The 230,686-nt window shown below is 54.2% G+C and carries 210 protein-coding genes, 2 tRNA genes and 1 other RNA gene (1 of these 213 only partly in view); 113 read left to right on the top strand and 100 right to left on the bottom strand.

All coding sequences use genetic code 11. The features are described 5' to 3' along the window. Positions 1-341 carry the 3' portion of a LemA family protein gene (locus AL479_RS10485; RefSeq protein WP_061076042.1) on the top strand. Its footprint begins 202 nt before the window's first position, so 341 of the gene's 543 nt are visible here — the last part of the coding sequence; its start codon lies beyond the left edge, outside the window; the stop codon is at positions 339-341. 4 nt (positions 342-345) lie between these two features. Continuing rightward, positions 346-2,388 carry a DUF2207 domain-containing protein gene (locus AL479_RS10480; protein WP_105291744.1) on the top strand — a complete coding sequence of 681 codons (2,043 nt, stop codon included), beginning with the start codon at positions 346-348 and terminating at the stop codon, positions 2,386-2,388. Between the two features lie 60 nt (positions 2,389-2,448). Here AL479_RS10480 and livJ read toward each other — a convergent pair whose 3' ends face one another. The 6 genes from livJ to ftsY form a co-directional block, all read right to left on the bottom strand. Continuing rightward, on the bottom strand, positions 2,449-3,549 hold the full coding sequence (livJ, locus tag AL479_RS10475; RefSeq protein ID WP_146109670.1) for a branched chain amino acid ABC transporter substrate-binding protein LivJ: 1,101 nt from the start codon (positions 3,547-3,549) through the stop codon (positions 2,449-2,451). Positions 3,550-3,757: 208 nt separating this feature from the next. After that, positions 3,758-5,023: a 4-aminobutyrate--2-oxoglutarate transaminase gene (locus AL479_RS10470; RefSeq protein WP_061076040.1), complete on the bottom strand. Its 1,266-nt coding sequence runs from the start codon at positions 5,021-5,023 to the stop codon at positions 3,758-3,760. Positions 5,024-5,153: 130 nt separating this feature from the next. Beyond that, positions 5,154-6,008 carry an RNA polymerase sigma factor RpoH gene (rpoH, locus tag AL479_RS10465; protein WP_044327806.1) on the bottom strand — a complete coding sequence of 285 codons (855 nt, stop codon included), beginning with the start codon at positions 6,006-6,008 and terminating at the stop codon, positions 5,154-5,156. Positions 6,009-6,300: 292 nt separating this feature from the next. Then, complete coding sequence (gene ftsX, locus AL479_RS10460; RefSeq protein WP_042998480.1) at positions 6,301-7,359, bottom strand: permease-like cell division protein FtsX; 1,059 nt, start codon at positions 7,357-7,359, stop codon at positions 6,301-6,303. Then, positions 7,352-8,020 carry a cell division ATP-binding protein FtsE gene (gene ftsE, locus AL479_RS10455; protein ID WP_042998481.1) on the bottom strand — a complete coding sequence of 223 codons (669 nt, stop codon included), beginning with the start codon at positions 8,018-8,020 and terminating at the stop codon, positions 7,352-7,354. The genes ftsX and ftsE overlap by 8 nt, the downstream gene beginning before the upstream one ends. 2 nt (positions 8,021-8,022) lie before the next feature. Then, positions 8,023-9,504 (bottom strand): signal recognition particle-docking protein FtsY, encoded by a 1,482-nt coding sequence (gene ftsY, locus AL479_RS10450; protein WP_061076039.1) that lies wholly within the window; start codon positions 9,502-9,504, stop codon positions 8,023-8,025. Between the two features lie 159 nt (positions 9,505-9,663). Here ftsY and rsmD point away from each other — a divergent pair, with 159 nt between their 5' ends. Continuing rightward, complete coding sequence (gene rsmD, locus AL479_RS10445; protein WP_061076038.1) at positions 9,664-10,260, top strand: 16S rRNA (guanine(966)-N(2))-methyltransferase; 597 nt, start codon at positions 9,664-9,666, stop codon at positions 10,258-10,260. Further along, entirely contained in the window at positions 10,250-10,519 is a 270-nt protein-coding gene (locus AL479_RS10440) for a DUF1145 family protein (protein ID WP_042998484.1), read from the top strand. The genes rsmD and AL479_RS10440 overlap by 11 nt, the downstream gene beginning before the upstream one ends. Before the next feature lie 65 nt (positions 10,520-10,584). Here the strand turns inward: AL479_RS10440 and AL479_RS10435 are convergent, their stop codons facing one another. Beyond that, positions 10,585-10,944 (bottom strand): DUF2500 domain-containing protein, encoded by a 360-nt coding sequence (locus tag AL479_RS10435; RefSeq protein WP_061076037.1) that lies wholly within the window; start codon positions 10,942-10,944, stop codon positions 10,585-10,587. Positions 10,945-11,085: 141 nt separating this feature from the next. On the opposite strand from AL479_RS10435, the gene AL479_RS10430 reads away from it, so the two are divergent. Then, positions 11,086-11,712 (top strand): lysoplasmalogenase, encoded by a 627-nt coding sequence (locus tag AL479_RS10430; protein ID WP_061076036.1) that lies wholly within the window; start codon positions 11,086-11,088, stop codon positions 11,710-11,712. 76 nt (positions 11,713-11,788) lie between these two features. Further along, positions 11,789-13,987, top strand: a complete 2,199-nt coding sequence (gene zntA / locus AL479_RS10425) for a Zn(II)/Cd(II)/Pb(II) translocating P-type ATPase ZntA (RefSeq protein WP_061076035.1) — start codon at positions 11,789-11,791, stop codon at positions 13,985-13,987. 99 nt (positions 13,988-14,086) lie between these two features. Here the strand turns inward: zntA and tusA are convergent, their stop codons facing one another. Beyond that, positions 14,087-14,332, bottom strand: a complete 246-nt coding sequence (gene tusA / locus AL479_RS10420; protein WP_042323034.1) for a sulfurtransferase TusA — start codon at positions 14,330-14,332, stop codon at positions 14,087-14,089. A 304-nt stretch (positions 14,333-14,636) separates the two neighbouring features. Here tusA and AL479_RS10410 point away from each other — a divergent pair, with 304 nt between their 5' ends. Both AL479_RS10410 and AL479_RS10405 read left to right on the top strand, forming a co-directional pair. Next, positions 14,637-15,302: a 7-cyano-7-deazaguanine/7-aminomethyl-7-deazaguanine transporter gene (locus AL479_RS10410; RefSeq protein WP_061076034.1), complete on the top strand. Its 666-nt coding sequence runs from the start codon at positions 14,637-14,639 to the stop codon at positions 15,300-15,302. 77 nt (positions 15,303-15,379) lie between these two features. Next, a complete protein-coding gene (locus tag AL479_RS10405; RefSeq protein ID WP_044327800.1) occupies positions 15,380-15,937 on the top strand; it encodes a DcrB family lipoprotein in 558 nt (185 codons plus the stop codon). 3 nt (positions 15,938-15,940) lie between these two features. Here AL479_RS10405 and AL479_RS10400 read toward each other — a convergent pair whose 3' ends face one another. Beyond that, positions 15,941-17,158: an MFS transporter gene (locus AL479_RS10400; protein ID WP_061076033.1), complete on the bottom strand. Its 1,218-nt coding sequence runs from the start codon at positions 17,156-17,158 to the stop codon at positions 15,941-15,943. A gap of 131 nt (positions 17,159-17,289) precedes the next feature. On the opposite strand from AL479_RS10400, the gene AL479_RS10395 reads away from it, so the two are divergent. The 26 genes from AL479_RS10395 (at position 17,290) to nikR (ending at position 39,870) form a co-directional block, all read left to right on the top strand. Then, complete coding sequence (locus AL479_RS10395) at positions 17,290-18,339, top strand: AI-2E family transporter (RefSeq protein WP_061076032.1); 1,050 nt, start codon at positions 17,290-17,292, stop codon at positions 18,337-18,339. Between the two features lie 372 nt (positions 18,340-18,711). Continuing rightward, entirely contained in the window at positions 18,712-19,089 is a 378-nt protein-coding gene (locus AL479_RS10390) for a hypothetical protein (protein WP_146109691.1), read from the top strand. Between the two features lie 69 nt (positions 19,090-19,158). Continuing rightward, positions 19,159-20,220: a methyltransferase gene (locus AL479_RS10385; protein ID WP_061076030.1), complete on the top strand. Its 1,062-nt coding sequence runs from the start codon at positions 19,159-19,161 to the stop codon at positions 20,218-20,220. Positions 20,221-20,274: 54 nt separating this feature from the next. Further along, positions 20,275-20,997, top strand: coding sequence for a beta-ketoacyl synthase chain length factor (locus AL479_RS10380; protein ID WP_061076029.1), 723 nt, complete (start codon positions 20,275-20,277; stop codon positions 20,995-20,997). Next, entirely contained in the window at positions 20,976-21,809 is an 834-nt protein-coding gene (locus tag AL479_RS10375; RefSeq protein ID WP_404979126.1) for a lysophospholipid acyltransferase family protein, read from the top strand. Before AL479_RS10380 ends, AL479_RS10375 begins: the two co-directional genes overlap by 22 nt. Then, positions 21,790-22,047: a phosphopantetheine-binding protein gene (locus AL479_RS10370; RefSeq protein WP_061076027.1), complete on the top strand. Its 258-nt coding sequence runs from the start codon at positions 21,790-21,792 to the stop codon at positions 22,045-22,047. Before AL479_RS10375 ends, AL479_RS10370 begins: the two co-directional genes overlap by 20 nt. A 12-nt stretch (positions 22,048-22,059) precedes the next feature. Further along, the gene (locus tag AL479_RS10365; RefSeq protein WP_042323056.1) at positions 22,060-22,311 is read left to right on the top strand and encodes an acyl carrier protein; all 252 of its coding nucleotides are present in this window, start codon (positions 22,060-22,062) and stop codon (positions 22,309-22,311) included. A 6-nt stretch (positions 22,312-22,317) separates the two neighbouring features. After that, positions 22,318-22,890, top strand: a complete 573-nt coding sequence (locus tag AL479_RS10360) for a hypothetical protein (protein ID WP_061076026.1) — start codon at positions 22,318-22,320, stop codon at positions 22,888-22,890. Then, complete coding sequence (locus AL479_RS10355; protein WP_061076025.1) at positions 22,887-24,248, top strand: AMP-binding protein; 1,362 nt, start codon at positions 22,887-22,889, stop codon at positions 24,246-24,248. The genes AL479_RS10360 and AL479_RS10355 overlap by 4 nt, the downstream gene beginning before the upstream one ends. After that, entirely contained in the window at positions 24,235-24,588 is a 354-nt protein-coding gene (locus AL479_RS10350) for a beta-hydroxyacyl-ACP dehydratase (protein WP_042998501.1), read from the top strand. Before AL479_RS10355 ends, AL479_RS10350 begins: the two co-directional genes overlap by 14 nt. Further along, positions 24,579-26,270: a glycosyltransferase family 2 protein gene (locus AL479_RS10345; RefSeq protein WP_061076024.1), complete on the top strand. Its 1,692-nt coding sequence runs from the start codon at positions 24,579-24,581 to the stop codon at positions 26,268-26,270. Before AL479_RS10350 ends, AL479_RS10345 begins: the two co-directional genes overlap by 10 nt. Before the next feature lie 3 nt (positions 26,271-26,273). Next, positions 26,274-26,696 (top strand): acyl-CoA thioesterase, encoded by a 423-nt coding sequence (locus tag AL479_RS10340; RefSeq protein WP_061076023.1) that lies wholly within the window; start codon positions 26,274-26,276, stop codon positions 26,694-26,696. Further along, complete coding sequence (locus AL479_RS10335) at positions 26,693-27,298, top strand: LolA family protein (protein ID WP_061076022.1); 606 nt, start codon at positions 26,693-26,695, stop codon at positions 27,296-27,298. Before AL479_RS10340 ends, AL479_RS10335 begins: the two co-directional genes overlap by 4 nt. Beyond that, positions 27,267-29,585 carry an MMPL family transporter gene (locus tag AL479_RS10330; RefSeq protein ID WP_061076021.1) on the top strand — a complete coding sequence of 773 codons (2,319 nt, stop codon included), beginning with the start codon at positions 27,267-27,269 and terminating at the stop codon, positions 29,583-29,585. The genes AL479_RS10335 and AL479_RS10330 overlap by 32 nt, the downstream gene beginning before the upstream one ends. Then, entirely contained in the window at positions 29,582-30,226 is a 645-nt protein-coding gene (locus AL479_RS10325) for a DUF3261 domain-containing protein (RefSeq protein ID WP_061076020.1), read from the top strand. The genes AL479_RS10330 and AL479_RS10325 overlap by 4 nt, the downstream gene beginning before the upstream one ends. Before the next feature lies 1 nt (position 30,227). Further along, entirely contained in the window at positions 30,228-31,397 is a 1,170-nt protein-coding gene (locus AL479_RS10320; RefSeq protein WP_061076019.1) for a beta-ketoacyl-[acyl-carrier-protein] synthase family protein, read from the top strand. Continuing rightward, entirely contained in the window at positions 31,394-31,870 is a 477-nt protein-coding gene (locus AL479_RS10315) for a 3-hydroxy-fatty acyl-ACP dehydratase (protein WP_061076018.1), read from the top strand. The genes AL479_RS10320 and AL479_RS10315 overlap by 4 nt, the downstream gene beginning before the upstream one ends. Then, positions 31,867-32,598 carry a 3-ketoacyl-ACP reductase FabG2 gene (locus AL479_RS10310; RefSeq protein WP_061076017.1) on the top strand — a complete coding sequence of 244 codons (732 nt, stop codon included), beginning with the start codon at positions 31,867-31,869 and terminating at the stop codon, positions 32,596-32,598. Before AL479_RS10315 ends, AL479_RS10310 begins: the two co-directional genes overlap by 4 nt. After that, positions 32,595-33,824, top strand: coding sequence for a beta-ketoacyl-ACP synthase (locus tag AL479_RS10305; protein ID WP_061076016.1), 1,230 nt, complete (start codon positions 32,595-32,597; stop codon positions 33,822-33,824). The genes AL479_RS10310 and AL479_RS10305 overlap by 4 nt, the downstream gene beginning before the upstream one ends. Before the next feature lies 1 nt (position 33,825). After that, positions 33,826-34,410, top strand: a complete 585-nt coding sequence (gene acpT / locus AL479_RS10300; RefSeq protein ID WP_061076015.1) for a 4'-phosphopantetheinyl transferase AcpT — start codon at positions 33,826-33,828, stop codon at positions 34,408-34,410. Positions 34,411-34,546: 136 nt separating this feature from the next. Further along, a complete protein-coding gene (nikA, locus tag AL479_RS10290; RefSeq protein WP_061076014.1) occupies positions 34,547-36,121 on the top strand; it encodes a nickel ABC transporter substrate-binding protein in 1,575 nt (524 codons plus the stop codon). Beyond that, positions 36,121-37,065: a nickel ABC transporter permease subunit NikB gene (nikB, locus tag AL479_RS10285; RefSeq protein WP_061076013.1), complete on the top strand. Its 945-nt coding sequence runs from the start codon at positions 36,121-36,123 to the stop codon at positions 37,063-37,065. Before nikA ends, nikB begins: the two co-directional genes overlap by 1 nt. Beyond that, entirely contained in the window at positions 37,062-37,895 is an 834-nt protein-coding gene (gene nikC, locus AL479_RS10280) for a nickel ABC transporter permease subunit NikC (RefSeq protein ID WP_061076012.1), read from the top strand. Before nikB ends, nikC begins: the two co-directional genes overlap by 4 nt. Further along, the gene (nikD, locus tag AL479_RS10275) at positions 37,895-38,659 is read left to right on the top strand and encodes a nickel import ATP-binding protein NikD (protein ID WP_105291743.1); all 765 of its coding nucleotides are present in this window, start codon (positions 37,895-37,897) and stop codon (positions 38,657-38,659) included. Before nikC ends, nikD begins: the two co-directional genes overlap by 1 nt. Continuing rightward, positions 38,656-39,456 (top strand): nickel import ATP-binding protein NikE, encoded by an 801-nt coding sequence (gene nikE, locus AL479_RS10270; protein WP_061076011.1) that lies wholly within the window; start codon positions 38,656-38,658, stop codon positions 39,454-39,456. The genes nikD and nikE overlap by 4 nt, the downstream gene beginning before the upstream one ends. Positions 39,457-39,468: 12 nt before the next feature. Continuing rightward, entirely contained in the window at positions 39,469-39,870 is a 402-nt protein-coding gene (gene nikR, locus AL479_RS23810) for a nickel-responsive transcriptional regulator NikR (protein WP_042323093.1), read from the top strand. A gap of 181 nt (positions 39,871-40,051) precedes the next feature. Here nikR and AL479_RS10265 read toward each other — a convergent pair whose 3' ends face one another. The 4 genes from AL479_RS10265 to AL479_RS10250 form a co-directional block, all read right to left on the bottom strand. Continuing rightward, the gene (locus AL479_RS10265; protein WP_046491680.1) at positions 40,052-41,176 is read right to left on the bottom strand and encodes an ABC transporter permease; all 1,125 of its coding nucleotides are present in this window, start codon (positions 41,174-41,176) and stop codon (positions 40,052-40,054) included. Then, positions 41,176-43,914 (bottom strand): ribosome-associated ATPase/putative transporter RbbA, encoded by a 2,739-nt coding sequence (rbbA, locus tag AL479_RS10260; RefSeq protein WP_061076010.1) that lies wholly within the window; start codon positions 43,912-43,914, stop codon positions 41,176-41,178. The genes AL479_RS10265 and rbbA overlap by 1 nt, the downstream gene beginning before the upstream one ends. Beyond that, positions 43,911-44,978, bottom strand: a complete 1,068-nt coding sequence (locus AL479_RS10255; protein WP_061076009.1) for an HlyD family secretion protein — start codon at positions 44,976-44,978, stop codon at positions 43,911-43,913. Before AL479_RS10255 ends, rbbA begins: the two co-directional genes overlap by 4 nt. A gap of 321 nt (positions 44,979-45,299) precedes the next feature. Next, entirely contained in the window at positions 45,300-46,493 is a 1,194-nt protein-coding gene (locus AL479_RS10250) for an NAD(P)/FAD-dependent oxidoreductase (RefSeq protein ID WP_061076008.1), read from the bottom strand. 230 nt (positions 46,494-46,723) lie between these two features. On the opposite strand from AL479_RS10250, the gene pitA reads away from it, so the two are divergent. After that, the gene (gene pitA, locus AL479_RS10245; protein WP_061076007.1) at positions 46,724-48,223 is read left to right on the top strand and encodes an inorganic phosphate transporter PitA; all 1,500 of its coding nucleotides are present in this window, start codon (positions 46,724-46,726) and stop codon (positions 48,221-48,223) included. Between the two features lie 61 nt (positions 48,224-48,284). On the opposite strand, the gene uspB is transcribed toward pitA, so the two are convergent. Beyond that, positions 48,285-48,620, bottom strand: a complete 336-nt coding sequence (uspB, locus tag AL479_RS10240) for a universal stress protein UspB (RefSeq protein WP_042323109.1) — start codon at positions 48,618-48,620, stop codon at positions 48,285-48,287. Between the two features lie 402 nt (positions 48,621-49,022). On the opposite strand from uspB, the gene uspA reads away from it, so the two are divergent. Beyond that, positions 49,023-49,457: a universal stress protein UspA gene (uspA, locus tag AL479_RS10235; protein ID WP_000323571.1), complete on the top strand. Its 435-nt coding sequence runs from the start codon at positions 49,023-49,025 to the stop codon at positions 49,455-49,457. A 264-nt stretch (positions 49,458-49,721) separates the two neighbouring features. Next, the gene (dtpB, locus tag AL479_RS10230) at positions 49,722-51,194 is read left to right on the top strand and encodes a dipeptide/tripeptide permease DtpB (RefSeq protein WP_061076006.1); all 1,473 of its coding nucleotides are present in this window, start codon (positions 49,722-49,724) and stop codon (positions 51,192-51,194) included. Positions 51,195-51,253: 59 nt separating this feature from the next. Here dtpB and AL479_RS10225 read toward each other — a convergent pair whose 3' ends face one another. Then, the gene (locus AL479_RS10225) at positions 51,254-51,757 is read right to left on the bottom strand and encodes an RrF2 family transcriptional regulator (RefSeq protein WP_061076005.1); all 504 of its coding nucleotides are present in this window, start codon (positions 51,755-51,757) and stop codon (positions 51,254-51,256) included. Between the two features lie 232 nt (positions 51,758-51,989). On the opposite strand from AL479_RS10225, the gene AL479_RS10220 reads away from it, so the two are divergent. Further along, the gene (locus AL479_RS10220; RefSeq protein ID WP_061076004.1) at positions 51,990-53,192 is read left to right on the top strand and encodes an NAD(P)/FAD-dependent oxidoreductase; all 1,203 of its coding nucleotides are present in this window, start codon (positions 51,990-51,992) and stop codon (positions 53,190-53,192) included. 89 nt (positions 53,193-53,281) lie between these two features. On the opposite strand, the gene rsmJ is transcribed toward AL479_RS10220, so the two are convergent. Continuing rightward, positions 53,282-54,040 (bottom strand): 16S rRNA (guanine(1516)-N(2))-methyltransferase RsmJ, encoded by a 759-nt coding sequence (gene rsmJ / locus AL479_RS10215; RefSeq protein ID WP_061076003.1) that lies wholly within the window; start codon positions 54,038-54,040, stop codon positions 53,282-53,284. 135 nt (positions 54,041-54,175) lie between these two features. Further along, positions 54,176-56,218 carry an oligopeptidase A gene (prlC, locus tag AL479_RS10210; protein WP_061076002.1) on the bottom strand — a complete coding sequence of 681 codons (2,043 nt, stop codon included), beginning with the start codon at positions 56,216-56,218 and terminating at the stop codon, positions 54,176-54,178. A 215-nt stretch (positions 56,219-56,433) separates the two neighbouring features. On the opposite strand from prlC, the gene AL479_RS10205 reads away from it, so the two are divergent. The 4 genes from AL479_RS10205 (at position 56,434) to AL479_RS10190 (ending at position 61,158) form a co-directional block, all read left to right on the top strand. Continuing rightward, on the top strand, positions 56,434-57,276 hold the full coding sequence (locus AL479_RS10205) for a 23S rRNA (adenine(2030)-N(6))-methyltransferase RlmJ (RefSeq protein WP_061076001.1): 843 nt from the start codon (positions 56,434-56,436) through the stop codon (positions 57,274-57,276). Positions 57,277-57,347: 71 nt separating this feature from the next. Next, entirely contained in the window at positions 57,348-58,700 is a 1,353-nt protein-coding gene (gorA, locus tag AL479_RS10200) for a glutathione-disulfide reductase (protein ID WP_061076000.1), read from the top strand. A 194-nt stretch (positions 58,701-58,894) separates the two neighbouring features. Next, entirely contained in the window at positions 58,895-59,146 is a 252-nt protein-coding gene (locus AL479_RS10195) for a hypothetical protein (protein ID WP_071887614.1), read from the top strand. Between the two features lie 362 nt (positions 59,147-59,508). Next, positions 59,509-61,158 (top strand): alpha,alpha-trehalase, encoded by a 1,650-nt coding sequence (locus AL479_RS10190; protein ID WP_061075998.1) that lies wholly within the window; start codon positions 59,509-59,511, stop codon positions 61,156-61,158. A gap of 3 nt (positions 61,159-61,161) precedes the next feature. Here the strand turns inward: AL479_RS10190 and AL479_RS10185 are convergent, their stop codons facing one another. Next, positions 61,162-62,742 (bottom strand): STY4199 family HEPN domain-containing protein, encoded by a 1,581-nt coding sequence (locus AL479_RS10185; protein WP_061075997.1) that lies wholly within the window; start codon positions 62,740-62,742, stop codon positions 61,162-61,164. Between the two features lie 153 nt (positions 62,743-62,895). Here AL479_RS10185 and AL479_RS10180 point away from each other — a divergent pair, with 153 nt between their 5' ends. Continuing rightward, entirely contained in the window at positions 62,896-63,444 is a 549-nt protein-coding gene (locus AL479_RS10180) for a GNAT family N-acetyltransferase (RefSeq protein ID WP_061075996.1), read from the top strand. Between the two features lie 15 nt (positions 63,445-63,459). On the opposite strand, the gene AL479_RS10175 is transcribed toward AL479_RS10180, so the two are convergent. Beyond that, positions 63,460-64,059, bottom strand: a complete 600-nt coding sequence (locus AL479_RS10175) for a helix-turn-helix transcriptional regulator (protein WP_061075995.1) — start codon at positions 64,057-64,059, stop codon at positions 63,460-63,462. Positions 64,060-64,417: 358 nt separating this feature from the next. Next, a complete protein-coding gene (locus AL479_RS10170; protein ID WP_061075994.1) occupies positions 64,418-65,176 on the bottom strand; it encodes an SDR family NAD(P)-dependent oxidoreductase in 759 nt (252 codons plus the stop codon). 119 nt (positions 65,177-65,295) lie between these two features. Between AL479_RS10170 and AL479_RS10165 the strand changes: the two genes are divergently transcribed. From AL479_RS10165 to AL479_RS10150, 3 genes are all read left to right on the top strand, one after another. After that, positions 65,296-66,195 (top strand): LysR family transcriptional regulator, encoded by a 900-nt coding sequence (locus AL479_RS10165; RefSeq protein ID WP_061075993.1) that lies wholly within the window; start codon positions 65,296-65,298, stop codon positions 66,193-66,195. Positions 66,196-66,242: 47 nt separating this feature from the next. After that, entirely contained in the window at positions 66,243-67,271 is a 1,029-nt protein-coding gene (yhjD, locus tag AL479_RS10160; RefSeq protein ID WP_061075992.1) for an inner membrane protein YhjD, read from the top strand. A 352-nt stretch (positions 67,272-67,623) separates the two neighbouring features. After that, positions 67,624-68,946 (top strand): MFS transporter, encoded by a 1,323-nt coding sequence (locus tag AL479_RS10150; protein WP_061075991.1) that lies wholly within the window; start codon positions 67,624-67,626, stop codon positions 68,944-68,946. Between the two features lie 95 nt (positions 68,947-69,041). Here AL479_RS10150 and AL479_RS10145 read toward each other — a convergent pair whose 3' ends face one another. After that, entirely contained in the window at positions 69,042-71,102 is a 2,061-nt protein-coding gene (locus AL479_RS10145) for an AsmA family protein (RefSeq protein ID WP_061075990.1), read from the bottom strand. A gap of 77 nt (positions 71,103-71,179) precedes the next feature. After that, a complete protein-coding gene (pdeH, locus tag AL479_RS10140) occupies positions 71,180-71,947 on the bottom strand; it encodes a cyclic-guanylate-specific phosphodiesterase (protein WP_061075989.1) in 768 nt (255 codons plus the stop codon). 232 nt (positions 71,948-72,179) lie between these two features. Here pdeH and AL479_RS10135 point away from each other — a divergent pair, with 232 nt between their 5' ends. Then, positions 72,180-73,109 carry a sugar kinase gene (locus tag AL479_RS10135; protein ID WP_061075988.1) on the top strand — a complete coding sequence of 310 codons (930 nt, stop codon included), beginning with the start codon at positions 72,180-72,182 and terminating at the stop codon, positions 73,107-73,109. Positions 73,110-73,201: 92 nt separating this feature from the next. On the opposite strand, the gene AL479_RS10130 is transcribed toward AL479_RS10135, so the two are convergent. The 9 genes from AL479_RS10130 to bcsR form a co-directional block, all read right to left on the bottom strand. Continuing rightward, positions 73,202-74,695, bottom strand: a complete 1,494-nt coding sequence (locus tag AL479_RS10130; RefSeq protein ID WP_061075987.1) for a M16 family metallopeptidase — start codon at positions 74,693-74,695, stop codon at positions 73,202-73,204. 222 nt (positions 74,696-74,917) lie between these two features. After that, positions 74,918-76,204 carry a C4-dicarboxylate transporter DctC gene (gene dctA / locus AL479_RS10125; protein WP_061075986.1) on the bottom strand — a complete coding sequence of 429 codons (1,287 nt, stop codon included), beginning with the start codon at positions 76,202-76,204 and terminating at the stop codon, positions 74,918-74,920. A gap of 175 nt (positions 76,205-76,379) precedes the next feature. Beyond that, complete coding sequence (hmsP, locus tag AL479_RS10115) at positions 76,380-78,368, bottom strand: biofilm formation regulator HmsP (protein WP_061075985.1); 1,989 nt, start codon at positions 78,366-78,368, stop codon at positions 76,380-76,382. A 92-nt stretch (positions 78,369-78,460) separates the two neighbouring features. Continuing rightward, a complete protein-coding gene (gene bcsC, locus AL479_RS10110) occupies positions 78,461-81,958 on the bottom strand; it encodes a cellulose synthase complex outer membrane protein BcsC (RefSeq protein ID WP_061075984.1) in 3,498 nt (1,165 codons plus the stop codon). After that, complete coding sequence (gene bcsZ, locus AL479_RS10105; protein WP_061075983.1) at positions 81,940-83,046, bottom strand: cellulose synthase complex periplasmic endoglucanase BcsZ; 1,107 nt, start codon at positions 83,044-83,046, stop codon at positions 81,940-81,942. Before bcsZ ends, bcsC begins: the two co-directional genes overlap by 19 nt. Positions 83,047-83,052: 6 nt before the next feature. Beyond that, the gene (bcsB, locus tag AL479_RS10100; protein WP_061075982.1) at positions 83,053-85,407 is read right to left on the bottom strand and encodes a cellulose biosynthesis cyclic di-GMP-binding regulatory protein BcsB; all 2,355 of its coding nucleotides are present in this window, start codon (positions 85,405-85,407) and stop codon (positions 83,053-83,055) included. Between the two features lie 10 nt (positions 85,408-85,417). Continuing rightward, a complete protein-coding gene (bcsA, locus tag AL479_RS10095) occupies positions 85,418-88,039 on the bottom strand; it encodes a UDP-forming cellulose synthase catalytic subunit (protein WP_061075981.1) in 2,622 nt (873 codons plus the stop codon). Beyond that, positions 88,036-88,788 carry a cellulose biosynthesis protein BcsQ gene (gene bcsQ / locus AL479_RS10090; RefSeq protein WP_061075980.1) on the bottom strand — a complete coding sequence of 251 codons (753 nt, stop codon included), beginning with the start codon at positions 88,786-88,788 and terminating at the stop codon, positions 88,036-88,038. Before bcsQ ends, bcsA begins: the two co-directional genes overlap by 4 nt. 11 nt (positions 88,789-88,799) lie before the next feature. Then, complete coding sequence (gene bcsR / locus AL479_RS10085; RefSeq protein ID WP_042323607.1) at positions 88,800-88,988, bottom strand: cellulose biosynthesis protein BcsR; 189 nt, start codon at positions 88,986-88,988, stop codon at positions 88,800-88,802. A gap of 288 nt (positions 88,989-89,276) precedes the next feature. Between bcsR and bcsE the strand changes: the two genes are divergently transcribed. Genes bcsE through bcsG form a run of 3 tightly spaced genes read left to right on the top strand, consistent with a single transcriptional unit; the run spans position 89,277 to position 92,700 of the window. Further along, complete coding sequence (bcsE, locus tag AL479_RS10080) at positions 89,277-90,836, top strand: cellulose biosynthesis c-di-GMP-binding protein BcsE (RefSeq protein ID WP_061075979.1); 1,560 nt, start codon at positions 89,277-89,279, stop codon at positions 90,834-90,836. Beyond that, the gene (gene bcsF / locus AL479_RS10075) at positions 90,833-91,024 is read left to right on the top strand and encodes a cellulose biosynthesis protein BcsF (protein WP_042323160.1); all 192 of its coding nucleotides are present in this window, start codon (positions 90,833-90,835) and stop codon (positions 91,022-91,024) included. Before bcsE ends, bcsF begins: the two co-directional genes overlap by 4 nt. Then, positions 91,021-92,700 (top strand): cellulose biosynthesis protein BcsG, encoded by a 1,680-nt coding sequence (bcsG, locus tag AL479_RS10070; protein ID WP_061075978.1) that lies wholly within the window; start codon positions 91,021-91,023, stop codon positions 92,698-92,700. Before bcsF ends, bcsG begins: the two co-directional genes overlap by 4 nt. A gap of 82 nt (positions 92,701-92,782) precedes the next feature. Here bcsG and AL479_RS10065 read toward each other — a convergent pair whose 3' ends face one another. Beyond that, entirely contained in the window at positions 92,783-92,890 is a 108-nt protein-coding gene (locus tag AL479_RS10065; protein WP_061075977.1) for a type I toxin-antitoxin system toxin Ldr family protein, read from the bottom strand. 346 nt (positions 92,891-93,236) lie between these two features. Between AL479_RS10065 and AL479_RS10055 the strand changes: the two genes are divergently transcribed. Beyond that, complete coding sequence (locus AL479_RS10055; RefSeq protein ID WP_061075976.1) at positions 93,237-94,535, top strand: amino acid permease; 1,299 nt, start codon at positions 93,237-93,239, stop codon at positions 94,533-94,535. 78 nt (positions 94,536-94,613) lie between these two features. Here AL479_RS10055 and dppF read toward each other — a convergent pair whose 3' ends face one another. From dppF to AL479_RS10000, 10 genes are all read right to left on the bottom strand, one after another. Then, positions 94,614-95,627 carry a dipeptide ABC transporter ATP-binding subunit DppF gene (dppF, locus tag AL479_RS10050; RefSeq protein WP_061075975.1) on the bottom strand — a complete coding sequence of 338 codons (1,014 nt, stop codon included), beginning with the start codon at positions 95,625-95,627 and terminating at the stop codon, positions 94,614-94,616. Next, positions 95,624-96,607 (bottom strand): dipeptide ABC transporter ATP-binding protein, encoded by a 984-nt coding sequence (dppD, locus tag AL479_RS10045; RefSeq protein ID WP_061075974.1) that lies wholly within the window; start codon positions 96,605-96,607, stop codon positions 95,624-95,626. Before dppD ends, dppF begins: the two co-directional genes overlap by 4 nt. A 10-nt stretch (positions 96,608-96,617) precedes the next feature. Beyond that, positions 96,618-97,520 (bottom strand): dipeptide ABC transporter permease DppC, encoded by a 903-nt coding sequence (dppC, locus tag AL479_RS10040; protein ID WP_042998555.1) that lies wholly within the window; start codon positions 97,518-97,520, stop codon positions 96,618-96,620. A 9-nt stretch (positions 97,521-97,529) separates the two neighbouring features. Further along, the gene (dppB, locus tag AL479_RS10035) at positions 97,530-98,549 is read right to left on the bottom strand and encodes a dipeptide ABC transporter permease DppB (RefSeq protein ID WP_042323173.1); all 1,020 of its coding nucleotides are present in this window, start codon (positions 98,547-98,549) and stop codon (positions 97,530-97,532) included. Positions 98,550-98,709: 160 nt separating this feature from the next. Beyond that, complete coding sequence (dppA, locus tag AL479_RS10025; RefSeq protein WP_061075973.1) at positions 98,710-100,317, bottom strand: dipeptide ABC transporter periplasmic-binding protein DppA; 1,608 nt, start codon at positions 100,315-100,317, stop codon at positions 98,710-98,712. Positions 100,318-101,014: 697 nt separating this feature from the next. Continuing rightward, a non-coding RNA gene (locus tag AL479_RS10020) (RtT sRNA) lies at positions 101,015-101,146 on the bottom strand. 33 nt (positions 101,147-101,179) lie between these two features. Then, positions 101,180-101,256 (bottom strand) — tRNA-Pro (locus AL479_RS10015). Positions 101,257-101,347: 91 nt separating this feature from the next. After that, positions 101,348-103,039 carry a kdo(2)-lipid A phosphoethanolamine 7''-transferase gene (gene eptB, locus AL479_RS10010; protein WP_061075972.1) on the bottom strand — a complete coding sequence of 564 codons (1,692 nt, stop codon included), beginning with the start codon at positions 103,037-103,039 and terminating at the stop codon, positions 101,348-101,350. A 261-nt stretch (positions 103,040-103,300) separates the two neighbouring features. Beyond that, the gene (locus AL479_RS10005; RefSeq protein ID WP_105291742.1) at positions 103,301-104,503 is read right to left on the bottom strand and encodes an MFS transporter; all 1,203 of its coding nucleotides are present in this window, start codon (positions 104,501-104,503) and stop codon (positions 103,301-103,303) included. A gap of 230 nt (positions 104,504-104,733) precedes the next feature. Continuing rightward, positions 104,734-105,435, bottom strand: coding sequence for an autotransporter outer membrane beta-barrel domain-containing protein (locus tag AL479_RS10000; protein WP_061075971.1), 702 nt, complete (start codon positions 105,433-105,435; stop codon positions 104,734-104,736). 157 nt (positions 105,436-105,592) lie between these two features. On the opposite strand from AL479_RS10000, the gene tag reads away from it, so the two are divergent. Both tag and AL479_RS09990 read left to right on the top strand, forming a co-directional pair. Further along, positions 105,593-106,171: a DNA-3-methyladenine glycosylase I gene (tag, locus tag AL479_RS09995; protein ID WP_042998561.1), complete on the top strand. Its 579-nt coding sequence runs from the start codon at positions 105,593-105,595 to the stop codon at positions 106,169-106,171. Beyond that, a complete protein-coding gene (locus AL479_RS09990) occupies positions 106,152-106,583 on the top strand; it encodes an N-acetyltransferase (RefSeq protein WP_061075970.1) in 432 nt (143 codons plus the stop codon). The genes tag and AL479_RS09990 overlap by 20 nt, the downstream gene beginning before the upstream one ends. On the opposite strand, the gene AL479_RS09985 is transcribed toward AL479_RS09990, so the two are convergent. Further along, positions 106,561-108,885, bottom strand: coding sequence for a molybdopterin guanine dinucleotide-containing S/N-oxide reductase (locus AL479_RS09985; RefSeq protein ID WP_061075969.1), 2,325 nt, complete (start codon positions 108,883-108,885; stop codon positions 106,561-106,563). The genes AL479_RS09990 and AL479_RS09985 overlap by 23 nt on opposite strands. Positions 108,886-109,039: 154 nt before the next feature. On the opposite strand from AL479_RS09985, the gene AL479_RS09980 reads away from it, so the two are divergent. The 6 genes from AL479_RS09980 to ghrB all read left to right on the top strand — a co-directional run bounded on the left by AL479_RS09980 (position 109,040) and on the right by ghrB (position 114,978). Beyond that, entirely contained in the window at positions 109,040-109,702 is a 663-nt protein-coding gene (locus AL479_RS09980) for an OmpA family lipoprotein (RefSeq protein ID WP_061075968.1), read from the top strand. Between the two features lie 122 nt (positions 109,703-109,824). After that, entirely contained in the window at positions 109,825-110,841 is a 1,017-nt protein-coding gene (locus AL479_RS09975) for a LacI family DNA-binding transcriptional regulator (protein WP_061075967.1), read from the top strand. A gap of 100 nt (positions 110,842-110,941) precedes the next feature. Beyond that, positions 110,942-111,691 (top strand): sugar phosphate isomerase/epimerase family protein, encoded by a 750-nt coding sequence (locus tag AL479_RS09970; protein ID WP_061075966.1) that lies wholly within the window; start codon positions 110,942-110,944, stop codon positions 111,689-111,691. Between the two features lie 3 nt (positions 111,692-111,694). Further along, complete coding sequence (locus AL479_RS09965; RefSeq protein WP_061075965.1) at positions 111,695-112,633, top strand: sugar kinase; 939 nt, start codon at positions 111,695-111,697, stop codon at positions 112,631-112,633. A 67-nt stretch (positions 112,634-112,700) separates the two neighbouring features. Further along, complete coding sequence (locus tag AL479_RS09960) at positions 112,701-113,981, top strand: MFS transporter (protein ID WP_061075964.1); 1,281 nt, start codon at positions 112,701-112,703, stop codon at positions 113,979-113,981. 22 nt (positions 113,982-114,003) lie between these two features. Then, the gene (ghrB, locus tag AL479_RS09955) at positions 114,004-114,978 is read left to right on the top strand and encodes a glyoxylate/hydroxypyruvate reductase GhrB (RefSeq protein ID WP_061075963.1); all 975 of its coding nucleotides are present in this window, start codon (positions 114,004-114,006) and stop codon (positions 114,976-114,978) included. Between the two features lie 42 nt (positions 114,979-115,020). Here ghrB and AL479_RS09950 read toward each other — a convergent pair whose 3' ends face one another. Further along, positions 115,021-115,731, bottom strand: coding sequence for a DUF3053 domain-containing protein (locus AL479_RS09950; RefSeq protein WP_061075962.1), 711 nt, complete (start codon positions 115,729-115,731; stop codon positions 115,021-115,023). Positions 115,732-116,174: 443 nt separating this feature from the next. On the opposite strand from AL479_RS09950, the gene AL479_RS09945 reads away from it, so the two are divergent. The 4 genes from AL479_RS09945 (at position 116,175) to cueP (ending at position 119,295) form a co-directional block, all read left to right on the top strand. After that, positions 116,175-117,545 carry an MFS transporter gene (locus tag AL479_RS09945; protein WP_061075961.1) on the top strand — a complete coding sequence of 457 codons (1,371 nt, stop codon included), beginning with the start codon at positions 116,175-116,177 and terminating at the stop codon, positions 117,543-117,545. A gap of 256 nt (positions 117,546-117,801) precedes the next feature. Next, positions 117,802-118,092, top strand: a complete 291-nt coding sequence (locus AL479_RS09940; protein WP_061075960.1) for an HTH-type transcriptional regulator — start codon at positions 117,802-117,804, stop codon at positions 118,090-118,092. Positions 118,093-118,364: 272 nt separating this feature from the next. Further along, a complete protein-coding gene (gene cspE / locus AL479_RS09935; protein WP_061075959.1) occupies positions 118,365-118,577 on the top strand; it encodes an RNA chaperone/antiterminator CspA in 213 nt (70 codons plus the stop codon). Positions 118,578-118,755: 178 nt separating this feature from the next. Continuing rightward, positions 118,756-119,295, top strand: a complete 540-nt coding sequence (gene cueP / locus AL479_RS09930) for a copper-binding periplasmic metallochaperone CueP (protein WP_061075958.1) — start codon at positions 118,756-118,758, stop codon at positions 119,293-119,295. A gap of 170 nt (positions 119,296-119,465) precedes the next feature. On the opposite strand, the gene glyS is transcribed toward cueP, so the two are convergent. The 3 genes from glyS to AL479_RS09915 form a co-directional block, all read right to left on the bottom strand. Next, positions 119,466-121,535, bottom strand: coding sequence for a glycine--tRNA ligase subunit beta (gene glyS / locus AL479_RS09925; RefSeq protein ID WP_061075957.1), 2,070 nt, complete (start codon positions 121,533-121,535; stop codon positions 119,466-119,468). Between the two features lie 9 nt (positions 121,536-121,544). Then, on the bottom strand, positions 121,545-122,456 hold the full coding sequence (glyQ, locus tag AL479_RS09920) for a glycine--tRNA ligase subunit alpha (protein WP_061075956.1): 912 nt from the start codon (positions 122,454-122,456) through the stop codon (positions 121,545-121,547). Between the two features lie 96 nt (positions 122,457-122,552). Continuing rightward, the gene (locus AL479_RS09915; RefSeq protein ID WP_042998574.1) at positions 122,553-122,858 is read right to left on the bottom strand and encodes a YsaB family lipoprotein; all 306 of its coding nucleotides are present in this window, start codon (positions 122,856-122,858) and stop codon (positions 122,553-122,555) included. A 177-nt stretch (positions 122,859-123,035) separates the two neighbouring features. Between AL479_RS09915 and AL479_RS09910 the strand changes: the two genes are divergently transcribed. Next, positions 123,036-124,031 (top strand): acyltransferase, encoded by a 996-nt coding sequence (locus AL479_RS09910; protein ID WP_061077960.1) that lies wholly within the window; start codon positions 123,036-123,038, stop codon positions 124,029-124,031. A gap of 129 nt (positions 124,032-124,160) precedes the next feature. Here the strand turns inward: AL479_RS09910 and yiaB are convergent, their stop codons facing one another. From yiaB to xylA, 3 genes are all read right to left on the bottom strand, one after another. Then, positions 124,161-124,508 (bottom strand): inner membrane protein YiaB, encoded by a 348-nt coding sequence (gene yiaB, locus AL479_RS09905; RefSeq protein WP_061075955.1) that lies wholly within the window; start codon positions 124,506-124,508, stop codon positions 124,161-124,163. A gap of 167 nt (positions 124,509-124,675) precedes the next feature. Then, positions 124,676-126,130, bottom strand: a complete 1,455-nt coding sequence (gene xylB, locus AL479_RS09900; protein WP_061075954.1) for a xylulokinase — start codon at positions 126,128-126,130, stop codon at positions 124,676-124,678. 97 nt (positions 126,131-126,227) lie between these two features. Then, complete coding sequence (gene xylA / locus AL479_RS09895) at positions 126,228-127,550, bottom strand: xylose isomerase (RefSeq protein WP_061075953.1); 1,323 nt, start codon at positions 127,548-127,550, stop codon at positions 126,228-126,230. A 363-nt stretch (positions 127,551-127,913) separates the two neighbouring features. Here xylA and xylF point away from each other — a divergent pair, with 363 nt between their 5' ends. The 4 genes from xylF (at position 127,914) to xylR (ending at position 132,947) form a co-directional block, all read left to right on the top strand. After that, entirely contained in the window at positions 127,914-128,906 is a 993-nt protein-coding gene (xylF, locus tag AL479_RS09890; RefSeq protein WP_042998578.1) for a D-xylose ABC transporter substrate-binding protein, read from the top strand. Positions 128,907-128,984: 78 nt separating this feature from the next. After that, positions 128,985-130,526 (top strand): xylose ABC transporter ATP-binding protein, encoded by a 1,542-nt coding sequence (locus tag AL479_RS09885; protein WP_061075952.1) that lies wholly within the window; start codon positions 128,985-128,987, stop codon positions 130,524-130,526. Then, positions 130,504-131,685, top strand: a complete 1,182-nt coding sequence (gene xylH / locus AL479_RS09880) for a xylose ABC transporter permease XylH (RefSeq protein ID WP_061075951.1) — start codon at positions 130,504-130,506, stop codon at positions 131,683-131,685. The genes AL479_RS09885 and xylH overlap by 23 nt, the downstream gene beginning before the upstream one ends. Positions 131,686-131,768: 83 nt before the next feature. Continuing rightward, positions 131,769-132,947 carry a D-xylose utilization transcriptional activator XylR gene (gene xylR, locus AL479_RS09875; protein ID WP_042998581.1) on the top strand — a complete coding sequence of 393 codons (1,179 nt, stop codon included), beginning with the start codon at positions 131,769-131,771 and terminating at the stop codon, positions 132,945-132,947. 50 nt (positions 132,948-132,997) lie between these two features. On the opposite strand, the gene AL479_RS09870 is transcribed toward xylR, so the two are convergent. Then, positions 132,998-133,822, bottom strand: a complete 825-nt coding sequence (locus tag AL479_RS09870) for a protein bax (protein WP_061075950.1) — start codon at positions 133,820-133,822, stop codon at positions 132,998-133,000. A gap of 316 nt (positions 133,823-134,138) precedes the next feature. Here AL479_RS09870 and malS point away from each other — a divergent pair, with 316 nt between their 5' ends. Together malS and avtA are read left to right on the top strand one after the other, a co-directional pair. Next, positions 134,139-136,169: an alpha-amylase gene (malS, locus tag AL479_RS09860; protein WP_061075949.1), complete on the top strand. Its 2,031-nt coding sequence runs from the start codon at positions 134,139-134,141 to the stop codon at positions 136,167-136,169. 171 nt (positions 136,170-136,340) lie between these two features. Continuing rightward, complete coding sequence (gene avtA, locus AL479_RS09855; protein WP_061075948.1) at positions 136,341-137,594, top strand: valine--pyruvate transaminase; 1,254 nt, start codon at positions 136,341-136,343, stop codon at positions 137,592-137,594. Positions 137,595-137,628: 34 nt separating this feature from the next. On the opposite strand, the gene AL479_RS09850 is transcribed toward avtA, so the two are convergent. Together AL479_RS09850 and yiaJ are read right to left on the bottom strand one after the other, a co-directional pair. Continuing rightward, positions 137,629-138,102, bottom strand: coding sequence for a 4Fe-4S dicluster domain-containing protein (locus tag AL479_RS09850; RefSeq protein ID WP_061077959.1), 474 nt, complete (start codon positions 138,100-138,102; stop codon positions 137,629-137,631). A gap of 116 nt (positions 138,103-138,218) precedes the next feature. Beyond that, a complete protein-coding gene (gene yiaJ, locus AL479_RS09845; RefSeq protein WP_061075947.1) occupies positions 138,219-139,034 on the bottom strand; it encodes an IclR family transcriptional regulator YiaJ in 816 nt (271 codons plus the stop codon). Between the two features lie 218 nt (positions 139,035-139,252). Between yiaJ and yiaK the strand changes: the two genes are divergently transcribed. The 8 genes from yiaK (at position 139,253) to araD (ending at position 146,827) form a co-directional block, all read left to right on the top strand. Beyond that, complete coding sequence (gene yiaK / locus AL479_RS09835) at positions 139,253-140,251, top strand: 3-dehydro-L-gulonate 2-dehydrogenase (protein ID WP_061075946.1); 999 nt, start codon at positions 139,253-139,255, stop codon at positions 140,249-140,251. An 11-nt stretch (positions 140,252-140,262) separates the two neighbouring features. After that, a complete protein-coding gene (locus AL479_RS09830) occupies positions 140,263-140,727 on the top strand; it encodes a YhcH/YjgK/YiaL family protein (protein ID WP_061075945.1) in 465 nt (154 codons plus the stop codon). Positions 140,728-140,752: 25 nt separating this feature from the next. Continuing rightward, complete coding sequence (locus AL479_RS09825) at positions 140,753-141,691, top strand: DUF4862 family protein (RefSeq protein ID WP_061075944.1); 939 nt, start codon at positions 140,753-140,755, stop codon at positions 141,689-141,691. A 27-nt stretch (positions 141,692-141,718) separates the two neighbouring features. Further along, positions 141,719-143,041 (top strand): MFS transporter, encoded by a 1,323-nt coding sequence (locus AL479_RS09820; protein WP_061075943.1) that lies wholly within the window; start codon positions 141,719-141,721, stop codon positions 143,039-143,041. A 79-nt stretch (positions 143,042-143,120) separates the two neighbouring features. Then, entirely contained in the window at positions 143,121-144,626 is a 1,506-nt protein-coding gene (locus tag AL479_RS09815) for an FGGY-family carbohydrate kinase (protein WP_061075942.1), read from the top strand. Further along, positions 144,623-145,285 carry a 3-keto-L-gulonate-6-phosphate decarboxylase UlaD gene (ulaD, locus tag AL479_RS09810; protein ID WP_061075941.1) on the top strand — a complete coding sequence of 221 codons (663 nt, stop codon included), beginning with the start codon at positions 144,623-144,625 and terminating at the stop codon, positions 145,283-145,285. The genes AL479_RS09815 and ulaD overlap by 4 nt, the downstream gene beginning before the upstream one ends. Beyond that, positions 145,278-146,138, top strand: a complete 861-nt coding sequence (locus AL479_RS09805) for an L-ribulose-5-phosphate 3-epimerase (RefSeq protein ID WP_061075940.1) — start codon at positions 145,278-145,280, stop codon at positions 146,136-146,138. The genes ulaD and AL479_RS09805 overlap by 8 nt, the downstream gene beginning before the upstream one ends. Further along, on the top strand, positions 146,132-146,827 hold the full coding sequence (araD, locus tag AL479_RS09800) for an L-ribulose-5-phosphate 4-epimerase (protein ID WP_061075939.1): 696 nt from the start codon (positions 146,132-146,134) through the stop codon (positions 146,825-146,827). The genes AL479_RS09805 and araD overlap by 7 nt, the downstream gene beginning before the upstream one ends. Positions 146,828-146,923: 96 nt before the next feature. Here araD and AL479_RS09795 read toward each other — a convergent pair whose 3' ends face one another. Both AL479_RS09795 and AL479_RS09790 read right to left on the bottom strand, forming a co-directional pair. Next, positions 146,924-147,331, bottom strand: a complete 408-nt coding sequence (locus AL479_RS09795) for a winged helix-turn-helix domain-containing protein (protein ID WP_225622865.1) — start codon at positions 147,329-147,331, stop codon at positions 146,924-146,926. Between the two features lie 478 nt (positions 147,332-147,809). Beyond that, positions 147,810-148,550, bottom strand: coding sequence for a MipA/OmpV family protein (locus AL479_RS09790; RefSeq protein WP_061075938.1), 741 nt, complete (start codon positions 148,548-148,550; stop codon positions 147,810-147,812). A 122-nt stretch (positions 148,551-148,672) separates the two neighbouring features. On the opposite strand from AL479_RS09790, the gene AL479_RS09785 reads away from it, so the two are divergent. After that, on the top strand, positions 148,673-149,647 hold the full coding sequence (locus tag AL479_RS09785; protein ID WP_061075937.1) for a LysR family transcriptional regulator: 975 nt from the start codon (positions 148,673-148,675) through the stop codon (positions 149,645-149,647). Here AL479_RS09785 and AL479_RS09780 read toward each other — a convergent pair. Beyond that, the gene (locus AL479_RS09780; RefSeq protein ID WP_061075936.1) at positions 149,644-150,780 is read right to left on the bottom strand and encodes an HlyD family secretion protein; all 1,137 of its coding nucleotides are present in this window, start codon (positions 150,778-150,780) and stop codon (positions 149,644-149,646) included. The genes AL479_RS09785 and AL479_RS09780 overlap by 4 nt on opposite strands. Before the next feature lie 2 nt (positions 150,781-150,782). Beyond that, positions 150,783-151,109, bottom strand: coding sequence for a DUF3302 domain-containing protein (locus tag AL479_RS09775; protein ID WP_061075935.1), 327 nt, complete (start codon positions 151,107-151,109; stop codon positions 150,783-150,785). A 189-nt stretch (positions 151,110-151,298) separates the two neighbouring features. Here AL479_RS09775 and AL479_RS09770 point away from each other — a divergent pair, with 189 nt between their 5' ends. Then, positions 151,299-151,613 carry a hypothetical protein gene (locus AL479_RS09770; protein ID WP_061075934.1) on the top strand — a complete coding sequence of 105 codons (315 nt, stop codon included), beginning with the start codon at positions 151,299-151,301 and terminating at the stop codon, positions 151,611-151,613. A gap of 46 nt (positions 151,614-151,659) precedes the next feature. Here the strand turns inward: AL479_RS09770 and aldB are convergent, their stop codons facing one another. From aldB to AL479_RS09735, 7 genes are all read right to left on the bottom strand, one after another. Beyond that, positions 151,660-153,192, bottom strand: coding sequence for an aldehyde dehydrogenase AldB (gene aldB, locus AL479_RS09765; protein ID WP_042323250.1), 1,533 nt, complete (start codon positions 153,190-153,192; stop codon positions 151,660-151,662). A 252-nt stretch (positions 153,193-153,444) separates the two neighbouring features. Next, entirely contained in the window at positions 153,445-154,596 is a 1,152-nt protein-coding gene (gene yiaY / locus AL479_RS09760; protein WP_061075933.1) for an L-threonine dehydrogenase, read from the bottom strand. Between the two features lie 185 nt (positions 154,597-154,781). After that, on the bottom strand, positions 154,782-156,629 hold the full coding sequence (selB, locus tag AL479_RS09755) for a selenocysteine-specific translation elongation factor (RefSeq protein WP_061075932.1): 1,848 nt from the start codon (positions 156,627-156,629) through the stop codon (positions 154,782-154,784). Next, on the bottom strand, positions 156,626-158,017 hold the full coding sequence (selA, locus tag AL479_RS09750; protein ID WP_061075931.1) for an L-seryl-tRNA(Sec) selenium transferase: 1,392 nt from the start codon (positions 158,015-158,017) through the stop codon (positions 156,626-156,628). The genes selB and selA overlap by 4 nt, the downstream gene beginning before the upstream one ends. 98 nt (positions 158,018-158,115) lie before the next feature. Further along, the gene (locus tag AL479_RS09745; RefSeq protein ID WP_061075930.1) at positions 158,116-158,724 is read right to left on the bottom strand and encodes a glutathione S-transferase; all 609 of its coding nucleotides are present in this window, start codon (positions 158,722-158,724) and stop codon (positions 158,116-158,118) included. Positions 158,725-158,796: 72 nt separating this feature from the next. Next, positions 158,797-159,933: an HlyD family secretion protein gene (locus AL479_RS09740; protein ID WP_061075929.1), complete on the bottom strand. Its 1,137-nt coding sequence runs from the start codon at positions 159,931-159,933 to the stop codon at positions 158,797-158,799. A 2-nt stretch (positions 159,934-159,935) separates the two neighbouring features. Next, positions 159,936-160,298, bottom strand: a complete 363-nt coding sequence (locus AL479_RS09735) for a DUF3302 domain-containing protein (protein WP_061077957.1) — start codon at positions 160,296-160,298, stop codon at positions 159,936-159,938. 532 nt (positions 160,299-160,830) lie between these two features. Between AL479_RS09735 and mtlA the strand changes: the two genes are divergently transcribed. From mtlA to mtlR, 3 genes are all read left to right on the top strand, one after another. Continuing rightward, entirely contained in the window at positions 160,831-162,744 is a 1,914-nt protein-coding gene (gene mtlA / locus AL479_RS09730) for a PTS mannitol transporter subunit IICBA (RefSeq protein WP_061075928.1), read from the top strand. 136 nt (positions 162,745-162,880) lie between these two features. After that, positions 162,881-164,026 (top strand): mannitol-1-phosphate 5-dehydrogenase, encoded by a 1,146-nt coding sequence (mtlD, locus tag AL479_RS09720; RefSeq protein ID WP_061075927.1) that lies wholly within the window; start codon positions 162,881-162,883, stop codon positions 164,024-164,026. Then, positions 164,026-164,616 carry a mannitol operon repressor MtlR gene (gene mtlR / locus AL479_RS09715; RefSeq protein WP_061075926.1) on the top strand — a complete coding sequence of 197 codons (591 nt, stop codon included), beginning with the start codon at positions 164,026-164,028 and terminating at the stop codon, positions 164,614-164,616. Before mtlD ends, mtlR begins: the two co-directional genes overlap by 1 nt. Before the next feature lie 15 nt (positions 164,617-164,631). Here mtlR and AL479_RS09710 read toward each other — a convergent pair whose 3' ends face one another. Next, positions 164,632-164,838, bottom strand: coding sequence for a hypothetical protein (locus tag AL479_RS09710; protein WP_061075925.1), 207 nt, complete (start codon positions 164,836-164,838; stop codon positions 164,632-164,634). Between the two features lie 287 nt (positions 164,839-165,125). On the opposite strand from AL479_RS09710, the gene AL479_RS09705 reads away from it, so the two are divergent. From AL479_RS09705 to trmL, 5 genes are all read left to right on the top strand, one after another. Next, positions 165,126-165,488 carry a YibL family ribosome-associated protein gene (locus AL479_RS09705; protein ID WP_061075924.1) on the top strand — a complete coding sequence of 121 codons (363 nt, stop codon included), beginning with the start codon at positions 165,126-165,128 and terminating at the stop codon, positions 165,486-165,488. Between the two features lie 254 nt (positions 165,489-165,742). Continuing rightward, the gene (gene lldP / locus AL479_RS09700; protein WP_061075923.1) at positions 165,743-167,398 is read left to right on the top strand and encodes an L-lactate permease; all 1,656 of its coding nucleotides are present in this window, start codon (positions 165,743-165,745) and stop codon (positions 167,396-167,398) included. Beyond that, the gene (lldR, locus tag AL479_RS09695; protein WP_061075922.1) at positions 167,395-168,171 is read left to right on the top strand and encodes a transcriptional regulator LldR; all 777 of its coding nucleotides are present in this window, start codon (positions 167,395-167,397) and stop codon (positions 168,169-168,171) included. The genes lldP and lldR overlap by 4 nt, the downstream gene beginning before the upstream one ends. Continuing rightward, complete coding sequence (gene lldD, locus AL479_RS09690) at positions 168,168-169,355, top strand: FMN-dependent L-lactate dehydrogenase LldD (RefSeq protein WP_061075921.1); 1,188 nt, start codon at positions 168,168-168,170, stop codon at positions 169,353-169,355. The genes lldR and lldD overlap by 4 nt, the downstream gene beginning before the upstream one ends. A gap of 39 nt (positions 169,356-169,394) precedes the next feature. After that, positions 169,395-169,871, top strand: coding sequence for a tRNA (uridine(34)/cytosine(34)/5-carboxymethylaminomethyluridine(34)-2'-O)-methyltransferase TrmL (gene trmL / locus AL479_RS09685; protein WP_061075920.1), 477 nt, complete (start codon positions 169,395-169,397; stop codon positions 169,869-169,871). Positions 169,872-169,949: 78 nt separating this feature from the next. On the opposite strand, the gene cysE is transcribed toward trmL, so the two are convergent. The 5 genes from cysE to AL479_RS09660 all read right to left on the bottom strand — a co-directional run bounded on the left by cysE (position 169,950) and on the right by AL479_RS09660 (position 173,115). Then, entirely contained in the window at positions 169,950-170,771 is an 822-nt protein-coding gene (gene cysE / locus AL479_RS09680; RefSeq protein ID WP_022646641.1) for a serine O-acetyltransferase, read from the bottom strand. Positions 170,772-170,850: 79 nt separating this feature from the next. After that, on the bottom strand, positions 170,851-171,870 hold the full coding sequence (gpsA, locus tag AL479_RS09675; protein ID WP_061075919.1) for an NAD(P)H-dependent glycerol-3-phosphate dehydrogenase: 1,020 nt from the start codon (positions 171,868-171,870) through the stop codon (positions 170,851-170,853). Next, positions 171,870-172,337 carry a protein-export chaperone SecB gene (gene secB, locus AL479_RS09670; protein WP_003024155.1) on the bottom strand — a complete coding sequence of 156 codons (468 nt, stop codon included), beginning with the start codon at positions 172,335-172,337 and terminating at the stop codon, positions 171,870-171,872. Before secB ends, gpsA begins: the two co-directional genes overlap by 1 nt. 62 nt (positions 172,338-172,399) lie before the next feature. Then, entirely contained in the window at positions 172,400-172,651 is a 252-nt protein-coding gene (grxC, locus tag AL479_RS09665; RefSeq protein WP_012908148.1) for a glutaredoxin 3, read from the bottom strand. A 32-nt stretch (positions 172,652-172,683) separates the two neighbouring features. Continuing rightward, positions 172,684-173,115: a rhodanese-like domain-containing protein gene (locus AL479_RS09660; protein WP_061075918.1), complete on the bottom strand. Its 432-nt coding sequence runs from the start codon at positions 173,113-173,115 to the stop codon at positions 172,684-172,686. A 247-nt stretch (positions 173,116-173,362) separates the two neighbouring features. On the opposite strand from AL479_RS09660, the gene gpmM reads away from it, so the two are divergent. The 3 genes from gpmM to AL479_RS09645 are packed head-to-tail and all read left to right on the top strand — an operon-like array spanning position 173,363 to position 177,163. Next, on the top strand, positions 173,363-174,907 hold the full coding sequence (gene gpmM / locus AL479_RS09655) for a 2,3-bisphosphoglycerate-independent phosphoglycerate mutase (protein WP_061075917.1): 1,545 nt from the start codon (positions 173,363-173,365) through the stop codon (positions 174,905-174,907). Positions 174,908-174,916: 9 nt separating this feature from the next. Continuing rightward, a complete protein-coding gene (gene envC / locus AL479_RS09650; RefSeq protein ID WP_042998610.1) occupies positions 174,917-176,200 on the top strand; it encodes a murein hydrolase activator EnvC in 1,284 nt (427 codons plus the stop codon). Positions 176,201-176,203: 3 nt separating this feature from the next. Further along, complete coding sequence (locus AL479_RS09645) at positions 176,204-177,163, top strand: divergent polysaccharide deacetylase family protein (RefSeq protein WP_061075916.1); 960 nt, start codon at positions 176,204-176,206, stop codon at positions 177,161-177,163. Here the strand turns inward: AL479_RS09645 and AL479_RS09640 are convergent. From AL479_RS09640 to kbl, 3 genes are all read right to left on the bottom strand, one after another. After that, the gene (locus AL479_RS09640) at positions 177,150-178,184 is read right to left on the bottom strand and encodes a glycosyltransferase (RefSeq protein ID WP_061075915.1); all 1,035 of its coding nucleotides are present in this window, start codon (positions 178,182-178,184) and stop codon (positions 177,150-177,152) included. The two genes, AL479_RS09645 and AL479_RS09640, sit on opposite strands and share 14 nt — an antisense overlap. A gap of 236 nt (positions 178,185-178,420) precedes the next feature. Then, complete coding sequence (tdh, locus tag AL479_RS09635; RefSeq protein ID WP_042998613.1) at positions 178,421-179,446, bottom strand: L-threonine 3-dehydrogenase; 1,026 nt, start codon at positions 179,444-179,446, stop codon at positions 178,421-178,423. 9 nt (positions 179,447-179,455) lie between these two features. Then, the gene (gene kbl, locus AL479_RS09630) at positions 179,456-180,652 is read right to left on the bottom strand and encodes a glycine C-acetyltransferase (RefSeq protein WP_042998614.1); all 1,197 of its coding nucleotides are present in this window, start codon (positions 180,650-180,652) and stop codon (positions 179,456-179,458) included. A gap of 215 nt (positions 180,653-180,867) precedes the next feature. Between kbl and rfaD the strand changes: the two genes are divergently transcribed. The 3 genes from rfaD to rfaC are packed head-to-tail and all read left to right on the top strand — an operon-like array spanning position 180,868 to position 183,825. Next, on the top strand, positions 180,868-181,800 hold the full coding sequence (rfaD, locus tag AL479_RS09625; RefSeq protein ID WP_042998615.1) for an ADP-glyceromanno-heptose 6-epimerase: 933 nt from the start codon (positions 180,868-180,870) through the stop codon (positions 181,798-181,800). Positions 181,801-181,812: 12 nt separating this feature from the next. Beyond that, a complete protein-coding gene (rfaF, locus tag AL479_RS09620) occupies positions 181,813-182,859 on the top strand; it encodes an ADP-heptose--LPS heptosyltransferase RfaF (RefSeq protein ID WP_061075914.1) in 1,047 nt (348 codons plus the stop codon). A gap of 3 nt (positions 182,860-182,862) precedes the next feature. Then, positions 182,863-183,825, top strand: coding sequence for a lipopolysaccharide heptosyltransferase RfaC (gene rfaC / locus AL479_RS09615; RefSeq protein WP_061075913.1), 963 nt, complete (start codon positions 182,863-182,865; stop codon positions 183,823-183,825). 834 nt (positions 183,826-184,659) lie between these two features. Here rfaC and AL479_RS24215 read toward each other — a convergent pair. The 12 genes from AL479_RS24215 to rfaQ all read right to left on the bottom strand — a co-directional run bounded on the left by AL479_RS24215 (position 184,660) and on the right by rfaQ (position 195,137). Continuing rightward, positions 184,660-184,860 carry a hypothetical protein gene (locus tag AL479_RS24215; protein WP_420535890.1) on the bottom strand — a complete coding sequence of 67 codons (201 nt, stop codon included), beginning with the start codon at positions 184,858-184,860 and terminating at the stop codon, positions 184,660-184,662. An 81-nt stretch (positions 184,861-184,941) separates the two neighbouring features. Beyond that, positions 184,942-185,007 (bottom strand): hypothetical protein, encoded by a 66-nt coding sequence (locus AL479_RS24210; protein ID WP_420535889.1) that lies wholly within the window; start codon positions 185,005-185,007, stop codon positions 184,942-184,944. Between the two features lie 126 nt (positions 185,008-185,133). Continuing rightward, on the bottom strand, positions 185,134-186,210 hold the full coding sequence (locus AL479_RS09605) for a glycosyltransferase family 9 protein (RefSeq protein WP_061075911.1): 1,077 nt from the start codon (positions 186,208-186,210) through the stop codon (positions 185,134-185,136). A 37-nt stretch (positions 186,211-186,247) separates the two neighbouring features. After that, the gene (gene waaZ, locus AL479_RS09600; RefSeq protein ID WP_061075910.1) at positions 186,248-187,102 is read right to left on the bottom strand and encodes a 3-deoxy-D-manno-oct-2-ulosonate III transferase WaaZ; all 855 of its coding nucleotides are present in this window, start codon (positions 187,100-187,102) and stop codon (positions 186,248-186,250) included. Positions 187,103-187,282: 180 nt separating this feature from the next. Beyond that, on the bottom strand, positions 187,283-187,981 hold the full coding sequence (gene rfaY / locus AL479_RS09595) for a lipopolysaccharide core heptose(II) kinase RfaY (RefSeq protein WP_061075909.1): 699 nt from the start codon (positions 187,979-187,981) through the stop codon (positions 187,283-187,285). 13 nt (positions 187,982-187,994) lie between these two features. Beyond that, the gene (locus AL479_RS09590; RefSeq protein WP_061075908.1) at positions 187,995-189,011 is read right to left on the bottom strand and encodes a glycosyltransferase family 8 protein; all 1,017 of its coding nucleotides are present in this window, start codon (positions 189,009-189,011) and stop codon (positions 187,995-187,997) included. A gap of 20 nt (positions 189,012-189,031) precedes the next feature. After that, complete coding sequence (waaO, locus tag AL479_RS09585) at positions 189,032-190,045, bottom strand: lipopolysaccharide 3-alpha-galactosyltransferase (protein ID WP_061075907.1); 1,014 nt, start codon at positions 190,043-190,045, stop codon at positions 189,032-189,034. Positions 190,046-190,050: 5 nt separating this feature from the next. Further along, complete coding sequence (gene waaB / locus AL479_RS09580; protein WP_061077956.1) at positions 190,051-191,148, bottom strand: lipopolysaccharide 1,6-galactosyltransferase; 1,098 nt, start codon at positions 191,146-191,148, stop codon at positions 190,051-190,053. Positions 191,149-191,190: 42 nt separating this feature from the next. Continuing rightward, complete coding sequence (locus tag AL479_RS09575) at positions 191,191-192,132, bottom strand: glycosyltransferase family 52 (RefSeq protein ID WP_061075906.1); 942 nt, start codon at positions 192,130-192,132, stop codon at positions 191,191-191,193. 23 nt (positions 192,133-192,155) lie between these two features. Further along, entirely contained in the window at positions 192,156-192,953 is a 798-nt protein-coding gene (gene rfaP / locus AL479_RS09570; RefSeq protein ID WP_061075905.1) for a lipopolysaccharide core heptose(I) kinase RfaP, read from the bottom strand. Then, the gene (locus tag AL479_RS09565) at positions 192,946-194,070 is read right to left on the bottom strand and encodes a glycosyltransferase family 4 protein (RefSeq protein WP_061075904.1); all 1,125 of its coding nucleotides are present in this window, start codon (positions 194,068-194,070) and stop codon (positions 192,946-192,948) included. The genes rfaP and AL479_RS09565 overlap by 8 nt, the downstream gene beginning before the upstream one ends. Continuing rightward, a complete protein-coding gene (rfaQ, locus tag AL479_RS09560) occupies positions 194,067-195,137 on the bottom strand; it encodes a lipopolysaccharide core heptosyltransferase RfaQ (protein ID WP_071887609.1) in 1,071 nt (356 codons plus the stop codon). The genes AL479_RS09565 and rfaQ overlap by 4 nt, the downstream gene beginning before the upstream one ends. Before the next feature lie 411 nt (positions 195,138-195,548). Here rfaQ and waaA point away from each other — a divergent pair, with 411 nt between their 5' ends. Both waaA and coaD read left to right on the top strand, forming a co-directional pair. Further along, positions 195,549-196,826, top strand: a complete 1,278-nt coding sequence (gene waaA / locus AL479_RS09555; RefSeq protein ID WP_044263542.1) for a lipid IV(A) 3-deoxy-D-manno-octulosonic acid transferase — start codon at positions 195,549-195,551, stop codon at positions 196,824-196,826. Between the two features lie 8 nt (positions 196,827-196,834). Further along, positions 196,835-197,314 carry a pantetheine-phosphate adenylyltransferase gene (gene coaD, locus AL479_RS09550; RefSeq protein WP_061075903.1) on the top strand — a complete coding sequence of 160 codons (480 nt, stop codon included), beginning with the start codon at positions 196,835-196,837 and terminating at the stop codon, positions 197,312-197,314. 25 nt (positions 197,315-197,339) lie between these two features. On the opposite strand, the gene mutM is transcribed toward coaD, so the two are convergent. From mutM to radC, 4 genes are all read right to left on the bottom strand, one after another. After that, entirely contained in the window at positions 197,340-198,149 is an 810-nt protein-coding gene (gene mutM / locus AL479_RS09545) for a bifunctional DNA-formamidopyrimidine glycosylase/DNA-(apurinic or apyrimidinic site) lyase (RefSeq protein WP_061075902.1), read from the bottom strand. A 98-nt stretch (positions 198,150-198,247) separates the two neighbouring features. Further along, entirely contained in the window at positions 198,248-198,415 is a 168-nt protein-coding gene (gene rpmG, locus AL479_RS09540; protein ID WP_003024094.1) for a 50S ribosomal protein L33, read from the bottom strand. A 20-nt stretch (positions 198,416-198,435) separates the two neighbouring features. After that, a complete protein-coding gene (gene rpmB, locus AL479_RS09535) occupies positions 198,436-198,672 on the bottom strand; it encodes a 50S ribosomal protein L28 (RefSeq protein WP_002436699.1) in 237 nt (78 codons plus the stop codon). A 266-nt stretch (positions 198,673-198,938) separates the two neighbouring features. After that, on the bottom strand, positions 198,939-199,604 hold the full coding sequence (gene radC, locus AL479_RS09530) for a RadC family protein (RefSeq protein WP_061075901.1): 666 nt from the start codon (positions 199,602-199,604) through the stop codon (positions 198,939-198,941). 172 nt (positions 199,605-199,776) lie between these two features. Here radC and coaBC point away from each other — a divergent pair, with 172 nt between their 5' ends. From coaBC to slmA, 3 genes are all read left to right on the top strand, one after another. Continuing rightward, positions 199,777-200,997 carry a bifunctional phosphopantothenoylcysteine decarboxylase/phosphopantothenate--cysteine ligase CoaBC gene (coaBC, locus tag AL479_RS09525; protein WP_105291814.1) on the top strand — a complete coding sequence of 407 codons (1,221 nt, stop codon included), beginning with the start codon at positions 199,777-199,779 and terminating at the stop codon, positions 200,995-200,997. Further along, the gene (gene dut / locus AL479_RS09520; RefSeq protein WP_061075899.1) at positions 200,975-201,433 is read left to right on the top strand and encodes a dUTP diphosphatase; all 459 of its coding nucleotides are present in this window, start codon (positions 200,975-200,977) and stop codon (positions 201,431-201,433) included. The genes coaBC and dut overlap by 23 nt, the downstream gene beginning before the upstream one ends. Before the next feature lie 108 nt (positions 201,434-201,541). Beyond that, the gene (gene slmA, locus AL479_RS09515) at positions 201,542-202,138 is read left to right on the top strand and encodes a nucleoid occlusion factor SlmA (protein WP_042998634.1); all 597 of its coding nucleotides are present in this window, start codon (positions 201,542-201,544) and stop codon (positions 202,136-202,138) included. A gap of 39 nt (positions 202,139-202,177) precedes the next feature. On the opposite strand, the gene pyrE is transcribed toward slmA, so the two are convergent. Then, complete coding sequence (gene pyrE / locus AL479_RS09510) at positions 202,178-202,819, bottom strand: orotate phosphoribosyltransferase (protein WP_042998635.1); 642 nt, start codon at positions 202,817-202,819, stop codon at positions 202,178-202,180. 78 nt (positions 202,820-202,897) lie between these two features. Beyond that, positions 202,898-203,614, bottom strand: a complete 717-nt coding sequence (gene rph / locus AL479_RS09505; protein ID WP_042998636.1) for a ribonuclease PH — start codon at positions 203,612-203,614, stop codon at positions 202,898-202,900. Between the two features lie 125 nt (positions 203,615-203,739). Between rph and AL479_RS09495 the strand changes: the two genes are divergently transcribed. Together AL479_RS09495 and AL479_RS09490 are read left to right on the top strand one after the other, a co-directional pair. Beyond that, the gene (locus AL479_RS09495; protein ID WP_058587387.1) at positions 203,740-204,603 is read left to right on the top strand and encodes a YicC/YloC family endoribonuclease; all 864 of its coding nucleotides are present in this window, start codon (positions 203,740-203,742) and stop codon (positions 204,601-204,603) included. 254 nt (positions 204,604-204,857) lie between these two features. Continuing rightward, a complete protein-coding gene (locus AL479_RS09490; RefSeq protein ID WP_061075898.1) occupies positions 204,858-205,475 on the top strand; it encodes a trimeric intracellular cation channel family protein in 618 nt (205 codons plus the stop codon). On the opposite strand, the gene ligB is transcribed toward AL479_RS09490, so the two are convergent. Next, positions 205,472-207,157, bottom strand: coding sequence for an NAD-dependent DNA ligase LigB (gene ligB, locus AL479_RS09485; protein WP_061075897.1), 1,686 nt, complete (start codon positions 207,155-207,157; stop codon positions 205,472-205,474). The two genes, AL479_RS09490 and ligB, sit on opposite strands and share 4 nt — an antisense overlap. Before the next feature lie 256 nt (positions 207,158-207,413). On the opposite strand from ligB, the gene gmk reads away from it, so the two are divergent. From gmk to recG, 5 genes are read left to right on the top strand one after another with little or no spacing between them, the layout of a single operon-like run. Beyond that, positions 207,414-208,037 carry a guanylate kinase gene (gene gmk / locus AL479_RS09480; RefSeq protein WP_061075896.1) on the top strand — a complete coding sequence of 208 codons (624 nt, stop codon included), beginning with the start codon at positions 207,414-207,416 and terminating at the stop codon, positions 208,035-208,037. A gap of 54 nt (positions 208,038-208,091) precedes the next feature. After that, positions 208,092-208,367, top strand: a complete 276-nt coding sequence (rpoZ, locus tag AL479_RS09475; RefSeq protein ID WP_000135058.1) for a DNA-directed RNA polymerase subunit omega — start codon at positions 208,092-208,094, stop codon at positions 208,365-208,367. 18 nt (positions 208,368-208,385) lie between these two features. Next, positions 208,386-210,497, top strand: a complete 2,112-nt coding sequence (gene spoT, locus AL479_RS09470; RefSeq protein WP_061075895.1) for a bifunctional GTP diphosphokinase/guanosine-3',5'-bis pyrophosphate 3'-pyrophosphohydrolase — start codon at positions 208,386-208,388, stop codon at positions 210,495-210,497. A gap of 4 nt (positions 210,498-210,501) precedes the next feature. Next, a complete protein-coding gene (gene trmH / locus AL479_RS09465; RefSeq protein WP_061075894.1) occupies positions 210,502-211,191 on the top strand; it encodes a tRNA (guanosine(18)-2'-O)-methyltransferase TrmH in 690 nt (229 codons plus the stop codon). Positions 211,192-211,194: 3 nt separating this feature from the next. Continuing rightward, a complete protein-coding gene (gene recG, locus AL479_RS09460) occupies positions 211,195-213,276 on the top strand; it encodes an ATP-dependent DNA helicase RecG (RefSeq protein WP_105291741.1) in 2,082 nt (693 codons plus the stop codon). 45 nt (positions 213,277-213,321) lie between these two features. Here the strand turns inward: recG and gltS are convergent, their stop codons facing one another. Continuing rightward, a complete protein-coding gene (gene gltS, locus AL479_RS09455; RefSeq protein WP_061075893.1) occupies positions 213,322-214,527 on the bottom strand; it encodes a sodium/glutamate symporter in 1,206 nt (401 codons plus the stop codon). Positions 214,528-214,756: 229 nt separating this feature from the next. On the opposite strand from gltS, the gene xanP reads away from it, so the two are divergent. The 4 genes from xanP to AL479_RS09435 all read left to right on the top strand — a co-directional run bounded on the left by xanP (position 214,757) and on the right by AL479_RS09435 (position 221,153). Continuing rightward, a complete protein-coding gene (gene xanP, locus AL479_RS09450) occupies positions 214,757-216,148 on the top strand; it encodes a xanthine/proton symporter XanP (protein WP_061075892.1) in 1,392 nt (463 codons plus the stop codon). Positions 216,149-216,269: 121 nt separating this feature from the next. Continuing rightward, a complete protein-coding gene (locus AL479_RS09445) occupies positions 216,270-218,003 on the top strand; it encodes an AsmA family protein (RefSeq protein ID WP_061075891.1) in 1,734 nt (577 codons plus the stop codon). 195 nt (positions 218,004-218,198) lie between these two features. After that, a complete protein-coding gene (locus AL479_RS09440) occupies positions 218,199-219,761 on the top strand; it encodes a PTS transporter subunit EIIC (protein ID WP_061075890.1) in 1,563 nt (520 codons plus the stop codon). A gap of 12 nt (positions 219,762-219,773) precedes the next feature. After that, complete coding sequence (locus AL479_RS09435) at positions 219,774-221,153, top strand: glycoside hydrolase (protein WP_061075889.1); 1,380 nt, start codon at positions 219,774-219,776, stop codon at positions 221,151-221,153. On the opposite strand, the gene AL479_RS09430 is transcribed toward AL479_RS09435, so the two are convergent. Beyond that, entirely contained in the window at positions 221,137-221,895 is a 759-nt protein-coding gene (locus tag AL479_RS09430; RefSeq protein ID WP_061075888.1) for a MurR/RpiR family transcriptional regulator, read from the bottom strand. The genes AL479_RS09435 and AL479_RS09430 overlap by 17 nt on opposite strands. A 98-nt stretch (positions 221,896-221,993) precedes the next feature. On the opposite strand from AL479_RS09430, the gene AL479_RS09425 reads away from it, so the two are divergent. After that, on the top strand, positions 221,994-223,169 hold the full coding sequence (locus tag AL479_RS09425) for an MFS transporter (protein ID WP_061075887.1): 1,176 nt from the start codon (positions 221,994-221,996) through the stop codon (positions 223,167-223,169). On the opposite strand, the gene yicI is transcribed toward AL479_RS09425, so the two are convergent. Then, positions 223,166-225,484 (bottom strand): alpha-xylosidase, encoded by a 2,319-nt coding sequence (gene yicI / locus AL479_RS09420; protein ID WP_061075886.1) that lies wholly within the window; start codon positions 225,482-225,484, stop codon positions 223,166-223,168. The genes AL479_RS09425 and yicI overlap by 4 nt on opposite strands. 12 nt (positions 225,485-225,496) lie before the next feature. Continuing rightward, entirely contained in the window at positions 225,497-226,879 is a 1,383-nt protein-coding gene (locus tag AL479_RS09415; RefSeq protein ID WP_061075885.1) for a glycoside-pentoside-hexuronide family transporter, read from the bottom strand. Between the two features lie 289 nt (positions 226,880-227,168). Here AL479_RS09415 and AL479_RS09410 point away from each other — a divergent pair. Further along, positions 227,169-227,263 (top strand) — tRNA-Sec (locus tag AL479_RS09410). A 79-nt stretch (positions 227,264-227,342) separates the two neighbouring features. On the opposite strand, the gene AL479_RS09405 is transcribed toward AL479_RS09410, so the two are convergent. Further along, a complete protein-coding gene (locus AL479_RS09405; protein ID WP_061075884.1) occupies positions 227,343-227,834 on the bottom strand; it encodes a GNAT family N-acetyltransferase in 492 nt (163 codons plus the stop codon). On the opposite strand from AL479_RS09405, the gene AL479_RS23930 reads away from it, so the two are divergent. Then, a complete protein-coding gene (locus tag AL479_RS23930; protein WP_192575253.1) occupies positions 227,833-228,009 on the top strand; it encodes a hypothetical protein in 177 nt (58 codons plus the stop codon). The genes AL479_RS09405 and AL479_RS23930 overlap by 2 nt on opposite strands. Here the strand turns inward: AL479_RS23930 and AL479_RS09400 are convergent. From AL479_RS09400 to AL479_RS09390, 3 genes are all read right to left on the bottom strand, one after another. After that, positions 228,002-229,099 carry an alkene reductase gene (locus AL479_RS09400; RefSeq protein WP_061075883.1) on the bottom strand — a complete coding sequence of 366 codons (1,098 nt, stop codon included), beginning with the start codon at positions 229,097-229,099 and terminating at the stop codon, positions 228,002-228,004. The two genes, AL479_RS23930 and AL479_RS09400, sit on opposite strands and share 8 nt — an antisense overlap. Positions 229,100-229,117: 18 nt before the next feature. Further along, positions 229,118-229,330, bottom strand: coding sequence for a DUF1471 domain-containing protein (locus tag AL479_RS09395; RefSeq protein WP_061075882.1), 213 nt, complete (start codon positions 229,328-229,330; stop codon positions 229,118-229,120). Between the two features lie 369 nt (positions 229,331-229,699). Then, a complete protein-coding gene (locus tag AL479_RS09390; protein ID WP_061075881.1) occupies positions 229,700-230,530 on the bottom strand; it encodes an AraC family transcriptional regulator in 831 nt (276 codons plus the stop codon). Positions 230,531-230,686 lie beyond the last annotated feature (156 nt).

Below are 230,686 nucleotides of genomic sequence, written 5' to 3'. Positions count from 1 at the left end.
AAGAGATCACCCGGCAACGGAGCGTCCTGGTCGGTAATCCTCAACAGGTCGCTGACAGCGAGCAGCAGTATTCGGCAACGCTGAGCCGTATCTTCGCGCTGGCGGAAGCGTATCCTGAACTCAAAGCCAGTGAAAACTTCCTCTCTCTACAGCAATCCCTGAGTGAAATAGAGGAACAGCTACAGATGGCACGCCGCTATTTCAACGGCACAGTGCGAGATTTTAATATTCTGGTTGAATCTTTCCCCAGCCTGCTGCTGGCCCGCCTGTTTAATTTCAGAGCGGAAGTCTTCTTTGAACTGGACTCTCCTGAAGAAGCTCAATTACCCCGGATGGAATGACCACATGCCAACGTTTTCCGCCCGGATACTGCGCGCTTTCAGCCTGTTGCTCCTGTTACTGACAGGCTTTGGTTCTGCCGCACACAACGACATCAATATTATCGATGCCTCGCAGATTCCGGCCAATGCGCGACGAATTCCCGCATACGAACATATTCTCTCCTTCGATTCTCGGGCGAGTTTTAATCCGGATGGCAGCATGGAGATGCAGGAAAACATCAAAGTACTCTCTCTGGGCAACGAAATCAGACGGGGGATTTTTCGAACGTTGCCACTGACCTGGAACCGACAGGACGGCAAAATTTTCAGTGTGGACTATGCCATCAAATCAGTCTCACGCGATGGCGTCGCGGAATCTTACAGCCTCGATCGGGCAACCAAAACGCTGACCGTTCGTATTGGCAGCGCCGAGCGGATCCTGAAACCGGGAATTTATCAGTATGAGATTCGCTATCAGGTCAGGAACCATTTCAGCCGCTTTCCTGACTGGGATGAGCTTTACTGGAATGTGACGGGCAACGACTGGAACTGGCCGATTAGAAGAGCCAGTTTTCATCTGCAACTGCCTGAAGCTGCAGATAATTTGAACGCAGAGGGCAAAGATACCCGACTGCGTAGTATCGACGTTTACACCGGTCGCCTGGGGGCAAAAGAAAACAACGCGGTCATCCTGCCCGATGGCAGCATACAAACGTCGCGTCCTCTCGCCACGGGTGAAGGGTTAACCGTTGTCTATACCTGGCCCCGCACAATTCTGGCGAATGCCGCCGCACCAGAGGCGGTATTGCCGTTCGTTCATTTACTGGTGCCAACGCTGAAAACCAGTGTCATCTGGCTCCCTCTTCTGTTGCTTATTGGCTACTACGGGCTTTGGTGGCGTAAAAACGTTATCGCCAAAGGGTTAAAAATGCCGCCGGTCGTGCCGCAATTCTCGCTGCCCGCAACGATGTCGCCTGGCTATCTGCGCTTCATCACCCGGCGTAAGTATGACGATGTGGCATTCAGCAGCGACCTTCTGGATCTGGTTGCCAAACGTGCCGTGACGATAACGAGCAAGAAGACAACAGCCAAAAGCATATGGTCTTCATCCTCCATTGATGAACAGTGGCTATCCCGTTCGCCGGACGATAGAAACAGACCGTTAAATGCCACCGATAAACAGCTATTGAGTACACTTTTCAGCGGTAAACGTAAGAATATCAACCTCAGTACGCCACATCAGCAGATGATGATTAATGCCCGTAAGTGGCTGGAAAAACGTTGCGAGGAGCAGAAGCCACAGTTATGCCAGAGCTGGGGGAAACCGTTTCGTCGCTGCATTTACATTGCTCTGCTTGTTCCGATCGTTTGCGGCGTCTGGTTTAGCCCGGCAGCAGCGCTCCTTACTATTCCGGGCCTGCTGTTTATGACGGTGGGGGTTTCGTTGGTACTCTTTTCCCTGAACTTTTTACGCCACCCGATAATAGCAGTGCGCAGTTGGGGACCGATTCCTATCCTGATGGCGCTCGTATTTGGTCCTTTTGCCCTCACAGCAGGAAGTTTGTTCCTGTTTGGCATGATCCCCATCACCCAACTTCCAGCGGGATACGTTGGCGCACTGCTGACCGCCATGGTGTTGTGCGCGGTCGTTGGCTGGAAAACGCCGCGCTATACGCAGCGTGGGCTGAACGATTTAGCCGTCGCTAAAGGGCTAATGCGCTATATCAAAACGGCCGAAGAGCCACGTTATCAGGCGCTTTATCCACCCGATCAGCGGGTTGCACACTTTGAAAGCCTGTTGCCCGTTGCGCTGGCACTCGGTGTAGGGAAAACGTGGGCAAATACTTTTGCCCGGTACTTAGAGAGTACGGGCACGATGTCAGAGGTTTTTGAAAAGGCTGACTGGGAGAATGTGAATCACTTTTGTCGGGGCTGTCATTCTGCGGCCAGCGCAAAACCCGATCGTAGCTCCACAGGCTCTTCAGGTTCAGGCTACAGCGGTTCCGGTTCCTCAGGCAGAGGATCGTCAGGCGGGGGATCCGGCGGTGGTGGCGGGGGCGGCTGGTAAGAAAAGGCCGGATAACGATTATCCGGCCAACAAAGCAGCGCCGCAAAGGCGCCGTGGAAATTACTTCGCGTCGGTCGCCGTACCGTTGGCATGCCAGTCGAAGACGCCGAATTCAAAGCCCTTCAGATCGCCCTTCTCATCCCACGACAGCGGCCCCATTACGGTATCCACGGAGTTCGCTTTCAGCCAGGTGGCGATTTCAGCCGGATCGGCTGACTGGTTCAGGCCCGCCTGCAAAGATTGCAGCGCGGCGTAGGTGGTCCACACGAACGCACCGCTCGGATCCTGTTTCTTCGCCTTGATCGCATCAACGATAGGTTTGTTCGCAGGCACCTGGTCGTAGTTCTTCGGTTTGGTCACCAGCAGACCTTCGGCCGATTCACCGGCGATGTTAGACAGGGAAACGTTGGCCACCCCTTCCGGGCCCATGAACTGCGTTTTCAGACCCGCGGCACGTGCCTGACGCAGGATCTGACCCATTTCCGGGTGATAACCGCCGTAGTAAACGAAGTCGATGTTCTCTTTCTTCAGACGCGCCACCAGCGTGGAGAAGTCTTTCTCACCGGCGGTGATACCGTCAAAGAACACCACATTGGCGTTGCCCTTCTTCAGGTTTTCCTGCACGGCACGCGCCAGACCTTCACCGTACTGTTGTTTGTCGTGAACGATCGCGATGCGCTGCGGCTTCACTTTTTCCAGAATGTATTTCGCGGCGGTCGGGCCCTGATCTGAATCCAGGCCCGTGGTGCGCAACACCAGCTTATAGCCACGCGCGGTCAGTTCCGGCGCCGTTGCCGCCGGGGTGATCATCAGAATGCCTTCGTCTTCGTAGATATCAGACGCGGGCTGAGTGGAAGAGGAGCACAGGTGGCCGATAACATATTTGATGCCGTCATTAATCACTTTGTTTGCGACTGCGACCGCTTGTTTCGGGTCACAGGCATCATCATATTTTACGATCTGCAGTTTTTCGCCTTTGATTCCGCCTTTGGCATTAATGTCTGCAACCGCTTGTTCCGCGCCAGTAAACTCCTGGTCGCCATACTGGGCTACCGGACCGGACATCGCACCGACAACAGCGACTTTAATATCGGCCTGAGCCATTGTGCTGAATGCCAACGCGATACATCCTGCCAGTAACGCTTTACCCTTCATATTCATCCTGACCTTCCCCATTCTTATGGTTATTACGACTATTGTGATGTTGTTGTGTAGCGCTTTATTTCAATTATAGGTGTGCGGCTCGCGCATTTTCAGCACACTCTGCTAAAACATACCCCATTTTTATAGTTTTGGAATAGCTAATTTCATATTCAAATAATAAGTGAACGACAGAACGTCGTGCCGCCCGGTGATGGACGGCACAGGTTTATCGTGTCAGCGAGTGGGTGATAATGCCGAGCGCCTGACGAAATTGCGCGTCAGGGATGGTGAGCGGATAAAGAAAACGGATGACGTTACCATACACCCCGCAACTCAGCAGCAGAAGTCCTTCCTGCAAGGCGCGATCCTGCACCTGGCGCGTGAATTCCGGGGAAGGTTTTCCGCTGTGCGGATCGTTAAATTCTACCGCCACCATCGACCCCTGCGCGCGAATATCAGCAATAAACGGGCAGTCCGCTTTTGCCTGGTTCAACGCCCCGACCAGCGTCGTGCCCAACGTGGCAGCGCGGGCGCAGAGCTGTTCTTCATCAATCACATCCAGCACCGCGTGTGCCGCAGCAACCGCCAGCGGGTTCCCGGCATACGTTCCCCCCAGACCACCAGGCGCAGGCGCATCCATCACTTCGGCACGGCCAGCGACCGCAGAGAGCGGCATACCGCCCGCCAGACTTTTCGCCATCGTCATCAGATCAGGTTGTACGCCATGGTGCTCCATCGCAAACAGCTTGCCGGTACGAGCAAAACCGGTCTGCACCTCATCGGCGATCAACAAGATACCGTGGGTATCGCACAACGCCCGCAGTGCCTGCATGAACTCCGTTGGCGCAATATTAAAACCCCCTTCGCCCTGAACCGGTTCAAGAATGATGGCGGCGACCTGATCCGGCGCGATATCGGCTTTGAAAATGCGCTCCAGACTTTGCAGCGCATCAACGGTGCTCACGCCATGTAACGCATTAGGGTACTGAGCGTGATAAACCGAACCAGGAAACGGGCCAAAACCGATTTTGTAGGGCGCCACCTTACCGGTCAGCGCCATCGTCATGAAAGTCCGGCCATGAAATGCGCCGCCAAAGGTGATTAACCCAGGCCGTCTGGTATACGCGCGGGCAATCTTCACCGCATTTTCCACCGCTTCGGCACCGGTGGAGAAAAACGCTGTTTTTACCGGCCCTTGAATAGGGACGCGCTGATTGATCCGTTCTGCCAGTCGGACATAGCTTTCGTAGGGAACAATCTGGTAGGCAGTATGGGTAAAGGAATGGAGCTGTTTTTCGATGGCGGCGATCACTCTGGGATGCCGGTGCCCGGTATTCAGCACCGCAATACCCGCGGCAAAATCGATCACCTCGCGGCCTTCCACATCCCACAACGTTGCGTTTTCCGCTCTCTCGGCGTAAAAGCCACACATCACGCCGACCCCACGCGGCGTCGCCTGCAAACGCCGTTCATTCAGTTCGTTATTTTTCATTTTCTTCCCCTAAGATGCGCACAACCCATCGGTAAGTGTTTGCCAGGGGGGAGGAATTCGCCAGAGCAGGCGTTAAAAAAACAAAAACCCCGGACAGTTATCCAGGGTTTTAGCGGGGACTTCGCGGGAGTTACGCTTCGATAGCGGCGCGAAGTTTTTTCATGGCGTTCTTTTCAAGCTGACGCACACGTTCTGCGGAAACACCGTAGCGATCGGCCAGTTCCTGCAGCGTGGATTTGTTATCTTCGTCCAGCCAGCGGGCGCGGATAATGTCCTGACTACGCTCGTCGAGACCTTCCATCGCGTGGGTCAGTTTGTTGGCAGCCTGATCTTCCCAGTTATCCTCTTCAATGCCGTCGGCAAAGTTAGAGGTTTTATCCTGCAGATACAGGACTGGCGCCATCGGCTGGCTGTCGGACTCATCGTCCGAGGACATATCAAACGTCATGTCCTGCGCCGCCATACGAGATTCCATCTCGCGGACGTCTTTACTGGAAACACCCAGCTCACGCGCAACCATTTCGACTTCATCCTGGTTAAACCAGCCCAGACGCTGCTTGGTTTTACGCAGGTTGAAGAATAGCTTACGCTGTGCTTTGGTGGTCGCCACTTTCACGATACGCCAGTTACGCAGGACGTATTCGTGGATCTCAGCTTTGATCCAGTGCACGGCGAAGGAAACCAGGCGCACACCCACTTCCGGGTTGAAACGGCGCACGGCTTTCATCAGGCCGATATTACCTTCCTGAATCAGATCCGCCTGCGGCAGGCCATAGCCCGCATAGTTACGAGCAACATGAACAACAAAGCGCAGGTGAGACAGGATCAGCGTCTTAGCTGCTTCCAGATCGCCCTGGTAATGCAGCTTTTCAGCCAGTGCCCGTTCCTCGTCAGCCGACAACATCGGCCACGCGTTCGCAGCCCGGATGTAAGACTCCAGGTTACCAACAGGGGCTAAAGCTAAATTTTGCATTTCTTTGGTCATTCAAATCCTCTCAATTTTTATCGTCTGGCACCACAGCGATAGACATCAGCAACAACCGTGAGCAACAACCGTGAGCAACAACCGTGAGCAACAACCGTGCCAGCGTTAATGAGCAACGAGATTAGCATTCACTCTTTTATCAGACCGTGATTTTATCCACAAGTTCAATGCAACGTTGTGTATAAATTACGCACAAATTGTGACATGAAGATGAAAAGCGGGGAAGAGACAACAGGAACTCTTTCCCTGCGAACGGAAACCCATTGCAGGGAAAGATTATATCACGGTTTTATTAATCGGGAGTAAAGTGACGTAAATGTTGAACCGTCGCCAGCCACGCCGCCACCCAGCCGATCATCGAACACACCAGCAGCAGTAACAGGCACTCATCGAACGATAAGCCATTGAGATCAAACTTCGTTCCGAAAACTTGCGCCACTTCCGTGACCGCCGACGACAGTCGTAACACCAAAATTTCTGACAAAATCAGTGAAAGAAATGCGCCGGAAAAACCGAGCAATGCGCCGCCGTACAAGAACGGTCGCAGGATAAATCCATCCGTCGCACCAATCAGTTTTTGCACGTTAATGGTATCGCGACGGGCAAAAATACTCAGCCGCACGCTGTTACCAATGACGAGGAAGACGGCGGCAACCATCAGCACACCAATCATCGCCGACACACGCCCGACCAGACCGGTCAGCGCCGCCAGACGGGCAAACCAGCTGTCGTCCATCCGCACTTCATCAATCCCGTTGATGCGGGAGACGCGGTCGCGCAACGTATTCAGCGAATCGGTACTCTGGAAGTCGAGTTTCGGAATCACCACCGCTACCGCAGGCAAGGGGTTCTCTTCCAGCATATCCAGCGCGCCGCCAAATCCGGACCAGTTGCGGAATTCGCCAAGGGCATCTTCACGGGAAAGGTAGTTCACCTTTTCCACGCCCTGCTCAGCCTGCAACTGAGCGACGACGCCTGCCGCCGCATCATCATCCAGCGTTTTTTGCAGATAAACGGTGATCTGCGGAGACGGGTAATACTGCGTCGCCGCCTGGTTAACGTTTTTGTAGACCATGTAGCAGACGCTCGGCAGAGTCAGGGAGATGGCAATCACCATCACCGTCAGAAACGTCGCCAGCGGTTTGCTTTTCAGATCCTGCAACGCGCCCTGGAACGCATAGCGCACCTGCTCGTTAAAGACGTTGGTTTTACGCGAGTTCGGCTTTGGCGACGGTTTCGCCCGCTTCGGCGCGTTACGTCCACCGTCGCCAGAGGAGCCGCCGGAACGACGAAAACGGTCCAGTCGTCCACCGAACTGTTTGATTTGGTTGATAGCGTCGCGCTTATTCACGGGCTTCGCCTCCATGCAAATGGCCATCGCTCAGGGTAAGCATACGGTACGACCGACGGGAAATGAGTCCGATGTCGTGCGTCGCCATCAGCACCGTCACCCCGACGCGGTTAAACTCTTCGAACAGACGCAGGATCCCTTCCGACAGCGCGTCATCCAGGTTACCGGTCGGTTCATCCGCCAGCAGTACCGCAGGCTTGTTCACGACCGCACGAGCGATACCGACACGCTGCTGCTCACCGCCGGAGAGTTGAATCGGGAAGTTCTTCGCTTTGTCCAGCAGTCCGACCTTGTCCAGCGCCGCCGACACGCGACGACGAATGTCATCCCCGCTGGCACCGGCGATAATCAGCGGGATCGCCACGTTGTCGAATACCGTTCTGTCCATCAACAGGTGGTGATCCTGGAAAATCATGCCGATCTGACGACGCAAAAACGGCACTTCACGGTTTTTCAGACGTGTGATGTCATGCCCACTGAAGAGGATTTTCCCGGCGCTGGGCCGCTCAATCCCACAGATAAGCTTCAGCAGGGTGCTTTTCCCCGCGCCGGAGTGGCCGGTCAGAAACGCCATCTCGCCTGGCTGCATATGGAATGTGACCCCTTGCAGCGCTTGTCTCCCACCGAGATAGGCCTTGCTGACATGTTCAAAGCGAATCATTGTTAATCCTCTCGGGCAAAAAGTGCCTCTATAAAATCGTCCGCCTTAAACGGACGTAAATCCTCGATACGTTCGCCCACACCAATATAGCGGATAGGGATGCCAAACTGATCGGCCACCGAGAAGATCACCCCACCTTTCGCCGTACCGTCCAGCTTGGTCAGGGTAATACCGGTCAGACCCACCGCTTCATGGAACAGTTTGGCCTGGCTTATCGCATTCTGCCCGGTGCTGGCGTCAAGCGTCAGCATAACTTCATGCGGCGCGTCTTCGTCCAGTTTCTTCATTACGCGAACGATTTTTTTCAGTTCTTCCATCAGGTGCGATTTGTTTTGCAGACGACCTGCGGTATCGGCAATCAGCACATCAATGTGGCGCGCCTTCGCCGCCTGAATGGCGTCAAAGATAACGGAAGCGGAATCCGCGCCGGTATGCTGGGCGATCACCGGAATATTGTTACGTTGGCCCCAGACCTGCAACTGTTCGACCGCTGCGGCGCGGAACGTATCGCCCGCCGCCAGCATCACGGATTTCCCTTGCTGTTCAAACTGACGCGCCAGCTTACCAATAGTGGTGGTTTTCCCCACCCCATTCACGCCGACCATCAGAATCACAAATGGCGTTTTGCCTTCAACGTTCAGCGGTTCGTCGACTTTCGCCAGAATCTCGCCCATCTCTTCTTTCAGCAGGCCATACAGCGCCTCGGCATCTTTAAGCTGTTTGCGGCTGGCGCCTTCGGTCAGATTAGTGATGATTTTGCGCGTGGTTTCCACGCCCACATCAGCAATCAGCAGTTGTTCTTCCAGTTCTTCAAACAGATCATCGTCGATTTTCTTACCACGGAACAGACTGATAAATCCGGAACCGAGGTTTTCTTTCGTTTTCAGTAAGCTGCGCTTCAGACGCGCAAAAAAGCCTTCTTTGGTTGGTTTTTCCTGCTCCTGAATCATCTCTTCAACCGGCGCGTCTTCTTCCGCTACCGGCACGACCATCTGCGCGTCTTCCGCCGCTTCCGCCGCCAGCGCCTGTGCTTCCAGCTCTTCGTCAGTCAGTTCCGGTTCGTTTTGCGCCTCTTCTTCCACCGCTTCAACAATCTCAACGGTTTCCGCTTCGGCCTGCCACTCTTCGGCAGAGGTTTCCTCTTCGGCGTTCACCTCTTCCGGCAGCGGCAATTCTTCATGCTCAACGGCAATCTGTGGCTCAACGCGCTCTTCAGCGACCACGGGTTCGGGTTCAGCAGACGGGAAGGTTTCGATTTCCTGAACCTGTTCCGTCACCTCAACCACTTCTTCAGCAAAGGCTTCCGTCTCTTCTTTGCTGTGAAGCGGCGCTTGCGCTTCTACGTCAGCCGACGTTTCAACGGGCTCGTCGGACGGTAATTGCGCTTCAACACCCTGCTGCTCTTCGGTTTTTTGTTCTTGTTCCTGCTCTTTTTCACCAAAGCCCAGCCAGGAAAAGAAGCCACGTTTTTTCTGTTTTGCCATCTGCGATTACGCTCCTGGGGACTCATTCTCTTGCCGCCTTGAGGCATCCTGAATGATTTTGTGTATACACGCTAAAAAAAATGATGAAATAGTCTATCACTTTACTTAATCCACATCACCGCCTGGAATCATCTGCACACGGCGGTTTGAGCAACAGAAATGAAAAAAACGAATCACTCAGGTAGCGGCCAAATCCGCATTATTGGCGGACAATGGCGCGGCCGCAAACTCCCGGTCCCCGACAGCCCCGGTCTACGCCCGACAACGGACCGCGTGCGTGAAACGCTGTTTAACTGGCTGGCGCCGGTGATGCCAGAGGCCCAATGTCTGGACTGTTTCGCCGGAAGCGGCGCGCTGGGGCTGGAAGCGCTATCACGCTATGCCGCTGGCGCCACGCTGCTGGAGATGGATCGCGCGGTCTCTCAGCAGTTACAAAAGAACCTGGCTACGCTGAAAGCAGGGAATGCAAAAGTCGTTAACACGAATACCCTGACATTCCTGGCGCAGTCGGGCACGCCGCACAACGTGGTGTTTGTCGATCCGCCGTTTCGTAAAGGGTTACTGGAAGAGACCTTAAGCCTGCTGGAAACTCACGGCTGGCTGGCGGATGTTGCCTGGGTTTACGTGGAAAGCGAAGTGGAAAACGGTCTGCCGCCCGTGCCGACGAACTGGTCGTTGTACCGGGAAAAAATCGCCGGGCAGGTCGCGTACCGTTTGTATCAACGCGAAGCACAAGGAGAAAGCGATGCTGATTAATCTTGGTCGACTACTGATGCTCGGCGTGTGGGCATTCTTATTGTTAAACCTGGTGCAACCCTTCCCGCGACCGCTCAACATCTTCGTTAACGTCGCCCTCGTGTTCATGGTACTGATGCACGGCATGCAGCTGGCGCTGCTGAAGTCCACTCTGCCCAAAGACGGACCGCAAATGACCACCGGCGAGAAAGTCCGTATTTTCCTGTTTGGCGTGTTTGAGCTGCTGGTCTGGCAGAAGAAGTTTAACGTCAAAAAGTAATGCTGCATGAAAGTGCCGGATAGCGCTTCGCTTATCCGGCCTGCAAAGGCGAGCGGTTTCCCGTCTTATTGCTGAGCAACAAAATCGACGAAGCGCGACCCTTTGTAGCTCAGCGTCCCTTTCTCTCCTACCGTCAGCGCATGATACTGCGTCGCGTTAAGGCGGAACGTTTTTTCCAGCCCACCGTTCTGCGGCCTAAAGCTGACCTCATAGCGCATGCTGGTTCCCGCTGGCGTGACCTGTTGCTGTCGGGAACGTCGGTCATTGATGGGTTTTTCACGCTTATTACTGACCACCATCTGCGTTTGCCGGAGCGGCGCCGCCTCGTTATCGGCTTTTTCCCGCCGCTGTTGCATAAAGCGAAACGAGGCTGCAACAATGATTAACACAATGATAATAATGAAGAAAAGTGGCGGCTTACTCATATTGATAACCCATCAGAAAATGCGGAAATAAGCATACCCTGCCCGTTATGGTGTTGTCATCAGGTGGTCGCGACCTCTACACTGAACAGCAGGGTTGTGAGCATACCGCTTACGAAAAAATAACGAATTCAAGGAACTAAGATGCTTTGGTCGTTTATCGCTGTCTGCCTTTCCGCGTGGTTATTTGTGGATGCCTCCTACCGTGGCCCCGTCTGGCAACGCTGGGTCTTTAAACCCGTCACCTTATTACTCCTGCTGTTACTGGCCTGGCAGGCGCCGATGTTTAATGCGGTGAGCTATCTGGTACTGGCCGGTCTTTGCGCCTCACTGGTTGGCGATGCGCTGACATTACTGCCGCGTCAGCGACTGCTCTATGCGATTGGCGCCTTTTTCCTCTCGCACCTGTTGTACACCATCTATTTTGCCAGCCAGATGACGCTCTCTTTCTTCTGGCCGCTGCCGCTGGTGCTGATGGTGCTGGGCGCTCTGCTGATTGCGGTGATCTGGACACGCCTCGAAGAGCTGCGCTGGCCGGTCTGCACCTTTATCGCCATGACGCTGGTTATGGTCTGGTTGGCTGGTGAGCTGTGGTTTTTCCGCCCCACCTCGCCTGCGCTGTCGGCGTTTCTGGGCGCGTCGCTGCTGTTCATTGGCAACATCGTCTGGCTGGGCAGTCATTACCGCTGTCGTTTCCGCGCGGACAACGCCATCGCTGCTGCCTGCTACTTTGCCGGACACTTCCTGATCGTCCGTTCGCTTTATCTCTAATAACGCTTGACTCTGGAGTCGACTCCAGAGTGTATCCTCCGGTTAATGAGAAAATTATCATCAACCGGAGGATGCCATGTCGATACCTGCTCACGATGGCAAAAAAGCCCCACAATTTTCATCTTTTAAGCCTGCTCCCTCGCCGCAGAAGTCCGATGACTGCTGCTGCGAAGGTACATGCTCTCCCCCTGAATCCGTTGTCGATACGGTAAAAGGCACCCGCTACAGCTGGAAAGTGTCCGGAATGGACTGCGCCGCCTGTGCCCGCAAAGTGGAAAATGCAGTGCGCCAGGTCAGCGGCGTCAACCAGGCCCAGGTGCTGTTTGCCACCGAGAAGCTGGTCGTCGACAGCAACGGCGATCTCCGCCAGCAAATCGAGCACGCGGTGCAAAAAGCGGGTTACACCCTACGCGATGAACAGGCGAAGGAAGAGGCTCCTGAATCCCGCTTTAAAGAGAACCTGCCGCTGCTGACGTTGATCGTCATGATGGCGCTCAGTTGGGGACTGGAGCAGTTCAACCACCCGTTTGGCCAGTTAGCATTTATCGCCACGACGCTGGTCGGCCTGTTCCCGATTGCCCGCCAGGCACTGCGTCTGATTAAAAGCGGCAGTTGGTTTGCCATTGAAACGCTGATGAGCGTCGCGGCTATCGGGGCGCTGTTCATCGGCGCCACGGCAGAAGCGGCAATGGTGTTGCTGCTGTTCCTGATTGGCGAACGCCTCGAAGGCTGGGCCGCCAGTCGTGCCCGTAAAGGGGTCAGCGCGCTGATGGCGTTGAAACCAGAAACCGCGACGCGTCTGCGCGATGGCGTACGCGAAGAGGTGGCAATCAACACCCTGCAACCGGGCGACATCATTGAAGTCGCTGCCGGGGGACGTCTGCCTGCCGACGGTAAACTGGTCTCTGGTTTTGCCAGTTTTGATGAGAGTGCGCTGACGGGAGAATCGATCCCGGTGGAACGCGCCACCGGTGATAAAGTCCCGGCGGGGGCGACCAGCGTGGACCGTCTCGTCACGCTGGAAGTGCTCTCTGAACCAGGCGCCAGCGCGATTGACCGCATTCTGAAGTTAATCGAAGAGGCCGAGGAGCGTCGTGCGCCAATCGAGCGTTTTATCGACCGCTTCAGCCGGATTTATACGCCTGCGATTATGGCCGTCGCCCTGCTGGTGACGCTCGTCCCGCCGCTGCTGTTCGCCGGCTCCTGGCAGGAGTGGATTTATAAAGGGTTAACGCTGCTGCTGATCGGCTGTCCGTGTGCGCTGGTCATCTCCACGCCTGCGGCCATCACTTCTGGACTGGCGGCAGCGGCCCGTCGCGGGGCATTGATTAAAGGCGGCGCGGCGCTGGAACAGTTGGGCCGTATTACCCAGGTCGCCTTTGATAAAACCGGGACGCTAACCGTCGGGAAGCCGCGCGTCACGGCGATTCATCCAGCCACCGGCGTCAGTGAGTCTGAACTGCTGGCGCTGGCGGCAGCCGTCGAGCAAGGCGCAACGCACCCGCTGGCTCAGGCCATTGTGCGCGAAGCTCAAACCGCAAGGCTAACAATCCCGCCCGCCGAGGGGCAACGGGCGCTGGTAGGGTCAGGTATTGAAGCACAGGTGAATGGCGAAAGCGTTCTGATTTGCGCTGCCGGTAAACGTCCTGCCGACGCCTTTTCCGGAGAAATTAACCAGCTTGAAAGTGCCGGGCAGACGGTCGTTCTGGTCCTGCGCAACGAGACCGTGATCGGCGTCATCGCCCTGCAGGATACGCTGCGCGACGATGCTCGCACTGCCATCCGCGAACTGAACACGCTGGGTGTGAACGGCGTGATCCTGACTGGCGATAACCCGCGCGCAGCGGCCGCCATTGCTGGCGAACTGGGTCTGACGTTTAACGCCGGGCTGCTGCCGGAAGATAAAGTGAAGGCGGTCACCGTGCTGAATCAACAGTCGCCGCTGGCGATGGTAGGTGACGGCATTAACGATGCGCCAGCGATGAAGGCCGCCGCGATTGGTATCGCGATGGGGAGTGGGACGGATGTCGCGCTGGAAACGGCGGATGCCGCACTGACGCATAACCGCCTCACGGGGCTGGTGCAGATGATCCAACTGGCGCGCGCGACCCACGCCAATATCCGTCAGAACATCACCATTGCGCTGGGACTGAAGGGGATATTTCTCGTCACCACGCTGCTCGGAATAACGGGTCTGTGGCTGGCGGTGCTGGCGGATACCGGGGCGACGGTGCTGGTCACCGCTAACGCACTGCGGTTGTTACGTAAAGGGTAGAGCCTGTTTCTCGCCTGATGGCGCTAACGCTTATCAGGCCTACAGGCTGTTCGTCATTCGCAGGCCGGATAAGCGTTAGCGCCATCCGGCATAACAAGATTACTGGCCTTTACGCACCAGATAGCGGTACGGCAGAGAGTCGGTCTCTTTTGCCACCAGCTCATGTTCCATAAAGGTACAAAACCCGGGAATATCACGGGTGGTCGCCGGATCGTCCGCCACAATCAGCAGCGTTTCGCCAGTCTGCATGTTGCGTACGGTTTTACGCACCATCATCACCGGTTCCGGGCAGCGGAGTCCCTGGGCATCAAGGGTATGGTCGGGAGAGGAAAACAGATCGCTCATCGTGGTCTCATTCGCTAAAAAAACGGCTGTAGTTTACGCTCAGTTCGGGAGTAAGCCAATCAGGTTAACGATTGCGTGAAAAATAGCCATTGCAATGCCACCGCAAAGCAGTATTATGCGGCGGCCTGAAAAAGGAAGACGCGTTATTGGTGCAGTCAGTTTGTTTGAGGCCAGCGCACAGCGCCCGGAACGTACACGTAGTACGTGAGGAGCGCGAGCACTGCCCGAGAGCAAAATGGCCATGCAATAGCGTGTAGCACGAATTGGGTTCCCTCACCCCAATCATCAATTAAAAAGGTACAACATGAATGCATTTACACACTCGCAGCGCGTAAAAGCGTTGTTCTGGCTATCGCTATTTCACCTGCTGGTGATCACCTCCAGTAACTACCTGGTCCAGCTCCCGGTCTCCATTTTTGGTTTCCACACCACCTGGGGCGCGTTTAGCTTTCCGTTTATTTTCCTCGCTACCGACCTGACCGTGCGAATTTTTGGCGCGCCATTGGCCCGTCGAATTATCTTTGCGGTGATGATGCCCGCATTGCTGATCTCCTATGTGATTTCGTCGCTGTTCTATATGGGCTCCTGGCAGGGATTCGGCGCGCTGATGCACTTCAATCTGTTTGTCGCCCGTATCGCGGTCGCCAGCTTTATGGCCTATGCACTGGGACAAATTCTTGATGTGCACGTCTTTAACCGCCTGCGTCAGAACCGCCGCTGGTGGATGGCGCCGACGGCCTCGACGCTGTTTGGCAACGTTAGCGACACCCTCGCTTTCTTCTTTATTGCGTTCTGGCGCAGTCCGGATGCCTTCATGGCCGAGCACTGGATGGAAATCGCCATCGTCGATTACTGTTTCAAAGTGCTGATCAGCATCCTGTTCTTCCTGCCGATGTATGGCGTATTGCTGAATATGTTGCTGAAAAAACTGGCAGATAAATCTGAAATCCCGGTCATGCAGACAAGTTGAGCTAAAGGTTCCTTTTCCGGGTTGTGATAAGATGAACAGATGCGCCGTTATGGCCGTTTATCGAAAGGAAGAAGTCAATGCGTAATCTGGTTAAATATGTCGGTATTGGCCTGCTGGTTATGGGGCTGGCGGCCTGTGATAATAGTGATACAAAAGCGCCGGCAGAAGGCACGGCGGCAGAAAGCAACGCAACCGGTCAGCCGGTTTCTCTGCTGGATGGCAAACTGAGTTTCTCACTGCCGGCAGATATGACCGATCAGAGCGGCAAGCTGGGTACGCAGGCCAACAATATGCACGTCTACTCTGACGCGACCGGCCAGAAAGCGGTGATTGTTATCGTCGGCGATAACACCAACGAAGAGCTGTCTGTGCTGGCAAAACGCCTTGAAGATCAGCAGCGCAGCCGTGACCCGCAGTTGCAGGTGGTGACCAACAAATCCATCGAGCTGAAAGGTCACACGCTGCAACAGTTAGACAGCATCATCTCGGCGAAAGGCCAGACGGCTTACTCTTCTGTGGTGCTGGGTAAAGTCGATAACCAACTGCTGACTCTGCAAATTACACTGCCAGCGGACGACCAGCAGAAAGCGCAAACGGCCGCTGAAAACATCATTAATACGCTGGTTATTCAGTAACCATCAGGATGATGAGACGGCCTCTGGCGATTCCTGCAGAGGCCGTTTTTTTAACCGCCAGGTTAACAGCAGCGCAACCGCCACCAGCCCTGCCGCCGCCAGGTAAATGACCGGAACCCCCGCCCAACTCATCACCAGCCCAGCCAACGGTCCCGTCACCCCCAGTGACAGATCCATAAACACCGTATAGGTCGCCAGCGCCGAGCCCTGATTCTGCTGCGGCACCGCTTTTACCGCTACCACGCCAAGCGCCGGGAAGACCAGCGAAAACCCCATTCCTGTCAGCAGTACGCCGATTTTTGCCATCCACGGCACCATCGCCACGCCCACCATCAACAGTCCGACAATCTCAACGCTAAAGCAGATCATCGCCACATTCAGACCGCCCAGGCGGTTGATGCCGTTCGGAAACAACAGACGCGTACCGATAAACGCACAGCTAAACAGGGTGAGCGCAAATGCCGCGCCGTCCCAGCCTTTGGCGTCATAGAACAGGGTGATAAAGGTGGCGATCACCCCGAAACCTGCCGAGGCCAGCGCCAGCGCCATTCCGTATAGCCAGACGCGTCCAAGCACCGCACGAAACGGCAAAGGCTTCCCTTTGCTCGCTTTCACCGCAGGGCGCGGAATCGCCAACAAAATGGCCAGCAACGCGATCCCCATGATAATCAGCGCTAATCCCTGTAGCCCGCCCCAGCTGTAAAACAGCACGCCGAGCGGCGCGCCGACCGCCATCGCCCCGTAGGTCACAATGCCGTTCCAGGAGATCACCCGCCCGATATGCAACGAGCCCACCACGCCCACACCCCATAGCGTCGAGCCGGTCCCGGCGAAGCTCTGTCCAATCCCCAGGATCACACGCCCCAGACAGAGCAGCAATAAACTGACGACCGGCCAGCTACTGGCGCTTCCTGCCAGAAAATAGCCCGCCCCACTGAGAAAACAGCCGCACAGGCCAAAAACCACAATCTTTTTTGGCCCGAGCAGATCCGCATAGCGTCCGGCATGAGGGCGGCTGAGTAAGGTCGCGAAGTATTGCAGGCTGATGACCAGACCCGCCCAGAAGGCGCTAAAGCCCATGACATCATGCACATAGCCGGGCAAAACCGCGAGCGGCAGGCCGATGGTCAGGTAGCTGGCACAGTTGAACATCACAACAGAAACAATGCGCAGATTGAGGCGCAATCCATTAAGCGCCGGTTCAGCGACGGGTTCGGGCATGGGGGATCACCACGTTTTTACAACAATGTTTCATTTCTACCACGCCACGCCGGGAAAATCAGCAGCCAGATTAGGAATATCGGCAGCCAGCGAGCCGCTACACTTAATGAAAATCAAAAAAGGATGTAAACATGACAACCCCTCAGCCCGACAAAGCCGGTCTACATATTCTGCTCAAACTGGCCTCGCTGGTCGTCATTCTCGCCGGGATCCACGCCGCTGCAGATATCATTGTGCAACTGTTGCTGGCGCTCTTTTTCGCCATTGTCCTCAATCCACTGGTCACCTGGTTTATCCGTCGGGGAGTGAAACGCCCGGTGGCGATCACCATTGTGGTAGTCGTAATGCTGTTCGTGCTCACCGCGCTGATTGGCGTGCTGGCGGCCTCGGTTAATGAATTTATTGCCATGCTGCCGAAATACAACAAAGAACTGACGCGCAAAGTGCTGTATGTGCAGGAGATGATGCCGTTTTTAAATCTGCACATGTCTCCGGAACGGATGTTACAACGCATCGACTCCGACAAAATTGTCACCTTCACCACCACGCTGATGACCGGGCTGTCAGGCGCGATGGCCAGCATCATTCTGTTGGTGATGACCGTCGTTTTCATGCTGTTTGAGGTCCGCCATGTGCCTTACAAAATGCGTTTTGCGCTGCATAACCCGCAAATCCACATTGCCGGACTGCACCGGGCGCTGAAGGGCGTTTCGCACTATCTGGCGTTAAAAACGCTGCTCAGCCTGTGGACCGGACTCATCGTCTGGCTGGGACTGGAGCTGATGAACATTCAGTTTGCCCTGATGTGGGGGGTGCTGGCGTTCCTGCTGAACTATGTACCCAATATTGGCTCGGTGATTTCCGCTGTTCCGCCAATGGTTCAGGCGCTGCTTTTCAATGGCGTTTATGAGTGCGTGTTGGTGGGGGCGCTGTTCCTGGTGGTCCATATGGTATTGGGCAACATGGTTGAACCGCGCATGATGGGCCATCGCCTGGGCATGTCGACGCTGGTGGTGTTTCTTTCTTTACTGGTTTGGGGCTGGTTGCTCGGCCCGGTGGGGATGTTGCTCTCCGTTCCCCTGACCAGCGTCTGTAAAATCTGGATGGAGACCACAACAGGCGGCAGTAAACTGGCAATATTACTGGGCCCAGGGCGGCCGAAAAATCGATTACCGGGATAAATCCGCCCTACCAACCAGGGTAGTTTTATTCACTTACAGGTGAAAGTATTATAAGGCGCGCTTTTGTTACCTGGACGTTTCAATAAGCGCGCGGTTTCCTTCGCGAAATGCGTTCCAGGTTTTTCTGCAGTGCATTTAATCCAAATTAAATGATATCGACAGTTTAATTTAAGTGAAAACTAACTAATACCATGATAATCCGGAAGATAAACGTTCTGCCGCGTGCATGAATTAATTTCAGAATTTTCACGGTGTTCCGTCAAAGTTAACATTAAAAATAGTCGGTATTATTGTTACTAAAACTAAATTCAGAAATGCATTCAACGTTAATATAAATAGTGATTTTGATAGGGAGTTTTCATGAAACAATACATTAAGTGGTTTGCGGCGATTGCCGTTGTCGGTGCGCTGGCAGGTTGTGCGCGTACTGCCCCCATCGATCAGGTTCACTCTTCAGTGACTGCAGGCCATACTCTGGATCAGGTGAAAAACGCGATCCTGAAAGCAGGCGTTCAGCGTAAATGGATCATGACGGAAGCGGGTCCAGGCGTGATCAAAGCGCGTCAGCAGTCTCGCGACCATGTTGCAGAAGTGCGTATTACCTACACCGCCTCCAGCTACGATATCAAATACGACAGCAGCCTCAACCTGCAGGCTTCTGGCGGTAAAATTCATAAAAACTACAACCGCTGGGTACGTAACCTGGATAAAGACATTCAGTTGAACCTGTCTGCGGGTGCGGCTCTGTAATAACGCCTAAAGTCGGGCCGCGTTCGGCCCGATAATCTCTTTTTGTTTTCTTAACAGGTTGTACTCGCCATGTACGAACAGGATCCCCTCAGCGCACTGGATGCGATCACTGAAGCGCAGCGTATCGCCTTCGCCCCCATGCTGTTTCAAACCGCACTTTGCCTGCGAAATGCTGATGTACTGGCCTACCTTGACCGCCAGGGTAAACAGGGTGCAACGCTGGAAGACATTACCGAAAACAGCCACGTCAACGAATATGCGGTCAGCGTATTACTGGATATGGGATTAAGCGGGCGCATCATCACCCATAAAGCGGGACGCTATTATCTGGCGAAAATCGGACATTTCCTTTTGCATGACACCATGACTCGCGTGAATATGGATTTCACCCATGATGTCTGTTATCAGGGATTGTTCTTTTTAGAGAATGCCCTGAAAGAAGGAAAACCGTCCGGGTTAAAAGTGTTTGGCGACTGGCCAACCATTTATCCGGCATTGTCGCAATTACCGCCGTCCGCACGTGAAAGTTGGTTCGCCTTCGATCATTACTATTCTGACGGGGCGTTTGACGCGGCATTACCGCATGTATTCGCCAGTTGTCCTGCAACCCTGTACGATGTAGGCGGAAATACGGGAAAATGGGCAATACGCTGTAGTCAATTCGACGAAAATATCGCGATAACGTTATTAGATTTGCCACAACAAATTGCACTTGCCCGCGAAAATATCGAAAATGCAGGATTATCCGATCGCATCGATTTTCATGCAGTGGATATGCTTGGCGACGCGCCTTTACCCACCGAGGCCGATATCTGGTGGATGAGTCAATTTCTTGACTGTTTTTCACCGGAGCAAATTGTCGCCATGCTCAGCAAGGTTGCCCGTGTGATGAAACCCGGCGCAAGGCTGTGCATTATGGAGCTGTTCTGGGATGCACAGCGTTTTGAAGCCGCCTCATTCAGTTTGAATGCGTCTTCGCTTTATTTTACCTGCATGGCGAACGGCAACAGCCGTTTCTACAGCGCAGAGAAATTTTATGGCTATCTGGACAAGGCAGGGTTCCAGGTGGATGAACGCCACGACAACTTAGGCGTTGGACATACCTTATTGATATGTCAGAAGAAAAAATAACAAAGTAGCATCTGAACGCTACTGGAATCACCGGTTTACCGCGGACGCGCGTTGATGAAATTCTCACTAAACATTACCGACTGGCGGGCGATGGCGCCAGGTCTGAGCGAATTGATACAGTGGCTGCAATGGTCACGGCATCCGCACGCCATCGATCCGTCGGCGGCACAAGGCAAACTGCGTGAACTGCCGATGATGACCGCCCGTCGTCTTAGCTCCGGCAGTAAACTGGCCGTCGAGTGCGGGCTGGCGATGCTGCGTCGCCACGATATTGATGCGGTGCTATACACCAGTCGCCACGGAGAACTCGAACGTAACTACCGGATTCTGCATGCGCTGGCGACGGAGCAGGCGCTCTCACCGACCGATTTTGCCCTGTCGGTACACAATTCAGCGGTGGGCAACCTGACCATCGCGGCTAAACACCCTATCGTCTCGTCATCACTTTCTGCCGGACGCGATAGCTTCCAGCAGGGGCTATGTGAAATCATCTGCCTGCTACAGGCGGGTTATCAGCGTGTGCTGATGGTCGATTTCGACGGTTTTCTTCCCGAGTTTTACCACCCGCGCCTCCCGGAAAATATGCCAACCTGGCCTTACGCCACCGCGCTGGTCTGCGAAGCAGGCAACGACTGGGTGTGTCAGAGCGAACCGACTCAGGCTGGCGCTGAAACGGCACTCCCGCAAAGCCTGTTGTTTTTACAGCACTATTTGCAGAATGCCAGCTCGTTTACTCTTCCGGGTGAGCGAGTGAACTGGCACTGGAGTCGGTCATGAAAGGGGTTATCTCCATGCTGAACCGACTCTGGCGGATCGCCATGACCGGCTTCTGCTTCGCCCTCTTCGGACTCGGTGGGCTGCTGCTTTCGGTCGTCTGGTTTAACATTTTATTAGTGTTCGTATGGGACAATGCCCGGCGTCGCCGCATTGCCCGACGCAGCATTGCCGCCAGTTTCCGTCTCTTTTTAACGGTAACCCGGGTGCTGGGCGTGCTGGATTATCAGATGAACGGGGTGGATATTTTGCGTCAGGAACGCGGATGTCTGGTGGTCGCAAATCACCCCACCCTGATCGATTATGTCCTGCTGGCGTCGGTGATGCCCGAAACAGACTGTCTGGTGAAGAGCGCGCTGCTGAAGAACCCGTTCCTTAGCGGCGTAGTGCGTGCCGCGGATTATCTGGTGAACAGCCAGGCCGACGCCCTGTTACCAGCCAGCCAACAACGCCTGGCGCAGGGCGATACGATTTTAATTTTCCCCGAAGGCACCCGCACTCGCCCCGGTGAGACCATGACGCTGCAACGCGGCGCGGCGAATATCGCCGTGCGCTGCGGCAGCGATATTCGCGTAGTGACCATCCATTGCAGCCAGCGCATGCTGGATAAAGAAAGCAAATGGTATCAGGTGCCCCCCACAAAACCGCTGTTTACCGTCGAGGTACGCGAGCGGGTGAAGATTGACCACTTTTACGACGCAAATTTACAAGAACCGGCGCTGGCGGCAAGACAGCTAAACCGGCATCTTTTGCTTCAATTACAACCAGGTACGTTACCTCTCTCAGGAATTAATGATGCAAGCGCTTTATCTTGAAATTAAAAATCTCATCATAACAACATTGAATCTGGACGAACTGTCGACAGACGACATTGACACCGAGGCGGCGCTGTTTGGCGACGGCCTGGGGCTGGACTCGATTGATGCCCTGGAACTGGGACTGGCGGTAAAAAATCAGTACGGTGTGGTGCTTTCCGCGGAAAGTGAAGAGATGCGTCGGCACTTCTTCTCCGTCGCCACGCTGGCATCGTTCATTAATGCGCAACGTGCCTGAGGAGAGTCCGTTATGACCGATCAACACGCCATTTATGACGAAGTCTCTGCGCTGCTGGTTAAGCTGTTTGAGATAGACCCGCAGGACATCAAACCTGAGGCGCGTCTGTACGAAGATCTTGAGCTGGACAGCATCGATGCGGTCGACATGATCGTCCATCTGCAAAAGAAAACCGGTAAGAAGATCAAGCCGGAAGAGTTCAAAGCCGTACGCACCGTGCAGGATGTCGTTGACGCGGTAGAACGCCTGCTTAAAGAAGCCTGATTCGCCGTGTCCGGCATTCGCACATTGCCTGTGCTGACAGGCGTGCTGTTGCTTGCCTGGCCTTTCCTGATTTGGTTTGGTCTGGCGCACCACAGCCTGCAGTGGTTACTGCCGCTGATGGCACTCCTGCTGTTCTTACGCTTTCGCCAGACCCGGCGACAGGCGGGTCCGCTGCGCATAGTCACTCAGGTGGTGGCAGCAGTGGGTATCACCCTGTGCGTCGCCAGTTACCTGCTTAAAACCCATCAGCTTCTGCTGTTTTATCCGGTTGTCGTGAATGCCGTCATGCTTGCCGTTTTTGGCGGTTCGCTCTGGTCATCGATGCCCATCGTTGAACGACTGGCGCGACTGCGCGATCCCCAGCTTCCGGATGTGGCGGTGCGATACACCCGCCGGGTGACGCAGATCTGGTGCGCCTTTTTTATCGTCAATGGCGGCGTGGCGTTGTTTACCGCCCTCCATGGCGATATGGCGATGTGGACCGCATGGAATGGCATGATTGCCTACCTGCTGATGGGGTTACTGATGGGCAGCGAATGGCTGGTACGCCATTGGATGATGAATCGAGATTCACAATGAAACAGACCCTGACGCTTGCCGAATGGCTCACCTCCCCCCGTCCAGCGAACACGCCTGTCGCCTGGCTGGACGAACGCCACTGGACGCTCGGTCACTTGCGCCACGATGTCGCGCAACTGATGGCACACCTGCAACAGCAGGAAGGCGATCGCTGGGCGCTCTGTTTTGAAAACAGCTATCTGTTTATTGTCGCGTTGCTGGCGACCCTGCATGCGGGGAAAACGCCCGTGATTCCGGGGCATAATCGCGTCTCTTTGCTCGACGAGCAGCGGGCGTTGTTTGACGGTGTGCTGAGCGATAAAACGCTCGGCTGGCAAGGGCCGCTGTGGGTGGTCAGCTCAGCAATGACGCTCAGCGATGAGGCGTGCTTCTTCCCGCCCCTGCGCCACGATGCGTATGTTGAGCTGTTTACCTCCGGTTCGACGGGACAGCCGAAGCGCATCGTCAAACCTGTTGCCCGTCTGGACCACGAAGCCGAACTGCTGGCGGCGCGCTTTGCCGACCGCCTGACGGGGTGCCGGGTGGTAGCCTCCGTCGTGCCGCAGCATCTATACGGTCTGACGTTCCGTATTTTCCTGCCAATGGCCCTTGGCCTGCCGCTGCATGCAGCCATGCTCTACTACGCGGAGCAACTGGCTGCGCTGGGTCACGAACATCGCTATGTGTTCATCAGCAGCCCGGCGTTTTTAAAACGTCTCGACCACCAGCTTCCCGCACCGCCAGTGGCAATGATTTTGTCGGCGGGCGGCATGTTACCGTGGCAGGACGTCACGCAAACCGCCGCCTGGCTGAACGTCTGGCCGGATGAAATCTACGGTAGCACCGAAACCGGTATTCTCGCCTGGCGCTATCGTCAGCAGGAGAACGTCGCCTGGCTACCCTTCCCTGGCGTGTCATTTACCGCAGAAGATGCCGCATTTCGCGTCTTTTCTCCGCTGATTGCCGATGCTAACGGTCTGTTGCTCGACGATATCCTGCAATTTGAGCCAAACGGCCAGTTCCGTCTGATGGGACGTCGTGGACGGGTAGTCAAAATTGAAGAGAAGCGCATTTCGCTCAGCGAAGTCGAACACCGCCTGCTGGAGCTGAAGGGCATCCGCGAAGTCGCCGCCCTGCCGATCACCCGCGGCGGTCGCCAGGGCGTGGGCGTACTGCTGGTACTGGATGACGAGGCGCGCCAGCGCTGGCAGAACAGCGGGGGAAAAACGCAGGAGCTGACGTGGCGGCGAGCGCTTCTGCCGTGGCTCGAGCCGGTCGCCGTACCGCGTTACTGGCGGGTCATCGACGAAATCCCGGTCAACAGTATGAATAAGCGTGTCTATGCGCAATTACAGGAGTTGTTTCATGATACCCCATGAAATTGAGCGCCATCAGGCACAGCCCCAACAGGTAGAGATCGTCCTGCACCTCGATCCTTCCCTGTTCTGGTTTAGCGGTCATTTTGCCGTGCAGCCGCTGCTGCCGGGCGTCGCGCAGATGGACTGGGTGATGCACTATGCCACCACCCTGCTCGCTCCCGGCTGGCGTTTTCACAGCATTCAGAACGTGAAGTTCCAGGCGCCGCTGCTGCCGGAAAACACCGTCACGCTAACGCTGAGCTGGCAGGAGGCGCGTCAGATCCTGACGTTCAGCTATCAACGCCACGATGGCGACGCGCGCCATACCGCCAGCAGCGGGAAGATCCGACTATGTCGTTAACCTTTTCCCCCTGCGTGCTGATCCCCTGCTATAACCACGGCGCCATGATGTCGCGTGTCCTGACACGCCTGCAGCCGTTTAATCTGCCGTGTATTGTGGTGGACGACGGCAGCGATGCAACCACGCAGCAGGAACTGGACAGACTCACCGTGGACACCGCCGGTCTGACCTTAATCCGTCTGGCGGAAAACGCCGGAAAAGGCGCGGCGGTGATCCGTGGATTAGAGGCGGCGGCAGAAGCCGGATTTACCCATGCCGTCCAGGTCGATGCCGATGGTCAACATGCCATTGAAGACATCCCAAAACTGCTGGAACTGGCGCAGACCCATCCCGCCGCGCTGATCTCCGGACAGCCGATTTACGATGATTCCATTCCCCGTTCGCGCCTGTACGGGCGCTGGATAACCCATGTCTGGGTCTGGATTGAAACCCTGTCCCTGCAACTGAAAGACAGCATGTGCGGCTTTCGCGTCTACCCTGTCGGTCCTACGCGCCAGCTGGCGCAGCGGGTGACGCTTGGCAAGAGGATGGATTTCGACACCGAAGTGATGGTGCGTCTCTGGTGGCAGGGCACCCCCAGCTATTTTGTCCCGACTCGCGTGACCTATCCGCCGGACGGACTGTCGCACTTCGATGCTTTCAAAGATAACTGTCGCATTTCGCTGATGCACACGCGCCTGTTCTTCGGCATGTTGCCACGCATCCCGTCACTGCTGCTGCGTCGAACGTCGCCGCACTGGGCGCGCCAGCAGGAGGTGAAAGGGCTGTGGGGAATGCGCCTGATGCTATGGGTATGGCGTTTGCTGGGACGCAAGGCGTTCACGTTGCTGCTCTGGCCGGTGGTCGGCGTCTACTGGCTGACCGCGTCCTCTGCACGCCGCGCTTCACAGAACTGGATCGCCCGCGTGCATGCGCAGTTGGCCGCACGCCAGAGGCCAGTTCCAGCTAACCTCACCAGTTATCAACACTTTCTGCGCTTCGGCAACGCGATGCTCGATAAAATCGCCAGCTGGCGCGGTGAACTGCATTTTGGCCGCGACGTGGTGTTTGCGCCAGGGGCTGAAGAGGCGCTGAACGTCAGCGATCCTCGCGGTAAGCTACTGCTGGCCTCCCACCTGGGCGATGTTGAAGCCTGTCGCGCGCTGGCGCAGTTGCAGGGCAGCAAAACCATCAACGCGCTGGTGTTCAGCGATAACGCCCGGCGTTTTAAGCAGATTATGGAAGAGATGGCGCCGCAGGCCGGACTCAACCTGATGCCAGTGACCGACATCGGCCCGGACACCGCCATTGCGCTCAAAGAGAAGCTGGAGCGCGGGGAATGGATTGCTATTGTCGGCGATCGCATTGCGGTAAATCCCCAGCGTGGTGGCGAATGGCGCGTCTGCTGGAGCCGTTTCATGGGGCAAGCCGCCCCGTTCCCGCAGGGGCCATTTATCCTTGCCTCAATCTTGCGCTGCCCGGTGGATCTCCTCTTTGCCCTGCGTCAGCAGGAGAAGCTGTGCATTCACTGCGAGCCGTTCGCCGATCCGCTGGTACTACCGCGTGCCGAACGCCAGCAGGCGCTACAGCAGACCATCGACCGCTATGCCGAACGTCTTGAGCATTACGCGTTACAGTCGCCACTCGACTGGTTTAACTTTTTCGATTTCTGGCAGTTGCCGGAACCCAAAAACAAGGAGTAAAGGGTGCTGAACGATCCCCGCTTTACGGCTGAAGTTGAGCTGACCATTCCGTTTCACGACGTCGATATGATGGGCGTGGCATGGCATGGCAACTATTTCCGTTACTTCGAGATCGCCCGCGAAGCGCTGCTGAACCAGTTCGACTACGGCTATCGCCAGATGAAAGCCTCCGGCTACCTGTGGCCGGTGGTGGATACCCGCGTCAAATACCGCAATCCGCTGACCTTTGAACAGCGCATTCGCGTACGCGCGCGTCTGGAAGAGTTCGAAAACCGCCTGCGCATTGGCTATGAAATTTTCGATGCCGAAAGCGGGAAACGCGCGACGACGGGTTACACCATTCAGGTCGCGGTGGAAGAGAAAAGCCGCGAAATGTGCTTCGTCTGCCCGGACATTCTGTTTGAACGAATGGGAGTAACGCCATGAGATTTCTACCGCTGCTGGCGCTGCTTATCAGCCCGTTTGTTAGCGCGTTGACGCTCGACGAATTGCAACAGCGCTTTACCGAACAGCCGGTGATCCGCGCGCATTTCGATCAAACCCGGACGATTAAGGATCTGCCGCAGCCGCTGCGATCCGCGGGAACGATGTTGATCGCCCGTGACCAGGGGCTTTTGTGGGATCAAACCCGTCCGTTCCCGATGCAATTGTTGCTGGACGATACGCGAATGGTGCAGTCCATCAACGGTCAGCCGCCGCAGACCATCACCGCCGATAACAACCCGCAGATGTTCCAGTTTAACCACCTGCTGCGCGGGCTGTTTCAGGCCGACCGCAAGGTGCTGGAACAAAACTTCCGCGTGGAGTTTGCGGATAGCGGAGAGGGTCGCTGGACGCTGCGCCTGACGCCGATCACCACGCCACTGGATAAGATCTTCGCCACCATCGACCTGGCCGGAAAAACCTATCTGGAACGTATTGAGCTAAACGACAAACAGGGCGACCGCACGGATATCGCGCTTTCCCAACACCAACTGACGCCTGCGCAACTGACTGATGACGAACGCCAACGCTTTGCCGCCCAGTAAACGCCCCGCGCTGTTATGGGGAATCGCCTGCATCATGATGCTGGGCGTGTTGCTGATGTTGCTGCCTCAGGCGCGGCTCAACAGCAGCGTGCTGGCGATGCTGCCAAAACAGGCGCTGGGGGCGATTCCGCCGAGCCTGAATGACGGCTTTATGCAGCGTCTTGACCGCCAACTGGTCTGGCTGATCAGTCCCGGTAAAAAGGCTGACCCGACAATCGCCCGTAACTGGCTGGCGATGCTGCAACAATCACAGGCGCTGGCAGAGGTGAAAGGCCCGATGGACGCCGACAGCCAACAGGCATGGGGCGCGTTCTTCTGGCAGCACCGCAACGGTTTGATTGACCCGCAAACTCGCGCCCGTCTGCAAAACGGCGGCGACGCGCAGGCGCAATGGATTCTGTCTCAACTCTATTCCGCGTTTTCTGGCGTCAGCGGGAAAGAGCTGCAAAACGACCCGCTGATGCTGATGCGCGGATCGCAGCTGGCGATGGCCGAAAACGGCCAGCGTCTGCGGCTGATGGACGGCTGGCTGGTGGCGCAAGACCCCGAGGGAAACTACTGGTATCTGCTGCATGGTGAACTGGCCGGTTCGTCGTTCGATATGCAACAAACGCATCATCTGGTGACCACGCTCAGCACGCTTGCAGAGGAGCTGAAAGCGCGCTATCCGCAGGCGCAGCTACTGTCGCGTGGCACGGTCTTCTACAGCGATTACGCCAGCCAGCAGGCAAAACAGGATGTCTCCACGCTCGGCGTGGCGACGGTGCTGGGCGTGCTGCTGCTGATTGTCGCGGTGTTCCGCTCGCTGCGCCCGTTGCTGCTGTGTCTGCTGTCGATTGGCATTGGCGCGCTGGCGGGAACCGTCGTCACGCTGCTGTTGTTCGGTGAACTGCATCTGATGACGCTGGTGATGAGCATGAGCATCATCGGCATCTCCGCCGACTACACGTTGTATTACCTGACCGAACGGATGGTGCATGGCGCGGAAACCTCGCCCTGGCAAAGTCTGGCGAAAGTGCGAAATGCCCTGCTGCTGGCGCTGCTGACCACCGTTGCGGCCTACCTGATCATGATGCTCGCCCCCTTCCCCGGCATTCGCCAGATGGCGGTATTTGCGGCTGCAGGACTGAGCGCTTCCTGCCTGACGGTGATTTTCTGGCATCCGTGGCTGTGTCGCGGGCTACCGGTGCGTCCGGTTCCGGCGATGGTGTTGATGCTGCGCTGGCTTGCCGCCTGGCGACGCAATAAGAAGCTCTCCGTCGGTCTGCCGGTCGCACTCGCGCTTTTCTCACTGGCGGGTCTGGCGACCCTGCGCGTGGATGACGATATCTCGCAGTTGCAGGCGCTGCCGCAGCACATTCTGGCGCAGGAAAAAACCATAACCGCGCTGACCGGACAGAGTGTCGATCAGAAGTGGTTTGTGGTGTACGGCGACGCCCCCCAGCAGACGCTGGAACGACTGGAAGCCTTTGTTCCGTCGTTGGCGCAGGCGAAAAAAGAGGGACTGCTCAGCGGCTATCGCACGATCCCATTGAATTCACTGACCCGTCAGCAGCAGGATCTCGCCTTGCTGAAAAACGCCGCGCCGGCGGTCATCCTCGCCCTGAACAGCGCCGGGCTGACGACGGTCAATCCCGATCTAACCCCTATGCCGGTTACCGTTGGCGCCTGGCTTGCCAGCCCGGCCAGCGAAGGCTGGCGGCTGCTGTGGTTGAGCCTGGCCGACGGTGAAAGCGGCGTACTGGTGCCGGTGGAAGGCGTCAAGCAGAGCGCTGCGCTCAACGCGCTCAGCGAGAAATATCCCGGCGTCGCGTGGGTGGATCGCAAAAGCACCTTTGACAGTCTGTTTGCGCTGTATCGCAACGTACTGACCGGTTTGCTGTTTGTCGCGCTGGCGGTGATTGCCTGCGGCGCGATCGCCCGGTTGGGCTGGCGCAGAGGAGGTATCAGCCTCGTGCCGTCGGTATTGTCTTTGGGCTGCGGCCTGGCGGTGCTGGCATTGAGCGGGCATGCGGTCAATCTGTTCTCGCTGTTGGCGCTGGTGCTGGTACTGGGGATCGGTATTAACTACACGCTGTTTTTCAGTAATCCGCGTGGGACGCCGCTGACCTCCCTGTTAGCCATCACGCTGGCTATGATGACTACCCTACTGACGCTCGGCATGCTGGTCTTTAGCGCCACCCAGGCGATCAGCAGTTTTGGCATTGTGCTGGTAAGCGGTATTTTCACCGCGTTCCTGCTTTCCCCTCTGGCGATGCCGACGAAAAAAGAGAAGAAACGAAAATGATGAAACGTCTTTTTGCCGGATGGCGGCTACGCCTTATCCGGCCTGGTGGGTCAACAGGTTGGCGTAGCGCCATCGGACAGTTAGCCCTGTGCCTCTTCGCGCTGATCCTCACCGGCTGCAGCCACTCACCGAAACCGCAGGAAGGCCGTCCACAGGCGTGGCTGGAGCCAGGTACGCGGGTGACGCTGCCTGCGCCGGGCATATCTCCGGCAGTGAACGCTCAGCAGTTGCTCACCGGCAGCTTTAACGGCAAAACTCAGTCGCTGCTGGTGATGCTGAATGCCGATGATAAAAAAATCACGCTGGCGGGGCTGTCGTCGGTGGGTATTCGTCTGTTCCTCGTCACTTACGATGACAAAGGGTTGCACACCGAGCAGTCCATCGTGGTTCCGCAACTGCCGCCCGCGAGTCAGGTGCTGGCTGACGTAATGCTCAGCCATTGGCCGATTAGCGTCTGGCAGCCGCAGTTGCCGAAAGGCTGGACGCTGACGGACAGCGGCGACAGGCGTGAACTGCGTAATGCCCGCGGCAAACTGGTGACGGAAATCACCTACCTGAACCGCAAAGGCAAGCGCGAGCCGATCAGCATCGAACAGCATGTCTTTAAATACCACATCACCATTCAATATCTGGGTGACTGATATGATTTACATTTCTGCGGTGGGCATGATTAACGCGCTGGGCAACGATACCGATGAAATCGCCGCCAACCTGACGCATGGCGTTGCGCCCGGCATGCGCCCGCGTACCGGCTGGCTACAGGGATATCCTCACGCGGTACTCGCCGGCGTGGACGGCGAACTGCCCGCCATCCCGGACGACTTTAGCGCCCACCGTTCGCGCAACAATCAGTTGCTGCTGGCGGCGCTTAGGCAGATCCAGCCGCAGGTTGATGAGGCCATTGCGCGCTACGGTCACGATCGGGTGGCGGTGGTGCTCGGCACCAGTACGTCCGGTCTGGACGAAGGCGACACGCACGTTAACCTGACGCTGAACGGCGAAGAGAGCCAGCACTGGCAGTACCCGCAACAGGAACTGGGCGACCCGTCGCGCTTTCTCAGCCACTGGCTGAAGCTGGACGGTCCGGCATTCACTCTCTCCACCGCCTGTTCTTCCAGCGCTCGCGCTATTATCAGCGGTCGTCGCCTGATAGCGTCCGGTCTGGCGGACGTTGCGATCGTCGGCGGCGCAGATACCCTGAGTCGGATGCCGATCAACGGCTTCCACAGTCTGGAATCGCTCTCGCCGACGCGCTGTCTGCCATTTGGCCGTGACCGTAGCGGGATTACCATTGGTGAAGGCGCGGCGCTGATGCTGTTGACCCGCGAACCGCAGCCCATCGCGCTGCTTGGCGTAGGGGAGTCCAGCGACGCGCACCATATTTCGGCGCCGCACCCGGAGGGCGTCGGGGCCATTCGCGCCATCCAACAGGCGCTGGACGATGCCGCTATCACACCGGAACAGGTGGGCTACATCAATCTGCATGGCACCGCCACGCCGCTGAACGACCAGATCGAGTCCAGAGTGGTCAACGCGCTGTTTGGCGAACGCGTCCCGTGCAGCTCGACCAAACACCTCACCGGCCACACGCTGGGCGCGGCAGGGATTACCGAAGCGGCGCTCAGCATGCTGATTTTGCAGCATGACCTCCCGCTGCCAGCGCAGGACTTTAGCCTGTCGCCGCGCGATCCGGCGCTGCCGCTCTGCGGCATCATCGAGCAACCTCAGCCGCTTGAACGCCCGTTTGTCTTGTCGAATTCGTTCGCCTTTGGCGGCAATAACGCCAGTATTCTGCTCGGGAGAATGTCATGAGCCACTATTTATCACCCGGCGAATACCTGCCGCACGACGCGCCCATGCTGCTACTCGAAGAGGTGGTCAGCGTGGATGAAGACACCGCCGTTTGTTGCGTCACGGTGGCGAGCGGCGGCGTTCTCTCACCGTTCCTTGATCCGCAGGGCAATTTACCCGGCTGGTTCGCGCTGGAACTGATGGCGCAGACCGTTGGCGTCTGGTCCGGCTGGCACCGCCATCAGCAAGGTCAGGGGGCGATTTCACTCGGGATGGTGCTCGGCGCACGCGAACTGATTTGCACAGCCGGTGTTCTGCCTGCAGGAAAAACAGTATCCATTACCGTCAAGTTGCTGATGCAGGACGACCGTTTCGGCAGCTTCGAATGCACAATTACCGCTGACGAAGAGACACTGGCGACAGGCCGCGTCAATACCTTCCAGCCGTCGGCAGAAGAACTTCACTCTCTATTTCAACAAGGAGCGTCCGCATGAGTCGTTCAGTTTTGGTTACCGGCGCCAGCAAAGGTATCGGTCGCGCAATCGCCCGCCAGTTGGCAGCGGACGGCTTTGTGGTCGGCGTCCACTATCACCGTGATGCGCAGGGGGCGCAGGAGACGCTGGACGCCATTCTCGCCGTCGGCGGCGCAGGCCGTCTGCTCAGTTTCGACGTGGCAAACCGCGAGCAGTGCCGCGAAGTGCTGGAACAGGATATCGAAGAGCATGGCGCGTGGTACGGCGTGGTCAGTAATGCAGGCGTTGCGCGCGATGCCGCCTTCCCGGCGCTCAGCGACAGCGACTGGGACACGGTGATCCACACCAATCTCGACAGTTTTTATAACGTCATTCAGCCGTGCATCATGCCGATGATTGGCGCGCGCCAGGGCGGTCGGATCATCACCCTGTCGTCGGTCTCCGGCGTAATGGGAAATCGTGGGCAGGTGAACTACAGCGCCGCCAAAGCCGGGATTATCGGGGCCACCAAAGCGCTGGCGATTGAACTCGCGAAACGCAAAATTACCGTCAACTGCATCGCGCCGGGGCTGATCGACACCGGAATGATCGACATGGAAGAGGCCGCGCTAAAAGAAGCAATGGCGATGATCCCAATGAAACGCATGGGTCAGGCGGACGAAGTCGCCGGACTTGCCAGCTATTTGATGTCGGATGTGGCGAGCTACGTCACCCGTCAGGTGATTTCCATCAATGGAGGGATGTTATGACACGTCGCGTGGTGATAACGGGCATGGGCGGCGTCACCGCCTTTGGGGAAAACTGGCAGGACGTTTCCGCCAGACTGCGGACCTATGAAAACGCCGTGCGCAAAATGCCGGAGTGGCAGGTTTATGACGGACTACATACCCTACTGGGCGCGCCGATCGATGACTTCACGCTGCCGGAGCATTACACCCGTAAGCGCATCCGCGCGATGGGTCGCGTGTCGTTGATGTCCACGCGCGCCACCGAACTGGCGCTCGAACAGGCTGGACTGATTGGCGACGACGTGCTCACCAACGGGGAAACGGGGATTGCGTATGGCTCATCCACCGGCAGTACTGGCCCGGTGAGTGAATTTGCCACCATGCTGACCGAGAAGCACACCAATAACATCACCGGCACCACCTATGTGCAGATGATGCCGCACACCACCGCCGTCAATACCGGTCTGTTTTTCGGCCTGCGCGGACGCGTGATCCCTACGTCCAGCGCCTGCACGTCCGGCAGCCAGGCGATTGGCTATGCGTGGGAAGCCATTCGCCACGGTTATCAAACCGTGATGGTGGCAGGCGGCGCGGAAGAGCTGTGCCCGTCGGAAGCCGCCGTCTTTGATACGTTGTTCGCCACCAGTCAGCGCAACGAGCAACCGAAAACCACGCCGTCGCCGTTCGATGAACAGCGCGATGGGCTGGTGATTGGCGAAGGCGCCGGGACGCTGATCCTTGAAGAACTCGAACACGCCAAAGCGCGCGGCGCGACGATTTACGGTGAAATCATTGGTTTTGCCACCAACTGCGACGCCGCACATATCACTCAGCCACAACGGGAAACCATGCAAATTTGCATGGAACAATCGCTGAAAATGGCCGGGTTAAACGCGCTGGATATCGGCTATATTTCCGCGCACGGTACGGCGACGGATCGTGGCGATATTGCGGAAAGTCAGGCGACCGCCGCAATTTATGGCGATAATGTGCCAATCTCCTCGCTGAAAAGTTATTTTGGGCATACCCTTGGTGCCTGTGGCGCGCTGGAAGCCTGGATGAGTCTGCAAATGATGCGCGAAGGCTGGTTTGCGCCTACGCTAAACTTAAAACAGCCCGACGCCAACTGCGGCGCGCTGGATTACATCATGGGTGAAGCCCGCAAGATTGATTGTGAATTCTTACAGAGCAACAATTTTGCGTTTGGCGGCATCAATACGTCCATCATCATCAAACGTTGGTCCTGACATGTATCGGATCGTACTGGGAAAAGTTTCGACACTCAGCGCAGGCGCCTTGCCGTCTGCGTTAACCGATCTGGCGCCGCAGGGTCCGCGACGCGCACGCTGGCTGGCGGGTCGCGTTCTGCTTTCCCATACCCTCTCGCCGCTGCCGGAGATTGTTTACGGCGAACAGGGGAAACCCGCGTTTTCACCCGAGACATCGTTGTGGTTCAACCTGAGCCACAGCGGTGACGACATCGCCCTGCTGCTGAGCGACGAAGGCGAAGTGGGTTGCGATCTCGAAATCATCCGCCCGCGCGCCAACTGGCGCTCGCTGGCAAATGCGGTCTTCAGCCTCGGAGAACATGCCGAAGTGGAAGCGGAACATCCGGATCGGCAGCTCGCCGCATTCTGGCGTATCTGGACGCAAAAAGAGGCGATAGTGAAACAGCGCGGCGGCAGCGCGTGGCAAATCGTCAGCGTCGACAGCACCTTTGACTCCGGACTTTCGCTGAGCCATTGCCAGGTCGATAACCTGAGCCTGGCCGTCTGCACCCCCACACCCTTTACCCTGACCGCAGACGCGGTACAGTGGCTGGAAACGGTCTGACATCGCAACTATACGATTTTCGTATAATTCACGCCTTTGACCGCCCTTCTCTTGATCCAGAACACGTCAAAAGTATGATGATTCTTTAGAATCGTCATACTCATTAAGTCGTACCTCTACATCATTCGGGATCACCATTTTGTCCAGACTACGCCGCACACTTTTTGCGCTGCTGGCCTGTGCGTCATTCCTTACGCACGCCGCTGCCACTGATGAAATCACTACCGCCTGGCCGGTCAACGTTGGGCCACTTAATCCCCATCTGTATACCCCTAACCAGATGTTCGCCCAGAGCATGGTCTATGAACCGCTGGTGAAGTATCAGGCCGATGGTTCGGTCATTCCGTGGCTGGCGAAAAGCTGGACCCACACGGAAGATGGCAAAACCTGGACCTTCACCCTGCGTGATAATGTGACCTTCTCAAACGGTGAAGCGTTCGACGCTCATGCCGCGGCGGAAAACTTCCGCGTGGTGCTCGATAACCGTCAGCGTCACGCCTGGCTGGAACTGGTCAATCAGATCGTCGACGTGAAAGCGCTCGACAAGAACCAGTTACAAATCACCCTGAAAAGCGCCTATTACCCGTTCCTGCAAGAGCTGGCGCTACCGCGCCCGTTCCGTTTTATCGCGCCGTCGCAGTTTAAAGACAACGAAACGATGCGCGGCATTAAAGCGCCGATTGGCACCGGCCCATGGGTACTGAAAGAGTCGAAGCTCAATCAGTACGATGTACTGGTACGCAACGATCGCTACTGGGGTGAAAAGCCGCAGATTCAAAAGATTACCGTCAAAGTGATCCCGGACCCGACGACCCGCGCCGTGGCGTTTGAAACTGGCGACATCGACCTGCTGTACGGTAACGAAGGGTTGTTGCCGCTCGATACCTTCGCCCGTTTCAGTCAGAACCCGAACTACCGTACCCAGCTTTCTCAGCCGATTGAAACGGTAATGCTGGCGCTCAATTCGGCCAAAGCACCGACCAATGAGCTGGCGGTACGTGAAGCGCTGAACTATGCGGTGAACAAGAAATCGTTGATCGACAATGCGCTGTACGGCACGCAGCAGGTCGCCGACACGCTGTTCGCCCCGACGGTCCCTTATGCCAACGTTGGCCTGAAACCGCGTCAGTACGACCCGCAGCAGGCGAAAGATCTGCTGGAAAAAGCCGGTTGGACGCTACCCGCCAGCAAAGACATTCGTGAGAAAAACGGTCAACCGCTGCGCATTGAGCTGTCGTTCATTGGCACCGATGCGCTGAGTAAGTCGATGGCGGAAATTATCCAGGCCGATATGCGCCAGATTGGTGTTGATGTCGCACTGATCGGCGAAGAAGAGAGCAGTATTTACGCCCGCCAGCGCGACGGTCGCTTCGGTATGATCTTCAACCGCACCTGGGGCGCGCCGTATGACCCGCACGCCTTTATGAGTTCGATGCGCGTGCCGTCGCATGCGGATTACCAGGCACAGCAGGGTTTGGCTGACAAAGCCTTGATTGACAAAGAGATTGGCGAGGTGCTGGAAACCACCGACGACGCGCAGCGTCAGGCGCTGTACAAAGACATCCTGACCCGCCTGCACAACGATGCGGTCTATCTGCCCATCAGCTATGTCTCGATGATGGTGGTCGCCAGACCTGAACTGGGCACAATTCCGTATGCGCCTATCGCCTCTGAAATCCCGTTTGAACAGATTAAACCGGTGAAACCCTGATGTTGCGTTATGTACTGCGGCGCATTCTGCTGCTGATTCCGATGATTTTCGCCGCCTCGGTGATCATCTTCCTGATGCTGCGCCTGGGCACCGGCGACCCGGCGCTCGACTATCTGCGCTTATCGAACCTGCCGCCGACGCCGGAAATGGTGGCCTCAACCCGCGTGATGCTGGGACTGGATCAGCCGCTTGTCGTGCAGTACGGCACCTGGCTATGGAAGGCGCTGCATCTGGATTTTGGCATCTCGTTCGCCACCCAGCGCCCGGTGCTGGATGACATGCTGAATTTCCTGCCCGCGACGCTGGAACTGGCGGGCGCAGCGCTGGTGCTGATCCTGCTGACTTCCGTACCGCTTGGCATCTGGGCGGCGCGCCACCGCGACCGTCTGCCGGATTTCGTCGTGCGACTGATCGCCTTTCTCGGCGTGTCGATGCCGAACTTCTGGCTCGCCTTCCTGCTGGTGATGTTTTTTTCGGTATACCTGCAGTGGCTGCCCGCGATGGGCTACGGCGGCTGGCAGCATCTCATTTTACCGGCGGTGTCGATCGCCTTTATGTCCCTGGCGATTAATGCCCGACTCCTGCGCGCCAGCATGTTAGAAGTCGCCGGGCAGCGTCACGTCACCTGGGCGCGCCTGCGCGGGCTGAACGACAAACAAACCGAGCGCCGCCATATTTTGCGTAACGCCTCGCTGCCGGTCGTCACCGCGGTCGGGATGCACATCGGCGAACTGATTGGCGGGACGATGATTATCGAGAACATCTTTGCCTGGCCTGGCGTCGGCCGCTATGCCGTCTCGGCCATCTTTAACCGCGACTACCCGGTGATTCAGTGCTTTACGCTGATGATGGTGGTGGTCTTCGTGGTCTGTAACCTGATTGTTGATCTGCTGAACGCCGCGCTGGACCCGCGCATTCGTCGTCATGAAGGAGCGCACTCGTGAACTTTTTCCTCTCTTCACGCTGGTCGGTTCGTCTGGCCATGATTGTCATCGCCCTACTGGCGGTGATTGCGCTGACCAGTCAGTGGTGGCTGCCGTATGATCCGCAAGCGATCGATTTGCCCTCGCGCCTGATGGCGCCGGACAGCCAGCACTGGCTGGGGACAGACCATCTGGGACGCGATATTTTCTCTCGCCTGCTGGCTGCGACCCGCGTGTCGCTGGGTTCGGTGATGGCCTGTCTGCTGCTGGTGCTGGCGCTGGGACTGATCGTCGGTGGTAGCGCTGGACTGCTGGGTGGTCGCGTCGATCAGGCCACCATGCGTGTCGCCGATATGTTTATGACCTTCCCGACCTCCATTCTGTCGTTCTTCATGGTCGGCGTATTGGGCACGGGACTCACCAACGTGATTATCGCCATCGCGCTGTCACACTGGGCGTGGTATGCGCGGATGGTGCGCAGTCTGGTCATCTCCCTGCGCCAGCGCGAGTTTGTTCTCGCCTCACGGCTTTCCGGCGCGGGTCATGTCCGGGTATTCATCGACCATCTGGCCGGGGCGGTGATCCCATCGTTACTGGTGCTGGCCACGCTGGATATTGGCCACATGATGCTGCACGTTGCCGGGATGTCTTTCCTCGGCCTTGGCGTAACAGCACCGACGGCGGAATGGGGGGTGATGATTAACGACGCCCGCCAGTATATCTGGACCCAGCCGCTGCAAATGTTCTGGCCGGGGCTGGCACTGTTTATCACCGTGATGGCCTTCAATATGGTGGGTGACGCCCTGCGCGATCATCTGGATCCTCATCTGGTCACGGAGCATGCCCACTGATGCCACAGCACATTGAACTGCAAAACATCGCTTTACAGGCCGATCGCCCGCTGGTGCACGGCGTATCATTGACGCTAAAACGCGGACGCGTGCTGGCGCTGGTGGGTGGCAGCGGTAGCGGTAAATCGCTGACCTGCGCGGCGGCGCTGGGGATTTTGCCCGCAGGCGTTCGCCAGACAAACGGAACGCTTCTTGCTGACGGTAAGCCGGTGGTGCCTTGCTCCCTGCGTGGGTTCAAAATCGCCACCATTATGCAAAATCCGCGCAGCGCGTTTAATCCCCTGCATACGATGGCGACCCACGCGCGGGAAACCTGTCAGGCGTTGGGTAAACCGGCAGATGACGGCACGCTTATCCACGCCCTGCAAGCCGTGGGCCTGGAGCATGCCGATCGCGTGCTGAAGCTCTATCCGTTCGAGATGAGCGGCGGCATGCTGCAACGCATGATGATCGCGATGGCGGTACTGTCCGATGCGCCGTTTATCGTCGCCGATGAGCCGACCACCGACCTGGATGTGGTGGCGCAGGCGCGCATCCTCGATCTGCTGGAGAGTATTATGCAGAGCCGGGCGCCGGGCATGCTGTTGGTGACTCACGATATGGGTGTGGTCGCACGACTGGCCGACGATGTGGCGGTGATGGATAACGGAAACATCGTCGAACAGGGCGACGTGGAAACCCTGTTCAGGGCCCCCAGACACGCCATCACCCGCGGTCTGGTATCGGCACATCTCGCCCTGTACGGTATGGAGTTAGCCTCATGACTTTACTCAGCGTCTCTGACCTCTCTCATCAGTATGCCCATGCCAGCCTGGGGGGAAAACATCAGCATCAGCAGGTACTGAAAGACGTCTCCCTGAACCTAAAAAGCGGCGAAACCGTTGCCCTGCTGGGGCGCAGCGGCTGCGGGAAAAGTACGTTAGCGCGTCTGCTGGTCGGGCTGGAATCGCCCAGTCAGGGAAGCGTGAGCTGGCGCGGTGAACCGCTGGCAAAACTGAACCGGGCTAAACAAAAGGCGTTTCGCCGTGATATCCAGATGGTCTTTCAGGATTCCATTAGCGCTGTGAATCCGCGTAAAACCGTCTGTGAGATCCTGCGTGAGCCGATGCGTCATTTACTCTCATTGTCCAAAGCCGAACAGCTGGCGCGAGTACGCGAGATGCTTAACGCCGTCGATCTGGATGAAAACCTGCTGGATAAACGTCCGCCACAGCTCAGCGGCGGTCAGCTCCAGCGCGTCTGTCTGGCCCGCGCACTGGTGGTGGAGCCGAAACTGTTGATTCTCGATGAAGCGGTGTCGAATCTCGATCTGGTGTTGCAGGCAGGCGTCATTCGTCTGCTCAAAAAACTACAGCAGCAGTTTGGTACCGCCTGCCTGTTTATCACCCACGATCTGCGGCTGGTGGAGCGTTTTTGCCATCGCGTAATGGTGATGGAAGACGGGCAAATAGTTGAGACACAGACGGTGGGTGAGGCATTAACTTTTTCCTCCGAGGCCGGTCGTGTGCTACAAAAGGCGGTACTCCCCGCCTACCCCGTGCGCCATCGCGCCATTTCGTAAGGTTGATATCTGATGCAACGAGTCACCATCACGCTTGATGACGATTTACTGGAGACGCTGGATAGCCTGAGCCAGCGTCGTGGTTACAACAACCGCTCCGAAGCCATTCGCGACATTCTGCGTGGCGCGCTGGCGCAGGAAACCACTCAGGAGCACGGCACCCAGGGCTTTGCGGTGCTCTCTTACGTGTATGAACATGAGAAGCGTGATTTAGCCAGCCGCATTGTGTCGACCCAGCACCATCACCATGATTTGTCCGTCGCCACACTGCATGTGCATATCAATCATGACGACTGTCTGGAGATTGCCGTCCTGAAAGGCGATATGGGCGATGTTCAGCATTTTGCCGATGATGTTATCGCCCAGCGCGGCGTGCGCCACGGCCATTTACAGTGTTTGCCGAAGGAAGAGTAAGCGTCAACGATGCCGCCGGGGGCGCTGCGCTTGCCCGGCCTGGATTTTCGCTCCCGTAGGCCGGATAAGGTGTAACCACCATCCGGCTTACCACTGCCGGGGGCGCTTCGCTTGCCCGGCCTACCTTTGCACTCCTGTAGGCCGGATAAGGTGTAACCGCCATCCGGCATCCGGCATCTGCTTACGCCATCGTGCCAATCGTCTTTCTGAACCGCAGTAGCGCGATCAGGAAGAATGCGCCGCCGATGGCGAGTAGCGTCAGAAACTGCGGCCAGACAATGCTGAACCCTGCGCCGCGATAGAGTATTGCCTGCGCAAGACTGACAAAATGGGTCGTCGGCATCGTCAGCATGATGTCCTGCACCGCCTGCGGCATGCTTTCGCGCGGCGTGGAACCGCCGGAAAGCATTTGCAGCGGTAAAAGCACCAGAATCATCAACAGCCCCAGTTGTGGCATAGAACGCGCCAGCGTGCCCATGAAAATGCCGATCGAGGTGGTGGCGAACAGGCTCAGCGCCACACCCAACATGAACAGCGGAATGGACCCTTCTATCGGCACGCCGAGCGCCCCTTTCACCATCAGCATCAGCGACAGCCCCGAGACCACCAGCACCACCAGTCCCATCGACCAGACTTTCGCCATCATGATCTCAAACGGGGTGATCGGCATCACCAGCAGGTGTTCCACCGTGCCGTGTTCACGTTCGCGAATCAGCGCCGAACCGGTCAGCACAATCGCCAGCATGGTGATGTTATTGATGATCGCCATCACCCCGCCAAACCACGCCGGATCAAGGTTTGGGTTAAAGCGCATTCGGGTCTCCAGCGAAACCAGCGGCTCGCTGTTATCCCGGTAGCGCGCGACAAAACTGTTCACTTCGCCGCTGATGATATTCTGGATGTAACTGTTGCCAGTGAACGCCTGACTCATGCGCGTAGCATCAACGTTAACCTGAATATCTGGTTGCCTTCCGGCCAGCACGTCCCGTTGAAAGTTAGGCGGAATATTGACCGCAAAGGTATAGCGACCCGCATCCAGCCCGGCATCCATCTCATCGGCGGTGATCATCTCCGGCGGTAAAAACCACGGACGGTAGAAGCTGTTGACGATACGATTCGAGAGCTGCGACTGGTCCATATCGGCAATGGCAATCGGCGCGAGATGCAGCGACCCCGGCAGCACGGTCGCGGAGGAGTATACCGAGACGGTAAAGGCAAACACGATCAGCGTCAGCATCGCCTTATCGCCCAACAGGCTGCGCAACTCCTTGATGCCTAAATTATAAATATTGCGTAGTCGGCGCATCACCCCTCCTGTTTTTTCAGCAACAGCACGCTCAGCCCCATCACCACCGGAATGGCGATCAGCAACGGTACAAACAGCGGCCAGAGATCGGTGAGATCCAATGCTTTCGAGAATGTGCCGCGGGCGATCGTCAGGAAATGGCTGGTTGGGTAGATCTCGCCGATCCACCGCCCCGGTCCTTCCAGCGACGCCACCGGATCGATCATCCCGGAGAACTGCGTCGCCGGGATCAGGGTAATGATGGACGTGCCAAAAATCGCCGCAATCTGACTCTTCATGAACGTGGAGATCAGCAGCCCCATTCCGGTGGCGATGGTGACATACAGTAGCGCGGCCAGGCTGAGCGTGAGGAAACTGCCTTTGTGCGGTACGCCAAAAACAAACACCGACAGAGCACACAGCAACAGGAAATTCAGCATCCCCAGCGCGATATATGGCAGCTGTTTACCCAGCAAAAACTCACTGCGGGTGGTGGGCGTTACGTACAGGTTGATGATCGACCCCAGCTCTTTTTCCCGCACCACGCTCAGCGCACTCAGCATCGACGGAATCATCATCAGCAATAACGGGATGACCGCCGGCACAATGGCCGGCAGGCTCTTCACGTCCGGGTTGTAGCGATAACGCGTTTCAATGGTCATGAGTCCACTCTGCCCCACCGGCGTCGGCTGGCGGCTCGCCACGTCCTGTAACCAGCTCTGGTGCATCGCCTGCACGTAACCTTTTACCGTCTCGGCACGGCTGGGCATGGCGCCATCCACCCAGACGCCAATCGCCACCGGCGTCCCCCGCGCAATGTCACGGCCAAAGTTGGGCGGGATTTCGATGGCCACCGCCACCTCGCCGGAACGCATCCGCCGGTCGAGATCGTCATAGCTGGTCAGCGGCGGCTGTTCAATGAAGTAGCGCGAACCCGCCAGATTCAATGACCAGGCCTGGCTGCTGACGGTTTGATCGCGATCGAGTACGGCAAAACGCAGATTTTCGACGTCCATGCTGATGCCGTAACCCATGATCAGCATCAGGATCACCGTTCCCAGCAGCGCCAGCGTCGAACGCACCGGATCGCGCCTGAGTTCCAGCGCTTCGCGACGGCTGTAGCTGAACAGTCGCCGCAGGCTGAATCCCTGACGCGGCGGCTTCGCCTCTTCATGTTTTGTTTCAACCGGCACAGAGGCTTCAGGCGCCGGGCCCGCCGCCTCCTGGAGCCAGGAGATAAACGCCTCTTCAAGGCTTGCAGCCCCGCGCCGTTCAACCAGCTCCTGCGGCGTACCGCTGGCGAGCACTTTTCCGGCATGCATCAACGACATGCGGTCACAGCGCTCGGCTTCATTCATAAAGTGGGTGGAGATAAAAATGGTCACTTTGTCCTGACGCGACAGATCGACCATCAGTTGCCAGAACATATCCCTGGCCACCGGGTCAACGCCGGAGGTTGGTTCGTCGAGGATCAACATTTCCGGGCGATGGATCACCGCCACCGCCAGCGACAGCCGCTGGCGAATGCCGAGCGGGAGCGACTCGGGCAACGTATCCTCAACCTCCGCCAGCATAAAACGTTCGCTCATCTCCTGAACGCGCTGGGGGATTTCCGCTTCCGGGATGTGAAACAACCGGGCGTGGAGTTCAAGGTTCTGTCGAACCGTCAGCTCGCTGTACAGCGAAAACGCCTGCGACATGTAGCCCACCCGGCGGCGGGTGTCGATATCCTTCGGGTCAACCGGTTGACCAAACAGCCAGGCCTCACCTTCACTGGCAGGCAGCAGCCCGGTCAGCATCTTCATGGTGGTCGATTTACCGCAGCCGTTGGAACCGAGGAAGCCAAAAATCTCCCCTCGCGGGATGCGAAAGTTGACGTGATCGACGGCGACAAAATTGCCGAAGCGCATGGTCAGGTCTTTTGCCTCAATGGCAATGTCTTCCTGCTCTGCGTGATACGGCGGGATCACCACTGGCTGATACGCCTGGCGCTGCGCCTGCGGTAACAGGGCGATAAACGCCTGTTCCAGCGTCGCGCTGGCGGTTTGATCGCGGAGTTCCTGCGCACTGCCGGTCGCCAACACCTCACCGGCGTTCATCGCCACCAGCCAGTCAAAACGCTCGGCTTCTTCCATATACGCCGTCGCCACCAGCACGCTCATGTTGGTCTGCCGCTGACGGATGTTGTCGATCAGATCCCAGAACTGGGCGCGAGACAGGGGATCGACGCCGGTGGTCGGTTCATCCAGTATCAATAATTCCGGGTCATGGATCAGCGCACAGCACAGACCCAACTTTTGTTTCATCCCGCCCGAGAGTTTCCCCGCCGGACGATCGCGAAACGGGGCAAGACCGGTGCTGTTCAGTAACTCCGTAATCCGCGCTTCGCGCTCGGCTTTGTCATGACCAAACAAACGGGCGAAGAAGTCGACGTTCTCATACACCGACAACGTGTGATACAGGTTTTTTCCCAGCCCCTGCGGCATCCACGCAATACGCGGACAGACGTCACGACGGTGTTTCGGATCGCGCATGTCGCCGCCCAACACCATGACGTTGCCTTGCTCAATCACCCGAGCGCCGGAAATGAGCGACAGCAGGCTTGATTTCCCCACGCCGTCGGGGCCAATCAACCCCACCATGCAGCGCGCGGGGATATCCAGCGTGATGTTATTCAGCGCCACCGTGGTCCCGTAATGCTGACTCACGCCGTCAAGGTGCGCCACGGGAGGAACGGGAACCAGCGCCAGAGAGGTCATTGCGGCAACCTCACCGCCAGCGAGTCAGGCCAGGGAAGCTGTTCGTTCAGTCGCACCCACGCCATGCCTGGCAGTCCGGTTTTGACATATTCCAGATGCTGCTGGAGTAATTCCGGGGGGATACGCGCCTTGACGCGAAACATTAGCTTCAGGCGCTCATCGCTGGTTTCAACGGTTTTCGGCGTGAACTGCGCGACGCTGGCGACAAAACTGATAGTGGCAGGAATACGCAGATCCGGTGCGGCATCAAGCACCAGACGGGCTTCACCGCCAATTTTCAGCAAACCTGCCTGTTCGGTAGGCAGGAAGAACGTCATGTAAACATCGCTGAGATCGACCATATTCAGAACCCGACCGCCCGCCGCCAGCACTTCGCCCGGCTCCGCCACGCGGTACTGAACCCGGCCATCACGCGGGGCTTTAAGCTCGCTGTCTTCGATATCCGCAACAATCCGCCGTTCGGTCGCCTGCGCGGCATCGACGCGGGTTTGCGCCTGAATAATGCTGGTGCGTGCGGCTTCAATCGCTGCTTTCGTCGCGGAGACCTGCGCCTTTGCCGACTCCAGCGCCGCACGTGCGCTTTCCGCCGCGGCGCGATCGTCATCCAGCTGTTGCGCCGAGACCGCGCCACGCTGGGAGAGCGAGCGGGAACGGACGTGACGTTTGGAGACGGAATCCAGCTCGGCTTCACGCTGTTTCACCACCGACTGGGCGGCGCGGGTTTCGCTTTGCCGCTGTTCGAGCAGCGCCCGTGCGGCAGCCACGGCGCTTTCGGCCTCTTTGATTTGTGCGATGGCTTCCAGCCGTTGCTCCTGCAACACGCGGGTATCCATCTTCGCCAGCACTTCGCCCTGGCGTACAAACTGCCCCTCAGTCACCAGAATGGTATCAATACGTCCGGCGATTTTGGTGGCGATGTCCACTTCCGTCGCCTCGATTCTGCCGTTGCTGGCAGCAAAACCGTCCGGTACGCCTGCGGGCCGTAGTACCCACCACACGCCAGCAGCGATCACCACCAGTACGCCCACAACCCACCACGTCAGATGACGCTTAATGTTGTCCATAATCGACCCGCCATAATCCCTGTTAGTAAACAATGCGTGTCACAAAACCCCACTGAACGGACGTTCAGCGGTATCTTCCCTCCGGGATAAGAAGGAAAAAGTGAGAGTGGCCGGGCGACATGCAGACGTCATGACTGCGCTCACCGTGAAGGAAAGTGAATGACAGAGAAGTGCGAAAAACGGGTAGTAATGTTGTCATCATCAGCGTTCCTGGCCGTAAATGAAACACGCATACTCATAGCTAGTATCAATGGAATACTAGCATCATTATGGATGATGTCTATTCGCTTATCGTTTGTAATGATATGCCGAGTGAATCACTTATTCCCCGGCAAGATCCTGCGCGCATGCCCAGGCGCTGGACCACGCCCACTGGAAGTTGTAACCGCCCAACCAGCCAGTGACGTCCATCACTTCGCCGATAAAGTAGAGACCCGGCACCTTGCGCGCTTCCATGGTGCGTGACGACAGTTCGTGGGTGTCTACCCCGCCAAGGGTCACTTCTGCCGTGCGATAGCCTTCAGTGCCGTTCGGCTGTACGCGCCAGTCGGTCAACGTGTCGATCAGCGTCTGCTGGTCGCGAACGTTGAGCTGTTTGAGCGAGACGTCAGGGATCTGCCCGAGCTGTTGCAGGCACTCCACCAGTCGCTTCGGCAGCAGCATCGCCAGCGTATTCTTCAGGCTTTGATTCGGATGGGCGCTGCGTTGTTCGTTAAGGACGTCATCCAGACTGACATCCGGCAGTAAATTGATGCTGACGAATTCGCCTGGCTGCCAGAAGCTGGAAATCTGTAAAACCGCAGGGCCAGAAAGGCCGCGATGGGTAAAGAGCAGATTTTCACGAAAGACGGTACCGTCCTGCGCGGTGATGACCGACGGAACGGAAACGCCAGACAGTACCTGAAGCTGCTCCAGCAGCGGTTTGTGCAGGGTAAACGGCACCAGCCCGGCGCGGGTTGGCAAAACGTTCAGGCCAAACTGTTCGGCAATTTTATAGCCAAACGGCGACGCGCCCAGACCTGGCATCGACAGCCCGCCTGAAGCAATCACCAGTTTTTTCGCGCCGACGATCGCCCCGTTCAGCTCCAGCGTAAAACCATCATCATCCCGCGCAACGCTCAGAACTTCACTGCGTAAGCGCAGGGTTACATTGCCTTTTTCGCATTCCGCCACCAGCATATCGACGATTTGCTGTGCGGAATCATCGCAAAAAAGCTGCCCGAGCGTTTTTTCATGCCAGGCAATACCGTGTTTACCCACGAGATCGATGAAATCCCACTGGGTATAGCGCGCCAGCGCAGACTTGCAAAAATGCGGGTTCTGACTCAAATAAGCCGCCGGCTCAACATAAAGGTTCGTAAAGTTGCAGCGACCCCCACCGGACATGAGGATCTTGCGGCCAGGCTTCTTTCCATTATCAATGAGCTGCACCCGACTGCCGGCCTGTCCTGCCTGTGCTGCACAGAACATACCTGCCGCGCCAGCGCCTATAATAATGGCATCAAACCTTTCCACTTTACGTTCCTCTCTAAATTCAGGGCGTGAATTGTAAAGTTATCTCAGTGGTCGCACCAGCGACAAAATCCTTAGGAAGAAGTATTTATATGAAATATATAAGATAATTCTTTATAGGCACTATTGTATTCAGACGTTAAATCAAAAAAAGTCTATATTTCACTTTGCCCGCGCCGCTAAAGTCACTGATAATGCGCCGCGTTCATGTCCTCAAGATGGCGTAACGTCCTATGCTACATTTGTTTGCTGGCCTGGATTTACATACCGGGCTTTTATTATTGCTTGCTCTGGCTTTTGTGCTGTTTTACGAAGCAATCAACGGCTTCCATGATACAGCCAACGCAGTCGCAACCGTGATCTACACCCGTGCGATGCGTTCGCAGCTTGCGGTGGTCATGGCTGCGGTGTTCAACTTCTTTGGTGTGCTGCTGGGCGGTCTCAGCGTGGCCTATGCCATCGTGCATATGTTACCGACCGATCTCCTGCTCAACATGGGATCTTCGCACGGACTCGCGATGGTGTTCTCCATGCTGCTCGCCGCCATCATCTGGAACCTGGGAACCTGGTACTTTGGTTTACCCGCCTCCAGTTCCCACACGCTGATTGGCGCGATTATCGGCATCGGTTTAACCAATGCGCTGATGACCGGCACGTCAGTGGTGGACGCACTTAACATCCCGAAAGTCATGGGTATTTTTGCCTCGCTGATCGTCTCGCCCATCGTTGGCCTGGTGGTCGCAGGCGGCCTGATTTTCCTTCTGCGTCGCTACTGGAGCGGTACCAAAAAACGCGCCCGTATTCACCTCACGCCTGCGGAACGTGAAAAGAAAGACGGCAAGAAAAAGCCGCCGTTCTGGACCCGTATCGCCCTGATTCTTTCTGCTATCGGCGTGGCCTTCTCGCATGGCGCGAACGACGGCCAGAAAGGCATTGGTCTGGTGATGCTGGTACTGATTGGTGTGGCGCCGGCGGGCTTCGTGGTGAACATGAATGCCTCGGGTTATGAAATCACCCGTACCCGTGATGCCATCAACAACGTCGAAATCTACTTCCAGCAGCATCCTGATCTGCTGAAGAAAGTGACGGGCGTCGATCAACTCATTCCATCTCCGGAACCGGCCGCGACGCAGCCGACGGAATTCCACTGCCATCCGGCAAACACCCTTAACGCGCTGGATCGCGCGAAGGCGATGCTGTCGAACAATGTGGAAAGCTATGACAAGCTGAGCGTTGAGCAGCGCGGCCAACTACGTCGCATCATGCTGTGCATCTCCGACACGACCGATAAAGTGACGAAGCTGCCGGGCGTAAGCGCTGACGATCAGCGTCTGCTGAAGAAACTGAAAACCGATATGCTGAGCACCATTGAGTATGCGCCGATCTGGATCATCATGGCGGTCGCGCTGGCGCTGGGTATTGGTACCATGATCGGCTGGCGCCGCGTGGCGACCACCATCGGTGAGAAGATTGGTAAGAAAGGCATGACCTATGCTCAAGGGATGTCTGCGCAGATGACGGCAGCCGTCTCTATCGGTCTGGCCAGCTACACCGGGATGCCGGTGTCCACCACCCACGTACTCTCTTCCTCCGTCGCGGGGACGATGGTTGTCGACGGTGGGGGTCTGCAGCGTAAAACGGTGACCAGCATTCTGATGGCGTGGGTGTTCACATTACCCGCCGCGATTCTGTTGTCCGGTACGCTGTACTGGATCTCGCTGAAGCTTATCTAAGCGAAAGAGAAAAGAAGTTACCGTAGCAAGCGGGTCAGGAAACTGGCCCGCTTTTTTGTGCTCAGTGCCAAATCATCAATGCAATAAGACTGACCACCACGAGCCCACATAGCGCGCTGGTCAGAATGAACTGACGACGTACCCGCTCACAGCGGCGGATAAACTCATCATCATGGTGATCGCGGTAGCGCTGGGCGTAGATATACCACACCAGGCGTACCTGCTTATTGGGTTGGCCGTGCGAGGTGAAAAAGCCGCCCCCGTCAACATACTGATAGAGCAAAGGATCGCAACCACGAAGTACCACGAGCAGCGCGCGTAGCGACGAGAAATAGCGCGCCATATTCACAATGCAAACAACACATAATGCCCAGAATAATGCAACGGTGCTTATCATACGACCTCCCCGGCGACCCGCCCACGGAGCTCCGCTCCGGGACTACCGCTCCCCGAAACTTGCCAGACAGTCAATGAAAAAGTACGACTAAAAACCGCTCATTTTGAGCTTATCATCAGAGCGGCTCTCTAAATAGTGTAGGAGATCAGTTAATTTTTTTGCCAGAAGGTTAATCACTATCAATGCAATTATCTAAATATTTTGTTTAACTATTTGGTAAGCAAGGCGGATTGACGGATTATCCAGGTCGCTATAATGTAAGGATAGTCTCTACAATTCACCTCATCGCGGCTGAGCTAGCCCCGCGTAGACATATCGCACAGTTCGCAGGACGCGAGTGACGCAAGGTAGAAAAATCGCTAGCTGGCTGGTCATCGACAACTTTATGGAAGGAGTAATACTATGGCTTACAAACACATTCTCATCGCGGTTGATCTTTCTCCGGAAAGCAAAGTTCTGGTAGAAAAAGCCGTCTCTATGGCACGGCCGTACAACGCAAAAGTTTCCCTTATCCACGTTGATGTAAACTACTCTGACCTTTATACCGGCCTGATCGACGTCAATCTGGGCGACATGCAAAAACGCATTTCTGAAGAAACTCACCACGCACTGACCGAACTGTCCACCAACGCAGGCTATCCGATTACCGAAACCCTGAGCGGCAGCGGCGATCTGGGTCAGGTGCTGGTTGACGCCATTAAGAAATACGACATGGACCTGGTTGTTTGCGGTCATCACCAGGACTTCTGGAGCAAACTAATGTCCTCCGCGCGTCAGCTGATCAACACCGTTCACGTCGACATGCTGATTGTTCCGCTGCGTGACGAAGAAGAATAAAACATCGCTAACCGGGTCATCCGGTCATGTCAGAGCGCCCGCCTATGCGGGCGTTTTTGTTTCTGCCATCCCCATACTTGAACAGTACAACCTTCCAGGCCATCAATCACAATTAGTGTGATCAACTGATTAGAATGAAATCAATCTGTATAATACTCTACGCTACCGGCCAATGGCCGCAGTCTATAACAGAGTCAGACTTTTTCGGCGCGTTTTGTATTACGCGTTCATACTTTTCGGGATGGCATTGAAAGGCGAAGCAATATGAATACATCTGCACCAACGGGTTTGCTGCAGCAACCCCGCCCGTTCTTCATGATCTTTTTTGTCGAGTTATGGGAACGATTTGGTTATTACGGCGTTCAGGGTATCCTGGCGGTTTTCTTTGTTAAGCAACTGGGATTCTCACAAGAGCAGGCGTTTATCACCTTCGGTGCCTTTGCCGCACTGGTCTACGGTCTGATCTCGATTGGGGGGTACGTTGGCGACCACCTGCTCGGCACCAAACGTACGCTGGTGCTGGGCGCGATTGTGTTGGCGCTTGGCTACTTCATGACGGGAATGTCGTTGCTCAAACCGGACCTTATTTTTATCGCGCTTGGGACGATTGCCGTCGGCAACGGCCTGTTTAAGGCGAACCCGGCAAGCCTGCTCTCCAAATGCTATCCGCCCAAAGATCCACGTCTGGATGGCGCATTCACGCTGTTCTACATGTCGATAAACATCGGTTCGCTGCTGTCGCTGTCACTGGCGCCGGTGATCGCGGATAAGTTTGGCTATGCCGTCACCTACAACCTGTGCGGGGCGGGGCTGATTGTCGCGCTGCTGGTCTATTTCGCCTGCCGCGGTATGGTGAAAGATATCGGTTCCGAGCCAGACCATCTGCCGATGAGCTTCCGCAATCTGCTGTATGTCCTGATTGGCACCGTGGTGATGGTCTTCCTCTGCGCCTGGCTGATGCACAACGTGAAAATCGCCAACCTGGTGCTGATTGTTCTGTCGATTGTGGTGACCATTATCTTCTTCCGCCAGGCTTTCAGACTGGATAAAACCGGACGCAACAAGATGTTTGTGGCGTTTATTCTGATGCTTGAAGCGGTGCTGTTTTATATTCTGTATGCGCAGATGCCGACCTCACTGAACTTCTTTGCCATCAACAACGTTCACCATGAGATCCTCGGTTTTACTATTAACCCGGTGAGCTTCCAGGCGCTGAACCCGTTCTGGGTGGTGGTTGCCAGCCCGGTACTGGCGGCGATCTATACGCGACTGGGTAGCAAAGGCAAAGACCTGACGATGCCGATGAAGTTTACTCTCGGGATGTTCCTGTGTTCGCTGGGCTTTCTGACCGCCGCTGCGGCGGGGATGTGGTTTGCCGATGCGCAGGGACTGACGTCACCGTGGTTTATCGTACTGGTTTATCTGTTCCAGAGTCTCGGCGAGTTGCTGATTAGCGCGCTGGGGCTGGCGATGGTCGCGGCGCTGGTTCCGCAGCATCTGATGGGCTTTATTCTTGGGATGTGGTTCCTGACGCAGGCCGCTGCGTTCCTGCTGGGGGGTTACGTCGCGACCTTTACTGCCGTACCGGAGAACATCACCGACCCGCTGCAGACATTGCCGATCTATACAGGCGTGTTCAGTAAAATCGGGCTGGTGACGCTGGCTGTCACTGTCGTGATGGCGCTGATGGTGCCGTGGCTGAACCGGATGATTAATACGCCGGATACCACGCAATAATCGTGATTGCCGGATGTTGGCTTTGCCTCATCCGGCCTGGATTTTAGTGCCAGAGACATTCATCCTTTGCGTACGTTAATCCATTCCTGTACCTCGACCACAAAGGTCTCGGGCGCTTTGCGATACATTTTGCGCGCCAGGTCGAGAATCGTATGCTGCCCTAATGCCTCTTCCATGCGCTGCTGCGCCATATCCATTACCGAGCGGACGCCGCAAATCCCTTCACAGGCCCATGCGGGCGGCTGTTCCTCAAAAACCGCCAGCCGCTGGCGGATCTCCCGACATTCAAAGATACGCTTGTCACCGTCGATCGCGTTGACCACATCCAACACCGTAATGTGCTCGGCAGGTCTGGCGAGCTGAAAACCGCCGCCTTTCCCCTCAATACTACGCACCAGTCCCGCCTTCGACAGACGGGTAAAAATTTTGGCCAGATAGTCGTAGGGCACGCTTTGCAGATCGGCAATTTCGCGCACGCTCATATCGCGGGCATCCCCTTTGCTATCCACCATACACATCAGGCTATGAATGCCGTACTCAACCCCGGAACTGTAGAATGCCATGCTCTTATCTCAGCCAAAATAATTCTGAGTTATTGTAGCTTTTTCATCATCACCATTCCAGATAAGAAGCGAATTGCAGGTAGGGTAAAATATTTAATTTATTATTTTTCAATATGATAAAAACATATTACTCCGTTTATCCCCAGAGGGGCCTGAAATCAGATTGCATCTTTTAACTACGACAAATAAAATCCGAGTAAATCAACCATCATGACTACCGGATGAAACCAACATGCGTAAACAAATTCTGATCGTCGGGACAGGCTTTTCGGGGATGTGGGCTGCACTCAGCGCGGCTCGTCTGCTTGATAAAGAAGCCAACCCGAACATTGATATCACAGTTATTGCTCCGCAGCCTGAGCTGCGTGTTCGTCCGCGTTTTTATGAGAATGCGGTTGAAACACTCGTCGCGCCGCTCCAGCCGCTGTTCGATATCACCGGCGTTAACTTTCTGCGTGGGACAGTTGACCAGCTTCTTCCCGCATCAAAAGAAGTGAGCTGGACGGATGCCAGCGGTGAAACGCGCTTACAGCGCTACGACCGCTTAGTCCTCGCCAGTGGCAGTCACGTAAACCGCTCGCAGGTGGCGGGTGCACAAGCCCACGCCTTCGATCTGGATCAACTGGAAAGCGCAGCAGTACTTGAAAAACATTTGCAGGATCTGGCAAACCAACCCGAGAGTGATGCGCGTAATACGGTGGTCGTTTGCGGCGGTGGTTTTACCGGCATCGAAATGGCGCTGGAATTGCCTGGCCGTCTGCGTGATATCCTTGGCGCAGAAGCTAAGACCAGAGTGGTCGTAGTTGAACGCGGTGCGCAGCCGGGCTCACGCTACAGCGAAGCATTGCGTAACGTCATTGTCGACGCCTCGGCTGAACTGGGTGTGGAATGGCGGGTGAATGCCGAAGTGGAAAGCGTGGATGCCTCTGGCGTTACGCTGAAGGACGGACAAACCATTGCCTCACAGACTGTCATCTGGACCGTGGGTGTCCAGGCTAACGATCTGACAACACAAATTGATGCCCCGCGTGACCGTCAGGGGCGGCTGCACGTCAACGCCAACCTGCAAGTGGTGGGCTATGACGATATTTTTGCCACGGGCGATGTGGCTTACGCCGCCACTGACGATAAGGGCAATCACGCGTTAATGACCTGCCAACACGCAATCCTGCTGGGCAAATTTGCTGGCAACAACGCCGCAGCCAGCCTACTGGACGTCGCCCCGCTGCCGTATCGTCAGGAAAACTACGTCACCTGTCTGGATTTGGGGGCCTGGGGCGCGGTCTATACCGAAGGATGGGATCAGCAGGTAAAACTGACGCGTGCCGAGGCAAAGAAACTGAAACTGTCGATCACTCGCGAACTGATCTACCCGCCGAAAGCCGATAAAGCCGCCGCATTTGAAATTGCCGATCCGCTGGCACCGTTTGTGTAATCCGGATTGCCGAATGGCGGCTCACGCCTTATCCAGCCTACGCGCTTCACGTCGTAGGCCGGATACGCGCAGTGCCATCAGGCGGTCTGTTAATCCGCCAAAGGCGTGCCGGCATAAATATCAAACCGATGCCCTTTGGTTACCACCGCATTCGGCGTAGCAACATCCGCCAGCGGCGGCGCGTAGTCCGGGCGTTTCACCACCACGCGTTTGGTTGCGAGCTGACGCGCCGGTTCAAGCAGGCCGTCGGCGTCCAGATCCGGCCCGACCAGCGACTGAAAGACCCGCATCTCTTTCTTCACCAGCGCACTTTTCTGCTTGTGAGGAAACATGGGATCGAGATAGACCACCTGCGGACGCGGCGTGATATCGGTCAGCGCCGTCAGGCTGGAAGCATGGATCAGCTGCAGTCGCGCCTGCAACCACGGGCCGATTTCCGCATCGGCATAGCCGCGCGCCAGTCCGTCGTCGAGCAACGCCGCCACTACCGGATTACGCTCCAGCATCCGCACATGACAGCCAACGCAGGCGAGGACAAAGGCATCACGCCCCAGACCCGCGGTCGCATCGACGACATCTGGCAGATAGTCGCCTTTAACGCCCACGGCTTTTGCCACCGCTTCGCCGCGACCGCCGCCGAACTTGCGGCGATGGGCCATAGCCCCGCCGACAAAATCCACGAAAATGCCGCCGAGCTTCGGTTCATCGCGCTTACGCAGCTCCAGATGCGCCGGTGTCAGCACCAGCGCCATCAGGTTATCTTCGTCATGCTCCAGTCCCCAGCGGGCGGCCAGAACAGATAAGGCGCCGTCTCCGGCGCCCGTTTCATCAACTAAGCAGATTTTCAATTCCGCTTTACCCTAAATAATTCGAGTTGCATCAAGACAACAAGGGAACGAATCCCTGGAAGCGTACAACGCGTACGCGACCAGGGTGTAGTGAGCGCAGTTGCCGAAGAGGCAACGTGAAGTATGGCGGGTAAATCAGCCTTTGATCCCGTAATGCTCCAGCATCGCATCGAGCTGCGGCTCGCGGCCACGGAAGCGTTTGAACAGTTCCATCGGTTCTTCAGACCCGCCACGCGTCAGAATGTTGTCGAGGAACGACTGTCCGGTATCCCGGTTAAAAATGCCCTCTTGTTCAAAACGTGAGAACGCATCCGCTGCCAGCACATCAGCCCACAGGTAACTGTAATACCCCGCCGCATAACCACCAGCGAAGATGTGGCTGAATGCATGCGGGAAGCGGCCCCATGACGGCCCCGGCACCACGGCGACCTGTTTTTTGATCTCCGCCAGGGTGTCGAGGATTTTCGCCCCTTGCTGCGGATCAAATTCCGCATGCAGACGGAAGTCAAACAGGCCAAATTCCAGCTGACGCAGGATGAACAGCGCCGCCTGGTAGTTCTTCGCCGCCAGCATTTTATCCAGTAATTCCTTCGGCAGCGGTTCACCGGTTTCGTAATGACCGGAGATAAACGCCAGCGCGTCCGGCTCCCAGCACCAGTTTTCCATAAACTGGCTCGGCAGTTCGACCGCATCCCACGGCACGCCGTTGATCCCGGAAACGCCAGCGGTTTCGATACGGGTCAGCATATGATGCAGGCCGTGACCAAACTCGTGGAACAGAGTGATCACTTCATCGTGGGTAAACAGCGCCGGTTTACCATTGACCGGACGGTTAAAGTTACAGGTCAGATAGGCGACCGGTTTTTGCAGTGAGCCGTCCGCTTTACGCATCTGACCAACGCAGTCGTCCATCCACGCTCCACCGCGCTTGTGCTCACGGGCATAGAGATCGAGGTAGAAACTGCCGCGCAGCTCGTTGTTTTCGTCATACAGTTCGAAGAAACGCACGTCCGGATGCCAGACATCCACATCGTGACGCTCTTTCGCGGTGATGCCGTAAATGCGTTTTACCACTTCAAACAGGCCATTTACCGCTTTGTTTTCCGGGAAATACGGACGCAGCTGTTCGTCACTGATGCTGTACAGATGCTGCTTCTGTTTTTCGCTGTAGTAAGCGATATCCCATGGGTTCAGTTCATCGACGCCAAACTCGGCTTTCGCGAAAGCACGCAATTGTGCCAGCTCTTTCTCGCCCTGCGGACGCGCGCGTTTCGCCAGATCGGTTAAGAACTCCAGCACCTGCTGTGGGTTTTCCGCCATTTTGGTGGCGAGCGATTTAAAGGCGTAGCTTTCAAAGCCCAGCAGTTGCGCCAGCTCGTGGCGCAGGGCGAGAATTTCCGCCATCACCGGGCTGTTGTCCCATTTACCGGCGTTAGGTCCTTGATCGGACGCCCGGGTCACATAAGCGCGGTACATCTCTTCACGAAGCTGTCCGTTGTCACAGTAGGTCATTACCGGCAGATAGCTCGGGATATCCAGCGTCAGCAGATAACCTTCCTGCTCTTTCGCTTCGGCCTGTGCTTTTGCTGCCGCCAGCGCGCTTTCCGGCATCCCGGCCAGCTCTGCTTCGTCAGTAATCAGCTTCGTCCAGCCCATGGTGGCGTCGAGCACGTTGTTGCTGTACAGGTTGCCCAGTTCAGACAGGCGGGTGGCGATCTCACCGTAGCGCTGCTGTTTCTCTTTCGGCAGGCCAATCCCGGAGAGTTCAAAGTCGCGCAGCGCGTTATCCACGGCTTTTTTCTGTGCGGTGTTCAGCGTGGCGTAATGATCGCCGTCACGCAGGTCGCGGTATGCCTTGTATAAACCTTCATGCTGACCGACCCAGGTGCTGTATTCCGACAGCAGCGGCAGGGTTTGTTCGTATGCTTCGCGCAGTTCCGGGCTGTTTTTTACTGAATTCAGATGGCTGACCGGAGAAAAAACACGCCCCAGGACGTCATCGACTTCCGCCAGCGGTTGGCAGAGATTTTCCCAGCTGTAGGGCGCACCCTGCGCCACAACGCGTTCCACATTCTCACGGCAGTCGTTCAGCGCTTTCGTTACCGCCGGGACCACATGTTCCGGCTGAATTTTGGAAAAGGGAGGGAGCTCGAAAGGCGTCAGTAGAGGATTGGTCATAAGCGCTGTCCTGTTTGAAGAAGGTGAATGTAGCGCGCATCCGGCGCTGTGCAATATCCCTGTAGAATGGGGATAAGTGTAGAGGATTTCAATGCCAGGCGTTGCGCTTTCGCGGCAGCGGTGAGTTTTCTGTATACTGTGGCGATAGACTTTTTATTCGCCCGAAAGCGTGACGCTAATCGGGCCTACGTTTACAACCTGGAACACGTTTACCCATGCTCAGTTATCGCCACAGCTTCCACGCTGGCAACCACGCCGACGTCCTTAAACACACGGTTCAGAGCCTGATCATCGAGTCGCTCAAAGAGAAAGAGAAGCCGTTTCTCTATCTGGACACCCATGCAGGCGCGGGCCGTTATCAGTTAAGCGGCGAGCATGCTGAACGCACCGGTGAATACCTGGAAGGTATCGCCCGCATCTGGCAGCAGGACGACCTGCCAGCCGAACTCGAGCCGTATATCAGCGTGGTCAAACACTTCAACCGTAGCGGGCAACTGCGTTACTACCCGGGCTCCCCGCTGATCGCCCGTCAGCTGCTGCGCGAGCAGGACAGCCTACATATGACGGAGCTACATCCGAGCGATTTCCCGCTGCTGCGGGGTGAATTCCAGAAAGATGAACGTGCCCGCGTCGCCCGTGCCGACGGTTATCAGCAACTGAAGGCAAAACTGCCGCCGGTCTCCCGTCGCGGTTTGATCCTCATCGACCCACCTTATGAAATTAAATCGGACTACCAGGCCGTCGTCGCCGGGATCAGCGAAGGCTATAAACGCTTTGCCACTGGGACGTATGCCCTGTGGTATCCGGTAGTGTTACGCCAGCAAATCAAGCGCATGGTGCACGATCTGGAAGCGACCGGCATCCGTAAAATCCTGCAAATTGAGCTGGCAGTCCGCCCGGACAGCGACCAGCGCGGCATGACCGCCTCCGGCATGATTGTGGTCAACCCGCCGTGGAAGCTGGAAGCACAAATGAACTCGGTGCTGCCGTGGCTGCACAGCAAGCTGGTGCCAGCGGGTACCGGGCATACCTCGGTAAGCTGGATCGTGCCAGAGTAATCGCAGTCATCGGTGGAAGCTATTGATTTCAGGTATACAATCGCGGCAATCAGAACGGAAGGATAAGACTCATGAGCAAGCATTATGACTACATCGCCATCGGCGGTGGCAGCGGCGGTATCGCCTCGATTAACCGTGCAGCCATGTACGGCCAGAAGTGTGCGCTGATTGAAGCCAAAGCGCTGGGCGGCACCTGCGTTAACGTCGGGTGCGTCCCGAAAAAAGTGATGTGGCATGCTGCGCAGATCCGTGAAGCGATCCACATGTATGGTCCGGACTACGGGTTTGACACCACGATCAATAAATTCAACTGGGATACACTGATTGCCAGTCGTACCGCCTATATCGACCGTATTCACACCTCGTATGACAACGTGCTGGGTAAAAATAACGTTGATGTCATCAAAGGTTTTGCCCGCTTCGTCGATGCCAAAACCATCGAAGTCAATGGCGAGACCCTTACCGCCGACCATATCCTGATCGCGACAGGTGGTCGTCCGAGCCACCCTGATATTCCGGGCGTGGAATACGGTATCGACTCCGACGGTTTCTTTGAACTGCCGGCCCTGCCGGAGCGCGTCGCGGTTGTCGGTGCCGGTTATATTGCCGTGGAACTGGCGGGCGTGATTAACGGTCTGGGTGCCAAAACTCATCTGTTCGTGCGTAAACACGCGCCGCTGCGCAGCTTTGATCCGATGATCACCGAAACCCTGGTCGAAGTGATGAATGCCGAAGGGCCTGAGCTCCATACCCATGCGATCCCGAAAGCGGTGGTAAAAAATGCCGATGGCAGCCTGACGCTCGAACTGGATGACGGTCGCAGTGAAACGGTCGATTGCCTGATTTGGGCGATTGGTCGTGAACCGGCCACCGATGACTTCAACCTGGCGGCAACGGGCGTAAAAACCAACGAAAAAGGATATATCGTCGTCGATAAGTACCAGAATACCAGCGTGGACGGGATTTATGCGGTCGGGGATAACACCGGTGCCGTCGAGCTGACTCCGGTTGCCGTTGCGGCAGGTCGCCGTCTTTCTGAGCGCCTGTTTAACAACAAGCCTGACGAGCATCTGGACTACAGCAATATCCCTACCGTGGTCTTCAGCCACCCGCCGATTGGCACCGTAGGTCTGACCGAACCGCAGGCCCGCGAGCAGTATGGCGACGATCAGGTGAAAGTGTATAAATCTTCGTTTACTGCGATGTATACCGCGGTAACCTCACACCGCCAGCCGTGCCGCATGAAGTTAGTCTGCGTCGGCCCGGAAGAGAAAATCGTCGGCATCCACGGCATCGGCTTTGGCATGGACGAAATGTTGCAGGGCTTTGCAGTGGCGCTGAAAATGGGCGCCACCAAGAAAGACTTCGACAACACCGTCGCCATTCACCCGACGGCGGCGGAAGAGTTTGTGACCATGCGTTAAACGCCAAAACCCCGTGAAATAGCGGGGTTTTTTATTTCTAATTTAAAAATGGACAATGTTGTTCCTGCTATTAAACGATTTTCTACCGGGCATAAATTAAAATCAGCCATAGTATTCCAGTCTGACCATGAACTATTTATCGCATTAATAGTAATGGAATGCTTTATATTTTATTTTTATGAGGTTTTCACCCGATGAGAAAAGCAATACTTTCTGCCGTATTTACAGTAATACTTCTCCCACTTTTAACATTGCCAGCACACGCCACCAATCGTTCTGAAAAACGCCAGGATGCCAGGGACATTCGCCAGGATTCTCGCCAGGATGGCCGAGAAACAAAACGAGAATGTGTCCGGAACGACGATAAAAGCAATGCCCACTGCCGCCAGGATAAACGTGAAAACCGTCGCGATGGGCGTCGTGATGCACGTCATGAGAAATGGTAACATCGTCATCATAGCCCAGACAAACTCACAGACAGAGTGAGAATAATTCACTAAATACAGTTAAATGCCCCCATCGTGTATTAATAACGACAGAAGATTAAGAAAGCGGGGGCCTGAATATCACGTTATTCACAAATCGTTGCAATCGAATGTTCCGAAAATAAGCCTTCTCGACTATTATACTGAAGTATAATTATTTCGAATTATCAGTGCATTATAGTGTTACTGCGTTAAATGCCTGCGGTATAAACGTGATCTACCGCACACTTTGCACCCCGCGTACCGAAGCGAATGTCTACGCTTAAAAGACAGCCGGGCAACACCCGTATCCTTTACGACGCAATCCGGAGGTCTTTCTCATTATGATCAACCAGCAACTGCAACACGCCCCGTCAGAGGAAATCACGATCGACGTCGATCTTTTCTACGAAACGGATCCGTGCGAGTTAAAACTGGATGAGATGATTGAAGCAGAACCGGAACCTGAGATGATTGAGGGGCTCCCCGCCTCTGACGCCCTGACACCAGCCGACCGCTATCTCGAACTGTTCGAGCACGTCCAGTCCTCGAAAATTTTTGCCGACAGCAAAACGTTTCCTGACTGTGCGCCAAAAATGGATCCGCTCGATATTCTGATTCGCTACCGCAAAGTTCGTCGTCATCGGGATTTCGATTTGCGACGCTTTATCGAAAATCATTTCTGGTTGCCGGAAGAGTACGGTACCGAATACGTCTCCAATCCTGAAAATTCCCTGAAAGAGCACATCGATCAGCTGTGGCCGGTACTCACTCGCGAGCCGCAGGATCATATTCCGTGGTCATCGCTGTTGGCGCTGCCGCAGTCCTATATCGTGCCAGGCGGCCGATTCAGTGAAACCTACTACTGGGACTCCTATTTCACCATGCTGGGTCTGGCGGAAAGTGGCCGCGAAGACCTGCTGAAATGTATGGCAGATAACTTCGCGTGGATGATTGAAAACTACGGCCACATTCCGAACGGCAACCGTACTTATTACCTCAGCCGCTCGCAGCCGCCGGTATTTGCGCTGATGGTCGAACTGTTCGAAGAGGACGGCGTACGCGGCGCACGGCGCTATCTCGACCATCTGAAAATGGAGTATGCCTTCTGGATGGATGGCGCAGAGTCGCTGGTACTCAACCAGGCCTATCGCCATGTGGTCAGAATGCCGGACGGTTCCCTGCTTAACCGCTACTGGGACGACCGTGACACGCCGCGTGATGAGTCATGGCTGGAAGATGTGGAAACCGCCAAACATTCAGGTCGTCCGCCGAATGAAGTGTATCGCGATCTGCGCGCCGGCGCGGCATCCGGCTGGGATTACTCCTCCCGCTGGCTGCGCGACGCCGGGCGACTGGCGAGTATTCGCACCACGCAGTTTATCCCTATCGATCTCAACGCGTTCCTGTTCAAACTGGAGAGCGCTATCGCCAATATTTCGGCGCTGAAAGGCGAACGCGACGTTGAGGCACTGTTCCGCCAGAAGGCGAGCAACCGACGGGCTGCCGTCAACCGCTATTTGTGGGATGAGGAAAATGGCTGCTATCGCGACTATGACTGGCGGCGGGAGCAGATGGCGCTGTTCTCTGCCGCCAGCATTGTCCCGCTCTACGTCGGGATGGCGACCCATGAACAGGCCGATCGGCTGGGGGATACCGTGCGTGCCCGCCTGTTGACTCCCGGCGGCATTATGGCCTCCGAGTACGAAACGGGCGAGCAGTGGGATAAGCCCAACGGCTGGGCGCCGCTACAGTGGATGGCGATTCAGGGCTTTAAGATGTACGGCGATGATGCGCTGGGAGACGAAATCGCCCATAGCTGGCTGCAGACGGTGAATCATTTTTATCAACAACATCATAAACTTATTGAGAAATATCACATCGCCAGCGGCACCCCGCGCGAAGGGGGCGGCGGCGAATATCCGTTGCAGGATGGTTTTGGCTGGACCAACGGCGTCGCACGCCGTCTGATTGGGCTGTATGGAGAGCCATAACGTCTAACGGATCACGTCGTAAATATCGCTCTGAATTTTCAGCCATTTCTTGTTATCCGCGCTGGGGTCGGCGCGGTAACGTCGTTCCGACTGTTCAGCATCATGCTGCTGCCGCGACACCACTGCAGGCACAGTGCAAAAGCGCCGCAAATACGCTTTATGTTGGCCGGTCAACGACGCGCCGCCAGACATCGCGTGGCCGAGCGTATTGATAAACCGGCGACAGGGTTTGCTCTCATCCATCTGTGAGGGATAACGCAACAGCAGGTCGAGGACATCCGTATTATCGCGGGAAAACGCCGTTTCGGTCCACGAGACCTGCCAGTTCATACCGCCCTGCAAAAAGAGCGCGGTGACCCGAGTGTCATTGCGATCAATCGCCGCACGCATATTAAACACATCCCAGGTGATGCCCATCTGCGTCACCATTTCGCGTGCGGAAGGCAATTCGCGCTTGGGTTCCGCCTGGGTGATCTTGATGTTTGGCGCGGGCGCGGGCGGCTGTGAACTCACTAACCACGCGCCACCGCCCAGGATAGCGATCACCATGAGCCCCACCGCGCCCCAGAGCACGCCTGTGATCAGTTGTTCACGTTCTTCCGCCGTGCGCAGGGAACGCTTGCGCGGGGGTTCAATGGATTCGCCAATTTCCTCGGTATCGCCTCCCGCCTGACGGTCCTTTTTCCGCGCCTCCTCCCAAAACTGCGCCAGTTGCCCCTCTTCCACAATCATCAACGCCGCCGGATTAATGCGGGCGCGCCCTTGCTCATAGGCCCGCTGGACAGGACGGACTATATGCTGAAACTGACAGGAGAGTAACGTCAACTGTGCCGATGACAGCGGCTCCCCGGCCAGCACCGTGTTACGCGCCTGGCGACAGTCATCGAGAAACACCCGCAGCGTCAGACGCGGTTCAACAAACAGGTTCAGCACTGACGCGTCGTTAAAGATGCCGGAATAGTGGCGGGTGAAGGTCTTTTTATCGACAATCATCAGCGCCAGCTCGCTAAAACGCATCCCATTCAGCGGATCCTGACGTTCACCCAGCTTAATCCAGCGTCTGAGTTTATCCGCGCCAAAGTTGTCTTTGAGGTAATTATTGAGCTGCGTTTTATCCGGCCACATCTGCGAGATAAGCGCGGTCAGGGTCAGCTCAATCGTGCGCAACTGCCGTTCTGCGCGCACTTGCTGACTGTGGTCGGCCTCTTCAATGTCCGTTTTAAAATTGAGTAACGATTGATGATGGCGCAGCAACTCCAGCGACCTGACCACGCGCAGGGCGGCAATCAGTTGGTTCTCACTGACCTCCTGCCCGCTGTCATATTGCGGTACGCATTGCTGGAGATGGCGCAGTTGTAGCGTGAACTGGCTCAGTTGCGCGTCGTTGAGATGCAGGCGCCGGGCGACCTGACTCCAGCCGCCCAGGTTCAGCCGGGCCTGATCCAGGTGTTCCAGAAACCAGCGCGGGTCTTTGCCATCAGAGGCATGTACCCCCAGCAGCAGCAGGATCTCCACCGAGGCCTGGCGGATAATCCCCAGACAGTGTTCAAAGGTGGTGCGTGTCGTCAAAACGCTAATTGTCATTCTCTTCCTTCGCTAAAAGCGCCCCCATGCGGAAGCCATTAATTTTGCTTTAGTTCTTTGTTTTAATTATTAGTTTTTATAGATATAACAAGTTCAATAATTAATACAGTGACCGCTACGTGAACATTGAGAAATATCCCAGGAGAGAGCCCCGTGCCCATACTGAAAACAACCCGCCTGACCTGTCGCCCGATAACCTCTGCCGACTGGCCCTTTTTTCTCGCACTGCAGCAGGATCCGGACGTGATGCGCCATGTGGCCGACGCGCGAAGTGAGCGCGACATTCGGGAAACGTTCGATTCTCGCTTACCGGCATGGCATCCAGGCGACTCACACTGGCTGTGTTTGCTCCTGTGCGATAACGAAAACCACAAGCCGCTCGGGGTGACGGGCTACATTCATCGTGGGGAAGCCTGTGCCGAGGTCGGGTTCCTGTTGACGCCAGACGCGCAGGGAAAAGGATACGGGACAGAATCACTACGCGCCGTCTGCGATTACGCATTTACCACCGGGGGTCTGCGCCGTCTGACTGCCTGTGTCACTGAAGGTAATCAGGCTTCCCGGCATGTGCTGGAGAAAGTGGGGTTTGTACTGGAAGGTACGCTCAGGGAGAGTTACTGGCTGCAACAGCGCTGGCAGAATGACTGGCTGCTGGGGTTATTAAAACAGGAATATATTACGACCGCAGGAACCCGGTCGTAATATAATAGCGGGGTATTAAGGCTGAACCAGCAGCATTGCCGCCTGGGTGCGATTTTTAACATCCAGTCGGCGGTAGAGTGATTCAAGATGCGCTTTCACCGTTCCGGTACTGATATTTAACGCCCGGCCAATTTCCTTATTTGACTCGCCTGATGCCAGCATCGTTAAAATTTCCCGCTGCCGGGCGCTTAAGGCATTAATATCACGACATTCCGCTGCCGGAGTCGTTAACCATTCACCGGGTAAAAACATCATCCCTATCGCGACACTATTGATCGCCAGTACAAATTTTTCCGGTTCAGAATCGCGGGAAATAATAGCGAGCACATTATATTGCGTCAGTTCCTGTAATCCTTTTTTCGCGCAGTCCGTCGCGATAATTAAGGTTTTGACGAGGGGGAACTGTTGCACCGTTTTTTGCAGGATCCAACGGCAAAAATCACCGTCAAGATCGCCGTCCAGCATGAGCAGGGCTTCCGGGTTCTCTTCCAGTTTATACCAGAGTTCATCGGCCTGACTGACACCCTGAATACTCACTCCTGGAATTCGTTGCTGTAAACTGATTTTCATTCCATGAATAAATATTGACTGCCTGTCAAACATGATGATTTGCATTACTCTCTCCACCGTTTCCGATAATAATATTAAGGAGGGGAAGGGTATTACCCGACGGGTAAAATAAACATTCGCCATTTGGCGGGGGGCCATTGTACAGATATCGCGTCGGGAGAGAAGTAAAAAAACAATTTTTTACAGCTGAAACACGAGAATTACATCCGGGGATAAAAAACAGGCGATAAATTAAGGAATTCCTTATATTTCACCACCCATAAACTTAATTGAAAATTAAATCTCAGTGAGAATAACGAACACGCATGAGAAAGGAAACCGTCGCCTGCGTGGAATTATGTTACAGAATTAAAATTCGCATTTGATGCTCATTCAGCGAGCGCAAAGGCTCGCTCAATTCGGCTTACAGGAACATCCCACCCGAAACTTCAATACGCTGCGCCGTCATCCAGGCCAGTTCGTCGCTGAGTAACGCCGCAATCGCATCGCCAATATCATCGGGCAGACCGGCGCGGCCCAGTGCCGTTTGCGAAGCCACATACGCATTCAGCTCTTTATTATCCCGCAGACGGCCACCGCCAAAATCAGTCTCAATCGCGCCAGGTGCAATGGCATTCACCGAAATCCCACGCGCGCCCAGTTCTTTCGCCTGGTAGCGCGTCAGCACTTCCATCGCCCCTTTCATCGAGGCGTAGGCGGCATACCCCGGCAGGGCAAAACGCGCCAGCCCGGTTGAAACATTAAGAATACGCCCGCCCTCGTTAATCAACGGCAACAGGTGCTGCGTCAGGAAAAACGGGCCTTTAAAATGGATGCGCATCAGTTCGTCAAACATCTCTTCTGAGGTGTCGGCAAAAGGGGCGTATAAACCGATCCCGGCATTGTTCACTAAATAATCAAACGTCTCTCTGTTCCAGTGAGTATGCAACTGCGTTTTCACCTCAGAGGCAAAAGCCGCAAAACTGGCACTATCACCGACATTCAGTTGAATTGCCGCCGCTTTCCTGCCTTTTTGCTCAATTTCAGCGACGACATCCCGCGCCGCCTGCTGTTGACTGTGGTAAGTAAAGAGAATATCCGTTCCTTTGTCCGCCAGCTTAAGCGCGGCGTTTTTCCCCAGTCCGCGGCTCCCGCCGGTCACCAATGCGATACGTTGCGTCATAAGAAACCTCATTTCAGCTGTTGTGTGGATTGAGCTAAAGCTTATTAGGTGATAGAAAAACAATAAATGTCGCTAATTGCGCATGACTGTTTCATCTGGAACAACAATAGGGCTACAGGATGGATAAAATTCATGCAATGCAGTTATTCATTCGTGTCGCAGAGCTGGAGAGTTTTTCTCGCGCTGCCGACACGCTGGGACTCCCTAAAGGTAGCGTATCGCGCCAGATTCAGGCGCTGGAAAACCATCTGGGCACCCAGCTCTTACACCGCACCACGCGGCGGGTACAACTGACGCAGGACGGCATGGTCTATTACGAACGGGCGAAAGATCTGTTGAGCAATCTGGATGAGCTGGACGGTCTGTTTCAGCACGATCCCACCAGCATCAGCGGTAAGCTACGGGTCGATATGCCGGTTGGCGTCGCGCGAAATCTGGTGATCCCCCGCCTGCCCGCCTTTTTGCAGCAGTACCCTGGAATTGAACTGGAGCTCAGCAGCAGTGATCGACTGGTGGATTTGATCCGCGAAGGCTTTGACTGCGTGGTGCGCGTCGGCACGCTGAAGGACTCGGGCCTGATCGCGCGTCCGCTAGGCAAGCTGACCGTGATCAACTGCGCCAGCCCGCAGTACCTGACGCGTTTTGGCTATCCGGAAAGCCTTGAGGATCTCGCCTCCCATGCGGTGGTGCACTACTCGCTAAACCTGGGGACACGACCGCCGGGTTTTGAAATCGCCACCAGCGGCGGGACACAGTGGATAAAAACCGGCGGCACGCTAACGGTTAACAGCACCGAAACCTATCACGCTGCCTGTCTGGCTGGGCTGGGCATTATTCAGGTTCCGCGCGTCGGGGTTCGTGAGGCGTTACGCAGCGGTACACTCGTTGAGGTGCTGCCGCAATACCGCGCCTCGCCGATGCCGGTATCGCTGCTTTACCCGCACCGGCGTAATCTTTCACGCCGCGTGCACCTGTTTATGGAGTGGCTGACCGGGGTAATGAAGGACTACGTGGACTGAGACGCTATACTGTCCAGAGAATTAACAAAAGAAGGACGCCTGACCTGATGATGCAGGATAACGACGTAAAACGCCCCACTGAGGAACTTGAACACGACCCGGTACGCAAAATCGACACGACCGGGGATGCTGAGCACGAGAAGAAAAGCACCGCCAGCGAGAAGCTGAAAACGGTGACCACCACAGTCGAAAAAATCCAGCGCATTCCCGTAATTGCGCACCTGCTTCGCGCGGCCGAACGCTTTAACGATCGGTTAGGGAACCAGTTCGGCGCGGCCATTACCTACTTCTCGTTTTTGTCGATGATCCCCATCCTGATGGTGTCGTTTGCCGCGGCGGGCTTTATTCTTGCCTCGCATCCCACGCTGTTGCAGGACATCTTCAATAAAATCCTGATGAACGTCAGCGACCCGACGCTTGCCGCTACGCTGAAAAGCACCATCAATACGGCGGTGCAGCAGCGTACCACCGTCGGTCTGGTCGGGTTAGGGATCGCCCTCTACTCCGGGATTAACTGGATGGGCAACCTGCGTGAGGCGATACGCGCCCAGTCGCGGGACGTCTGGGAGCGCACGCCGCAGGATCAGGAAAAAATCTGGATCAAATACCTGCGCGATTTCATCTCGCTGATTGGCCTGTTGATTGCCTTGATTGTGACGCTGTCGATCACCTCGGTCGCCGGTTCGGCGCAACAAATGATTATCTCCGCCCTCTATCTCGACAGCATTGAGTGGCTGAAGCCCACCTGGCGGTTGATTGGCCTGGCGATCTCCATTTTTGCCAACTACCTGTTGTTCTTCTGGATTTTCTGGCGTCTGCCGCGTCATCGTCCACGTAAAAAGGCATTGATTCGCGGTACGCTGATTGCGGCGATTGGCTTTGAAGTCATTAAAATCATCATGACCTGGACTCTGCCGGCGCTGGTGAAATCGCCCTCCGGCGCGGCGTTTGGTTCCGTACTGGGACTGATGGCGTTCTTCTACTTTTTCGCACGTCTGACGCTGTTCTGCGCGGCATGGATTGCGACCGCCGAGTACAAAGACGATCCCCGGATGCCGGGCAAAACACACCGTTGATGCGCGGTATTGTGCCGGATGGCGCTGCGCTTATCCGGCCTACCGTTCACCCGCTACCCAGGCCAGATAAGTGTCTTGCGCCGCCATCCGGCACTATGTTCAGGCACTTACTTCCGCCTCGCTCCGCTCATTTAGCACATAAATCCAGTCCTTAACTTTTATTTAACCAAAAACCAGTTTTATCCACTAATTTTAAAATTATGTGAAGCATTTCATGGACGAGAAATCGCAGGCGTAAACATTATCCGCTTTTTGCCTGATTTTTAACCATGTTGAGCGGTTGTTACAGATTGAAATGTCGCTTTTGCTGTGCGTAATATGGCCGTTCGTTCGCCAAAAATAAGAAAATACTATGCAAGCAACCGCCACCACACTCGATAACGAGCAGGAACATACTCCGGTCAATTCGCGCAATAAGGTCGTCGTCGCCTCGCTCATTGGCACCGCCATTGAGTTCTTCGACTTCTACATTTACGCGACCGCCGCCGTGATTGTTTTCCCGCACATCTTCTTCCCGCAGAGCGACCCGACAGCGGCAACGCTACAGTCGCTCGCCACGTTCGCCATCGCCTTTGTCGCGCGCCCAATTGGCTCTGCGCTCTTCGGCCACTTTGGCGACCGGGTAGGACGTAAAGTGACGCTGGTGGCGTCTTTGCTGACAATGGGGATCTCAACGGTGATCATCGGCCTGCTGCCAGGCTATGCCACCATTGGCGTCTTCGCGCCGCTGCTGCTGGCGCTGGCTCGTTTTGGGCAGGGCCTGGGACTGGGTGGAGAATGGGGCGGCGCAGCGCTGCTGGCGACAGAGAACGCCCCGCCGCGTAAGCGTGCGTTGTACGGCTCGTTCCCGCAGCTGGGCGCACCGATTGGCTTCTTCTTTGCCAACGGAACCTTCCTGCTGCTCTCCTGGCTGCTGACTGATGAGCAGTTCATGAGCTGGGGCTGGCGCGTTCCGTTTATCTTCTCAGCGGTGCTGGTGATTATCGGCCTGTACGTCCGCGTTTCGCTGCATGAGACGCCGGTTTTCGCCAAAGTGGCCGCCGCGAAAAAACAGGTGAAAATCCCGCTGGGGACGTTACTGACCAAACACGTTCGCGTGACGATCCTCGGCACGTTCATTATGCTGGCGACCTATACGCTGTTCTATATCATGACCGTGTATTCAATGACGTTCAGTACCGCCGCTGCGCCGGTCGGTCTGGGCCTGCCGCGCAACGACGTGCTGTGGATGCTGATGATGGCGGTCATTGGCTTTGGCGTGATGGTGCCGGTCGCCGGCCTGCTCGCGGATGCGTTTGGCCGTCGTAAGAGCATGGTCATCATCACCACAATGATTATCCTGTTTGCGCTGTTCGCCTTTAAGCCGCTGCTGGGATCCGGTAATCCGGTGCTGGTCTTCGCTTTCCTGCTGTTGGGGCTGAGCCTGATGGGGCTGACGTTTGGGCCGATGGGCGCACTGTTGCCTGAACTGTTCCCGACCGAAGTACGCTACACCGGCGCGTCGTTCTCCTATAACGTCTCTTCGATTCTCGGGGCATCTGTCGCACCGTATATCGCCGCGTGGTTGCAGTCCAACTACGGGCTGGCGGCGGTGGGCACCTATCTGGCATCAATGGCGGCATTAACCCTGATTGCGCTGCTGTTAACCCACGAGACGCGTCATCAGTCGCTGTAATCTTTACATGCCGGGTAGTGGCGATGCCTTACCCGGACTCCATTTCCGTAGGCCGGGTAAGCGCAAGCGCCACCCGGCACAACGCAGGCACACCATCACTTCTTCATCTGCGATAAAATCGTCCGGCACTGGTTGGCGTCGCCTTCTGACGGTGAAATCAGCGCCAGCAGCGCGGCGGCGGGCGTCACTAACGTCGCCAGCGCCGCAGCTACCGCGCCACGCGCAATCAACGGCCCGGCCTTTACCCCCGCCTGCGGGTTCTTAAACGTCCCGCGCACATACAGCGGCGAACGCAAGGTTATGATGCGGATGCCTTTGCTCTCCGGGTCGATGGTCAAATCCAGCTGTTCTGAGGCAAAGCTCGCCGTCCCGGTGACATTGATCAGCGCATTTTCGGTGTCGAACGCGAAAATTTGCGGGCGCGCTACGCCGTTTACAATGTCGAGATTTGCCGCCGCGCAGTTAACCCGCACTTCGTCATCGCCAAAGATTTGCCCGACGATGAAGTTCCCGACGTTGAGACCGACAATCTCCATCAGGTTGCGGCTAATCAGCCCGTCATTCATCAGCAGTTTCAGGTTGCCGTTGCTGCTACCCAGCAGCGCCGCCACGGAATTCCCGGTTCCACGAAATTCGGCATCACCGCTCATCTCCCCCAGCGTTTTCTGCATCAGTTCAACATCCGGCATCAGCGCTTTCAGTTTTAAACGCCGCGCCTGAATATTCGCACGTCCCTGCATCGGCTTTTTGTCCCCTTCCAGATGGATGTTCGAACTGATGCTGCCGCCCGCCAGACCAAACTTCAACGGCTGCAGACGCAGATCGGCATTCTGCAGAATAATGTGGGTCGAGAGATCGCTGATGGGCAGGCTGCTGCCATGTTCAATACGCCGCCCTTTAAAGCGCACATCGGCATCCATCACATTCCATTTGTCCGTTTCGAAGCGGTCATAGGGCAGCACTTTGTCCGCGGGTTGTACGTTCTTCTCGCCCTTTTTCTGTTCCGAACGCTGCGCTTTCTCCGCGCCTTTACCGGAATCGACGCCGATCAACGGTCCTAAATCCGCCAGTCTGAGCTGGCGCGATTCCACATCACCTTCCAGCTTCGGACGCGGTTTTCCTGTCGTATAGGTCAGTGAGCCATGAATATCGCTGTCGCCGATCCGCCCATTGAACCCCCGGTAGTCAAACACCGATGATGCGTTGGTGTCGATTTTCGCCACCAGCCGACCGTCCGTTTCGAACGGCGGCGTATCCGGCAGCAGCACTCCCGTCAGATCGTACAGCTCGCCCAGTGAATCCCCGGAGAATTTCAGTTGCAGATCGACGCCGCCCATCTTCATTGGGTCCTTAACCACGCCCACCAGCGCCACCCGGGTATTGCCGGAACGGAAATCGGCCTGTACCGGAAACGCTGCGCCTTCGCTACGCAGCGCCAGCATGCCGCCCATTTTTCCCGTTCCGGTGAGTGGTTCGCCGTTGTATCGCCCCTGCGCCTTCAGGCCAAACACGTAGTCTTCAACCTTCGCGTTATCGCCTTTCACTTTACTTCCCGTGACTTCACTGAACGGCAATGGTTTGCCCAGCGGATCGACCAGGATCTCGATATCGGCTTTGCTGACCTTATCGTCGATAGCGATCCGTCCCTGATCGAAGAGAATAGTGTCCAGCCGGAAGGACCAGTCAGACGGCTGGGCATTCGGATCTTTGTTTTCGCTATTCGCGAGGTCGAAGGTCCAGTTATTGTTTTTCTCGGACAGGCGAATCAGCCGCGCATCGGGTTTCACCAGCTTGATCCACGGCAGCCAGACGGTTTTGCTTAACAGCGCCAGCGGGGCAAGCGTCGCGTCGACGCGGGGAAGGTGCACCATCGTCACTTCAGGAATGTCGGGGGGATTGCCGAGGATAATATCTTCAGCATGTACGTGCGGCCACGGCACCCAACTGCGCCAGCCGGTCTCCTGCTTCTGGCGTTCCCAGACAACGCCTAAATCACCGCGAATAGCGAACGGTCGGTTAAGTTCGGTAGAGACTTTCTGGTTGATGGTCGGTTTGAGGCGGTTCCAGTCAAATGTCGCTATCAGCACGATAACGACCACGATCAACAACAAGAAAGTCCCTGTTATCACTGCAGTTATTTTTCCGGCTTTAGTCATAGTTAGCGTCCTCACGTCTTTCCTTGCCTGTCCTAAAGATAGTCCAGCCAGACGGAGTTAGCGGAAACTGCCGGTTTTTACAGTGACAGAATGACCTCGTCGAGACAGGCGAACGGAACCGGGCGCGACAGAAAATAGCCCTGTGCGGCAAAGGCGGGAGAACGTTGTACGTCGCGCCACTCTTCCAGCGTTTCCACTCCTTCAACGATCACGCCGCGGCAATAGCGGTTCATCAGTTGCAGCAGCATGGTGAAGAGATTGCGCCCCTCTGGCGTCTGGCGAAGCATCACGAACAGTTCGCGCGCGACTTTTATGTAGTCATAACGGACTTCATTCAGCGCAGAGAAGTTAGCCATCCCGGTGCCGAAATCATCCAGCCACAGCGGGCCAAATTCGCACATGCTGGCAAAAGAGGATTCTTTTGGCAGATGAATATGTTCGACCAGTTCAAAACGCAGCCACGGCATCCGCTCAATCATCTGCACAATGTTGGGCTGCTGACGCATGGCGAGGAGCGTCGGGCCATCGACATTCACAGAGGCCAACAATTCATGACGCTGGAAAAAGTCGGCCTTCTGCTCCAGTAGCTGAAGTTGTTCTTTGACGATATCAATGCGATGGCGCACCGCCACCCCGGCAAAATAGCGGTCGGGCGCGATACGTTGGGTTGGGTTGTCCGGATGCGTCACCACCGTCAGCAGCTCAACGGCTAACAGGCGTCCGTCGGTCCGGTAAATCGGCTGATAAGTGTAAGCACGCTCGCACTGCAGCCAAAAGCGCCGATCCTGCAAGCTTTCAATGCTCGCCTCGGAATTGCTTCGCTGCTGGATAACCTGGTTTATCATCTCAGATGTCCCGTGATTAAGTGTGTTACTGCCCCGACTCGTCAAAGGTTATCGGCCTTCAGACGGAGAACTTTATGTTCAGCCACGCGCAAAATCGAAAACGGTTTGGTAAAAATCAATGCAGAATACGGACTGGCTCAAAAAAAATTTTGGAACGTTGTTTTAATATGATTGACCACCTAACACCCACAGCGCACACTAACGCTAACTTTTTCTAAGCAGGTTCACGACTATGTCCAAAAAGATTGCCGTGATTGGCGAATGCATGATTGAGCTGTCACAGAAAGGCGCAGATGTTCAGCGCGGATTCGGTGGCGACACATTGAATACCTCCGTTTACATTGCCCGTCAGGTTGATGCTGCGGCACTCTCCGTGCACTACGTCACGGCGCTGGGCACGGACAGTTTCAGCCAGCAGATGCTCGAGTCATGGCAAGGCGAAAACGTGGATACCTCGCTGACGCAGCGCATGGAAAACCGTCTGCCTGGCCTCTACTACATCGAAACTGACAGCACCGGTGAGCGGACGTTCTATTACTGGCGCAACGAAGCGGCAGCGAAATTCTGGCTGGAAAGCGAGCAGTCAGCGGCTATCTGCGAAGAGCTGGCGACCTTTGACTATCTCTACCTGAGCGGTATCAGCCTCGCGATCCTGAGCCCATCCAGCCGTGACAAACTGCTGTCGCTGCTGCATGAATGCCGCGCCAATGGCGGGAAAGTGATTTTCGACAACAACTACCGTCCGCGCCTGTGGGCCAGCAAAGAAGAGACCCGGCAGGTGTATCAGAAGATGCTGGAATGCACCGATATTGCCTTCCTGACGCTGGACGACGAAGATGCGCTCTGGGGCGTGAAGCCGGTTGAAGAGGTGATCGCACGGACGCATGCCGCGGGCGTGCAGGAAGTGGTGGTGAAACGCGGTGCGGATTCGTGCCTGGTGTCTGTCGACGGTGAAGCACCGATCGACGTTCCTGCGGTGAAACTGCCGAAAGAAAAAGTGATCGATACCACTGCTGCTGGTGATTCGTTCAGCGCCGGGTATCTGGCCGTTCGCTTAACCGGCGGCGATGCCGCCGATGCCGCCAGACGGGGTCACCTGACCGCCAGCACCGTCATTCAGCATCGCGGGGCGATTATCCCACGCGACGCCATGCCGCAGTAAAACTAGCGTCGAGGCGCGACGAAAATGCGTTATCAGGCCTGGGAAACTCGTTCTCCAGACCTGATAAGCGCAGCATCAGCAGGCAATCTCCGCTACTGTGCAGCCGGAATATCTGTCACTTCCGGATGTGCATCATCCGTTTCTATCGGCGTCGCCGCAGCAGTCACCGGTGCCATGATTTGATCCCACGTCGCCTGCAACTCCTTCATGTTGAATTCCGGCTCGCCTTTCGGCTGCAGCAGAATCAGCGCCATATCCTGCGACAACTGCTGACGCAGATCCTGATTCAACATCTCAACGGTCAGGCTGTTCAGGAAGTCCTGACGCAAACGCTGGTACTGTTCAGGCGCGATATCCACGACCTGATTTTGCAACGAGCGCAGACGCTGGCTGATGAGAATATCGGTATCGGTACGGGCGTAGGTCGCAAACAGTTTCTGCAGTTCCAGATTCTTTTGCGCCACCAGGGCGTTGAATTCTTCTTCCGGCAGGCCGTTATCACGCACTTTCGCCAGTTCACGCGCCACGGTGCTCAGATTGGCGGAAATCTTGTCGTTTGGCGATTCGATGTTGATTGCACACTGGGCGCGCAGGAACAGCACGCGGCAGTCAAAGCCGAGGCCGATATCTTTCGCATTGCTCTTACTCAGCGCCTGCTGAACGTGCCAGAACAGCGCCTCACGCGCTAAATCCGCACGCCAGTAGCGCAACAGCGCGGCAGACTCGCGAATCGGCTGCCACGGCGTATCCCACATGACAGAGAGACGATCCTGGCGCACCGCGTCGGTCATAATGCTCACCGCCTCCGCACGCAACGGCGAGAGCGTCGGCACTGGCGCAGGGGTTTCACGTTTCCCTTTCAGTTCACCAAACGTTTTGTTGATTTGCTCGGCCACCGACCGCGCATCAACGTTGCCGACGACAATCAGCGTCATCGCATCCGGGGTGTACCACTTCTGATAGAACTCATGCACTTTCTCCGCGTCCACCGGCATTTTTACCGGCTCGGCGGGATCGTGGCCCAACAGCGCCGACCCTTTCAGACGATAGCGCCACCAGCCGTCTTTCGTGTCGACGGGCAGCGTGGTGACCATGTCCTCTGTGCTTAGCGCATGATTGACGACGTCGGGGGTGATCGTCAGTTTGCCCATCGTGTTCGCCAGATAGTTCAGCGACTCTTTCAGCAGGTCGTTGCGGTTATTGGGCAGGCTAAGATTGTACTGTGTGGAGTCGTAAGAGACGGTCACAGGCGGCATCGGACGTTTAGGGTCAAATCCCTGCTGCCACAGTGAACGTGCCTGCGCGGCATCGAGGCCGCCACTTTGGGTTAACGCAATACGGGGAATAAGATGACTGAAACCGCTCTGTTGAGTACTTTCGGCGAGCGAACCGGTATTTACCAGCAGACGGACCTCGATACGGTCGCTGGGGCGCTGCGGGGTGGCTAACACTTGCCACTGTAAACCATTCGCCAGCGTCCCCTGTTGCCATGCCGGGTCAGGCTGGAGCGCATCTGCCTGCACATAGCCAGCAGTGGCCATCATCAGCAAACCGCCCGCTATAAGTCGAATTTTTGTGCCCTGCATGTGAACCCCTGATCAACAATCCTGGTAATAAAAAGACAACCCCTGTTGGGCTTGTCTGAATATGACGTTAAAAACACTTCGTGTTAGACCGCAAGAACATGAAAATGTCACGGAAGAAGTGAAATAAACCCGATACCTCCATGTTGAAGGATTCGGGCCCAGGGGTCAATTATGCGCAGGAGCCCGCAGCCCCACAAGGGACTGCGGTCATAAGTATCGAAATTAAGAGGATATTTCGTGCGTTTTGCCTTCAGGTGCACGATTATTCAGCACATCATCAAGCTTCTTGTGGTCCAGTTCCTTCACCCACTTCGCGACCACTACCGTTGCCACGCCGTTACCGACCAGGTTGGTCAGCGCACGGGCTTCAGACATGAAGCGGTCGATACCCAGGATGAGCGCCAGCCCGGCAACCGGCAGATGGCCAACCGCAGAGATGGTCGCCGCCAGCACGATAAAGCCACTTCCGGTAACGCCCGCCGCCCCTTTCGAGGAGAGCAGCAGTACTACCAGCAGCGTAATCTGATGGAAGATATCCATATGACTGTTGGTGGCCTGGGCGATAAACACCGCCGCCATCGTCAGGTATATTGAGGTTCCATCAAGGTTAAACGAATAGCCGGTGGGAATAACCAGCCCCACAACCGACTTGCGACAGCCAAGCTTCTCCATCTTATCGAGCATACGCGGTAACGCAGACTCGGAAGAGGACGTCCCCAGCACGATCAGCAGTTCTTCACGGATATAGCGGATAAATTTAAAGATGCTGAAGCCTGTTGCACGGGCGATCGAACCCAGCACAACAACCACAAACAGAATACAGGTGATGTAGAAGCAGACGATCAGTTGCCCCAACTGCACCAGCGTACCCACGCCATATTTACCGATGGTAAACGCCATTGCCCCGAACGCCCCGATTGGCGCCAGACGCATGATCATGTTGATGATGCCGAAAATGACCTGCGAGAAGCTTTCAATGACGTTGAAAATCAGCTGGCCTTTGCTGCCCAGACGATGCAGGGCAAACCCAAACATCACCGCAAACAGCAGAACCTGCAGGATGTTACCGCTGGCAAAGGCGCCAATGACGCTGCCCGGGATAATATCCATCAGGAAGCCTACGATTCCCTGGTCTTTTGCCTGTTCGGCGTAAATCGCTACCGCTTTCGCATCCAGCGTTGCCGGATCAACGTTCATCCCGGCACCGGGTTGCACCACGTTAACGATAATGAGACCAATGATCAGCGCAATCGTACTGACAACCTCAAAGTAAAGCAGCGCAACCGCACCCGTACGGCCCACCGCTTTCATACTTTCCATGCCTGCAATGCCGGTCACGACAGTACAGAAGATAACAGGTGCGATGACCATCTTGATCAGCTTAACGAACGCGTCGCCAAGCGGTTTCATTTGTGCGCCTAATTCAGGGTAGTAATGGCCAAGGAGAATACCAATGGCAATTGCTGTCAGGACCTGAAAGTAGAGGCTTTTAAACAGAGAGATTTTCATAGGGTGTCCTTGAAGTAAAAACCACAGGTCTTGTAAGGTTTTGGTTAACCTGCGGCCTTAAAATAACACCCAGACAACATCGCAGAAATGCACCAGGATCATAATTGAAACAAAAATGTTAAAAACCTTGAGCTGGCTCGCACAAGCCGGACCTTTTTAAAGTATTGTAATCACATCAATTGTGCTTCAGATAACGTTCTTCGAAGGTTTCTGCAGGTACCGCACGGGCATAAAGGAAGCCCTGAGCGATTTCAACACCTGCCTGCGCCAGCCATTCACGCTGCGCTTCAGTCTCGACGCCTTCCGCCACCATCTGCAAATTCAGACTGCGCGCCAACAGGATAATCGCCGAGATCATGCTGTTATCTTCCGGCAGGCCATCAACAAACATTTTGTCGATTTTCAGCACGTCGATGGGCAAGGATTTCATGTGCTGGAGCTGGCGCAGTCCCGCGTAGCCCATACCGAAATCGTCCAGCGCGATACGCACGCCGGCGTTACGCAACGGACGCAGTATCGCCACGGCGGCATGCGGGTCGTCGATCCGCCGACTCTCCGTCACTTCCAGAATGAGCGTACCCGGCTGGATACGGTAACGATTTAACAGTTCCAGCATGTCTGACACCATATTCGGGTGCATCAACTGGAGCGCCGACAAATTGACCGACAGCGGCAGGGTGATCCCCCGTTCCTGCCAGGCTGCGAGCTGGCGGCAGGACTCTTCCAGCACCCAGTGGCCCACGGTGACCATCAGGCCGCAGGACTCAATCCGCTCAATCAGCCCTTCCGGCAATTCCCAGCTTCCGTCCGGCTGCTGCATGCGCAGCAACGCTTCAGCGCTGACCACCTTGCCGCTGCTCATCTCCACCTGAGGCTGCAACCACAGGGCAAAACGGTGGTTGTCCAGCGCAGTGAGAATATCGCTCTCTTCGGTCAGCCGTTTCTGGGCCGCTTCCATCTGCTCAGGGTCGAAGAACTGAATCTGATTTTTGCCCTTGCGTCGGGCGGTAAACGCTGCGGAGACCGCGCGTCCGTAGAGCTGTTCTGCACTGAGATCGCCGTAATACATCGCCACGCCAATACAGCAGCTCGGGCGGAGTTGGATCCCCTGCACCGGCAGTCGTTCATTAATGATAGTGAGTACTTGCTGACCTAGCGTAATCGCGTGCCACGGCTCTTTGACGCCGTGGGCGATAATGGCAAAATCGTAACCGCTGATCTGCGCGAGCACCATTCTCGGCGACAGTACTGATTTCAGTTTCTCTACCAGCGTCAGCAGCAGAATTTCCCGCTGCGCCTCTTTCAGCACACCTGCCGTATCGCGCAGCGTTTCACAGGTGACAATCATCAGCGCCGTGGTGTGCTGACGCGCCACGACCTGCTCAAGCAGCCCCATCAGGAACGCTTTGTTCGGCAGTTCAGAGACCGGAAAACGCATCGCGTTGTCCGTCTGCTCTTCGCTATGGCGCTGGACCAGTTGTTGATTGAGGTTGTAGCTGCGCACCAGCAGGCCAATCTCATCATCATGATGCAGACGCGGCAACGCCAGCTGATGTCCAATCAAATCCTGTTGCGGAATGTTATTCAGCTCGCGGGCAATTTTGCGCAGCGGGTGCAGAATCAGGCGATTCACGCACCAGCTAATGGCCACCGTCAACATCAGGGATAGAAGTAAGTAAATGGTCACTAACGTAGACAGCGTGCTCATCACAAACTTATACATGCGGAATGAGTCGGCCTGGAGTACCAGATACGCCAGCGGTTGCGGATTCGCAGGACGTTCAAGCGAATAGAGAGGCAGCGAGATCTGCACCGGCAGTTCGAAGAGCCGGGTCACCATCACCGGGACAGGCCGTTCAGGGATAAAGCTCATGCGCAGCGCCTGAAACTGATTCGGTAGCACCACATCGGCCCGTTGCACCACCCCCGCCGGCTTGATACTGGCGAGAATCGCTTCGGCTCCGGGAATATCGGCCTTTAAAATTGAAGCAGACAGCGGTTCACGTACCGAACGGGCAATACTTTCCAGTTGCGTCGCCGTGTTATAGCGGTTCTGCTGCACCAGATGAAACAGCAAAACGGTACAAAACAGAAACACAAACACCATGACAACGGCAGCCACCATTGCCATCTGCTTAATTGTTAACGAGCGACTGACGCGCAATATTGTCTCCCCCGGATATCCCAGATTGCCGCCCGAGTATACCCGATCGCGGCGGCATTGAGAGAGGCTGTGTCTGAAAAGGACTTTTCTGATTACCAGTCTGCGTACGGTACCAACGGCTGCGGCGGTAAATCCATATCACCCTGCCATCCTGCGGCGGAATAGCGAACATACAGCAGTAAATGGCTTGGCGCGTAGTCTTTTGCCTGTTGAATATCCACCGCGGTCCCGACAAACCAGTTAGAGGTCACCCGACGCTCGATCAGCGCCCGCGCGGTATAACCAAAGCCCTGGCTGCTGCCGCCGCCGTTAGTTTGTTCGCTGGCTTCCTGGCGGTAATCCGACGGAATCAGATTCAGTAACGGATAACGCGGCATGGTTTTGGTGCGCGAATGCGACCAGGATACGGAGCCTCCCAGTTCCCAGGACCAGTTTTCCGTGCGCTGACGCCACATCACCGGCACCGCGAAGGACAAGTATTCCTGCGGACTGTAGTAGCCGCCGTGGCCCAGCGAATAACCGCTCAGGTCTTTGTCGTAGTGCCAGATCATATTGTTCAGGCCCACGGTAACGCGGCGATTATTCTCGTTGATGATTTTGTAGTAGTAACCGGTCATCCACCGGACGCGCCAGTTATCCTCGACATTTTTTCCGGTTAACTGATCGGCGCCGAGTGACGCCCAGACGCCGTTGGCTTCACCTTTGTCGTAGCTGAGGCTAATCCCGCCGCCGTCCGCGCGAACGCCCCCCCATTTTTTACCGGTGTTAACGTCGTTGCTGTCGCCGTTGTGGCTCTGCGCATCTTTCTGTCCGCCAAAGGCGAGCAGCGAACTGGAAATCGGACGGCGGTGCGCGTTCAGGGTATAACCCAGCGGCCCAATGTCATTGCTGTAACTGACGCCGCCGACCACATCGACGACGTTGAAGCCCATCGGCGTGGTGCCGATATCCCAGCTCCAGGTGTCATTCTTCCAGCCAACGGCAACGCTCGCCCCCGTGTCCGACTGGCTACGGCTGCCGCTACAGTCTTCCAGCGTACAGGTGCCCCAGTTATTGTCGTAGCGACCATTTGCATCTGTTGAGAAGCTGCCCGCGTTCATGTTGACCAGATCGGTACGGAAGAACATACGACCGTCCGAATACGGCGCATCCACATGCAGCATGGTGGTATGCGCTTTCAGATCAGAATAGCCGCCGGTACCGCTCGATCCCCAATAGTCATGCTCCAGCGTGACGTTCAGATCCTGCTGACGATATAAATCCGCCGCATCGCTGCGTACGCCACGCTTCAGCCAGTCATCTTTTTCATCGTTACGGGTCAGACGGGTAAAGGTGTCATTATCCTGCGGACGCGTTGGCGTGATGCCGGACGCCACCATCGCGTCTTTGTACGTATCCAGCGCCTGTTGCGGCTCGCCGCTCTGCGCCTGAAAATTCGCGGCGTCACGCAGCACCATCGCGCTTTCCATTGATGGCGGCTGCGCTTTGGCCTGCGGAATCAAAGTATTGAAGGTCTGTTGTGCCGCAGTGGTGTCGCCAAGCTGCATTTGCGCCAGCGCGATTCGCCGCTGCATGTTGATTGACGGTGTCTGCGTTGCGGGCAGTTTTGTCAGTTGCGCTCGCGCGGCAGGCTTGTCGCCCTGGGCGATGTACACTTCCGTCAGCCCCAGCATCGCATCGACGTTGTCCGGTTCGCGCGCCAGCACGGCGTCGTAAGCGCCTCGCGCCGCATTGTATTCCCCACGCTGCTGCGCCCAGTCGGCCAGCGTTAAATCGAGACGGGTGGAGGCAGGCTGTTGGCGTAACAGCGCTTCCGCCTCAGCCTCCCGGCCGCTGTCGCGCAGACGGTTAGCCGTTTCCAGCACCTGGTTGCTTTGCAGGCGGTCGGCCAGTTCCTGAATGTTACTGTTCCACTGACTGCGCGGCAGGCTGTTGATGTGCGCCAACGCCGCCCGATCCTGATCATTGCCGGACAGGTACAGCCCATACGCATACACTTGTTCCGGGTCGTTGGGTTTCTGACGTGCCAGCTCACTCATCTGCGCATCGGCCTGGCTACGCTGCCCGGCCTGCCACAGATCGCGTGACAGACGATACGTTATCCAGACGCTGCCTGGATCCAGCGCCAGTCGGCGGCGTTGCAGCTCCGCAGCCTGTGCCCAGTTGCCCTGGTTCTCCAGCGTTTCGGCCTGCTGCGCCAGGCGATCGTTTTCCAGTCCACGTTCAATATCATCAATACTGCGACGCTGGCTGGCAGAGAGCGTGGCGATAAACGCGGAGGCTTTCTCCGGCGACTGCGCGCGATAGAGGTTTGCCAGACCGCGTACGGCGTTGGTATTGCCGCTGTCCATGCGCAGCGTCTGCTGGTAGTAGCGCTCGGCAGCCGGATAATCTTTCCGCGCCATTGCCGCATCGCCCAGCCCCAGCACCGCATAGCTGTCGGTATTGTCGATGTTTCTGGCCTGCTGATAGAGACGTTCAGCCTGGTCAATATTGTTGGCTTTCAGCGCGGCATCGCCCTGTTGAATCGCCAGCCAGTAACTGTTCACTTTCAGCAAGCTTTCCCACTTGCTGCGGCTCCCGCTTTGCGGATCCATCGCCAGCGCTTTCTTAAACTGCGCAACGGCGCTGGCGCGATCGCCCCGCTGAGAGTAGGCCTGCCCCAGCGCGCCCACGGCTTCGCTGTCGCTTTGGTTGGCTCTCACCGCCTGCTGTAATTCAGAAACCGCCCGTCCACCCTGACCAGCGTCGACTGCCGCCAGACCCTGCGCACGCGCGCGGAATGTCGGATCGGAGAGCTGTTTTTGCTGTTCGCTGAGCTTACTGCGCGCAGCGGCCACGCTGTCCCCCTCGCTGAATACCGTGAGGTATTTTTGCAGCGCCTTCACGCTGGCGTCGCTGACCGGCAGATCCTTGATCTGGGTGTACCAGATAGTGGCCGCGGCATTCCGCCCGGTGTTGGATTTCGCCATCTGCTCCAGAATCACAAAGCCTTCGGCCGGGCGATCGTTATCAAACAGCAGTTGCGCCAGCGTATTTTGCAATGGGTTATTGCCCGGACTGCGGGCGTTAATCGCCTTGAGCTGATTGATCGCCTGATTGCGGCGGGCCGGAATTTTTGCCACCGCGCTCCAGTACTCCACTTCCAGGTCGCCTTCCGGCGGGTTGCCCTTGAATAACTTATCGTAGGCGGCGACAGCCTCTTCGGCATGCCCGGTTGTCGCCTGTAGACGCGCCTGCTGTATCGACTGACGCCCATCCGGCGTCGCTAACAGCATGGTGGTTTGCGACGATTTATAGGCGTCAGAACTTGGCGCTAACTGAGAAAGTCGATCAAGCTGTTTCTGCGCGCCGTCGTTATCGCCCTGACGCAGCATGTAACGAAAGCGAGCGGCAATAACATCCGGATTATTCGGGTCAATCAGTTCGAGGCGATAGAGCGACTGGCGCACCAGATCTTCACGGTGCGTTGCTTCTCCCAGCCGCACCTGCTCCAGCAACTGCTGTTGCGCCGACGGCGCGGCGTCGGCAAAGGGCATCAGGGCAATGCCGAGTGAAACCCCGAGTAAACTCAATTTGAACTTGCGCATTCCTGGCCCCAGTCAGGTAGTAACTCACCTTTGGCGGTGAAGCGATAACGATGCTGATCCCACCCTTGTCCGAAGAGGGTTAGCACGTAGCTGTAATAGGCATCGCTGCCGGGGAAATGGTCCGTTACGCGCTGTCGCTGCACCGCTTGTGCGTCGCGGTTTTGCAGGAAAGGCAGTAAGGCCGCAGAAAAGCCTACCGGGCCATTGCCCTGCGCTTTGCCGCTGGCGACGTCCACTTTCTCCGGCGGGAGACCGTTTTTAGTTGTCAGGGTTGCCATCGGTTTGAATTTTGCCAGCAGCCGCGCTTTCTGCGGGTCGCCGTCATGCATCATGCCCGCCCACAGATAGACGCGAATCGCGTCGTAACTGCTGACCAGCGTTTTCTCTGCCTTTAATTGCCAGCCTTTGTTTTTCTCGTAACGGACCCAGTCCGGCGAGAAACCTTTCGGTGCCGTTTCTAACAGCAGTCTCTGGTTGGTTTCACGCAGAGTGGACCACGGCGCGCCGAAACGGGTGAAATACTGCGCCAGCTGCGGCGGCAGATAGCTCGGATTAAAGCGCCAGGCGTTGGCTTCGGCAAAACCAATCTTGCCGGGCAACAGCATGGAGCCCAGCCCCGGCACCGTCACCACTTCTTCGCTGGCAATACGTTTCAGCAAGGCTTTGCCGATGTCGGTATAGCGCGGTTCTTTCCACAAGCGTCCCGCTTCCAGCAGCGACCACGCGATCCAGATATCACCGTCAGAAGCCGAGTTGCTATCCAGCACCGCCCAGGTGGAGGGATCTTTCTGTCCCCACAGCCAGGCGGGCAGATGTTCCTGCAACGACCCTTGCGCGAGGTTGTTCTGCGTCCAGTCCAGTAGCTGGTCAAAGGACTGGCGATCGTTGGCGGCAAGAGCAAAGAACATCGCATAGCTTTGCCCTTCCGAGGTGGTGATTTTGCGTGCGTCGCTGGGATCAATCACCCGCCCTTCCTGACTGATGTAATCCTTTTTAAATTGATCCCACTCGGGCCAGGTACAGGCCGCCTGTACACTCAGTGCGGCCAGCATTAACACCATGACTATCCCACTTCGCAACGCGTTCATTATTTATCACTCATGATCCGGATCGAGACGGCGGCGACTGATGATGCGCAGCAGACGCCACAGCACCCAGGCCAGTAATACCACGCTGATCGCCGCCAGCACCGCTAACAGCACCGGATGGTTAGCCAGCGCATACCACAGACGTTCAAACCACGGCAGATGGCCCACGTAGTAAATATCGCCAACACGTAAACTGTTCACGCCAGATTCACGGATCACCGAGACGGAACCAAACATCGCCGCCCGTTTGCCGCTGTCATTGATGGCCTGGTTCAGCAACTCGTAGCCACGCGGACTGTCCGCCAGCAGCGCCACCACGCTACGCTGATCGTTAAACGGCGACTGGAAGCCGACGACCGCCGCCATCGGTCCACTTGACGTTACCGTCGCCTGCGCATCCGCTTTACGATCGGCTTCATCAGGCATGATGCTCGGGAACGTCGTCTGACGCATCGGGGTTTTCACCCAGCTTTCCGCCGCCTGGACCAACAGGTCGATACGCTTGTCGTCTTTCAGTTTGTCCGGGATCGAGCCGATAATCAGAATGTCCGCATCTTTGCCCTGAATCTGGCTGCTGTCATCGGTGATGGTCAGGTTAATCGCCGGGAAACCGGTTTGGGCGCCAATGGTCGCGGTGGCGTCGAGCAGCGTTTCCATCTGCGCTTCGTTCGGCGTTTTCGGCATCACGGTGATGGTTTCCGACAGATCCGCCATGCGGCTGAACGGGAAGCCCGCGTTCGCAAACGCGCGCAGATCCGGCATCGCAATGAAGTGGTAGTACTTCGAGAAGTCGATGGTGGAGTCGTCGCCAATCACCACATGGTTCGGCACCGGCTGGAAGGTAACACAGTTTTCAACCGAGCCGCCCGGCATCGGGTTCATGTACTCGAAGTCAAACCGCAGTTGGTTCATCGCACCCAGTTTCAGCGCCGGAATGGCAACATCCGTTTTTCCGTCCAACAGCCCTTGCAGTACCGGCAGACGCAGCAACAGACGGTTGCTCTTCTCATTGCTGGTCAGACTAAAGGCTTGCAGGAACTGGTTGTTCAGACTGATATCCATGCGCGAGCTGTCTTTGGTCGGCGGCGTGGTGTAACGGTAATTGAGGTTCATATCAATACCGGTACTGCGCAGCAGATAGAGATCCGGCGGCAGGTTCAGAGAGACGTTGATCGCCGCAGGTTCCATCCCGGTGGACTGCAACTGCTCTTCATAGGTTTTCAGTTCGCCGAAGGTTACCGGACGATCGGTGCGCACCCAGTTTGGCGCATCGTACGGTTTACGCGCCAGCAGCGGTTTCACCTCGTTCACTTCCACACTGCTACCGCGAAAGAGAATGTTGCCCTGGGCGATCCCTTTCGCGGCCTGCAGCAGATCGTTGTCGTCACGACCAAACACCACCAGCAGCTTCACATAAGGGTTATCCGGATGGCTGATCATTTCGATCACCGGCGCTTTCACCGGCGGATGTTCACGCAGGAAATCAGGTCGCTTGTCGTTAGTGGCAAAGACGATCGCATTACGATCCGGCAGCGTGTTGTACAGCACCGGGAAGTGCTGACCTCGCCAGCCCGCCCGGGAACCAAACCAGGACGATACGATTGACGCCGCCTGTTGCAGGGTACGATCCGGCGAGCCGGCAAAGACCATTGGCAGCGTCACCGCGCGGTTGTCGCGTGGATCGAAGAACGGTACCGGGAAGTGCGAGAGATCGTTTTGCACTTCCAGCGTCTGGTAGGTGAGGTCCAGCATGCTGCTGCGACCGACGTCCAGCCACAGCGTACTGCTGGCCGGGTTTTCACAAACCTGCTGATAGTGGCCGACGAACTCCAGCCGCACGCGGTTAAAGTCGGTGATAAACAACGGGTTGATCGGCATTTGCGCCAGCGTCTTTTTGCCCAACTGTTCCTGGGTGACCGGCAGCACGCCCATCAGCTCATCGTTCAGATAGACCTTAAGCTGCGACTGTATCGGCAGCAGGGACGGCGATGGGGTGTACTCCAGATTCAGCACGGCTCTGGAGACCACTTCATCGCTGCGCATGCCAAATTCAATACTGCCGTTAGGGTTCACGCCACGCAGCACCATGCTGCCCGGCGGCGGCGCGATCTGCGCAAACGTCAGTTTCACGTCACGGGAGGGGCCATTCTGCGCCACAATCGGCGCATCAGCCCCCTGAACGCCCGGCATGACCTGACCCACCGGCTGATTTTCATCTGCCTGTGCAGGGGCCGCCGCCGGGGCCACGGTTGGCTCAGTGTTTATCAGTGGTTGTGTTGCAGGCGTCGCATTCGTCATGAAAGAAGGGATTGCGCTCATCCCCATTGCCACTGCACAAATCCAGGAAAGTTTTCTTTTCATCGCGTTATCATCATTGTTGAGCCATAACCTGATCCGGCTGTTGCACCGCCACCTCGTCCTGCTCCGGACGGCGTGGAATGAACGACACAACCCAGGAAACCAGAGAAGTCAAAGACCGGAAAACTATTTTGACGGAAGACGGGGAGAATTCCGCAAGATGGCGATAGCCACGGAAACCCAGCTTCAGAATATCCAACAGGCTTTCCAGCGGTTTATCTTCCGGATAGCTGTCCTGCCAGAGCGCCCATGTATCAGCACGGGCAAACGTACATTGCACAAAATCGATATGCTGTTTGGTGGTCAGCGGCATCAGTTGCAGCCCCACCTGTTCACCCCAAACGCGCGCCACCTGCGTCGGGAAGACATATTCCTGCTGGCCGCGTTTGAGCAGTAAATTCACCTTCTGCCCTTCCAGCACCTGGGCCTGACCGTTGATCTTGATCCCCAGACCGCCGTCGGAGAAATCATGGACGGTGCACGAGAACAGGTGTCCGTCCTCACGGGCAATCGCCGCCGGCATAGAAATTTCAACACGGTGTGAGCGGCGAACCTGTTTACTTTCAACCGACACCGCTACCGCGCCGCCGAGAATAATCAGGTTGTAGAACACCCACACCAGGCTGACGATAACCGTCAGCATTTCATTTTCCGGCCCGTAGAAGTAACGCCAGACGCCCACGGCCACACCGAACAGGTTAAGCAACACCAGGTAGATGTACGGACGGGAAATCACCCAGTCGACATACTCTTCTTCGACCAGCCCGCCCTTTGCGGTGACGTTAAATTTCCCTTTGTGCGGGTTGATCAGCGCCACCAGCGTCGGCGGCGCGATGTACCAGGCCAGCACCGTTTCGTAGATCTCACTCCAGAAGGAGTGGCGGTACTTGCCCTGAATCTTCGAGTTGGTCAGGCTGGCGTGGACCATGTGAGGCAGGACGAACAGCGCAATCATCAGCGCGGGTGCATAAATGATATAGGCATGCAACAGCAGGAACGCCAACGGAGCGGTCAGGAAGATCAGTCGTGGAACACCTGACAGGAAGTGGAACATCGCGTTGACATAACATAATCGCTGAGCGAACTTCAGCCCCTTGCCGGTCAGCGGGTTATCGAGTCGGAAAATCTGTACCATCCCGCGCGCCCAGCGAATACGCTGACCGATGTGGGCAGACAAACTTTCGGTCGCCAGCCCTGCCGCCTGCGGAATGCGCATGTACGCGGAGGTATAACCGCGACGGTGCAGACGCAGCGACGTATGCGCATCCTCCGTCACCGTTTCAACGGCAATACCACCAATTTCATCCAGCGGTTTACGGCGAATCACCGCACAGGAACCGCAGAAGAAGGTGGCATCCCACATGTCATTACCGTCCTGTACCAGACCGTAAAACAGCGTGCCTTCGTTTGGCGTCTTGCGAAAACGTCCGAGGTTACGTTCAAACGGGTCCGGTGAGAAGAAGTGGTGCGGCGTCTGCATCATCGCCAGCTTCTTGTCTTTCAGGAACCAGCCCATCGTCATTTGCAGGAACGAACGCGTCGGCACGTGGTCGCAGTCAAAGATCGAAACAAATTCGCCTTTGGCATATTTCAGCGCGTTGTTAATGTTCCCGGCTTTAGCGTGTTCATGGGTGGTACGGGCAATATATTTCACCCCCACGGTCTGGGCGAACTGGCGGAACTCTTCACGTCCGCCATCGTCGAGGATCCAGATATTGAGCTTATCTTTCGGCCAGTCGATACCCAACGACGCGTAAATGGTGTTTTTCACCACGTGTAACTCTTCGTTGTAGGTTGGCACAAAGATATCCACCGTCGGCCACTGCGACATATCTTTTGGCAGCGGCACCGGCTGGCGGTTCAGCGGCCAGACGACCTGGAAGTAACCCAGCACCAGCACAATCCACGCATAGGTTTCGGCAAACAGCAGAATCAGCCCGCAGACCAGACTCACCGGATCGTCCCAGTTCAGCGTGGAGGTATAGCGCCACCAGATATAGCGGCACGATACCGTCAGCGACAGCACAATCAGCATCAGCGCAGAGAAGCGACCCGGCATGCGGCGCACGATCAGCGCAACGCCCCACAGCAGCATCAGGAAGATAAATTGCGCCAACGGGTTAAACGGCTGGGTCACGCATATCAGCGCCAGAATCAACGAGAAGGTGACAATAATCCCGATAATAAAGCGACGCGCGCCTGGGCTCAGGTGACCGAGCTCCTTTTGTTTATCCAGGTGCGTGGTGTTTTGCGTCACGCGTCCCGGTAGCGCATCCATCCACTGATGGTAACGCCCTCTGACGCCTTGCAGACGGGAGAAGGTTTGCCAGCGGGGCTGCGTCGTCTCCTGACGCGGCGACGTCGCCATCAACCAGAGGGTCTGAATGGCGTAACGGGCAGGATCTAACGGACGCGGACGCGCGGCGTTAATATGCGGATAGAGCGCTTTACGTTCGGCACGGATCCGCTGCCAGCGCGGATGCTCCAGTGGGATGAAGACCCACGCGAGGATCACCCACAGGCAGCCCAGCGCCGCGCTGAAAGACGACGCGCCATGACGACGATAACCCTGATAACGCTCGCTTAAGCGGGCGCTGACCGGCGGAATAAGCAGCCACCGGGACAGGACACTCATGATGCGCTCCCGACAGGAGTTTTATGGCCTGAGTAATGTAATAAACACCAGTTTGCCAGCGTCAGCACTTCTTCTGCGGCCAGTGAGTCACTGCGGTATTCCCCCAACGGCTGTTTGGCGGCCATACACTCAGCCACGGCTTCATCGCGGTGAATCACCATCGGCAGCAGACGACGCTGACTCTGTAGCCAGACCTGGTAGAGATCGTCCTGCAACTGACTGCCAACGCGTAAGTCGTTAATCAAAATATGCGCGCCCGCCGGCAGCGACTGCTGATGCAAACGGACATGGCAGTTGGTGTCGGCTTTGACAATCGCCAGCGTGTGATCGCTCTCATTGACCAGTTGTCGGGTCAACGGCGCGGAACCCGGGGGCAGATCCAGTAAAATCCATGAGTAACGTCCACTCTCTTTCAGCGCACGGATGCCCGCCGCGATGCCGCCCAGTCGTTCCAGCCAGCGGTCAGGATATTCCCGCTCCTGCGCCGTCAGTTGACCAAACGGCAGCAAATCAAGCTGCGAGGTATAACGCATCCCGCCTTCCTGCCAGTCACGACCATCAAGTATCGCTCTGGCCCAGCCGTCGCGATGAGTAAAATCGACGTTGAATGACAGGCGCAACAAATTATCGGGGCTGGTATCAACAACCAGGACGTTTTCCCCTAATAATTGCAATGACCAGGCCAGCGCAGCCGCGATCGACGTCGTGCCTACCCCGCCACGTATGCCCTGAAGTCCCAGAATGGCCATCCACGGCTCCCTTATTGTTGTTGCGCAAATTCAGCCAACAGCGGCCAGCGTTTAATCGCGGCGGCGAGCTGTTCACGCTGGGAAATATCAGTGTAATCAAATTCTGGCAATGAAAAAGCCTGGCTTAATGCCAGGAAATCGTTTTGAAAGGTATAGCCTAATGTTGAATCAGTTTGCGTGCCGGGTTCGTTGTCAGACATTTTGTTTTATCCCTTTGAATAGACTCGCCATGCTTCAAACATTTTTTCTTTTCGCATTCCGCTTCGTTCTCACCGAAATTCCGCAAGCTCAAATGTTGCTCATTTTCTGACTTGTTGTTTCGTGAAAATACGCGTCATGGAATCGGAAAGGCCGATGTTACAAGGCTTCTTGCTCGCCAAATCGATTCACATGCTAAATCTGATACGTTTTAATTTCAATGTTAGGTTTATTTCTGGGCTTTCGCTAGTAAACTGATAAACAGATAAAATAGCGACCCGAGGAACGCTGTGGACCCTGTATTTTCAATTGGCATCTCATCATTGTGGGATGAACTACGCCATATGCCAGCCGGCGGAGTCTGGTGGGTTAACACTGATCGCGTTGAAGACGCTATCAGCCTGGCGAATCAAACGATTGCCTTTCAGACCGGGACTGCAAAAGTCGCGGGCATTTCTATGGGCCGCGATCCTGGAGAAATATTCAAATTAGATGAATCTCACGGTCCGGAAAAAATTCAGTTATTTTCCATGCCAAATTCGGAAAAGGGTCTACAATTTATGACCCGCGATTTGCTGTGTTCCGTGGATCCGACGCATTACTTATTCATTCTTATTTGCGCAAATAACGGCTGGCAAAATATACCAGTTGAACGTTTGCGTCTGTGGCTGGATAAAATGAATAAATGGACGCGTCTCCATCACTGTTCTGTAGTGGTGCTTAACCCCGGGAATAATAACGATAAACAATTCTCTCTTTTAATGGGGGAATATCGCTCGCTTTATGGCCTCGCCAGTATGCGCTATCAGGGCGATCAGCATTTGTTTGATATTGCCTTCTGGTGTAATGAAAAAGGGGTCAGCGCTCGCCAACAGCTCACCGTCCGCCATCATGAAGGACAGTGGGAACTGGCGCAGAAAGAAGAAGCGGAAATCCAGCCGCGTAGCGATGAAAAGCAGATCCTGAGTAATGTCGCCGTGCTGGAAGGGGCTCCGCCACTCTCCGAGCACTGGAAATTATTCGATAATAATGAAAGTTTATTCAATGAGGCGCGTACCGCTCAGGCGGCTACGTTGATCTTTTCGCTTCAGCAAAACAGCCAGATTGAACCCCTGGCACGGAGCATCCATACTCTGCGTCGCCAGCGCGGAAGCGCGCTGAAAATCCTCGTGCGAGAAAACATCGCCAGCCTGCGCGCCACCGACGAGCGCCTGCTGTTAGGCTGCGGCGCCAATATGGTGATTCCGTGGAACGCCCCGCTCTCCCGTTGTCTGACGCTCATTGAAAGCGTTCAGGGCCAGCAATTTAGCCGCTACGTGCCGGAAGATATCACAACGCTGCTGTCGATGACCCAGCCGATGAAACTGCGCGGTTTCCAGAAGTGGGACGTGTTCTGCGAAGCGGTGAACAATATGATGAGCAACACCCTGCTGCCTGCCGACGGGAAAGGGGTGATGGTCGCGCTGCGGCCCGTTCCGGGTATCCGCGTTGAGCAAGCCTTAACGATGTGTCGCCCACACCGTACCGGCGATATTGTCACCATTGGCGGCAACCGCCTGGTTCTGTTCTTGTCGTTTTGCCGCGTCAACGATCTTGATACTGCACTGAATCATATCTTTCCGCTCCCGACCGGCGATCTCTTTTCTAACCGCATGGTCTGGTTTGAAGATAATCTCATCAGCGCTGAACTGGTGCAGATGCGCTTACTGGCGCCGGAGCAGTGGGGACAACCGCTGCCGCTGACCCAGAACGTGAAACCCGTCATCAATGCCGAGCATGACGGCAAGACGTGGCGGCGTATTCCGCAACCACTACGCTTACTGGACGATGAAACGGAGCGCTCATCATGATGACTATCAGCGATATCCTGCAAATCATCGTTGTTTGTGCGCTGATTTTCTTCCCGCTGGGATATCTGGCGCGCCATTCACTACGCCGGATCAGCAATACGACCCGGCTGTTATTTGCAAAACCTCGTTATGTTAAACCGGCCGGAACATTGCGCCGCACGGTGATTTCCAGGGCAACGAAAAAATGACTCAACAAACACAAAACGCATCACTGCCTTCACCACTCTGGCAATACTGGCGCGGCCTTTCTGGCTGGAACTTCTATTTTCTGGTCAAGTTCGGCCTGCTCTGGGCGGGCTATCTGAATTTTCACCCGCTGCTGAACCTGGTCTTTATGGCCTTCCTGCTGATGCCTGTTCCGCGTTACAGCCTGCATCGCATTCGTCACTGGATAGCTATTCCGATCGGTTTTGGCCTGTTCTGGCACGACACCTGGCTGCCAGGTCCGGAAAGTATTATGAGCCAGGGGTCCCAGGTAGCGGGCTTTAGCGCCGACTATCTATTGGATCTCGCGACCCGCTTTATCAACTGGCAAATGATTGGCGCCGTGTTTGTTCTGCTGGTCGCGTGGCTGTTTTTGTCACAATGGATTCGGGTTACCGTCTTCGTGGTGGCAATTATGGTCTGGCTGAACGTCCTGACGCTGGCAGGACCAGGCTTCTCTCTGTGGCCGGCGGGTCAACCGACGACCACGGTGACCACCACGGGCGGTACGGCGGCAGAAACGGTCGCGACCGCCGGAGGAACGCCGGTCGTTGGTGATATTCCGGCACAAACCGCGCCGCCGACCTCGGCGAATCTCAACGCATGGTTGAATACGTTCTACAATGCGGAAGCGAAGCGTAAAACGCCTTTCCCGTCAGCGCTTCCTGCCGATGCGCAGCCCTTTGAATTGCTGGTCATCAACATCTGCTCACTCTCCTGGTCCGATATTGAAGCCGCTGGGCTGATGTCGCACCCGCTGTGGTCGCACTTTGATATTCAGTTTAAGCACTTCAATTCCGCCACGTCGTATAGCGGCCCGGCGGCGATTCGTCTGCTGCGCGCCAGCTGCGGACAGCCCTCGCACACTAACCTGTACCAACCGGCAGGCAATGAATGCTATCTGTTTGATAACCTGTCAAAACTGGGCTTTACGCAGCACCTGATGATGGGCCATAACGGCGAATTCGGCGGCTTCCTGAAAGAGGTCCGTGAAAATGGCGGCATGCAGGCTGAACTGATGGACCAAAAGGGCTTGCCTGTGCCGCTGTTAGGTTTTGATGGTTCCCCGGTGTATGACGACACCGCCGTGCTACAGCGCTGGATGGAAACCACGGAAAAAGATAAGGATTCCCGTAGCGCCACCTTCTACAACACCCTGCCGCTCCATGACGGTAACCACTATCCTGGCGTCAGCAAAACGGCGGATTACAAAGCGCGCGCCCAGAAATTCTTTGATGAACTGGATGCGTTCTTCACCGAGCTGGAAAAATCGGGTCGGAAGGTGATGGTGGTTGTCGTACCAGAACACGGCGGCGCGCTGAAAGGCGACAGAATGCAGGTCTCTGGTCTGCGTGATATCCCGAGCCCATCGATCACCAACGTCCCGGCTGGCGTGAAATTCTTCGGCATGAAAGCGCCGCATCAGGGTGCGCCGATCGTCATTAATCAGCCAAGCAGCTACCTGGCGATTTCTGACCTGGTGGTACGCGTGCTTGACGGTAAGATCTTCTCCGAAGACAACGTGGACTGGGCAAAACTCACCAGCAACCTGCCACAAACGGCGGTGGTGTCGGAAAACGCTAACGCGGTGGTTATCCAGTATCAGGACAAACCGTACGTCCGTCTGAATAGCGGCGACTGGGTGCCATATCCGCAATAACGAAAAAGGCCGCAAGGATCGCCCTTGCGGCCTGGTTCGGGCGCATGTTGCCACTGCGGCAGGCAGACGCCCATCAGCGCATTTACTTCCGGCTACGTAGCCAGTTCACGACCATGCCCGCAATGATACCGGCAATGGCTGGAGCCGCTAAATCGTGCCAGAAAGCCATGCTTATCTGAGTCAACGTCATATCGCCGCCTGTGTTGCAATGGCAACCGTTCGCGGCTATCCTTGAGTTGTTCGGGTTCAAGGTAAGCCCCCGTTTAGTTGCCAGGTTTATACCAGACAACATGCGGGGGTTTTCTCTTTCCAGCAACTCACGCCGCCAGGGATCAAGCCCCCGCAACGTTGCGCCTCACCGGGGAAACCCCGCTTGCCGCCGATTCTACGATAACCCGCCATGCCCGACATCCAACACGCTTTCGCTTTGCGTGACGCCTCGCAATCAGCCAACTGGCAGAGACCCACACTCTTCTGTAGAATTGCGTCCCCTCGCGGTCATCAAGCCGTGACGGCTCTTTTTGGCAGGGGACTCCATGCAGCACGACACATCACCACTTTCCGATCACCGCGCATCCGGCAAACCGGCGTCGCAGAGTTTACCGTTTACCCGCTACGATTTTGGCTGGGTGTTGCTGTGCATCGGCATGGCGATTGGCGCAGGAACGGTATTAATGCCAGTGCAGATTGGATTAAAAGGCATCTGGGTCTTTATTACCGCCTCTCTGATTGCCTATCCGGCCACCTGGATCGTGCAGGATATCTACCTGAAAACGCTCTCCGAGAGCGAAACCTGTAACGACTATACCGATGTCATCAGCCATTACCTGGGGAAAAACTGGGGCGTCTTCCTCGGCGTGATCTACTTCCTGATGATTATCCACGGCATATTTATCTACTCGCTTTCCGTGGTGTTCGACAGCGCATCGTACATTCGCACCTTCGGCCTGACTGACGCCGACCTTTCGCAGTCATTGATCTACAAGGTGGCGATTTTTGCGGCACTGGTGGCGATCGCCTCCGGCGGCGAGAAACTACTTTTTAAAATCTCCGGCCCAATGGTGGTGGTGAAAGTCGGTATCATCGTGGTGTTTGGACTGGCAATGATCCCACACTGGAACCTGAGCAATATCACCGCCTTCCCGCAAGCGTCGGTATTCTTTCGCGACGTGTTGCTCACTATCCCCTTCTGCTTCTTTTCGGCAGTCTTCATTCAGGTTCTCAACCCGATGAATATTGCCTATCGCAAGCGTGAAGCGGACAGAGTGCAAGCAACCCGCATGGCGATTCGCACTCACCGTATCAGCTACATCACGCTCATTGCGGTGATCCTGTTTTTCTCCTTCTCGTTCACCTTTTCCATTACCCACGAGGAGGCGGTCTCCGCCTTTGAGCAAAACATTTCTGCGCTGGCGTTAGCCGCACAGGTCATACCGGGGCCGATTATCCACATCACCTCGACGGTGCTGAATATCTTTGCGGTGCTGACGGCATTCTTTGGGATCTACCTGGGGTTCCATGAGGCGATGAAGGGCATCATTTTGAATGTGCTGGGGCGCATCGTTAACGTCGGGAATATTCCTCCGCGCATCATTACGCTGGGTATTTGCGCGTTTATCGTCACCACGCTGGTGATTTGGGTTTCGTTCCGCGTCTCCGTGCTGGTGTTCTTCCAGCTCGGCAGCCCGCTGTACGGTATTGTCTCCTGCCTGATCCCTTTCTTCCTGATTTACAAAGTGGCCCCACTGGAAAAACTGCGCGGTCTGAAAACCTGGCTGATCTTGCTGTACGGGATGCTGCTGTGTCTGTCGCCGCTGTTGAAACTGATTGAGTAAATGCCGGTGGCGCAACGCTTACCGGGCCTACAAATCACTGTAGGCCGGATAAGGCGAAGCCGCCATCCGGCACTTTTGTCAGATCGCTGTCTTCTGCGGGTTCTCATCCTGATCAACCGCAAAACAGGCGACCAGTTGACCACTGTAGTCTTTCAGCTGCGGCTGCAACTGAGTGCAGGGCCCAAAGCGACGACGGCAGCGGGCGTTGAAGGCACAGCCCGGCGGCGGATTCAACGGGCTGGGCAGCTCGCCGGTCAGTTTGATGCGCTCGCGGCGCTCGTCCGGATTCAGACGCGGTGTGGCAGAGAGCAGTGCCTGAGTGTACGGATGGCGCGGGTTGTTGAAGATCTGGTCCTTCGTCCCCTTCTCCACACAACGGCCTAAGTACATCACCATCACTTCATCCGCAATGTGTTCGACGACTGACAGATCGTGGGAGATGAACACGTAGGACAGCCCCAGCTCCTGCTGCAAATCCATCATCAGGTTCAGCACCTGCGCACGGACGGAAACATCGAGCGCAGAGACGGGTTCATCGGCAATCACCACATCCGGATCGAGCATCAGCCCACGAGCAATGGCAATACGCTGACGCTGGCCGCCGGAGAACATGTGCGGGTAACGATCGTAATGCTCGGTTTTCAGCCCCACTTTCGCCATCATCGCCAGCGCTTTTTCACGGCGCTGCTCTTTGCTCAGCGAAGTGTTGATCAGCAGCGGCTCTTCCAGAATCTGTCCCACTTTCTTGCGCGGATTCAGTGAACCATACGGGTTCTGGAACACAATCTGGATTTTCTGCCGACGCAGTTTCTGCGCATGCGGATCGTGCTTAAGCAGATCCTGCCCCTGGTAATACAGTTCACCGCCGGTCGGCGTTTCAATCATCGTCAGCAGACGGCCGAGCGTGGATTTCCCACAACCGGATTCGCCCACCACCGCCAGCGTTTTGCCGCGTTCAAGGGTAAAAGAGACCCCATCGAGCGCTTTCACCAGACGTTCCGGGGAGAAAATCCCCTTCTTCACCGGGTAATGTTTTTTCAGGTCGATCGCCTGCAACAGCGGTTGTTGCGAGGTGGCCTCATGCGTACTCATAGTGTGGGCCTCCCGGCATCATCGAGTGGGTAATGACATTTCGACTGACGACCGCCATCCAGCAGGGCCAGTTCAGGTTCTTCACTGCGGCATTTGTCCGTCGCATAGGGGCAACGCGGGTTCAGCAGACAGCCCATCGGGCGGTCATATTTCCCCGGCACCACGCCTGGCAGCGAGGCCAGTCGCGCTTTATCCTGAGCAAACTCCGGCAACGCGCGCAACAACGCCTGGGTATAAGGATGACGCGGCGCGCGGAAAATGTCGTGCGCCGCCCCCGTTTCCACCACCTGACCGGCGTACATGACAATGATTTTGTGCGCGGCTTCCGCCACCAGCGCCAGGTCATGAGTGATGAGCACCAACGCCATGTTCTCTTTCTGCTGCAGTTCCAGCAGCAGCTCGATGATTTGCGCCTGGATGGTCACGTCCAGCGCCGTCGTCGGCTCATCGGCAATCAACAGCTTCGGTCGACAGGCAATTGCCATCGCGATCATTACGCGCTGGCTCATCCCACCGGAAAGCTGGTGCGGATACACGTCCAGACGCGAGGCCGGATCGGGGATCCCCACCTGGTTCAGCAGGTCAATCGCCCGCTGACGACGGGTTTTCTTGTTACCCCCCTGATGCACCTTGATCGCTTCCATAATCTGGAAACCGACGGTGTAACACGGGTTCAGGCTGGTCATCGGATCCTGGAAAATCATCGCCACTTCGGCGCCCACCAGGTTGCGTCGCTCTTTCTCAGAAATACGCTTCAGGTCCTGACCGTTGAACAGCAGATTTTCCGCCATCACGCGGCCTGGATAATCAATCAGCCCCATAATCGCCAGTGAACTGACCGATTTTCCTGAGCCTGATTCACCGACAATACCAACCACTTCACCCTGATTCACACTGTAGCTGATGCGGTCTACGGCGCGGAATTCGGAACCAACATCGCCGAAGTGCACCGATAATTTATCTACATTTAATAACGCCATCTCGAACCTCTTACTGCTTCAGTTTGGGATCGAGCGCGTCACGCAGACCGTCACCCATCAGGTTAAATGCCAGCACCGTCAGCAGGATCGCCAGACCCGGGAAGGTCACGACCCACCAGGCGCTCTGTGCGAACTGCAACACATCAGCGAGCATGGTGCCCCACTCTGGTGTTGGCGGTTGCGCACCCATGCCCAGGAAGCCAAGCGCGGCCATATCGAGAATGGCGTTAGAGAAGCCGAGCGACGCCTGAACGATCAGCGGCGCAAGGCAGTTCGGGAAGATGTTGATGAACATCTGGCGCATCGCGCCGGCCCCCGCCACGCGGGAAGCGGTCACGTAGTCGCGGTTGACCTCCACCAGCACGGCGGCGCGCGTCAGTCGCACATAGTGTGGCAACGCCACAAACGTCAGCGCCAGCGCGGCGTTACCAATCGAGGGACCGAATACCGCCACCAGCACCAGCGCGAGTAGCAGGCTCGGCAGCGCCAGCATGATATCGACGATACGCATGATGATGTTATCAACGATGCCGCCGAAGTACCCGGCCACAAGGCCCAGCACGACGCCCATCACCAGCGACAGCACCACCACCAGGCAGCCCACCAGCAGCGACAGACGCGCACCGTACATCAGGCGCGACAGGATATCGCGACCCACGTCGTCAGTTCCCAACAGATGCGCCAGCGTGCCGCCTTCCTGCCAGGCCGGCGGCGCCAGCAGGGTATCGCGGAACTGGTCAGCCGGGTTATACGGCGCCAGGAAGTTGGCGAATACCGCAATCAGGATCATGATCGCGACGTACACCAACCCCACCACGGCGCCCTTGTTGCGTTTAAAATAGTGCCAGAACTCCTGCATCGGTGTCATCGGCACCGGCGCAGCAATAACTTTATTTTCAGTAACCTGTGACATGATGGCCCCTTACTTCTTATGACGGATACGCGGGTTCACCACGCCGTACAGCAGGTCGACCAGCAGGTTGACGAGAATAATCATCGTCGCCACCAGTAACACCCCACCCTGCACAACCGGATAATCGCGACGTTGCAGCGCATCAATCAGCCAGCGCCCAAGGCCAGGCCACGAGAAAATGGTTTCGGTCAGAATGGCGCCCGCCAGCAGCGTTCCCACCTGCAGACCAATCACGGTCACCACCGGCAGCATAGCGTTACGCAACGCGTGAATGATGATGACGCGCATACGCGTCAACCCTTTGGCTCGCGCGGTACGGATGTAATCTTCGCCCAGCACTTCCAGCATCGACGAACGGGTCATACGCACAATCACCGCCAGAGGGATAGTGCCAAGCACCATCGCGGGCAGGATCATATGCGCCACAGCATCAATGAAGTTGCCCTCTTCACCCCAGATTGCGGTGTCGATCAGCATAAAACCGGTCAGCGGGTTCGAGTCATCAAGGAACACCATGTCGCTCACGCGCCCGGAGACGGGGGTCAGATTGAGCTGTACGGAGACCAGCATGATCAGCATCATGCCCCACCAAAAGATAGGCATGGAATAACCGGTCAGCGCCAGGCCAACGGCAGTATGATCGAAAATGGAACCGCGCTTAACGGCGGCCAGCACGCCCACGGGAATACCCACGGCGGTAGCGAAAATCATGGCGCAGACACCCAGTTCCAGCGTCGCTTTAAAGCGAGGCACGAACTCGTCCCACACCGGTAAACGGCTTTTCAGCGAGATACCTAAATCACCATGCATAACCCCCCAAATGTAATGGAGGTACTGCTGCCACATCGGTTTATCGAGACCGAGTTCAGCCAACAGTTGAGCATGACGCTCAGGGGAGATACCACGTTCACCTGCCATGATCATTACCGGATCGCCGGGGATCATATGGACAAAAGCAAAGGTGAGAAGAGTGATACCGATAAACGTGGGGATGACGAGTCCCAAACGTCGGAGAATGAACTGCAACATAACCCGGATTCTCTCTAATGACGCACGGCCTGGAACCGTGAGTCTGTATTGCTCACAAATCTTATCCCCTCCTCAATGAGAAGGGGATAAAGCATTACTGCCGGGTGGCGCTACACGTACCGACTTAACGGTGTGTAGCGCTTACCTGGCGTTGCTTTTATTATTCGATAGAGACGTTTTCGAAGTGGTGTTTACCTAATGGATCAACCACATAGCCTTTGACTTCTTTACGCACTGGCTCATACACGGTGGAGTGAGCCACGATCAGCGCCGGAGCCTGGTCATGCATCACGACCTGAGCCTGTTTGTAGAGTTCAATACGCTTGTTGTGGTCGTCGGTCGCACGCGCCGGTTGAATCAGATCTTCAAACGGCTTGTAGCACCAGCGAGAATAGTTGGAACCGTCTTTCGCCGCTGCGCAGCTGAACAGGGTCGCGAAGAAGTTATCCGGATCCCCGTTGTCGCCGGTCCAGCCCATCATCACTGCCTGATGCTCACCCGCTTTGGCGCGTTTCAGATACTCGCCCCACTCGTAGGTCACGATCTTGGCCTGAACGCCAATCTTCGCCCAGTCGGCCTGAACCATCTCGGCCATACGGCGAGCGTTCGGGTTGTACGGACGCTGTACTGGCATTGCCCACAGCTCAACGGTAAAGCCTTTATCCTGACCGGCTTCTTTCAGCAGGGCTTTCGCTTTCTCAGGATCGTAGGTGTAGTCTTTAACGTCGTCGTTATAGCCCCACATGGTTGGCGGGATCAGGTTCTTCGCAGCAACGCCTGCACCCTGATAAACGGCTTTGATGATCGCGTCTTTGTTCACCGCGTAGGTCAGCGCCTGACGAACTTTTACGTCATCAAACGGTTTCTTCTCGGTATTGAAAGAGAGATAGCCGACGTTCAGACCCGCCTGCTCCATCAGATTGATGTTTTTGTCCTGCTTCATGCGCGCGATGTCAGCCGGGTTCGGGTACGGCATCACCTGACATTCGTTCTTCTGCAGTTTGGCATAACGCACGGAAGCGTCAGGCGTAATGGAGAAGACCAGACGGTCGATCTGCGGCTTAGTGCCCCAGTAACCTTCAAACGCTTTGTAGAGAATACGGGAGTCTTTCTGGTACTGCTGCAGCTGGAACGGACCGGTACCGATTGGGTTCAGGTCTACTTTTTCCGGCGAGCCAGCTTTCATCATGTTGTCGGCATATTCTTTAGAAAGAATAGAGGCAAAATCCATCGCCAGGTCAGCGAGGAACGGCGCTTCAGGACGTGTCAGCACGAACTGAACGGTTTTATCGTCCACTTTCTTCACTTCGCTGATCAGGTCTTGCAGGCCCATGCCTTCAAAGTATTCATAGCTGCCGCCAGAGACTTTGTGGTACGGGTTTTGTGCGTTTTTCTGACGATCGAAAGAGAACACCACGTCATCGGCGTTGAAATCTCGCGTCGGTTTGAACTCTTTATTGTCCTGCCACTTCACGCCCTGACGCAGGTGGAAGGTGTAGGTTTTACCGTCTTCACTGATTTCCCACTTCTCAGCGAGGCCCGGAATGACTTCCGTTGTCCCGGTTTTAAATTCCACCAGACGGTTGTAGATAGGTACTGAGCTGGCGTCATAGGTTGTGCCAGAAGTAAACAGCTGCGGGTTGAACCCTTCAGGAGAACCTTCTGAACAATAAACCAGAGTTTTAGCCTGTACACTTGCTGCGACAGTCATAGCCACAAGGCTCAGACCAAGCTTCAGCATCCCTGACTTCTTCAAGGAAATACTCATTCTTCTGCTCCAAATGTGATGTTGTTGTTTTACCCTTTGCAGTGGGTTTGCACCGCCTGGCCTTTTTTGTTTTTTAACCGGCTGGGTCGGCGTTAAGAGGTGGGGATTCCGTTCACATAGACGACTGAGTAGCAGCGCGGATTCTCCATGAAATGCCCCTCATGCCCTACAATCTGTCAACAGAATGTGAAAACGTCAATACAGGTAACCATGATTTACAACAACGGTGAGAATTAGCAAACAAAGATTAAAAAAACTTCAGGCGGGTATTTTCAGCAGAGAAATTTATGCTACGCCCATAACACCAGAATAAATACCTTAATATTTCGCAACATTTGGTGATTAACAATCGTGCAGAATATGAAAAATTTCTGACGAAATGCTGCATATCTGAGCGATAAATCCCACGAACGTTAAAACGCACAGCGGAAAATGCTAGCGCCAGCCATAAGTAACGCAAAAAAAGATTCATGCATAGATAAAAAAAGACAATGGAATATGTCACAAAACCGTTAACAAATAGTGAGAAGTGATGCGCATTTTTTGTAGTGGAAATGAAGGTCGCTCGCAGGTCGGATCTGGTGTTCACGCCACCATCCGGCAATACCAGAGATGATGCAACTAATTGCCTGATGGCGCTGCGCTTATCAGGCCTACAAATGCAAAAAACCCTGCTCGTTGAGCAGGGTTTCGAATTTGGTCGGTGATCGAGGATAATTCGCCACGTCGTGGCTCGCCCTGCGGGCCGTTGCTGACGCAACGTTCTCTCGCTCCGCTCGAGTCGAACCTCTTCCCCCGGAGGTTCTCATCCTCTCAGGCTCTGAATGCAAAAAACCCTGCTCGTTGAGCAGGGTTTTGAATTTGGTCGGTGATAGAGGATTCGAACCTCCGACCCCTTCGTCCCGAACGAAGTGCGCTACCAGGCTGCGCCAATCACCGAATGCGGGGCGCATCTTACTGCGCAGGTGCGCCCCCGTCAATCCCTTAGTATCAAAATGCCATTTGATCGGCGAGAAAGTCGTCAGCCCGCTTACTGCGCGACGCTTTTCTGTCCATCAGGGATATGACACCAGTTGTTGTTCTCATTAATTCCGCCATTCGGCGAGGTATAACCAAGACAACCCATGATGGTGTCGTACAGCTCCACATGACGGCGCGGCACCTTCATTTCCGCTTCCTTCTTCAGGTGCGCGAACGCCTGGGCGTTGGTCGGGTTCTCCAGGTATTTATCTGACATCCAGACCATCATCGGCACGCGGAACTGCTCCGGCGGCGCCATCTTACGCGGCGTACCGTGCAGGTGCTCGCGCTCGTTGATTGACTCACCGTGGTCGGCAGCGTAGAACACAATCGCTTTCTTATCACGTACCTGATCAATCACCGTGTCGATAAAATGATCGACGTAGGTAATCGAGTTATCGTATGAATTAATCATCAGGTCTTTCGGGCACTTACGATCGATTGCGTAGCATTCCGGCTTCCACTGAGCGAACTCACGCGGATAACGCTGGGTATAGTTGTAGTGAGACCCCTTGGTGTGCAGCACAATCAGATGTTTACCCTGCGGGTTTTCCTGCAGCGAACGATCAATCTCATTCACCAGCAGCATGTCATCCACGGCTTTACCCCGGTTACGCGGCTCAGCGGCAATCTGTTCGCGATAGGCAATGTTGTCGGCCATCGTGTTGCTGTAAAACCACATCTCACTCTGCATCGCGTAGAGATCGGAACTAAAGCCTAATTGCTTGAGCACCGCAAAGACGTTTTGCTCTTTCAGCGTACGCTGCGGGTTGTCTTCGGCCCCGCCCTGACGAACGAACATACAACGCAGCGACAGTTTCGTCGCGGTATCGCAGGAATAACCGCGATACATCACCAGGTTCTTCTCTTTGGCAAGCTTCGGCGTGGTGTCGCGTTCATAGCCCAACATCCCCATATGATCCCAGCGCGTGGTTTCACCAATAATGAAAATCACGTAGGTGTCATCCAGGTTCTGTGTCGGGGTATAGGTAAATTTCTTCGCCGGGTTGATGAGCGATTTGTTATCTGATGATTCATCCACCTGCGCCCAGGCATACAGGCCCAGTGCAGACAGCCAGTTTGACGGCAGATAGGAGTTCGCCAGTACGCCGCCGTAACTCGGCATATCGACACCGGCAATACGATCGGCACGCTTCTGATGCATCTCCAGAAGACGAATTGGCACCCAGACCAGCAGCCCCGCCATCAGCACAATCAGCGCGCTGCGCCAGCGCACTTTTGGCGTGCAGAGCTGACGCCAGAAGGTATCCGTCGAGCGGTTAAACCAGATAAAGATCAGCGGGAGAAGACTCACCGCCACCAGCCAGAGGACAAACGTCCAGCCGACCACCTCTTTGGAGAGATCGATATCCGTGGTCATGACCGAGGCGACGATACCGTAACCGATCATCACGTTCATAAAGGTCATGTAATAACTTGCGCCCGCTGAAATCAGCACCAACAACGAAGCCAGAACACGCCATACCGTCCTGCCCATCAGTGACAGGAGTCGTAAAAAGAAGAACGTTGCCAGCACAGTGCCAGCCAGTTCAACCACCGCGGAGATTCCATTCCAGAGGGTAAAGTCTTGCGCGTAACCGTCAAACCGACGGAGGTAAACCGCGCCATTCATAAACAGACCGATATAGATCGCGAGCAAAAAACTCAGTTTTTGCTGCGACATCGACGTAATGTATCTCATGCAAGCAAGCCCTGGAAATCGAGGGGTTAACACCGCCTGCGCAACGGCGACATCCGCCGGGCAGGTGAAATTGCGAAGGTAGTCAAATAGTAAAATCGACACGCGCGGCTAAGTAGACCACAAGCAGCAAAGAAAGTGGCAACAGAGAATGTGATCGAAAGAGATATTTACAAAAAATCAAGTTTGAAAGCGGACCATTCACAGCAGATATAACAAAAAAGGCCAACTCATCGGCTGGCCTGTAAAAAATCTTACCGGATATCAGGCGTGGGCCATTTCCAGCACTTCGCGTTTTGGCTGACGAATGGTGGTGGAGAGCGCCAGTGAGAGAATCAACAGCGCGAAGATGACACAGAAGGTCACGTAGAACCCACCGAACAGCGACGCGATAATCGAACCGCAGATGCTGCCAATCCCAAAGCCGAGATAAATCACGCCGTAATTTTTCGCCAGATTGTTCAGACCGAAGAACTCGCTGACCAGTGACGGGAAGACGGTGATAGTCCCGCCAAAGTTAAAAGCGATGCAGGCAATGGCAGCAAAGAAAGTCAGCGCATTCAGCGGCGCAAACAGCAGAGCGGCCATCCCCACCAGCGACACCACCTGACCAATGGTGATCACCCGGATACGGGCAATTTTATCGGACAGGATACCCAGTATCAGACGGCCGGACAGGTTAGCAATAGAAATCACCGTCACCGCATTGGCCGCCGACGCCACGTCCATATGCGCCAGCCCCTGAGCGATATCTTTCGCCACACCAATCACATACAGTCCGCTCATGCACGCCGTCAGGAACATCACCGCCAGCATCCAGTACTGCGGTTTACGCATGGACTGCGCCAGGGTGTAGTCGTTTTCCACGACGCCATTTTGGGTTTTAACCTCATGATTCGGCACATCTTTCATCAGCGTAGAGCCGAAGACGATCATCACCAGCACAATCGCACCCCAAATCACAAAGGTGTTTTCCAGACCGACGGTTGCCAGAAGTTGGCTGTCGATGAATTTGAAACCCAGGCTTCCCAGGCCATAAGAGCCAATAGCGAAGGCGGAGATCAGCCCTTTACGCTCCGGGAACCACTTCACGCAGTTGGACAGCGTTAACAGATAGCCCGCGCCATCGGCCAGCCCCACCAGCACGCCTGCGCTCAGCCACAGCATCATCAGGTTGCTGGAGTGCGCGGTCAGGAAGAAACCCAGCCCGAGCAGAATACCGGACGCCATGGTGACGCGCTTCACGCCAAAACGTTCCTGCAACTTCCCGGCGACAGAAGAAGAGATCGCCAGACCTAAGCTCAACAGGCCGAAGGAAAAAGCCACCTGGCTGACGGGTTCACCCAGTTTTTCTGAAAGCACGCCATTAAACAGGCTCCAGGTATACACAGAACCTAAGGCGAATTGCGTAATGATGGTACCGATAAGGGTCAACCAACGGGTGCGCTGATATGATGCGGTTTTCATGGCAGTCTTCCTGCATAAGCAAAAGGGAAAATTCTCTGCCGACAACCATATCGAAATGCATTTTATGCAGGGAGAAAACGGCATGAAGTGCCATCAGAACGGAATGAAATGCCTGGAATGCGGAATGAATGACGAGACAAATATTCATTGAATGAATTTTTGCCCCGTCAGTTAGTGCGTACTATCGCCACAGATACTGTTATTACTGCGTTTAAATTGTAAATAGCAGGTTAAAACCTGGCACTTACCCCCATCGTGTAGAGGTAGTCGGTACTGTTGGTGGTGTTTTCCGCCTGCGAGAGCGCAGCATAGGCCGCCATGTGCTGATTGAGCAGCATATCTGCGCCTACCGTCACGTCCAGCCAGTTACTGTCCTGAGTGGTCGCCGTCATTCGACTCAGTCCCGACTGCGCCTTCCAGATATTTTCGCCAAACTGCTGGTTATAGCTGATTTGCGCCCACGGTCGCAGATCGCCAAATTGCGAATTCACCCGCCAACCCAGTGTGCTGACGCTGGCATGCCATAACGGGTCGGGCGACTGGCTGACCACGCTATCGCCAAATTCGTTATAAATGGCGGGCGTGGTGCCATCGTAATGTAATGCCGCCACCGGTCCGGTCGTGACGTCGCCAGAGACGGGAAAATTCCAGCCCATACTCATGCCGCTGGTGGCCTCCGTCGGCGAAGCTTGCTCAAGATTCACCGCCAGACCCGGCACACTTTGCGTCGTGCGGATACGTTCAGCCAGAATGTCGTCATAGCGCGGTTGGTGATCGCTGTCCCATGTATAGCGTTCAGTCGTATATCCAGGCGTGTTATCAACGATATATTCTTGCTGCCAGGCACGGGCTGTGTTGATGTAAAGCGAGCAAACCACGACGCTCGCCAGGAGAATAATTTCCCGGCGACCACTGCATTTTTTTATCATCATCAATGCGACTCCAGAAGAGAGCCGAAATCGGCGATATTATTGTCATTGTAATTAAGGATGACAGGCGAAAGCCCTGTATTAAATATTGTCTTTTTCGCGGGAGCGTCAAGGCACCCGGAACGATATTTTTATGGCAAGTCAAAGAGCGAGGGAAAGTATGGAACGTTGCGGTTGGGTCAGTCAGGACCCGCTTTATATTGCCTATCATGATAACGAATGGGGCGTACCCGAGCACGACGGTAAAAAACTGTTCGAAATGATCTGTCTGGAAGGCCAACAGGCCGGTCTTTCGTGGATCACCGTCCTCAAGAAACGCGAGAATTATCGCACTAACTTCCACCAGTTCGATCCCATCCGCGTGGCAGCCATGCAGGAAGACGATGTGGAAAGATTGCTGCTTGATGCCGGGATCATCCGCCATCGGGGGAAAATTCAGGCCATCATCGGTAATGCCCGGGCATATCTGGCGATGGAGCAAAACGGCGAACCGTTTGCCGATTTCGTCTGGTCATTCGTAGATAACCAGCCGCAAATTACCCGCGCCGCCGCGTTGGGCGAAATCCCGACCTCCACCCCCGCCTCAGACGCCCTGTCAAAAGCGTTAAAAAAACGGGGATTCAAATTCGTCGGCACCACCATTTGCTACTCCTTCATGCAGGCCTGCGGACTGGTCAACGACCACATCACCGGCTGTTTCTGTCATCCAGGAGATAAACATGATTCGCGAGTTTCATAGTGCTGACATGACGCCACTGCTGGTGCTATGGATGGAAAGCACCATCTATGCGCACCCTTTTATCGCAGAACGCTACTGGCATGAGAGCGAGGCGGTTGTGCGCGATGTTTACCTGCCCGCCGCAAGAACCTGGGTCTGGGAGGAAGAAGAGGCGCTAAAAGGGTTTGTCAGCGTCATGGAAGGGCGTTTTTTAGGGGCGCTGTTTGTCGCCCCGGATGCGTTACGTAGCGGGATAGGGAAAGCGCTGGTACAGCATGTTCAGCAGCGTTTTGACGTGCTGAGCCTCGAGGTATATCAAAAAAACCAGAACGCGGTGAATTTCTACCACGCGCTGGGCTTTCGTATCGAAGACAGCGCATGGCAGGAAGATACCCAGCATCCCACCTGGATTATGGGCTGGCGGGCGGATTAAACGCCGTCAGCGTGAGTGCTGGCCCGCTGTATTTCTCCAGCCACGCCAGCGCGGTATTGCCCGCGCAGCCGTTTCCCAGACGCGAACTGGGTAGGTCTTTGGTCAGCACATTCACCGCGCCGTTTTTACAGATGCCTCCCGCGGCAGGGTCGAGGTCCGGCCATGCCCCTTCATGAATGCAGATCACGCCGGGTTTGATACCGTCGGTGACCACGGCGCCTGCAAGGATCTGACCACGGTGATTCCAGATGCGTACCACATCGCCCTCGCGGATGCCACGCGCCTGCGCATCCTGCGGATGAATCGTCACCGGCTCACGATCCGCCACCGCATACCGTTCACGCAGATGACTGTAGTTAAGCTGGCTGTGCAGACGATGTGCCGGGTGCGCCGACACGATCTGTAACTGCTCAGGTTCGGCGTTGCCGTGCCACTCATCCGGCTCCAGCCACATCGGGTGTCCTGGGCAATCCGCATAGCCGTATCCGGCAATCCGCTGCGAATAAATCTCGATCTTACCGCTGTCAGTTTTCAGCGGATACGCGTCCGGGTCACGACGAAAATCCGCAAAGCGGATGAACTGCGCGTTCGCCGGACTTTCTGGCATTTCAATCAGTTGGTTAGCATCCCAGAATTCGGCAAACGGCGGCAGCGTCACCTGCTGGCTGGCCCCGCGCTGCCCGGCAATGGTGTAGAACGTTTCCAGCCATTCCAGTTCGCTCTTCCCTTCGGTAAAGCGTTGATAACCACCCGCTTCCCAGCGCTCGCTCAGTTCAGCAAAGACATCGAAATCATTACGTGCTTCTCCCTGCGGCGGCACAACCTGCTTCATCGGCACCAGATGCTGATTACTGTAGTCCCCGGTCATGGTGAGATCGTGACGCTCAAAGGAGGTGGTCGCTGGCAGCACAATATCAGCGTGCTTCGCGGCAGCGGTCCAGAAACATTCCGAGATGACCACCAGCTCCGGTTTTTGCCAGGCGCGAATCAGTCGGTTCGTGTCCTGATGATGGGTAAAATTCGCCCCGCCCGCCCACCAGATGAAGCGGATATCCGGGAAGTGGCGGTTCATCCCGTTGTGCTGATACGGCGCGCCGGGGTTTTCCAGCGCTTCTACAATGCGCGCCACCGGGATTTTCTCCACCGCGTCGGTACCGCCCTCCAGACTGCCCTGCATTGACGCCAGCACCGCAGAACGGCGGGTCGGATTCCCCCCGTTGGCAAAGTGATAGGAGAGACCAAAACCGCCGCCGGGCGTGCCAGGCTGCCCCAGCATCGCGGCCAGGGTGACAATCATCCAGTGCTTTTGTTCGCCAAACTGCTGGCGCTGCATGCCCCAGCCAGCCATCAACATCGTGGTATTTTTATGGAATAATTCCGCCAGTTCACGGATTTTTGCCGCCGGAACACCGCAAATATCAGCCGCCCATTCAGCCGTTTTCCCGATACCGTCGCTCACGCCCAGCAGGTAGTCTGAGAAGATCGCATAGCCCGTGGTGCAGCGGGCAAGAAACGCCTCGTCATGCCAGCCATTTTCCACCAGCGTATGCGCAATACCGAGCATCAACGCCACGTCGGTACCCATATGCGGCGCAATCCATTCCATTTTGTCGCCGAAGAAATCAACGGTTTCCGATCGCATGGGATCGATACAGATCAGCCTTTTTCCGCTTTCGCGCAGCGCGTCAAAGTAAGGGATCCCCTGTTCATCCGACGCGTTCCAGGCGATTTTCAATGTATTCAGCGGGTTGGCACTCCACAGCACCACCACATCGCTGTGTTCCAGAATCACCGGCCAGCTGGTCTGCTGCTGGTAAACCTCACTGCCGCCCACCACGTACGGCATGATGGCCTGCGCCGCACCGGTAGAATAGTCCCCCAGATGCCCGGTATATCCTCCCGCCAGCGCCATGTAGCGTTGCAATAACGTCGCCGACTTGTGCAGGACACCGTTGGAACGCCAGCCGTAAGAGCCAGCAAAAATAGAAGAGGGCCCCCACGTGTCGCGGATCCGCTTGTGCTGCGCATGAATTAGCTCCAGCGCATCGTCCCAGCTCACGCGCACAAACTCATCCTGTCCGCGCACGCCCTGTGGTTGCGCAGGCGAAGCGAGAAATCCTTTACGCACCATCGGATAACGCACCCGGGTTTTACTGTGCACCTGATCGCGAACCGCGCTTTGCAGTGAATTGGGATGCGACGTGGGCAGCGCGCCCCGGGAAGAGAGCACCTTTTCTCCGTCCGTTTCGACAAGAATGGGCCCCCAATGGGCGGCGGTTAACACCGATTTGTGCGTCGTCAAGTCAGGCGCTCCTGCAGATGAGATGATGTATTACGGCGTTCAATGTTACTTACAAATTTCAGAGAGATCCCTGGAATTTTCTTCATCTTCACACGTCATAATCAACCGCCACGGTCGCTGTGGCAAAAAATAAGAATGTCATTAAGGAATTAAGATGAAGAAACGTGTTTTAGTCATTGCCGCTATCGTGAGCGGCGCCCTGGCGGTTTCTGGCTGCACAACGAACCCTTACACCGGCGAGCGCGAAGCGGGTAAATCCGGTATTGGCGCGGGCATTGGATCGCTGGTTGGCGCGGGCATCGGCGCCCTCTCCTCGTCGAAGAAGGATCGCGGCAAAGGCGCACTGATCGGTGCCGCGGCAGGGGCAGCGCTCGGCGGCGGCGTCGGTTATTACATGGACGTGCAGGAAGCTAAACTGCGCGACAAAATGCAGGGAACCGGCGTAAGCGTGACGCGAAGTGGCGATAACATCATTCTGAACATGCCGAATAACGTCACCTTCGACAGCAGCAGCGCGACCCTGAAACCGGCAGGCGCCAACACGCTGACCGGCGTGGCGATGGTACTGAAGGAATACGAAAAAACCGCCGTCAATGTGATCGGGTATACCGACAGCACTGGCGGTCAGGATCTGAACATGCGCCTGTCACAGCAGCGTGCGGACAGCGTAGCCAGCGCGCTGATCACCCAGGGCGTTGCCGCTAACCGCATCCGTACCCGCGGTATGGGTCCGGCAAATCCGATCGCCAGCAACAGCACGGCGGAAGGGAAAGCCCAGAACCGTCGTGTCGAAATTACGTTAAGTCCGATTCAATAACGGTTGTGCCGGGTGGCGGCATTACCACCCGGCCGACAAAACCACGCGCCAGACCCGGTAAGCGTAGCGTCATCAGGCATTTTCGCGCTAAGGTATGCTCACTAAAAGCAAGGAAATCAGCGATGAGCAAATCAACACGCCCCACCATCAGCGATGTCGCGAAAGCGGCAAAAACCGGTAAAACCAGCATTTCACGTTATCTCAACGGCGAAAAACACCTGCTTTCCGATGCCCTGCTGGCGCGTATTGAAAAAGCCATTGCCGATCTCGATTATCGCCCCAGCCTGATGGCTCGTGGCCTGAAACGAGGTCGCACCCGCCTGATTGGTCTGATTATTGCCGATATCACCAACCCCTATTCAGTCCACGTCTTAAGCGGTATCGAGGCCGCCTGTCGCGAGAAAGGCTTTACGCCGCTGGTCTGTAACACCAATAACGAGGTGAACCAGGAATTACACTATCTCGATCTGCTGCGCAGTTATCAGGTGGAAGGCATTGTGGTCAACGCCGTGGGGATGCGTGAAGAGGGGCTGAATCGGCTGCAACAGTCCGCGTTGCCGATGGTACTGATCGATCGCAAAATCCCTGACTTCGCCTGCGACGTCGTCGGACTGGACAACACCCAGGCAGCCACCACCGCCACCGAACACCTGATTGAACAAGGCTTTGAGGCACTGCTGTTTCTCAGTGAACCGCTGGGGATGGTCAATACCCGCCGTGAACGACTGAGCGCCTTTCGGGCAACGCTGGCACGCTATCCGGGCGTTGTCGCCGAAAACGCCGAAGTTCCGCTTTCCGAGAATACGCAACTCGATAACACCTTACGCCAGTTCCACCAGCAGCATCGCGGGATGCGCAAGGCGGTGATCTCCGCTAACGGTGCGCTCACCCTTCAGGTCGCCCGCTCGCTGAAGCGCATTGGCCTCAACTGGGGCAGCGATATTGGTCTGTTGGGGTTCGATGAGCTGGAATGGGCCGAACTGGCCGGCGTCGGGATTACGACCATGAAGCAACCCACGTGGCAGATTGGTTATGCCGCTGTCGAACAGGTGGTACGCCGGATTGAAGGCGGTAGCGACGCGATTCATGAACAGGTTTTCTCCGGCGAACTGATTGTTCGCGGCTCCACCGCCCGTTAATTTTCCTTCGTGATGGTGATCATAATTTCGACACATCATGCTTTTCTTTGGAACCGGTTCCATCTAGCGTAATCACAATAGCGTGAGTTCTGGAGTTCCTATGCAAAGAAAAATGATGGTGGTCACCGCCGCCTATGGTCACGACACCGTTCGCGCCGCCGGCGGACAAACCGCGATGTTGCCAATCATTGCCGGTGCAGGTGCCGACGGCGTCGAGATTCGTCGCGAACTGTTTACTGACGCTGAGCTCAGCGCCCTGACCACACTGGCTTCAGCCATCGAATGCTTCGATCTGCTGGCCTGCTATTCCGCGCCACAACCGCTGTTCATGGACGATGGCCGCCTCAATCCACAACTGCCGTCACTGCTTCAGGAAGCGCAAACGCTGCGCGCGCTGTGGCTGAAGGTTTCGCTGGGCCATTTTGTCCACGCAGAACAGTTTGACACCCTGCGCGACTGGCTGGAAAGCAGCGGTATGGCGCTGGTAGTAGAGAACGACCAGACCGCCTGTGGACGCCTGGTCCCCATGCAACGTTTTAACGTCGCCAGTCAGCAACACGCGCTGCCCGTGCAACTGACGTTTGATATGGGCAACTGGCTGTGGGTAGGCGATTCGCCGGAAGAGGCCGCTCGTCAACTGGCGGGGTCCGTCGGTTATGTTCACGTTAAAGCCGCCACAGCGCACCACGACAGCTATCGCGCCATTCCCCCGGACCAGGCAGAGCCCCGCTGGCTCGAACTGCTCAACCTGTTGCCCACCGACGTTCCACGCGGCATTGAATTCCCGCTGGAAGGGGCCGATCTGACTGCGGTTACCCGCCACTACGTCGATTTGTTACGTAAGGAGTAAGGCATGAAGCATTCACTGGATGTCATCACGATCGGCGAAGCGATGGCGATGTTTGTGGCGACACAGACCGGCGATCTGGCCGAGGTCGAGCAGTTTATCAAGCGTGTTGCCGGCGCCGAACTGAACGTCGCCACCGGCCTGGCGCGACTGGGTCTGAAGGTCGGCTGGGTGAGCCGCGTAGGTCACGACAGTTTTGGTCGCTTTGTTCTCAACTCACTGAAAAAAGAGGGTATTGATGCACAGGGAGTTACCCTGGATGAGCGCTATGCAACCGGCTTTCAGCTGAAATCTAAAGTTGAAAATGGAACCGATCCCATTGTGGAGTATTTCCGTAAAGGGTCCGCCGCCAGCCATCTGTCCGTTGCGGACTACCACGAAGCGTACTTCTCCAGTGCCCGCCATCTGCATCTGAGCGGCGTCGCCGCAGCGCTTTCTGCCAGCTCCTATGAACTGCTGGCACACACGGCGCGCACCATGAAAGCCCAGGGCAAGACGCTCTCATTTGACCCCAACCTGCGTCCGGTGCTGTGGAAAAGTGAAGCCGAGATGGTTGAGAAACTGAATCGTCTCGCGTTCCAGGCCGACTGGGTATTACCGGGCCTGAAAGAAGGGATGATTTTAACCGGACAACAGACGCCGGAAGGGATTGCGGATTTCTATCTCCGTCACGGCGTGAAAGCCGTGGTGCTGAAAACGGGCGCAGACGGTGCCTGGTATAAAACCGCCGACGGCGAGAAAGGCAGCGTTGCCCCGGTCAAAGTGGACAACGTGGTCGATACGGTCGGTGCCGGCGATGGCTTTGCGGTCGGCGTCATCAGCGCCCTGCTGGAAGGTCGTACGTTGCAGCAGGCCGTCACACGCGGCAACAAAATTGGCGCACTGGCCATTCAGGTGCAGGGCGACAGCGAAGGCTTACCCACACGTGAAACGTTAGGCGAATAACCTTACGTAATGATAACAGCCCCCTGTACCCTACAGACAGCGGCGGCAGAAACCACAGAGGTTGATTATGGCAAACTCAACAAATGCAGCAAAACGCTGGTTGTACATCATGCCTATCGTGTTTATCACGTATAGCCTGGCGTATCTCGACCGTGCAAACTTCAGCTTCGCGTCCGCCGCGGGCATTAACGAAGACCTCGGCATCACCAAAGGGGTCTCGTCCCTGCTCGGCGCCCTGTTCTTCCTCGGCTATTTCTTCTTTCAGATCCCCGGCGCGGTGTATGCCGAACGCCGGAGCGTGCGCAAACTGATCTTTGTCTGCCTGATTTTATGGGGCGGTTGCGCGTCGCTGACCGGGATGGTCAGCAATATCCCGGCACTGGCCGCTATTCGCTTTATTCTCGGGGTAGTGGAAGCCGCCGTTATGCCAGCGATGCTGATTTACATCAGTAACTGGTTTACGAAGTCGGAGCGTTCGCGAGCGAACACCTTCCTGATCCTTGGTAACCCGGTGACGGTCCTGTGGATGTCAGTGGTGTCCGGTTACCTGATCCAGGCGCTCGGCTGGCGTGAGATGTTCATCATCGAAGGGGTTCCCGCCATTCTGTGGGCCTTCTGCTGGTGGGTGCTGGTGAAAGACAAACCGGCGCAGGTCGGTTGGCTGACCGAGTCAGAAAAAACGGCGCTGCAAACGCAACTCGAACAAGAGCAGCAGGGGATTAAGGCAGTACGCAACTACGGCGAAGCGTTCCGCTCCCGTAATGTGATCCTGTTATGCATGCAATATTTCACCTGGAGCATTGGCGTCTACGGCTTCGTGCTGTGGCTGCCATCAATCATCCGCGAAGGCGGCGCAAATCTGGGAATGGTCGAAGTGGGCTGGCTCTCTTCTGTACCGTATCTGGCAGCCACCGTGGCAATGATTATCGCCTCCTGGGCCTCGGATAAACTACAGAACCGTAAGCTGTTCGTCTGGCCTCTGCTGCTGATTGCCGCGTGCGCTTTTATCGGTTCCTGGGCCGTCGGCGCGAATAACTTCTGGGCCTCTTATACCCTGCTGGTGATTGCCGGTGCGGCGATGTACGCTCCGTATGGCCCTTTTTTCGCCATCATTCCGGAGATGTTGCCGCGCAACGTTGCCGGTGGCGCAATGGCGCTGATCAACAGTATGGGCGCGCTGGGCTCGTTCCTCGGCTCGTGGTTTGTCGGTTACCTCAACGGCGCCACCGGCAGCCCGTCCGCCTCATACATTTTTATGGGGGTGGCGCTTTTCGCCTCAGTATGGCTAACTCTAATTGTTAAGCCTGCTAATAATCAGCGCGTCCCGGTTGGCGCACGCCACGCGTAAACTTTAACTCACGGAGAGTCGTATGAAGCCGTCCATTATTCTCTACAAAGCGTTACCTGACGATTTACTGCATCGCCTGGAAGAACATTTCACCGTCACTCAGGTGCCGAACCTGAGCCCGCAGACGGTTGAACAACACGCGCAAGCCTTTGCCAGTGCTGAAGGTCTGCTGGGCTCCAGCCAAACCGTCGATACCGCGCTGCTGGAGAAAATGCCGACGCTCCGCGCAACCTCAACGATCTCCGTGGGATATGACAATTTCGATGTGGATGCGCTGAACGCCCGCAAGGTACTGCTGATGCATACGCCCACCGTGCTGACAGAGACCGTTGCCGATACGATCATGGCGCTGGTGCTGTCGACCGCTCGCCGCGTCGTGGAAGTGGCCGAGCGCGTGAAGGTCGGCGAATGGACCTCCAGCATTGGTCCTGACTGGTTTGGTATCGATGTACACCACAAAACGCTGGGGATTGTCGGTATGGGACGCATTGGTCTTGCGCTGGCGCAGCGCGCCCACTTCGGCTTCAACATGCCGATTCTCTACAACGCCCGCCGCCACCATCAGGAAGCGGAAGAGCGCTTCAACGCCCGCTACTGCGATCTCGATACGCTGCTGCAGGAATCAGACTTTGTCTGCCTGATCCTGCCGCTGACCGACGAGACGCATCATCTGTTTGGCGCAGAGCAGTTCGCTAAAATGAAGTCCTCTGCCATCTTCATTAACGCCGGACGCGGTCCGGTGGTCGATGAAAACGCGCTGATTGCCGCGCTGCAACAGGGCGAGATCCACGCTGCCGGTCTGGATGTGTTTGAGCAAGAGCCGCTGCCGGTTGATTCACCGTTGTTGTCGCTGAGTAACGTTGTGGCGGTACCGCACATTGGTTCAGCCACCCACGAGACGCGCTATAACATGGCGGCCTGCGCGGTAGATAATCTGATTGATGCGCTGCAAGGAAAGGTCGAGAAGAACTGCGTGAACCCGCAGGTTGCGGGGTAACAAAAACAGCCGGGAGGCGCTATCGCCTGCCCGGCAGCTTCATCACTGAATGGCGTTAACCGCCGCAGTCCAGGCCTGATTAAATGCCTGATGCTGCGAGGCCAGCGGCCCAATCAATGTGTTGTACTGACTTGCCTGTTGCGAAGTCGGGAACTGAATACCATTCGCCACAAAGCTCACCTGCGTATCCTGCTGCGCGACAAAATCACCCACCTGGACCAGTTGCTGAGTGAAGATCTGCGCGGCCGGGATCAGCGGCTGCAGCGCGTCTGCTGGCGTCGTCACCACTTTCTTATACACCTGGTCAAACACCGGCTTCAGGTCATCGGCTTGTTTCAGCGCGCCATGCGCCGCATCTGCCTGTAGTTTCGCATTTTGCAGCTGCTGGCCCAGTACGCCAAGAGAACCGTTCAGGTCACGCAGCGGCCCACGTTGCGTCACATAATCCTGTGGCACACGGATGGCATTAACGCTATCAACGACCGGACGCAGCGCGGAATCCATCGCCTGGTTCACCTGCTGTGAGTAGCCATACAGAATCGCGTAATCAGAAACAAACGGACCGAACTGTTTTTTCTGATCGGCGGTCAGGGTGGGTAGACGTTCGCCGCTACGCATCACCGTATTCTGTAGAAAATCGACAAACGCTTTACGCTGATCGCCTTCTTTATCAAAACACCCACTCAGGCTAACTACCATTAACAACGCCGCAAGAGGCGCAAACCAGCGAGAGCAGGACTTACCTGTCGCCATTTTAATACTCCTTTCACCCAAAAATGCGCACTGCGCAATACGCGTGCCTTACGGCTTACAAGGATAGTCCAGGTCAGGCTCGCAGGATACCCCTTCCGCGTAATCTTGTAGCGGAAATTCGCATGGCGAAATGGCGATGACTGAATTGTTATTTTATTGTTAATTGCATCACATTTACCACCTCTGTCATAGGGGCATTACCAGGAAGTAGTTCTATGATTTTAATAGAGTTTCATCGTGTATGCGATCAGTGAAGCGGCAATTCGTACGATTATCGCACGTTAACCTCGGCGGGGTGATTGCCGAACACGGGCTTCAATGTTTTGATTAATTGAACGATTAACGAATAAACGTTCGATAATCGCACAATTAATCCTAACGCTTGCGGTGGAGAAAATAAAAACACCCTCTGTCCCCCGCGTTGCTTTCGCAGGAATGACCGCATGACAAACAAAACGACTGATATTCAAGCGTTTATTAACGAGCATCCCTTTTCAAAATACCAGTGGATGATTCTCGTACTGTGCTTTGTGACCGTCGCGATGGACGGATTCGATACCGCGATTATCGGCTTCATCGCCTCCGATCTCGTTCAGGAGTGGGGCGTTGAAAAATCTGCGCTCGGCCCGGTCATGAGCGCCGCACTGGTGGGACTTGCCGTCGGAGCGCTCACCGCAGGTCCAATGGCTGACCGCATCGGTCGCAAAAAAGTCCTGATCATGTCGATTCTGGTGTTTGGCGGCTTCAGCTTGCTCACCGCTTTTGCCAGCACGCTGAATCAACTGACGGCACTGCGCTTTTTAACTGGCCTGGGTCTGGGGGCGGCAATGCCCAATGCCGCGACCCTGATGAGTGAATACGCGCCAGAACGCCGTCGCGCGCTGCTGGTGAATCTGATGTTCGTCGGATTCCCGATTGGCTCGTCGATGGGCGGGTTTGTCTCCGCCTGGCTGATCCCGCATTACGGCTGGCAAAGCGTACTGATCCTCGGCGGCGTGATGCCGCTGGCGCTGGCAGTGGTGTTGATCGTTTTACTGCCGGAATCTGCCCGTTATCTGGTGGTTAAGAACAAATCACAGCAGCAAATTGGCACCATTCTGCGCCGTATCGCCCCGCTACCGGAAGCGACGCACTTTGTCCTGCGTGAAACCGGCCAGATTAAAGAGAAATCGGCGCTGGGCGTTATCTTCTCGCCGCGTTACGCACTGGGCACGGTGATGTTGTGCCTGACCTACTTTATGGGGCTGCTGATCTTCTATCTGCTGACCAGTTGGCTGCCGCTGCTGATCCGTGAAACAGGGGCCACGCTGAGTCAGGCGTCCATCATTACCGCCCTGTTCCCGTTGGGCGGCGGAATTGGCGTCCTGGTGCTGGGCGCGCTAATGGACAAATTCAACCCGAACAAAGTGGTGGCGGTCGGCTGGTTGCTGACCGGGGTGTTCGTCTGCCTGGTCGGGTTCTCCACCAGTAGCCTTGTGCTCATGGGGGTGATGGTCTTTATCGCCGGGACTATCATGAACGGCGCGCAATCGTCCATGCCCGCGCTGGCAGCAGGTTTTTACCCCACGCAGGGCCGCGCGACCGGTGTGGCATGGATGTTAGGTCTGGGCCGTTTCGGCGGCATCCTCGGCGCGTTTAGCGGCGCCTTCCTGATGCAGGCGCAACTCGCGTTCGAAACCATCTTTACGTTCCTGGCGATTCCAGCGCTGGTGTCTGCTTTTGCCTTGATGGTGAAATACTGGGCAGGTAAACGCCAGCTCTCTGACGCATCAGCACCGACAGAATCACCGACTCACGCCACGCAAAAAGCCTGATTTCCCCTCCTGGCAGGTAATGGCCTGCCAGGAAATAGTCATATTTTCGTAATCTTTACAATTCTCATTACGACGCGGGATATAGTGTCCGTTATCAGATCGTTAGCAAGCTACAAATCCGCCGTCTCCTCGTCGCTGAAACGAGTCTTGTCCTCCTCATAAACTGTGACGCCCACCGCGCTTTCTCATTTACGACTATTCTTAACTGGCTTCGATGAAATTCACGATCCCGCAGTGTGATTTAAAGGAGTTCTCAATGGAATCTAAAGATCCAATGTTTGAGCTGCTGAGCAGTCTGGAACAAATTGTTTTTAAAGAAGAATCATCAAAAATCGCCCTGACACATAAGCCAAGCCCCTTTAGCGAATTTGAACAATTACGACGGGGGAGCGGCCTGGAAACAGATGATTTCGCCAGAGCGTTAGGCGTAACGGTTGCACTGGTACAGGAGTGGGAATCAAAACGCGTTAAACCGTCCAGTACCGAATTGAAGCTGATGCGCCTGATACAGGCTAACCCGGCATTGAGTAAGCAGTTGATGGAGTAATCGACAATCGTTGATGAACGGTCCTGATACAGGGCCGTTTTCTGACCACTTAACCCACAGGAAGAAAAATAACAGTTGCATCACCTGGCGTTACATGAGTTAATGCGCTCCACGGTTTGACGTACAGACCATTAAAGCAGTTTAGTAAGGCAGTCCCCTTCAAGAGTTATCGTTGATACCCCTCGTAGTGCGCATTTCCTTAACGCTTAAAAAATCTGTAGAGCACGCCATATCGCCGAAAGGCACACTTATTTTTTAAAAGGTAATACACTATGTCCGGTAAAATGACTGGTATCGTAAAATGGTTCAACGCTGACAAAGGCTTCGGCTTCATCACTCCTGACGATGGCTCTAAAGACGTGTTCGTACACTTCTCTGCTATCCAGAACGATGGCTACAAATCCCTGGACGAAGGTCAGAAAGTTTCCTTCACCATCGAAAGCGGCGCTAAAGGCCCGGCAGCTGGCAACGTAACCAACCTGTAAGCTTAAATAAGCTCAGAATTCAAGATCCCTGCCAGACGGCGGGGATTTTTTTATCGCTTTCCCGCCTTTCGCTATCCCTGTTCCCCTTCTTTGCATTACTTTACCCGGCCAGGCTTTGACCTTTCCCTAAGGGTAAGCTTTATAGTGAAGACCCTGTTTTTCACATGGAATTGACGCTATGTCCAGACTCCCTTTGTTCTTCACGCTAGGTTTACTCACCAGCGGCGCCGCATTTGCCGCATCGCCAGAAGCCACATTCCTTGCCGAACATGGTCTTGCCGGTAAGTCAGTCGAGCAGATCGTGGATACCATCGATCAAACGCCACAATCCCGTCCGCTGCCGTATTCAGCGTCCATCACCAGTACCGAGTTAAAACTCGCTTCTGATGGGCAGATGTATACCCTGCCGTTGGGCGAAAAATTCTATCTCTCCTTCGCGCCTTACCAGCAGCAGACGCACCCATGCTTTAATCACAGCCTGTCCGGCTGCCAGGGTGAAATGCCGGACACAACGTTCAACGTTAAAGTGACGGATAACAAAGGTGATGTGCTGATTCAGAAACCGATCAAAAGCTATCAGAATGGGTTTATCGGCGTCTGGTTGCCACGCAATATCGAAGGGACAATAGAAGTGAGCTACAACGGCAAAACGGCGTCACACGCCATTGCCACGAAGGATGACAGCCAGACCTGTCTGACGGAACTGCAGTTGCAGTAACCCTTTCTGTTCCGTCCATAAAAAAACCTGCCCGAGGGCAGGTTTCAGCGCGTTGAAAACACATGCGATTGTTTTTGCCGGATGACGGCCTACACTGTGTTCTGTAGGCCCGATAAGCTTGCGCCATCGGGCACTTCAGCGTTTGTCTGCGTTGGTGACTTGCGCGCTATTTATTGCAGCAGCGAAATATCCGCCACGCGCAGGAACAGCTCGCGCAGTTTTTCCAGCATCGAGAGACGGTTAACGCGCAGGTCTTTATCCTCGACGTTCACCATCACTTTTTCGAAGAATAAATCAACCGGCTCACGCAGTTCTGCCAGTTCCACCAGCGCGTCCTGGTAACGACCTTCGGCAAAGTACGGTTCAAGCTTGTCACGCAGCACGACAACCTGCATCGCCAGCGCAATCTCTTCCGGCTCTTTCAGCGTTGCAGCGTTAACACGCTCGTTCAGCGTCTCATCAGACTTCGCCAGAATGTTGGAAACACGCTTGTTGGCTGCCGCCAGCGCAGAAGCCGCTTCCAGAGTGCGGAAATGGGAGACTGCCTTCATACGCGCATCGAAATCTGCCGGACGGGTCGGACGACGTGCCAGCACCGCCTGGATGGTATCTACGGTGTAGCCTTCGTCCTGATACCAGGCACGGAAGCGACCGAGCATAAAGTCGATAACGTCATCAACGACGTTGGCGTTGGTCAGCTTGTCACCGTACAAACGCACCGCTTCTTCCGTCAGCGTTTGCAGATCGAGGTTCAGGTTCTTCTCAACGATAATGCGCAGCACACCCAGCGCTGCACGACGCAGAGCGAACGGGTCTTTGTCTCCTTTCGGGTGCTGACCGATACCGAAGATACCCGCCAGGGTGTCCATTTTATCCGCAATCGCCAGTGCGCAGGCAATCGGGTTAGACGGCAGGTCATCACCGGCAAAGCGCGGCTGATACTGTTCGTTCAGAGCAACGGCAACATCTTCCGCTTCGCCATCGTGGCGAGCATAGTGCATGCCCATTACGCCCTGGGTGTCGGTGAATTCGAAGACCATGTTGGTCATCAGGTCACATTTCGACAGCAGGCCCGCACGGGTGGCATGGTTAACGTCTGCGCCAATCTGACCGGCAATCCAGCCCGCCAGCGCCTGAATACGATCGGTCTTATCGCGCAACGTACCCAGTTGCTGTTGGAACAGCACGGTTTGCAGACGCGGCAGGTGATCTTCCAGTCGTTTTTTACGGTCAGTATTGAAGAAGAACTCGGCATCCGCCAGACGCGGGCGCACGACCTTCTCGTTACCGGAGATGATTTGCTGAGGATCTTTCGATTCGATATTCGCAACGAAGATAAAGTTCGGCAGCAGTTTGCCGTCGTTGGCGTAGACCGGGAAGTATTTCTGGTCACCTTTCATGGTGTACACCAGCGCTTCAGAGGGCACCGCGAGGAATTTCTCTTCGAACTTCGCCGTCAGTACCACCGGCCATTCCACCAGCGAGGTCACTTCTTCCAGCAGGCTTTCGCTCAGATCGGCATTACCGCCAATAGTCCGCGCCGCTTCTTCGGCATCCGCTTTGATTTTGGCTTTACGCTGTTCGTAGTCGGCAATGACCTTACCGCGCTCCAGCAGGATTTCAGGATACTGATCGGCATTGTCGATGGTGAACTCCGGCTCGCCCATAAAGCGATGGCCGCGAATGATGCGATCGGACTGAATACCCAGAATGGTCGCTGGAATGACTTTATCGCCCAGCAGCAGGGTTACCGTATGAACCGGACGCACGAAATGCACGTCGCTTGCTCCCCAGCGCATCAGTTTCGGGATCGGCAGTTTCGCCAGCGATGTCGCGATCATGTTCGGCAACAGCGCTTCGGCGCTTTCGCCTTTCACGTGTGCACGATACAGCAGCCATTCACCTTTATCGGTGGTCAGACGCTCGGCCTGATCAACGGTAATACCACAACCCCGAGCCCAGCCTTCTGCTGCTTTGCTCGGTTTGCCTTCGGCATCAAATGCCTGGGCAATCGCCGGACCGCGTTTTTCAACTTCACGATCGGGCTGGGATTCCGCCAGATTAGCGATTTTCAGCGCCAGACGACGCGGCGCCGCAAACCATTCAACATGGCCGTGCGCGATGCCGGCGTTGTCCAGCTCCGCCGTCACGTTCGCAGCAAAGGATTCCGCCAGGCTGCGCAGGGCTTTTGGTGGCAGCTCTTCAGTGCCGATTTCCACCAGGAAAGTTTTCTCAGACATGGCCGCCTCTTATTTGTCTTTATTGCACATCGGGAAGCCGAGGGCTTCACGGGAAGCATAGTAAGCTTCTGCCACTGCTTTGGTCAGGGTACGAATACGCAGAATATAGCGCTGACGTTCGGTGACGGAGATGGCTTTACGCGCATCCAGCAGGTTGAAGCTATGGGCGGCCTTCAGAATACGCTCGTAGGCAGGCAGCGGCAGCGGATTTTCCAGCGCCAGCAGTTGCTGCGCTTCTTTCTCATACTGCTCAAAGCAGGTGAACAGGAAGTCCACATCCGCGTATTCGAAGTTGTAGGTGGATTGCTCCACTTCGTTCTGATGGAACACGTCGCCATACGTGGTTTTACCCAGCGGGCCGTCGCTCCAGACCAGGTCGTAAACGCTGTCTACGCCCTGGATGTACATTGCCAGACGTTCCAGACCATAGGTGATTTCACCGGTGACCGGCTTACATTCCAGTCCGCCAACCTGCTGGAAGTAAGTGAACTGCGTCACTTCCATCCCGTTCAGCCACACTTCCCAACCCAGACCCCAGGCACCCAGCGTCGGGTTTTCCCAGTTATCTTCCACGAAACGAATATCGTGGATGGTTGGATCCATACCCAGCTCTTTCAGAGACCCGAGGTACAGCTCCTGGATATTGTCCGGAGACGGTTTAATCACTACCTGAAACTGATAGTAGTGCTGTAAACGGTTCGGGTTTTCGCCGTAGCGTCCATCAGTTGGACGACGAGAAGGTTGCACATACGCGGTTGCCATCGGTTCTGGCCCCAACGCACGCAGGCTGGTCATCGGGTGCGAGGTACCTGCGCCCACTTCCATGTCCAAAGGTTGAACAATGGTGCAGCCCTGACGAGCCCAGTAATCCTGTAATGTCAGGATCAGGCCCTGGAAGGTCTTGGTATCAAACTTTTGCATAGTATTTCGTGCTGGATACGTGTGGTTTTAAAAGGAAGGGATCAGTATACCCGCTGACTGCAAGATATACAGTACGAAACGGGAAAAAGGCAGGGCTTAACGCATGGAAAGATGTAAAAACTGCCCATCCGCATCAAAAGAGCAGACAAAACTCTCTTTACGGAAGGTAGCGCCGCGCATCTCATAACTCCCCTGAAATTGTTCAAAGCCCGTAACATCAATTTTCTGCGTACCGGTATTATAGCGTCGCGCAGCCTGATCTTTGCACAGCGCTTCCATATCCAGCGTGCGCGTGGGACTGACTTTCACTTTCTGCGCCTTTTGCGTCGGCGATGGCTGGGAGGGTGTACATCCTGCCAGCAACAGAATCACCATTGCTGGAAAGAAAGATTTCATCATCATTTTATTACCGCCTAATTTACTGATCAGTCTTATTATTATTACGTTCGGTGTGGCAGACGCATTTTGCGAATCTCATCGGACCATCACAAGCTTTAGTGTAAAAACTCAGATTAATCCAGCGGGACAGGCTGACAAAATGTGAGTCAGACCATTTTTGAAACGAAAACAGAGGAACTGATGCAGCCCAAAATTTTCTGGATTGATAACCTGCGAGGGATCGCCTGTCTGATGGTGGTCATGATTCACACCACAACCTGGTACATCACCAATGCACAGAGTGTCAGTCCCGTTAACTGGGATCTTGCCAACGTACTAAATTCGGCTTCACGCGTCAGCGTACCGCTATTTTTTATGATTTCGGGCTACCTCTTTTTTGGCGAGCGCAGCGCACAGTCGCGCCATTTTTTACGCATCGCGCTGTGCCTGCTGTTCTACAGCGCCGTTGCCCTGCTCTACATCACGTTGTTTACTTCGATTAACGCCGAACTCTCCTTAAAAAATCTGCTGCAAAAACCGGTGTTCTATCACCTGTGGTTTTTCTTCGCGATCGCCGTGATCTACCTGGTCTCACCGCTGATTCAGGTGAAAAACGTCAGCGGCAAAATGCTGCTGGTGCTGATGGTAGTCATTGGCATCCTCGCCAATCCGAATACCGTGTCGCAAAAAGTGGGCGGGTTCGAGTGGCTCCCCGTCAATTTGTATATCAACGGCGATACCTTTTACTACATTTTGTACGGGATGCTGGGACGCGCTATCGGCATGATGGAGACACAAAAACGCGCGCTTTCCTGGTTAAGCGCGGGGCTTTTTGTGGTTGCAGTGTGGATCATCTCTCGTGGGACGTTGCATGAACTACAGTGGCGCGGCAATTTTGCCGATACCTGGTATCTCTATTGCGGCCCCATGGTCTTTATCTGTGCCGTCGCGCTGCTGACGCTGGTGAAAAACACGCTGAATACGCAAACGGTCCCTGGACTGGGGCTGATTTCCCGCCATTCGCTCGGCATTTATGGCTTTCATGCGCTCATTATTCATGCTTTACGCACCAGCGGGCTGGAAATCAAACGCTGGCCGCCGCTGGATATGTTGTGGATTTTCAGCGCGACCCTCGCCGGCAGTTTACTGCTTTCAATGTTGTTACAACGCGTCGATACGCGCAGGCTGGTCAGTTGATGATGAAATGCCCGGTCGTGATGCCGGGCATTTCAGAGAGACTAAAACCGTTATCAGGGAGAGCGCCGTCTCAGACGCCGTAACAGATAGCAAGCCAGGAAACCCCACAGCAAAGTGATCCCCTTTTATTTAATGACCCGATGCACGAAATAAACGAACAAAACCCAATAGACCCGCAAAAAACGCCACCGGATAGAGACCCCGCCCACTCAGTGATAACGGCGCGTTGAGGATGCCTACCAGAAACAACCCCAGCGTGATCAGCGCGACCATTTGGCACACGGTAACGAAGCCATCGTCCAGTAGCCCGCGTTTTTCTTCTCGCAGATAAGCGTACGTAACAAATATGGCGGTCGTCAGGACGCTGAGAAAATAACCCTTTCCGCTTAGTGACGGACATGCCAGCCCTAAGCCAATAACGTAAGTCGATGTGCCTGAAATGAGCAACAGCCATGAAATTAACGTCGAGCTTTTCACTGGAATCTCCTTATCCAACGGATGCAGATTAGGGACACACCATGAAAGACAACACTGGAAAATGAGCAAGAAGTGGAATTTCAGAATAAATCCATACATTTAATGTATTGATGAATTTTTTATATGCGTTGAGTTAATCCCCCCTGCGTTGCAGGAGGGATTCAGGCTCAGGACATCAGTGGAAGTAGTTGCTGGTAAAGACGGCGGAAGGTTTCCCGGCGCTGTTGATAAACGGTATGACGTTGTGCATCGGGCATGTGTGTCTGTTCAAGCGGAAGTTGCGGCAACAGCTCTACCAGCGATCTCTCCGGGTTTTGCGCTATTTGTGCCAGACGAGCGGCGCCCAGCGCCGGTCCCACATCGCCACCGGTGCGATAATCCAGTTGCAGACCGCTGATATCCGCCAGCATTTGCCGCCAGTACGCGCTACGCGCACCACCGCCTATCAACGTGATACTGCGCGGCTTCACGCCACAGGCATGTACCACATCCATTCCGTCGGCCAGCGCATAGCCCACGCCTTCCAGCACCGCGCGCGCCAGCTCAGCCGGTCCATGCTGATGGGTCAGACCAAAGAAAACGCCTTTCGCCTGCGGATTATTGTGCGGCGTACGTTCACCTGAGAGATACGGCAAGAACCAGACAGGGTCGGCTGCATCATCAGCCTGCTGCGCCGCATCAATTAGCGCCGGCACCGTCTTCAGACCGGTTAACGTTGCCGCCCAGTCCAGACAGGAGGCCGCACTTAGCATCACCGACATCAGATGCCAGCGCTCAGGCAACGCATGGCAAAAGCTGTGTACTGCGCTTTCGGGCTTGCTCAGGAAACCGTCACTGACGGCAAAATAGACGCCAGACGTCCCCAGTGAGAGCATGGCCTGATCGGCATTGACCATCCCCACACCGACTGCGCCTGCCGCGTTGTCACCACCGCCTGCAACGACAGAAACCGCAGGCATATCCCATGCCATTGCGACATCAGGCAGCAATTTGCCGGTAATCTCACTTCCTTCGAATAACGCGGGCATATGGTCACGGGTCAGGCCGCAGGCATTCAGCATCACGTCACTCCAGTCACGTTTTTCTACATCCAGCCACATCGTTCCCGCAGCGTCAGACATATCGCTGGCAAACTCACCGGTCATGCGTAAACGCAGATAGTCTTTCGGTAGCAGCACCTTTGCCACCTGACGGAATACCGCCGGCTCGTGGCGCTGTACCCACAGCAGCTTCGGTGCCGTGAATCCTGGCATCATCAGGTTACCGGTGATGGCGCGCGACTGCGGCACCATTGACTCCAGCAACGCGCACTCCTCGCCACAACGTCCGTCATTCCACAGAATGGCTGGTCGCAGCACCTGTTGTTGGCTGTCGAGCAACGTCGCGCCATGCATCTGCCCGGCAATCCCCAGCGCTTTCACTTTGCTTAACGAATGCTGTTTGCCCAACGCCTTCAGGGCGCGGTCCGTCGCCAGCCACCACTGTTCGGGATCTTGCTCCGACCAGAGCGGATGAGGACGGGAGACGGTGAGTTTTTCCGTTTGCGATGCGACCACCTCGCCTTGCTCATTGAGCAAAATCGCTTTCACGCCCGAGGTGCCAAGATCGATCCCAATATACATAGCGTGGGTTCCTTAAACTGAAATGCCCGGTGCCACAATGCTCACCGGGCCTGTCAAATCACCGACCGGGAAACGCAGCGTCACCCGGCGATGTCGATTATTTATCGAACAGGTATTGATTCACCAGGTTTTCCAGCTGTTCCTGATGACCGCTCTGATGCACCGGTGCCAGGTTGTGCTGTTCAGCATAATGCGCCAGTTCGCTTAATGACATCTGTCCTTTCAGGATCTGCTGGCCCAGTTCGCTACTCCAGCCGGCATAACGTTTCGCGACACGCTTATCCAGCTCGCCATCCTCAACCATGCGTGCGGCAATTTTCAGCGACAGCGCCATCGTGTCCATCGCGCCAATATGGCCATAGAACAGATCGTATTTATCCGTGCTCTGACGACGCACTTTGGCGTCAAAGTTCAGGCCGCCAGTGGTGAAACCGCCAGCTTTGAGGATTTCGTACATCACCAGCGCATTCTCTTCTACGCTGTTCGGGAACTGGTCGGTATCCCAGCCCAACTGCGCGTCACCCCGGTTGGCATCCACAGAGCCAAACAGACCCAGCGCAATCGCCGTGGCGATTTCGTGGTGGAATGAATGACCCGCCAGCGTCGCGTGGTTAGCCTCAATATTCAGTTTGATCTCTTTTTCCAGACCGAACTGCTTGAGGAAGCCGTAAACGGTCGACGCATCGTAGTCATACTGATGTTTGGTCGGTTCCTGCGGCTTCGGCTCGATCAGCAGAGTGCCCTGGAAGCCCGTTTTGTGTTTGTGCTCAACCACCATTTGCATAAAGCGGCCAATTTGCTCACGCTCCTGGCGCAGGTCGGTATTCAGCAAGGTTTCGTATCCTTCACGACCGCCCCACAGCACGTAGTTTTCACCGCCCAGTTTGTGCGTAGCGTCCATCGCCGTTACCACCTGAGTGGCCGCCCAACTGAACACTTCTGGATCCGGGTTCGTCGCCGCCCCGGCACCGTAACGGGGATTGGTGAAGCAGTTTGCCGTGCCCCACAGCAGCTTCACGCCGCTCTGCTCTTGCTTCTCAGCCAGCACATCCACCATTTGGGCGAAGTTATTTTTGTACTCTTTCAGCGACGCGCCTTCCGGAGAAACATCGACATCATGGAAGCAGTAGAACGGAACGTGCAGCTTGTGGAAAAACTCAAACGCGACGTCCGCTTTACGTTTTGCCAGCGCCAGCGCATCCCCCGGTTGCTGCCACGGACGATCAAACGCCCCGACACCAAACATATCAGCCCCGTTCCAGCAGAAGGTATGCCAGTAGCAGGCTGCAAAACGCAGATGATCTTCCATCCGTTTGCCCAATACGATCTCATCAGGATTGTAATGACGGAATGCTAACGGATTAGTGGAACGGGGGCCTTCATAACGAACGCGATCGAGTTGGTCAAAATATGCCTGCATAATGAACTCCATAATCAGGGAATACGACGGAAATAGGTCATGTCGTAATATTGAGCACTCCCATCCCGTTGCTCAATTATGTTATTTCACACTGCTATTGAGAGAATTCACAAGTGTGCGCCACCTCGCAAAATAAAAATATCCATTTGCAAAAAATGGGTACCCTGCTGGCATAAATGCAACATTCAGTCTCCACGGTAAAAAGTAAGATCCTGGTCATAATTCAGGAAATAAACCAAATTTCGTAACCGCAAGATAAAAATCTGTAATTGTCTTCCCCGTATGAATTGCTAAATTCTGCAACGTCTTATGCTGTGATTGTTACTTTTATTGTTGCTCCCTCTAACAAAAGGCATCACGATTATGAAGATGAAGAATCTCTTACTCACTGTCTGCACCTCCCTTTTGCTCACCAGCGTGGCAGGACATGCCAAAGAAATTAAAATCGGTATGGCGATTGATGACCTGCGCCTCGAACGCTGGCAGAAAGATCGCGATATTTTCGTCAGCAAAGCCGAATCGCTTGGCGCAAAAGTCTTTGTTCAGTCCGCGAACGGGAATGAAGAAACCCAGATGTCGCAGATTGAAAATATGATTAACCGAGGTGTGGATGTCCTCGTTATTATTCCTTATAACGGACAAGTATTAAGTAACGTGGTTAAAGAGGCGAAACAGGAAGGTATTAAAGTTTTAGCTTATGACCGCATGATCAATGACGCTGACATCGATTTCTATATTTCATTTGATAACGAAAAAGTCGGTGAATTACAGGCCCAGGCATTAGTTGAACGTGTCCCTCAGGGAAATTATTTTCTGATGGGCGGTTCGCCGGTCGATAATAATGCCAAACTTTTCCGTGCCGGGCAGATGAAAGTGTTAAAACCGTATATCGATTCCGGAAAAATAAAGGTGGTTGGCGATCAGTGGGTTGACGGCTGGCTGCCGGAAAATGCGCTGAAAATTATGGAAAACGCCTTAACCGCCAACAATAACAACATTGATGCCGTTGTCGCCTCCAATGACGCGACGGCTGGCGGGGCGGTTCAGGCGCTCAGTGCGCAAGGGCTTTCAGGGAAAGTGGCGATTTCCGGTCAGGACGCCGACCTTGCGGGTATCAAGCGCATTGTCGCAGGAACCCAAACAATGACCGTCTATAAGCCGATTACGCTGCTGGCCAATACCGCCGCCGAAATCGCCGTAGAACTGGGTAACGGACAGCAACCTAAAGCCGACGCCACGTTAAACAACGGTCTGAAAGATGTCCCCTCCCGCTTATTAACGCCGATTGACGTTAACAAAAACAACATCAATGAGACCGTGATTAAAGACGGATTCCATAAGCAGAGTGAACTGTAAGCGTAGCGCCCCAGCGATGGCTGCGGGCGCGCATTTCTCACCACGCCCGGTTCTCTCATTGGCTACTGCGGAGTCGCTATGTCCTGTCTACTTGAAATGAAGAACATCACCAAAACCTTCGGTGTCGTCAAGGCGATTGATAACGTCAGCCTCAGACTGAATGCCGGTGAAATTATTTCATTATGCGGCGAGAATGGCTCAGGTAAATCGACGCTGATGAAAGTACTGTGCGGAATTTATCCCCATGGCAGTTACGAAGGTGAAATTGTATTTGCCGGAGAAACGCTACAGGCTAACCATATTCGTGATACCGAACGCAAAGGGATTGCCATCATCCATCAGGAGTTAGCGCTGGTTAAACACTTAACCGTGCTGGAGAATATTTTCCTCGGTAGCGAAATAAGCCGTCATGGCGTGCTTGATTACGACATGATGACCCTGCGTTGCCAAAAATTGCTCAGGCAGGTCAGTCTGGCGATTTCTCCCGATACCCGGGTGGGCGAGTTGGGCCTTGGTCAGCAACAGCTGGTTGAAATTGCGAAAGCGCTGAATAAACAGGTGCGCCTGCTGATTCTGGACGAGCCGACAGCGTCACTCACCGAGCAGGAAACGACGGTGTTGCTGGAGATCATCCGCGATCTGCAACAGCACGATATCGCCTGCATCTACATTTCACACAAACTGAACGAAGTGAAAGCCATTTCCGACACGATCTGCGTGATCCGTGATGGCAAGCATATTGGCACCCGCGACGCGGCTGGCATGAGCGAAGACGATATCATCACCATGATGGTTGGTCGCGAACTCACCGCACTTTACCCCAGCGAACCTCACACCACGGGTGAAGAAATTTTACGCGTTGATCATCTCACGGCCTGGCATCCCGTCAATCGCCATATCCGGCGCGTGAATGACGTTTCCTTCTCGTTAAAACGCGGCGAAATCCTGGGGATTGCTGGTCTGGTGGGCGCGGGACGCACGGAGCTTGTTCAGTGTCTGTTTGGCGTTTGGCCCGGACGCTGGGAAGGAGAGGTAGCGATTGACGGCCGGTCCGTTAACATCCGCAACTGTCAGCAGGCCATCGCCCACGGGATCGCCATGGTCCCGGAGGATCGCAAACGCGATGGCATTGTGCCGGTCATGGCAGTAGGGAAAAACATTACCCTCGCCGCGCTTGATCAGTTCACTGGCAAGGCAAGCCAGTTAGACGATGCCGCCGAGTGCAAATGCATCCTCGAATCCCTGCAACGTCTGAAAGTCAAAACGTCTTCTCCTGAGTTGGCGATCGGCCGTCTGAGCGGCGGGAATCAACAAAAAGCCATTCTGGCGCGCTGCCTGTTGCTCAACCCGCAAATTCTCATCCTCGATGAGCCTACGCGGGGCATCGATATCGGCGCGAAATATGAAATCTACAAACTTATTAACCAGCTCGTTCAGCAGGGTATCGCTGTGATCGTCATTTCGTCTGAATTGCCCGAAGTGCTGGGACTCAGCGATCGCATTCTGGTGATGCACGAAGGAAAACTGAAAGCCAACCTGGTCAATCATAACCTGACGCAAGAGCAGGTGATGGAAGCCGCTTTGAGGAGCGAACATCATGTCGAAAAACAATCCGTCTGACGTTAAACTCACCGCCCCACTGACGGGCGTTTTTCCCGGGATTAAATCGCTGAATCTACAGGTGTTCGTGATGATCGCGGCCATCATTGTGATCATGCTGTTCTTTACCTGGACAACGGACGGTGCGTATCTCAGTGCACGTAACGTCTCCAACCTGCTCCGCCAGACCGCGATTACGGGGATTCTGGCGGTTGGCATGGTATTCGTCATCATTTCAGCGGAAATCGATCTCTCCGTCGGTTCTATGATGGGATTGTTGGGCGGCGTCGCGGCTATCTGCGACGTCTGGCTGGGCTGGCCGCTGCCGTTCACCATTATCGTCACGCTGGCGCTGGGCTTGCTGCTCGGTGCCTGGAATGGCTGGTGGGTCGCTTACCGCAAAGTTCCCTCATTTATTGTGACTCTGGCCGGGATGCTGGCGTTTCGCGGTATCCTCATCGGCATCACCAATGGTACAACCGTATCGCCGACCAGTTCCGCCATGTCGCAGATTGGGCAAAGCTACTTATCCAATGGATTGGGCTTCACCCTCGGCGCGATGGGTTTGATGGCGTTTATCGGCTGGCAGTGGCGCGGGCGCATGCGTCGGCAGTCCCTGGGTCTTGATGCTCCGGCGTCAACCAGCGTCGTGGGCCGTCAGGCATTAACCGCCGTTATTGTGTTAGGCGCCATCTGGCTGTTGAATGATTATCGCGGCGTGCCGACGCCCGTTCTGCTACTGGTATTTTTGCTGCTCGCCGGGATGTTCATGGCGACACGAACCGCATTTGGCCGACGTATTTATGCCATTGGGGGCAATCTGGAGGCCGCCCGCCTTTCCGGTATTAACGTCGCGCGGACCAAACTGGCGGTGTTCGCCATCAACGGTCTGATGGTGGCGATTGCCGGGCTGATCCTCAGTTCGCGTCTCGGTGCCGGGTCGCCATCTGCGGGAAACATCGCTGAACTGGATGCCATTGCCGCCTGCGTCATCGGCGGAACCAGCCTGGCGGGTGGGATTGGCAGCGTTGCGGGCGCGGTGATGGGCGCATTTATTATGGCTTCTCTGGATAACGGAATGAGTATGATGGATGTCCCAACGTTCTGGCAGTATATCGTGAAGGGCGCGATTCTGTTGCTGGCAGTATGGATGGATTCAGCGACAAAACGCCGCGCCTGAACTGCTGAAAAATAGGGCTATTTTTATGCCGGTCACTCCTGTCCGGCATTGTCGTTTATGAAAGATTGAGCAGAGACAGAACCATGTTTGATAAACGTCACCGTATTACCCTGTTATTTAATGCCAACAAAGCCTACGACCGTCAGGTGGTGGAAGGGGTCGGTGAATATCTACAAGCCTCGCAATCCGAATGGGACATCTTCATTGAGGAGGACTTCCGCGCCCGTATTGATAACATCAAAGAGTGGTTAGGTGACGGCGTGATTGCTGACTATGACGACGATGAGATCGCACGATTGTTAGTTGATGTCCATGTGCCCATCATCGGTGTCGGAGGCTCCTATCATCTGGCGGAAAATTATCCTCCCGTCCATTACATTGCCACCGATAACCATGCCCTCGTTGAGAGCGCCTTTCTGCACCTGAAAGAAAAAGGGGTCAACCGTTTTGCCTTTTACGGCCTGCCTGCCTCCAGCGGAAAGCGTTGGGCGGCGGAACGCGAGCATGCCTTCCGCCAGTTGGTGGCGGAGGAGAAGTATCGTGGCGTGGTGTATCAGGGACTGGAAACCGCGCCTGAACTCTGGCAACACGCGCAAAATCGACTGGCGGACTGGCTGCAAACCCTGCCGCCGCAGACGGGTATTATCGCGGTCACTGACGCCCGCGCCCGTCATGTGCTTCAGGTCTGCGAACATCTGCATATTCCGGTACCCGAAAAACTGTGCGTCATTGGCATTGATAATGAAGAACTGACCCGCTATCTGTCACGGGTTGCGCTATCGTCGGTGGCTCAGGGCGCGAGACAAATGGGCTATCAGGCGGCAAAGCTGCTACATCGCCTGCTGGCCGATGAGGAACTGCCGCTCCAGCGCATTCTGGTGCCTCCGGTGCGCGTCGTTGAACGTCGTTCGACAGACTACCGCTCCCTCTCCGATCCCGCCGTTATTCAGGCGATGCACTATATCCGTAACCACGCCTGCAAAGGCATCAAGGTGGATCAGGTGCTGGATGCGGTTGGGATTTCACGTTCCAATCTGGAGAAGCGGTTTAAAGAAGAAGTGGGAGAGACCATTCACGCGGTGATCCACGCTGAAAAGCTGGAGAAAGCGCGCAGCCTGTTGATTTCCACGACGCTGTCGATCAACGAAATCTCGCAGATGTGCGGTTATCCGTCGCTGCAGTATTTCTATTCCGTCTTTAAGAAAGAGTACGACACGACGCCAAAAGAGTATCGCGATCTGAACAGTGAAGTGCTGATGTGATGCGGCAGGAGTGAAACAAAAACGCCTTCTTTGCAGAAGGCGTTTGGGGATTACATATGGGCTGCAATTAATCGCTGGTTATCCTGGTACATCGCGAACAGATAGTTGTTGTAACTCTGCCCCTTCGTTGAATAACCCTTCAGCTTATGAATCATCGCTGTCGCCGTCACTTCCTGATCCGCTTTACGCAACTGCGCGCGTGATTTACGGAAAGAGGCGTAAGCCGGGTGCGTGTTCAGGTTAATCACATAGGCGCTGACCGACTCTTTAACCGAATCGAACTGAGAGTAACCTTTCACTTTTCCTGGCGCATTGTTACAACTCCCTTTCGCGCACTTCATGCCGAACAGGTTGTTATTGCTACGCGCAAGTTTAGAGGTACCCCAACCGCTTTCTGCCGCAGCCATCGTCGCCACCATACTGGTCGGGATGATGTCTACGCGTTCCAGCAACGTATTCCACGGAATGCTCCGGGTGTTGCCAGACCATTTCACCTTGTAGCGCTTCGCAATATCTTTCATGCGCGTACGCTCAGTCGGTGACCAGCGGTTCTGATACTGCTTTGAGATCAGCCAGTTACGATCGGCAGTGATCGCAGCATTTTGACTGGTAATATAAGGCATAACCGTCCGGAGAAACGCTTTTTTCCTTGGTGTTCCGGAAGGGTATTTTCGCAAATCAGGAAGTGAACTGCTCTTTGCACTATTGCGAGAATACTCTTGTTTACTGCTTACCTGTTTATTACTTGTCTTGGTTACGTGGGACTTTTGACTCGATGTCGTTGTGTGCGTCTTTGCCAGCACCTCACCCGAAAATACGATGGTGAGTAACATAAGAATCATTGCCCCATATCGTCGTATGGGAGTCAATATCATTAGGTCTCCTGGTCGGATTGAATCATTCCAACACCTTATCTTTTTCACAATTTTGAGAGTTGAATCTCAAATCATATCAAAAATAGCGATCAAGAGCACCCTAAGGAATAGGCCAATTCCGAAACCGTGTCACGCATAAACTATCCCGCAAGGGACTAATTCGAAAGATTTGTGGTGGTTATCGCAAATTAAGGCTATTTTTTGCCCAAAATCACTCATCCGCGCCCCTCATCCTGGTTGAATGCGGTTGAAGGATGAGTTTCGTCAGCGGTTTCTCAGGCAAACTGGTTAAAATCGCCGCAAAAAGGACCGCACAATGAAACTTGCCGCCATCGCCCTCGCGCTACTGCCAGGCATCACGAGCGCCGCAACATGGACATCTCAGGGCTTCCCCTCGTTTACCGCTGAGGGAACCGGTAAGTTTGCCAGTCACGCTGAACTGACGAAGGGTACTCGTTCATTAACGCTAAATTTTGACCAACAGTGCTGGCAGCCGGCTAATACGATAAAACTCAATCAGATGCTGTCGCTGATCCCGTGCGAAGGGACCCCGCCACAGTGGCGTCTGTTCAAAGATGGCCGTTATACGCTGGAAATCGATACCCGTTCTGGTACGCCAACATTAATGATTACGGTGCCGCGCGAGGCCGAACCTACCGCCAATGTGGCGCGCCAGTGTCCGAAGTGGGATGGAAAGCCACTGACGTTAGCCGTCGCGCAGACTTTCCCGGAAGGGAGCGTGGTACGCGATTTTTACAGCGGACAGACCGCCACGGTGAAAAACGGACAGATAACGTTGCAACCCGCCCCTGCCAGTAATGGCCTGTTACTGCTGGAACGGGCAGAGACCGACGCACCAGCGCCGTTCGACTGGCACAACGCCACGGTCTATTTTGTGCTCACCGACCGCTTCGAGAACGGCGATCCGTCCAATGACCAGAGTTACGGTCGCCATAAAGACGGCATGGAGGAAATCGGCACGTTTCATGGCGGCGATTTACGCGGACTGACTCACAAACTGGATTATCTGCAACAACTGGGCGTGAATGCGTTGTGGATAAGCGCACCGTTCGAACAGATCCACGGCTGGGTGGGTGGCGGCACGAAAGGCGATTTCCCGCACTATGCCTACCACGGTTATTACACGCAAGACTGGACCACGCTTGATGCCAACATGGGCAACGAAGCCGACCTGCGCGCGCTGATTGACGGCGCACACCGGCGCGGGATCCGCATTCTGTTTGATGTCGTAATGAACCATACCGGCTACTCCACGCTGGCGGATATGCAGGAATATCAGTTCGGCGCGCTCTACCTTTCTGGCGATGAGTTGAAAAAAACGCTCGGCGAGCGCTGGACAGACTGGAAACCTGCCGCCGGGCAGAGCTGGCACAGCTTCAATGATTACATCAACTTTAGCGATAAGGCCGCCTGGGAAAAATGGTGGGGGAAAGCGTGGATCCGCACTGACATTGGCGATTACGACAACCCAGGCTTTGACGATCTCACGATGTCGCTGGCTTTCCTGCCGGATCTGAAAACCGAATCGACGATCCCATCTGGCCTGCCAGTGTTTTATCAACATAAAGCCGATACGCACGCAAAAGCCATTGAAGGCTACACGCCCCGGGATTACCTGACCCACTGGCTGAGTCAGTGGGTGCGCGATTATGGTGTCGATGGATTTCGCGTCGACACGGCGAAACACGTCGAACTTCCGGCCTGGCAACAGTTAAAAACGCAGGCCAGCGCAGCACTGGTTGAATGGAAAAAAGCGAATCCGGACAAAGCGCTCGATGATAAACCGTTCTGGATGACTGGCGAAGCCTGGGGCCATGGCGTAATGCAGAGCGACTACTATCGCCACGGTTTTGACGCGATGATCAACTTTGACTACCAGGAGCAGGCCGCAAAAGCCGTTGATTGCCTGTCAGATATGGATCTCATCTGGCAACAGATGGCGGAAAAATTACAGAGTTTCAATGTATTGAGTTATCTCTCCTCACACGATACTCGTCTGTTCCGTGAAGGTGGAGATAAAGCCGCTGAGTTACTGCTGTTAGCGCCCGGCACCGTGCAAATATTCTATGGCGATGAGTCCGCGCGGCCTTTTGGCCCCACCGGCTCTGATCCGTTACAGGGCACACGCTCAGAGATGAACTGGCAGGATGTCAGCGGAAAAATGGCCGACAACGTTACCCACTGGCAGCGCCTCGGTCAGTTCAGAGCCCGACATCCGGCCATCGGCGCAGGCAAGCAAACCACGCTCTCGCTCAAACAGGGATACGGCTTCGTCCGCCAGCACGGCGACGACTCGGTGATGGTCATCTGGGCAGGTCAGCGCTAACGTAAACCGGCGTCTGAGGTCAGCCCCCTCAGACGCAGCAAAATAAAACACTACTCTTAAGAAAATTATAAGCATAAAACGTCAAAGCACGCGTTTCAGCTCGATTTGCACCCTGCCAGTGCTAGCGTTAAGGTAACCCACTTCGACTCAGCGTTTGACAGACCATCCGTTATGACATTTTCACTTTTCGGCGACAAATTCACCCGCCATTCAGGCATTACCCGCCTGATGGAGGACCTCAACGACGGTTTACGCACCCCAGGCGCAATCATGCTGGGCGGCGGTAATCCGGCACAAATCCCGGCGATGCAGGATTACTTCCATACGCTCCTGACTGAAATGCTGGAAAACGGCAAACTCACTGATGCGCTTTGCAATTATGACGGTCCGCAGGGGAAAACCGAGCTGCTGACCGCGCTTGCTTCACTGCTCCGTGAAAATCTGGGTTGGGATATCGAACCGCAGAATATTGCGCTAACAAACGGCAGCCAGAGCGCATTTTTCTACTTGTTTAACCTCTTTGCCGGTCGTCGCGCTGATGGGACCACCAAAAAGGTACTGTTCCCCCTCGCGCCGGAATATATCGGCTATGCGGATTCCGGGCTGGAAGAGGATCTGTTCGTCTCGGCGCGTCCCAATATTGAGCTGCTGCCAGAGGGTCAGTTCAAGTATCACGTAGACTTCGAACATCTGCACATTGGTGAAGAGACCGGGATGATTTGCGTCTCCCGGCCAACTAATCCGACGGGTAACGTCATCACAGATGAAGAGCTGATAAAACTCGATACGCTTGCCAACCAGCACGATATTCCGCTGGTGATTGATAATGCTTATGGCGTGCCGTTCCCGAGCATTATTTTTAGCGAGGCGCGTCCGCTGTGGAATCCCAACATTGTGCTGTGCATGAGTCTCTCCAAGCTGGGGCTACCAGGCTCACGCTGCGGCATCATCATCGCCAATGAAAAAATCATCACGGCCATCGCCAATATGAACGGCATCATTAGCCTTGCGCCAGGCGGAATTGGGCCGGCCATGATGTGCGAAATGATTAAGCGTAACGACCTGATGCGACTGTCAGAAACGGTCATCAAACCGTTCTATTTTCAGCGTGTTCAGCAAACCATTGCGATCATCCGCCGCTATTTACCTGAAAATCGCTGCTTAATTCATAAACCAGAAGGGGCAATTTTCCTCTGGCTGTGGTTCCAGGATCTGCCGATCACCACCGAGTTACTCTACCAGCGTCTGAAAGCACGCGGTGTACTGATGGTGCCGGGACATTACTTCTTCCCGGGCCTCGATAAACCCTGGCCGCACACGCACCAGTGTATGCGCATGAACTATGTTCCCGATCCGGAGAAAATTGAAGCTGGGGTGAAAATTCTGGCTGAAGAGGTGGAACGCGCCTGGATGGAAAATCAGTAATGCCGTCCCGGCCTGGTCAGGCCGGGTAATGCGCTTATAAAGGCTGAGCGTGCAGACGCTGGCGCTGCACGCTCGCCGCATCCAGACAATTCAATGCCCCCGTCGGGCAAGCCTCCACGCAGGCGGGTCCGGTATCGCGATGCCAACAGAGATCGCACTTCACCGCCTGTACGCGCGAGGTTTGCGCAACAACGTTCATTGCGCCGAACGGGCACGCCAGCATGCAGCTTTTACAACCAATACAGCGCGCCTGCTCAACAAAAATGTGTCCACGATCGCGACGAATGGCCTGTGTCGGGCAAACATTGGCGCACGGCGCATCTTCACACTGATGACAGGCTACGGCGGTGGTAAAGGTATTTTCCTTAATAACCCGGATGCGCGAGACAAAGTGTCCTGCTGACACCGCAGCGCAGTCCTGATTCTCCTGATGCGAGACCACACAGGCGACTTCACAGGTACGACAGCCAATACACTTAGTCGCATCCGCCATGATAAACCGGTTCATTGCACCCTCCCCCGCCATAAAACCCCAGAGTGCCAGAGAGAATAGCGCGGCTGCCTTGATCAAACAGGGGAAATGGTCGAATTTTGTCAGATGCCTATGAGGTTCCGGGAGTTCGCCTAATCGCGAACGGTAAACCCCAGCTCATTCGAAATTGCCAGAGCGGTCTCCCGTAACGGCTTAAGCAAATTCTTTTCACCAACCTGCTTAAGGCGTGACGTGGAGAGCGAAATAGAGACCGCGTACGGTACCCGCCCATGAATATCAAATACAGGCACCGCAATACAGGAGACGCCGAGTTCGTTCTCTTCCCGGTCCATCGCCATACTGCTTTCACGAATCTGCGCCAGCTCATCATACATCGCCGGTAGCCCGGTAATCGTGTTGCGGGTAAGAGGTTGGATCTGGCTCTGATGACTCTCCCAATAGGACTCCACATAGTCCGGGTGACCAAATGCCATATAGATTTTGCCCATTGCCGAGCAATATAACGGCATATGCTGACCAATATAGGCGCGGGTGCGCAACATCCCGGTGGTGGGTTCCAGCTTATAAATCAGAATCGCATGGTCGTCTTCACGACTGGAGAAGTTAATCGTCTCACCGGTGGCAATATTCAGTGCTTCAAGATGTGGGGCGGCAACATGGATGATGTTCAGTGACGACAGTGCTTTCTGCCCAACAGCGATAAATTTGGTGGTCAGGCGATAACTTCCGGCGGCAGGGGCAGGCGTGACATAGCCACAGGACTGAAGCCCCTGCAACAACCGGTGAACGGTGCTTTTATTCAGCCCGGCCAGTTCCGACAAATGTGCCAGTGGGCAACCATTCGGATAATTGCTGAGGATCTCAATCAGCGTCAAACCCCGGAACAGACTCTGACTTCCAGCCGGCCTCTCTTTATCTTGCGTCAATTCGCTCTCTTTCGTACCCATCACATCCACTCCCTTTTTTTATCGCGCTCTGATGGTAGCGCAAAGTGTGTTTCAGTTCACGATCTGAACCGAAAAAACATAACCTTTTGATTTCGATGATTTTTAAAAAATGAGCTTTTCGTTGATCTGTCAAAATTTGATCGCTATATTTGAAATCAGATTTCGCATAGTGAAATTTAATGATAAAAAAGCGATCAATTATAGCGGGAGAAGCAGGAATGAAAGTAACGTTTGTGGAGTTGAAAGAGGCGTTCAATCGGGTGCTACTGGCCCGAGGCGTAGCAACGGAAACCGCCGATGCCTGTGCCGAAATGTTCGCCCGAACCACGGAGTCCGGCGTCTATTCGCATGGCGTAAATCGTTTCCCTCGTTTCATTCAACAACTGGATAATGGCGATATCATCCCTGCGGCAAAGCCACAGCGCATCACCAGTCTCGGCGCGATTGAGCAATGGGATGCTCAACGTTCAATTGGCAATCTGACTGCGAAAAAAATGATGGATCGCGCCATTGAACTGGCATCCGATCACGGCATCGGTCTGGTTGCTTTACGTAATGCCAACCACTGGATGCGCGGTGGCAGCTACGGCTGGCAAGCTGCGGAAAAAGGCTACATTGGTATCTGTTGGACCAACTCTATCGCCGTTATGCCGCCGTGGGGGTCCAAAGAGTGCCGGATCGGTACTAACCCGCTGATTGTCGCAATCCCCTCCACGCCCATCACGATGGTGGATATGTCGATGTCGATGTTCTCCTACGGCATGCTGGAGGTTAACCGTTTGGCGGGTCGCGAACTGCCGGTAGATGGAGGTTTTGATGACGACGGTCATCTGACGAAAGAGCCGGGCGTAATAGAGAAAAATCGCCGCATCCTGCCAATGGGCTACTGGAAGGGTTCGGGCCTGTCGATTGTGCTCGATATGATTGCGACCCTGCTTTCCGACGGTGCTTCCGTTGCTGAAGTCACCCAGGAAAACAGCGACGAATACGGTGTTTCCCAGATTTTCATCGCCATTGAAGTGGATAAGCTGATCGATGGCGTCACCCGCGACACGAAGCTGCAACGGATTATGGATTTTATCACCACAGCAGAACGTGCTGACGAAAACGTGGCCATCCGCTTGCCAGGTCACGAGTTTACAAAACTGCTGGATGAAAATCGTCGTAACGGCATCACCGTTGATGACAGTGTCTGGGCCAAAATTCAGGCACTGTAAGGAGGCAGACCATGATCTTTGGACATATCGCCCAGCCAAATCCGTGTCGTTTACCCGCAGTTATTGAACGGGCGCTCGACTTTCTGCGCAATACGGATTTCCGGACTCTGTCACCCGGTGTGGTTGAGATTGACGGTAAAAAGATCTTTGCTCAAATTATCGATTTAACCACTCGCGATGCTGCCAAAAACCATCCGGAAGTGCATCGTCGCTATCTGGATATACAGTTTCTGGCCTGGGGGGAAGAGAAAATCGGTATCGCCATCGATACCGGCCGCAACCGAATTAGCGAATCATTACTGGAGCAGCGCGATATTATTTTTTATCACAATAGTGAATATGAGTCGTTCGTTGAAATGATTCCTGGTAGTTATGCCATATTTTTCCCACAGGATGTGCATCGCCCGGGATGTCATAAAAATGTCGCCACACTCATCAGGAAAATAGTGGTTAAAGTTGCCATAGACGCGTTATAAACACGTTATTTTTCAGGAGCACAACATGAAATCAAATAATACTGATTATATAATCGGTGCGTATCCCTGTGCACCCTCATTTCACCAAAAGAGTGAAGAGGAAGAAAAGGAATTCTGGCGACAACTCTCTGATACCCCAAATATCCGCGGGCTGGAGCAACCTTGTCTTGAACACCTTCATCCACTCGGCGATGAGTGGCTATTGCGACATACACCGGGGAACTGGAAAATCGTGGTGACGGCGATCATGGAAACCATGCGCCGTCGCGGTAAGAACAGTGGTTTTGGACTGGCGTCCAGCGACGAAGAACAGCGTAAAGCCTGTGTCGCTTACTACCGTCATCTTTACCAGAAGATCAATAAAATCAATGCTGAAAATTCAGGGAAAGTCATCGCTCTGGAATTGCATGCCGCACCTGCTGCCTGTAATTCCAACGTAGCGCAGGCAACAGAAGCCTTTGCTCGCTCGCTCAAAGAGATCGCCAACTGGGACTGGTCCTGTGACCTGGTGCTGGAACACTGTGACGCAATGACAGGCCCAGCACCACGCAAAGGGTTTTTACCTCTGGTGAACGTGCTGGACACCCTTGCCGACTATGACATTAGCGTTTGCATTAACTGGGCGCGTTCGGCCATTGAGGGACAGAACACCGCCCTGCCGCTGATCCACGCGCAACAGGTTAAACAAGCCGGAAAACTCGGCGCGTTGATGCTCTCCGGCACCGTGCTCAACGGGGAGTATGGCGAATGGCAGGATTTGCACGCGCCGTTTGCCCCTTTCTGCCCACAAAGCCTGATGACTACCGAACATGCCCACGCACTGTTTGCCTGTGCAGGAACCGATCCCTTGCAATTTGCTGGCATTAAATTGCTGGAAATTAACGCCAATGCCGATATCAGCCACCGCGTGGCAATATTACGCGACGGTATCGCAGCATTAAACAAAGCCAAAAATAATAAATAAGAACACTGACCCTACGAGAATATTAAAATGAACATAACCTCTTGCCCTACACTAAAAGAGATACCACGTCAGCGCTGGTTGCGAATTATTCCCCCGATTCTTATCGCCTGTATTATCTCTTATATGGACCGCGTCAATATCGCGTTTGCAATGCCCGGGGGAATGGATGCCGAATTAGGTATTTCCGCCACCATGGCAGGACTGGCTGGCGGTATTTTCTTTATCGGTTATCTTTTTTTGCAAGTTCCCGGCGGCAAGATCGCCGTTCACGGCAGCGGTAAGAAGTTTATCGGTTGGTCGCTGGTCGCCTGGGCGGTTATTTCTGTCCTGACGGGTTTAATTACCAATCAGTATCAACTGCTGGTTCTGCGTTTCTTACTCGGGGTGGCGGAAGGTGGCATGCTTCCCGTGGTTCTTACGATGATCAGCAACTGGTTCCCTGACGCGGAGCGTGGTCGCGCCAATGCTATCGTGATCATGTTTGTGCCGATCGCCGGGATAATCACCGCCCCGCTCTCTGGCTGGATAATCACGATCCTCGACTGGCGCTGGCTGTTTATTATTGAAGGTCTGCTCTCTGTGGTGGTTCTGGTGCTGTGGGCCTACACCGTTTATGACCGTCCACAGGAAGCGCGCTGGATCTCCGACGCTGAAAAGAATTATCTGGTCGACACGCTGGCCGCAGAACAAAAAGCCATTGCCGGAACCGAGGTGAAAAATGCCTCTCTCGGCGCGGTGCTTTCTGACAAAACCATGTGGCAACTTATCGCACTGAACTTCTTTTATCAGACCGGGATTTACGGTTACACCCTGTGGCTCCCTACCATTCTTAAAGAACTCACCCACAGCAGCATGGGCCAGGTCGGAATGCTTGCCATTCTGCCGTATGTCGGAGCGATAGCCGGGATGTTCCTGTTCTCTTCCCTCTCAGACCGTACCGGCAAACGCAAACTGTTTGTCTGCCTGCCTTTGATAGGCTTCGCCCTGTGTATGTTCCTTTCGGTTACGTTGAAGAACCATATCTGGCTGGCCTATGCCGCACTGGTTGGCTGCGGATTCTTCCTGCAATCAGCGGCGGGTGTGTTCTGGACCATCCCTGCACGTCTGTTCAGTGCCGAAATGGCAGGCGGCGCTCGCGGCGTCATCAATGCACTCGGTAACCTCGGTGGTTTCTGTGGTCCCTACGCGGTGGGTGTACTGATCACCCTGTACAGCAAAGATGCGGGGGTTTATTGCCTGGCAATCTCCCTCGCGCTCGCAGCACTGATGGCACTGCTGCTGCCCGCGAAATGTGATGCAGGCGCAACACCGCCGGTAAAGACGATGAATCCGCGTAAACACGCTGCCTGAAGCCTGCCCTGAGCGACAAGCAGAATCAGTCGTAGACCGGATAAGCACATCGCTATCCGGCAAGAATGAGATCTAAAAGATGAGCAAGAAAGAGACCTTCTGGCTGGGTATTGACTGTGGTGGTACCTACCTCAAGGTAGGTTTATACGACGCCAAAGGCCATGAGCGTGGAATTAACCGACAATCACTGCAAACCGTCTCACCGAAACCCGGCTACGCCGAACGCGACATGCACCTGCTCTGGGAACAGTGTGCAACGACCATTGCCGGGCTATTGCACCATACAGGCATGTCCGGTGAGCAAATCAATGGCGTCGGTATTTCCGCACAGGGTAAAGGACTGTTTCTTCTTGATAAACAAGAGAAACCTCTGGGTAAGGCTATTCTGTCCTCTGATCGTCGCGCTATGGATGTGGTGCGTCGCTGGCAGCAGGATGGGATCCCGGAAACACTTTATCCGTTGACCCGCCAGGCGCTGTGGACCGGACATCCGGCTTCTCTACTGCGCTGGATGAAAGAGCATGAACCCCAACGCTACGCACAAATTGGCTGCGTAATGATGGGGCATGACTATCTGCGCTGGTGTTTAACCGGTGTGAAAGGGTGTGAAGAGAGCAACATATCCGAGTCCAATCTCTACAATATGGCCAGCGGGCAGTACGATCCGCGGCTCACCCAGTGGCAGGGGATCAGTGAAATCGACCATGCGCTGCCCCCCATTGTGGGTTCAGCCGAAATATGCGGGGAAATCACGGCTCAGGCAGCTGCCATAACCGGTCTGGCGGCGGGTACGCCCGTCGTTGGCGGTCTGTTTGACGTGGTTTCCACCGCTCTCTGCGCCGGTATCGAAGATGAACATACCCTCAATGCGGTTATGGGCACCTGGGCCGTCACCAGTGGAATCGCCAACGGCCTGCGCGACCATGAGGCCCATCCTTACGTTTACGGACGTTACGTCAATAATGAGCAGTACATCGTCCACGAAGCCAGCCCAACCTCTTCTGGCAACCTCGAATGGTTTACCGCCCAGTGGGGAGAACTCTCTTTTGACGAGATCAATCGGGCTGTCGCCGGTTTACCGAAAGCGGGGAACGACCTCTTTTTCCTGCCATTTCTCTATGGCAGCAATGCCGGTCTGGAGATGACCTGCGGTTTTTACGGCCTTCAGGCGCTGCACACTCGAGCCCATCTCCTGCAGGCCGTCTATGAAGGTGTGATCTTCAGTCATATGACTCACCTCAATCGCATGCGCGAACGTTTTACTGATGTTCATGCCCTGCGCGTAACGGGAGGCCCGGCACACTCCGACATCTGGATGCAGATGCTGGCGGACATTAGCGGCCTGCGTATCGAATTACCGCAGGTGGAGGAAACCGGATGCTTTGGTGCGGCGCTCGCCGCCCGCGTCGGCACGGGCGTTTACCCGAATTTTCGCGAGGCACAGCGCGCATTACAGCATCCCGTGCGCACGCTGCAACCCGATTTAGCCGCGCACGCGGACTACCAGCGCAAATATCGCCATTACCAGAATCTGATTGACGCACTACAGGGTTATCACGCCCGTATTAAGGAGCATGCACTATGAGCAGACCGTTACTGCAACTGGCGCTCGACCACACCCATCTGGAAGCGGCAATTCGCGATGTCGCTTTGCTACAGGATCACGTCGATATTGTTGAAGCCGGGACCCTCCTCTGCTTAACCGAAGGGCTTCACGCGGTAAAAGCCTTACGTGCCCAGTGTCCAAATAAAATCATCGTCGCCGACTGGAAGGTCGCTGATGCCGGCGAAACACTGGCGCAACAGGCATTTTCAGCAGGAGCTAACTGGATGACCATTATCTGCGCCGCACCAATTGCCACGGTAGAGAAAGGTCACGCCGTCGCACAAACCTACGGTGGTGAAATTCAGATGGAATTGTTTGGTAACTGGACGCTGGATGACGCCCGCGCCTGGTATCGCACCGGAGTACGTCAGGCGATTTATCATCGCGGACGTGATGCCCAGGCTAGTGGACAACAGTGGAGTGAAGCCGATCTGGCACGGATGAAAGCACTTTCTGATATCGGCCTTGAACTGTCGATTACCGGCGGCATCACTCCAGCTGATTTGGCACTGTTCCGCGATATTCACGTGAAAGCATTTATTGCCGGACGTGCGCTAGCGGGTGCCGTCCAACCGACACTCGTCGCCGCTGAATTTCACGCGCAAATCAACACCATCTGGGGAAGAACATATGCGTAATCATCCGTTAGGGATCTATGAAAAAGCACTGGCGAAGGATCTCAGTTGGCCGGAACGACTGGTGCTGGCGAAAAGCTGTGGTTTTGACTTTGTCGAGATGTCCATTGACGAGACGGATGAACGTTTGTCACGTCTGGACTGGAGCCCTGCTCAACGAGCCTCTCTGGTGACCGCCATGCTGGAAGCCGGCGTAAACATCCCGTCAATGTGTCTGTCTGCGCATCGCCGTTTCCCTTTTGGCAGTCGGGATGAATCCGTGCGTGAACGGGCACGGGACATCATGACCAAAGCGATTCGACTGGCACGCGATTTAGGTATCCGTACGATTCAACTGGCCGGTTACGACGTCTATTACGAAGAACACGATGAAGGTACCCGCCAACGATTTGCCGAAGGGCTAGCGTGGGCAGTAGAACAAGCCGCGGCGGCACAGGTCATGCTGTCGGTGGAAATCATGGACACCACGTTTATGAACTCCATCAGTAAATGGAAAAAGTGGGACGAACTGCTCGCCTCTCCGTGGTTCACCGTCTACCCGGATGTAGGCAACCTGAGTGCCTGGGGTAACGATGTCACTGCGGAACTAAAACTGGGGATTGACCGCATCGCCGCCATCCATCTGAAAGATACCCAACCAGTCACCGCAGAAAGTCCCGGTCAGTTCCGCGATGTTCCCTTTGGCGAGGGTTGTGTGGATTTTGTCGGCATCTTCAGAACGCTGCATGAACTGAATTATCGCGGTTCATTTCTGATTGAAATGTGGACGGAAAAAGCGAAAGAACCGGTGCTGGAAATTATTCAGGCGCGACGCTGGATAGAGGCGCGTATGCAGGAAGGAGGATTCACATGTTAGAACAACTGAAGGCAGAGGTACTGACGGCCAATCTTGCACTTCCGGCACACCAGTTGGTGACGTTTACCTGGGGCAACGTCAGTGCAACAGATGAAACACACAAGTATATGGTGATCAAACCTTCCGGTGTCGAATACGAGGTGATGACTGCTAACGATATGGTGGTGGTGGAGATAACCAGCGGTAAGGTTGTTGAAGGTAACAAAAAGCCGTCATCTGATACGCCAACGCATCTGGCGCTTTATCGCCGCTATCCTGGGATCGGCGGGATCGTACACACCCATTCCCGCCATGCGACAATCTGGTCACAGGCGGGGCTCGATCTACCTGCCTGGGGGACGACCCATGCCGACTATTTCTATGGCTCGATTCCGTGTACCCGTCTGATGACCCGCGAGGAAATTGACGGTGAATACGAATATCAAACTGGCGAAGTGATCATTAAAACCTTTGAAGCGCGGGAGTTGGATCCCATGCAGATCCCGGCGGTCTTAGTACATTCACACGGTCCATTCGCCTGGGGTAAAGACGCCGCCGATGCTGTCCATAACGCCGTGGTGCTTGAGGAGTGCGCTTACATGGGCCTCTTTTCACGCCAACTGGCACCACAGTTGCCGGATATGCAAACGGAATTGCTCGATAAACACTATCTACGCAAGCACGGTGCAAACGCCTATTACGGGCAATAAAACGCATAAAAAAAACCCTGGGCGTTGACGTCCAGGGGGAATAATCCGCAGGCGACATCACGCTGCGGAATAAGCTGGCACCCGATTGAGTGATACCTATATTTGATAATCTGCCTCATCGACCACACTGTAGAGCGGTTGAATATTATCCAGTGCCAGTATGTACCCGCTTCCTTTTACGCTAACGATGGAATGCTGAGGTAATCCCAGCAAATATAATTTGTTGTTGAGATTTTTAACCATCGTAGACAAACGCTGTGTGGAAGCACTTAATTCATTTTTTTCCCAGACGTTGACGAGTAACTCATCTTTTGAAACATAATGGGTCCTGGCGTTCAGTAAAAGATAAACAAACAAGCGTAGCATCGTGCGGTTAAAAAATACGCCACCAAATGCAATTACACTGTCCATTTTATTTACCGGAAGCCTGAAAATTCTCGACTCATTGATGTCAAAAAATATTTCCCGACCTATCATAAATCCATGTAACTGGTATTCCATCATTACATACTCACGTTTTACTGAACTATCGATAGCTAAACATGTGTAAGTCCTTGTAGATATTGTCTTACGCAAGTTTAAAAAAAATAGAGTTAATTTCAATAGATACCTGAAGCGTTCATTTTAATCTCGCCGCAAGCAAAGTGCAGACTGAATACCTAAAGGATAAATCCAGGCGCTGTTAAATAATCTCTAAAAACAAATTATCAGAGCGTTACTCTATTTCAGTATGAATATTCGACAACGCAAGTTAAACGGGCATATTTATCACAAATTACAGCTTAATATGCTGCATGGATCAATAATGCGTCATGGAGAGGGAAAGTGACTCCCGGCAACAGGCCGTTCCGGGACAATTATCATTACAGTGTAGTTCTCTTACCAGAATAGCGGTAGAAATATGCCGAACGGCGGCAGACCTGTGGATTGAACAATCCCAGGCCGGGACAATGGCCGCTGTCCGGCAATTCTTCTCATACCTTTAGAAGCGCCAGCTCACGCCTGACATAAACGTGAAGCTGTCATCACGGTCGATCATCGGGCTGTCTTTGATTTCATCCGGCAGCACGCTATAAGCCGCGCTCGCCGTCAGAACAATGTTGTCAGTGACGGGATATTTTGCGGTCAGGCTGACGTAAGGAACCCAACAGTCCTGTGCGGAATAGCGGTCCAGGCCGCTGCGGCGGGATTCACTTCCTGACACACCGTAATAGTAATCGTTGAAATTTTCATCGTAGTAGAGCACGCCAACGGACGGGATCAGAGCAAGCTGGCCGACAGGAATTTTACGGAACAGTGACAATTCCCCCATCCAGCCATTGTTGTTATCCAGAACATCAGCGGCCGCTGAAACTTTCACGCTGCCCCAATTCTCATGGTGATACCATGCCGCGCCCGCCATCATCGTACTATCACGCTTGTCGAGCTTTTTCATGGCATGGTCGTCGTTATCGGAAGGATCAAATTCCAACGGCATCCAGGAAGCGGTCAGGCTAAATTCATTTTGTTCACTTTTAGACAAAATGTAGCCCAGCGTGGTCTGCCGGACATAGAATGACTCGCCTTCATAACTAATGAGAGGAATAGCATGGGTATTTTCATTATACCCGCGATAAGGAGATTCATTATATATCGCACCCGCACCGATGGATAATTCCGAAGCAGATGCGCTGGCGATAAAGGAGAAAGAAAATAGTGCCACTATATTGCGTTTAATTAACATGCCCGACATTCCATTTAAAATAAGCCACAAAGCGTCGGAATAATAATGCTTACAAATTCTTCGGTGCAAGGCTCATATTTATATAGTAATATATAAAAACTTATATATATTGAGCTGCTGCGATGAATAAATTACAACTCAAGTATCGGGAATTAAAGATCATCTCGGTCATTGCCGCCAGTGAAAACATCAGTCATGCTGCGACTGTTCTCGGCATCGCCCAGGCCAACGTCAGCAAATATCTTGCTGATTTTGAATCAAAAGTCGGCCTTAAAGTTTTTGACCGGACGACCCGGCAACTGACGCTGACCCCTTTTGGCGCGGCGCTTCTGCCCTACATTAATGATATGCTCGACCGAAACGCGCAGCTAAATCATTTCATTGCTGATTATAAACACGAAAAGCGAGGGCGAGTAACGGTGTACGCGCCGACAGGCATCATCGCTTACTTATCGAAACAGGTTATCGCCAGAATTAAAGATATTGGCGACATCTCTTTGTCGCTGAAAACCTGCAACCTTGAGCCAAAAGCCTTTTATGAAGGCGTCGAGTTTCCTGACGACTGTGACGTGTTAATCACCTATGCCCACCCGAAAGATGAATCGCTGGTTGCCAGTTTTATTACCAAATACGCAGTGACGGCCTTTGCCAGCCCAACTTACCTTGAAAAGCACCCACTACGTCGACCTGAAGACCTTGAGCATCACTCCTGCATTCTGATCGATTCCATGATGATCGACGACGCCAACATCTGGCGCTTCAACAGCGCCGGCAGTAAAGAAATGCGGGATTATCGCGTGACGGGGAATTACGTTTGTGACAATACCCAGTCGGCGCTGGAACTGGCGCGTAACCATCTGGGTATTGTGTTTGCGCCAAACGAAAGCGTGCAAAACGATCTGAAGGCCGGGACGCTGGTCCCTTGCTTTTCGGAACAGCACGAGTGGTGGCTGGACCTGGTCGCGATCTTCCGCAAGCGGGAGTACCAGCCCTGGCGAGTTCAGTATGTACTGGATGAAATGCTACGTGAAATCCGCAACCAGCTTGCCCGGACGCAACTGCTGCGTCCTGAGCAACCCTCAGTCAACGATAATTAATGATCGAGATAGAGGTAATGTACCCAACTGGTCATGCGTAACAATACCTTACGCATGACTGAGACATGGCTGAAATGGTCAGAGTAGACAGCCACCTGCGCATAGATCCCATCCGGTAAGGCACTTAAATCAGCATGATCGTTCAACTCGATCGTGGCAATAACACCTTCCGACCCCGGTACCGTATTCAACGACTGTAACGTCCCGGTAGACTGGTACGTCCCGCCAGGTACCGCCGGACTGATGGCAGCCAACTTACCGCTGAATACCTTGCCTGGCAGGGCATTGAATACCACTTCCGCTTCATCGCCGGGTTCCAGTCGCAGTAACGAGTTCTGGCGGAATTGCGCAACAATTTGCCGCTTCTGAGCAGGAATAAATACCATCACCGGGCGCATAGGCAACGAGGCTGCATAGGTTCCCGGACGAATCAGCACCTGGGTTACATAGCCATCGCTCGGCGCGCGAACAACAGTCTGCTCAAGGTTATATTCCGCTTCGGCCAATTGCGCTTTCAGACTGGCAATTTGCGAGTGCTCGCCCAACACCAGACTGTCTAACTGACTTTGAATCTGCTGTTGCTCCGCCGCTGACGATTTCACCGAAGCCTCTTGCGCCAGGTAGTTCTGCCGTGCGACGTCAATGTCGCGCTCAGAGAACGGATTCACCTTCGCCTGGCTCCCTTGCGCATAGCGCTGATACTCTTTCGCGAACTTGTCTCGCGTGGCTTTTGCCTGCTGCGTATTAGCGGCCATTTCATCCAGTTCGGCGCCCAGCGCATGCTGCTTATATTGCGCCGTCACAATATCCGCCAGCAAACGATCCACCCTGGCCTGATAGCGCGTGGGATCAAGCCGGAACAGCACTTCACCTTTTTTAATCAGCGTATTTTTCTTATCCGTCACTTCAATTACTACACCGGTGACCTGCGGAACAACAGGAATAGACACCACCGCTTTTTGCGCTTTAAACGTATAGGGGTGGTTGTAATTCATTAATAAAATTAAACTGCTGACAATAAATATGCCGCCCAGCGCCGCCGTCGGTATCGTCCATTTATTAACGGGAATTTTAAAGATCTTAAAAATCGCCCATGCGAAAGCCACATAGGTCAGGATAATCAGTAAATCCATAATTAATACTCACCAGAGGAGGATTTCAGGTCAGCCAGTTGTTTTTCCAGCCCGGCAATGCGCTCCTGGAGTTGTATAACGCCAGGTTCTGGATTTTGCATTCCCCACCCGCGTTCCGGACGATAGAGCGTGGCCCAAATCCACAAGAAAGGCCAGATAACATGTAATGTAAACAAACTCACCCACCCCGCGACATGAATAGCATCGGCATGAGGATGATTGCGTTTTTTCGCAATTAAATAGGGAATATCATGTAAAATAATAATCCCGTAGAAAATGACGAGGAATACAAAAACCAGCACTCCAAGCGCAAAATAATCGAGAAACATATTCCCCCCAGAGAATAAAATCAAAAAGAAAAAAGAGTTTAAGAATGATAGTGGAATGACCAGATGTCCTGCAATTCTCATATTTATATATCGACATATGTTTTTTTATATACAGTACGTTTTTTAGTATGTTGTTTTTTATGCACGTCGCAGTTTATTATGTTTTAACATCAATACAAGGGAACAAAAATGAACAACGCGGAAACCTCATCCACCGTCAGCCTTAAGCGCATCAAAGCGGCCACTATTTACCGTTTATTACTTATTGGCCTTGGTATCCCAATGATATCTTTCAGTTTTATTTGTGGCGTTTTGAGTCTCTTCGGCTTCGACCTGGTGAAATGGAACGATCAACCCGTGCATGGTGTACTGGCGATTCCTGCCGCACTGTTCAGCGGTGTGTTTATCACCGTACTGTTCACCGTTTTCATCGGGTCGATTGCTTGCCTGGGACTGTGGGTCTACAGCCGTTTCCGTCCGTTACAGGTTAAGGTGATGGATTAATCGTTATGCCCGATAAGCAAAGCGCCATCGGGCATAACGCGGTCAGTTAAAAGAGTCCCAGCGGTTTATCGGAGTAGCTCACCAGTAAACATTTTGTCTGCTGATAGTGCTCCAGCATCATCTTGTGAGTTTCTCGGCCGATCCCCGACTGCTTGTAGCCGCCAAAGGCCGCATGAGCCGGGTAAGCATGGTAGCAGTTGGTCCACACGCGTCCTGCCTGAATACCGCGTCCCATTTTATACGCCAGGTTACCGTTACGACTCCAGACGCCCGCTCCGAGACCGTACTGGGTGTCGTTGGCTAGCTCCAGCGCCTCGTCCATTGTTTTGAACGTAGTCACCGCCAGTACCGGGCCAAAGATCTCCTCCTGGAACACGCGCATATTATTCTTACCAAACAGGATGGTCGGCTCGAGGTAATAGCCGTCTTTCAGTTCACCTTCAAGCTGCTTACGCCGTCCGCCGGTCAGGACATCCGCCCCTTCTTTCTTACCGATATCAATGTAATTCAGGATAGTTTCCATCTGCCCATGAGAGACCTGCGCCCCCATTTGTGTCACGCTGTCCAGCGGGTTCCCGCTGCGGATACTTTCTACCCGGCGAATGGCGCGCTCCATAAAGCGTTCGTAGATGGATTCCTGCACCAGCGCGCGACTCGGACAAGTACACACCTCGCCCTGGTTAAAGGCAAAGAGCGCAAAACCTTCCAGCGCCTTATCGAAAAAGGCATCCTCTTCGTCCATCACGTCGGCGAAGAAAATGTTCGGTGATTTCCCGCCCAGCTCCAGAGTGACCGGGATGATATTCTGCGTGGCGTATTGCATGATCTGCTGCCCGACTTCCGTCGAGCCGGTGAATGCCACTTTGGCAATGCGCTTCGAGGTTGCCAGATACTCGCCAATCTCACCACCCGCGCCGTTCACTACGTTCACCACGCCAGGCGGGAGGAGATCGCCAATCACTTCCATCAGCAGTAAAACGGACAGCGGCGTCAGGCGCGCAGGTTTAAGCACTACGCAGTTTCCTGCCGCCAGCGCGGGCGCCATTTTCCAGCTCGCCATCAATAAAGGGAAGTTCCACGGGATAATTTGTCCGACCACGCCGAGCGGTTCGTGGAAGTGATAAGCCACGGTGTCGCTATCCACTTCACTGATCCCGCCCTCCTGGGCGCGAATACAGGAGGCGAAATAGCGGAAATGGTCGATTGCCAACGGGACATCCGCCGCGCTGGTTTCACGGATCGGCTTACCGTTATCCCAGGTTTCTGCCGTCGCCAGCAGTTCGAGGTTCTGTTCCATACGGTCGGCAATCTTGAACAGAATCGCTGCCCGATCCTGAACAGAAGTATGTGCCCACTGATCTTTCACCTTGTGGGCCGCGTCGAGCGCCAGGTCAATGTCCCTTTTACCGGAAGAAGCCACTTCGCATAACAGTTGCCCGGTGACGGGCGTCAGGTTCTGGTAATACTCGCCGTCACTCGGGGCAACCCAGTCGCCACCGATAAAGTTATCGTAACGGGCCTTTAACTTCAGGGGAAAACCATACTCGCCGGGCTGAATACGGGGGGGATTATTAGTCATGATCGTCTCCTTGTTCCAGGGGTATAACAAGGGTAGTCTGCGCTGGCGATTTTCTCGCCAGGGTGTAACAGCTTTACGACTACGGTCACGTTATCTGTATGGCTATTTCAAGGAGTGAAACATCTCGGTGTTGATGTGTGGTTTGTTGTCGATTACGCCGTGGCGGTGGGGTGACGTGATCAGCTTATCGGAGGATATTATCTGGCCTGCAAATCCCGTCCGATCGGCAAGCCAGAGTGTCAGGTAAACGAATTACATCGCCGCGCGATAGATTGCCATAATCTCGTCGTGCGTGGCCTGGATTGGGTTGGTCAGACCGCAGGCATCTTTCAATGCATTGGCCGCCAGCACCGGAATATCTTCTTCTTTCACGCCCAGATCGCGCAGGCCCGCCGGGATATTCACCTGCCGCGCCAGGGTGCGGATAGCATTGATACAGGCTTCGGCACCTTCGGCGTCGGTCATCCCCGCGATATGCACGCCCATTGCTGCCGCGCAGTCACGCAGACGCGCTGCGACCACCTGGCTGTTGAACACCTGAACGTGCGGCAGCAGGACGGCATTACACACGCCGTGCGGCAGGTCATAGAAACCGCCTAACTGGTGCGCCATCGCGTGGACATAGCCTAATGACGCGTTATTGAAGGCCATCCCCGCCAGGAACTGCGCATAAGCCATCGCTTCACGCGCATGCACATTGCCGCCTGATTCCACGGCGATGCTCAGATTGTCAGAAATCATGGTTACGGCTTTCAGCGCGCAGGCATCGGTGATCGGCGTGGCGGCCACAGAGACATAGGCTTCAATCGCATGGGTCAGCGCATCCATGCCGGTCGCCGCCGTCAGCGATTTTGGCATGCCGATCATCAGTGAAGAGTCATTCACCGAAAGCAGCGGCGTGACGTGTTTATCCACAATCGCCATTTTGATGTGACGATCGACGTCAGTGATGATGCAGAAGCGCGTCATTTCAGACGCCGTCCCTGCCGTGGTGTTAATCGCAATCATCGGCAACTGCGGTTTTGCCGAGCGATCAACGCCTTCATAATCGCGAATATCTCCCCCATTCGCGGCCACCAGCGCAATCCCTTTGGCACAGTCATGTGGAGAACCGCCGCCCAGTGAAATAACGCTGTCACAGTCATTATCTTTCAGGATTTTCAGGCCGTCAGCGACATTTATCGTCGTCGGATTAGGATGCGTGCCATCAAATATAACGCTGAAAATATCCTGTTCCTGCAATGCTTTTTGAATATCACCCGCCATGCCTAATTTCGTCAGCACACTGTCCGTGACAATTAACGTCCGACGAAAGCCATATTCCGCCATAGCATTCATTGCATCTTTTAATGAATCAGCCCCTATTATATTCACAGAGGGAATATAAAATGTTGAAGCAGCCATATGCTCAATCCTTAATAGTTTCAGAAGGGGTTGCAGCATACGAACGAATCACAGGAGAAAATATGATCGCAGTGGTCATTTATTTAATGAAAAAATAAAAGAGCACATTAGGCTACAAATTAATGGGCTCTTTTCGTTTCAAACTATTTATTGTATCAATTCATTTTTATTTTAAATAAATTGTACTATTCCTTTGCCGGAAATAATAACGCATCACGTAACAAATGATCGTTTCCACGGCGACGCGTAAAACCAATCCGGTCAAAATATTCCAGAATCTGAATCGCCAGCTTTCGCCCTACGCCTAACCGATCGCGAAAATCCGCAGCGCAGGTTGAGCCTTTTTCCTGATCCAGTTCGCGGATCATGCTGGCGAAAGCCACAATGCGATCGTTACGGTAGTAACGATCTTTTACGATCGCCGTAATCATCCCTTGCTGCGCGGCCTGCCGCAACACCAGACGCATGGTCTGCTCCTCGGTCGCGGTTTCACGAGCAAGATCGCGGACCCACCAGGGCTCGTCACCAAATAACGGCGCGGCCTTAAGCCAGGTAGCCTGCTGTTCGTCAGTAAATCCGGCCTTGTGATCCGGCAGATGCAACCAGCCATGGTGGCTGTGAATATCGCCGCTGTCACGCATTTGTTCAATCAACAACAGCACCAGCGCTTCATCTTCCATCGGCAGCGCCATACGGCGCAGGCGTTCGCGTCCCGGACCTGGCTCATCGCGATGCTGTTCATGGTAAGTCGCCAGCGTGTCGAGAATTTTGCGCTGCCAGCGCGCGGCAACTTCCGCATTCAGCAGGCTGTAACCTGCCTGAATAAATCCATGCTGGTGAATGAGCGAACGCATACCGTCGCCATTTAACTGGCGCGCCCACGCAAAGTCGGGCAGATTGACCGCCCCGCGTTGCAGGTGCACAGCCAGCGCGGCACCGTCATCTTTCGCCGCCGCCAGCGACGCCAGCCATTGCAGATACTCTGGTTTACGTTTACCGCGACGTGGCGGATTAAGTGCAACCACCCGCGCCCCGGCAAGCGTCGCGCGCGCGGAGATATCCCGCAGCACCAGACGGTCGTTATCGGCCAGCAGCAGGGGCGTATCAAACACCAGTTCCGCCAGGTTATCTTCCAGCAGCGATACCCGCCCGGTCACATGACTCGCCGCATGGTGAATATGTAGCGGCTGCCACTGCGTAAGCGGAACATGGCTTTCCAGCGCGACAATCACCCGCGTGAACGGCTCAGGCGGGGCGTCTGAAAGCAGCCAGTCACCCCGGTTAAGCTGCTCTTTTTCAGCATCGCCGACGATATTCAGCGCGATGCGCTGCCCGGCATGAGCATACTCACTCGCCTGGTTTTGCGCGTGAAGTCCGCGCACGCGCACTGATGCGTTCACGCCGGTCAGCCACAGCGTATCCCCAACGTTCACTTCACCGCTCAGCGCGGTGCCGGTCACTACCAGCCCGGCGCCTTTTACGGTAAAGGCACGGTCGATAGCCAGTCGGAACGTCTGATTCCTGGCATGTTCGCGGGCGGGCAGTTGCTGCAAATGTTCGCGTAACACCTCAATCCCGCGGCCTTCATTCGCGGCCGTCACAAATAGCGTCGCCTGCGAAAAGCCATACTCGCGCAGGACATCCTCCACCTGCTGTTGAACCTCCTGCACCCGCGCCTCATCCACACGGTCAGCTTTGGTCAGCGCTACCGTCAGCGTTGGATTCCCGGTCAATTGCAGAATCGCCAGGTGTTCGCGCGTTTGCGCCATTACGCCATCGTCGCAGGCCACCACCAGCAACGCATGATCGATTCCGCCCACGCCCGCCAGCATGTTTGAGAGAAACTTCTCGTGACCGGGAACATCGATAAAGCCCAGCACGCGCCCGTCCGGCTGCGGCCAGTAGGCATAGCCCAGGTCGATGGTCATGCCGCGTTTTTTCTCTTCCGGCAGGCGATCGGCATTCACGCCGGTAATGGCCTGTAGCAGCGTCGTTTTCCCGTGGTCGACATGTCCGGCGGTCGCAATAATCATTTCAACAACATCTCCATAAACCGGGTCTCATCTTCAAGACAGCGTAAATCCAGCCACAGTCGGCCCTCGTAAATCCGGCCGATAACCGGAACCGGCAGCTCACGCCAGCGGGTCGCCAGGGCTTCAAGACGGCTTCCACGGCCGTCGTGCGGTGTAAAGGTTAATGCCGCGCTGGGGAGCCGATCAACCGGCAAAGAGCCACTGCCGATTTGCGACAGGCAGGGCTGTACGCTCACCGCAAACTCCGCGCCATAGTGCGCGGCCAGCGGTGCCAGCAGCCGCTCCGCCTGAGACTGAATCGCCTCTTTGCGTCGGGTCAACAGGCGTAGGGTCGGCAGTTTTTCAGCCAGCGCTTCCGGGTGGAGATACAGACGCAATGTCGCTTCCAGCGCGGCAAGGGTCATTTTATCCGCCCGCAGCGCACGTTTAAGCGGATGACGCTGCAACTGTGCAATCATCTCTTTCTTACCGACGATGATCCCAGCCTGCGGACCGCCCAACAGCTTGTCGCCCGAGAAGCTCACCAGGCTGACGCCCGCAGCAATCAACTGCTGCGGCATTGGCTCTTTCGGCAGGCCGTACTGGCTCAAATCAATCAGCGAACCACTGCCGAGATCGGCCACCACCGGGATATCCAGCGCCTGGCCAATCTGAACCAGTTCCGTTTCATCAACAGAGTGGGTAAAGCCTTCAATGCTGTAATTACTGGTATGCACCTTCATCAGCAGGCCGGTGTTTTCATTCACCGCCTGACGATAGTCATCGGCATGCGTCCGGTTAGTGGTTCCCACTTCATGTAGCGTACACCCAGCCTGACGCATCACATCCGGGATACGAAACGCGCCGCCAATCTCCACCAGTTCACCACGAGATACCACAACCTCTTTACCGGCAGCGGTGGCGGCCAGCATCAGCAGCACCGCCGCCGCGTTGTTATTCACAATACAGGCATCTTCCGCGCCGGTGATACGGCGCAGCAATTCCGCCAACGCACGGTCGCGATGCCCACGCCCCGCACCGTCCAGATCATACTCCAGCGTCACCGGCGAGCGCATGGCCTGCGCGACAGCCGCGACGGCCTCTTCGGCCTGTAAGGCGCGCCCTAGATTCGTATGCAACACCGTGCCCGTCAGGTTAATAACCGGACGCAGCGCACTCTGGGCCTCTTTTTCCAGCCGAAGGTTCACCTCCTGCGCCCAGTCTTCACACCACGCTGGCAACGCCTGCGTGTCGCGTATCACCTCTCTTGCTTCATCAAGCAGTTGACGAAGCAGATCAACGACACGGGTATGCCCGTGAGTCTCACGCAGGGTAAGAAATTCACTTTCACGCAATAAGCGATCAATGGCGGGAAGCTGACTGTAGAGCGAACGGGTTTCGGTCGTCATGAAAAGGCCTGGCTGCTGGTGACCCTCCCCACAACGGAGAGGGATATCGACATAGAGGGGATTGTAACGTGAGATTGCCCGGACGGACAGAATATGAATCAAGCCTTTGGGGGTTCAGTGCGGGCAAAACTCTCGCGCTGGAACAATGTCTCCACCAGCTTGACCAGGTGAGGTCGGCTCACGCACCAGCCCGGTGAGACGCGGCGGAAGTTGAGATAGCCCACCGCGCAGGCAATGGCGATGGTCGCCAGATCGACGGTGTCAGGTTTAATCGTCCCATCCACCAGGTACCCTTCCAGCGCATCCAGACTGCGGTTGATTTTCTCGCGCTGGCGCAACAGTTCGGTTTCCGATTGCTGCGCGGCGGGACGCGCCTGTTCGCGCACTGACACCAGACCGGCGTCCATAATCCCATCGGCCAGCGCCTCAAGCTGTCGGACTTTCAGCGAGGCCTTCGATTCACGCGGTAGCATCGCTGGCGCAATATCCAGCAGTTCAATGTATTCGGCGATAATCGGCGAGTCGAACCAGTACTCGCCATCGTCAGTCACCAGCGCCGGTACTTTACCTAACGGATTGTACTGCGCCACGCCGTTTTCCGCGTTGTAGGGCAGTTCATTAACAAATTCGAACGTGATGCCTTTTTCCAGCAGCAGGATCGAAATCTTTCGTACAAACGGGCTGGTGTAGCTACCAATGAGTTTCATGATCAGTCCTTTTCGCCAACACAAAACAATGAGTATGGCGCACACGGCGGGAAAAGGCAGGTGACGGCGTTCTCAATGATCCAAATAAAGGTAATGCATCCAACTGGTCATGCGCAGTAACACCTTGCGCATAACCGAAACATGGGCGAAATGGTCGGAATAAACGGCCACTTGCGCGTAGATGCCGTCAGGCAACGCATCCACATCGGCATTCGGGTCCAGTTCAATCGTCGCCAGGACGCCATCGGTCCCGGGCACCACCGTCAGAGACTGTAATGCCCCCTGAGCCTGATACGAACCGCCCGGCACCACGGGCAATATGCTGGTCAACTTGCCGTGAAAAACCTGTCCGGGCAGCGCGTTGAACACCACCTCCGCGTCGTCGCCAGGTTCAAGGCGAAGCAGCGAGTTCTGCCGGAACTGGGCGACAATCTGTCGTTTTTGTTCCGGGATAAAGACCATCACCGGACGCAGCGGCAGCGCAGCAGCGTAGGTACCGGGTCGGATCAGTACCTGGGTGACATAACCGTTGCTGGGGGCGCGAATAATGGTCTGATCAAGATTATATTTGGCCTCTGTCAGTTGCGCCCGCAGGCTGACAATTTGCGATTGCTCGCCGTTAACCATGCTGTCTAACTGGCTTTGAATTTGCGCCTGCTCAGCCACTGACCCTTTCACCAGCGCATCCTGCGCCAGATAGTTTTGCCGTGCCGTATCAATATCGCTTTCTGAGAAGGGATTCACCTTTGCCTGACTGCCCTTCAGGTAACGCTGATAATCTTTGTACAACCGATCACGCTCCGCAGAGACCCGCGTCGTATTGGCCTGCGCTTCGGCCAGCTGGGCCTTGAGCGTCTGAATATTGTGCGTTGCGGTCACTAGATCGGCCTGTAGCCTGTCCACGCGCGCCTGATAGCGAACCGGGTCGAGTTTAAACAGCACTTCCCCCTTTTTAATCAGTTGGTTATTTTTATCCGTCACCTCGCTGACAATTCCGGTAACCTGCGGCGTAATGGGAATAGAAATAACGGCTTTTTGCGCAGTAAAGGTATACGGGTGGTTATAATTCATTAACAGGATCAGGCCGCTGACCAGAAATACGCCGCCTAATGCCGCCGTCGCCAGCGTCCATTGATTCACCGGAATGCGGAATATTTTGAATACTGCCCACGCCAGCGCTACGTAGGTTAATACAATCAACAGATCCATGATTAAATCTCCGGAAACGTCGTATTGTCAGCCGTTTTTACTTCGGCCAGTTTTTTCTCGAGTTGTGTAATACGCGCGGATAACGCGGCAATTTCAGGATCGGGCTCTTGTCCCGGCGGCGTGGTGTGATTATGCATTCCCCAGCCGCGTTCCGGTTGGTAGAGGGTTGCCCAAATCCACAAAAACGGCCAGATCACATGGAGCGTAAACAGGCTCACCCAGCCTGCGGTATGAATAGCATCGGCATGCGGGTGGTTGCGTTTCTTCGCAATTAAATAGGGGATATCATGGATGGCAATCACGCCGTAAAAGATCACCAGAAACACGAAGATCAGCACACCCAACGCGAAATAATTTAGAAACATATCCGCCTCGACTTCACGCCCATTTGAGTTTTTATTGCAGGCAGCCGAATGCAATTTGGCTGATGATTTGAACATAATTGGAGTTATGCATTTTCGCCATCACGCCAAAGACTATTTTTCGCGCCAGATGGTTACTTAATGACATCAGGCCATGTAACGACGAGAGGAATCTGCCCAGGATCACATCGGGACAAATCCGGATGACGATTTCTTGTGATTCAGATCACAAACATTCAACAAACAGGCAAACATAAAACGTGAGACGCATCACAAATTTATGCCATTAATGGTTTATAACGGCGGTTTGTTGTTTTTTTACACAGTCATTTTGTGATTAACATCACATCAATCACCTCCCTACCCCCTATATTTATGTGATACAAATCACATTAAAGGTCACTGACTGGACAGCTTAACGATTCAGTGCCAGATTTCGCAATATATCTACAGGGTCCGGCTACCTCTGCCGCTACATTAACAAAACCTCGGGCTTCCAGCCTGCGCGACAGCAAACATAAGAAGGGGTGTTTTTATGTCATCCGATATTAAGATCAAGGTGCAAAGCTTTGGTCGATTCCTCAGCAATATGGTGATGCCAAATATCGGCGCGTTTATCGCGTGGGGTATTATCACCGCACTATTTATTCCGACAGGGTGGTTGCCAAACGAAACGCTGGCGAAGCTGGTCGGCCCAATGATCACCTATCTCCTGCCGCTGCTGATCGGTTATACCGGCGGTAGACTGGTGGGTGGCGAACGCGGCGGCGTGGTGGGTGCAATCACTACCATGGGCGTTATCGTCGGCGCAGACATGCCGATGTTCCTCGGTGCGATGATCGCCGGTCCTCTGGGCGGCTGGGCAATCAAACATTTCGATGGTTGGGTAGACGGTAAGATCAAATCCGGTTTTGAGATGCTGGTGAATAACTTCTCCGCTGGCATCATCGGTATGATCCTCGCCATTCTGGCATTCCTCGGCATTGGTCCAGCAGTTGAAGTTCTGTCGAAAGTGTTGGCTGCAGGCGTTAACTTCATGGTTGTCCATGACATGCTGCCGCTGGCGTCTATCTTCGTTGAACCGGCGAAAATCCTGTTCCTGAACAACGCCATCAACCACGGTATCTTCTCACCTCTGGGTATTCAGCAGTCCCATGAGTTGGGTAAATCCATCTTCTTCCTGATTGAAGCCAACCCGGGTCCGGGGATGGGTGTTCTGCTGGCGTACATGTTCTTTGGTCGCGGTAGTGCTAAACAGTCTGCAGGCGGTGCGGCAATCATCCACTTCCTGGGCGGTATCCACGAAATTTACTTCCCGTATGTGCTGATGAATCCGCGTCTGATCCTCGCCGTTATCCTCGGCGGTATGACTGGCGTGTTTACGCTGACTATCCTGAACGGCGGTCTGGTTTCTCCGGCGTCTCCGGGTTCTATCCTGGCTGTGCTGGCGATGACGCCGAAAGGCGCCTACTTCGCTAACATCGCAGCAATCTGTGCGGCAATGGCGGTCTCCTTCGTTGTCTCTGCCATTCTGCTGAAAACCAGCAAAGTGAAAGAAGACGATGACATTGAAGCGGCGACCCGTCGTATGCATGACATGAAAGCAGAATCCAAAGGCGGTACTCCGCTGTCTGCTGGCGATGTCACCAACGACCTGAGCCACGTGCGTAAAATCATCGTTGCCTGTGATGCCGGTATGGGTTCCAGCGCAATGGGCGCCGGCGTACTGCGTAAGAAAGTGCAGGATGCAGGTCTGAGCCAGATCTCGGTCACCAACAGCGCGATTAACAACCTGCCACCGGATGTTGACCTGGTCATCACCCACCGCGATCTCACCGAACGTGCGATGCGTCAGGTACCGCAGGCGCAGCATATTTCGCTGACCAACTTCCTCGACAGCGGCCTGTACTCCAGCCTGACCGAGCGTCTGGTTGCCGCGCAGCGCCACACTGATAATGAAGTCAAAGTCCGCGACAGCCTGAAAGACAGCTTTGATGAAGGGGATAACAACCTGTTCAAACTGGGTGCGGAGAATATCTTCCTCGGACGTACGGCAACGACCAAAGAAGAAGCGATTCGCTTCGCCGGTGAGCAGCTGGTGAAAGGCGGCTACGTTGAGCCAGAATATGTCGATGCGATGCTGGAACGTGAGAAACTGACCCCAACCTATCTGGGTGAGTCTATCGCCGTTCCGCACGGTACAGTTGAAGCGAAAGACCGCGTACTGAAAACCGGCGTCGTGTTCTGCCAGTACCCACAAGGCGTTCGCTTCGGTGAAGAAGAAGACGACATCGCCCGTCTGGTGATCGGTATCGCCGCTCGCAACAACGAGCACATTCAGGTGATTACCAGCCTGACCAACGCGCTGGATGACGAATCCGTCATCGAACGCCTGGCTAACACCACCAGCGTGGATGAAGTGCTGGCGCTGTTGGCGGGTCGTAAGTAAACCCCGTGGCCCGATGGCATTACGCTTATCGGGCCGACCCAATCCTCTCCCTTGTGGAGAGGGTTTGGGTGAGGGATCAACAGATTTCCCCTCACCCCAGCCCTCTCGGGTAAAAACATTAATGAAGGTTACTACTATGAAAGCATTACATTTTGGCGCAGGTAATATCGGTCGTGGCTTTATCGGCAAACTGCTGGCGGACGCGGGGATACAACTGACATTCGCTGATGTAAATCAGGTCGTGCTCGACGCCCTGAATGCCCGTCATAGCTACCAGGTTCACGTTGTGGGTGAAAACGAGCAGGTGGATACCGTGACTGGCGTCAACGCGGTAAGCAGCATTGGCGATGACGTTGTTGAGCTGATCGCGCAGGTTGACCTGGTCACCACAGCCGTTGGCCCGGTCGTGCTGGAGCGCATCGCTCCGGCTATCGCTAAAGGCCTGGCCAAACGCAAAGCGCAAGGGATCACCACCCCGCTGAACATCATCGCCTGTGAAAACATGGTACGAGGCACCACTCAACTGAAAGGCCATGTGCTGAATGCGCTGGCTGAAGACGACAAAGCCTGGGTTGAAGCCCATGTCGGCTTCGTGGATTCCGCCGTTGACCGCATCGTGCCGCCGTCAGCCTCTGCGACCCACGATCCGCTGGAAGTGACTGTCGAAACCTTCAGCGAGTGGATCGTTGACCAGACCCAGTTCAAAGGCGAGCTGCCGAACATCCCGGGAATGGAATTAACTGATAACCTGATGGCATTTGTCGAACGTAAACTCTTCACGCTGAACACCGGGCATGCTATAACCGCGTACCTCGGAAAATTGACCGGTCATCAGACCATCCGCGACGCGATTCTCGACGAGAAAATCCGCGCTGTGGTCAAAGGGGCGATGGAAGAGAGCGGCGCGGTGCTGATCAAACGCTACGGTTTTGATGCCGACAAACATGCGGCATACATTCAGAAAATCCTCGGTCGTTTTGAAAACCCGTATCTGAAAGATGACGTTGAGCGCGTTGGCCGCCAGCCGCTGCGTAAACTGAGCGCGGGTGACCGTTTAATCAAACCGTTGCTGGGTACGCTGGAATACCATCTGCCGCACGCTAACCTGGTCAAAGGGATTGCTGCCGCCATGCACTTCCGTAGCGAAGACGATCCGCAGGCGCAGGAGCTGGCCGCGCTGATCGCCGAGAAAGGCCCACAGGCTGCGCTTGCCCAGATTTCCGGGCTGGATATCAACAGCGATGTCGTTGTCGAGGCCGTTAGCGCATATAACGCAAAGTAATGCTGCTGGAACTGGCGCAGGAGCCCCTGCGCCTGATTAATAGATTGTCAGATATGCAGGCAATAATGGAACAAACCCAGGCCTTTGAAAATCGTGTGCTTGAGCGTCTGAATGCTGGCAAAACCGTACGGAGCTTCCTGATCACCGCCGTGGAGTTACTCACCGAGGCGGTAAACATTCTGGTGCTTCAGGTGTTTCGCAAAGATGACTACGCAGTGAAGTACGCTGTAGAACCGTTACTCGACGGCGACGGACCGCTGGGCGATCTGTCTGTGCGCCTGAAACTGATCTACGGTCTGGGCGTCCTGAGTCGTCCTGAATATGAAGACGCGGAGCTGCTGATGGCGATGCGCGAAGAGATGAATCATGACGGCAATGAGTATGCCTTTACGGATGATGAGATTCTCGGGCCGTTCGGTGAACTGCACTGCGTACTGGCGCTGCCGCCACCGCCGCAGTTTGACGCCGCCGACCCCAGTTTGTACGCCATGCAAATCCAGCGCTACCAGCAAGCGGTGCGCTCGACGATGGTTCTCTCCCTGACTGAGCTGATTTCTAAAATCAGCTTAAAAAAAGCCTTCCAGAAGTAGGCCTCTCCCTGCCTGCTACTCCTTTTCCTGCACGGGTTGATACAGGCGCCGATAATAATTCAGTCGTTGCAGGTACATCTGCGTATTTTCTGCAGGCACTTCGCTCGGAACGTCGTCACGCTCAGGCATTTTATTCAGATACTCTTTGAAGGCCTGACTTGAGGCCATAAAATCCACAGCTTTATCAATCAGAAGCGGAACATTCTCGCCTATTTTTGCCATGTTATATCCTCCATGCGATCCCGCCGGGCTTAAGCGCAACGGTTAATTTTAGTGTAGGATCGTCCGCGTTATGATATTAAGGAAAACGTGCTTAATCCGTCGGCGGCAAATTATCTCTTACATGATCCTGTTATTGTCTAAAATTCTTAATTAATCAGTCCATTAGAAAAATAGTTAGCAAATAAATACTCGCAGCATTTGATTATTATTATCCCATTAGTTGTGAATAAACCCGCTCTGCGCGCATACTATAGGCCATTCACCTTATTTCTATCAGAAGCCATCCCATGAAAGAAGTCGAAAAAAACGAAATCAAACGTCTGAGCGATCGCCTCGACGCTATCCGCCACCAGCAGGCCGATCTGTCCCTGGTTGAAGCCGCCGATAAATACGCTGAGCTGGAAAAAGAGAAAGCCACGCTGGAAGCAGAAATCGCCCGTCTGCGTGACGTTCACAGCCAGAAACTGAGCAAAGAGGCGCAGAAACTGATGAACCTGCCGTACCGCCGTGCGATCACCAAAAAAGAGCAGGCCGATATGGGCAAGCTGAAGAAAAGCGTGCGCGGTCTGGTGGTGGTTCATCCAATGACGGCCTTAGGCCGCGAAATGGGCCTGCAAGAGATGACGGGCTTCGCTAAAACCGAGTTTTGATTTTATACCGGGCAGCACGTCCGCTGTCCGGTCCTTCCTTAATTGGCCCTACCAATCCCCTTCTGTTACGACCACTGGTTCACAATTCATTAATTTAAGCCTACACTGTCGTTGCCAATAAATAACATTTGATTAACTATTCGTTGTCATTATCCCTACACTACAATATTGGCAGGACCACTTTTACACATAATGTGACGAAAAGATGAGCACAGACTCATTACATTATGCGTGTGGTCCTCAGGAGACCTGCAATGAATCTCTGGCAACAAAACTACGATCCGGCCGGTAACATCTGGCTTTCCAGTCTGATCGCATCGCTCCCGATTCTGTTTTTCTTTTTCGCGCTGATTAAGCTCAAGCTGAAAGGCTATGTTGCCGCCTCGTGGACGGTGGTGATTGCGCTGGCCGTGGCGCTGCTGTTCTACAAAATGCCGGTCGATCACGCACTGGCCTCGGTGGTGTACGGTTTCTTCTACGGTCTATGGCCGATTGCCTGGATCATTATCGCCGCGGTGCTTGTCTACAAAATCTCGGTGAAAACCGGGCAGTTCGACATCATCCGCTCGTCCATTCTGTCGATTACCCCTGACCAGCGTTTGCAAATGCTGATCGTCGGCTTCTCATTTGGCGCCTTCCTCGAAGGCGCGGCGGGATTCGGTGCCCCCGTTGCCATCACCGCCGCGCTGCTGGTAGGTCTCGGCTTTAACCCACTGTATGCCGCCGGACTGTGCCTGATCGTCAACACCGCGCCCGTGGCGTTTGGCGCCATGGGGATCCCGATTCTGGTCGCCGGCCAGGTGACCGGACTCGACAGCTTTGAAATCGGCCAGATGGTTGGTCGTCAGTTACCGTTCCTGACGATTATCGTGCTGTTCTGGATCATGGCGATTATGGACGGCTGGCGCGGCGTGAAAGAGACGTGGCCTGCGGTCATGGTGGCGGGCGGTTCGTTTGCTATTGCCCAGTACCTCAGCTCCAACTTTATCGGCCCTGAACTGCCGGACATCATCTCCTCGCTGGTGTCGCTGGTTTGTCTGACGCTGTTCCTGAAACGCTGGCAGCCGGTTCGCATCTTCCGCTTTGGCGATATGGGCGCATCGCAGGTTGATCAGACGCTGGCACGCACGAACTATACCGCCGGACAGGTTGTTCGCGCCTGGTCACCGTTCCTGTTCCTGACGGCCACCGTGACCCTCTGGAGCGTGCCGCCGTTTAAAGCCCTGTTCGCTCCCGGCGGCGCGCTGTACGACTGGGTGATTAACATCCCGGTCCCGTTCCTCGACAAACTGGTTGCCCGCATGCCGCCCGTGGTGCACGAAGCCACCGCCTACGCGGCAGTGTATAAATTTGACTGGTTCTCCGCGACCGGCACCGCCATCCTGTTCGCCGCGCTGCTGTCCATCGTCTGGCTGAAGATGAAGCCTTCCGCGGCCATTCAGACCTTCGGCAGCACGCTGAAGGAACTGGCGCTGCCGATCTACTCCATCGGGATGGTGCTGGCCTTTGCGTTTATCTCCAACTATTCCGGGCTCTCCTCGACGCTGGCGTTAGCGCTGGCGCACACGGGCAGCGCCTTTACCTTCTTCTCACCATTCCTCGGCTGGCTGGGGGTGTTCCTGACCGGTTCAGATACCTCATCTAACGCGCTGTTCGCCGCCCTGCAGGCGACTGCCGCACAGCAAATCGGCGTGTCCGATGTGCTGATGGTGGCGGCCAATACCACCGGTGGCGTCACCGGCAAAATGATTTCGCCGCAGTCCATCGCCATCGCCTGTGCGGCGGTCGGACTGGTCGGCAAAGAGTCGGATCTGTTCCGTTTTACCGTCAAACACAGCCTGATTTTCACCTGCATGGTGGGCGTTATCACCACGCTTCAGGCTTACGTCTTAACCTGGATGATTCCATGATCGTGATGCCCAGACGCCTGTCGGACGAGGTTGCCTCTCGTGTGCGGGCGCTGATTGAAGAACAACAGCTGGAAGCGGGCATGAAATTGCCCGCCGAGCGCCAGCTGGCGGCACAGCTTGGCGTCTCGCGCAACTCGCTGCGCGAAGCGCTGGCAAAGCTCGTCAGCGAAGGCGTGCTACTCAGCCGTCGCGGCGGCGGCACGTTTGTCCGCTGGCAGCATGAAGAGTGGTCTGAACAAAACATCGTTCAGCCACTGAAAACCCTGATGGCCGACGACCCGGATTACAGTTTCGATATTCTCGAAGCCCGACACGCCATCGAAGCCAGTACGGCCTGGCATGCGGCGATGCGCGCCACCACGGCCGACAAAGAGAAAATCAAACTCTGCTTTGACGCCACGCTCAGCGAAGACCCGGATCTCGCCTCACAGGCCGACGTTCGTTTTCATCTGGCTATCGCCGAAGCCTCGCATAACGTGGTGCTGTTACAAACGATGCGCGGGTTCTTCGACGTGCTGCATTCGTCGGTGAAGCAAAGCCGACAACGCATGTATCTCGTTCCACCCGTCTTTTCCCGGCTGACGGAGCAACATCAGGCCGTATTAGATGCCATTCTCGCGGGCGACGCCGACGGCGCGCGTAAGGCGATGATGGCGCACCTCAGTTTCGTCCATACCACCATTAAACAATTTGATGAAGACCAGGCCCGCCAGGCGCGCATTACCCGTCTGCCCGGCGACCACAATGAAAACCCCAGGGAGAACAAAGCATGATTATTTCAGCCGCCAGCGATTATCGCGCCGCAGCCCAGCGCATTCTGCCCCCGTTCCTGTTTCACTACATCGACGGCGGCGCGTATGCGGAGCATACCCTGCGTCGTAACGTGGAAGACTTATCGGACGTGGCGCTACGCCAGCGCGTGCTGAAAAACATGTCTGACTTGAGCCTGGAAACCACGCTGTTTAACGAAAAACTGTCGATGCCGGTGGCGCTGGCGCCGGTCGGGCTGTGCGGCATGTATGCCCGCCGCGGCGAAGTGCAGGCCGCCGCGGCAGCCGATGCGAAAGGGATCCCGTTTACCCTTTCCACCGTCTCCGTGTGCCCGATAGAAGAAGTCGCGCCAACCATTAACCGTCCGATGTGGTTCCAGTTGTATGTTCTGCGCGACCGTGGATTCATGCGTAATGCGCTGGAACGCGCAAAAGCGGCGGGCTGTTCAACGCTGGTCTTTACGGTCGATATGCCAACGCCGGGGGCGCGCTATCGTGACGCCCACTCCGGGATGAGCGGTCCAAATGCCGCGCTGCGTCGCTACTGGCAGGCAGTCACTCATCCACAGTGGGCCTGGGACGTCGGTCTGAACGGTCGTCCACACGATCTCGGCAACATCTCCACTTATCTCGGCAAACCGACCGGACTGGAAGATTACATCGGCTGGCTGGCAAACAACTTTGATCCGTCAATTTCATGGAAGGACCTTGAGTGGATCCGGGAGTTCTGGGATGGCCCGATGGTGATCAAAGGGATCCTCGATCCGGAAGACGCCCGCGACGCCGTTCGCTTTGGCGCCGATGGGATTGTGGTCTCTAACCACGGTGGTCGTCAGTTAGACGGCGTGCTCTCTTCCGCGCGCGCCCTGCCCGCTATTGCCGATGCGGTGAAAGGCGATATCGCCATTCTGGCGGACAGCGGCATCCGTAACGGGCTGGACGTGGTACGGATGATTGCGCTGGGTGCCGACACCGTCCTGCTGGGCCGTGCATATCTGTATGCGCTGGCGACGGCGGGTCAGGCCGGTGTGGCCAATCTGTTGAATCTGATCGAAAAAGAGATGAAGGTTGCCATGACGCTGACCGGTACGAAATCTATCAGCGAAATCAGCCGCGATTCACTGGTGCAAGAGCTTACCAAACTGCCTGCCGCGCTGGCCTCGTTGGCGCAGGGTGATGCGGCGTAGTGAAAGTGCTATTCTGCCCCCCGTCATTAAGGGGGCAGCATGCTTAACATCGTTTTATTTGAACCAGAAATCCCGCCGAACACGGGCAACATCATTCGCCTTTGCGCCAATACCGGTTTTCGTCTGCATATCATTGAGCCGATGGGCTTTACCTGGGACGACAAGCGCCTGCGCCGTGCCGGTCTGGATTATCACGAGTTCGCCGCCGTCCAGCGCCATCATGATTATGACGCCTTTGTCGCCGCAGAAAACCCGCAGCGCCTGTTTGCCCTCACCACGAAAGGCACGCCTGCACACAGTGCGGTGAGTTATCAGGATGGTGATTATCTGATGTTTGGTCCGGAAACGCGCGGTCTGCCAGCCAGCATTCTCGATGCCCTGCCCGCTGAACAAAAAATCCGTATTCCGATGATGCCGGACAGCCGCAGTATGAACCTGTCAAATGCCGTGTCGGTGGTGGTGTATGAGGCGTGGCGCCAGTTGGGATATCCTGGCGCAGTCTTGCGCACACTTTGAATTGTCGGATGCCGGCTGTCGCTTTATCCGACCTGCGGTTTTGTAGGCCCGGTAAGCACTGTGCCACCGGGCAAGAGATCAGATACCGTCGCCGTACTCGAAAGTATGGTGTATCCCGTTGAAATGCTGATCCATATCCATGGACGGCTTATCGCTGTCTGGCTTACCGACAATGCGCGCCGGGACGCCTGCGGCGGTGGTGTGCGGCGGAACGGGCTGTAACACCACGGAACCGGCACCAATTTTCGCGCCACGTCCGACTTCGATATTGCCGAGGATTTTCGCCCCCGCGCCAATCATTACGCCTTCACGAATTTTGGGATGACGATCGCCGCTGGTTTTACCGGTCCCGCCGAGGGTGACCGATTGCAGGATTGACACGTCATCTTCGATCACCGCCGTCTCACCGACGACAATGCCGGTGGCATGATCGAGCATGATCCCACGACCAATCTTCGCCGCCGGGTGAATATCCACCTGGAACGTCACGGAGACCTGGTTTTGCAGGAAGATTGCCAGCGCGCGACGACCTTCATTCCACAGCCAGTGGCCAATGCGGTAGGCCTGCAAGGCATGAAAACCTTTCAGGTACAAAAGCGGAGTGGAGTATTTATCGACCGCCGGGTCACGCGTGCGGACGGCCTGAATATCACAGGCTGCTGAGGCGATCATTTCCGGGTCTGCCGCATACGCTTCTTCGACCACTTCACGGATCGCTATGGCGGGCATAATGGGCGATGCCAGTTTGTTCGCCAGCATGTAGCTTAGCGCACTGCCCAGATTCTCATGCTTGAGTAGCGTTGCGTGGTAAAAACTGGCCAGCATAGGCTCACAGTCTGCCAGAGCGCGGGCTTCGGCTTTTATATTGTTCCAGACGATATCCAGTTCTTCACACGGCATTGCGGGCTCCAGGTAATGAGGCTAACGACCGGCCCGTTCTTCGCGGGCCGGGTCATTTTTTAAAAACGGATCCTTGAGACTAGTGGCTGCTTCGCTCGTCCTTGCGTGCACGACCTAATAACGTCAATGCTGCCTCGCGCGCGTTTTTTCCGCAATATAATACTTGATAAATTTCCTCGGTTATTGGCATTTCGACACCAAAACGGTGCGCCAACTCGCGAACTTCTTTCGTATTGCGGTAGCCTTCCACCACCTGTCCAATCTTGTCCTGCGCGCCTTGTACATCCATGCCCTGACCGAGCATCATGCCAAAACGGCGGTTGCGCGACTGGTTGTCGGTACAGGTCAGCACCAGATCGCCTAACCCGGCCATTCCCATAAAGGTTGCCGGATCGGCGCCCAGCGCCGCGCCCAGACGCGACATTTCCGCCAGACCGCGAGTAATCAGCGCGGTACGGGCGTTAGCGCCAAAACCAATGCCGTCAGACATTCCCGCGCCAATCGCAATCACGTTCTTCACCGCGCCGCCCAACTGGACGCCGATGAAATCCGGATTGCTGTAGACACGGAAACTCTTACCGCAGTGCAGCAGTTGCTGCAGATCGTCAGCAAAGGTGTCGTCAGTGGAAGCCAGGGAGATGGCCGTCGGCATGCCTGCCGCCAGTTCTTTCGCGAACGTCGGTCCGGAAATCACCGCCAGCGGGATTTGATCGCCCAGCGCTTCACGGGCAACGTCCTGCAACAGGCGACCCGTCTCTGCTTCCAGCCCTTTGGTTGCCCAGACCAGACGCGCGTCAGGACGCAGCAGAGGCTTAATCTGTCGCAATACTTCGCCAAAGACATGGCTGGGCACGACTACCAGAATATCGCGGCTGGCCGCCAACGCAGTGGCTAAGTCGCTTTCGAGGCGTAACGTATCGGGGAAAGGCACATCCGGGAGGAACGCGACGTTGCAGCGATCGTGCTCAAGGGTCGCGATATGTTTAGGATCGTGGCCCCACAGGACAACCTGGTGGCCATTTCTTGCCAGGGTGATGGCAAGAGCGGTGCCGTACGAGCCGGCACCGATCACAGTCATTGAAGCATTACTTTGGTTCATCAGGCATCCTGATGTTCTTCAGTACCTTCGCCAGCCTGCTGCTGTAAATAGTTCATGAACAGCGCATCAAAGTTAACCGGCGCAAGGTTCAGTTGCGGGAATGTACCGCGTGAAACCAGGCTGGTGATGCATTCGCGGGCATACGGGAACAGAATGTTCGGGCAGTATGCGCCCAGGCAATGCGCCATCTGGGTGCCTTCGATTCCGCTGATAGAGAAGATACCGCCTTGCTGAACTTCGCACAGGAACGCCGTTTCTTCACCCAGGGAAGCCGTTACGGTAACACGCAGCACCACTTCGTATACGTCATCTGCCAGTTGAGTAGATGCTGTATCCAGATCAAGTTTAACCTCTGGCTGCCAATCTTTCTGGAAAACATGCGGCGCATTCGGCGCTTCAAAAGAGACATCTTTGGTGTAAATACGCTGGATCTGGAAAGCCATTTCGGTGTTGTTTTGTTCTGACATGTGTAGAAAACCCTTTAGTGTTGTCCTTAAATAGCGCTTGATGCCAATAATATGGCCCAGCGTTAGCTCAGCAGGGGATCAAGTCCACCACGCGCATCCAACGCATACAAGTCGTCACAGCCGCCAATGTGCTGTGCATCAATAAAAATCTGCGGAACCGTCGTACGACCACTGCGCTTGATCATCTCTTCACGCTTCACGGCATCGCCGTCGATCGGCAGTTCCTGGAAGCTCACACCCTTGCTGTTCAGCAGCGCTTTCGCACGATGGCAAAACGGGCAGGTTGCTTTGGTGTAGATCTCGATATTGGCCATACTTATCTCCAAATTCGTTTACGTCGGGAAAATTATTTCCCACGAACCAGCGGCAGATTCTCACCGCTCCAGCCCGCAACGCCTTCTTTCAGCACAGACACTTTCTCAAAGCCCGCTTTGATCAGCGCGTTTGCCGCTTCCTGGCACTGCATGCCGGAACCATCGACCACGATAACCGGTTTGTCTTTGTGCTTTTCCAGCTCGCCCACGTTGTTCGCTTTGATTTCGCTCGGCAGCAGGTTAATGGAACCCGCGATATGGCCTTTGCGGAAATCGTCACGCTGACGTAAATCCACGATCACGGCGTCTTCTTTGTTGATAAGACGCGTGGCTTCGCCGCGAGTGATGACCTTAACTTTCGACGTCAGGCCTTTAAACGTGGTGAACAATACCGCCACCAGTAACGCAATCCAGGCGATACTCAGTATGGGATGGCGGCTAACAAATTGCATAATTTCTTGCATGGGGGGTAACAACTCCCGACTCAGTGATTAAAAAAACCAGGACAGGAGTATACCTGCGCGTTGGCGCAAATACAGCCAGCGCGTGCAATGGATTGCATTTTTGCGGGGCGCTACGGAAAAAAAAGTGCAAATCCGTGCCATCCATGAACCAGCCTGCCCCATTCTTTGATCTTCTGAGGCTATTTTATCGATTCAGCTGTAGTAAAATTACGCAATTATTTTTGTCTCTTGAGTGTGAGGTTTCGCAATGTCGGTTTCTAAAAAACCTATGGTACTGGTGATTCTGGATGGCTATGGCTACCGTGAAGACAGCCAGGATAACGCCATTTTTACTGCCAAAACCCCGGTAATGGATGCGCTGTGGGCAAAACGCCCGCATACCCTGATCGATGCTTCCGGTCTGGAAGTGGGCCTGCCCGATCGTCAGATGGGTAACTCCGAAGTCGGTCACGTTAACCTGGGCGCGGGCCGCATCGTGTATCAGGACCTGACCCGTCTGGACGTTGAAATTAAAGAACGTACTTTCTTTGCTAACCCGACGCTGACCGCAGCGGTTGACCAGGCGAAAAACGCCGGTAAAGCCGTGCACATCATGGGTCTGCTCTCTGCCGGTGGCGTCCATAGCCACGAAGATCACATCATGGCGATGGTTGAACTGGCCGCTGAGCGTGGCGCAGAGAAAATCTATCTGCACGCTTTCCTCGATGGCCGCGATACGCCGCCACGCAGCGCAGAGTCATCTCTGAAAAAATTCGAAGAGAAATTTGCCGCGCTGGGCAAAGGTCGCGTCGCCTCCATCATTGGCCGTTACTACGCGATGGACCGCGACAACCGTTGGGATCGCGTGGAGAAAGCGTATGACCTGATGACGCTGGCGCAGGGTGAATTCCAGGCTAATACCGCCGTTGAAGGTCTGCAGGCCGCCTATGCCCGCGATGAAAACGATGAATTCGTGAAAGCCACCGTGATCCGCGCCGAAGGCCAGGCCGATGCCGCGATGGAAGACGGCGACACGCTCATTTTCATGAACTTCCGTGCTGACCGTGCGCGTGAAATCACTCGTGCCTTTGTTAACGCTGACTTTGACGGCTTCGCGCGCAAGAAAGTGGTTAACCTGAACTTCGTGATGTTGACCGAATACGCAGCCGACATCAAAACGGCCGTTGCCTATCCGCCCGCCTCGCTGGCGAACACGCTTGGCGAATGGATGGCGAAGAACGACAAAACGCAGTTGCGTATCTCCGAAACGGAAAAATACGCCCACGTCACCTTCTTCTTCAACGGCGGCGTTGAAGAGCCGTTCACCGGTGAAGATCGCATCCTGATCAACTCACCGAAAGTGGCGACCTACGATCTGCAGCCGGAAATGAGCTCCGCAGAGCTGACCGAAAAACTGGTGGCCGCTATCGAAAGCGGGAAATACGACACCATCATCTGTAACTACCCGAACGGCGACATGGTCGGTCACACGGGCGTGATGGAAGCGGCGGTTAAAGCGGTTGAAGCACTGGACCACTGTGTTGAGCAGGTGACGAAAGCGGTTGAGTCCGTTGGCGGTCAACTGCTGATCACCGCTGACCACGGCAACGCCGAGCAGATGCGCGATCCGGCAACCGGTCAGGCGCACACCGCGCACACTAACCTGCCGGTTCCGCTGATTTATGTCGGCAGCAAAAATGTGAAAGCGGTGGAAGGCGGCAAACTTTCCGATATCGCCCCTACCATGTTGACGCTGATGGGTATGGAAATCCCGCAAGAGATGACTGGTAAGCCGCTGTTCATCGTGGAATAATCCTTCCCCATGAGGGGAAAGACGATAAATAGCGAAAATGGGGCCATGAAACCAAGACGGTTTTCAGTCAGGCCCCTGATTTACGCCAGCGTGGTGAGCGCTGGCGTATTGTTGTGCGCCTTTTCCGCCCACGCGGATGACCGCGATCAGCTTAAATCTATTCAGGCAGATATCGCCGCCAAAGAACGCGCCGTTCGTCAGCAACAGCAACAGCGTTCTGGCCTGCTCGCGCAGCTGAAGGCGCAGGAAGAGGCCATCTCCGCCGCCGCACGCCAGTTACGTGAAACGCAAAACACGCTCGCGCAGCTGAACAAACAAATCGATGAGATGAATGCTTCTATCGCGAAGCTGGAACGGCAGAAAGCCAACCAGGAGCGCAGCCTCGCCGCGCAGCTGGATGCCGCGTTTCGCCAGGGTGAACACACCGGTATTCAGCTTATCCTCAGCGGCGAAGAGAGCCAGCGCGGCCAGCGTTTGCAGGCCTACTTTGGTTATCTGAACCAGGCGCGCCAGGAGACGATCAACGAGCTGAAGCAGACTCGCGAAGAGGTCGCCGCTCAGCGCGCCGAACTGGAAGAGAAGCAGAGTCAGCAACAGACGCTGCTGTATGAACAGCGCGCCCAGCAGGCGAAGCTTGAGCAGGCGCGTAACGAACGTAAGAAAACCCTCGCCGGGCTGGAGTCCTCTATTCAGCAGGGCCAGCAACAGCTCAGCGAACTGCGCGCCAACGAATCCCGTTTGCGTAACAGCATTGCCCGTGCCGAGGCGGCCGCCAAAGCCCGTGCCGAACGTGAAGCACGCGAGGCGGAAGCGGTGCGTAATCGCCAGAAAGAGGCCACCCGCAAAGGCACCACGTACAAGCCCACAGACAGTGAGAAATCGCTGATGTCGCGTACCGGCGGCCTGGGTTCACCACGCGGCCAGGCATTCTGGCCCGTTCGCGGCCCCACGCTGCATCGCTATGGCGAACAATTGCAAGGTGAGCTACGTTGGAAGGGGATGGTTATCGGTGCGTCTGAAGGCACTGAAGTGAAAGCCATTGCCGATGGTCGCGTCATTCTGGCGGACTGGCTGCAGGGATACGGACTGGTCGTCGTCGTTGAACACGGCAAGGGCGACATGAGTCTTTATGGCTACAACCAGAGTGCGCTGGTCAGTGTCGGTACGCAGGTTCGCGCCGGCCAGCCGATTGCGCTGGTGGGTAGCAGTGGGGGTCAGGGTCGACCGTCGCTCTATTTCGAAATTCGTCGCCAGGGTCAGGCCGTCAATCCACAGCCGTGGTTGGGAAGATAAGTTTTGCCTCAGTTTCGTCGTACGGTTCTTTCATTCGCCAGCCTGCTGGCATTCGCCTCCCCTGTTTTTGCTGGCAAACTTGCCATCGTCATTGACGATTTTGGCTACCGCCCGCACTACGAAAATCAGGTACTGGCGATGCCCTCCCAAATCTCCGTCGCCGTGCTGCCCAATGCGCCTCATGCGCGCGAAATGGCGACCAAAGCGCATAACAGCGGTCATGAAGTGCTGATCCATCTGCCGATGGCGCCGCTGAGTAAACAGCCTCTGGAGAAAGACACCCTACGTCCGGAGATGAGCAGCGACGAAATTGAGCGGATCATTCGCGAGGCGGTTGGCAAAGTTCCTTACGCGGTGGGGCTCAACAACCACATGGGCAGCGCAATGACTTCCAGCCTGTTTGGTATGCAGAAAGTGATGCAGGCGCTGGAACGCTACGATCTCTATTTTCTCGACAGTATGACCATCGGAAATAGTCAGGCGATGCGTGCCGCATCCGGGACCGGCGTGAAGGTGATTAAGCGGAAAGTGTTTCTCGACGACACGCAAAACGACGCGGACATTCGCCGCCAGTTTACCCGCGCGATTGATCTGGCTCGCCGCAACGGTTCTGCCATCGCGATAGGCCACCCTCATCCGTCGACGGTACGTGTGTTACAGCAAATGGTGTATAACCTGCCAGCCGACATCACCCTTGTCCGTCCGAGCAGCCTGCTCAATGAGCCGCAGGTGGATACCTCCACGCCGAATCTGACACCGCCGAAAACCAACGACGCCCCGCGAAATCCATTCCGCGGCGTGACGTTGTGTAAACCGAAGAAACCAGTAGAACCGGTCTATACCAGTCGATTCTTCAGCGTGTTAAGCGAAAGCATCAGTCAGAGCACGCTGGTGAACTGGTTCCAGAATCAGTGGCAGGGCTGGGGAAAATCGCCCCGCGATAACAGCGTTAACCCAGGTTAAGCGCTTTACGTGCAGTACGATGGTGCGAACGCGTTTTGTCGCGCCATTGGTACAATCTCACTGACCACAGTAACGCCTGATAGGCGACCTTGGCGCTGCGCACATTCATTATCATACGTTTATACATCCCCGAGGTAAAAATCTCGGCGATCATTCGCTGGCGCGTCAAAATATCGGGTTCTTTGCGCACAGAATGACAAACACGCAATGCTTCATACGTTATTTGTTGATGAAATTCAGGATAGACAGTAATCCTGTCTGCGTAATTCCGGTTCAACTTCTCTAATAAGCGGGTGATCTTAATGTAATGCCGCTGATAGTTCAGATTTTTATTACCCTGACGTTTCAGTCGGCTGACAGAATTATTATGTAAGAAATATTTATACAAGGATTCTTCCGTATAACGCGCACGCAACGCGTTAAACATAAATTCCGTGGTCCACACAATATCCTGATGATGTAATCCGGGAATAAAGCGGATGTTATTCTTTTCAATCACATCCCGACGATAAACCCCCATCCACACCACGTGAGTCCAGCGGCGGGAAGAAAGCGCCATACGCAGCCAGTCAGGGCCGGTGAGTACGCCGGTTGAACGGATCCGGTCGGTTGGGATAGATTGCCAGGTCACGCCGGTATCCCGCTCGCTCCAGTCGGCATTGCACTGCGCGACATCCAGATCGTCTTCCAGCGCCATTGTCATTAGCGTTTCGTACATGTGCGGATAGACGAGGTCATCGGCATCAACAAACGCGATGTACTTACCGCTAGCCACCTCCATCCCGCGGTTACGGGCGACCGATGCCCCGGCATTCGCCTGGTGCAGCAGTCGTACATGGGGATAGTTTTCGGCGTAATACTTTGCTATATCAACAGAATTATCCGTTGACCCGTCATTGACAATAATAATTTCCAGGGCAGTCCATGTTTGCGCGATGAGAGATTCCATGCAGGCTTTAAAATCATTACCCGCATTATATAACGGGATAATAACACTGAGTCTGTTTGTACTGTTCATCATAATAAATTACCGAATGCCTTTGAAGTTATCCGCCTTTTTACAGCCTTTGTATTAAGAAACGATTAAGGCTGATAATAATATTTGTAAAGGTTCCAGGAGACTTCAGCGTAGGGGCATCAGGTAAACAGCAATATAAGACTACGACGCAATTACGAATTATTTATGACAATGACATTTCTTTACAGCTTTCCGGATATTCCTCAGGAAATAAGGCCGGATTTTCCGGCCTTTTCTGATTAATTCCAGCTGAGAATGACTTTCCCGGACTGACCTGAACGCATGGCGTCAAAGCCTTTCTGGAACTCATCAATCGAGAAGCGGTGGGTGATGATCGGCGACAGATCCAGCCCCGACTGAATCAGCGCGGCCATCTTGTACCAGGTTTCGAACATCTCGCGGCCGTAAATGCCTTTAATGAACAGCCCCTTAAAGATCACCTTCGTCCAGTCGATAGACATGTCAGAGGGAGGAATGCCCAGCATAGCAATCCGACCACCGTGGTTCATGGTGTCCAGCATCGCGCGGAAAGCTGGCGGCGCACCGGACATCTCCAGGCCGACATCAAACCCTTCGGTCATACCCAGTTCGTCCATCACCTCGTTCAGGCTCTCTTTCGACACGTTGACTGCGCGGGTGATACCCATCTTACGCGCCAGTTCGAGACGGTACTCGTTCACGTCGGTGATCACCACGTTGCGTGCGCCCACGTGCTTCGCTACCGCCGCCGCCATGATGCCGATAGGGCCAGCTCCCGACACCAGCACGTCTTCGCCGACCAGATCGAACGACAACGCCGTATGCACCGCATTGCCAAACGGGTCAAAGATGGAGGCCAGATCATCCGAGATATTGTCCGGGATTTTGAACGCGTTGAACGCCGGGATCACCAGGTATTCTGCGAAACAGCCCGGACGGTTCACGCCCACGCCCGTGGTATTACGGCACAGGTGGGTGCGTCCGCCACGACAGTTACGGCAGTGTCCGCAGGTAATGTGACCTTCCCCGGACACGCGGTCGCCGATCTTGAAGCCTTTCACTTCCTGACCGATACCGACCACTTCGCCAACGTACTCATGACCAACAACCATAGGAACCGGGATGGTTTTTTGCGACCACTCATCCCAGTTATAGATGTGAACGTCAGTGCCGCAGATGGCTGTTTTACGGATTTTAATCAGCAGATCGTTGTGGCCGACTTCCGGTTCCGGAACGTCGGTCATCCAGATGCCCTCTTCCGCTTTCAGTTTGGATAACGCTTTCATCTCACATCCTCAGGCAATAACGCCCAGTTGTTTACCAATGCGGGTGAAGGCTTCCACCGCGCGGGTGATTTGTTCCGGGGTATGCGCCGCAGACATCTGAGTACGAATGCGCGCCTGACCTTTCGGAACAACCGGATAGAAGAATCCTGTGACGTAAATGCCCTCTTTTTGCAGCTCGCGGGCAAAGTCTTGTGCAATCACCGCGTCGCCCAGCATCACCGGGATAATCGCGTGATCGGCGCCGGCCAGGGTAAACCCGGCGGCAGACATTTGCTCACGGAACTGACGCGCATTGGCCCACAGGCGATCGCGCAGTTCACCGCCAGACTCAACCATCTCCAGCACTTTGATGGAGGCAGCGACAATCGCCGGCGCCAGCGAGTTAGAGAACAGATACGGGCGGGAGCGCTGACGCAGCCATTCAACCACCTCTTTGCGCGCGGCGGTGTAGCCACCAGACGCGCCGCCAAGCGCTTTACCCAGCGTGCCGGTGATGATGTCTACGCGGCCCATCACGTCGCAGTACTCATGGGAGCCGCGACCGTTCTCACCGACAAACCCCACCGCATGAGAGTCATCGACCATCACCAGCGCGTTGTATTTGTCAGCCAGATCGCACACGCCCTTCAGGTTGGCGATGACGCCGTCCATTGAGAACACACCGTCAGTGGCAATCAGCACATGACGAGCCCCGGCGTCTCGCGCTTCTTGCAGACGCGCTTCCAGTTCCTGCATATCGTTGTTGGCATAGCGGAAGCGCTTTGCTTTACACAGGCGCACGCCGTCAATGATGGAAGCATGGTTCAGGGCATCAGAAATAATCGCATCTTCGGCGCCGAGCAGCGTTTCGAACAGGCCGCCGTTGGCATCAAAGCAGGAGGAGTAAAGAATGGCATCTTCCATGCCGAGAAATTCAGCCAGCTTTTGCTCCAGCTGTTTATGGCTGTCCTGGGTGCCACAGATAAAGCGCACCGACGCCATCCCAAATCCGTGAGAATCCATACCGGCTTTTGCCGCGGCAATCAGCTCCGGATGGTTCGCCAGCCCCAGATAGTTGTTGGCGCAGAAGTTAATGACGTGGCTGCCATCCGCCACCGTGATATCTGCCTGCTGAGCAGACGTAATAATGCGCTCTTCTTTAAACAATCCTTCCGCACGGGCGGTTTGCAGATCGTTGGTTAACTGTTTGTAAAAATCCCCACGCATTGCGATTCTCCAGACTGGGCAAATTTCAGCACATCTTACCTAACCCTGGACGCTGATACGAGATGACGCATTATCACTTCTTTAAAATGCAGGATAAATCACGCGTACCCACACGACCATTCGGTGAATGGCTGAAGCCAACGCTATGTAGTGATATGATAAGAGGTATTCGTGTCTGAGATTGTCTCTGACTCCATAATTCATAGGTTACAGTTATGATCATCGTTACCGGCGGCGCGGGCTTTATCGGCAGCAACATCGTTAAGTCCCTGAATGATAAAGGCATCACCGATATCCTGGTGGTGGACAACCTGAAAGACGGCACCAAGTTTGTTAACCTGGTGGATCTGAACATTGCCGACTATATGGATAAAGAAGATTTCTTAATCCAGATTATGGCGGGCGAAGAGTTCGGCGAGATCGAAGCCATTTTCCACGAAGGGGCCTGCTCTTCCACCACCGAGTGGGACGGCAAGTACATGATGGATAACAACTATCAGTACTCCAAAGAGCTGCTGCATTACTGCCTGGAGCGCGAAATTCCGTTCCTGTATGCCTCTTCCGCTGCTACCTATGGCGGTCGCACTTCTGACTTCATCGAATCCCGCGAATATGAGAAACCGCTGAACGTCTACGGCTACTCCAAATTCCTGTTTGACGAGTATGTGCGTCAGATCCTGCCAGAAGCCAACTCGCAGATCGTCGGCTTCCGTTACTTCAACGTCTACGGACCGCGTGAAGGCCATAAAGGCAGCATGGCGAGCGTAGCTTTCCATCTCAATACGCAACTCAACAACGGCGAAACGCCGAAGCTGTTTGAAGGTAGCGAGAACTTCAAGCGTGACTTCGTGTACGTCGGCGACGTGGCGGATGTCAATCTGTGGTTCTGGGAGAACGGCGTGTCCGGCATCTTTAACCTGGGTACCGGTCGTGCAGAATCCTTCCAGGCGGTGGCAGATGCTGCGCTGGCATACCATAAGAAAAGTGAACTCGAGTACATTCCGTTCCCGGAAAAACTGAAAGGTCGCTATCAGGCATTTACTCAGGCCGATCTGACCAACCTGCGCGCTGCGGGCTACGATAAGCCCTTCAAGACCGTTGCCGAAGGCGTAACGGAATATATGACCTGGCTGAACCGCGACGCGTAAGGCAGGCAATCTATGAGGATTCTGGTGATTGGCCCGTCCTGGGTGGGCGACATGATGATGTCGCAAAGTCTCTATCGCACGCTCAAGGCGCGCTATCCCCAGGCGATAATCGACGTGATGGCACCAGCATGGTGCCGTCCGTTGTTATCGCGGATGCCGGAAGTCAACGAGGCCATTCCGATGCCGCTCGGTCACGGCGCACTCGAACTCGGCGAACGCCGCAAACTGGGTCACAGTCTGCGTGAAAAACGCTATGATCGTGCTTATGTGTTGCCCAATTCGTTTAAATCAGCGCTGGTTCCTTTCTTTGCCGGTATCCCTCACCGTACGGGCTGGCGCGGTGAAATGCGCTACGGCCTGCTTAACGACGCGCGCGTACTGGATAAAACCGCCTGGCCCTTAATGGTCGAGCGCTACGTGGCGCTGGCTTACGACAAAGGCGTGATGCGCACAGCGAAAGATCTGCCGCAGCCGCTGTTATGGCCGCAGCTCCAGGTGAGCGAAGGTGAAAAGTCGTTAACCTGCAGCGCGTTTTCGCTTTCTGACGAACGTCCGATGATAGGTTTTTGCCCCGGCGCGGAGTTCGGTCCGGCAAAACGCTGGCCGCACTACCATTATGCGGAACTGGCGAAACAGCTCATCGATGAAGGCTATCAGATAGTGCTGTTTGGCTCGGCGAAAGATCATGAGGCCGGAAACGAAATTCTGGCGACATTGAGTGATGAACAACAGGCGTGGTGTCGTAACCTGGCGGGCGAAACACAGCTCGAACAGGCGGTCATATTGATTGGCGCGTGTAAGGCTGTTGTCACTAACGACTCCGGCCTGATGCATGTCGCCGCGGCGCTGAATCGTCCGCTGGTCGCCCTCTATGGTCCGAGCAGCCCGGATTTCACCCCGCCTCTGTCACATAAAGCACGCGTAATTCGCCTGATAACGGGCTATCACAAAGTACGCAAAGGCGATGCCGCCGAAGGCTATCATCAGAGTCTGATCGACATTACGCCGGCGCGCGTACTGGAAGAACTCAACAGTCTGTTACTGCAAGAGGAAGCCTGACGAATGCGGGTTCTGATCGTCAAAACGTCCTCAATGGGTGATGTGCTACATACCCTGCCGGCACTCACGGATGCGCAACAGGCTATCCCGGATATTCAGTTTGACTGGGTGGTTGAAGAAGGGTTTGCGCAGATACCGTCCTGGCATGCCGCGGTGAACCGTGTCATCCCCGTGGCGATTCGCCGCTGGCGTAAAGCCTGGTTTTCCGCGCCGATTAAAGCAGAACGCAAAGCCTTTCGCGATGCCGTACAGGCTGAGCACTATGACGCTATCATCGACGCCCAGGGACTGGTGAAAAGCGCGGCGCTGGTCGCGCGTCTGGCGCACGGGGTTAAACACGGCATGGACTGGCAAACCGCGCGTGAACCGCTGGCCAGCCTGTTCTATAATCGCCGCCATCATATTGCCAGACAACAGCATGCCGTAGAGCGTACACGCGAACTGTTTGCAAAAAGCTTAGGCTATCAAAAACCGGCGTCGCAGGGCGATTATGCCATTGCGCAGCATTTCCTTACCTTCGGAAATACGGATGAACAGCCCTATGCCGTATTTTTGCATGCCACAACGCGCGATGATAAGCACTGGCCGGAGGCAAACTGGCGAGCGTTAATCGGTCTGTTGGCTGACAGTGGGATAAGCATTAAATTGCCCTGGGGTGCGCCTCATGAAGAAGCACGGGCGAAGAGGTTATCTGAGGGATTCGCTCACGTTGAAGTATTACCGCGAATGACGCTGGAAGGCGTCGCACGCGTGCTGGCGGGAGCAAAATTTGTCGTTTCAGTCGATACGGGGTTAAGCCATCTGACCGCCGCACTCGATCGACCTAACGTCACGTTGTACGGTCCTACGGATCCAGGGCTTATTGGTGGTTACGGGAAGAACCAGGTGGCGTGTCGTGCGCCAGGAAATCAATTAGCAATGCTAAATGCTGATTCAGTCCGCGACGAACTATCATCATTATTATAAAGGTAATTGAATGCCAACCTTGAGTCTTATCAGTCCCTGGCGTCACTACGCCACAAAGACGTCTTCAGCACTGGAAGTGACAACCTATTTGCTCTGTGCCATCACGCTGATTGTTGCAATGTTTGATAATACGCTAAGCATGAAGTTATATAATGTTACGGCGATATTGGGTCTGTTGGCGCTGCTATTACGCGGTAAACCTGAAAGCTATTCGGTACAGTACTGGTTGCTGCCGCTCGCTATTTTTATCATCGGCGCGCTGGACGTCGCGTGGTATTCCGCCTTTAAGGTTGATCACTCTCCCTTTCGCGCGACCTATCACAGTTATTTGAACACGGCGAAAATCTTTCTCTTTGGCGCTTTTCTTACTTTGCTGGCGCTGACGTCAAGAATTCGCTTTAAGAAAGAGTTACCGCTTTATATCCTGTATTCGCTGTCATTCTTTATCGCGGGATATGCGTATTATATAAAAGCGACCACTGGCATAATTCGTCTTGATTTTGGCATTGGTTCGGCTACGGGCGCAGCCTACTCCATTATGTTTGTCGGAATTGTCAGCGGGATATCGATTCTCTACACCCAGCGGAATCATCCGATATTATTTTTACTGAATGCCATCGCGATATTCTATGCCCTGGCACTTACCCAGACGCGCTCCACGCTGTTGATCTTCCCGGTGATTTGCGCGCTGTCGTTGGTTGCCGGGTATATCAAGTCGCCAAAGAAACTCTTCTTTTCAGTCATTGGCTTTTTCATCGCGTTGGTTGTGCTGATTGCCTTGTTTAGTAAGCCGATTTATAACCGCTTCCACGAAGGTGTGTCGGATCTGACGCGCTATAGCCAGGGTAATAGCAAGAGTTCTCTGGGTGCACGTCTGGCAATGTACGAAATTGGCTTCGACATCTTTAAAGAGGCTCCGCTCGCGGCGAGATCCGCCGATACACGGGCCCAGCGAATGACAGAACTCGCAACTGAGCATAAATATCTACAAGGCGCGCTGGAGTTTTCGAATGTCCATTTACATAACGAGTTTATCGAAGCCGCTTCACTGAAAGGGATCGCCGGCGTCCTGTCGACACTGTTATTCTATATCGCGCTGTTCTTTACGGTTTATTATCACCGTTCGCTGGGGCTTTTTGCGTTAACGCTAGCGATCGTCGGAACGGGGCTCAGTGATGTCATTCTCTGGTCTCGTAGCGTGCCAATCATCTTAATAACCGCGATCGTTTTAATGCTTTTCCTCAAGAAAAATCGATTGCACGGCGATATTGCGCCACAATAAGCTGACCATCAGAAGTGAGCTATCACTCACTTCTGATGTTTCGACAGCAACCCCTCTACCGATTCAGTCAGAACCTTCAGGCTAATATCCTTTACCGTATACGTCGGAGAGACCACCTGTAACGCATTGCAGTTATTCGGTGCCCAGATCAGGTGCGAGGGGTAGGTCGTTTGTCGCGCATTTGGATAAAGTGCGAGCGTAGGAATTTCATATGCCGATGCAATATGGACCAGTGCGGTATCCACGGAAATCACATACTGACTGAATTTTGTCAGTGCAACGGTATAAATGAATTCTTTAAAGGGCAGAGATTCAATATCCGGTATTGCAATAGCGCGAATATCTTCGGCTAAGCCGGTAAAAATAACCCGGTAATCCGGATGCTGTTTACGGAGATGCGAATAAATCGTACCGATCTGCTCATCAGACAGTCGACAGATTTTCTTTGCCCCTAGCGCATTGATAATAATTACTTTTGCGTCGCCAACAAAATTCAGAACATCCTTTTCAACCGACTCTGGTAACGGTAAATCATAACTCACATCAAATTCATGACTTTCATCGCCATAAAAATGACGCAGTATCTCACTGGCCCGTGTACACATGTGCGCCGTTAACTTCTCATCATGCGGATGGTAAACGGTATAGTAACGTTTATACCACTTATCAAAACCCAGGATATGAGCGTGTCTGACACCCGACAGCAACAGGCTATGACTAAAGGAAGGCATAGTTTCAAAGGGGTCAAGTACGATATCGAAAGATTCGCGGGAAAGACGTTTACGTAATGCCAGCACATCGCTGATAGCATTTGATTTTTTAATATAAAACTGATGTATCCGGCTATTACCAGAAAGAAACGCTTTCCCCGTTTCTGTGGTTAATATTGACAGTTGTACACCACGATTAGTCAGTTCGCGATACAACGAACTCAATACGATTAAATCGCCTAACTTGTTGTTATCATGGATTAGCAAGCAGGTCTGAATCTTATCTGCATTAATTTTTGCATTCTTTTTGCTGGCGAAGAAAAATGACAAAAAATTAATCTTAATTTTATTAATGCAGTATCTTTTTTTCTTATGAAAAGCACCTAAACCCATGCGAGTTACCACACTACAAATAAAAAAGAGGTTAATACTAACTTACATAAGAATCGGCACGATCGTGAAGACCATGCGCATTGTTCATGATGTGCTGTCTGGAAGGTAACGTTGCGACATCCGCTGCCTTGATATAGGGAATAATATCGTAGCTTATGGCGGTATCGTCAGACAGATTATAAATATTAAAGTCGTCAACATTCTCACACATAAACTGGAAAAATGGCAGAATTTTGACTAAATCCTTGCTCAGTTCAGAAGGCATCGGATTGCGACTCTCATCATAAAAACGCGCACAGCTCCCGGTGATGTCTAATCCGGAACAGATCGTGTTGTCATAACCTAATGAATACGCTATCTGCATCGCCGTATACGCCACAGTATGGCATGAGCAGTAGCCTGAACTGATATCCTTACTAAACCCAACCAGTCTTTTACGTTTAGAAATGGGCACTCGAATCAAGAGATGCTTATTCCATTTTGAAAGCATTTCCAGCTTCAGTTTCTTGAAAAAGCCGCCTTTTTCACGCTTATAAAATGCGCGTAAAATCAAACAATGAGTCCGCATATATTTCTTATCTTCTTCGGTAGCGGCTTCATAAACATCCATATTGACGACAGTAAACTTGCTCGCCCGGCTAAATTGATAAAAATCGTGACGTCTTTGTAGCAAAAAACGCGCATCTGTTAAGACATAAATGAAGGGAGTAATACTATTACTGAGCAAGTATTCCGCGGCGCCGTTAACGGTAATGACATCATTGTTCTGCAAAAGAGAAAGCGGTGTCCCTCGGGAGGTGGGTCCCGATAAGAAAATGATCACGTTATCAGATGTTCTGTTGGCAATAAGTTGCTGAACACCTGCTCGAGTTATAAACTTAACATTACTCATATGAAACCTGTAGGTTTGTCATGCAACTTAAATCACGATGAATCTTTGAGGAAAGTGTTCATGGTTTATCTTTAGCGAGGATGAACAAACCAGGCCGCCCAGATTTGCTCATAAAATATACAAACTCATTTTTGCATTTAGAACGACCAAAAGCAATATTCTAAATAATCACATTGAAACTTAGCGCACACTTTTACCTTTCAGACGGCGCAGGAAATTTCGCCACTTTTTCTTATAAACCAGGAGATAAAAACCCAGGTCTTTTCTATTATTTTCAATACCATAGTGGCGTTCTAAATCAATACGATCTTTCGCCATTCTCTGTCGGGAAGGTCTTTTTCCGGACAGATCGATTATTCTTATTTCATCATTTTGTAATATGAAGTTACCTTTATGCGGATCACCTGAGACCATACCATGCCGATGCAACCCTTGAATGGACTGCTTTATCTTCTCTTTCACATCAGCGGAGATGACGGGCAGGTCAACCAGTTCAACACCCTCGATATACTCAATGATCATTATGTAGGTATGCACATAACGCAGGGTCTTCACTTCGGCAAGCAAATAAAAGTCATTTAAGGCGTCAAAACCTTCCTGCCGCACACGATCGGTCTGGTAAAAAAGCTTTTCGTAGTAATCCCCTTTAACCAGCGACTTAAAGAATCGCTCAGTATTTTTTACTTTAGGGTGAAATACTTTCAGGATATATTTTCCATGGTCAGTATCAACTAACACGACCTTGGTATCTTCAATACTACGAAAGACTTTTAATACTTTAAGATTATATGTTAAAAAATCATTGAAAATATCAATGTATTTTTCGCCGTCTTGTTTTACAAATACTGTATAGTTTTTAATTTTTGTTTCAGTGATCATAATTATAAAGGTATTATTTCGCTAAAATTTTACGATAGAGGTACGCTGCACCCGCAATCACTCCACGCAGATAATGTTTCTGAACCAAAAGATGTTTATATCTTTTTTTATACTCAACCATCGTCCGTGCATCTTTGGCAGGAACATCTTTCCACGGTGATTTAATAAAAGCAGTGGTATAATAAATCACGGAAGGATAATTTGCCCAGGCATGCCAGGGTTTTGTTGCCCCTGTATAGTGAATCAGTTTTGTATCAGCATGGATAACATTTAAATATTTTTCATGCGTCTTATCGTTTAATTCACTTTTAATAGTATAAATTGTATTATATTCACGAGGTAAAAAATACACTTTATCACGCAGCAATATATTCAGGACATCCTGATCTGGATATTTAAAAAAGGTTGCACTCCCATCATTGCCTGTCAAAAGCGACAACGCCCTTGCCGTTAATTGATTCTCAGCCCATTGTCGGAGGTTTATCAAGACAACACCGGAGTTGAAATATTGGCCCTGTAGATTAAAAGAGGGAAGTCTTTCATTTACCCTGGACTGAATGGAGTCAACATCCTTTACCACAGCAGCGACGTTATCATTGAGATCAAGGTCCAGAAGATAATCCAGAGAACCTTTGCAAATGACATCAGCATCAAGATACAACAATTTATCCAGTTTATGATGCAAATAATCAAAAGCGAAAAGTCGAAAGTACATGGCTCTTGACCAGACCTGTGTTTTCGGCAATACCTCAAGGCATTTGACATTGATAAGATATAATGAAATTTTTATCTTATGCTCGTGCACCAGCGCTTCAATCTTATCAACGAAGCTTTGTGTATATTTGTCGCAGATAATATGAAAAGCAACATTAATATCATTATGAATTAGCACCGAAGTAATCGATACCCCGACACCATCAAGATAGTTCTCATCAATTCCATAAGAGATATTTAATGTGTTACCATTATTATCATAGCGCTCATCAAAAACTTTATATTCTGCTATCTCTATTTCAGGAAATGAGTCCACTGCGTCACCTATAATTATTTTTATTTAATAATTTTGCTTTTAAAGTAAAGGGCATAATCGACCAGACCAGAAAAATATTGCTTCTGGTTGAACATATGCTTCGCCGCATAACGCAACTGATGACTATTTTTAGGTTTCAGCAATTCAACATTACACCAGGGTGATAACTTTTTCGCATTCAAAAAACTTTGCGCAATGGGGTAGTTGCCCCATTGATGCCAGGGCTTAGTCGGCCCAATATAATGAATGAATACCGTGTTTTCATCCACTGGGTTAACCACATCATGCTTTAATTCGTAATTGATGCTGAATTGGGTATTAAACTTCTTACCAATAAAACGCGCCTTGCCAACCAGCAACATATTCAGTACATCCTGGTCCAGGTGAGTGATACACTGTACCACATCCGGATCGCGTAACATTTCGATGGCCTTGCGGGAAATATCCTCAGCGGTCCAGACAGGTAGGTTAATCAGCAAAAAGCCCGCATTAAAGTAGCCAGAAACCAGTCCCGGCGTTGCCAGACTGACTGAGCGCTTCGTCCACCACTCTGACTCGCCCTCTGCTACCACGGCCGCAATTTCATGTTCAGCAAACTGGAGGTCAATCAGTTCTTGTACACTTCCCTGACAGGCAATATCCGCATCCAGATACAGTACTTTATCCGTTTTTCCCGCGAAGTGGTCGGCGATAATAAACCGGAAGTACGTTGCATATGACCAGTTTTTAGTACTCGGTAATGATTTCAACTGCTCGCAGTCAACGAGATACACCACAATTTGGGTGGCATATTGCTTTGCCAACGCATTAAATCGCGTCTGTTCCTCATTGCTAAATGAGTCAGTAAAGACATGAAAGGCAAACGAAGTATTGGGGTTAGCAATCAGTATCGACGCAATGGACACACCACAACCAAAAAGGAAGTTCTTGTCAATGCCATAGGCAATATTAAACTTATCAACATCACTATGTTCTGCATAGTTATAATCTAAAGTCTGCTGAATGACTTTTGCTTCAAAATACGTTTGAGTCATAGTGATCACTTATTGATTTTGGAGAATATCGCACTTCTTAAATGTTGAAAATAGACTTCATTATAGAAGTTATCTATCGTCTCAGGAATCAGATGACTATCATACTTCATTTGACCAGAGAGGATTTGGTTGATCAGATGAGTAAACTGTTCAAGATCGTTCGGCGGATACAAATCGCCATTGATACCTGGTTTGATCATATCCCGTGGACCAGACATACAGTCAGAGCTAATGCACGGAATGCCATACGACATGGCTTCCAGCAGGGTCATCGGAAAGCCCTCGAATGATGATGTCAACAACAGTGCCGTGACGTTCTTTATCTTGTTTTGCACCACATCCCAGGGAGAGACCTGCCAACCATGCCAGGTTATACGCTCGTCAATACCCAGTTCTCGTCCATAGGACTGACATTTTTCAAAATCTGAACCGTCACCAACCACATGCAACCGCCATTCGCCTTCTGCATGGGATAATCCATCCAGCAGGTCCTTAATTCTTTTTTGCCCTTCAAACTTCATCCTTCCGACATACAGAAAGACCGCGGGTTGGCCTTTTTCTGGTTGCGGAATAATCTCTGATTTTCTGGAAACGGGATTATAAACAACGGTAATGTCCTTTTGATCAATACCCCGCGCGATCATCTGTTGTTTAATACCGCTACTGATTGCCAGATGATAATCAGCCCAGCTAACACATTCGGCGTGTTTTTTATGATCCAGAGAAAAATGTGGCCAGGAGAATATCGTAAAATTTTGGCCTGATTTCTTCCGCGCTTTACTGGCAAACAGGCAAGACAGCACATCAATACAGATCACCACATCGGGTTCTGTTTTCTTTAGCCAGTGGCTAAACGTATGGATATGCTTTGCCCGACGTAAAAAGCCCAGACGGATAGTGGAGAAAGAGCATGAATAGTTAATACCGCTTAACCATGCCTTATCCATTTTGTCATGTCGGCAAAAGAAAAACATCTCACACTGGATTGCAGAATGTTCGGCCTGAAAGTTGTTGATAACATCCCGGATGACCGTTTCCATTCCACCAAACCCGGACACAGCTTCGCCAATAAATGCGATTTTTAACCCCGTTCGAACCGGCATTTCATTCATATATGATTACGGTCTCTCTTCTTGCCATCGTTATTATAATTCTACATCGTTAAAGTTAAATCCAAGATGATGATTGAAGCATTCCTTTAATAGAGGACTTTTTAAATTATAGTTTTCAATGAAAGGTATATTACTTAGATTAATTTGTGCTGTTGTGTTAAATCCATATAATTCAAGTCGTAAGCCTTGCTGTAAAAACGCTAATACAATATCTTCTGCTATTAATTCAGAGTTAATATTTTCAACATTGCTGAATTGATATGATAACTCTCTTGGATGAGGGATATAGTAATCTATTTTCCTGTCATCGATAAAACTCTGCACTTTTTGTATTAAAGATAACACGCCGTGTTTCTTATCAATTGCATCCGAATAGACAGTACCCAGTAATATTTTTTTAACAATACTTGTTCCGGAACTTACACTATTGTAGCAAATTAATGTAATCGCTTCTTTTTTTTCTATAATATTAGGTTTTTCTGGAAATAAAGTATAATGTATTCTGTCGAGCTTAAGGATATCCTCTTTATGATACTTCCTGCCCATCAGTCTTCGAAAACATTTCGACGCAAATGAAACTGAGGAATCCAGATACATCACGCTTTTTTTATTTATATTATTCGTTCCATCATCGAATGTTCTTATCTCATCGAAAGAAATCACCGATAGTATATGGTGAATAAGTGGCACATGAAAATTCGCAAAGAAAACGACGTCATATTTTTTCTTATATGTCATCATCATTTTCTTTGCATACAATGTCCTTTTTAATGTTTTAAAAATTGATGTTTTCTTTGCATTGGCTTCGAGACTAACATGCTGACACAATGGTTTTAATTTATTTAAATAACAAACATTTTTTCCATTTCCGACGTCACCAATAAACAATAGATCAACATTATTCAGCTGCTCCTTTTCAATAATAGCTTTTGCAATAAGCAACTGCAAATTAGTCATGCATATGAAGAGAAACATTTAGCCTCTTTCATCTTAAAATATTATAATTTTTTCCTCAGTGTTCGTTCTTTTATTCGCTCTGCTTTTACTTCTGCCTGGATTAACAGGTCTGCTTCATTACGAAATATATCACGTAATGGAGCCGAAAAATAAACCCGCATAAACCGCCAGATATCCCGCTGTGTCAATCCGATGTTTAGCGACGAAAAATAGAGGCCAATCAGGTCTTTATCACGCCAGCGGCGAGGAACTTTCGTACGAATCTGTGCCCTGTGTAGATCAATAACCGAAATCTTTAAGTCTTCTTTATTGCCTGAAAAAGGCAGATGCAGCAGGAAGTGGCAGATATAGCAATCACGGTGATTGATCCCGCCTGCATGCATCTTGCGCACCATCGTGGCCACGCGGTCAATAAGCATCCACTTGACGTTGACGTCCGGTGGATTCGTTGCCCAATCCGCACAATAGTCTTCCAGACTGATGGTCGGCGTGAGATCTTCGGTAATAATGAACGACGTTTTGGTCAGAGGGTTGAGCCCCTTCTCACCAAACCCAACGCCATACATCGTATCCACGCCTAAATCCTGGAGGCGATGAATTGCATTCCACTCTCTGTCGGCGCCCAAAACCGGCATCCGCAGTGAGAGAAGGTTTTTGACAATCTCCTTGAGAGAAGTACCCCGATGCCATTTAAGGAAATAGCTTTTCCCCGCCAGTTCAAATCGCAGCGTACGCCGGGTTTCCAGTTCCCTGAAGACCTCACCCTGCAGCGTTTTGACTTCCTCAAACGCATCTTTCCCGCGCCATAATGTGGCTAACGGTTCTTTCAATTCAACCATCCAGACCACCTGTAATAATGTCCGCCGCCTTTTCCGGCAGACTGTACAAATCTTGCGTATCCGCATAATGCCGCGCGTTTTCTGCCCATGCTGTACGCAATGACGGCTGGGTCAGCGCTTTACGCAAAATGTCGTTCAACGCGTCCTGCCGCCAGGGTTCTTCAATGACATCGCCACAGTTAGCCTGCGCAATATAATGCGCATAGCCGCAAACGGCAGAGGTCAACACTGGCAGGCCAGCAGTAATCGCCTCCAGCAGAACAATACCTGCCGCTTCCTGATAGGCCGGGTGCAGTAACAAATCCGCAGCGGCCATTAACTCCGCGACATCATTGCGCCCGGAGAAAAAGTGCACATTACTGCGCACGCCGCGTTTTTCTGCCAGTGCTTCAAATTTGCGAGGCTTATCCTGACCGACAATATATAAAAGCGTGTTATGCCGCAGCGCGGCCGGCAGTGACGCAAGCGCTTCAATCGAACGATCCACCCCTTTGCGGGTAAAATCAGAGCCGACCTGCAACAGTAAGTTTTGCTGCTCCGAAATACCGTTCTTCTGGCGAACGATTTCACGGGCATTCGGGATTTGCGCACTGTATTTTCTGTCCGGATAAATCCCCGGAGGGAGAATATGAAAACGCTCCGCTTCGGTTTGATAATGCTTCTGGAAATCAGCAATCTGCGTATCCGTCAGCATTAATAACTGCGTCGGTTTACCCTGCTCAAACGTTGCCCGTTCAAACGCCGCATAATGGCGATAACGGGAGGTCAGACGATAGAAAAAGCCTTTTTCCTGTGCCACCTTTTCGGCGTAACAGACATCCGCGGCAAAATAAACGTCCAGACCCGGCATCTTGTTAAACCCCACGACCCTGTCAACGGGATGCTCACGCAAATGCGCCTGCACCCAGGCATAATATTCCGCATTACGCCCATGGTTGGTCCGCGATTTAACCGGTACACGAATGAGCTCAAAAGCATCCGGACATTCTCCGTCCCACGATTGAGTATAAATACGGACCTGATGACCTCGAGCTGCGACGGTTTGCGCAATGCGCATAAAGTCACGTTGTAATCCGCCGAACGGAAAATACTTATACAAACAAAAAGCCACGATCATACTGGCGCATCCATTTCGATAATTTGCGCATTCTGCGGCAACAGTTTTTCCGTTGCCGCAATCACATCCTCAGCGGGAATAACGGACATATATTTTTTGTTACGGTCCAGTTCAGATCGTTTAGGCATGGGCTGATAGTCACCTGCCCAGAACTGAATAATATTGTCAGTCCAGGGGCGCCAGAAGACGTGGTCTGTCGCGCCAAACAGACATACCACCGGCGTTTTGACCGCCGCGGCGATATGCCCAGGGGCTGAATCAACGCCAATAAAAAGGGCGGCATGATCAATCAGCGCGCCTAATTCCGGGAATCGGGTTTTGCCTGCCAGCCCGGTTACCGGTTTGGTTTCGCACCCCAGCGCAATCTCTTCCACACAAGCTAAATCGTCAGCAGAAGGGCCGGACGTCAGCACCACCTGATAGCCACGACGCTCAAGAGCATCAATGACGCGGGAAAATTTGTCATTATCCCAGCACTTAAATAACTGCCTTGCCGTGGGTTGAATCACCACATACTGATGCGTCACGCCGAGCTGGCGCAACTGTCGACGCATATTTTCCCAGTGTTCAGGTCGATAGCTCATGGTCGTTTCAGTAACAATATGCTCCAGCCCCAGCGGTTTGAGTGCTGACAGCGTACGTTCGACAACGTGTTCGCCGGAATAGGGAACGAGATGGGTAAAACTCTGTTTCCAGAATGCAGACTGCCGGTTGGCGAAATCCTGGGATATTTTTACTCTTGCGTGCAAAAAACGAACAATCAGCGCCACAATCCACTGATCGGTCAGGTTGATGACCAGATCATATTGGTTGTTGCGTAAGGTCTTAATCAGCGAAAGCGTATTTTTAATTTTTTCTGCCGCTCCCGTCCCCTTATTACTGATGCCATAGAGGGCATTAATCTCGGGGTTTTCCGACAAAATAGGCATCGTATCCTGGTAAAGAAGCATATCGATTTTGGCGTCAGGATAGTTCTGCTTCAGCGTACTGATAACGGGAGTGGTTAATAGCATATCCCCGTGGAAACGCATCTTGATGACCAGAATTTTTCGAAAAGGCTTTTCCACACGCGACTCTTTTGTTGTGATTGTCCGATAAAGTTAAGCAGAAAACAGCACGCTACCGCCCCAGGCTCAACAGCTACCCGATCACTGATATTGCACTGACTTTTACGCGCTAGTGTATCACTTCTTTCGCTGCGATCCGACTCGAATAAATTAACCGCAAAGCGGATACTTTTCTTTTTTAAATCAAATTGATATTAATCTGAACATCGCTTTTTTCGTCACCGATTGAATCGGCTAACAACGGCAGAGGCAGTAAAAATCAATAAATGGCATAAAAATGCAAAAAATCAGAGCCGGGCTGGCGGAATTAGTCGGACTTAAAGCTATTTAAGTCAAAAACAGGAAAAGTAATGGTAAAGCCCTGGCTAAATACATAGAATCCCCAGCACATCCATAAGTCAGCTATTTACTATGCTCGAATTGCTTTACACCGCCCTTCTCTACCTTATTCAGCCCTTGATCTGGATACGGCTTTGGGTGCGCGGACGTAAGGCCCCGGCCTACCGTAAACGCTGGGGTGAACGCTACGGTTTTTACCGCCGCCCCCTGAAACCGGGCGGTATTATGCTTCATTCCGTCTCTGTCGGAGAAACACTGGCAGCCATTCCTTTGGTTCGCGCCCTGCGACATCGCTACCCCGATCTGCCGATCACCGTCACCACGATGACGCCAACCGGCTCCGAGCGTGTCCAGTCTGCCTTCGGCAGCGATGTTCAGCACGTCTACCTGCCTTACGATTTACCCGATGCGCTGGGTCGCTTCCTGAACAAGGTTGATCCCAAGCTGGTGCTGATTATGGAAACGGAGTTGTGGCCGAACCTGATTGCCGCGCTGCATAAACGCCATATTCCACTGGTCATCGCCAATGCGCGTCTTTCCGCCCGCTCCGCTGACGGTTACGCGAAGCTGGGGAAATTTATCCGCCGAATCCTCCGTCGTATTACGCTAATTGCCGCGCAAAATGAAGAGGATGGTCAGCGCTTTGTGACGCTGGGCGCGAAGAACAATCAAGTGACCGTCACCGGCAGTCTGAAGTTCGATATTTCCGTAACGCCACAGCTGGCCGCAAAGGCCGTTACGCTGCGTCGCCAGTGGGCGCCGCATCGCCCGGTGTGGATCGCAACCAGTACTCATGATGGTGAAGAGAGTATTATCATCGCTGCCCATCAGGCATTGTTGCACCAGTTCCCCAACCTGCTGTTGATTCTGGTCCCGCGTCATCCGGAACGCTTCCCGGATGCGATTAACCTCGTGCGTGAAGCCGGACTAAGCTATACAACACGTTCCTCCGGCGAAGTTCCCTCGGCCAGTACCCAGGTGGTTGTGGGAGATACGATGGGTGAACTGATGCTGCTTTACGGCATTGCGGATCTGGCGTTCGTCGGAGGATCACTGGTTGAACGTGGCGGACATAACCCGCTGGAAGCTGCGGCACACGCGATTCCTGTGCTGATGGGACCTCACACCTTCAACTTCAAAGATATCTGCGCCCGTCTGGAGCAAGCCAGCGGTTTGATTACGGTCACGGATGCCACAAGCCTCGCCAAAGAGGTTTCCTCTTTACTGACCGATGCCGATTATCGTAATTTCTATGGTCGTCACGCAGTTGAAGTTCTCTATCAAAACCAGGGTGCGTTACAGCGCCTGCTACAGCTGCTGGAACCTTATCTGCCACCGAAAACGCATTGAGGGCTGTTATGCAAAAACGGGCGATTTATCCAGGTACTTTTGATCCGTTGACGAACGGCCATATCGATATCATCACGCGTGCTACGCAGATGTTTGACCATGTCATTCTGGCGATTGCGGCGAGTCCCGGTAAAAAACCGATGTTCAGCCTTGAAGAGCGCGTTGCGCTGGCTAAGCAGGCCACTGCCCATCTGTCTGGCGTTGAAGTGCTGGGCTTTAGCGATCTGATGGCCAACTTTGCGCGTGAGCAACAGGCCAACATCCTGATTCGTGGATTGCGCGCCGTCGCGGATTTTGAATACGAAATGCAGTTGGCCCACATGAATCGTCATTTGATGCCAGAACTGGAAAGCGTCTTTCTGATGCCTTCTAAAGAGTGGTCCTTCATCTCATCGTCACTGGTGAAAGAAGTGGCCCGACATCAGGGCGATGTCACCCACTTCCTGCCCGAGAATATTCATCAGGCGCTGTTGGCTAAACTCAAATAGCGTCCCGGAGCCGGGACGCCCCGCCTTACTTCTGGCACTGACGGCAATAGAACGTCGCACGTTGCGCGTGTTTCGATGCTACGATCGGCGTTCCGCACACTCTGCATGGCTCACCTTTGCGGCCATAGACCTGTAACTCCTGAGCAAAATAGCCCGGTTTACCATCGCTTTGCAGAAAATCTTTCAGCGTCGTTCCCCCTTGTTCTATCGAGCGCAGCAGAACGGCCTTAATCACGCGCACCAGCAGTTCATATTCAGCCGGCGACAACGACGACGCCAGACGGTCAGGATGAATACCCGCAGCAAACAGGGATTCACTGGCGTAGATATTTCCGACCCCCACGACCAGCTTGTTATCCATCAACCAGGGTTTAATCGCCGTTTTCTTCTTCGCGCATTTCTGTTGCAGGTAGTCGCCGTTGAAATCGTCACTTAGCGGTTCAGGGCCAAGATGCGCCAGTACGTTGTGCCCTTCCAGTTCTTTTGTCCACAGCCAGGCGCCAAAGCGACGGGGATCGGTGTAGCGCAGGACTTTACCGTTACTCATCACTAAATCGACATGGTCATGTTTTTCTGCCGGAAGTTCTTCAGCAAGGATACGTAAACTACCTGACATCCCCAGGTGAATGATGATCCAGCCATCGGGTAGCTCCAGCAGAAGGTATTTTGCACGACGCTGAACGCTGAGCACCGGTTTGTCGCTCAGACGGTAGATCTCTTCTGATACCGGCCAACGCAGACGTCCATTACGCACATTGGCATGCAGAATGGTTGCCCCGACCAGATGCGGTTCAATACCGCGGCGGCTGGTTTCGACTTCAGGTAATTCAGGCATAACGTCTCCGGCTTTGTATCAGGTCTCACTAATATGGGGATGGCCAGAAAACAAAAAACCCCGCCGAAGCGAGGTTTTTCATTACAGCAAAGCGAGAATTACTTAATTTTCGCTTCTTTGTAGAGAACGTGCTGACGGACAACTGGATCGAATTTTTTCAGTTCCAGTTTTTCCGGCTTAGTACGTTTGTTCTTCGTGGTGGTATAGAAGTGACCAGTACCAGCAGAAGAAACCAGCTTGATCTTCTCACGAATACCTTTAGCCATGATTTATTTCCTCTTAGTACTTAGTACTTTTCGCCACGGGCACGCAGTTCAGACAGAACTGTATCGATGCCTTTCTTATCAATTACACGCATACCTTTAGCAGATACACGCAGGGTGACAAAACGCTTTTCGCTCTCAACCCAGAAACGGTGAGAGTGCAGGTTAGGCAGGAAACGGCGTTTAGTCGCGTTCAGTGCGTGGGAACGGTTGTTACCGGTCACCGGACGCTTGCCAGTAACTTGGCAGACTCGGGACATGTCTATTCTCCAAAAATCAAATTAGCTCGAGCTTCGTATGGGGTATCGGCGCCTCGTCAGGCTTTACAGCCCGGTCATCGCGGTTCTACACCTCACCCTTCAGGCTGCCTTAACGCAACGTGAATGATTGGGCGTCTAAGTGAACACTCGATTGCCAGGCCCAAATGCCAAACCCGAGATTCTCAAAGGTGGCGTAGTATACGCTGAGTCAGCGATGTGCTCAAGTCCCGAACAGACAAAGATCCCGATGGATCGCGCAAAGTGCGTCAAATCCAACCACGTTCCGCAAACGAAACGTACTCTCCGCGTCCAATGACAAGGTGATCAAGCACACGGATATCCATGAACTGACAGCATTTTACGACACGCTCGGTGATAAGTTTATCCGCTTTACTCGGCTCTGCACACCCCGACGGATGATTATGAGCAAGGATCACCGCAGATGCATTGATTTTTATCGCTTCACGAATAATTTCACGCGGATGGATCTCAACATGGGTGAGTGTGCCAGAGAAAAGGCGGCTATGTTTAATGACATGGTGTTGGGAATCAAGAAAAACCACCATGAAAACTTCACGCGCTTCTCCCGCAAATTGACTCTGCAAAAAATCCCGGGTTAACACCGGGCTAAGTAACGGGTTCGTGCCTTTTATTTGCACTTCATAAAAGCGCCGGGCCAGCTCCGCGATACCTTTAAGCTGTGCATACTTTGCTACGCCAATCCCTGTCACGGCGCTGAATTGAGAGTAATCCGCCGTCAACAAGCTATAGAGAGAGCCAAAATGTTCCAGGATCTCTTTTGCCAGCGCAAAGACATCTTTCCCGGGCGTTCCGGTCCGTAAGAAAAGCGCCAGTAGTTCGTCATCCGTCAGCGTATCGACCCCAAGCGCTAACAGTTTTTCCCTCGGCAGCACATATTCAGCAATTTCCATCCCACCCCTCCTCATGCCAGTACGCATGGTGGCATGGCCCGGTGGGGGAATCGACGTACAATTTTCACTCCTGCGTAGCGCCTCGCAAAGTGATTCATGGGTGAACGCACGACAGTTTACGGATTGTGATAAAATATCCGCCTTCTGGTGTAATCCAACAGGAATGATCATGATGAGCCTGGCCGGTAAAAAAATCGTTCTCGGCGTCAGCGGCGGCATTGCAGCCTACAAAGCCCCTGAACTGGTGCGTCGTCTGCGCGAACGCGGCGCTGATGTCCGTGTGGCAATGACCGAGGCGGCTAAAGCCTTTATTACCCCACTCAGCTTACAGGCAGTCTCCGGGTATCCCGTTTCCGACAGTCTGCTGGATCCCGCAGCAGAAGCCGCAATGGGCCACATTGAGTTGGGGAAATGGGCCGACCTGGTGATGCTCGCCCCGGCCACCGCAGACCTTATCGCGCGGGTTGCAGCCGGCATGGCAAACGATCTGGTGTCCACGATTTGTCTGGCTACCCCTGCGCCCGTTGCCGTTTTACCAGCAATGAACCAGCAGATGTACCGGGCTGCGGCAACTCAGCATAATCTGGACGTTCTGGCTTCCCGCGGGCTGCTCATCTGGGGACCGGACAGCGGCAGCCAGGCATGCGGTGATGTAGGACCGGGCCGTATGCTGGATCCCTTAACGATTGTCGATATGGCCGCGGCACATTTCGCCCCTGTCAACGATCTGCAACATCTCAACATCATGATTACCGCGGGCCCGACGCGTGAACCGCTCGATCCGGTACGCTACATTTCCAACCACAGCTCCGGCAAAATGGGGTTTGCCATCGCCGCCGCCGCCGCCCGCCGTGGGGCGAACGTTACGCTGGTTACCGGCCCCGTATCATTACCCACGCCGCCCTTTGTGCAGCGTGTTGATGTAATGACCGCTCTGGAGATGGAAGCGGCGGTGCAATCCGCCGTCCAACAGCAACATATTTTTATCGGCTGTGCAGCCGTAGCAGACTATCGCGCCGCAATTGTCGCCCCGGAAAAAATTAAGAAACAAGCGACACAAGGTGATGAATTAACAATAAAAATGGTCAAAAACCCAGATATCATCGCCGGGGTTGCCGCACGTAAAGACCATCGCCCCTATGTCGTTGGGTTTGCCGCGGAAACGAATAATGTGGAAGAATATGCCCGGCAAAAACGTATCCGTAAAAACCTTGATTTGATCTGTGCAAACGATGTTTCGCTTTCAACTCAAGGGTTTAATAGCGACAGCAACGCTTTACACCTTTTCTGGCAGGATGGAGATAAAGTCTTACCGCTTGAGCGCAAAGCACTCCTGGGCCAATTATTACTCGACGAGATCGTGACCCGTTATGATGAAAAAAATCGACGTTAAGATTCTGGACCCGCGTGTCGGCAAGCAATTCCCGCTGCCGACGTATGCCACCTCCGGCTCCGCCGGACTTGACCTGCGGGCTTGTCTCGATGACGCCGTAGAACTGGAGCCGGGCGCAACCACACTGCTGCCAACCGGGCTGGCTATTCACATCGCCGATCCGTCTCTGGCTGCCGTCATCCTGCCGCGTTCTGGCCTGGGCCATAAGCATGGTATCGTGCTGGGCAACCTGGTGGGGTTGATTGATTCTGACTATCAGGGGCAGCTAATGGTGTCCGTCTGGAACCGTGGTCAGGACAGTTTTACCATTGAGCCGGGCGAACGTATCGCACAGATGGTCTTTGTGCCAGTCGTGCAGGCCGAATTTAATCTGGTGGAAGAGTTTGATGCCACCCACCGTGGTGAAGGCGGTTTCGGCCATTCCGGTCGTAAGTAAGAAAGTTACGCATCCCGATAACGTCATAACATCACCGCAAGCCCTGTGTTTGCGGTCATAGTGTGGATGCTCGCCTGCAAGTGCTTATTTTCAGGGGTATTTTGTAACATGGCAGAAAAACAAACTGCGAAAAGGAATCGTCGCGAAGAAATACTTCAGTCTCTGGCGCTGATGCTGGAATCCAGCGATGGAAGCCAGCGCATCACAACGGCAAAACTGGCGGCTTCTGTCGGCGTTTCCGAAGCGGCATTATATCGCCACTTTCCCAGCAAGACCCGCATGTTCGATAGCCTGATTGAGTTTATCGAAGACAGCCTGATCACCCGTATCAATTTGATTCTGAAAGATGAAAAAGATACCCACGCGCGTGTGCGCCTGATTGTGTTATTGATTCTGGGTTTCGGCGAACGCAATCCTGGCCTGACGCGCATCCTGACCGGACATGCGTTGATGTTTGAACAGGATCGTCTGCAAGGACGTATCAACCAGCTGTTCGAACGCATTGAAGCACAACTGCGCCAGGTCTTGCGGGAAAAGCGGATGCGCGAAGGTGAAGGGTACGTGACGGATGAAACGTTACTGGCAAGTCAGCTGCTCGCCTTCTGCGAAGGTATGCTGTCCCGTTTTGTGCGTAGCGAATTCAAATACCGTCCTACGGATGATTTTGACGCCCGCTGGCCACTGCTCGCTGCGCAACTGCAGTAATGTTTGCCGGATAGCGCGCGCGTTATCCGGCCACTCACGTTAAACGCCGAACGCTTCCCGATACGCCCGCACTGCTGCCAGATGCTCTGCCATTTCCGGCTTCTCTTCCAGATAGGCAATCAGGTCTTTTAGGGTGATGATGGAAATCACCTTACAGCCATAATCACGCTCAACTTCCTGAATGGCGGAAATCTCGCCACGTCCGCGTTCCTGACGATCCAAAGAGATCAGCACGCCAGCCAGCGTTGCACCGTTGGCCTGGATGATTTCCATCGATTCCCGGATTGCCGTACCCGCGGTGATCACATCATCTACCAGCATCACGCGGCCTTGTAATGCGCTGCCAACCAGATTGCCACCTTCTCCGTGATCTTTGGCTTCTTTGCGGTTAAAGCAGTACGGCAAGTCTTTGTCATGATGCTCCGCCAGCGCAACCGCCGTGGTCGTCGCAATGGGAATACCTTTGTAAGCCGGGCCAAAAAGCAGATCAAATTCAATGCCAGAATCCACTAATGCTTCAGCGTAAAAACGGCCTAACAGTGCCAGATCGCGCCCGGTATTAAACAGCCCGGCGTTGAAGAAATAGGGGCTCTTGCGCCCGGATTTCAGCGTGAACTCGCCAAACTTGAGTACCTGTTTGTTAAGCGCAAACTCAATAAACTGGCGTTGATAGGGTTTCATGGATTCGCTCCTCATTTCACTTTCATCATTGACAAAATCTACGGACAAAAAAAAGGCGACTCATTGGTCGCCTTAAAATCAATTCTCTAGCGCCGCCTTCTGCGTCGCGACAATGGATTCGATTCCCCCTCGGGCCAGTGCCAGCAAGGTGAGAAGTTCTTCATGGCTGAACGGCTCGCCTTCTGCCGTCCCCTGCACCTCAATGATTCGCCCGTCTTCGGTCATCACCACGTTCATGTCGGTTTCTGCCGCCGAGTCTTCAACGTACTCCAGATCGCAGAGCGCTTCGCCGTTAACGATCCCCACGGATACCGCGGCAACCATCCCTTTCATCGGATTGGTTTTCAGCTTACCGCTGGCCACCAGTTTGTTCAGCGCATCCGCCAGCGCCACACAGGCGCCGGTAATGGAAGCGGTACGCGTGCCGCCATCGGCCTGGATCACATCGCAGTCCAGGGTGATAGTAAATTCACCCAACGTTTTGAGATCGACTGCAGCGCGCAGCGCACGGGCGATCAGACGCTGAATTTCCATTGTACGACCGCCCTGCTTGCCTTTTGCGGCTTCGCGCGCGTTACGGGTATGTGTTGCACGCGGCAGCATGCCATATTCAGCGGTGATCCAGCCCTGGCCCTGACCTTTCAGAAAACGCGGTACGCCTTCTTCAATCGAGGCCGTGCACAGCACTTTGGTATCTCCAAATTCGACCAGCACCGAGCCTTCAGCATGTTTTGTATAGTTACGGGTCAGGGTTACGGGACGCACCTGATTAGCGCTACGGCCTGCTGGACGCATATTGAGATCTCCGGCTTGAAACGAATGTGGCTGCGCATTATACGGACTTCCGGCGGTTATTCCTATCCTGACAAGGCCGGGATGGCTATAATCCTCCCATCTCTCCTTTAAAAACAGGAACGTCTATGATCCGCAGTATGACCGCCTACGCCCGGCGTGAAATCAAGGGTGAATGGGGTAGCGCCACCTGGGAAATGCGCTCGGTAAACCAGCGTTATCTGGAAACTTACTTTCGTCTGCCGGAACAGTTCCGTAGCCTTGAACCTGTTGTTCGTGAACGCATTCGTACGCGCCTGACGCGCGGTAAAGTTGAATGCATGCTGCGCTTTGAACCCGATGCCAGCGCGCAGGGCGAGCTCATCCTGAATGAAAAGCTCGCGAAACAACTCGTGAATGCAGCCAACTGGGTCAAAATGCAGAGCGATGAAGGGGAAATCAACCCGGTCGATATCCTGCGCTGGCCCGGTGTAATGGCAGCACAGGAACAGGATCTGGATGCCATTGCGGCTGAAATCCTGACCGCACTCGACGGCACGCTCGACGATTTCATCGTCGCCCGCGAAACGGAAGGTCAGGCACTGAAAGCCCTGATCGAACAACGTCTGGAAGGCGTCAGCGCTGAGGTTGTTAAGGTCCGCGCCCATATGCCAGAAATTCTGCAATGGCAGCGCGAGCGTCTGGTCGCTAAGCTGGAAGACGCTCAGGTCCAACTGGAAAATAACCGTCTGGAACAAGAACTGGTCCTGATGGCACAGCGCATTGATGTGGCGGAAGAGCTGGATCGTCTGGACGCCCACGTCAAAGAAACCTACAACATCCTGAAGAAAAAAGAGGCAGTAGGCCGCCGTCTGGACTTCATGATGCAGGAATTCAACCGCGAGTCGAATACGCTGGCGTCAAAATCCATTAATGCAGAAGTGACCAATTCCGCCATCGAACTGAAGGTCTTAATCGAGCAAATGCGCGAGCAGATCCAGAACATCGAGTAAAGCGTCTTTCCGCGTAGCCCGTCAGTCAATGGCGGTGCTACGTTTTTCACGAACCACGCTAAATTGTGGATATCTTCAGTTTAGTTTTTCTCATTCATTTTGTTGATAAAAAAAACCTCATACTACGCACCACCTCAGAATAATAACGATTTCACATTACCTGAAGTTATTAAAAACCACTCACCTTAGAAAATCTCAATCGTGACGACGAGCACAAATCGTTACTCTTTGTCCCCAAAATACTGGGGGGAGTCATGCTGTTACACGTTTTGTACCTGATAGGAATCACTGCCGAAGCCATGACCGGCGCGCTGGCGGCGGGCCGTCGTCGGATGGATACATTCGGCGTCATCATTATTGCCACCGCAACAGCCATCGGCGGTGGCTCTGTCCGCGATATTCTGCTCGGCCACTATCCTCTGGGTTGGGTTAAACATCCCGAATACGTGATTATTGTCGCCACAGCGGCAGTCCTGACGACTATTGTGGCTCCCGTCATGCCCTACCTGCGCAAGGTGTTCCTGGTGCTGGATGCCTTAGGCCTGGTGGTTTTTTCCATTATTGGCGCTCAGGTAGCCCTGGATATGGGGCATGGACCGATCATTGCCGTCGTTGCAGCGGTCACCACTGGCGTCTTCGGTGGAGTGCTGCGCGATATGTTCTGTAAACGTATTCCGCTCGTTTTCCAGAAAGAGCTGTACGCCGGGGTTTCATTCGCCTCTGCCGTGCTTTATATCGTCCTGCAACACTATGTTTCCAATCAGGATATCGTGGTTATCTCAACCCTGATGTTTGGCTTTGTCGCCCGACTCCTGGCGCTGCGCCTTAAGCTGGGTTTGCCGGTGTTTTACTACCACCACGAAAGCCATTAAGGAATAAAGCTCTCAATTTGCTGAGCCGCCAGCCAGCGGCTTAGCTGTTTGACCTCCGCGTTGTCCAGCCATGCCATCACCTGACGTGCGCGACGCGAGCCGACTGCCGGAAGTTGTTGCCAGTACAATTCCGTTCGCCCTGACAACTGCTGCCATGAACGATCGCCACTGGCATTGAGCGCCACCAGTGGTAATGGGATGCCTAACGCCTGTATCCAGCGAATAAATGGCTGTTTTCTCACCAAATTAAACTGATGCCATACCTGTTCACCCTTTGCTTTCGCAAATCCCGGCGTGTGCTGAATCTGCTCCTGAGTTAAAGCCAGCCATGAAAAGATATGCTCAAAGTGGTGCTGCTGATGAAGCGCTCGCCAGCCCGCCTCACCCACACCGTCTAATTTTAAAACCGTGCCAGAGCCCAGCCAGACCAGGCGGGAGATAAACTGTTCCTGACACGATGCGGAAGCAAAAAAGCAGGTCATTGAATTGAAGCGGTTATCAGGTGGTATTGGTTTAGTGCGGTCTGAACTCCGCCAGACGACATCGTCAATACGTGGGATCCCCTGCCCGGCAAGGCTCACCAGGATTTGATCGCCAGGGGCGATATCCCACTCTTTCCAGCGAGTTACGGAACCGATATTCACCCGTTGTACCCGTTTATCGTCCAGCATGACGGGGGCAAGCGTTGCGACAACGGCGATTTTTCCGCTTTTGCCGACCGTAAATTGAATCGCTGTGACCTCCGCCACCTGCGCAACGGGTGGGTATTTCCAGGCGGCCAGCCAATTCCCTTGTCCTGGTAACCATTGATGGGACGCAGGTTCTTTGTCCATTCGCACAACCACCCCATCGGTAACGAAGGGCAAAGCAGACGTCCACCAGTGCGTACGCGCCCGCTCCACGGCCTCAACGTTGTCAGCCGGTAGCGTGAATGCCTTCGCCAGCGTAAAACCCGCTGCACTCAACTGATTAACTCTTTCGGACATCGTCTGCGGGCCATCAGGCCAGGCCCAGATAAAAATCCCCAGTGATGATAAGTCGCTCACGTTGGTCTTGCGCATCAGCAGACCCGCCACCTTCGAACGGGCATTCATCCCGCCCATTTTTTGCTGGATATGCCCTTCCCGTCGCAGAAAGATCTCACCCTGTAACACGCTGTTTGTCAGCGCCCCCGCCACGGTTTGCGGCACGGCTGGCATCAGTTGTACTTTTTGCGTCCAGTCTTCGCCCTTCAGACCATCGCCACGGCTGATCGCCTGCGTCAGTTTGCCATGCTGATATTTCAGCGTAACCGCCACGCCATCGACCTTCGGCTGTACCCACAAATCGTTGTGCCCGCGCATCCATTGCTGCACTGCTCGCTTGTCAGCCAGCTTTTGCACTCCGGTATGGGCGACGGGATGGGGGACTGTACCGCCAGGAGAAGGTAACGTCAGGCTGGGCGGGGAGTTGTCAGCAAAGCAGTGCTGCCACTGAAGCAGTCGTGCATGCAGTTGATCGTAGACGCCGTCCTCGACCGCACTCACCCCCTCCTTCCAATAGGCGTCATCCCACTGCGCAATTTGCTGTTGCAAACGAGAGATCTCTTCGTGAGCCCTCGCTGACGACCATACCGGGCATACCGCCCAGGACTGCCCGTGCCATAACCACAACCCTATCAATATCGCCGTCCCCACTTTCATCGCCACCTCCGCTGTACGTTTCCAGGCAGATATAGCGCGTTGTGTGGTCAGCGCCGAGCGACAAAAGTTAAGATTGCGTTCAGGCTTCCAGTGATTCCGCTCATTTGCACAGAATGTTGCGTAAATCAGGAAACAGGCGCGCAAAAAGCAATAATCTGGCGTAAAAAGTGTGACAAAGACTACGTCGCGTAGCGGCGACGTGTATAATAAGCCCGTATGTAGGTTCATTTTCGATAATCACATACGTAAGATACTCATGGCTCAAGGCACGCTTTATATTGTTTCTGCCCCCAGTGGCGCGGGTAAGTCCAGCCTGATTCAGGCTTTGTTAAAAACCCAACCGTTGTACGACACCCAGGTTTCTGTTTCGCACACTACGCGCGCTCCGCGCCCAGGTGAGGTTCACGGCGAACATTATTTCTTTGTGGATCATGCCGAATTCAGAACCATGATTGGCAACGACGCGTTTCTGGAACACGCAGAAGTGTTTGGCAATTACTATGGCACCTCGCGTGAAGCCATTGAGCAAGTACTGGCTTCCGGGGTAGATGTCTTTCTGGATATCGACTGGCAGGGCGCGCAACAAATTCGCAAGAAGATGCCGCAAGCGCGCAGTATCTTTATTCTTCCGCCGTCTAAACTTGAACTGGACCGCCGCTTGCGGGGTCGTGGACAGGATAGCGAAGAGGTGATTGCGAAACGTATGGCGCAAGCTGTTGCAGAAATGAGCCATTACGCCGAATATGATTATCTTATTGTGAATGATGACTTCGACACCGCCCTGGGCGATCTGAAAACCATCATTCGCGCCGAACGTCTGCGCATGAGCCGCCAAAAGCAGCGTCATGACGCTTTAATCAGCAAACTGTTGGCAGACTGAACCCACATTCAGTATCATGCCCAGTCATTTCTTCACCTGTGGAGCATTTTAAGTATGGCACGCGTAACTGTTCAGGACGCTGTAGAGAAAATTGGTAACCGTTTTGACCTGGTACTGGTCGCCGCGCGTCGCGCTCGTCAGATGCAGGTAGGCGGAAAGGATCCGCTCGTACCGGAAGAAAACGATAAAACTACCGTAATCGCGCTGCGCGAAATCGAAGAAGGTCTGATCAACAACCAGATCCTCGACGTCCGTGAGCGCCAGGAACAGCAAGAGCAGGAAGCCGCTGAATTACAAGCCGTAACCGCAATTGCTGAAGGTCGTCGTTAATCACAAAGCGGGTCGCCCTTGTATCTGTTTGAAAGCCTGAATCAGCTGATTCAACACTACCTGCCGGAAGACCAGATCAAACGTCTTCGGCAGGCGTATCTCGTTGCACGTGACGCTCACGAGGGCCAGACACGTTCAAGCGGTGAACCTTATATCACGCACCCTGTTGCCGTAGCCTGCATTCTGGCCGAGATGAAACTCGACTATGAAACGCTGATGGCTGCGCTACTACATGACGTGATCGAAGATACTCCCGCCACCTACCAGGACATGGAGCAGCTGTTTGGGAAAAGCGTTGCTGAACTGGTAGAGGGGGTGTCGAAGCTTGATAAACTTAAGTTCCGCGATAAGAAAGAGGCGCAGGCCGAAAACTTTCGCAAGATGATTATGGCGATGGTGCAGGATATCCGCGTCATTCTCATCAAACTCGCTGACCGCACCCACAACATGCGTACGCTGGGCTCATTACGCCCGGATAAACGTCGCCGCATCGCCCGTGAAACCCTCGAAATCTATAGCCCGCTGGCGCACCGTTTAGGTATTCATCACATTAAAACCGAGCTTGAAGAGCTGGGCTTTGAGGCGCTGTACCCGAACCGCTATCGCGTGATTAAAGAGGTGGTTAAAGCCGCACGTGGCAACCGTAAAGAGATGATCCAAAAAATCCTCTCTGAAATCGAAGGGCGACTGCAGGAAGCGGGAATTCCATGCCGTGTGAGTGGTCGTGAGAAGCACCTCTATTCCATCTATTGCAAGATGGTGCTTAAAGAGCAGCGTTTCCATTCGATCATGGATATCTACGCGTTCCGCGTAATCGTCCATGACGCCGACACCTGTTATCGCGTGCTCGGTCAAATGCACAGCCTCTATAAACCGCGTCCTGGACGGGTAAAAGACTACATCGCCATTCCAAAAGCGAACGGCTATCAGTCTTTGCACACGTCGATGATCGGTCCGCACGGCGTTCCGGTTGAAGTCCAGATCCGTACAGAGGATATGGACCAGATGGCGGAAATGGGGGTTGCGGCGCACTGGGCTTATAAAGAGCACGGCGAAACCAGTACCACCGCGCAGATTCGTGCCCAACGCTGGATGCAAAGCCTGCTGGAACTGCAACAAAGCGCAGGTAGCTCGTTTGAATTTATCGAGAGCGTGAAATCCGATCTTTTCCCGGATGAGATTTACGTTTTCACTCCGGAAGGGCGGATTGTCGAACTGCCAGCCGGTGCCACCCCCGTCGACTTTGCTTATGCGGTGCATACCGATATTGGCCATGCCTGCGTGGGCGCACGCGTCGACAGACAGCCTTACCCGCTGTCACAACCGCTGACCAGCGGTCAGACGGTCGAAATCATTACTGCGCCGGGGGCTCGTCCGAACGCGGCGTGGCTTAACTTCGTCGTCAGTTCAAAAGCCCGCGCCAAGATCCGCCAGTTGCTGAAGAACCTCAAGCGCGATGATTCTGTCAGTCTGGGACGTCGCCTGCTCAACCATGCGTTGGGTGGCAGTCGTAAGCTGGCAGAAATCCCGCAAGAGAGTATCCAGCGTGAGCTTGAGCGAATGAAGCTTGCGACCCTTGACGACCTGCTGGCAGAAATCGGCCTCGGCAATGCCATGAGCGTGGTGGTAGCGAAAAACCTGCAACAGGGCGATGCCTCAGCTATCCAACCTGCGGTGCCCGGCCAGGGTCATTTGCCCATCAAAGGCGCAGATGGCGTGCTGATTACCTTTGCCAAGTGCTGTCGTCCGATTCCGGGCGATCCGATCATTGCCCACGTCAGTCCGGGTAAAGGTCTGGTCATCCACCATGAATCCTGCCGTAACATCCGTGGCTACCAGAAAGAGCCAGAGAAGTTTATGGCGGTGGAATGGGACAAAGAGACAGAGCAGGAATTTATCACCGAAATCAAAGTGGATATGTTTAACCACCAGGGTGCACTGGCAAATCTGACGGCGGCGATCAACACCACCACCTCTAATATTCAGAGCCTGAATACTGAAGAGAAAGATGGTCGCGTCTACAGCGCCTTTATTCGCCTTACCGCGCGCGACCGTGTGCACCTGGCGAATATCATGCGCAAAATTCGCGTGATGCCAGACGTGATAAAAGTCACCCGTAACCGAAACTAGTTTTATGAACCTACAGCGCTATGCACGTATTTGTGAGATGCTCGCCAGGCGCCAGCCGGACCTGACCGTCTGCATGGAGCAGGTCCACAAACCTCATAACGTTTCTGCGATTATTCGTACCGCAGATGCCGTTGGCGTCCACGAAGTCCACGCCGTCTGGCCAGGCAGTCGTATGCGTACCATGGCCTCGGCAGCGGCAGGCAGCAACAGTTGGGTGCAGGTGAAAACCCACCGCACAATTGGCGATGCCGTCACCCATCTAAAAGGCCGGGGCATGCAGGTTCTGGCAACTCATCTCTCTGATAATGCCGTCGATTTCCGCGAAATCGATTACACACGTCCAACCTGTATCCTGATGGGGCAGGAGAAAACCGGTATTACCCAGGAAGCGCTGAACCTGGCGGATCAGGATATCATCATCCCCATGATCGGCATGGTTCAGTCGCTTAACGTTTCCGTTGCCTCTGCGCTGATTCTGTATGAAGCGCAGCGCCAGCGGCAGAATGCCGGGATGTATCTGCGCGAAAACAGCATGTTGCCGGAAGACGAACAGCAGCGCCTGTTGTTTGAAGGCGGCTATCCGGTACTGGCGAAAGTCGCCAAACGCAAAGGGCTGCCCTATCCGCATATCAATCAGCAGGGTGCGATTGAAGCCGATGACGCCTGGTGGTCAACCATGCAGGCGGCGAAGTAAATCATGAGTGGGCGCCTGTTAGATGCTGTCCCGCTCAGTTCACTAACGGGCGTTGGCGCAGCGCAAAGCAGCAAACTGGCGAAAATTGGTCTGCACACCGTGCAGGACCTGCTGTTACACCTTCCTCTGCGTTATGAAGACCGCACCCAACTCTATCCCATTGGCGAACTGCTGCCAGGCATTTACGCCACTGTCGAAGGGGAAGTGCTGAACTGCAACATCACCTTCGGGGGGCGTCGGATGATGACCTGTCAGATCAGCGACGGTTCCGGCATACTGACAATGCGCTTTTTCAACTTCAGCGCGGCGATGAAAAACAGCCTCGCAACCGGACGGCGCGTACTGGCTTATGGCGAAGCGAAGCGCGGGAAGTACGGCGCTGAGATGATCCACCCGGAATACCGTGTCCAGGGCGATCTCAGTACACCAGAGTTGCAGGAAACCCTCACCCCGGTTTATCCCACTACTGAAGGCATCAAACAGGCAACACTGCGTAAGCTCACCGATCAAGCGCTGGATCTGCTGGACACCTGCGCCATTACCGAACTCTTACCGCCGGAATTGTTGCAGGGCATGCTCAGCTTGCCTGAAGCGCTCCGCACGCTGCATCGCCCACCGCCGACACTGCAGTTAAGCGATCTCGAGACCGGCCAACACCCGGCACAGCGTCGTCTTATCCTGGAAGAGTTGCTGGCGCATAACCTGAGCATGCTGGCGCTTCGTGCGGGTGCGCAGCGCTTTCATGCCCAGCCGCTGAGCGCCAATGACACACTGAAAAATCAACTGTTAGCCTCGCTCCCCTTTAAGCCGACCGGCGCACAAGCCCGCGTGGTAGCGGAAATCGAGCACGACATGGCGCTTGATATTCCGATGATGCGTCTGGTGCAGGGTGACGTCGGCTCCGGTAAAACGCTGGTTGCCGCACTCGCCGCCCTGCGGGCGATTGCGCATGGAAAACAGGTCGCGCTGATGGCCCCGACCGAGCTACTGGCGGAGCAGCATGCCAATAACTTCCGTAACTGGTTTGCCCCGCTGGGTGTCGAAGTCGGCTGGCTGGCGGGCAAGCAGAAAGGCAAAGCGCGTCTGGCGCAACAGGACGCGATTGCCAGCGGACAGGTACAAATGGTGGTAGGAACGCACGCGATCTTCCAGGAACAGGTGCAGTTCAATGGCCTTGCGCTGGTCATTATCGACGAGCAGCACCGTTTTGGCGTGCATCAGCGCCTCGCGCTGTGGGAAAAAGGCCAGCAGCAGGGTTTCCATCCGCATCAGTTGATCATGACCGCTACGCCTATTCCTCGGACGCTGGCGATGACCGCCTACGCAGATCTCGATACCTCCGTCATTGACGAACTGCCCCCCGGACGCACTCCCGTCACAACGGTTGCCATTCCGGATACGCGCCGCAGCGATATTATTGACCGCGTGCGCAACGCCTGTACGCAGGAAAGCCGCCAGGCCTACTGGGTCTGTACGCTGATTGAAGAATCTGACCTGTTAGAAGCGCAGGCCGCAGAAGCCACGTGGGAAGAGTTAAAACTCGCGCTACCAGAACTGAACGTCGGCCTGGTCCACGGGCGCATGAAGCCTGCCGAAAAACAGGCGGTGATGGCGGCGTTTAAACAGGGCGAACTGCACCTGCTTGTCGCCACCACGGTGATTGAAGTCGGTGTGGATGTCCCTAATGCCAGTCTGATGATCATCGAAAACCCGGAACGTCTCGGTTTAGCACAGTTACACCAGCTACGTGGACGTGTCGGGCGTGGCGCGGTGGCGTCGCACTGCGTACTGCTCTACAAGTCGCCGTTATCAAAAACGGCGCAGAAACGCCTGCAGGTGTTACGCGACAGCAGCGATGGCTTTGTGATTGCGCAAAAAGATCTCGAAATTCGCGGGCCCGGTGAATTACTGGGTACGCGGCAGACGGGGAATGCAGAATTTAAGGTGGCGGATTTACTGCGCGATCAGGCCATTATTCCGGAAGTTCAGCGTATCGCACGTCACATTCATGAACGTTACCCCCAAGAGGCAAAAGCGTTAATCGAGCGCTGGATGCCGGAAACAGAACGCTATTCTAACGCCTGATGGCGATGCAAAAGCGCGGTGGTTCATCACCACCGCATCTTCACGTTATTGCGCAAAAATAGGCAACAGCAGATACAGCTTAATTACCAGCGCGTTGACGATATCAATGAAAAACGCACCAACCATCGGCACCACCAGAAAGGCCATATGTGAAGGTCCGAACCGCTCGGTAATCGCCTGCATGTTGGCGATTGCCGTCGGCGTCGCCCCCAGACCAAACCCGCAATGGCCCGCCGCCAGCACGGCTGCATCGTAGTTTTTGCCCATCATCCGCCAGGTCACCACTATCGCGTACAGCGCCATAAAGATGGACTGCACCACCAGGATTGCCAGCATCGGCAGGGCCAGCGAAGCCAGTTCCCACAGCTTCAGGCTCATCAGCGCCATGGCCAGAAACAGCGACAGGCTAACGTTCCCGAGAACGGACACCGCGCGCTCAAAGACGCGATAAAAGCCCACCGCCGCCAGGCCGTTACTGACAATCACGCCGACAAACAGCACGCAGACAAACGTAGGCAGCTCAAACACCGTTCCCGCCAACAGTTGCGCAACAATCCGACCTACGGTCAAACAGATAGCGATAAGCGCAATGGTTTCGATCAGCACCAGAGAAGTGATCATCCGCCCGACGTCCGGCTTTTCAAACGCGGTGGGTACCGCCAGGTCGTCAGGCATGCCGTCCGGCGTCGTCGAGTGCTTGACCAGGTAACGCGCAACAGGCCCGCCAATCAGACCGCCGAGGATCAAACCAAACGTCGCGCACGCCATCGCCACTTCCGTCGCGTTAGCAAAGCCGTAGCGTTCGATAAACAGCTTGCTCCAGGCGGCGCCAGTACCGTGGCCGCCAGACAGCGTGATCGAGCCGGCAATCAGCCCCATCAGCGGATCAAGTCCCAGCAGGCTGGCCATCCCAATGCCGATGGCGTTTTGCATCAGCAGCAATCCCACGACGACGATCAGGAAAATGCCCACCACGCGACCGCCTGCCCGTAGGCTGGCGATGTTGGCGTTTAAACCGATGGTAGCGAAAAACGCCAGCATCAGCGGATCGCGTAACGTCATATCAAAGTTCACTTCCCAGCCCATGCTCTTTTTCAGTACTAACAGGGCCAGCGCCACCAACAACCCGCCGGCAACGGGTTCTGGAATCGTGTATTTCTTGAGGAAGGAGACTGAATGAACCAGTTTTCGTCCCAACAGCAACGTCAGCGTTGCAGCAACGAGGGTTGATAAGGTATCGAGTTGAAACATACAAAGCTCCTTGAGTACGTCTGAATCAGTTACGCACGATGTCTTATTCCTGCGGATATTTTTAGCTTTTAGTAGTAATTCGGCATGGATTTTAAGCAGAAAAGAGGGAAAAGTTATATAAAAATGTGATTTTATCTATTTTAAATATTAAGAATACCCACTCGCAAACGTTTGCTTTTACCATCTGGTCAGATAAAATGCCCGCTTTGTCACCACGGGATTATCATTGATGTCTGTTAACACCCTCGAGTCGGAAAATGCGCAACCGGTTGCGCAGACTCAAAACAGCGAACTGATTTATCGTCTTGAAGATCGCCCGCCGCTTCCGCAAACCCTGTTTGCCGCCTGTCAGCATCTGTTGGCGATGTTCGTTGCGGTCATTACGCCGGCGCTGCTCATCTGTCAGGCGCTGGGGTTACCGGCTCAGGATACGCAACACATTATCAGTATGTCGCTGTTCGCCTCTGGCGTGGCCTCCATTATTCAGATTAAAGCGTGGGGTCCGGTGGGTTCAGGGTTGTTATCGATTCAGGGCACCAGTTTTAACTTCGTGGCACCGCTGATTATGGGCGGCACCGCACTGAAAACCGGCGGCGCAGACGTCCCCACCATGATGGCGGCGCTGTTTGGCACCCTGATGCTGGCCAGTTGCACGGAGATGGTGCTCTCCCGGATCCTGCATCTCGCGCGTCGTATCATCACCCCGCTGGTCTCGGGCGTGGTGGTGATGATTATCGGTCTGTCGCTGATTCAGGTGGGGCTGACGTCCATCGGCGGTGGTTATGCCGCGATGAGCGACAACACGTTCGGCGCACCCAAGAATCTGATGCTGGCAGGCGTTGTACTGTTGCTGATTATTCTGCTCAACCGTCAACGTAACCCGTATCTGCGCGTGGCGTCACTGGTTATCGCTATGGCGGCGGGCTATGCGCTGGCATGGTTTATGGGCATGCTGCCGGAAAACAACGCGCCAGCCTCCCAGGAACTGATCATGGTGCCGACGCCGTTGTACTATGGGCTGGGCATTGACTGGAACCTTCTGCTACCGTTGATGCTGGTGTTTATGATTACCTCGCTGGAAACCATCGGCGATATCACTGCAACGTCCGACGTTTCCGAACAGCCCGTTTCTGGCCCGCTGTACATGAAGCGTCTGAAGGGCGGTGTGCTGGCGAACGGCCTGAACTCCTTCGTCTCTGCGGTCTTTAACACCTTCCCGAACTCCTGTTTCGGGCAGAATAACGGGGTCATTCAGTTAACCGGCGTGGCCAGCCGTTACGTTGGCTTTGTGGTTGCGCTGATGCTGATCGTACTCGGTCTGTTCCCGGCGGTGAGCGGCTTTGTGCAGCATATCCCTGAGCCAGTGCTTGGCGGGGCGACGCTGGTCATGTTCGGAACTATCGCGGCGTCTGGCGTGCGCATTGTTTCCCGCGAACCCCTGAACCGCCGCGCGATCCTGATTATTGCGCTGTCGCTGGCTGTCGGTCTTGGCGTCTCTCAGCAGCCGCTGATCCTACAGTTCGCGCCTGACTGGGTGAAAAACCTGCTCTCTTCCGGTATTGCTGCGGGTGGTATCACCGCTATCGTACTGAACCTGATTTTCCCGCCTGAAAAGCAGTAAAGGCTATGCGACGGTGATTCAAATTCACCGTCGCTATCATATTCTTTCACGATTCCTGCCTTGAGGATTGCGCGTAAATCGTGCATAACTCAACTATGTGCCCTTCGCAGGATGGAAGACCATGAAATTTATTGGAAAGATGATTCTCTATGTACTGATCGCCCTTCTGGTGGTGATTCTCGGCCTCTATTTCCTGCTGCAAACGCGCTGGGGCGCAGAACACATCAGTGCCTTGATATCTGAGCACAGCGACTATCAGTTGTCCTTTGAGGCGATGGACCATCGTTTTTCTTCTCCTTCACATATCCTGCTGAAAAACGTCACCTTTGGGCGTGACGGTCAACCAGCCACGCTCGTGGCAAAAGCGGTCGATATTGGGCTGAGTACTCGCCAACTGACACATCCACGGCATGTCGATACGATCCTGCTGCAAAACGGTACCCTGAATATTTCGCCTCAGACGGCACCGCTCCCCTTTCAGTCTGACCGCCTGCAGTTGCAGGATATGGCGCTTAATAGCCCGGGCAGCGAGTGGGATCTGAGCGCTCAGCGGGTTAATGGTGGCATCATTCCCTGGCTGCCCGAAGCCGGTAAAGTGCTCGGCAGCAAAGCGCAGATTCAGCTCAGCGCGGGTTCTCTGACACTAAATGACGTTCCTGCTGCCAACGTCCTGATTGAAGGCAGTATCGATAACGAACAGGTGACATTAAGTACTATCGGCGCTGATATCGCGCGCGGTGCCTTAACCGGTGTGGCAAAACGCCATGCTGATGGCAGTTGGATGGTGGAGAATCTGCGGCTGAACGACATCCGACTGCAAAGCGATAAATCGCTGGCCGACTTTTTCGCGCCGCTTAACACCATCCCATCGCTACAGATTAATCGCCTTGAGGTCACTGACGCGCGCCTTCAGGGACCGGACTGGGCGGTCACCGACCTTGACCTTAGCTTGCGCAATCTGACTTTCAGCAAAGACGACTGGCAGACGCAGGAAGGAAAACTGTCGATGAATGCCAGTGAGTTCATTTTTGGCTCGTTGCATCTGTTCGACCCTATTCTGAATGCCGAGTTTTCGCCGCAAGGTATCGCGCTGCGCCAGTTCACTACCCGCTGGGAAGGCGGCATGGTCAGGACTTCCGGCAACTGGCTGCGGCAAGGTAAAGCCCTTGTCCTCGATGACGCCGCTATCGCGGGCATAGAGTACACCCTGCCGGAAAACTGGAAACAGCGCTGGATGCAACCGCTGCCGGCATGGCTGAACAGCCTGACGCTGAAGAAATTTACTGCCAGCCGCAACCTGGTGATTGATATCGACCCGACATTCCCGTGGCAGTTGACCGCGCTGGATGGTTATGGCGCAAATCTGGGGCTGGTCCAGAACCAGAAATGGGGCGTCTGGAGCGGAAACGCGACCCTGAATGCTGCCGCCGCCACCTTCAACCGCGTTGACGTGCGCCGCCCCTCTTTGTCTTTAGCCGCCAACGCTAACACGGTGAACATCAGCGAACTGAGCGCCTTTACGGAAAGAGGGATTCTGGAAGCGACCGCCAGCGTGTCACAGCTACCGCCGCGTCAGACGCAGGTCAGCCTGAATGGCCGCGGCGTCCCGGTGAACGTTCTACAGCAATGGGGATGGCCGGTACTACCGATCGCCGGTGACGGTAATATCCAGCTGACAGCCAGCGGAACGGTGCAGGCAGACGCGCCGCTCAAACCCACAGTGAATGGACAATTGCACGCCGTGAATGCGAATAAACAGCAGGTCACGCAAACCATGCAGGCTGGAGTTATTTCCGCAGGTGAAGTGACGTCAACCGAACCTGCCCCCGTCTCCCCCGCGCCCGTTACGCCATAATCTCCTCTTAACGCTCCCGGATATCCTCGATCCGGGAGCGTTCTCTGTCTGAAAACGAAACAGGTATTCATTTATCGGCTATTTGTGCCTATTTTCCGCAACAGGTTTTCATCCCCACCGAGAGTTGTTATAACGATGATGTTGGAAGTCTTATTTAATAATTACAAACACCCTACATAAAATAAAGGAATAGCCATGTCTGTAATACGTCAACGTATTCTGGCGGATATGCAAAGATTCTCCAGAGCAATGATCGGGGCGGTCTTGTTCTTACCTGTTATTGGCTTAATTCTGGCATTAAGCTCAATATTAACTAACCCGACGCTTATTTCCGAAACCAGCTTTTTACATCAAATAGGTCAACTCCTCGGTGATACCTTCTGGCCATTATTTGGCAACCTGGGACTGCTTTTCTGTGTCGGCATCAGCTATGGTCTGGCGAAAGATAAAAAAACCGAAGTCGCGCTGGTTGCCGTCATGTGCTTTATTATGTTTTTAGGCGCCAATCACTCCTGGCTGGAATATACTTACGGCATCGCTGAAAAGGTCAATGGCGAATATTATGGCACCGGACAAACGCAAATTTTAGGCTTTGTCGTTGTCGACATGGGGATCTTTTTAGGGATTATTCTCGGCTGCACCATTGCCTGGGTCCATAATAAAGTCTCTGAAATAGAGCTGCCGGGCGCACTCTCGATGTACGGCGGAGCAAAACTGACTTTAATCGCCATGACGCCGGTGATCCTTTTTTACGCCATTGCCTTTACCTGGTTCTGGCCGTTCATCACACACGGCATCGCGGCATTAACCAGTTTCATGAAAAACGCCGGTGTGGCAGGCGTCTTCGTGTACGGCTTCTTTGAAAAATTCCTGATCCCAACAGGGCTGCACCACTTTGTCTGGTCTCCCTTCCAGTTGACCCAGATTGGCGGCACCCTGAACGTTGACGGGCAGGTGGTGTCCGGGACGCAGGCCATCTTCCTGGCCTATATGCGCCATCCGGATCTCACCCCGGTGATGAACGAAGCCCTGCGCTTTTCCCAGCAGGGCATGACGACAATCTTTGGTCTCTCCGGTGCGGCGCTGGCGTTCTACCACACCGCCACGCCGGAGAAGAAAATGATGGCGAAGGCGATTCTGTTGCCCGCTATTATTACCTCTATTCTGACCGGAATTACCGAACCGATTGAATTTACGTTCTTATTTATTTCACCGCTGTTGTGGCTGATTCACGCCACACTGACCGCCGCCTCTCAGGCGATTTGCGATCTGCTGACGGTTCGTCCGTGGGGCGCGTCCGGACTCATTGAGTTTCTGATATATAACCTGCCGCTGCCGGCAGCCCTCACCCGCTGGCCGCTATACGTTCTGATCGGTATCGGGCAATTCGCCGCCTACTACATCATTTTCCGTACGCTGGTCATCAGGCTGAACCTGAAAACACCAGGACGCGAAGATGACGGCGAAGTGAAACTCTACAGCAAAGAAGATTATCGCAATAAAAAGGCCAATGCAGGTCAGGCCGTCGCCGATGAGATCATTAAGGGTTTAGGCGGCAAAGAGAACATTATTTCTGTTGATAACTGTTTTACCCGATTACGCGTCGCGCTCCATCATCCCGACAAAATTGATGAAGCCTTATTAAAAAGTACCGGCGCCAATGGCGTAGTGCGTAATCAAAATGAAGTTCAGGTTATTTACGGTGTGAGGGTTGGACAGGTTCGATCCCGGGTAGATAACTGGCTGGCAAATAATTAATCAGGAGTTGTTATGAAATTAACCGTATTAGGCGGGGGCGGTGTTCGCTCCGCGTTCCTGGCAAAATCTCTGGCCTATAATGCGCATCGTATTGGCTTACAAGAGGTGGTATTCCTCGATAACGCAGAAGAGAACCTGAAAATTTTCGGCGAAATCGCCCGTTATGTTTTTGCCACGATTCGACCTGATATTCGTTTCAGCCTGACGACAGATCCGGTATCCGCTTTAAAGAACAGCAATTATGTCATCACCACGCTACGCGTCGGCGGCGATGAAAGCCGCGTGCGCGATGAACGTATCGCGCTGAACCATAACACATTAGGTCAGGAAACCACCGGCGCGGGCGGTTTTGCGATGGCGATGCGCTCAATTCCCGCCATTCTCAATTACTGCCGTCTGATTGAAGAGCATGCCGCACCCGATGCCATTCTGTTCAACTTTACGAACCCATCCGGACTGGTTACCGAGGCGATCATTAAGTCCGGGTTTAAACGTCGGGTTTACGGCATTTGCGATGCGCCATCAGAGCTGATTCGCGAGTTGCCTGCCATTCTCAACTGCGACGAAGCGGATCTAAAGGTGGAATGCTATGGCCTGAACCATTTCTCCTGGTTTACCCATTTCACCGTGAAAGGTGAGGACGTCACCGACAAACTGGTGAGCAACCCGGAACTATACAGCAAAACGGCGATGCAATACTTCTCACCGGTGCTGGTTCAGCTTTGCGACAAGCAATTGCTGAATGAATATCTCTATTACTACTACTATCGCGAAGTGGCGCTGAAAGCGATTCAGGATGCGCCGGAAACGCGCGGTGAAGCCATCGCGCGGATCAACAAGGAAATGCGCGAGGAACTGCAGAACGTGGATGCGCAGGCAAACCCGGAAGCCGCATTTGATATCTGGATGAAACACTATCTGCGCCGCGAAAATAGCTATATGCAGAGTGAGTCACATCAGGAAAAATTCAATACCCGCACGCCGCTAACGCTGCAACAGTTTATTGAAGAACCGGATAGCGGCGGTTACGCCGGGGTGGCGCTGGATATTCTCGAAGCCGTGAACAGCGCCACCAGCAAACGCATCGTTGTCTCACTGCAAAACAATGGCACGCTGGATTTCTTACGCCCGGATGATGTCATTGAGATCAGCTGTGATCTGAGCAAAGAGGGGCTGAAACCGGTGACGCCGATCCACGTACCGGACGCGCAGAAAAACATGATCGCCTGCGTGAAAGAGTACGAACGTCTGGCAGTGGACGCCATCATGCACAAAGATAAGTTTCTGGCAATCCGCGCATTAATGGCGCATCCGCTGATTGGCTCCTGGTCGTTGGCCGAACAGTTGGTTGGCGAGTATCTCGACGAAGCACAGTTTAGCGACTGGAAATGATCGTCCCCGGGGCGTCGACTGGCGCCCCGCCCGGGTTTTGCAAAAACCAGAGCTTCAGCAGATGTTCGAATCCCAGGATGCAGTAACCAAAGAAAGGGTTGCTCCAGTAGATGTCATCATCAAACTTCTGCGGATCATGAATGATGACGGCGGTGTTCGCCGCCTGGGCCAGCGGACTTTGGTAGTCACCGGTAAAGCAGACAAGGTCGGTATTTTTTCCTTCCAGCGCCTTGACCCAATTTAATGCCGAACTGCTGCGACCAGATTTAGACACCAGCCAGATAGAATCGAATTTTGCAGCCGTTTTTTGTTCCAGTATTTCGTAGTCCGGCCAGAGCGCCAGACTGGCATTCACGCCAATCACCAGGAATTTATTATAAATATATTGTGCAATCAGTTGAGAGAAACCGCTGCCATGAATAAGAATACGGTCGTGCTGCAGACGATTTAATAGCAACGCCAGGTTTTCGGTTGGCTGAACATTCATAAAGTTAATATCATTGGTCACATCAAGCTTTGGCATTGTGATATTAAATTTAATGAAATACACCAGCTCCAGCCAACCGCTAAACTTGAGCTTTTTCGCCAGCCGGACCAGCGATGACGGGTTGCTGTAACAGTGCTCCGCAACGGTGCGAATACCCTCACGAATGCATTGTTCTGGATTATTCTGAATAAAGCGCAGTACGGTAACTTCTGTCTTACTTAATTTTACATCACGAAATACATTTTCCAGTTCCATTTTCTGCTCCTGTGAGTGCAGAATAAATTTATCATTTTTTTAAGTAAACGGTCTGTGCAACAGGTCACTTCATCACAATTTCATATTAAAAAAAAGAAATGAATAAAAATCTGACATTACTCGCCATGATATTTTTCTTATGGGGAAATATAACCGCCATCAACAGCGTGCTGATCATCTTTTTCTATCAGTATTTTCATCTGTCATGGTCACAGTCTATTTTCATTACCGTTATTTTTTACGTGGCGCCTTTTCTGACCTGCCTGCCCTGTTCAATGCTGATTGAACGCCAGGGGTACCGTAAGGTGTTACTGCTGTCGTTAACGTTGTCGGTTGCGGGATGCCTGCTGTTCACTCTGGCGCTGCGGCTGGATTCCTTCGCCCTGTCGCTGCTGGCGATGTTTGTCGTGGCGACGGGCGTGGCGGCGATGCAAGTTGTCGCTAATCCTTATCTGACGTTGCTCAGCGCACCGCACAAACGAATTGGCAATCTGTGCCTGGCCTCTGCGGTTAATTCGCTGGGAACCACGCTGGCCCCCATGCTGGTTGCGCTACTCCTGGCGTTTTCCCCCATCGATATCCTGGCGCGCGAAGAACCCATCAGTGCGCTCTGGCTTTGCCTTGCCTGCTTTTCGCTGGCATTGATTGCCGGGGTTTTCTGGATCCGCCTGCCGGATGTGGCGCGCCCGGAAAAAGCCGCGTCGGGGACGCATAACGCCTGGAAGAACAGAGAACTGTTATTCAGCGTGGCGGCGATTTTTATCTATGTCGGCGTCGAAGTGAGCCTTGCGACCAGTCTGGTAAAATATCTCATCACCATCAGCGGCTGGAGCACCACTGTTGCGATGTCGCTGGTCTCTTTTTACTGGGGAGGCGCACTGGCGGGTCGCTTTCTTTATGGTTTTCTCGCCGACAAAACAGGCAATTACACGCCGTTTCTGATGGCGACGCTGGCCTGCGCAACGGCGGTGATCATGGCGATATGGCTGAACAATACCACCGGCGGTTATCTGCTTATCCTGACCGGCTTAGGGAACTCAATTCTCTATCCGATTATCTTCGGGCACACCATCAACAAAAATCCGGCGATCGCCAATATTTCTGCCGCCGCAATGGTGATGGCCGGGATTGGCGGCGCGGTGATTCCCTTACTGCAGGCTGCCTGTATTGACGGACTCAACCTCCGGTTCAGCTTTCTGTTACCGGTCGCGTTGTATCTGCTGCTGGCGCTGTGGGGGCGGCTGAATCTCCGCCCCCTCGGTACATCAGCTTAAAGTGAAATGACGATCTCATGACTTTGCGGCGTCACCACTACGCCCAGTTCGCTTCCCCGGTGTGAAGCGCCGCGAATACCGCTAATCTGCGCGATGCTACGCAGGCACAACGTCCAGTCGTGCGCATCACCCTTGCCCGTCACGGTGAGGGTGTTGCCATTGCGCTTAGCAGTCAGCGTAAAGATCACTGAACCGTCAGCGGCAGGGACTTCGCACACGGCTTCACGTCCCTCCTCGAGAGCGAACAACTGGAAGGCAGTGCCTTCGTTCCACGCGTAATCGGGTTTCTGATTATTGCTGCCCAGTGCCAACAGTGTATTGCCACGCACATACACTGGCAGACTCAGGAAGTCATGCTGCTGTTTGTACCAGCGACTGCCCTGCACGTCGTCATTGTGCCACAGATGCGTCCAGCGCCCTTCCGGCAGGTAAAACTGCACATCCCCCGTTTCCGAGAACACTGGCGCCACCATCACTGAATCCCCCAGCATATACTGGCGATCGAGATAATCGCATGCCGGATCGTCCGGGAACTCCAGCATCATGGCGCGCATCATCGGCGTGCCCCGCTCGTGCGCGCGAACCGCTTCACGGTACAGGTACGGCATCATGCGGCACTTCTGTTCGGTGAAAAAGCGCACCACATCGCAGGATTCCTCGTCATACGCCCAGGGCACGCGATAGGATTTACTGCCGTGCAGGCGACTGTGGCTGGAGAGCAAACCAAACGCACACCAGCGTTTATAAACGTGGGCGGGTGCAGTGTTTTCGAAGCCGCCGATATCGTGGCTCCAGAAGCCAAAACCGGACAAGCCGATAGACAGGCCGCCGCGCAGGCTTTCCGCCATTGACTCGTAGTTCGCGTAGCAGTCGCCGCCCCAGTGCACCGGGAACTGCTGCGCCCCCACCGATGCGGATCGGGCGAACAGCACCGCCTCTTTTTCGCCGACGGTCTCTTTCAGCACATTCCATACCAGTTCGTTGTAGATGTAGGCATAATGATTGTGCATTTTCTGCGGATCGGCGCCATCAAACCATTGCACATCGGTGGGGATACGTTCGCCAAAGTCGGTCTTGAAGCAGTCAACGCCGATATCCACCAGACCTTTCAGTTTGTTGGCATACCATTCACAGGCCTGCGGATTGGTGAAGTCATAAATCGCCAGCCCCGGCTGCCATTTATCCCACTGCCACAGCGAACCGTCCGGACGTTTTAGCAGGTAGCCTTTCTCTTTCAGCTCGTTGAAAACCGGCGATTTCTGCCCGATGTACGGGTTGATCCATACGCAGACCTTCAGCCCTTTCTCCTTCAACCGACGAATCATTCCTTTCGGGTCGGGGAACGTCACCGGATCCCATTCGAAATCGCACCACTGAAAAGCCTTCATCCAGAAGCAGTCGAAGTGGAAGACGTGCAGCGGCAGATTGCGCTCGGCCATGCCGTCGATAAAGCGGTTTACCGTCGCTTCATCGTAGTTGGTGGTGAACGAGGTGGTCAGCCACAGGCCAAACGACCAGGCAGGCGGCAGCGCCGGGCGCCCCGTGAGGCGAGTATAGCGGTTCAACACCTCTTTCGGAGTCGGACCGTCGATCACGAAATATTCAAGATATTCGCCCTCGACGCTGAACTGTACTTTCGACACTTTCTCCGAACCGACTTCGAACGAGACGCACTGTGGATGGTTGACCAGCACGCCGTAGCCACGGTTGGTCAGGTAGAACGGGATATTCTTGTAGGACTGTTCGGTACTGGTGCCGCCGTCGCGGTTCCAGGTTTCTACCGTCTGGCCATTACGCACCAGTGCGGTAAAGCGCTCGCCCAGGCCATAAACCGTTTCACCGACGCCCAGATCCAGGCGCTCGAACATGTAATTACGCTGCGTGTTGTTATCCTGTACATAGCCGTTATTCTTCAACTGGCTGCCGGTGATACGCACGCCATTACGCAGAAAATCCAGCGACCAGAACTCACCTTTAGTGACGCGCACACTCAAGTTACCGCTTTTCAGCTCAGCCACTTCAGCGGTATTTTGGATGTCAACCTTCACGTCCTGTAAAACGTTGAGTGGATAATGCGGACCGTTATCCAGCGCACCCTGAAAGTGTTCCATGCGCACGCCAACAACCCCTTCCTGCGGCGAAAAGAAACGCAACGTAAACAGCGGGGTATCCAGTTGCCAGGTGCGTTCGCGGACGTCACGCGGCGCGGCATAAACCACCAGTTCGTTACCGTGCTGTTCAACATCAAACACCTGGATCGGATGAAGTAAATTAAGGCCAGGCTGAATCAGCCAGTTTCCGTCACTAATCTTCATGACTCTGTTCCTTTAGTTCTGAAATTCGTTATGCGTAAAGTCTTGCTGATTGCGGCGCGCACCCTGTGCCAGTTGGTCGAGGATTTTTCTCAGGTAAGGCGTTTTCAGGGTGTAGAAGCGTTTGGCAATCACGGCGCTCAACAGGTAGCAGATGGCCGGGACAATCGTGAACAGGGCAATAATGATGCTGATAGTGGCGCTGTTCTGAGTTTTCGCGGCCGCGTCGTAGCCACCACCCGCCAGCATCCAGCCAATAAGCGCGCCACCAAACGCCAGACCCAGCTTGAGCACGAACAGCGTGCCCGCAAAACTGATGCCGGTCAGACGTTTACCGTTGCACCATTCGCCATAATCGACGGTATCGGACATCATCACCCACTGGATCGGCGTCACCAGCTGGTGCAACACGCCGATCACGAAGATAAAGACGAACATGGTGATGTCGGCCTGCATCGGGACAAAGAACATCGCTAGGCTAACCACTGCCAGCGCTGCGTTGGTCCACCAGAAGATACTGACTTTGCATTTCCAGTCGGTGAGGGGTTTTGCCAGTGCGGAGCCAATCAGGTTACCAACACAGTAGGTGGTGAGGAAGGCGACGAATACTTCAGGTGTTCCCAGAATCCAGGTGACGTAATACATCATCGCGCCACCGCGTACGCAGACGGCGAGGATATTGAGGATGGTGAGCAGCCCCACGATCCGCCACTGGTCGTTTTGCCAGATATCGCGGAGATCTTCGCGCATTGAGGTGGTACTCGGCGGCGCTTCTACACGCTCTTTGGTCGTGAAGAAGCAGAACGCCAGCATCAGGAATGCCACCACCGACAGCACTGCAATCCCGCCCTGGAACCCCAACGCTTTGTTATCGCCGCCAATGAGATTCACCAGCGGCATCATCAGTACTGTCGAGAGCATCCCGCCCGCCGTCGCCAGCACAAAGCGCCAGGACTGCAGGGAAATACGTTGCGTTGGGTCGTTGGTGATCACCCCGCCCAGGGCGCAATACGGGATATTCACCACGGTATAAAGCAGCGTCAGCAGCGTATAGGTGATCGCGGCGTAAATCATCTTACCGTTCAGGCTGAGGTCGGGCGTGCTGTATGCCAGGACGCAAACAAGGCCAAACGGCAGCGCGCCAAACAGCACCCACGGACGGAATTTTCCCCAACGGGAACGCGTGCGATCCGCCAACAGTCCCATGCACGGGTCTGAAATGGCGTCCAGCGCGCGCGCCAGTAAAAACATGGTGCCGACAAAACCGGCAGGGATGCCGAAAATATCGGTATAAAAAAACATCATATACAACATGACGTTATCAAAGATGATATGACTGGCAGCGTCGCCCATCCCGTAGCCAATCTTTTCCTTAACAGACAAAATATGAATAGTCATAACGCATCCTTTCGCGCTCTCATGCGCACTGGTACCGGTTACCGTTTTTGTAAACCATTCGCGGTGGCGACGGATATTCCGATATCTCGTTATCAAATTACGATTCTTGTTTTCTGTGATCGCGGTTGCGCCAGAAGATGTGAGGAAATGTAACTAGAGGAATTTATGAGGATTTATATGAAACCGATCATGGTAAGAAGAAAGGGAAGTTAAAAAAGTCAGTGAGGGGGTGTGGAAACGTCAGGAAGTAGCTATAATGCGCCCCGCCTCCATGTAGCAATGCAGGCGCGGAAGATCGTCGTCTCCGGTGAGGCGGCTGGACTTCAAATCCAGTTGGGGCCGCCAGCGGTCCCGGGCAGGTTCGACTCCTGTGATCTTCCGCCAAAATCCTATGCCCTGTTCCCGCTTCAAAAAGCCTAAAACGCCTTCTAAATGATGTTTTGCACGGTTTTCATCGCGTCTCTTACAATGCCATCACCATCTCGTGCCACGCCATCCCGCCGTGATCGGATGCAGACGGTTTGACGTAGCGATAGCCAAAGTGAGCATAGAGATCGACATGACGATCTTTGCACATCAGGTGAATCGTCTTTTTGTGCATCGCTTTCATCCACGCCACAAACTCACGCATCATCAGTGACGAATAGCCTTTCCCCTGAAAATCCGGATGCACCACCACCGACATAATCACCGCATTGGGCGCATCCGGATCGTGCCCGACCAGTTCCTTAAATGCTTCATCAGACATCACCACCTCCCAGGCGCAGCCAGCATTAATAAAGCCGGCCACCTCACCGTTCAACTCCATGCACATAAATCCCTGCGGATAGCGCTGAATACGGGTGGCAATCTTTTCCCGGGTTGCTGCTTCATCGCCTTCGTAGGCGAGCGTTTCAATTTCATAGCAGCGGTTAACATCGGCGGGCGTGGCCTGACGAAATAGCGGAGTGGACATGCGTTTACCTTTCTCTAATCAACTGGACAGCCTCATCATACCCGCTGACAACACGGTTTACGCTGATGGTATTCACATGAAAATGAAAGGGATGCACAAAGCCCGGCGTTATGTTATTCGCCGGGCTTTGTGGATGCGCGAGCAAATCGTCGCGCTGTGTCATGAAATTAGCTAGCCGGGTAATCCAGATACCCTTCTTTTCCACCGCCGAAGAACTTCTCTTTAATAGGCGCATTCAGCGGCAAGTCATTTTTCAGGCGATGCGGTAGATCCGGGTTGGCAATAAACGGGCGACCAAAACCGATCAGATCGGCCCAGCCGTTCACCAGCGCCCCTTCAGCACGTGCTTTGGTGTATTTACCGGAGTAAATCAGCGTGCCGTGGAAGATAATACGCAGCGCTTCTTTGAACGCGGCAGGCATAACCGGTGCATCTTCCCAGTCCGCTTCGGCGATATGAATATAGGCAATGCCCAGCTCGTTCAGCACGCTGGCCGCCGCGAGGTAGGTCGCTTCCGGCGTATCATCTTTTGACCCCATCAGCGTGGTCAGCGGGGCGAGACGAATCCCCACGCGCTCTTTACCAATCGCCGCAGAGACCGCCGTCACCACCTCTCGCATAAAGCGCAGACGGTTTTGCAGCGAGCCGCCGTATTCGTCATTACGCAGGTTGGCCTGCGAGTCAATGAACTGGTTGATCAGATAGCCATTCGCCCCATGCAGTTCAATGCCGTCAAATCCTGCAGCGATAGCATTGCGTGCCGCCTGAGCATAGTCATTGACGATAGCCGGGATCTCTTCCCGCGTCAGGGCGCGCGGCATGTCATGCTGCACCATCTCGCCGACACCATTTTCCGGGCCGCGCCCTTCCACATCAACAAAGACCTTCACTCCTGGTGCCTGAATGGCAGAAGAAGAGACCGGCGCCGCGCCGCCTGGTTGCAAAACGGTGTGTGAAACACGACCGACGTGCCACAACTGAGCGAAGATTTTACCGCCCGCCTTGTGCACGGCGTCGGTGACTTTTTTCCAGCCAGCAATCTGTGCATCGGAATAGATACCCGGCGTCCAGGCATAGCCCTGGCCCTGCTGGCTGATTTGCGTGCCTTCGCTGATGATAAGGCCTGCGCTGGCACGCTGTGCGTAATAGTCCGCCATCATGTCAGTCGCAACGTCGCCTGCCCCGGCGCGAGAACGCGTCATCGGCGGCATAACAATCCGGTTTTTTAACGGCAAGGCATTCAGCGCATAGTGATCGAATAACATAATGGGTTCCCCTCGCGATTATTTATACAGTTCTGCACTCATAGTGACGGTATTGCCCATGCGAGCGCTGGTGATTTTGTATTCAGAGGCGTTCATCTCTTTCGCTTTTTGTGCAATCACTGCTTCAGCAGAATCCAGCGTGGTACCAGACGCCGTAACGCTCTGCGCAGAGGCGCTAAAGGTCATAGCAGAGAACAGAGAAGCGGTAAAAATAGCGATAATGGTTTTCATATTTAATCCCAGAGTAAATTGATTGGTTGGCGTTGAATCACGCGTTGGGAGAAGAATACGCTGACGGTCTGATGACATAAATGATATAAATGGCAATAGACTATTCTATTTTTGTTAATAATAAGAGGAGAACGGATCGCCAGTGATTTTGGCTCTGCGCGTTTGATCTGCCATCGGACAAACCACTGCGCTTTGAAGAAGGCCACTATGGCGAGATACAGATCCAGGGCTTTACCCGATCAGTGGAAGCGAACAGGATCGATAAAAGTAAAGACTTAACGCAACAGGTAGGGTAAAGATTTCAGCAATACTCCAGCCTGTTACGCCAAAGTCGTTTTGTCCTGCGAAATATCTTAATGATATCGATCATCAGGATTGTTTTTTTACCTTCAAAGAAAACTGTTTCGGTGTTATGCCAAAGAACTCTTTAAAGTTACGAATAAAATAAGACGTGCTGGTATAGCCCACTTCATTTGCAATACTGTTGATATGCTTCTCGGTCGTGGTGATGAGTTTTGCCGCCTGATGCATACGGATATCTAAAACGAGCGTATTAAAATTATTACTCTCCTTCTCCAGTTTCTTACGGATCGACACCTCCGACATATGTAACATGCCTGCAAGATCTGCCAGTTTCCATGATTTAGAGAGATCGGCTTCAATGATTGATTTTAGTCGCTCAGTAAAGGTGGTATCCGTTGATACCGACAAAGAATAAACTAACGATTCTATATCTCTGATTTTGGAGAGTAGATAAGTTATTTTATAAACTTGTCTGTGTTGTGGAACGTTACTCCCAATTAAGCGCTTAAAAATTTGAGTATCTGTTTCGTCAACAGGACTGGTGAAGATTTTAGGTCTCATTTGATTGACCCTTTGTGGGTCTAACAATAGCGGCTCCATCACCTTACAGATACAACTTAACACATCACTATCAACGTGATAGATCTCATACGGAACGCCTTTACCTAACACTTTTAATGCAACATCAATCACTGTGTTTTTTTCGATATAACACAGTGATTCAGGGGGTACATTAAAGGACTGCCCATCTTTCGTTTTTATAAGCAGTTGCGCATCCCGTAGATAAATAATCGCACAGTTATAAAAACGTATCTTTTTCAGCACCAACAGATTGTTGTGTGCATAACTTTCCTTAGCCGGAAAATTAAGGGTACTTAAAGCACTTTGACTATTCATACAGTCACCCCCATGCTTTGTATGCATATAATTTCATGGGTTATCAGCCATGTAAACTCGGAAATTTTTAATTAACGAAATAGTCTATAATTTTAATTATTACTTTTTTAACTATGTATTTCTTTAAAATACATAGCGTTACCCACAGGCTCTGAT

This window comes from Citrobacter amalonaticus (genome assembly GCF_001559075.2).
Classification (GTDB): Bacteria; Pseudomonadota; Gammaproteobacteria; order Enterobacterales; family Enterobacteriaceae; genus Citrobacter_A; species Citrobacter_A amalonaticus_F.
The sequence above is the reverse complement of the archived record's forward strand: the minus strand, read 5'-3'. Positions and strand labels throughout refer to the sequence as shown.

Excerpts from the sequence above, each read along its gene's own strand:
- AL479_RS10480 (WP_105291744.1), top strand. The coding sequence starts at position 346 with ATGCCAACGTTTTCCGCCCGGATACTGCGCGCTTTCAGCCTGTTGCTC.
- livJ (WP_146109670.1), bottom strand. The coding sequence starts at position 3,549 with ATGAATATGAAGGGTAAAGCGTTACTGGCAGGATGTATCGCGTTGGCA.
- AL479_RS10470 (WP_061076040.1), bottom strand. The coding sequence starts at position 5,023 with ATGAAAAATAACGAACTGAATGAACGGCGTTTGCAGGCGACGCCGCGT.
- rpoH (WP_044327806.1), bottom strand. The coding sequence starts at position 6,008 with ATGACCAAAGAAATGCAAAATTTAGCTTTAGCCCCTGTTGGTAACCTG.
- ftsE (WP_042998481.1), bottom strand. The coding sequence starts at position 8,020 with ATGATTCGCTTTGAACATGTCAGCAAGGCCTATCTCGGTGGGAGACAA.
- ftsY (WP_061076039.1), bottom strand. The coding sequence starts at position 9,504 with ATGGCAAAACAGAAAAAACGTGGCTTCTTTTCCTGGCTGGGCTTTGGT.
- rsmD (WP_061076038.1), top strand. The coding sequence starts at position 9,664 with ATGAAAAAAACGAATCACTCAGGTAGCGGCCAAATCCGCATTATTGGC.
- AL479_RS10440 (WP_042998484.1), top strand. The coding sequence starts at position 10,250 with ATGCTGATTAATCTTGGTCGACTACTGATGCTCGGCGTGTGGGCATTC.
- AL479_RS10435 (WP_061076037.1), bottom strand. The coding sequence starts at position 10,944 with ATGAGTAAGCCGCCACTTTTCTTCATTATTATCATTGTGTTAATCATT.
- AL479_RS10430 (WP_061076036.1), top strand. The coding sequence starts at position 11,086 with ATGCTTTGGTCGTTTATCGCTGTCTGCCTTTCCGCGTGGTTATTTGTG.
- zntA (WP_061076035.1), top strand. The coding sequence starts at position 11,789 with ATGTCGATACCTGCTCACGATGGCAAAAAAGCCCCACAATTTTCATCT.
- tusA (WP_042323034.1), bottom strand. The coding sequence starts at position 14,332 with ATGAGCGATCTGTTTTCCTCTCCCGACCATACCCTTGATGCCCAGGGA.
- AL479_RS10410 (WP_061076034.1), top strand. The coding sequence starts at position 14,637 with ATGAATGCATTTACACACTCGCAGCGCGTAAAAGCGTTGTTCTGGCTA.
- AL479_RS10405 (WP_044327800.1), top strand. The coding sequence starts at position 15,380 with ATGCGTAATCTGGTTAAATATGTCGGTATTGGCCTGCTGGTTATGGGG.
- AL479_RS10400 (WP_061076033.1), bottom strand. The coding sequence starts at position 17,158 with ATGCCCGAACCCGTCGCTGAACCGGCGCTTAATGGATTGCGCCTCAAT.
- AL479_RS10395 (WP_061076032.1), top strand. The coding sequence starts at position 17,290 with ATGACAACCCCTCAGCCCGACAAAGCCGGTCTACATATTCTGCTCAAA.
- AL479_RS10385 (WP_061076030.1), top strand. The coding sequence starts at position 19,159 with ATGTACGAACAGGATCCCCTCAGCGCACTGGATGCGATCACTGAAGCG.
- AL479_RS10380 (WP_061076029.1), top strand. The coding sequence starts at position 20,275 with ATGAAATTCTCACTAAACATTACCGACTGGCGGGCGATGGCGCCAGGT.
- AL479_RS10370 (WP_061076027.1), top strand. The coding sequence starts at position 21,790 with ATGCAAGCGCTTTATCTTGAAATTAAAAATCTCATCATAACAACATTG.
- AL479_RS10365 (WP_042323056.1), top strand. The coding sequence starts at position 22,060 with ATGACCGATCAACACGCCATTTATGACGAAGTCTCTGCGCTGCTGGTT.
- AL479_RS10355 (WP_061076025.1), top strand. The coding sequence starts at position 22,887 with ATGAAACAGACCCTGACGCTTGCCGAATGGCTCACCTCCCCCCGTCCA.
- AL479_RS10350 (WP_042998501.1), top strand. The coding sequence starts at position 24,235 with ATGATACCCCATGAAATTGAGCGCCATCAGGCACAGCCCCAACAGGTA.
- AL479_RS10345 (WP_061076024.1), top strand. The coding sequence starts at position 24,579 with ATGTCGTTAACCTTTTCCCCCTGCGTGCTGATCCCCTGCTATAACCAC.
- AL479_RS10335 (WP_061076022.1), top strand. The coding sequence starts at position 26,693 with ATGAGATTTCTACCGCTGCTGGCGCTGCTTATCAGCCCGTTTGTTAGC.
- AL479_RS10330 (WP_061076021.1), top strand. The coding sequence starts at position 27,267 with ATGACGAACGCCAACGCTTTGCCGCCCAGTAAACGCCCCGCGCTGTTA.
- AL479_RS10325 (WP_061076020.1), top strand. The coding sequence starts at position 29,582 with ATGATGAAACGTCTTTTTGCCGGATGGCGGCTACGCCTTATCCGGCCT.
- AL479_RS10320 (WP_061076019.1), top strand. The coding sequence starts at position 30,228 with ATGATTTACATTTCTGCGGTGGGCATGATTAACGCGCTGGGCAACGAT.
- AL479_RS10315 (WP_061076018.1), top strand. The coding sequence starts at position 31,394 with ATGAGCCACTATTTATCACCCGGCGAATACCTGCCGCACGACGCGCCC.
- AL479_RS10310 (WP_061076017.1), top strand. The coding sequence starts at position 31,867 with ATGAGTCGTTCAGTTTTGGTTACCGGCGCCAGCAAAGGTATCGGTCGC.
- AL479_RS10305 (WP_061076016.1), top strand. The coding sequence starts at position 32,595 with ATGACACGTCGCGTGGTGATAACGGGCATGGGCGGCGTCACCGCCTTT.
- acpT (WP_061076015.1), top strand. The coding sequence starts at position 33,826 with ATGTATCGGATCGTACTGGGAAAAGTTTCGACACTCAGCGCAGGCGCC.
- nikB (WP_061076013.1), top strand. The coding sequence starts at position 36,121 with ATGTTGCGTTATGTACTGCGGCGCATTCTGCTGCTGATTCCGATGATT.
- nikD (WP_105291743.1), top strand. The coding sequence starts at position 37,895 with ATGCCACAGCACATTGAACTGCAAAACATCGCTTTACAGGCCGATCGC.
- nikE (WP_061076011.1), top strand. The coding sequence starts at position 38,656 with ATGACTTTACTCAGCGTCTCTGACCTCTCTCATCAGTATGCCCATGCC.
- nikR (WP_042323093.1), top strand. The coding sequence starts at position 39,469 with ATGCAACGAGTCACCATCACGCTTGATGACGATTTACTGGAGACGCTG.
- AL479_RS10265 (WP_046491680.1), bottom strand. The coding sequence starts at position 41,176 with ATGCGCCGACTACGCAATATTTATAATTTAGGCATCAAGGAGTTGCGC.
- rbbA (WP_061076010.1), bottom strand. The coding sequence starts at position 43,914 with ATGACCTCTCTGGCGCTGGTTCCCGTTCCTCCCGTGGCGCACCTTGAC.
- AL479_RS10255 (WP_061076009.1), bottom strand. The coding sequence starts at position 44,978 with ATGGACAACATTAAGCGTCATCTGACGTGGTGGGTTGTGGGCGTACTG.
- pitA (WP_061076007.1), top strand. The coding sequence starts at position 46,724 with ATGCTACATTTGTTTGCTGGCCTGGATTTACATACCGGGCTTTTATTA.
- uspB (WP_042323109.1), bottom strand. The coding sequence starts at position 48,620 with ATGATAAGCACCGTTGCATTATTCTGGGCATTATGTGTTGTTTGCATT.
- uspA (WP_000323571.1), top strand. The coding sequence starts at position 49,023 with ATGGCTTACAAACACATTCTCATCGCGGTTGATCTTTCTCCGGAAAGC.
- dtpB (WP_061076006.1), top strand. The coding sequence starts at position 49,722 with ATGAATACATCTGCACCAACGGGTTTGCTGCAGCAACCCCGCCCGTTC.
- AL479_RS10225 (WP_061076005.1), bottom strand. The coding sequence starts at position 51,757 with ATGGCATTCTACAGTTCCGGGGTTGAGTACGGCATTCATAGCCTGATG.
- AL479_RS10220 (WP_061076004.1), top strand. The coding sequence starts at position 51,990 with ATGCGTAAACAAATTCTGATCGTCGGGACAGGCTTTTCGGGGATGTGG.
- prlC (WP_061076002.1), bottom strand. The coding sequence starts at position 56,218 with ATGACCAATCCTCTACTGACGCCTTTCGAGCTCCCTCCCTTTTCCAAA.
- AL479_RS10205 (WP_061076001.1), top strand. The coding sequence starts at position 56,434 with ATGCTCAGTTATCGCCACAGCTTCCACGCTGGCAACCACGCCGACGTC.
- gorA (WP_061076000.1), top strand. The coding sequence starts at position 57,348 with ATGAGCAAGCATTATGACTACATCGCCATCGGCGGTGGCAGCGGCGGT.
- AL479_RS10195 (WP_071887614.1), top strand. The coding sequence starts at position 58,895 with ATGAGAAAAGCAATACTTTCTGCCGTATTTACAGTAATACTTCTCCCA.
- AL479_RS10190 (WP_061075998.1), top strand. The coding sequence starts at position 59,509 with ATGATCAACCAGCAACTGCAACACGCCCCGTCAGAGGAAATCACGATC.
- AL479_RS10185 (WP_061075997.1), bottom strand. The coding sequence starts at position 62,742 with ATGACAATTAGCGTTTTGACGACACGCACCACCTTTGAACACTGTCTG.
- AL479_RS10175 (WP_061075995.1), bottom strand. The coding sequence starts at position 64,059 with ATGCAAATCATCATGTTTGACAGGCAGTCAATATTTATTCATGGAATG.
- AL479_RS10170 (WP_061075994.1), bottom strand. The coding sequence starts at position 65,176 with ATGACGCAACGTATCGCATTGGTGACCGGCGGGAGCCGCGGACTGGGG.
- AL479_RS10165 (WP_061075993.1), top strand. The coding sequence starts at position 65,296 with ATGGATAAAATTCATGCAATGCAGTTATTCATTCGTGTCGCAGAGCTG.
- yhjD (WP_061075992.1), top strand. The coding sequence starts at position 66,243 with ATGATGCAGGATAACGACGTAAAACGCCCCACTGAGGAACTTGAACAC.
- AL479_RS10150 (WP_061075991.1), top strand. The coding sequence starts at position 67,624 with ATGCAAGCAACCGCCACCACACTCGATAACGAGCAGGAACATACTCCG.
- AL479_RS10145 (WP_061075990.1), bottom strand. The coding sequence starts at position 71,102 with ATGACTAAAGCCGGAAAAATAACTGCAGTGATAACAGGGACTTTCTTG.
- pdeH (WP_061075989.1), bottom strand. The coding sequence starts at position 71,947 with ATGATAAACCAGGTTATCCAGCAGCGAAGCAATTCCGAGGCGAGCATT.
- AL479_RS10135 (WP_061075988.1), top strand. The coding sequence starts at position 72,180 with ATGTCCAAAAAGATTGCCGTGATTGGCGAATGCATGATTGAGCTGTCA.
- AL479_RS10130 (WP_061075987.1), bottom strand. The coding sequence starts at position 74,695 with ATGCAGGGCACAAAAATTCGACTTATAGCGGGCGGTTTGCTGATGATG.
- dctA (WP_061075986.1), bottom strand. The coding sequence starts at position 76,204 with ATGAAAATCTCTCTGTTTAAAAGCCTCTACTTTCAGGTCCTGACAGCA.
- bcsC (WP_061075984.1), bottom strand. The coding sequence starts at position 81,958 with ATGCGCAAGTTCAAATTGAGTTTACTCGGGGTTTCACTCGGCATTGCC.
- bcsZ (WP_061075983.1), bottom strand. The coding sequence starts at position 83,046 with ATGAACGCGTTGCGAAGTGGGATAGTCATGGTGTTAATGCTGGCCGCA.
- bcsB (WP_061075982.1), bottom strand. The coding sequence starts at position 85,407 with ATGAAAAGAAAACTTTCCTGGATTTGTGCAGTGGCAATGGGGATGAGC.
- bcsA (WP_061075981.1), bottom strand. The coding sequence starts at position 88,039 with ATGAGTGTCCTGTCCCGGTGGCTGCTTATTCCGCCGGTCAGCGCCCGC.
- bcsQ (WP_061075980.1), bottom strand. The coding sequence starts at position 88,788 with ATGGCCATTCTGGGACTTCAGGGCATACGTGGCGGGGTAGGCACGACG.
- bcsR (WP_042323607.1), bottom strand. The coding sequence starts at position 88,988 with ATGTCTGACAACGAACCCGGCACGCAAACTGATTCAACATTAGGCTAT.
- bcsF (WP_042323160.1), top strand. The coding sequence starts at position 90,833 with ATGATGACTATCAGCGATATCCTGCAAATCATCGTTGTTTGTGCGCTG.
- bcsG (WP_061075978.1), top strand. The coding sequence starts at position 91,021 with ATGACTCAACAAACACAAAACGCATCACTGCCTTCACCACTCTGGCAA.
- AL479_RS10065 (WP_061075977.1), bottom strand. The coding sequence starts at position 92,890 with ATGACGTTGACTCAGATAAGCATGGCTTTCTGGCACGATTTAGCGGCT.
- AL479_RS10055 (WP_061075976.1), top strand. The coding sequence starts at position 93,237 with ATGCAGCACGACACATCACCACTTTCCGATCACCGCGCATCCGGCAAA.
- dppF (WP_061075975.1), bottom strand. The coding sequence starts at position 95,627 with ATGAGTACGCATGAGGCCACCTCGCAACAACCGCTGTTGCAGGCGATC.
- dppD (WP_061075974.1), bottom strand. The coding sequence starts at position 96,607 with ATGGCGTTATTAAATGTAGATAAATTATCGGTGCACTTCGGCGATGTT.
- dppC (WP_042998555.1), bottom strand. The coding sequence starts at position 97,520 with ATGTCACAGGTTACTGAAAATAAAGTTATTGCTGCGCCGGTGCCGATG.
- dppB (WP_042323173.1), bottom strand. The coding sequence starts at position 98,549 with ATGTTGCAGTTCATTCTCCGACGTTTGGGACTCGTCATCCCCACGTTT.
- dppA (WP_061075973.1), bottom strand. The coding sequence starts at position 100,317 with ATGAGTATTTCCTTGAAGAAGTCAGGGATGCTGAAGCTTGGTCTGAGC.
- eptB (WP_061075972.1), bottom strand. The coding sequence starts at position 103,039 with ATGAGATACATTACGTCGATGTCGCAGCAAAAACTGAGTTTTTTGCTC.
- AL479_RS10005 (WP_105291742.1), bottom strand. The coding sequence starts at position 104,503 with ATGAAAACCGCATCATATCAGCGCACCCGTTGGTTGACCCTTATCGGT.
- AL479_RS10000 (WP_061075971.1), bottom strand. The coding sequence starts at position 105,435 with ATGATGATAAAAAAATGCAGTGGTCGCCGGGAAATTATTCTCCTGGCG.
- tag (WP_042998561.1), top strand. The coding sequence starts at position 105,593 with ATGGAACGTTGCGGTTGGGTCAGTCAGGACCCGCTTTATATTGCCTAT.
- AL479_RS09990 (WP_061075970.1), top strand. The coding sequence starts at position 106,152 with ATGATTCGCGAGTTTCATAGTGCTGACATGACGCCACTGCTGGTGCTA.
- AL479_RS09980 (WP_061075968.1), top strand. The coding sequence starts at position 109,040 with ATGAAGAAACGTGTTTTAGTCATTGCCGCTATCGTGAGCGGCGCCCTG.
- AL479_RS09975 (WP_061075967.1), top strand. The coding sequence starts at position 109,825 with ATGAGCAAATCAACACGCCCCACCATCAGCGATGTCGCGAAAGCGGCA.
- AL479_RS09970 (WP_061075966.1), top strand. The coding sequence starts at position 110,942 with ATGCAAAGAAAAATGATGGTGGTCACCGCCGCCTATGGTCACGACACC.
- AL479_RS09965 (WP_061075965.1), top strand. The coding sequence starts at position 111,695 with ATGAAGCATTCACTGGATGTCATCACGATCGGCGAAGCGATGGCGATG.
- AL479_RS09960 (WP_061075964.1), top strand. The coding sequence starts at position 112,701 with ATGGCAAACTCAACAAATGCAGCAAAACGCTGGTTGTACATCATGCCT.
- ghrB (WP_061075963.1), top strand. The coding sequence starts at position 114,004 with ATGAAGCCGTCCATTATTCTCTACAAAGCGTTACCTGACGATTTACTG.
- AL479_RS09950 (WP_061075962.1), bottom strand. The coding sequence starts at position 115,731 with ATGGCGACAGGTAAGTCCTGCTCTCGCTGGTTTGCGCCTCTTGCGGCG.
- AL479_RS09945 (WP_061075961.1), top strand. The coding sequence starts at position 116,175 with ATGACAAACAAAACGACTGATATTCAAGCGTTTATTAACGAGCATCCC.
- AL479_RS09940 (WP_061075960.1), top strand. The coding sequence starts at position 117,802 with ATGGAATCTAAAGATCCAATGTTTGAGCTGCTGAGCAGTCTGGAACAA.
- cspE (WP_061075959.1), top strand. The coding sequence starts at position 118,365 with ATGTCCGGTAAAATGACTGGTATCGTAAAATGGTTCAACGCTGACAAA.
- cueP (WP_061075958.1), top strand. The coding sequence starts at position 118,756 with ATGTCCAGACTCCCTTTGTTCTTCACGCTAGGTTTACTCACCAGCGGC.
- glyS (WP_061075957.1), bottom strand. The coding sequence starts at position 121,535 with ATGTCTGAGAAAACTTTCCTGGTGGAAATCGGCACTGAAGAGCTGCCA.
- glyQ (WP_061075956.1), bottom strand. The coding sequence starts at position 122,456 with ATGCAAAAGTTTGATACCAAGACCTTCCAGGGCCTGATCCTGACATTA.
- AL479_RS09915 (WP_042998574.1), bottom strand. The coding sequence starts at position 122,858 with ATGATGATGAAATCTTTCTTTCCAGCAATGGTGATTCTGTTGCTGGCA.
- AL479_RS09910 (WP_061077960.1), top strand. The coding sequence starts at position 123,036 with ATGCAGCCCAAAATTTTCTGGATTGATAACCTGCGAGGGATCGCCTGT.
- xylB (WP_061075954.1), bottom strand. The coding sequence starts at position 126,130 with ATGTATATTGGGATCGATCTTGGCACCTCGGGCGTGAAAGCGATTTTG.
- xylA (WP_061075953.1), bottom strand. The coding sequence starts at position 127,550 with ATGCAGGCATATTTTGACCAACTCGATCGCGTTCGTTATGAAGGCCCC.
- xylF (WP_042998578.1), top strand. The coding sequence starts at position 127,914 with ATGAAGATGAAGAATCTCTTACTCACTGTCTGCACCTCCCTTTTGCTC.
- AL479_RS09885 (WP_061075952.1), top strand. The coding sequence starts at position 128,985 with ATGTCCTGTCTACTTGAAATGAAGAACATCACCAAAACCTTCGGTGTC.
- xylH (WP_061075951.1), top strand. The coding sequence starts at position 130,504 with ATGTCGAAAAACAATCCGTCTGACGTTAAACTCACCGCCCCACTGACG.
- xylR (WP_042998581.1), top strand. The coding sequence starts at position 131,769 with ATGTTTGATAAACGTCACCGTATTACCCTGTTATTTAATGCCAACAAA.
- AL479_RS09870 (WP_061075950.1), bottom strand. The coding sequence starts at position 133,822 with ATGATATTGACTCCCATACGACGATATGGGGCAATGATTCTTATGTTA.
- malS (WP_061075949.1), top strand. The coding sequence starts at position 134,139 with ATGAAACTTGCCGCCATCGCCCTCGCGCTACTGCCAGGCATCACGAGC.
- avtA (WP_061075948.1), top strand. The coding sequence starts at position 136,341 with ATGACATTTTCACTTTTCGGCGACAAATTCACCCGCCATTCAGGCATT.
- AL479_RS09850 (WP_061077959.1), bottom strand. The coding sequence starts at position 138,102 with ATGAACCGGTTTATCATGGCGGATGCGACTAAGTGTATTGGCTGTCGT.
- yiaJ (WP_061075947.1), bottom strand. The coding sequence starts at position 139,034 with ATGGGTACGAAAGAGAGCGAATTGACGCAAGATAAAGAGAGGCCGGCT.
- yiaK (WP_061075946.1), top strand. The coding sequence starts at position 139,253 with ATGAAAGTAACGTTTGTGGAGTTGAAAGAGGCGTTCAATCGGGTGCTA.
- AL479_RS09830 (WP_061075945.1), top strand. The coding sequence starts at position 140,263 with ATGATCTTTGGACATATCGCCCAGCCAAATCCGTGTCGTTTACCCGCA.
- AL479_RS09825 (WP_061075944.1), top strand. The coding sequence starts at position 140,753 with ATGAAATCAAATAATACTGATTATATAATCGGTGCGTATCCCTGTGCA.
- AL479_RS09820 (WP_061075943.1), top strand. The coding sequence starts at position 141,719 with ATGAACATAACCTCTTGCCCTACACTAAAAGAGATACCACGTCAGCGC.
- AL479_RS09815 (WP_061075942.1), top strand. The coding sequence starts at position 143,121 with ATGAGCAAGAAAGAGACCTTCTGGCTGGGTATTGACTGTGGTGGTACC.
- ulaD (WP_061075941.1), top strand. The coding sequence starts at position 144,623 with ATGAGCAGACCGTTACTGCAACTGGCGCTCGACCACACCCATCTGGAA.
- AL479_RS09805 (WP_061075940.1), top strand. The coding sequence starts at position 145,278 with ATGCGTAATCATCCGTTAGGGATCTATGAAAAAGCACTGGCGAAGGAT.
- araD (WP_061075939.1), top strand. The coding sequence starts at position 146,132 with ATGTTAGAACAACTGAAGGCAGAGGTACTGACGGCCAATCTTGCACTT.
- AL479_RS09795 (WP_225622865.1), bottom strand. The coding sequence starts at position 147,331 with ATGATGGAATACCAGTTACATGGATTTATGATAGGTCGGGAAATATTT.
- AL479_RS09790 (WP_061075938.1), bottom strand. The coding sequence starts at position 148,550 with ATGTTAATTAAACGCAATATAGTGGCACTATTTTCTTTCTCCTTTATC.
- AL479_RS09785 (WP_061075937.1), top strand. The coding sequence starts at position 148,673 with ATGAATAAATTACAACTCAAGTATCGGGAATTAAAGATCATCTCGGTC.
- AL479_RS09780 (WP_061075936.1), bottom strand. The coding sequence starts at position 150,780 with ATGGATTTACTGATTATCCTGACCTATGTGGCTTTCGCATGGGCGATT.
- AL479_RS09775 (WP_061075935.1), bottom strand. The coding sequence starts at position 151,109 with ATGTTTCTCGATTATTTTGCGCTTGGAGTGCTGGTTTTTGTATTCCTC.
- AL479_RS09770 (WP_061075934.1), top strand. The coding sequence starts at position 151,299 with ATGAACAACGCGGAAACCTCATCCACCGTCAGCCTTAAGCGCATCAAA.
- aldB (WP_042323250.1), bottom strand. The coding sequence starts at position 153,192 with ATGACTAATAATCCCCCCCGTATTCAGCCCGGCGAGTATGGTTTTCCC.
- yiaY (WP_061075933.1), bottom strand. The coding sequence starts at position 154,596 with ATGGCTGCTTCAACATTTTATATTCCCTCTGTGAATATAATAGGGGCT.
- selB (WP_061075932.1), bottom strand. The coding sequence starts at position 156,629 with ATGATTATTGCGACCGCCGGACATGTCGACCACGGGAAAACGACGCTG.
- selA (WP_061075931.1), bottom strand. The coding sequence starts at position 158,017 with ATGACGACCGAAACCCGTTCGCTCTACAGTCAGCTTCCCGCCATTGAT.
- AL479_RS09745 (WP_061075930.1), bottom strand. The coding sequence starts at position 158,724 with ATGAAACTCATTGGTAGCTACACCAGCCCGTTTGTACGAAAGATTTCG.
- AL479_RS09740 (WP_061075929.1), bottom strand. The coding sequence starts at position 159,933 with ATGGATCTGTTGATTGTATTAACCTACGTAGCGCTGGCGTGGGCAGTA.
- AL479_RS09735 (WP_061077957.1), bottom strand. The coding sequence starts at position 160,298 with ATGTTTCTAAATTATTTCGCGTTGGGTGTGCTGATCTTCGTGTTTCTG.
- mtlA (WP_061075928.1), top strand. The coding sequence starts at position 160,831 with ATGTCATCCGATATTAAGATCAAGGTGCAAAGCTTTGGTCGATTCCTC.
- mtlD (WP_061075927.1), top strand. The coding sequence starts at position 162,881 with ATGAAAGCATTACATTTTGGCGCAGGTAATATCGGTCGTGGCTTTATC.
- mtlR (WP_061075926.1), top strand. The coding sequence starts at position 164,026 with ATGCTGCTGGAACTGGCGCAGGAGCCCCTGCGCCTGATTAATAGATTG.
- AL479_RS09710 (WP_061075925.1), bottom strand. The coding sequence starts at position 164,838 with ATGGCAAAAATAGGCGAGAATGTTCCGCTTCTGATTGATAAAGCTGTG.
- AL479_RS09705 (WP_061075924.1), top strand. The coding sequence starts at position 165,126 with ATGAAAGAAGTCGAAAAAAACGAAATCAAACGTCTGAGCGATCGCCTC.
- lldP (WP_061075923.1), top strand. The coding sequence starts at position 165,743 with ATGAATCTCTGGCAACAAAACTACGATCCGGCCGGTAACATCTGGCTT.
- lldR (WP_061075922.1), top strand. The coding sequence starts at position 167,395 with ATGATCGTGATGCCCAGACGCCTGTCGGACGAGGTTGCCTCTCGTGTG.
- lldD (WP_061075921.1), top strand. The coding sequence starts at position 168,168 with ATGATTATTTCAGCCGCCAGCGATTATCGCGCCGCAGCCCAGCGCATT.
- trmL (WP_061075920.1), top strand. The coding sequence starts at position 169,395 with ATGCTTAACATCGTTTTATTTGAACCAGAAATCCCGCCGAACACGGGC.
- cysE (WP_022646641.1), bottom strand. The coding sequence starts at position 170,771 with ATGCCGTGTGAAGAACTGGATATCGTCTGGAACAATATAAAAGCCGAA.
- gpsA (WP_061075919.1), bottom strand. The coding sequence starts at position 171,870 with ATGAACCAAAGTAATGCTTCAATGACTGTGATCGGTGCCGGCTCGTAC.
- secB (WP_003024155.1), bottom strand. The coding sequence starts at position 172,337 with ATGTCAGAACAAAACAACACCGAAATGGCTTTCCAGATCCAGCGTATT.
- grxC (WP_012908148.1), bottom strand. The coding sequence starts at position 172,651 with ATGGCCAATATCGAGATCTACACCAAAGCAACCTGCCCGTTTTGCCAT.
- AL479_RS09660 (WP_061075918.1), bottom strand. The coding sequence starts at position 173,115 with ATGCAAGAAATTATGCAATTTGTTAGCCGCCATCCCATACTGAGTATC.
- gpmM (WP_061075917.1), top strand. The coding sequence starts at position 173,363 with ATGTCGGTTTCTAAAAAACCTATGGTACTGGTGATTCTGGATGGCTAT.
- envC (WP_042998610.1), top strand. The coding sequence starts at position 174,917 with ATGAGGGGAAAGACGATAAATAGCGAAAATGGGGCCATGAAACCAAGA.
- AL479_RS09640 (WP_061075915.1), bottom strand. The coding sequence starts at position 178,184 with ATGATGAACAGTACAAACAGACTCAGTGTTATTATCCCGTTATATAAT.
- tdh (WP_042998613.1), bottom strand. The coding sequence starts at position 179,446 with ATGAAAGCGTTATCCAAACTGAAAGCGGAAGAGGGCATCTGGATGACC.
- kbl (WP_042998614.1), bottom strand. The coding sequence starts at position 180,652 with ATGCGTGGGGATTTTTACAAACAGTTAACCAACGATCTGCAAACCGCC.
- rfaD (WP_042998615.1), top strand. The coding sequence starts at position 180,868 with ATGATCATCGTTACCGGCGGCGCGGGCTTTATCGGCAGCAACATCGTT.
- rfaF (WP_061075914.1), top strand. The coding sequence starts at position 181,813 with ATGAGGATTCTGGTGATTGGCCCGTCCTGGGTGGGCGACATGATGATG.
- rfaC (WP_061075913.1), top strand. The coding sequence starts at position 182,863 with ATGCGGGTTCTGATCGTCAAAACGTCCTCAATGGGTGATGTGCTACAT.
- AL479_RS09605 (WP_061075911.1), bottom strand. The coding sequence starts at position 186,210 with ATGGGTTTAGGTGCTTTTCATAAGAAAAAAAGATACTGCATTAATAAA.
- waaZ (WP_061075910.1), bottom strand. The coding sequence starts at position 187,102 with ATGAGTAATGTTAAGTTTATAACTCGAGCAGGTGTTCAGCAACTTATT.
- rfaY (WP_061075909.1), bottom strand. The coding sequence starts at position 187,981 with ATGATCACTGAAACAAAAATTAAAAACTATACAGTATTTGTAAAACAA.
- waaO (WP_061075907.1), bottom strand. The coding sequence starts at position 190,045 with ATGACTCAAACGTATTTTGAAGCAAAAGTCATTCAGCAGACTTTAGAT.
- waaB (WP_061077956.1), bottom strand. The coding sequence starts at position 191,148 with ATGCCGGTTCGAACGGGGTTAAAAATCGCATTTATTGGCGAAGCTGTG.
- AL479_RS09575 (WP_061075906.1), bottom strand. The coding sequence starts at position 192,132 with ATGTTTCTCTTCATATGCATGACTAATTTGCAGTTGCTTATTGCAAAA.
- rfaP (WP_061075905.1), bottom strand. The coding sequence starts at position 192,953 with ATGGTTGAATTGAAAGAACCGTTAGCCACATTATGGCGCGGGAAAGAT.
- AL479_RS09565 (WP_061075904.1), bottom strand. The coding sequence starts at position 194,070 with ATGATCGTGGCTTTTTGTTTGTATAAGTATTTTCCGTTCGGCGGATTA.
- waaA (WP_044263542.1), top strand. The coding sequence starts at position 195,549 with ATGCTCGAATTGCTTTACACCGCCCTTCTCTACCTTATTCAGCCCTTG.
- coaD (WP_061075903.1), top strand. The coding sequence starts at position 196,835 with ATGCAAAAACGGGCGATTTATCCAGGTACTTTTGATCCGTTGACGAAC.
- mutM (WP_061075902.1), bottom strand. The coding sequence starts at position 198,149 with ATGCCTGAATTACCTGAAGTCGAAACCAGCCGCCGCGGTATTGAACCG.
- rpmG (WP_003024094.1), bottom strand. The coding sequence starts at position 198,415 with ATGGCTAAAGGTATTCGTGAGAAGATCAAGCTGGTTTCTTCTGCTGGT.
- rpmB (WP_002436699.1), bottom strand. The coding sequence starts at position 198,672 with ATGTCCCGAGTCTGCCAAGTTACTGGCAAGCGTCCGGTGACCGGTAAC.
- radC (WP_061075901.1), bottom strand. The coding sequence starts at position 199,604 with ATGGAAATTGCTGAATATGTGCTGCCGAGGGAAAAACTGTTAGCGCTT.
- coaBC (WP_105291814.1), top strand. The coding sequence starts at position 199,777 with ATGAGCCTGGCCGGTAAAAAAATCGTTCTCGGCGTCAGCGGCGGCATT.
- dut (WP_061075899.1), top strand. The coding sequence starts at position 200,975 with ATGATGAAAAAAATCGACGTTAAGATTCTGGACCCGCGTGTCGGCAAG.
- slmA (WP_042998634.1), top strand. The coding sequence starts at position 201,542 with ATGGCAGAAAAACAAACTGCGAAAAGGAATCGTCGCGAAGAAATACTT.
- pyrE (WP_042998635.1), bottom strand. The coding sequence starts at position 202,819 with ATGAAACCCTATCAACGCCAGTTTATTGAGTTTGCGCTTAACAAACAG.
- rph (WP_042998636.1), bottom strand. The coding sequence starts at position 203,614 with ATGCGTCCAGCAGGCCGTAGCGCTAATCAGGTGCGTCCCGTAACCCTG.
- AL479_RS09495 (WP_058587387.1), top strand. The coding sequence starts at position 203,740 with ATGATCCGCAGTATGACCGCCTACGCCCGGCGTGAAATCAAGGGTGAA.
- AL479_RS09490 (WP_061075898.1), top strand. The coding sequence starts at position 204,858 with ATGCTGTTACACGTTTTGTACCTGATAGGAATCACTGCCGAAGCCATG.
- ligB (WP_061075897.1), bottom strand. The coding sequence starts at position 207,157 with ATGAAAGTGGGGACGGCGATATTGATAGGGTTGTGGTTATGGCACGGG.
- gmk (WP_061075896.1), top strand. The coding sequence starts at position 207,414 with ATGGCTCAAGGCACGCTTTATATTGTTTCTGCCCCCAGTGGCGCGGGT.
- rpoZ (WP_000135058.1), top strand. The coding sequence starts at position 208,092 with ATGGCACGCGTAACTGTTCAGGACGCTGTAGAGAAAATTGGTAACCGT.
- trmH (WP_061075894.1), top strand. The coding sequence starts at position 210,502 with ATGAACCTACAGCGCTATGCACGTATTTGTGAGATGCTCGCCAGGCGC.
- recG (WP_105291741.1), top strand. The coding sequence starts at position 211,195 with ATGAGTGGGCGCCTGTTAGATGCTGTCCCGCTCAGTTCACTAACGGGC.
- gltS (WP_061075893.1), bottom strand. The coding sequence starts at position 214,527 with ATGTTTCAACTCGATACCTTATCAACCCTCGTTGCTGCAACGCTGACG.
- xanP (WP_061075892.1), top strand. The coding sequence starts at position 214,757 with ATGTCTGTTAACACCCTCGAGTCGGAAAATGCGCAACCGGTTGCGCAG.
- AL479_RS09445 (WP_061075891.1), top strand. The coding sequence starts at position 216,270 with ATGAAATTTATTGGAAAGATGATTCTCTATGTACTGATCGCCCTTCTG.
- AL479_RS09440 (WP_061075890.1), top strand. The coding sequence starts at position 218,199 with ATGTCTGTAATACGTCAACGTATTCTGGCGGATATGCAAAGATTCTCC.
- AL479_RS09435 (WP_061075889.1), top strand. The coding sequence starts at position 219,774 with ATGAAATTAACCGTATTAGGCGGGGGCGGTGTTCGCTCCGCGTTCCTG.
- AL479_RS09430 (WP_061075888.1), bottom strand. The coding sequence starts at position 221,895 with ATGGAACTGGAAAATGTATTTCGTGATGTAAAATTAAGTAAGACAGAA.
- AL479_RS09425 (WP_061075887.1), top strand. The coding sequence starts at position 221,994 with ATGAATAAAAATCTGACATTACTCGCCATGATATTTTTCTTATGGGGA.
- yicI (WP_061075886.1), bottom strand. The coding sequence starts at position 225,484 with ATGAAGATTAGTGACGGAAACTGGCTGATTCAGCCTGGCCTTAATTTA.
- AL479_RS09415 (WP_061075885.1), bottom strand. The coding sequence starts at position 226,879 with ATGACTATTCATATTTTGTCTGTTAAGGAAAAGATTGGCTACGGGATG.
- AL479_RS23930 (WP_192575253.1), top strand. The coding sequence starts at position 227,833 with ATGCGTTTACCTTTCTCTAATCAACTGGACAGCCTCATCATACCCGCT.
- AL479_RS09405 (WP_061075884.1), bottom strand. The coding sequence starts at position 227,834 with ATGTCCACTCCGCTATTTCGTCAGGCCACGCCCGCCGATGTTAACCGC.
- AL479_RS09400 (WP_061075883.1), bottom strand. The coding sequence starts at position 229,099 with ATGTTATTCGATCACTATGCGCTGAATGCCTTGCCGTTAAAAAACCGG.
- AL479_RS09395 (WP_061075882.1), bottom strand. The coding sequence starts at position 229,330 with ATGAAAACCATTATCGCTATTTTTACCGCTTCTCTGTTCTCTGCTATG.
- AL479_RS09390 (WP_061075881.1), bottom strand. The coding sequence starts at position 230,530 with ATGAATAGTCAAAGTGCTTTAAGTACCCTTAATTTTCCGGCTAAGGAA.